The organism is Comamonas humi, from assembly GCF_054782535.1.
The window spans coordinates 57,406-276,868 of record NZ_BAAGSH010000004.1 but is presented as its reverse complement, the minus strand read 5'-3'; the positions used below and the strand labels follow the sequence as shown (position 1 = coordinate 276,868).

218 protein-coding genes, 1 tRNA gene and 1 riboswitch (2 of these 220 running past the window's edge) are annotated in these 219,463 nt (G+C 66.2%); of the genes, 80 read left to right on the top strand and 139 right to left on the bottom strand.

The genetic code is table 11. The features are described from left to right. The 3 genes from ACYVKR_RS04230 to ACYVKR_RS04220 all read left to right on the top strand — a co-directional run. Positions 1–843 carry the 3' portion of a pilus assembly protein TadG-related protein gene (locus ACYVKR_RS04230; protein ID WP_460479546.1) on the top strand. 972 nt of this gene lie to the left of the window's left edge, so 843 of the gene's 1,815 nt are visible here — the last part of the coding sequence; the start codon falls outside the window, past its left edge; the stop codon is at positions 841–843. A 45-nt stretch (positions 844–888) separates the two neighbouring features. Next, positions 889–2,319, top strand: a complete 1,431-nt coding sequence (locus ACYVKR_RS04225; RefSeq protein WP_460479545.1) for a transcriptional regulator — start codon at positions 889–891, stop codon at positions 2,317–2,319. 97 nt (positions 2,320–2,416) lie between these two features. Beyond that, the gene (locus ACYVKR_RS04220) at positions 2,417–3,670 is read left to right on the top strand and encodes a glycosyltransferase family protein (RefSeq protein ID WP_460479544.1); all 1,254 of its coding nucleotides are present in this window, start codon (positions 2,417–2,419) and stop codon (positions 3,668–3,670) included. 47 nt (positions 3,671–3,717) lie between these two features. Here the strand turns inward: ACYVKR_RS04220 and ACYVKR_RS04215 are convergent, their stop codons facing one another. From ACYVKR_RS04215 to ACYVKR_RS04180, 8 genes are all read right to left on the bottom strand, one after another. Then, positions 3,718–4,179, bottom strand: a complete 462-nt coding sequence (locus ACYVKR_RS04215) for a MarR family winged helix-turn-helix transcriptional regulator (protein ID WP_460479543.1) — start codon at positions 4,177–4,179, stop codon at positions 3,718–3,720. A gap of 242 nt (positions 4,180–4,421) precedes the next feature. Further along, positions 4,422–5,597 carry a Gfo/Idh/MocA family protein gene (locus ACYVKR_RS04210; RefSeq protein WP_460479542.1) on the bottom strand — a complete coding sequence of 392 codons (1,176 nt, stop codon included), beginning with the start codon at positions 5,595–5,597 and terminating at the stop codon, positions 4,422–4,424. Further along, positions 5,594–6,580: a PDR/VanB family oxidoreductase gene (locus ACYVKR_RS04205; RefSeq protein WP_460479541.1), complete on the bottom strand. Its 987-nt coding sequence runs from the start codon at positions 6,578–6,580 to the stop codon at positions 5,594–5,596. Before ACYVKR_RS04205 ends, ACYVKR_RS04210 begins: the two co-directional genes overlap by 4 nt. 9 nt (positions 6,581–6,589) lie before the next feature. Further along, on the bottom strand, positions 6,590–7,567 hold the full coding sequence (locus ACYVKR_RS04200) for a Bug family tripartite tricarboxylate transporter substrate binding protein (protein ID WP_460479540.1): 978 nt from the start codon (positions 7,565–7,567) through the stop codon (positions 6,590–6,592). Positions 7,568–7,598: 31 nt separating this feature from the next. Further along, positions 7,599–8,588, bottom strand: a complete 990-nt coding sequence (locus ACYVKR_RS04195) for a substrate-binding domain-containing protein (RefSeq protein ID WP_460479539.1) — start codon at positions 8,586–8,588, stop codon at positions 7,599–7,601. A gap of 4 nt (positions 8,589–8,592) precedes the next feature. Further along, entirely contained in the window at positions 8,593–9,909 is a 1,317-nt protein-coding gene (locus tag ACYVKR_RS04190) for a Rieske 2Fe-2S domain-containing protein (RefSeq protein ID WP_460479538.1), read from the bottom strand. A 39-nt stretch (positions 9,910–9,948) separates the two neighbouring features. After that, entirely contained in the window at positions 9,949–10,428 is a 480-nt protein-coding gene (locus ACYVKR_RS04185) for a bacteriohemerythrin (RefSeq protein WP_460479537.1), read from the bottom strand. Between the two features lie 554 nt (positions 10,429–10,982). Continuing rightward, positions 10,983–11,897 (bottom strand): LysR family transcriptional regulator, encoded by a 915-nt coding sequence (locus ACYVKR_RS04180; protein ID WP_460479536.1) that lies wholly within the window; start codon positions 11,895–11,897, stop codon positions 10,983–10,985. Positions 11,898–12,018: 121 nt separating this feature from the next. On the opposite strand from ACYVKR_RS04180, the gene ACYVKR_RS04175 reads away from it, so the two are divergent. The 6 genes from ACYVKR_RS04175 to ACYVKR_RS04150 all read left to right on the top strand — a co-directional run bounded on the left by ACYVKR_RS04175 (position 12,019) and on the right by ACYVKR_RS04150 (position 18,131). Further along, complete coding sequence (locus ACYVKR_RS04175; protein ID WP_460479535.1) at positions 12,019–12,909, top strand: intradiol ring-cleavage dioxygenase; 891 nt, start codon at positions 12,019–12,021, stop codon at positions 12,907–12,909. After that, positions 12,906–13,208 carry a Dabb family protein gene (locus ACYVKR_RS04170; protein ID WP_460479534.1) on the top strand — a complete coding sequence of 101 codons (303 nt, stop codon included), beginning with the start codon at positions 12,906–12,908 and terminating at the stop codon, positions 13,206–13,208. The genes ACYVKR_RS04175 and ACYVKR_RS04170 overlap by 4 nt, the downstream gene beginning before the upstream one ends. A 13-nt stretch (positions 13,209–13,221) precedes the next feature. Then, the gene (locus tag ACYVKR_RS04165; RefSeq protein WP_460479533.1) at positions 13,222–14,286 is read left to right on the top strand and encodes a maleylacetate reductase; all 1,065 of its coding nucleotides are present in this window, start codon (positions 13,222–13,224) and stop codon (positions 14,284–14,286) included. Positions 14,287–14,331: 45 nt separating this feature from the next. Then, a complete protein-coding gene (gene mhpA / locus ACYVKR_RS04160; RefSeq protein WP_460479532.1) occupies positions 14,332–15,993 on the top strand; it encodes a bifunctional 3-(3-hydroxy-phenyl)propionate/3-hydroxycinnamic acid hydroxylase MhpA in 1,662 nt (553 codons plus the stop codon). Continuing rightward, positions 15,990–17,060 (top strand): alpha/beta hydrolase family protein, encoded by a 1,071-nt coding sequence (locus ACYVKR_RS04155; RefSeq protein ID WP_460479531.1) that lies wholly within the window; start codon positions 15,990–15,992, stop codon positions 17,058–17,060. Before mhpA ends, ACYVKR_RS04155 begins: the two co-directional genes overlap by 4 nt. 108 nt (positions 17,061–17,168) lie before the next feature. Beyond that, a complete protein-coding gene (locus tag ACYVKR_RS04150; RefSeq protein ID WP_460479530.1) occupies positions 17,169–18,131 on the top strand; it encodes a SphA family protein in 963 nt (320 codons plus the stop codon). A gap of 186 nt (positions 18,132–18,317) precedes the next feature. Here ACYVKR_RS04150 and rng read toward each other — a convergent pair whose 3' ends face one another. From rng to ACYVKR_RS04115, 7 genes are all read right to left on the bottom strand, one after another. Next, positions 18,318–19,805 (bottom strand): Rne/Rng family ribonuclease, encoded by a 1,488-nt coding sequence (rng, locus tag ACYVKR_RS04145; protein ID WP_460479529.1) that lies wholly within the window; start codon positions 19,803–19,805, stop codon positions 18,318–18,320. A 64-nt stretch (positions 19,806–19,869) separates the two neighbouring features. Beyond that, positions 19,870–20,496, bottom strand: a complete 627-nt coding sequence (locus tag ACYVKR_RS04140; protein ID WP_460479528.1) for a Maf family protein — start codon at positions 20,494–20,496, stop codon at positions 19,870–19,872. A gap of 50 nt (positions 20,497–20,546) precedes the next feature. Then, a complete protein-coding gene (rlmH, locus tag ACYVKR_RS04135; protein ID WP_460479527.1) occupies positions 20,547–21,014 on the bottom strand; it encodes a 23S rRNA (pseudouridine(1915)-N(3))-methyltransferase RlmH in 468 nt (155 codons plus the stop codon). A gap of 12 nt (positions 21,015–21,026) precedes the next feature. Beyond that, complete coding sequence (rsfS, locus tag ACYVKR_RS04130) at positions 21,027–21,752, bottom strand: RsfS/YbeB/iojap family protein (protein ID WP_460479526.1); 726 nt, start codon at positions 21,750–21,752, stop codon at positions 21,027–21,029. Positions 21,753–21,797: 45 nt separating this feature from the next. Beyond that, a complete protein-coding gene (gene hemF / locus ACYVKR_RS04125) occupies positions 21,798–22,757 on the bottom strand; it encodes an oxygen-dependent coproporphyrinogen-III oxidase (protein ID WP_460479525.1) in 960 nt (319 codons plus the stop codon). Continuing rightward, entirely contained in the window at positions 22,757–24,040 is a 1,284-nt protein-coding gene (gene purD, locus ACYVKR_RS04120; RefSeq protein ID WP_460479524.1) for a phosphoribosylamine--glycine ligase, read from the bottom strand. Before purD ends, hemF begins: the two co-directional genes overlap by 1 nt. After that, positions 24,037–24,756 carry a YebC/PmpR family DNA-binding transcriptional regulator gene (locus ACYVKR_RS04115; protein WP_460479523.1) on the bottom strand — a complete coding sequence of 240 codons (720 nt, stop codon included), beginning with the start codon at positions 24,754–24,756 and terminating at the stop codon, positions 24,037–24,039. The genes purD and ACYVKR_RS04115 overlap by 4 nt, the downstream gene beginning before the upstream one ends. 78 nt (positions 24,757–24,834) lie before the next feature. Between ACYVKR_RS04115 and ACYVKR_RS04110 the strand changes: the two genes are divergently transcribed. After that, complete coding sequence (locus ACYVKR_RS04110) at positions 24,835–26,352, top strand: P-loop NTPase family protein (RefSeq protein WP_460479522.1); 1,518 nt, start codon at positions 24,835–24,837, stop codon at positions 26,350–26,352. Between the two features lie 67 nt (positions 26,353–26,419). Here ACYVKR_RS04110 and ACYVKR_RS04105 read toward each other — a convergent pair whose 3' ends face one another. Together ACYVKR_RS04105 and ACYVKR_RS04100 are read right to left on the bottom strand one after the other, a co-directional pair. Beyond that, a complete protein-coding gene (locus ACYVKR_RS04105; protein WP_460479521.1) occupies positions 26,420–27,196 on the bottom strand; it encodes an amino acid ABC transporter permease in 777 nt (258 codons plus the stop codon). 218 nt (positions 27,197–27,414) lie between these two features. Further along, entirely contained in the window at positions 27,415–28,161 is a 747-nt protein-coding gene (locus tag ACYVKR_RS04100; RefSeq protein WP_460479520.1) for a basic amino acid ABC transporter substrate-binding protein, read from the bottom strand. A gap of 146 nt (positions 28,162–28,307) precedes the next feature. Here ACYVKR_RS04100 and ACYVKR_RS04095 point away from each other — a divergent pair, with 146 nt between their 5' ends. The 3 genes from ACYVKR_RS04095 (at position 28,308) to ACYVKR_RS04085 (ending at position 30,458) form a co-directional block, all read left to right on the top strand. Beyond that, positions 28,308–29,282: a threonine/serine dehydratase gene (locus tag ACYVKR_RS04095; RefSeq protein WP_460479519.1), complete on the top strand. Its 975-nt coding sequence runs from the start codon at positions 28,308–28,310 to the stop codon at positions 29,280–29,282. A 66-nt stretch (positions 29,283–29,348) separates the two neighbouring features. After that, positions 29,349–29,978 (top strand): uracil phosphoribosyltransferase, encoded by a 630-nt coding sequence (gene upp, locus ACYVKR_RS04090; RefSeq protein ID WP_460479518.1) that lies wholly within the window; start codon positions 29,349–29,351, stop codon positions 29,976–29,978. Positions 29,979–30,038: 60 nt separating this feature from the next. After that, complete coding sequence (locus ACYVKR_RS04085) at positions 30,039–30,458, top strand: hypothetical protein (protein ID WP_460479517.1); 420 nt, start codon at positions 30,039–30,041, stop codon at positions 30,456–30,458. 1 nt (position 30,459) lies between these two features. On the opposite strand, the gene ACYVKR_RS04080 is transcribed toward ACYVKR_RS04085, so the two are convergent. Next, positions 30,460–31,377 (bottom strand): LysR family transcriptional regulator, encoded by a 918-nt coding sequence (locus ACYVKR_RS04080; RefSeq protein WP_460479516.1) that lies wholly within the window; start codon positions 31,375–31,377, stop codon positions 30,460–30,462. Positions 31,378–31,499: 122 nt separating this feature from the next. Between ACYVKR_RS04080 and ACYVKR_RS04075 the strand changes: the two genes are divergently transcribed. Together ACYVKR_RS04075 and ACYVKR_RS04070 are read left to right on the top strand one after the other, a co-directional pair. Beyond that, positions 31,500–32,393, top strand: coding sequence for an MBL fold metallo-hydrolase (locus ACYVKR_RS04075; RefSeq protein WP_460479515.1), 894 nt, complete (start codon positions 31,500–31,502; stop codon positions 32,391–32,393). Then, on the top strand, positions 32,390–33,052 hold the full coding sequence (locus ACYVKR_RS04070) for a DsbA family protein (protein ID WP_460479514.1): 663 nt from the start codon (positions 32,390–32,392) through the stop codon (positions 33,050–33,052). Before ACYVKR_RS04075 ends, ACYVKR_RS04070 begins: the two co-directional genes overlap by 4 nt. On the opposite strand, the gene ACYVKR_RS04065 is transcribed toward ACYVKR_RS04070, so the two are convergent. Continuing rightward, entirely contained in the window at positions 33,021–34,028 is a 1,008-nt protein-coding gene (locus ACYVKR_RS04065) for a D-2-hydroxyacid dehydrogenase family protein (RefSeq protein WP_460479513.1), read from the bottom strand. The genes ACYVKR_RS04070 and ACYVKR_RS04065 overlap by 32 nt on opposite strands. Positions 34,029–34,328: 300 nt before the next feature. On the opposite strand from ACYVKR_RS04065, the gene ACYVKR_RS04060 reads away from it, so the two are divergent. After that, positions 34,329–34,934 (top strand): gamma-glutamylcyclotransferase, encoded by a 606-nt coding sequence (locus ACYVKR_RS04060; protein ID WP_460479512.1) that lies wholly within the window; start codon positions 34,329–34,331, stop codon positions 34,932–34,934. Positions 34,935–35,347: 413 nt separating this feature from the next. On the opposite strand, the gene ACYVKR_RS04055 is transcribed toward ACYVKR_RS04060, so the two are convergent. Continuing rightward, positions 35,348–35,956 (bottom strand): ankyrin repeat domain-containing protein, encoded by a 609-nt coding sequence (locus tag ACYVKR_RS04055; protein WP_460479571.1) that lies wholly within the window; start codon positions 35,954–35,956, stop codon positions 35,348–35,350. A 145-nt stretch (positions 35,957–36,101) separates the two neighbouring features. Then, positions 36,102–36,959, bottom strand: coding sequence for a bifunctional hydroxymethylpyrimidine kinase/phosphomethylpyrimidine kinase (gene thiD, locus ACYVKR_RS04050; protein ID WP_460479511.1), 858 nt, complete (start codon positions 36,957–36,959; stop codon positions 36,102–36,104). A 268-nt stretch (positions 36,960–37,227) separates the two neighbouring features. Here thiD and thiO point away from each other — a divergent pair, with 268 nt between their 5' ends. From thiO to ACYVKR_RS04020, 6 genes are all read left to right on the top strand, one after another. Further along, positions 37,228–38,349 (top strand): glycine oxidase ThiO, encoded by a 1,122-nt coding sequence (gene thiO / locus ACYVKR_RS04045; RefSeq protein ID WP_460479510.1) that lies wholly within the window; start codon positions 37,228–37,230, stop codon positions 38,347–38,349. Positions 38,350–38,362: 13 nt separating this feature from the next. Then, positions 38,363–38,563 carry a sulfur carrier protein ThiS gene (thiS, locus tag ACYVKR_RS04040; protein ID WP_460479509.1) on the top strand — a complete coding sequence of 67 codons (201 nt, stop codon included), beginning with the start codon at positions 38,363–38,365 and terminating at the stop codon, positions 38,561–38,563. Positions 38,564–38,678: 115 nt separating this feature from the next. Next, a complete protein-coding gene (locus tag ACYVKR_RS04035) occupies positions 38,679–39,485 on the top strand; it encodes a thiazole synthase (protein ID WP_460479508.1) in 807 nt (268 codons plus the stop codon). Positions 39,486–39,503: 18 nt separating this feature from the next. Beyond that, complete coding sequence (locus ACYVKR_RS04030; protein ID WP_460479507.1) at positions 39,504–40,412, top strand: beta/alpha barrel domain-containing protein; 909 nt, start codon at positions 39,504–39,506, stop codon at positions 40,410–40,412. Positions 40,413–40,435: 23 nt separating this feature from the next. Continuing rightward, positions 40,436–41,956: a 3-hydroxyacyl-CoA dehydrogenase gene (locus tag ACYVKR_RS04025; RefSeq protein WP_460479506.1), complete on the top strand. Its 1,521-nt coding sequence runs from the start codon at positions 40,436–40,438 to the stop codon at positions 41,954–41,956. Between the two features lie 112 nt (positions 41,957–42,068). Continuing rightward, the gene (locus ACYVKR_RS04020; RefSeq protein WP_460479505.1) at positions 42,069–42,620 is read left to right on the top strand and encodes an NADPH-dependent FMN reductase; all 552 of its coding nucleotides are present in this window, start codon (positions 42,069–42,071) and stop codon (positions 42,618–42,620) included. Between the two features lie 72 nt (positions 42,621–42,692). Here the strand turns inward: ACYVKR_RS04020 and dusA are convergent, their stop codons facing one another. From dusA to ACYVKR_RS03980, 8 genes are all read right to left on the bottom strand, one after another. Further along, on the bottom strand, positions 42,693–43,676 hold the full coding sequence (gene dusA / locus ACYVKR_RS04015) for a tRNA dihydrouridine(20/20a) synthase DusA (protein ID WP_460479504.1): 984 nt from the start codon (positions 43,674–43,676) through the stop codon (positions 42,693–42,695). Between the two features lie 149 nt (positions 43,677–43,825). Next, positions 43,826–44,527, bottom strand: a complete 702-nt coding sequence (locus ACYVKR_RS04010) for an ABC transporter ATP-binding protein (protein ID WP_460479570.1) — start codon at positions 44,525–44,527, stop codon at positions 43,826–43,828. 8 nt (positions 44,528–44,535) lie between these two features. After that, positions 44,536–45,303 carry a high-affinity branched-chain amino acid ABC transporter ATP-binding protein LivG gene (gene livG / locus ACYVKR_RS04005; RefSeq protein ID WP_460479503.1) on the bottom strand — a complete coding sequence of 256 codons (768 nt, stop codon included), beginning with the start codon at positions 45,301–45,303 and terminating at the stop codon, positions 44,536–44,538. Positions 45,304–45,340: 37 nt separating this feature from the next. Then, positions 45,341–46,567 carry an ABC transporter permease family protein gene (gene livM, locus ACYVKR_RS04000; RefSeq protein WP_460479502.1) on the bottom strand — a complete coding sequence of 409 codons (1,227 nt, stop codon included), beginning with the start codon at positions 46,565–46,567 and terminating at the stop codon, positions 45,341–45,343. Then, positions 46,567–47,496 carry an ABC transporter permease gene (livH, locus tag ACYVKR_RS03995; protein ID WP_460479501.1) on the bottom strand — a complete coding sequence of 310 codons (930 nt, stop codon included), beginning with the start codon at positions 47,494–47,496 and terminating at the stop codon, positions 46,567–46,569. The genes livM and livH overlap by 1 nt, the downstream gene beginning before the upstream one ends. Before the next feature lie 103 nt (positions 47,497–47,599). Beyond that, positions 47,600–48,724 (bottom strand): branched-chain amino acid ABC transporter substrate-binding protein, encoded by a 1,125-nt coding sequence (locus tag ACYVKR_RS03990; protein ID WP_460479500.1) that lies wholly within the window; start codon positions 48,722–48,724, stop codon positions 47,600–47,602. A 188-nt stretch (positions 48,725–48,912) separates the two neighbouring features. After that, entirely contained in the window at positions 48,913–49,782 is an 870-nt protein-coding gene (locus ACYVKR_RS03985) for a sensor histidine kinase (protein ID WP_460479499.1), read from the bottom strand. Positions 49,783–49,798: 16 nt separating this feature from the next. Then, positions 49,799–50,542, bottom strand: coding sequence for a transcriptional regulator (locus ACYVKR_RS03980; RefSeq protein WP_460479498.1), 744 nt, complete (start codon positions 50,540–50,542; stop codon positions 49,799–49,801). A 450-nt stretch (positions 50,543–50,992) separates the two neighbouring features. On the opposite strand from ACYVKR_RS03980, the gene ACYVKR_RS03975 reads away from it, so the two are divergent. The 4 genes from ACYVKR_RS03975 (at position 50,993) to ACYVKR_RS03960 (ending at position 54,939) form a co-directional block, all read left to right on the top strand. Beyond that, entirely contained in the window at positions 50,993–51,490 is a 498-nt protein-coding gene (locus ACYVKR_RS03975) for a hypothetical protein (RefSeq protein WP_460479497.1), read from the top strand. Between the two features lie 61 nt (positions 51,491–51,551). After that, entirely contained in the window at positions 51,552–51,959 is a 408-nt protein-coding gene (locus tag ACYVKR_RS03970) for a hypothetical protein (protein WP_460479496.1), read from the top strand. An 83-nt stretch (positions 51,960–52,042) separates the two neighbouring features. Further along, on the top strand, positions 52,043–53,767 hold the full coding sequence (locus ACYVKR_RS03965) for a DUF4384 domain-containing protein (RefSeq protein WP_460479495.1): 1,725 nt from the start codon (positions 52,043–52,045) through the stop codon (positions 53,765–53,767). Between the two features lie 5 nt (positions 53,768–53,772). Beyond that, positions 53,773–54,939: an SEL1-like repeat protein gene (locus ACYVKR_RS03960; RefSeq protein WP_460479494.1), complete on the top strand. Its 1,167-nt coding sequence runs from the start codon at positions 53,773–53,775 to the stop codon at positions 54,937–54,939. A gap of 7 nt (positions 54,940–54,946) precedes the next feature. Here the strand turns inward: ACYVKR_RS03960 and ACYVKR_RS03955 are convergent, their stop codons facing one another. From ACYVKR_RS03955 to ACYVKR_RS03935, 5 genes are all read right to left on the bottom strand, one after another. Beyond that, positions 54,947–55,927 carry a Bug family tripartite tricarboxylate transporter substrate binding protein gene (locus ACYVKR_RS03955; protein WP_460479493.1) on the bottom strand — a complete coding sequence of 327 codons (981 nt, stop codon included), beginning with the start codon at positions 55,925–55,927 and terminating at the stop codon, positions 54,947–54,949. A gap of 17 nt (positions 55,928–55,944) precedes the next feature. Further along, complete coding sequence (locus ACYVKR_RS03950; RefSeq protein WP_460479492.1) at positions 55,945–57,324, bottom strand: MmgE/PrpD family protein; 1,380 nt, start codon at positions 57,322–57,324, stop codon at positions 55,945–55,947. Continuing rightward, positions 57,321–58,016 (bottom strand): RraA family protein, encoded by a 696-nt coding sequence (locus tag ACYVKR_RS03945; RefSeq protein WP_460479491.1) that lies wholly within the window; start codon positions 58,014–58,016, stop codon positions 57,321–57,323. The genes ACYVKR_RS03950 and ACYVKR_RS03945 overlap by 4 nt, the downstream gene beginning before the upstream one ends. A 105-nt stretch (positions 58,017–58,121) precedes the next feature. Then, positions 58,122–59,009: a LysR family transcriptional regulator gene (gene gcvA, locus ACYVKR_RS03940; protein WP_460479569.1), complete on the bottom strand. Its 888-nt coding sequence runs from the start codon at positions 59,007–59,009 to the stop codon at positions 58,122–58,124. A gap of 76 nt (positions 59,010–59,085) precedes the next feature. Next, positions 59,086–59,940, bottom strand: coding sequence for an aldo/keto reductase (locus tag ACYVKR_RS03935; RefSeq protein WP_460479490.1), 855 nt, complete (start codon positions 59,938–59,940; stop codon positions 59,086–59,088). Positions 59,941–60,207: 267 nt separating this feature from the next. On the opposite strand from ACYVKR_RS03935, the gene ACYVKR_RS03930 reads away from it, so the two are divergent. Then, positions 60,208–60,849, top strand: coding sequence for a DUF2621 family protein (locus tag ACYVKR_RS03930; RefSeq protein WP_460479489.1), 642 nt, complete (start codon positions 60,208–60,210; stop codon positions 60,847–60,849). Between the two features lie 108 nt (positions 60,850–60,957). On the opposite strand, the gene lpdA is transcribed toward ACYVKR_RS03930, so the two are convergent. From lpdA to aceE, 3 genes are read right to left on the bottom strand one after another with little or no spacing between them, the layout of a single operon-like run. Next, complete coding sequence (lpdA, locus tag ACYVKR_RS03925; protein WP_460479488.1) at positions 60,958–62,793, bottom strand: dihydrolipoyl dehydrogenase family protein; 1,836 nt, start codon at positions 62,791–62,793, stop codon at positions 60,958–60,960. Positions 62,794–62,806: 13 nt separating this feature from the next. Continuing rightward, entirely contained in the window at positions 62,807–64,465 is a 1,659-nt protein-coding gene (gene aceF / locus ACYVKR_RS03920) for a dihydrolipoyllysine-residue acetyltransferase (RefSeq protein WP_460479487.1), read from the bottom strand. An 18-nt stretch (positions 64,466–64,483) separates the two neighbouring features. Then, the gene (aceE, locus tag ACYVKR_RS03915; protein ID WP_460479486.1) at positions 64,484–67,189 is read right to left on the bottom strand and encodes a pyruvate dehydrogenase (acetyl-transferring), homodimeric type; all 2,706 of its coding nucleotides are present in this window, start codon (positions 67,187–67,189) and stop codon (positions 64,484–64,486) included. A gap of 198 nt (positions 67,190–67,387) precedes the next feature. Between aceE and ACYVKR_RS03910 the strand changes: the two genes are divergently transcribed. The 5 genes from ACYVKR_RS03910 (at position 67,388) to ACYVKR_RS03890 (ending at position 74,448) form a co-directional block, all read left to right on the top strand. Further along, entirely contained in the window at positions 67,388–69,880 is a 2,493-nt protein-coding gene (locus ACYVKR_RS03910; protein WP_460479485.1) for a PAS domain S-box protein, read from the top strand. Positions 69,881–69,919: 39 nt separating this feature from the next. Next, positions 69,920–70,543: a response regulator transcription factor gene (locus tag ACYVKR_RS03905; RefSeq protein ID WP_460479484.1), complete on the top strand. Its 624-nt coding sequence runs from the start codon at positions 69,920–69,922 to the stop codon at positions 70,541–70,543. Between the two features lie 84 nt (positions 70,544–70,627). Next, complete coding sequence (gene folD, locus ACYVKR_RS03900) at positions 70,628–71,479, top strand: bifunctional methylenetetrahydrofolate dehydrogenase/methenyltetrahydrofolate cyclohydrolase (RefSeq protein ID WP_460479483.1); 852 nt, start codon at positions 70,628–70,630, stop codon at positions 71,477–71,479. Positions 71,480–71,684: 205 nt separating this feature from the next. Next, a complete protein-coding gene (locus ACYVKR_RS03895) occupies positions 71,685–73,760 on the top strand; it encodes a M3 family metallopeptidase (RefSeq protein ID WP_460479482.1) in 2,076 nt (691 codons plus the stop codon). Positions 73,761–73,821: 61 nt separating this feature from the next. Then, positions 73,822–74,448 (top strand): DUF4124 domain-containing protein, encoded by a 627-nt coding sequence (locus tag ACYVKR_RS03890; RefSeq protein WP_460479481.1) that lies wholly within the window; start codon positions 73,822–73,824, stop codon positions 74,446–74,448. 89 nt (positions 74,449–74,537) lie between these two features. Here the strand turns inward: ACYVKR_RS03890 and rpiA are convergent, their stop codons facing one another. Continuing rightward, a complete protein-coding gene (rpiA, locus tag ACYVKR_RS03885; RefSeq protein ID WP_460479480.1) occupies positions 74,538–75,209 on the bottom strand; it encodes a ribose-5-phosphate isomerase A in 672 nt (223 codons plus the stop codon). 48 nt (positions 75,210–75,257) lie between these two features. On the opposite strand from rpiA, the gene ACYVKR_RS03880 reads away from it, so the two are divergent. Beyond that, on the top strand, positions 75,258–76,307 hold the full coding sequence (locus ACYVKR_RS03880) for a dihydroorotate dehydrogenase (protein WP_460479479.1): 1,050 nt from the start codon (positions 75,258–75,260) through the stop codon (positions 76,305–76,307). A gap of 8 nt (positions 76,308–76,315) precedes the next feature. On the opposite strand, the gene bioB is transcribed toward ACYVKR_RS03880, so the two are convergent. From bioB to ACYVKR_RS03860, 4 genes are all read right to left on the bottom strand, one after another. Next, positions 76,316–77,311, bottom strand: a complete 996-nt coding sequence (gene bioB, locus ACYVKR_RS03875; RefSeq protein WP_460479478.1) for a biotin synthase BioB — start codon at positions 77,309–77,311, stop codon at positions 76,316–76,318. Positions 77,312–77,392: 81 nt separating this feature from the next. Next, positions 77,393–77,770: a glyoxalase superfamily protein gene (locus ACYVKR_RS03870; RefSeq protein ID WP_460479477.1), complete on the bottom strand. Its 378-nt coding sequence runs from the start codon at positions 77,768–77,770 to the stop codon at positions 77,393–77,395. Between the two features lie 10 nt (positions 77,771–77,780). After that, a complete protein-coding gene (locus ACYVKR_RS03865) occupies positions 77,781–78,251 on the bottom strand; it encodes a VOC family protein (RefSeq protein ID WP_460479476.1) in 471 nt (156 codons plus the stop codon). 70 nt (positions 78,252–78,321) lie between these two features. Then, positions 78,322–79,287, bottom strand: coding sequence for an AraC family transcriptional regulator (locus ACYVKR_RS03860; RefSeq protein WP_460479475.1), 966 nt, complete (start codon positions 79,285–79,287; stop codon positions 78,322–78,324). Positions 79,288–79,459: 172 nt separating this feature from the next. Between ACYVKR_RS03860 and ACYVKR_RS03855 the strand changes: the two genes are divergently transcribed. Continuing rightward, positions 79,460–80,608: an FAD-dependent monooxygenase gene (locus tag ACYVKR_RS03855; protein WP_460479474.1), complete on the top strand. Its 1,149-nt coding sequence runs from the start codon at positions 79,460–79,462 to the stop codon at positions 80,606–80,608. Positions 80,609–80,618: 10 nt separating this feature from the next. Here the strand turns inward: ACYVKR_RS03855 and ACYVKR_RS03850 are convergent, their stop codons facing one another. Together ACYVKR_RS03850 and ACYVKR_RS03845 are read right to left on the bottom strand one after the other, a co-directional pair. Further along, a complete protein-coding gene (locus ACYVKR_RS03850) occupies positions 80,619–83,054 on the bottom strand; it encodes a YgiQ family radical SAM protein (protein WP_460479473.1) in 2,436 nt (811 codons plus the stop codon). Between the two features lie 203 nt (positions 83,055–83,257). Further along, complete coding sequence (locus tag ACYVKR_RS03845) at positions 83,258–83,440, bottom strand: hypothetical protein (protein ID WP_460479472.1); 183 nt, start codon at positions 83,438–83,440, stop codon at positions 83,258–83,260. A gap of 204 nt (positions 83,441–83,644) precedes the next feature. Between ACYVKR_RS03845 and ACYVKR_RS03840 the strand changes: the two genes are divergently transcribed. After that, on the top strand, positions 83,645–84,244 hold the full coding sequence (locus ACYVKR_RS03840; protein ID WP_460479471.1) for an IMPACT family protein: 600 nt from the start codon (positions 83,645–83,647) through the stop codon (positions 84,242–84,244). A gap of 115 nt (positions 84,245–84,359) precedes the next feature. Further along, positions 84,360–85,157, top strand: a complete 798-nt coding sequence (otnI, locus tag ACYVKR_RS03835) for a hydroxypyruvate isomerase family protein (RefSeq protein ID WP_460479470.1) — start codon at positions 84,360–84,362, stop codon at positions 85,155–85,157. Positions 85,158–85,250: 93 nt separating this feature from the next. On the opposite strand, the gene ACYVKR_RS03830 is transcribed toward otnI, so the two are convergent. The 15 genes from ACYVKR_RS03830 to ACYVKR_RS03760 all read right to left on the bottom strand — a co-directional run bounded on the left by ACYVKR_RS03830 (position 85,251) and on the right by ACYVKR_RS03760 (position 99,163). After that, positions 85,251–85,601, bottom strand: coding sequence for a hypothetical protein (locus ACYVKR_RS03830; RefSeq protein ID WP_460479469.1), 351 nt, complete (start codon positions 85,599–85,601; stop codon positions 85,251–85,253). Positions 85,602–85,687: 86 nt separating this feature from the next. Further along, positions 85,688–87,130 (bottom strand): cobyric acid synthase, encoded by a 1,443-nt coding sequence (locus tag ACYVKR_RS03825; protein WP_460479468.1) that lies wholly within the window; start codon positions 87,128–87,130, stop codon positions 85,688–85,690. After that, entirely contained in the window at positions 87,127–87,534 is a 408-nt protein-coding gene (locus ACYVKR_RS03820) for a DUF3037 domain-containing protein (RefSeq protein ID WP_460479467.1), read from the bottom strand. Before ACYVKR_RS03820 ends, ACYVKR_RS03825 begins: the two co-directional genes overlap by 4 nt. Then, complete coding sequence (locus ACYVKR_RS03815; protein WP_460479466.1) at positions 87,521–88,327, bottom strand: HipA family kinase; 807 nt, start codon at positions 88,325–88,327, stop codon at positions 87,521–87,523. The genes ACYVKR_RS03820 and ACYVKR_RS03815 overlap by 14 nt, the downstream gene beginning before the upstream one ends. Before the next feature lie 37 nt (positions 88,328–88,364). Beyond that, entirely contained in the window at positions 88,365–89,330 is a 966-nt protein-coding gene (locus ACYVKR_RS03810) for an aminotransferase class I/II-fold pyridoxal phosphate-dependent enzyme (RefSeq protein WP_460479465.1), read from the bottom strand. Then, positions 89,323–90,399, bottom strand: coding sequence for a CobD/CbiB family cobalamin biosynthesis protein (cbiB, locus tag ACYVKR_RS03805; RefSeq protein WP_460479464.1), 1,077 nt, complete (start codon positions 90,397–90,399; stop codon positions 89,323–89,325). The genes ACYVKR_RS03810 and cbiB overlap by 8 nt, the downstream gene beginning before the upstream one ends. Continuing rightward, positions 90,396–91,070 carry a 5,6-dimethylbenzimidazole synthase gene (gene bluB, locus ACYVKR_RS03800; protein WP_460479568.1) on the bottom strand — a complete coding sequence of 225 codons (675 nt, stop codon included), beginning with the start codon at positions 91,068–91,070 and terminating at the stop codon, positions 90,396–90,398. Before bluB ends, cbiB begins: the two co-directional genes overlap by 4 nt. A 66-nt stretch (positions 91,071–91,136) precedes the next feature. Next, positions 91,137–91,643: a methylated-DNA--[protein]-cysteine S-methyltransferase gene (locus ACYVKR_RS03795; protein WP_460479463.1), complete on the bottom strand. Its 507-nt coding sequence runs from the start codon at positions 91,641–91,643 to the stop codon at positions 91,137–91,139. A 4-nt stretch (positions 91,644–91,647) separates the two neighbouring features. Next, positions 91,648–92,217, bottom strand: coding sequence for a cob(I)yrinic acid a,c-diamide adenosyltransferase (gene cobO, locus ACYVKR_RS03790; protein ID WP_460479462.1), 570 nt, complete (start codon positions 92,215–92,217; stop codon positions 91,648–91,650). A gap of 15 nt (positions 92,218–92,232) precedes the next feature. After that, entirely contained in the window at positions 92,233–93,018 is a 786-nt protein-coding gene (locus tag ACYVKR_RS03785; RefSeq protein ID WP_460479461.1) for an ABC transporter ATP-binding protein, read from the bottom strand. An 8-nt stretch (positions 93,019–93,026) separates the two neighbouring features. Then, the gene (locus tag ACYVKR_RS03780; protein ID WP_460479567.1) at positions 93,027–94,034 is read right to left on the bottom strand and encodes a FecCD family ABC transporter permease; all 1,008 of its coding nucleotides are present in this window, start codon (positions 94,032–94,034) and stop codon (positions 93,027–93,029) included. Between the two features lie 14 nt (positions 94,035–94,048). Next, the gene (locus ACYVKR_RS03775) at positions 94,049–94,951 is read right to left on the bottom strand and encodes an ABC transporter substrate-binding protein (RefSeq protein ID WP_460479460.1); all 903 of its coding nucleotides are present in this window, start codon (positions 94,949–94,951) and stop codon (positions 94,049–94,051) included. A gap of 425 nt (positions 94,952–95,376) precedes the next feature. Further along, positions 95,377–95,961, bottom strand: a complete 585-nt coding sequence (locus ACYVKR_RS03770) for a bifunctional adenosylcobinamide kinase/adenosylcobinamide-phosphate guanylyltransferase (protein WP_460479566.1) — start codon at positions 95,959–95,961, stop codon at positions 95,377–95,379. A 5-nt stretch (positions 95,962–95,966) separates the two neighbouring features. Beyond that, the gene (locus ACYVKR_RS03765; protein WP_460479459.1) at positions 95,967–97,310 is read right to left on the bottom strand and encodes a hydrogenobyrinic/cobyrinic acid a,c-diamide synthase; all 1,344 of its coding nucleotides are present in this window, start codon (positions 97,308–97,310) and stop codon (positions 95,967–95,969) included. After that, a complete protein-coding gene (locus tag ACYVKR_RS03760; protein WP_460479458.1) occupies positions 97,310–99,163 on the bottom strand; it encodes a TonB-dependent receptor family protein in 1,854 nt (617 codons plus the stop codon). The genes ACYVKR_RS03765 and ACYVKR_RS03760 overlap by 1 nt, the downstream gene beginning before the upstream one ends. Before the next feature lie 93 nt (positions 99,164–99,256). Then, positions 99,257–99,508: riboswitch (cobalamin riboswitch) on the bottom strand. 39 nt (positions 99,509–99,547) lie between these two features. Between ACYVKR_RS03760 and ACYVKR_RS03755 the strand changes: the two genes are divergently transcribed. The 3 genes from ACYVKR_RS03755 to ACYVKR_RS03745 all read left to right on the top strand — a co-directional run bounded on the left by ACYVKR_RS03755 (position 99,548) and on the right by ACYVKR_RS03745 (position 101,265). Further along, on the top strand, positions 99,548–99,766 hold the full coding sequence (locus tag ACYVKR_RS03755; protein ID WP_460479457.1) for a DUF904 domain-containing protein: 219 nt from the start codon (positions 99,548–99,550) through the stop codon (positions 99,764–99,766). Then, positions 99,763–100,122, top strand: a complete 360-nt coding sequence (locus ACYVKR_RS03750) for a cell division protein ZapA (RefSeq protein ID WP_460479456.1) — start codon at positions 99,763–99,765, stop codon at positions 100,120–100,122. The genes ACYVKR_RS03755 and ACYVKR_RS03750 overlap by 4 nt, the downstream gene beginning before the upstream one ends. A 315-nt stretch (positions 100,123–100,437) precedes the next feature. Next, positions 100,438–101,265, top strand: coding sequence for a sulfite exporter TauE/SafE family protein (locus ACYVKR_RS03745; protein ID WP_460479455.1), 828 nt, complete (start codon positions 100,438–100,440; stop codon positions 101,263–101,265). A 100-nt stretch (positions 101,266–101,365) separates the two neighbouring features. On the opposite strand, the gene ACYVKR_RS03740 is transcribed toward ACYVKR_RS03745, so the two are convergent. Next, positions 101,366–102,088: an urease accessory protein UreH domain-containing protein gene (locus tag ACYVKR_RS03740; RefSeq protein ID WP_460479454.1), complete on the bottom strand. Its 723-nt coding sequence runs from the start codon at positions 102,086–102,088 to the stop codon at positions 101,366–101,368. Positions 102,089–102,090: 2 nt separating this feature from the next. Then, a complete protein-coding gene (gene hemN / locus ACYVKR_RS03735; protein WP_460479453.1) occupies positions 102,091–103,470 on the bottom strand; it encodes an oxygen-independent coproporphyrinogen III oxidase in 1,380 nt (459 codons plus the stop codon). A gap of 155 nt (positions 103,471–103,625) precedes the next feature. Between hemN and fnr the strand changes: the two genes are divergently transcribed. Then, positions 103,626–104,348, top strand: a complete 723-nt coding sequence (gene fnr / locus ACYVKR_RS03730) for an FNR family transcription factor (RefSeq protein WP_460479452.1) — start codon at positions 103,626–103,628, stop codon at positions 104,346–104,348. 46 nt (positions 104,349–104,394) lie between these two features. On the opposite strand, the gene ACYVKR_RS03725 is transcribed toward fnr, so the two are convergent. The 9 genes from ACYVKR_RS03725 to ACYVKR_RS03685 form a co-directional block, all read right to left on the bottom strand. Further along, positions 104,395–104,694, bottom strand: a complete 300-nt coding sequence (locus ACYVKR_RS03725) for a hypothetical protein (RefSeq protein ID WP_460479451.1) — start codon at positions 104,692–104,694, stop codon at positions 104,395–104,397. A gap of 25 nt (positions 104,695–104,719) precedes the next feature. After that, a complete protein-coding gene (locus ACYVKR_RS03720; RefSeq protein ID WP_460479450.1) occupies positions 104,720–105,004 on the bottom strand; it encodes a FixH family protein in 285 nt (94 codons plus the stop codon). Between the two features lie 34 nt (positions 105,005–105,038). Continuing rightward, on the bottom strand, positions 105,039–106,508 hold the full coding sequence (gene ccoG / locus ACYVKR_RS03715; RefSeq protein ID WP_460479449.1) for a CcoG/RdxA/FixG family protein: 1,470 nt from the start codon (positions 106,506–106,508) through the stop codon (positions 105,039–105,041). A gap of 9 nt (positions 106,509–106,517) precedes the next feature. Then, a complete protein-coding gene (gene ccoP / locus ACYVKR_RS03710; RefSeq protein WP_460479448.1) occupies positions 106,518–107,435 on the bottom strand; it encodes a cytochrome c family protein in 918 nt (305 codons plus the stop codon). Next, the gene (locus ACYVKR_RS03705) at positions 107,432–107,599 is read right to left on the bottom strand and encodes a cbb3-type cytochrome oxidase subunit 3 (protein WP_460479447.1); all 168 of its coding nucleotides are present in this window, start codon (positions 107,597–107,599) and stop codon (positions 107,432–107,434) included. The genes ccoP and ACYVKR_RS03705 overlap by 4 nt, the downstream gene beginning before the upstream one ends. A gap of 11 nt (positions 107,600–107,610) precedes the next feature. Then, the gene (gene ccoO, locus ACYVKR_RS03700; RefSeq protein WP_460479446.1) at positions 107,611–108,243 is read right to left on the bottom strand and encodes a cbb3-type cytochrome c oxidase subunit II; all 633 of its coding nucleotides are present in this window, start codon (positions 108,241–108,243) and stop codon (positions 107,611–107,613) included. 25 nt (positions 108,244–108,268) lie between these two features. Beyond that, a complete protein-coding gene (gene ccoN, locus ACYVKR_RS03695) occupies positions 108,269–109,732 on the bottom strand; it encodes a cbb3-type cytochrome c oxidase subunit I (RefSeq protein WP_460479445.1) in 1,464 nt (487 codons plus the stop codon). Positions 109,733–109,795: 63 nt separating this feature from the next. Beyond that, entirely contained in the window at positions 109,796–109,933 is a 138-nt protein-coding gene (ccoS, locus tag ACYVKR_RS03690) for a cbb3-type cytochrome oxidase assembly protein CcoS (protein ID WP_460479444.1), read from the bottom strand. A 28-nt stretch (positions 109,934–109,961) separates the two neighbouring features. Then, positions 109,962–112,322: a heavy metal translocating P-type ATPase gene (locus ACYVKR_RS03685; RefSeq protein WP_460479443.1), complete on the bottom strand. Its 2,361-nt coding sequence runs from the start codon at positions 112,320–112,322 to the stop codon at positions 109,962–109,964. Positions 112,323–112,493: 171 nt separating this feature from the next. On the opposite strand from ACYVKR_RS03685, the gene ACYVKR_RS03680 reads away from it, so the two are divergent. The 3 genes from ACYVKR_RS03680 (at position 112,494) to ACYVKR_RS03670 (ending at position 116,375) form a co-directional block, all read left to right on the top strand. After that, a complete protein-coding gene (locus ACYVKR_RS03680) occupies positions 112,494–112,937 on the top strand; it encodes a universal stress protein (protein WP_460479442.1) in 444 nt (147 codons plus the stop codon). 162 nt (positions 112,938–113,099) lie between these two features. After that, positions 113,100–114,758 carry a hypothetical protein gene (locus ACYVKR_RS03675; protein WP_460479441.1) on the top strand — a complete coding sequence of 553 codons (1,659 nt, stop codon included), beginning with the start codon at positions 113,100–113,102 and terminating at the stop codon, positions 114,756–114,758. Between the two features lie 45 nt (positions 114,759–114,803). Beyond that, positions 114,804–116,375 (top strand): hypothetical protein, encoded by a 1,572-nt coding sequence (locus ACYVKR_RS03670; protein WP_460479440.1) that lies wholly within the window; start codon positions 114,804–114,806, stop codon positions 116,373–116,375. Positions 116,376–116,428: 53 nt separating this feature from the next. On the opposite strand, the gene ACYVKR_RS03665 is transcribed toward ACYVKR_RS03670, so the two are convergent. The 6 genes from ACYVKR_RS03665 to lgt form a co-directional block, all read right to left on the bottom strand. Continuing rightward, positions 116,429–117,994: a malonate--CoA ligase gene (locus tag ACYVKR_RS03665; RefSeq protein WP_460479439.1), complete on the bottom strand. Its 1,566-nt coding sequence runs from the start codon at positions 117,992–117,994 to the stop codon at positions 116,429–116,431. A gap of 61 nt (positions 117,995–118,055) precedes the next feature. Further along, positions 118,056–118,838, bottom strand: coding sequence for an enoyl-CoA hydratase/isomerase family protein (locus ACYVKR_RS03660; RefSeq protein WP_460479438.1), 783 nt, complete (start codon positions 118,836–118,838; stop codon positions 118,056–118,058). 11 nt (positions 118,839–118,849) lie between these two features. Then, positions 118,850–119,860: a Bug family tripartite tricarboxylate transporter substrate binding protein gene (locus ACYVKR_RS03655; RefSeq protein ID WP_460479437.1), complete on the bottom strand. Its 1,011-nt coding sequence runs from the start codon at positions 119,858–119,860 to the stop codon at positions 118,850–118,852. A 179-nt stretch (positions 119,861–120,039) separates the two neighbouring features. Further along, positions 120,040–121,503: a malonyl-CoA decarboxylase gene (locus ACYVKR_RS03650; RefSeq protein WP_460479436.1), complete on the bottom strand. Its 1,464-nt coding sequence runs from the start codon at positions 121,501–121,503 to the stop codon at positions 120,040–120,042. Beyond that, positions 121,503–122,168, bottom strand: a complete 666-nt coding sequence (locus tag ACYVKR_RS03645) for a GntR family transcriptional regulator (protein WP_460479435.1) — start codon at positions 122,166–122,168, stop codon at positions 121,503–121,505. The genes ACYVKR_RS03650 and ACYVKR_RS03645 overlap by 1 nt, the downstream gene beginning before the upstream one ends. Positions 122,169–122,401: 233 nt before the next feature. Then, positions 122,402–123,208, bottom strand: a complete 807-nt coding sequence (lgt, locus tag ACYVKR_RS03640; RefSeq protein ID WP_460479434.1) for a prolipoprotein diacylglyceryl transferase — start codon at positions 123,206–123,208, stop codon at positions 122,402–122,404. Positions 123,209–123,438: 230 nt separating this feature from the next. Between lgt and ACYVKR_RS03635 the strand changes: the two genes are divergently transcribed. The 3 genes from ACYVKR_RS03635 to ACYVKR_RS03625 all read left to right on the top strand — a co-directional run bounded on the left by ACYVKR_RS03635 (position 123,439) and on the right by ACYVKR_RS03625 (position 125,984). Next, the gene (locus ACYVKR_RS03635; RefSeq protein ID WP_460479433.1) at positions 123,439–123,708 is read left to right on the top strand and encodes a hypothetical protein; all 270 of its coding nucleotides are present in this window, start codon (positions 123,439–123,441) and stop codon (positions 123,706–123,708) included. A 93-nt stretch (positions 123,709–123,801) separates the two neighbouring features. Next, positions 123,802–125,277 carry an ATP-binding protein gene (locus tag ACYVKR_RS03630; RefSeq protein WP_460479432.1) on the top strand — a complete coding sequence of 492 codons (1,476 nt, stop codon included), beginning with the start codon at positions 123,802–123,804 and terminating at the stop codon, positions 125,275–125,277. Further along, entirely contained in the window at positions 125,274–125,984 is a 711-nt protein-coding gene (locus ACYVKR_RS03625; protein WP_460479431.1) for a response regulator, read from the top strand. Before ACYVKR_RS03630 ends, ACYVKR_RS03625 begins: the two co-directional genes overlap by 4 nt. A 6-nt stretch (positions 125,985–125,990) precedes the next feature. Here ACYVKR_RS03625 and ACYVKR_RS03620 read toward each other — a convergent pair whose 3' ends face one another. From ACYVKR_RS03620 to rpsO, 22 genes are all read right to left on the bottom strand, one after another. Then, positions 125,991–126,431, bottom strand: coding sequence for a DUF1178 family protein (locus ACYVKR_RS03620; RefSeq protein WP_460479430.1), 441 nt, complete (start codon positions 126,429–126,431; stop codon positions 125,991–125,993). A gap of 51 nt (positions 126,432–126,482) precedes the next feature. Continuing rightward, complete coding sequence (locus ACYVKR_RS03615; RefSeq protein ID WP_460479429.1) at positions 126,483–126,794, bottom strand: DUF2818 family protein; 312 nt, start codon at positions 126,792–126,794, stop codon at positions 126,483–126,485. A 28-nt stretch (positions 126,795–126,822) separates the two neighbouring features. Then, positions 126,823–128,316, bottom strand: coding sequence for an NADH-quinone oxidoreductase subunit N (gene nuoN, locus ACYVKR_RS03610; protein WP_460479428.1), 1,494 nt, complete (start codon positions 128,314–128,316; stop codon positions 126,823–126,825). A gap of 27 nt (positions 128,317–128,343) precedes the next feature. After that, positions 128,344–129,813 carry an NADH-quinone oxidoreductase subunit M gene (locus ACYVKR_RS03605; protein ID WP_460479427.1) on the bottom strand — a complete coding sequence of 490 codons (1,470 nt, stop codon included), beginning with the start codon at positions 129,811–129,813 and terminating at the stop codon, positions 128,344–128,346. 12 nt (positions 129,814–129,825) lie between these two features. Then, positions 129,826–131,862 carry an NADH-quinone oxidoreductase subunit L gene (nuoL, locus tag ACYVKR_RS03600; protein WP_460479426.1) on the bottom strand — a complete coding sequence of 679 codons (2,037 nt, stop codon included), beginning with the start codon at positions 131,860–131,862 and terminating at the stop codon, positions 129,826–129,828. A gap of 30 nt (positions 131,863–131,892) precedes the next feature. Further along, the gene (gene nuoK / locus ACYVKR_RS03595) at positions 131,893–132,201 is read right to left on the bottom strand and encodes an NADH-quinone/ubiquinone oxidoreductase subunit 4L family protein (RefSeq protein ID WP_460479425.1); all 309 of its coding nucleotides are present in this window, start codon (positions 132,199–132,201) and stop codon (positions 131,893–131,895) included. Further along, the gene (locus tag ACYVKR_RS03590; protein WP_460479424.1) at positions 132,198–132,860 is read right to left on the bottom strand and encodes an NADH-quinone oxidoreductase subunit J; all 663 of its coding nucleotides are present in this window, start codon (positions 132,858–132,860) and stop codon (positions 132,198–132,200) included. Before ACYVKR_RS03590 ends, nuoK begins: the two co-directional genes overlap by 4 nt. 30 nt (positions 132,861–132,890) lie before the next feature. After that, a complete protein-coding gene (gene nuoI / locus ACYVKR_RS03585) occupies positions 132,891–133,400 on the bottom strand; it encodes a NuoI/complex I 23 kDa subunit family protein (RefSeq protein ID WP_460479423.1) in 510 nt (169 codons plus the stop codon). Between the two features lie 17 nt (positions 133,401–133,417). Beyond that, positions 133,418–134,494 (bottom strand): complex I subunit 1/NuoH family protein, encoded by a 1,077-nt coding sequence (nuoH, locus tag ACYVKR_RS03580; protein ID WP_460479422.1) that lies wholly within the window; start codon positions 134,492–134,494, stop codon positions 133,418–133,420. Then, entirely contained in the window at positions 134,491–136,617 is a 2,127-nt protein-coding gene (gene nuoG / locus ACYVKR_RS03575) for an NADH-quinone oxidoreductase subunit NuoG (RefSeq protein ID WP_460479421.1), read from the bottom strand. The genes nuoH and nuoG overlap by 4 nt, the downstream gene beginning before the upstream one ends. A gap of 14 nt (positions 136,618–136,631) precedes the next feature. Further along, the gene (gene nuoF / locus ACYVKR_RS03570) at positions 136,632–137,987 is read right to left on the bottom strand and encodes a complex I 51 kDa subunit family protein (protein WP_460479419.1); all 1,356 of its coding nucleotides are present in this window, start codon (positions 137,985–137,987) and stop codon (positions 136,632–136,634) included. Continuing rightward, complete coding sequence (gene nuoE, locus ACYVKR_RS03565) at positions 137,984–138,475, bottom strand: NADH-quinone oxidoreductase subunit NuoE family protein (protein ID WP_460479417.1); 492 nt, start codon at positions 138,473–138,475, stop codon at positions 137,984–137,986. Before nuoE ends, nuoF begins: the two co-directional genes overlap by 4 nt. Then, positions 138,472–139,725: an NADH-quinone oxidoreductase subunit D gene (locus tag ACYVKR_RS03560; RefSeq protein WP_460479415.1), complete on the bottom strand. Its 1,254-nt coding sequence runs from the start codon at positions 139,723–139,725 to the stop codon at positions 138,472–138,474. Before ACYVKR_RS03560 ends, nuoE begins: the two co-directional genes overlap by 4 nt. 27 nt (positions 139,726–139,752) lie before the next feature. Then, positions 139,753–140,361, bottom strand: a complete 609-nt coding sequence (locus tag ACYVKR_RS03555; protein ID WP_460479413.1) for a complex I 30 kDa subunit family protein — start codon at positions 140,359–140,361, stop codon at positions 139,753–139,755. Between the two features lie 8 nt (positions 140,362–140,369). Continuing rightward, positions 140,370–140,849 (bottom strand): NuoB/complex I 20 kDa subunit family protein, encoded by a 480-nt coding sequence (locus tag ACYVKR_RS03550; protein WP_460479411.1) that lies wholly within the window; start codon positions 140,847–140,849, stop codon positions 140,370–140,372. A 22-nt stretch (positions 140,850–140,871) separates the two neighbouring features. Beyond that, positions 140,872–141,231, bottom strand: coding sequence for an NADH-quinone oxidoreductase subunit A (locus ACYVKR_RS03545; protein WP_460479409.1), 360 nt, complete (start codon positions 141,229–141,231; stop codon positions 140,872–140,874). A 71-nt stretch (positions 141,232–141,302) separates the two neighbouring features. Beyond that, positions 141,303–141,387 (bottom strand) — tRNA-Leu (locus ACYVKR_RS03540). A 119-nt stretch (positions 141,388–141,506) separates the two neighbouring features. Then, positions 141,507–141,920, bottom strand: coding sequence for a preprotein translocase subunit SecG (gene secG / locus ACYVKR_RS03535; protein WP_460479407.1), 414 nt, complete (start codon positions 141,918–141,920; stop codon positions 141,507–141,509). Positions 141,921–141,962: 42 nt separating this feature from the next. Next, complete coding sequence (gene tpiA, locus ACYVKR_RS03530) at positions 141,963–142,703, bottom strand: triose-phosphate isomerase family protein (protein WP_460479405.1); 741 nt, start codon at positions 142,701–142,703, stop codon at positions 141,963–141,965. Then, complete coding sequence (locus tag ACYVKR_RS03525; protein ID WP_460479565.1) at positions 142,700–143,695, bottom strand: NAD(P)H-quinone oxidoreductase; 996 nt, start codon at positions 143,693–143,695, stop codon at positions 142,700–142,702. The genes tpiA and ACYVKR_RS03525 overlap by 4 nt, the downstream gene beginning before the upstream one ends. An 87-nt stretch (positions 143,696–143,782) precedes the next feature. After that, complete coding sequence (pnp, locus tag ACYVKR_RS03520) at positions 143,783–145,969, bottom strand: polyribonucleotide nucleotidyltransferase (RefSeq protein WP_460479403.1); 2,187 nt, start codon at positions 145,967–145,969, stop codon at positions 143,783–143,785. A gap of 204 nt (positions 145,970–146,173) precedes the next feature. After that, entirely contained in the window at positions 146,174–146,440 is a 267-nt protein-coding gene (gene rpsO, locus ACYVKR_RS03515) for a 30S ribosomal protein S15 (RefSeq protein WP_460479401.1), read from the bottom strand. Positions 146,441–146,710: 270 nt separating this feature from the next. Here rpsO and hemP point away from each other — a divergent pair, with 270 nt between their 5' ends. The 5 genes from hemP (at position 146,711) to ACYVKR_RS03490 (ending at position 152,526) form a co-directional block, all read left to right on the top strand. After that, positions 146,711–146,914, top strand: coding sequence for a hemin uptake protein HemP (hemP, locus tag ACYVKR_RS03510; RefSeq protein WP_460479399.1), 204 nt, complete (start codon positions 146,711–146,713; stop codon positions 146,912–146,914). A gap of 268 nt (positions 146,915–147,182) precedes the next feature. Continuing rightward, a complete protein-coding gene (locus ACYVKR_RS03505) occupies positions 147,183–148,271 on the top strand; it encodes a metallophosphoesterase family protein (RefSeq protein ID WP_460479397.1) in 1,089 nt (362 codons plus the stop codon). A 90-nt stretch (positions 148,272–148,361) separates the two neighbouring features. Further along, positions 148,362–148,961 carry a GAF domain-containing protein gene (locus ACYVKR_RS03500; RefSeq protein ID WP_460479396.1) on the top strand — a complete coding sequence of 200 codons (600 nt, stop codon included), beginning with the start codon at positions 148,362–148,364 and terminating at the stop codon, positions 148,959–148,961. Positions 148,962–149,018: 57 nt separating this feature from the next. Further along, complete coding sequence (locus ACYVKR_RS03495) at positions 149,019–149,990, top strand: Bug family tripartite tricarboxylate transporter substrate binding protein (protein WP_460479394.1); 972 nt, start codon at positions 149,019–149,021, stop codon at positions 149,988–149,990. A 190-nt stretch (positions 149,991–150,180) separates the two neighbouring features. Then, positions 150,181–152,526 (top strand): DUF3300 domain-containing protein, encoded by a 2,346-nt coding sequence (locus tag ACYVKR_RS03490; RefSeq protein ID WP_460479392.1) that lies wholly within the window; start codon positions 150,181–150,183, stop codon positions 152,524–152,526. Between the two features lie 4 nt (positions 152,527–152,530). On the opposite strand, the gene ACYVKR_RS03485 is transcribed toward ACYVKR_RS03490, so the two are convergent. The 6 genes from ACYVKR_RS03485 to ACYVKR_RS03460 form a co-directional block, all read right to left on the bottom strand. Beyond that, complete coding sequence (locus ACYVKR_RS03485) at positions 152,531–152,842, bottom strand: AzlD domain-containing protein (RefSeq protein WP_460479390.1); 312 nt, start codon at positions 152,840–152,842, stop codon at positions 152,531–152,533. Continuing rightward, positions 152,839–153,510, bottom strand: a complete 672-nt coding sequence (locus tag ACYVKR_RS03480; RefSeq protein ID WP_460479388.1) for an AzlC family ABC transporter permease — start codon at positions 153,508–153,510, stop codon at positions 152,839–152,841. The genes ACYVKR_RS03485 and ACYVKR_RS03480 overlap by 4 nt, the downstream gene beginning before the upstream one ends. Before the next feature lie 50 nt (positions 153,511–153,560). Continuing rightward, positions 153,561–154,178 (bottom strand): hypothetical protein, encoded by a 618-nt coding sequence (locus ACYVKR_RS03475; RefSeq protein WP_460479386.1) that lies wholly within the window; start codon positions 154,176–154,178, stop codon positions 153,561–153,563. A 35-nt stretch (positions 154,179–154,213) separates the two neighbouring features. Beyond that, a complete protein-coding gene (locus ACYVKR_RS03470) occupies positions 154,214–155,203 on the bottom strand; it encodes an MlaD family protein (RefSeq protein ID WP_460479385.1) in 990 nt (329 codons plus the stop codon). Between the two features lie 5 nt (positions 155,204–155,208). Further along, entirely contained in the window at positions 155,209–156,024 is an 816-nt protein-coding gene (locus tag ACYVKR_RS03465) for an MlaE family ABC transporter permease (RefSeq protein WP_460479383.1), read from the bottom strand. An 87-nt stretch (positions 156,025–156,111) separates the two neighbouring features. Then, a complete protein-coding gene (locus ACYVKR_RS03460; protein WP_460479381.1) occupies positions 156,112–156,573 on the bottom strand; it encodes a Cd(II)/Pb(II)-responsive transcriptional regulator in 462 nt (153 codons plus the stop codon). A 40-nt stretch (positions 156,574–156,613) separates the two neighbouring features. Here ACYVKR_RS03460 and ACYVKR_RS03455 point away from each other — a divergent pair, with 40 nt between their 5' ends. Next, positions 156,614–158,776, top strand: a complete 2,163-nt coding sequence (locus tag ACYVKR_RS03455; RefSeq protein WP_460479380.1) for a heavy metal translocating P-type ATPase — start codon at positions 156,614–156,616, stop codon at positions 158,774–158,776. A gap of 18 nt (positions 158,777–158,794) precedes the next feature. On the opposite strand, the gene ACYVKR_RS03450 is transcribed toward ACYVKR_RS03455, so the two are convergent. After that, the gene (locus ACYVKR_RS03450; protein ID WP_460479379.1) at positions 158,795–160,648 is read right to left on the bottom strand and encodes an insecticidal delta-endotoxin Cry8Ea1 family protein; all 1,854 of its coding nucleotides are present in this window, start codon (positions 160,646–160,648) and stop codon (positions 158,795–158,797) included. A 159-nt stretch (positions 160,649–160,807) separates the two neighbouring features. Next, positions 160,808–161,710 carry a LysR family transcriptional regulator gene (locus ACYVKR_RS03445; RefSeq protein WP_460479377.1) on the bottom strand — a complete coding sequence of 301 codons (903 nt, stop codon included), beginning with the start codon at positions 161,708–161,710 and terminating at the stop codon, positions 160,808–160,810. A 131-nt stretch (positions 161,711–161,841) separates the two neighbouring features. Between ACYVKR_RS03445 and ACYVKR_RS03440 the strand changes: the two genes are divergently transcribed. Genes ACYVKR_RS03440 through ACYVKR_RS03430 form a run of 3 tightly spaced genes read left to right on the top strand, consistent with a single transcriptional unit; the run spans position 161,842 to position 165,901 of the window. Further along, on the top strand, positions 161,842–162,819 hold the full coding sequence (locus ACYVKR_RS03440; protein ID WP_460479375.1) for a Bug family tripartite tricarboxylate transporter substrate binding protein: 978 nt from the start codon (positions 161,842–161,844) through the stop codon (positions 162,817–162,819). An 18-nt stretch (positions 162,820–162,837) separates the two neighbouring features. After that, a complete protein-coding gene (locus ACYVKR_RS03435; protein ID WP_460479374.1) occupies positions 162,838–164,064 on the top strand; it encodes a CaiB/BaiF CoA transferase family protein in 1,227 nt (408 codons plus the stop codon). A 34-nt stretch (positions 164,065–164,098) separates the two neighbouring features. Next, positions 164,099–165,901 (top strand): acyl-CoA dehydrogenase family protein, encoded by a 1,803-nt coding sequence (locus ACYVKR_RS03430; protein WP_460479372.1) that lies wholly within the window; start codon positions 164,099–164,101, stop codon positions 165,899–165,901. Between the two features lie 108 nt (positions 165,902–166,009). Here ACYVKR_RS03430 and ACYVKR_RS03425 read toward each other — a convergent pair whose 3' ends face one another. Together ACYVKR_RS03425 and ACYVKR_RS03420 are read right to left on the bottom strand one after the other, a co-directional pair. Next, positions 166,010–166,471 carry a MaoC family dehydratase gene (locus ACYVKR_RS03425; protein ID WP_460479370.1) on the bottom strand — a complete coding sequence of 154 codons (462 nt, stop codon included), beginning with the start codon at positions 166,469–166,471 and terminating at the stop codon, positions 166,010–166,012. 22 nt (positions 166,472–166,493) lie between these two features. Next, positions 166,494–167,474, bottom strand: coding sequence for a tripartite tricarboxylate transporter substrate binding protein (locus ACYVKR_RS03420; RefSeq protein WP_460479368.1), 981 nt, complete (start codon positions 167,472–167,474; stop codon positions 166,494–166,496). A gap of 122 nt (positions 167,475–167,596) precedes the next feature. Here ACYVKR_RS03420 and ACYVKR_RS03415 point away from each other — a divergent pair, with 122 nt between their 5' ends. Both ACYVKR_RS03415 and ACYVKR_RS03410 read left to right on the top strand, forming a co-directional pair. Then, complete coding sequence (locus ACYVKR_RS03415; protein WP_460479367.1) at positions 167,597–168,499, top strand: LysR family transcriptional regulator; 903 nt, start codon at positions 167,597–167,599, stop codon at positions 168,497–168,499. A gap of 116 nt (positions 168,500–168,615) precedes the next feature. Next, complete coding sequence (locus ACYVKR_RS03410; protein WP_460479366.1) at positions 168,616–169,773, top strand: CaiB/BaiF CoA transferase family protein; 1,158 nt, start codon at positions 168,616–168,618, stop codon at positions 169,771–169,773. Positions 169,774–169,776: 3 nt separating this feature from the next. Here the strand turns inward: ACYVKR_RS03410 and ACYVKR_RS03405 are convergent, their stop codons facing one another. After that, the gene (locus tag ACYVKR_RS03405; protein ID WP_460479365.1) at positions 169,777–170,322 is read right to left on the bottom strand and encodes a peroxiredoxin; all 546 of its coding nucleotides are present in this window, start codon (positions 170,320–170,322) and stop codon (positions 169,777–169,779) included. Positions 170,323–170,497: 175 nt separating this feature from the next. On the opposite strand from ACYVKR_RS03405, the gene ACYVKR_RS03400 reads away from it, so the two are divergent. Then, positions 170,498–171,484 (top strand): Bug family tripartite tricarboxylate transporter substrate binding protein, encoded by a 987-nt coding sequence (locus ACYVKR_RS03400; RefSeq protein ID WP_460479363.1) that lies wholly within the window; start codon positions 170,498–170,500, stop codon positions 171,482–171,484. Between the two features lie 60 nt (positions 171,485–171,544). Here ACYVKR_RS03400 and aroC read toward each other — a convergent pair whose 3' ends face one another. Together aroC and ACYVKR_RS03390 are read right to left on the bottom strand one after the other, a co-directional pair. Next, on the bottom strand, positions 171,545–172,645 hold the full coding sequence (gene aroC, locus ACYVKR_RS03395; protein WP_460479362.1) for a chorismate synthase: 1,101 nt from the start codon (positions 172,643–172,645) through the stop codon (positions 171,545–171,547). Then, positions 172,642–174,108 carry a CoA transferase gene (locus ACYVKR_RS03390; RefSeq protein WP_460479360.1) on the bottom strand — a complete coding sequence of 489 codons (1,467 nt, stop codon included), beginning with the start codon at positions 174,106–174,108 and terminating at the stop codon, positions 172,642–172,644. The genes aroC and ACYVKR_RS03390 overlap by 4 nt, the downstream gene beginning before the upstream one ends. 132 nt (positions 174,109–174,240) lie before the next feature. Here ACYVKR_RS03390 and ACYVKR_RS03385 point away from each other — a divergent pair, with 132 nt between their 5' ends. Further along, positions 174,241–175,455, top strand: coding sequence for a citrate synthase (locus ACYVKR_RS03385; protein ID WP_460479359.1), 1,215 nt, complete (start codon positions 174,241–174,243; stop codon positions 175,453–175,455). A gap of 25 nt (positions 175,456–175,480) precedes the next feature. Here the strand turns inward: ACYVKR_RS03385 and ACYVKR_RS03380 are convergent, their stop codons facing one another. Both ACYVKR_RS03380 and ACYVKR_RS03375 read right to left on the bottom strand, forming a co-directional pair. Then, on the bottom strand, positions 175,481–175,960 hold the full coding sequence (locus tag ACYVKR_RS03380) for a DUF411 domain-containing protein (protein WP_460479358.1): 480 nt from the start codon (positions 175,958–175,960) through the stop codon (positions 175,481–175,483). A gap of 135 nt (positions 175,961–176,095) precedes the next feature. Beyond that, positions 176,096–176,791, bottom strand: coding sequence for an alpha/beta hydrolase (locus tag ACYVKR_RS03375; protein ID WP_460479356.1), 696 nt, complete (start codon positions 176,789–176,791; stop codon positions 176,096–176,098). 116 nt (positions 176,792–176,907) lie between these two features. Between ACYVKR_RS03375 and ACYVKR_RS03370 the strand changes: the two genes are divergently transcribed. After that, positions 176,908–177,873 carry a helix-turn-helix transcriptional regulator gene (locus ACYVKR_RS03370; RefSeq protein WP_460479354.1) on the top strand — a complete coding sequence of 322 codons (966 nt, stop codon included), beginning with the start codon at positions 176,908–176,910 and terminating at the stop codon, positions 177,871–177,873. Positions 177,874–177,886: 13 nt separating this feature from the next. Here ACYVKR_RS03370 and ACYVKR_RS03365 read toward each other — a convergent pair whose 3' ends face one another. From ACYVKR_RS03365 to ACYVKR_RS03355, 3 genes are read right to left on the bottom strand one after another with little or no spacing between them, the layout of a single operon-like run. Beyond that, entirely contained in the window at positions 177,887–180,214 is a 2,328-nt protein-coding gene (locus tag ACYVKR_RS03365) for an ATP-dependent DNA helicase (protein ID WP_460479353.1), read from the bottom strand. Further along, a complete protein-coding gene (locus ACYVKR_RS03360; protein ID WP_460479352.1) occupies positions 180,181–181,848 on the bottom strand; it encodes a PDDEXK family nuclease in 1,668 nt (555 codons plus the stop codon). Before ACYVKR_RS03360 ends, ACYVKR_RS03365 begins: the two co-directional genes overlap by 34 nt. Positions 181,849–181,864: 16 nt before the next feature. Then, positions 181,865–182,173 (bottom strand): hypothetical protein, encoded by a 309-nt coding sequence (locus ACYVKR_RS03355; protein ID WP_460479350.1) that lies wholly within the window; start codon positions 182,171–182,173, stop codon positions 181,865–181,867. 148 nt (positions 182,174–182,321) lie between these two features. Here ACYVKR_RS03355 and ACYVKR_RS03350 point away from each other — a divergent pair, with 148 nt between their 5' ends. The 3 genes from ACYVKR_RS03350 to ACYVKR_RS03340 all read left to right on the top strand — a co-directional run bounded on the left by ACYVKR_RS03350 (position 182,322) and on the right by ACYVKR_RS03340 (position 186,356). Continuing rightward, entirely contained in the window at positions 182,322–183,305 is a 984-nt protein-coding gene (locus ACYVKR_RS03350) for a Bug family tripartite tricarboxylate transporter substrate binding protein (protein WP_460479348.1), read from the top strand. 3 nt (positions 183,306–183,308) lie between these two features. After that, entirely contained in the window at positions 183,309–184,373 is a 1,065-nt protein-coding gene (locus ACYVKR_RS03345; protein WP_460479347.1) for an NAD/NADP octopine/nopaline dehydrogenase family protein, read from the top strand. A 789-nt stretch (positions 184,374–185,162) separates the two neighbouring features. Further along, on the top strand, positions 185,163–186,356 hold the full coding sequence (locus ACYVKR_RS03340; RefSeq protein ID WP_460479345.1) for a tyrosine-type recombinase/integrase: 1,194 nt from the start codon (positions 185,163–185,165) through the stop codon (positions 186,354–186,356). A 145-nt stretch (positions 186,357–186,501) separates the two neighbouring features. On the opposite strand, the gene ACYVKR_RS03335 is transcribed toward ACYVKR_RS03340, so the two are convergent. Further along, positions 186,502–187,425 (bottom strand): hypothetical protein, encoded by a 924-nt coding sequence (locus ACYVKR_RS03335; protein WP_460479343.1) that lies wholly within the window; start codon positions 187,423–187,425, stop codon positions 186,502–186,504. Between the two features lie 513 nt (positions 187,426–187,938). Here ACYVKR_RS03335 and ACYVKR_RS03330 point away from each other — a divergent pair. After that, positions 187,939–188,130: a helix-turn-helix transcriptional regulator gene (locus ACYVKR_RS03330; RefSeq protein WP_460479342.1), complete on the top strand. Its 192-nt coding sequence runs from the start codon at positions 187,939–187,941 to the stop codon at positions 188,128–188,130. Between the two features lie 310 nt (positions 188,131–188,440). Further along, positions 188,441–189,094, top strand: coding sequence for an inovirus Gp2 family protein (locus tag ACYVKR_RS03325; protein WP_460479341.1), 654 nt, complete (start codon positions 188,441–188,443; stop codon positions 189,092–189,094). Positions 189,095–189,169: 75 nt separating this feature from the next. On the opposite strand, the gene ACYVKR_RS03320 is transcribed toward ACYVKR_RS03325, so the two are convergent. The 4 genes from ACYVKR_RS03320 to ACYVKR_RS03305 form a co-directional block, all read right to left on the bottom strand. After that, complete coding sequence (locus ACYVKR_RS03320) at positions 189,170–189,901, bottom strand: DUF5983 family protein (protein WP_460479564.1); 732 nt, start codon at positions 189,899–189,901, stop codon at positions 189,170–189,172. A gap of 115 nt (positions 189,902–190,016) precedes the next feature. Further along, positions 190,017–190,268, bottom strand: coding sequence for a hypothetical protein (locus ACYVKR_RS03315; RefSeq protein ID WP_460479340.1), 252 nt, complete (start codon positions 190,266–190,268; stop codon positions 190,017–190,019). A 163-nt stretch (positions 190,269–190,431) separates the two neighbouring features. Then, a complete protein-coding gene (locus ACYVKR_RS03310) occupies positions 190,432–191,127 on the bottom strand; it encodes a hypothetical protein (RefSeq protein ID WP_460479339.1) in 696 nt (231 codons plus the stop codon). Between the two features lie 24 nt (positions 191,128–191,151). Beyond that, positions 191,152–191,481, bottom strand: coding sequence for a hypothetical protein (locus ACYVKR_RS03305; protein WP_460479338.1), 330 nt, complete (start codon positions 191,479–191,481; stop codon positions 191,152–191,154). A 381-nt stretch (positions 191,482–191,862) separates the two neighbouring features. Here ACYVKR_RS03305 and ACYVKR_RS03300 point away from each other — a divergent pair, with 381 nt between their 5' ends. After that, positions 191,863–192,135: a helix-turn-helix domain-containing protein gene (locus ACYVKR_RS03300; protein WP_460479337.1), complete on the top strand. Its 273-nt coding sequence runs from the start codon at positions 191,863–191,865 to the stop codon at positions 192,133–192,135. Here the strand turns inward: ACYVKR_RS03300 and ACYVKR_RS03295 are convergent. The 7 genes from ACYVKR_RS03295 to ACYVKR_RS03265 all read right to left on the bottom strand — a co-directional run bounded on the left by ACYVKR_RS03295 (position 192,121) and on the right by ACYVKR_RS03265 (position 198,064). Next, on the bottom strand, positions 192,121–192,813 hold the full coding sequence (locus ACYVKR_RS03295; RefSeq protein WP_460479336.1) for a hypothetical protein: 693 nt from the start codon (positions 192,811–192,813) through the stop codon (positions 192,121–192,123). The two genes, ACYVKR_RS03300 and ACYVKR_RS03295, sit on opposite strands and share 15 nt — an antisense overlap. Next, complete coding sequence (locus tag ACYVKR_RS03290; protein ID WP_460479335.1) at positions 192,791–193,858, bottom strand: recombination directionality factor; 1,068 nt, start codon at positions 193,856–193,858, stop codon at positions 192,791–192,793. Before ACYVKR_RS03290 ends, ACYVKR_RS03295 begins: the two co-directional genes overlap by 23 nt. Positions 193,859–194,160: 302 nt before the next feature. Further along, positions 194,161–195,201: a YqaJ viral recombinase family nuclease gene (locus tag ACYVKR_RS03285; protein ID WP_460479334.1), complete on the bottom strand. Its 1,041-nt coding sequence runs from the start codon at positions 195,199–195,201 to the stop codon at positions 194,161–194,163. Between the two features lie 146 nt (positions 195,202–195,347). Beyond that, on the bottom strand, positions 195,348–196,334 hold the full coding sequence (locus ACYVKR_RS03280; protein ID WP_460479333.1) for a DUF932 domain-containing protein: 987 nt from the start codon (positions 196,332–196,334) through the stop codon (positions 195,348–195,350). 16 nt (positions 196,335–196,350) lie between these two features. Beyond that, positions 196,351–196,674 (bottom strand): hypothetical protein, encoded by a 324-nt coding sequence (locus ACYVKR_RS03275; RefSeq protein ID WP_460479332.1) that lies wholly within the window; start codon positions 196,672–196,674, stop codon positions 196,351–196,353. A 524-nt stretch (positions 196,675–197,198) separates the two neighbouring features. Continuing rightward, positions 197,199–197,651, bottom strand: coding sequence for a helix-turn-helix domain-containing protein (locus tag ACYVKR_RS03270; RefSeq protein ID WP_460479331.1), 453 nt, complete (start codon positions 197,649–197,651; stop codon positions 197,199–197,201). A gap of 101 nt (positions 197,652–197,752) precedes the next feature. After that, positions 197,753–198,064 carry an HU family DNA-binding protein gene (locus ACYVKR_RS03265; protein ID WP_460479330.1) on the bottom strand — a complete coding sequence of 104 codons (312 nt, stop codon included), beginning with the start codon at positions 198,062–198,064 and terminating at the stop codon, positions 197,753–197,755. Positions 198,065–198,236: 172 nt separating this feature from the next. Here ACYVKR_RS03265 and ACYVKR_RS03260 point away from each other — a divergent pair, with 172 nt between their 5' ends. Beyond that, positions 198,237–198,620, top strand: coding sequence for a hypothetical protein (locus tag ACYVKR_RS03260; RefSeq protein ID WP_460479329.1), 384 nt, complete (start codon positions 198,237–198,239; stop codon positions 198,618–198,620). A 145-nt stretch (positions 198,621–198,765) separates the two neighbouring features. Here ACYVKR_RS03260 and ACYVKR_RS03255 read toward each other — a convergent pair whose 3' ends face one another. The 9 genes from ACYVKR_RS03255 to ACYVKR_RS03215 all read right to left on the bottom strand — a co-directional run bounded on the left by ACYVKR_RS03255 (position 198,766) and on the right by ACYVKR_RS03215 (position 205,634). Next, the gene (locus ACYVKR_RS03255) at positions 198,766–199,665 is read right to left on the bottom strand and encodes a SphA family protein (RefSeq protein ID WP_460479328.1); all 900 of its coding nucleotides are present in this window, start codon (positions 199,663–199,665) and stop codon (positions 198,766–198,768) included. A gap of 88 nt (positions 199,666–199,753) precedes the next feature. Beyond that, positions 199,754–200,044, bottom strand: a complete 291-nt coding sequence (locus ACYVKR_RS03250) for a putative quinol monooxygenase (protein ID WP_460479327.1) — start codon at positions 200,042–200,044, stop codon at positions 199,754–199,756. 17 nt (positions 200,045–200,061) lie between these two features. Then, complete coding sequence (locus ACYVKR_RS03245; protein ID WP_460479326.1) at positions 200,062–200,397, bottom strand: Rieske (2Fe-2S) protein; 336 nt, start codon at positions 200,395–200,397, stop codon at positions 200,062–200,064. Between the two features lie 21 nt (positions 200,398–200,418). Continuing rightward, positions 200,419–201,465, bottom strand: coding sequence for a 2Fe-2S iron-sulfur cluster-binding protein (locus tag ACYVKR_RS03240; RefSeq protein WP_460479325.1), 1,047 nt, complete (start codon positions 201,463–201,465; stop codon positions 200,419–200,421). Positions 201,466–201,479: 14 nt separating this feature from the next. Next, positions 201,480–202,475: a ferritin family protein gene (locus ACYVKR_RS03235; RefSeq protein ID WP_460479324.1), complete on the bottom strand. Its 996-nt coding sequence runs from the start codon at positions 202,473–202,475 to the stop codon at positions 201,480–201,482. Between the two features lie 36 nt (positions 202,476–202,511). Next, positions 202,512–202,817, bottom strand: coding sequence for an MmoB/DmpM family protein (locus ACYVKR_RS03230; protein ID WP_460479323.1), 306 nt, complete (start codon positions 202,815–202,817; stop codon positions 202,512–202,514). Positions 202,818–202,836: 19 nt separating this feature from the next. Then, a complete protein-coding gene (locus tag ACYVKR_RS03225; RefSeq protein WP_460479322.1) occupies positions 202,837–203,097 on the bottom strand; it encodes a ubiquitin family protein in 261 nt (86 codons plus the stop codon). Positions 203,098–203,226: 129 nt separating this feature from the next. After that, positions 203,227–204,717 carry a ferritin family protein gene (locus ACYVKR_RS03220; protein ID WP_460479321.1) on the bottom strand — a complete coding sequence of 497 codons (1,491 nt, stop codon included), beginning with the start codon at positions 204,715–204,717 and terminating at the stop codon, positions 203,227–203,229. Between the two features lie 41 nt (positions 204,718–204,758). Beyond that, entirely contained in the window at positions 204,759–205,634 is an 876-nt protein-coding gene (locus ACYVKR_RS03215) for an acetoacetate decarboxylase family protein (protein ID WP_460479320.1), read from the bottom strand. A 612-nt stretch (positions 205,635–206,246) separates the two neighbouring features. Here ACYVKR_RS03215 and pxpA (ACYVKR_RS03210) point away from each other — a divergent pair. The 13 genes from pxpA (ACYVKR_RS03210) to ACYVKR_RS03150 all read left to right on the top strand — a co-directional run bounded on the left by pxpA (ACYVKR_RS03210) (position 206,247) and on the right by ACYVKR_RS03150 (position 218,449). Further along, positions 206,247–206,978: a 5-oxoprolinase subunit PxpA gene (gene pxpA, locus ACYVKR_RS03210; RefSeq protein ID WP_460479319.1), complete on the top strand. Its 732-nt coding sequence runs from the start codon at positions 206,247–206,249 to the stop codon at positions 206,976–206,978. An 11-nt stretch (positions 206,979–206,989) separates the two neighbouring features. Next, the gene (locus tag ACYVKR_RS03205; protein WP_460479318.1) at positions 206,990–207,610 is read left to right on the top strand and encodes a glutathione S-transferase family protein; all 621 of its coding nucleotides are present in this window, start codon (positions 206,990–206,992) and stop codon (positions 207,608–207,610) included. 11 nt (positions 207,611–207,621) lie between these two features. Beyond that, the gene (locus ACYVKR_RS03200; protein ID WP_460479316.1) at positions 207,622–208,002 is read left to right on the top strand and encodes a nuclear transport factor 2 family protein; all 381 of its coding nucleotides are present in this window, start codon (positions 207,622–207,624) and stop codon (positions 208,000–208,002) included. 52 nt (positions 208,003–208,054) lie between these two features. Further along, on the top strand, positions 208,055–208,300 hold the full coding sequence (locus ACYVKR_RS03195) for an acetyl-CoA carboxylase biotin carboxyl carrier protein subunit (RefSeq protein ID WP_460479315.1): 246 nt from the start codon (positions 208,055–208,057) through the stop codon (positions 208,298–208,300). Between the two features lie 12 nt (positions 208,301–208,312). After that, entirely contained in the window at positions 208,313–209,737 is a 1,425-nt protein-coding gene (locus ACYVKR_RS03190) for an acetyl-CoA carboxylase biotin carboxylase subunit (protein ID WP_460479314.1), read from the top strand. Next, complete coding sequence (locus tag ACYVKR_RS03185; protein ID WP_460479313.1) at positions 209,734–210,609, top strand: 5-oxoprolinase subunit B family protein; 876 nt, start codon at positions 209,734–209,736, stop codon at positions 210,607–210,609. The genes ACYVKR_RS03190 and ACYVKR_RS03185 overlap by 4 nt, the downstream gene beginning before the upstream one ends. After that, positions 210,602–211,576, top strand: a complete 975-nt coding sequence (locus ACYVKR_RS03180) for a 5-oxoprolinase subunit C family protein (RefSeq protein WP_460479312.1) — start codon at positions 210,602–210,604, stop codon at positions 211,574–211,576. Before ACYVKR_RS03185 ends, ACYVKR_RS03180 begins: the two co-directional genes overlap by 8 nt. 66 nt (positions 211,577–211,642) lie before the next feature. Further along, complete coding sequence (torT, locus tag ACYVKR_RS03175) at positions 211,643–212,722, top strand: TMAO reductase system protein TorT (protein WP_460479311.1); 1,080 nt, start codon at positions 211,643–211,645, stop codon at positions 212,720–212,722. A gap of 5 nt (positions 212,723–212,727) precedes the next feature. After that, positions 212,728–214,287, top strand: coding sequence for a sugar ABC transporter ATP-binding protein (locus tag ACYVKR_RS03170; RefSeq protein WP_460479310.1), 1,560 nt, complete (start codon positions 212,728–212,730; stop codon positions 214,285–214,287). Positions 214,288–214,303: 16 nt separating this feature from the next. Then, positions 214,304–215,323, top strand: a complete 1,020-nt coding sequence (locus ACYVKR_RS03165) for an ABC transporter permease (protein WP_460479309.1) — start codon at positions 214,304–214,306, stop codon at positions 215,321–215,323. A 14-nt stretch (positions 215,324–215,337) separates the two neighbouring features. Beyond that, a complete protein-coding gene (locus tag ACYVKR_RS03160; RefSeq protein ID WP_460479308.1) occupies positions 215,338–216,810 on the top strand; it encodes an NAD-dependent succinate-semialdehyde dehydrogenase in 1,473 nt (490 codons plus the stop codon). A 16-nt stretch (positions 216,811–216,826) separates the two neighbouring features. After that, positions 216,827–217,504 carry a carbonic anhydrase gene (locus tag ACYVKR_RS03155; RefSeq protein WP_460479306.1) on the top strand — a complete coding sequence of 226 codons (678 nt, stop codon included), beginning with the start codon at positions 216,827–216,829 and terminating at the stop codon, positions 217,502–217,504. Between the two features lie 39 nt (positions 217,505–217,543). Beyond that, positions 217,544–218,449: a LysR family transcriptional regulator gene (locus ACYVKR_RS03150; RefSeq protein ID WP_460479305.1), complete on the top strand. Its 906-nt coding sequence runs from the start codon at positions 217,544–217,546 to the stop codon at positions 218,447–218,449. A gap of 213 nt (positions 218,450–218,662) precedes the next feature. On the opposite strand, the gene pxpA (ACYVKR_RS03145) is transcribed toward ACYVKR_RS03150, so the two are convergent. Together pxpA (ACYVKR_RS03145) and ACYVKR_RS03140 are read right to left on the bottom strand one after the other, a co-directional pair. Next, entirely contained in the window at positions 218,663–219,385 is a 723-nt protein-coding gene (gene pxpA, locus ACYVKR_RS03145) for a 5-oxoprolinase subunit PxpA (protein ID WP_460479304.1), read from the bottom strand. A gap of 34 nt (positions 219,386–219,419) precedes the next feature. Continuing rightward, positions 219,420–219,463, bottom strand: partial view of an IscS subfamily cysteine desulfurase gene (locus ACYVKR_RS03140; protein ID WP_460479303.1) — the end only. The gene runs 1,171 nt beyond the window's last position; the window shows 44 of its 1,215 coding nt (coding positions 1,172–1,215); the start codon falls outside the window, past its right edge — the gene reads right to left on this strand; its stop codon occupies positions 219,420–219,422.

Below are 219,463 nucleotides of genomic sequence, written 5' to 3'. Positions count from 1 at the left end.
AAGCTGGAAATCCCGGGATTAACAGCAGCAAAGCTGACTGTGGTGGAGCCCCCTACTGTAGCAATTGGCCCTGCCGATGGCAAGACAAAGGCACGTAGCGCACAAGTGCGACTAAGCCTCGATATCAATACGAGTGGAAAGGGATCCCTACCAACCTTAACGGATGCTCTTGGCATCAAGTTGCACATCCCCATTCAAGTAGACCTAGTCCGCAGCACTGGGACATTGGAGGCGATTCAGTGCACAGCAACAGGCAACGCACGGATGGCCAACATTTCAGTTCGCTCAGCCATCGGAGATGTCTGTATCGGTCAGTTGGATGCGAATGGTATATGCCAAAAGACACGCTTGGTGGACGTGGATGTATTGAATCTCTTGGGAGGGGTAACGATCGACAGCAAAGTATCGACTTCGTTACTAGAAGGAGCCTCCTTCTCCTCTCCACCGAATATGCAAGCCTGCCCATTCAATCATGGCACTCTGGATGAGTGCCTAGTGAACATGCATGTGGGTGACCAGACCATGAGCGGTCCCAATGGGCTCCGTCTTGGGCAAACCGTTACCAATCTTTTGAAAGCAATACCTGCAGCAGTGGGAGACATATCGAATGCAAAGCCCAATGGTCTACTAGGTATCGTTCTTGGTCTCGTTCTTGCGCTTATTGGTGGATTGCAAGGACTTCTCAATATTGTTGTAGGCATCGTTTCCACTTTGCTTTCCCCTATTTTGGATGTGATTGGTGGCGTTCTGGACAGTCTGCTCACCTCGCTTGGCGTTGAGCTAGGCCGTGCAGAAGTGGAACTGCTTGGCATCCAGTGCGACACCGCCCAATTGGTCAATTAACGACATCCCTCTTAAATACATGACCCAAACACAAGGAACAACACAGTGAATTCAAGCGATTTGGTCATCTACGTATGGGAAGGCCAAGCCGATATTGCCGAGCGGGTGGAGCGCTGCATGGTCAACATGGATGTTGACGTGGTGCGCGCCGACGGCTTGAATATTTCCTCCCCCGAGCCGGGAGATGGCAACGCCATTGCCGTGGTCAGCGTGTCGGTGCTGGAAGGCGCGCGCTTCACGCGCCAGCGGATCGAGGGCTCGTTCGGCGGCATGCCGGTGCTGTGGGTCAGCTCGAGCCAGCGCGGAACGAATCCGGGCACCTATGCCGCCGAGTATTCGCACGTGCTGCCCTTCGACTTCACCGGGGCGGAGCTGCGCGCGATGCTGGTGCGCATCCTGCGGCGGCTGCAGAGCACGCGGCGCCAGGTGAACCGCTCGGACGACATCATTGCCGTGGCCGAATGCATGCAGCGCCTGCTGCACGACGTGGACACCTTTGCCGACTGCGAGCACAGCGTGCTGGTCTTTGGCGAGACCGGCACCGGCAAGGAGCGCATTGCCGAGCGCCTGCACGAGCGCAACACGCACTATGGCCAGGGCCCGTTCGTCGTGGTCAACTGCGGCGCCATCCCCGACGGCCTGTTCGAGTCGCTGTTCTTCGGCCATGCCAAGGGCTCGTTCACCGGCGCGGTCACCGCGCACAAGGGTTTCTTCGAGCAGGCCAACGGCGGCACGCTGTTCCTCGATGAAATCGCCGACCTGCCGCTGTACCAGCAGGTGAAGCTGCTGCGCGTGCTGGAAGAGCGCACGGTCACCCGGCTGGGCGCCTCGTCCCCGGTGCCGCTGGACTTCCGGCTGGTGGCGGCCACCAACAAGTCGCTGCGCGACCTGGTGCATGCGGGCAAGTTCCGCGCGGACCTGTTCTTCCGCCTGGCCGTGATCGAGCTGGAGATGCCCAGCCTGGAAGAGCGCGGCGAGGCCGACAAGCTGGCCATCTTCAACAGCATCCTGGGCAAGGTGGTGGGCCAGGAGCTGATGGAGGTGCTGGGAGAGCCGCCGTTCTTCATCCTCGACGCGGTGGCGCAGATGTACTTCCCCGGCAATGTGCGCGAGCTGCGCAACCTCACGGAACGCATCGGCGTGGCAGCCCGCCAGACGCAGGACTGGCAGGCCGGCGGTGCGATCGAGCGCATCCTGCGCCAGGCGCAGAGCCTGTCGGCATCGACCTTCCCCGTCGATGCCGCCGCCGGCGACCCGGTGGTGCTGGCCGATCGCAGCAACTGGAACATGGAGGAACGCAACCGCATCATCGCCGCGCTTGGCACCAATGGCTGGAAGCGGCAGAACACGGCACAGCAGCTGGGCATCAGCCGCAAGGTGCTGTGGGAGAAGATGCGCAAGTACCAGATCAGCGACGGCGAGCCCGAAGTGCCCGTTGCCGGGCAAGAGGCGACTGCCATCCCCGCCGGCAAGTAGTTCAAGCATTTTTGGCATCCAGCCCAATACCAACAAGCGCTACAAGCTATTAAATATATAGCAATCCACGGAGTTCCATCCGTTCGTCCTTCAGCCTATGCAAGCCAAACCCCTGATCGTTTTCGTCGGTGCCGTCTACCCCAGCCAGTACAGCCTGCTGTGCAGCCATCTGCGCGCCAGCGGCCTGGCCGACAGCTGGTTCATGACCACGCCGGGCCACAAGGCCAACCACGAGAAGGACTGCGACCATCTGCTGTCCTTCCAGCCCGACGGCAACATCGTCGCGCCGCAGAGCTACTACTACTCCGACAAGGTGGAGCGCTCGGCGCGCATCTGCCGCGGCGTGCTCAAGGCGCTGCAGGATTTCGAGAAGGCCCAGGGCCGGCGCATCGACCTGGTGGTGGCGCATTCGCTGTGGGGCGCGCCCAACTGGCTGTATGGCGAGCTGCAGGCGGCCGTCATCAGCTACATCGAGTTTCCGAGCTACCTCGCCCACGGCTGGGATGCGGCCTACCCGCCCGACGCGGCACAGCGCATGGGCGACCGCAATACCGAGATGCTGCACTTCCACCAGGTGCTGTGCAGCGACCTGACCATCGTGCCCAGCGCCTATGCGCGCTCGATGTTCCCGCCGCTGCTGCAGGAGCGCATCGCCGTGCAGTTCGAGGGCTTCGACATCCAGCCGCCGCTGCTCAGGAACGGCGACGCCACCGCGTCCGACCGGCCCTTCACCATCGCGTTCTCGGCGCGCGACCTCTCCAGCGCCAAGGGCTTCGAGACCTATGTGCGCCTGGTGGACCGCATGGTGCGCGAGGGCGACGGCGCGAACACGCGCTTCCTGGCCATCGGCGACGCCACCGCCGCAACCTATGGCTACGAGCAGCAGTGGGTGGAGCGCCGCTACGGCGGCCAGGTGAAGAGCTTCCGCGACCACCTGCTCCAGGTCTACCCGGCGGCGCAGGTGATCGAATTCCCGGGCCGCCTGCCCTACGATGAGTTCGGCAAGCTGCTGGCCGATGTCGATCTCTTCCTCTACCCGCTGCGCTACGGCGTGGCCAACTGGGGCCTGATGGAGATCCTGGCGCGCGGCGGCTGCGTGATCGGCTCCAACTGGGGCTTCATCCCCGAGCTGGTGCAGAACGACGTCAACGGCCTGCTGCTGCCCGACAACGACGACGCCTGGATCCACGCCATCCGCCTGCTGCGCGCCGACCCCGCACGGCGCGAGCGCTATTCGAAGGCCGCGGTCGAGACCGGCAAGCGCTACCACATCTCCAACGTCGCGCCGCGCTTCATGGGCCTGTTCCAGCGCGTGCTCACGCAGCGGCAGGCGCCGCTGGTCGCGGCCTAGGACTGCTCAGGGATGAAGCGGCCTGCGCGGCGGCAGGCCGATCCAGCTCATCCCTGGATGCATTCATCATTCGCCAGGTTCTCGATGATGGTGAGCAGCGAGCGCCGCACGACGGCGATGTCCTCATCCGCCAGCGACCGGACCGCCAGCGCATTGACCTCTTCGGCCAGGGGCACGAGCTTGGCCTTGAGGCGCTTGCCCATGGGGGTCAGAAACACGTAGATGCTCTTGCGGTTGTCGGGCCGCTGCTTGCGCACGACGTACCCCAGTTCCTCCATCGCCTTGAGGGCGATGGCCGTGGTGGGCGCCATCACGCCGGCCTCGGCGCTCAGCTCGGTCTGGGTGAGCCCGTCCCTCTCCCACAGGATGCGCAGGAAGGTCCAATGGCCCAGCTGTACATCGTGGCGGGCCAGGCGGCTCTGCAGCGACCGCAGGAAGGCCCGTGTCGCGTCCTTGACCAGGTGGGCCAGGCGGTCATCGGGTACGCCCTCGTGCCAGTGCTGCAGCATGCGACTCGATGCTTCCGCTGATTCTGCCCCTGCTTTCTTCACCAATTTCCATTCCCCAGTGCGTGCTATCGAACGCCTCGCCTGGCCTGCGTCCTGCAGCACACAGCGGCGGCCGGCTGCGTGGCGACGCGCCGACAGGCACCGGGAAGCGGGAGAAACATGAAGCGGCAGGCCCGGCCAAGCGGGCTTCAGCAATATAGCACCGCCATTCTCCGGTTCCAGGCGTTGGGCCACGCCGCGCGTCAGTCTAGCTCCACGTCCTTGTCCGAATCCGCGGATTCCAGCAGCGCCAGGCACACTTGGAGCGTGCAGCGCGCCCACGCGCCATCGTGCAGCGGTGCGGTTCCGTGCACCACGGCCTCGTACAACTCGTCGATGACCTCGAAGCGGGGCACCTCGGGCCGGCTCAGCGGACGTCGCTCTTTCACCAGATCGCCGTATACGTGGATGCTGTCGGGCAATGGCCGGATGTCGCCACGCTCGCACGACACCACGATGGGCCCGAAATGCTGGTGCCAGGCCGGCGGCGCGCACGCCTCCACGGCCACGTACCCTGCCCCGCCATAGGTGCCGGCAGCCTTCAGCCGCGCCTCCTCGTCCGAGGAACTCACCGTCGCCAGCTTGCGGCGGGCGCCGCCGTACGCTTCGGGCGGCTTGTCGGCCCCCATCTCGCCGATCCAGCCGCACCATTCGTCCGAATCGAAGTGCCCGTAACCGTTGTAGCTGACGCTCGCGAACGCCCCGTCCTCGAACCACAGCAAGGCCGAATAGGCACCCTGGGTGGGACGCCTGGGGTCCCAGTTCCCGGTCACCGCCCGCACCCGGATGACACGCGAGGCGGCCAGCAAGCGCACGATGTCGATCTGGTGGGCGGCCTGGCTGAACACCACGCCACCGCCCTCCTCGGTTCGCAGTTCCTCCGGCCTGCGGGGGCGATAGAGGAAGTCGGTGTAGTTGAGTGCGTGGATCATGCGCACCCGCCCGAGTTCGCCGCCCAGCACGAGCTCGCGCGCCCGCAGGTAGGGGGTGTCGAAGCTATGGCAATGGCCCACCACCAGGTGCACCCCGGCGTCCCGGCAGTGCCGGATCATCGAGTCGCAGTCGCCCAGCGACAGCGCCATGGGCTTTTCCACGAGCACGTGCTTGCCGTGCCGGGCCGCAATGCGCGCCTGCTCGGCATGGAACTGGTGCGGGCTGGCAATGTAGATCGCCTCCACCTCGGGGTTGGAGGCCAGCCCTTCGATGTCCTCATAGACAGGTGCATCGAAATCGGCGGCAAACCGGGCACGTGCCTCCGCGCGCGGATCACAGGCGGCCACCAGTTGCAGGCGATAGTCGCGCCGCAACGTAGGCAGCATGAGCGTGAACGCACGACCCAGGCCGGCGACACCGAGTCGAAGTTGGCGGGCCGGCTTCACAGGTCGATCACCAGCTTGGCAGACCTGGCCCGCGAAACGCAGATCATGATCTGGCTGTCCATCTCCTCGGGCAGCAGCACCATGTCGCGGTGGTCGGCCTCGCCACCCAGCAGCGCAGTGCGGCAAGTGCCGCAGGTGCCGCTCTCGCACGACGACGCGGCATTGCAGCCGTGCTCGTGGAGCACCGACAGGATCGACTTTCCGACCGGCACCTCGAACTCCCCGCCCGATCGCGCCAGCTTCACCGTGAACGGCTGGTCGTCCGGGCGCACTCCACCGCCCTCGTTGAAGCTCTCGAAATGCACATTGGCGGGCGACCAGTGGCCCGTCATGTCGCGCACCGCCTCCATCAGCGGGCGCGGGCCACAGCAATACACCTGGGCGGTATTGGGCTTCTCCAGCACCGGCCACAGATCGAACGCGCGTCCGGGCTGGCCCTGGCTGTGGTGGATACGCACCCGGCCCTTCAGCTCCGGGGCGCCGAGTTCGTCGAGGAAGGCGGTGCTCTCCTGCCAGCGCGTCAGGTAGATGAGCTTCCACGGTGCCGGCGGCAGTTCGCCGAACGAGCGGATCATGGACAGGATGGGCGTGATGCCGATGCCGCCGGCAATGAACAGGTAGCCCTTGGCGTTCTCGGCCAGCGGGAAGGCATTGGCGGGCAGCGACGTGGGCAACGTGTCCCCTTCGTGCAGCGCCTCGTGCATCGACCGCGATCCGCCCTGCCCTTCGGGATCGTGCTTGACGGCGATGACGTAGCGCTTGCGCTCGGCGGGGTCGTTGCAGAGCGAGTATTTCCGCAGCTGGCCATTCGGCGTCTGCACCTTGATGTGCGAGCCGGCGGTGAACGGCGGCAGATCGCTGCCGTCAGGCTGCACCAGCTCGAAGCTGCGGATACCCCGTGCCACATCGAGCACCTTGGCCACGCGCAGCGGCATCTGCGTGTCGGAATGGGTCTGGGTAGAGGAGATGGAGGCAATCGTCATGGCATGCCCCTATTCGGCCTTGAGCTGCGCGCGCGCGGCAGCGTTGGTCACCGCGGCCTTTTCGGCGCGCAGCGCCTGCGCGAGCTTCTCGGGTGAACCGCCCGCGGGATCAACACCGGCCGTGTGCAATTGCTCGATGACCTCAGGGATCTTCACGATCCTGTCGACCTCGGCGTTGATCCGGGTGACGACATCGCCCGGCGTGCCCTTCTTCGCCAGGACCGCAACGGTGAACGCGAAGTCGAAGCCCGGGATCTTTTCCGCCAGCGCGGGCATCTGCGGCGCCAGCGGGGAGCGCACCGGCGAATTGGTCGCCAGCAGCCGGGCCTGGCCCGACTTGACGAAGCCCATGAGCGAGGGCGGCGAAGCGAAGACCAGGTCGACCTGACCGCCGATCATCGCCGGGACCGAGTTGGCGCTGCCCTTGAACGGCACGTGCGTCATCGAGATGCCCAGGCTGGCATTCATCGCCTCGGCCGTCAGGTGGTGGATGCTGCCCGTGCCGGCAGAGCCATAGTTGATCGACCCCGGCTTGGCCTTGGCCAGCGCGATCAGTTCGTCCAGTGTGTTTGCCTTCACGTTCGCGTTGACGGCGAGGAACAGCGGCGCCTTGCCGACGAGGGAGACCGGCACGAAATCGCTGCCGGCGTCGTAGCTGACCTTCTTGCTGAGCAGCGGCGTGATCGACAGCATCGGCCCATCGGTCACCAGCAGCGTGTAGCCATCCGCCGGTGCCTGCAGGATGGCAGACGCGGCCACCGCGCCGCCTGCGCCGGGCCGGTTGTCGACATAGACCGCCTGCCCGAGCGCATCGCCCAGCGCCTTCGAAAGGATCCGGGCCACCGTGTCGGGAAGCCCTCCCGCAGAATAGGGAACGATCACCTTGATGGCGCGGTTCGGGTAGCCCTGGGCGTGCGCGGTAGACCCGGCAGCGAAGGGGGCGAGGCAGGCCAGGCCGAGGAGCCAGGCAGGTAGCTTGCGTTTCATGGGTTTGTCTCCGTTCTTGTTTTGCACCGGCTCAGATGCTGTAGTTTTCGTAGGTCGCCGGATGGAACAGCTCGCTGATGGGGACGAGCCTGGACGACAGGCCTTGCTCGTGGTGGCTCCGCACGAAGGTCTCCAGCGTCTTGCTGGCTGGCGCCACGCCGTAGGACCAGAAGTCCTCCCCCATTGCCTCGCGCGCTGCCTGCAACTGCTCCTCGACAAAGGGCAGCGTGACCTTGGTGGCCGACGTGTCCGAGAGCAACTCCAGCGCGGCGGCCTTGGACTGGGTGAAGGCCTTGACGAGTGCGGCAGGTAGCCAGGGGTGCTTGGCGGCGAGTTCCTTTCGGATGGCCGCCACATGCATGATCGGGAACACGCCCGTGCGCCGGTAGTAGTCCTTGGCCACCGCCGTCGGGTCATCGAACAGCCAGCCGATGTCCGGGTTCGCCAGCGCGGCCCTGCTCGGCGGGCGCGGCGCCATGAAACCATCGATCTCGCCGCGGTCGAGCATCTGCGAGATCGTCGCACCTTCGGGGGCCTGCTCGATCCGGATGTCGTCCGGTAGCTGCAGCTTGACCTTCTCGGGCCGGCCCGGGGTCTCGATACCGCCGCGCACCCAGGTCACGTCGGAGGGGCGGACGCCAAAATCGTCCTGCAGGATGGCGCGCGCCCAGACGTTGGCGGTGAGCTGGTACTCGGGCAGCCCGATCCGCTTGCCCTTCAGATCGGCAGGCGTTCGGATGCGGTCCTTGCGCACATAGATGGACGTATGCCGGAAAGCCCGCGACAGAAAGACCGGCAGTGCGATGTAGGGGCACTCGCCCCGCGAGTGCTTGACGAGGTAGCTGGAGAACGAAAGCTCGGTGATGTCGAAATCGACGCTGCGCATGGCCCGGAAGAACATCTCCTCGGGATTGAGCAGCATGTACACCGGATCGACGCCGTCGATCTGCACGCGGCCATCAAACAGGGCGCGGGTGCGGTCGTAGTCGCCCATGGCGATGGAGAGTTGGAGCTTGCTCATGGGGTCAGGCTTTCACGGAATAGGAGGGTTCGAACTCGGGACGGTCCTGTCCGTCCAGCCAGACATGGCGCGCCTCGTGCAGGCGCCAGTCGGTCGTCTTGGGAACAATGGCCTGGAAGGAGCAGACAGCCGGCGTGGCCGCCTCGGCGCCGGTGCCGATGGCAGCGGCACCCTGCTCGAAGGCCTGGACGGCTTCGAGCATCTGCTTGCGGAACTCCACGATGGCCAGGTCGCTGGCCCCCAGGCGGTCGTGGGAGCGGTCGGCAATGGCGCCCATGGTCAGCCACATCGCCACATCCTGGTTGGGGAAGCCGGTGATACCGGTGAAGTTACCCGCCTTCATCGCCTGGCGGTCCTGCCAGAACCGGTTCGCCTCCGTGCGCAGCGGGCGGTAGTCCTGGTCCAGGTCGACGCCCACCGTCTGGCGCAGGAACTTGCGCCAGGTCTCGGTCTCCGGCGTCTGCGACGGGTGCCCCCAGGCGATGAAGTAGAACGCCGTGTTCGTGTCGTCCATTGGCACGTTGATGTTGGCGACGTTGTAGAGGTTGTTTGGCGGGATCAGCGCCGTCGCCGGGGCCACGAAGACCGTCGAGCGCACATAGTCGTTCTCTGCCGCATTCGTGATCGGGCGGCGCAGCGCGGCATAGCGAAAGCCGTAGCCCGTGCGCTGGACCTGCATGCGCGGGGCCTTGTCGGTGGAGGGGCGCAGCCAGGTCTTGTCGGTGGCCTTGGCGCCGTCCACGCGCGCCGGCACCATGTCGGAGGAGTGGAGGCTGGAGCTGTGCGCCGAGTCGATGGCGCCCTCAAGGATCTGCGCCCAGTTGCAGGGCAGCAGCACCTTGGCGATGCTCACGCGCGTGTCCGCCGTCGGGGCCCAGGGCGGCGGCTGGAAGGGCTGCATCGTCTCCTTCGGCCCCAGGTAGGCCCACACCAGTCCGGCCCACTCCGTGGCCGGGTACGCGGTGTGCTTGACCTTGTCGGCCATACCGCTCGCCGCCGGCTCGGAGGCCATCTCCAGCACGTTGCCGTCGACGTCCATCTTCCAGCCGTGGTAGAGGCAGCGCAGCCCGCCCTCCTCGTTTCGGCCATACACCAGCGATGCGCCGCGGTGGGGGCAGTGCTCATCCATCACGCCGACCCGGCCTTCGCTGTCGCGGAAGACTACCAGGTCTTCGCCGAATGCCCGGGCCTTCACGGGGGTGCCGTCCGGCTCGCTCACTTCTTCCTGCAGGCAGATGGGCGTCCAGTGGCGGCGCATCAGGCGTCCCATCGGTGCGTCGCCTTCGACGCGGCAAAGCAGCTCGTTTTCTTCGTGGGTCATCGTGGTGTTCTCTGTAAGGGTTGATTCCAGGGAATGGGACTAGCCGGCCAAGGCGGCCGCGGGTTGGCGGCTCCTGCGCAGCACCAGCGGCTTCGCGCCATGCTGCAGCTTGCAAAGCCAATGGGACAGCGCCGAATCGAGATGCTGGACATGGGCCGGGAACCAGGCGGCCAGCTCGCCCGCCAGCCGCCGCGCGACATCGACTTCGCCGTGCTCCAGGCGCTTGCGCACGCCCCTGAGCGAGGCCAGCACCGCCTCGTGCTCCCGGATGTGGCAGTCGCGCGGCGGAAAGCCCGTCGCCAGCATCAACTCGTTCTCGGCCGCGAAGTGCGCCGCCGCGTGCCGGAGCACTGCCTCCAGCGCCGGCACCATGTCGGGCACACCGGCGCGCTGCATGCGATCGATCAATTCGGCCAGGCGTCCGTGCTCCTCGTCGATCGCCGCATGCCCGAGCAGCAGCGAATCCGACCAGACCGGTGCCAGCGATTCGGTGAATGTCTTTATGGGATAGGCAGTCATTGTCAAGCAGTCATTTTTATTAGTCACCTAATAATTTTAGTGATGCGAATCCCTCCCTGCAATGCCTTTTCCTGGGGGATTTCCCTAAAATAGTTTGTCGGCTAATTATTTAAGAGCACTGAATCGGAGGTGCGCACCCGCGTGCGCCTGGGCATACACGAACGTGGTCCCGACAGATCGGGGCCAGCTTCTTGCGGCCTCCGCAGACTGGCCGCAAGTGCCAAGAACGGACTTCGCACGGGGTAATGGAGTGGTGAGGGATTGCCCCGCCTGCGCAGGGCGAGAGTCAGGTGCCGCGCCGTGTCGGCGGCCAAATGCAGAGGGGCAGATCATCGGATGCGTCATGCCGGTTGACGCAGGCATGAGCGTGGCGGATCTGTGCCGCCGAGAAGGCTTCAGCTCGGCCGCACGCCCATCCGCTGCGGACCAGCCCGGGTGGAATGGCGCCCAGCGATGCCAGGTGATTGCGTGATCTGAAAACCGCGGGCATCGGCACCATCAAACGCCTGGCGCAGCACGTTGGCTGCCTGCGAACGTGTACCGTTCCCGGTGGTCTATGACGCCCACTTTCTTTCGAGGTCGAGCTTTGCAAAGCGCTCGACCATGAACTCGATGAAGACCTTGATCTTGGCCGGCTGGTGGTGGCGGCTCTGGTAGGCGATGTTGATGGTCAACGGCGGCAACTCCCATTCGGGCAGAACCGGGATCAGCCGGCCCGCGACGATGTCGTCGTGGATGATGTACTGGGGCTGGATCAGGATGCCCAGCCCGGCCAGCGCGGCCGCCCGTATCACCTGTCCTTCGTTGGCGTCCAGCGTCGGCGCGATGTCTATTGCGCTGCTTTTCCCCCGGCGGTGGAGGTGAAGCACATACGGATCGTTCGCCAGGTTGTAGACCAGCATCTGATGCGCAGCAAGATCCTGCGGCTCCCTGGGCCGGCCCTGCCCGGCTAGGTAGGCGGGCGATGCCGCCAGCACGCGCCGCATCTGCGCCAGGCGACGCACGGTGATGCCCGAATCCCCCTCATGCTCGCGCGTGCGGATGGCGACATCAATGCCCGCCTCGATAAAGCCGGGATACCGGTTCGCTGCGGTGATCTGGACGGTCAGTTTGGGGTAGCGCTGCCTGAACTCCGGCAGCGCAGGCGCGAGATGGATCATGGCGAATGAGACGGAGCTCGTTATTCGCAGCACCCCGCTCGGGCTGGAGGTCGCCGAATTGACCTCGGCCTCGGCCTCCCTCATCTCGGCCAGCATCGCGGTGCAGCGCTGGTGATAGCTGCGCCCTGCATCCGTCAGCCACAGTCGGCGCGTCGTGCGCTCCACCAGCCGGGCACCCAGGCGCTCTTCCAGGCCGCTCAGATAACGGCTGGCCGCCGCATTGGACAGCCCCAGCTTTTCCGCGGCCTTGGAGAGGCTGCCCAGTTCCGCAACCTGCACGAACAGTTCGATTTGTGTCCAGCGATCCATGTTGGATTATTTTTCCAGTAGGTGGAAATAAGATTTCTATTCTAGGTATTTTTCTTCCACTTTTGAGGGAGCATCATGCAGTCATTCCAAGCCTGAAGCCTTCGCACCAGGAGACAACGACATGCGCAACATCAATGAAGACACCATCACCCAGGCCGTGATCGCCGCGATGGTCGACTGCAAGAACCCCCGGCTGCTGACGATCATGACCAGCCTGGTGCAGCATCTGCACTCCTTCGCCCGCGAGGTTCAGTTGACCGAGGCGGAATGGGAGCAGGCGATCAGCTTCCTGACCGCCGTGGGCCACATCACCGACGACAAGCGCCAGGAATTCATCCTGCTGTCGGATACCCTGGGGCTGTCCACGCTCGTGACGGCCCAGAACAACGCCAAGCCGCCAGCCTGCACCGAATCCACCGTGTTCGGCCCCTTCTTTGTCGAAGGAGCACCCGAGCTGCCGCTGGGGTCGGATATCAGCAATGGCGCTCGCGGTGAACCTTGCTATGTGAGTGGCCAGGTGCGCGGACTCGATGGCCAGCCCGTGGCTGGCGCGCTCATGGACGTCTGGCAGTCGGACGAGGATGGGCACTACGACGTGCAGATCCCCGGCGCATCGGGCGAACACGAGCACCGCGCACGGGCGCGCCTGCGCACCGACGCCGAAGGACGTTTCCACTTCCGCTCCATCCTGGCCGTGCCCTATCCCATTCCGCACGATGGCCCGGTCGGCCACATGCTGGATGCGCTGGGGCGGCATCCATGGCGGCCTGCACACCTGCATTTCATGATCGTGGCACCCGGCCACGAACGGCTGATCACCCATGTCTTCCGCGACGGAGGCACCTACCTCGACTCGGACGCCGTGTTCGGCGTGCGCTCGACACTGGTGGCCGACTGGGTTCGCCATGAGCCCGGCACCGCGCCGGACGGCACATGCTCCGACGTGCCTTTCTACACGCTGCAGTACGACTTCGTGCTCAACCCCAAGTCCCACGGCAAGGTACAGGCGTGATCCGGCACGTCGTCATGTGGCGCCTCGCGGGTGATTCACCGCAGCAGCAAAGGCAGGCACGGGAGCGTGTCAAGCAAGCCTTCGAGGGTTTGCACGGGCGCATTCCCGGCCTGCGGCACATCGAGGTTGGTTTCGACCACAGCGCCGTGGACTATGCCTGCGACGTGGTGCTAGTGGCGGACTTCGAGTCGCAGCAGGCACTGGATGGCTATGCCACCCACCCCGAGCACCTACGCGTGCGCCAGGAACTGGGCACGCTGCGCACCACGCGCCACCAGGTTGATTACCAGCGTCACTGAGATCGGAACTTCCATGCCGCAATCCTTTGTCTACCAAGCACTTCCCAGCCGCGTCGTATTCGGCGCCGGTGCCCTGCAGCAACTCGAGACCGAACTGGACGCCTTGGGCGCACGACGCGCCCTGGTGCTGTCCACCCCCGAACAGCGGCAAGGTGCCGAAGCCATCGCCCAGCGCCTGGGCGCACGCTCGGCCGGCGTCTTCGACCGTGCGGCGATGCATGTGCCCCTGGAGACCGCCCGCGAGGCCCGCGAAGTGGCACGTGAGCGCGATGCCGACTGTGCCATTGCCCTGGGCGGGGGTTCCACCATCGGCCTGGGCAAGGCCATCGCGCTGGACAGCGGTCTGCCGATCCTCGCCGTGCCGACCACCTACGCCGGCAGCGAGATGACACCCATCTACGGCATCACGCAGGACGGCGAGAAGCGCACTGGCACCGATACCCGGGTCTTGCCCCGCACCGTCATCTACGACCCTGAACTCACGCTCACGCTGCCCGCCGACATGTCGGTGACCAGCGGCATCAACGCCATCGCGCATGCGGCCGAGGGTCTCTATGCAGCCAACGCCAAACCGATCACGCGCCTGATGGCCCAGGAGGGCATCCGGGCGCTCGCGGCCGGGCTGCCAGGCATCCGTGCCAACCCACCGGACATCGAGGCACGAGGCTCGGCCCTGTATGGAGCATGGCTGTGCGGCACGGTACTGGCCCATGGCGGCATGGCGCTGCACCACAAGCTGTGCCACACGCTGGGCGGCAGCTTCAATCTGCCGCATGCGCAGACCCACACCGTTGTGCTGCCCTACGTGCTGGACTTCAACGCCCGCCACGCCGAGGATGCCATGCGCCGCATGGCCGAAGCCCTGGGCACGCCGGGTAGCGCAGCGGCCGGCATCTGGGATCTGGCCCACGACAACGGCGCGCCGACCTCGCTGCGCGCCCTGGGCATGGTGGAGGCAGACCTTGACCACGCTGCATCCATCGCCACCGAGCGGCCGTACTGGAATCCGCGGCCGGTAGACCGCGCGGCCGTGCGCGCCGTGCTGCAGGCAGCGTTTGACGGCAAGCGCCCGGCTTGAGTTCGACCACCGCAGAACAGAGCAATTTCAAAAGGAGACAAAACCATGACCACCCCGCAAGACCATTCCCAGCCCACACTTTCCGGTGACTACGACGTGGCCATCATCGGCTATGGCCCCACGGGCCTGGTGGCCGCATCGCAGCTCGGCCAGGCTGGATACAAGGTGATCGTGGTAGAGCGCTGGCCCACCATGTACAGGCTGCCGCGGCTGACGCACATCGATGGCGAAACCGCCCGCATCGTCCAGGCCTGCGGTGACGTGGACCAGGCCATGCGCGATTCGCTGCCGCTGCACACCTACCACTACAAGAATGCCGAGGGCGAGTTGCTGCTGGAGCTGGAGTGGAAAGGCAAGCAGTGCGGCTACACCGCGCACAACTCCATCTACCAGCCCGACATCGAGGACGCCATCCACGCCCGCGTTGCCTCGCTGCCCAATGTTGAGTTGCTGCGCGGCTGGGAGGCAGTGTTCCTCAAGCAACATGGCGACGAGGTCTCGGTCGCCATCCAGCGCACCAACACCCGCAAGACCGGCGCATCCGAAAGCCAATGGGCCGAGCCACCACTGTCCTTCAAAACCCGCTACGTGATTGGTGCCGACGGTGCCAACAGCTTTGTGCGCCGCAGCCTGGGCATCGAGCGCAACGACTACGGTCACAAGCACCGCTGGCTGAACCTGGACTCGGAAAACCTCTCGGACGCCGCTGAACGCTTCAAGCTGCTGACCATCTTTTGCGACCCGGCACGCGGCCACATGTACATGCCCATCGGCGACAACCGCACGCGCTTCGAGGTGCGCCTGCTGGATGGAGAAACCAACGAGGAATGGGAAGACCCGGCCAAGGGCTGGCAGTGGCTGCAGGAAAAGTACGGTGTCGGCCCGCAGGACTTCAAGTTCCTGCGCAACGTGGTCTACACCTTCCAGACCCGCATGGCCGAGCGCTGGCGCGAAGGCAATGTGCTGCTGGGCGGAGACGCCGCCCACGCCATGATGCCCTACATGGGCCAGGGCGCCTGCTCCGGCATGCGCGACGGCATCAACCTGGCCTGGAAGCTGGACCTGGTGCTCAGCGGCCGCGCATCGCCCGCCCTGCTGGACAGCTACGAGGCGGAGCGCCGCCCGCATGCCCAGAAGATCATGGAGATGTCGCTGTTCCTCGGCCAGGTCACCAACGAGGAAGACCCGCAGAAGGCCGCGGCGCGCGACGAGGCTTTCCGCACCCGCACCATGCCGCCAATGCCGCCCTTCCCTAAGGTGGAGACCGGCGTGGTACACCTCGAGGCCGATGGCAGCCTGCTGCCTTCCACCGGCATCCCTGGGCCGCAGGCACTGGTGCGGCGTGGCGGCATCGAGGGTCGGCTGGACGATGTGGTGGGCCATGGCTTTCTGCTGGTGGCAAAAGAAGACCCAATGCCGTTGCTAAGCCCCGGGCAGCAGGCTTTTCTCGCGCAACTCGGCTGCCGCACCGTGGTGCTGTCTCAGGACGAACAGGTACCTGGCGCCGTGATCGAACTGGATGGAGAGATATCCGGCTTCATGGCCGAGCACGGCCTTCAGGCCTATATCGGCCGTCCGGACTTTGCGATCTTCGGTTCGGTGCAGCACATGGGCGATCTGCCCGCCCTGGTCGATGACCTGCGCCTGAAGCTGCACTGGAGCTATGGCCAGCACGCGGACCAGGCATCCATGGTGGAAACGGTATGAGCGGCACGACCTCTTCCGCCACGCTGGCCTTCCAGCGCGCCATGCCGATGACCCGCCTGCTCGACTGCGGCATGGACTTCGCCGATGCCCAGGCGCTTTTCCGGCGCACCAGCGCCGGCGAGGACTGGGACCAAGTAGCCGAGGCCTTGGCACAGGCACAGTTGAGTCGCGCTGCCCAGGCCGCGGATGTCGGCAATCGCGTGACGGCGATAGAAGCCCAGTCGGCGGCACTCGCCGACCTGCTGTTTGCGCAGATGGCCTTCAACCATGACAACCCGCGCAAGCGCGCGCTCTACGATCGGTTGGTCACGGCAGCACGGCAGCTATGCGACTGGTCCGAGGGCCGCATGGCACGCGTCGAAGTACCGTTTGGCCAAGGCCACCTGGTGGGTTGGCTGGTGCGCCCCCAGGCGGCGCAAGCCCGCGGCACGGTGCTGGTGTTTGGTGGGCAGAGTGGCTGGGGCACGGCCTACCTGCCAATCGCCCGCGCGCTGGCCAGGCGAGGCTTGGCCACGCTGCTGGCCGAAGGGCCCGGCCAGGGCGAGACACGCATGCGCCAGGGCATCTTCGTCGACGTGGATATGGAAGCTGCCTACAGCCAGTTCATCAGCTTCATCGTGAACGATGCTTCGCTGGGGGCGCCCGGCATCTGGGGCAACAGCGTGGGTGGGCTCTGGTCGGCCCGCACAGCCGCCGCCGATCCTCGCATCCGCGCCTGCTGTGTGAATGGTGGTTTGGCAGCACCCACACTGCTGCCCTTCCGCACCTTTGCCGAGCAGGCTGGCGCGATGCTCAACACCGACGACGAAGCCGCCATCAGCCAGAACTTCGGGCGCATGAGCTTCCGCCCCGAGCGCGACCGCATCGCCTGCCCGCTGCTGGTGTTGCATGGAGGTGCCGACCCGCTGGTCAAGCCAGAGGATCTTCAGCCCTTTCTGGACGGAGCGGACAGCTCGGATGTCACCCTGCGCGTCTGGGAAGACGGCGAGCACACGCTCTACAACCATGCCGCCGAGCGCACCGCTTTCGTGGCGGACTGGTTCGCTCAGCGGCTCGGTGACAGCTAAATACGGCTGACCCTCCAAGCAGCCGCATTCCAACCAACCGACCGACGCTCCCCGTTCAAGAGGGAGCACGGCGGAGCCTTGCTCAAAAAATTTTCCAAGGAGACAACCATGCCAAGCCTTCACCCCACACACCAAACCAATTCAACGGCACGCCTGTGGCCAAGCGCTGCGGGCTTGTTGCTCGCAGCATTGCAGGCGGGCCCCTCTCATGCCGTCGAGAATGGCGGCATCATTACGCCACCAGGTGTTTACGACTTCGGTGCCGGCATGCTTCCACCAGCGAGCGATGTCGGCGCCGCCGCCATTCGCGTGGTCAGCACCCGTGCGACCCAATTGCGCGACAGTGCTGGCAACATCAGCCCAGTCAAACCAGACCTCAAGGCTGACCTGCTCGTCCTCGCAGGTTTGAAAATGACAGACAAGGATTTGCTCGGCGGCAAATATGCCTATGGTGTGGTAGTTCCGGTTGTACTGAACGGCTCGCTGGGCTTGCGCATCCCGACACCAGACGGAACGCTCCAGCAATCAGGGAGCAATCGCGGCGTAGGGGACGTACAGTTGTACCCCGTGGTCATCCAGTGGAAGCCCGCCGACGGCTTGTTCACCAATGCGGGGCTGATGGTGCAACTGCCCACAGGCGCTTACGACAAACATCGCGCATTCAACGTGGGCACCAACCACTGGACCATCCAGCCCAACTTCCAGTTCACCTACCTCACGGCCGGCGGACTGGAGTTTTCGGGGAGCACCCAGGTGAATTTCAATACCCGCAACACCGCCACCGACTACCGCTCGGGTATGGAGTTCCAGCAGGACTTCGGCGTGGGACAGCACGTAGGCGATTGGACCATCGGCATGGCTGGCTATGTCTACCGCCAGATCACTGACGACAAAGGCCCGAGCGTTGTCGACGGCAATCGGGCCCGCGTCAATGCATTGGGGCCTGCCATTGGCTTCTTCGGCCCCAAGCACCACCTGCCCCTGGTGTACATGCATGTCTACAAGGAATTCGGGGCACGCAATCGTGCCCAGGGCACGCAGGCGGCGATCCGGGCATCCTGGGTGTTCTAGGAATCGCTGCCGCCGTTTCCGCAGCAGTTGGCACGAAGCGTCCATGCTTCGTGCCCATGGAAGACCGCCTGTTCGAGCCCGCCCCAACGCTATGGCTGCAGCAGTGGCATTGCACGCGGCGCCCAGGCGGATCGACCCATGCTTGGCGCCAGCGATGCACCAAGGCGCCCAGAACCTCCATGGGCATCAGAGAAGCACGATATCGTACAAATCCTGCCCCAGCGCATTGTCCGCCTGCAGCGAAATCGGCTTGCCGATGAAGTCCGACAGCCCGGCCAAGTGCTGGCTTTCCTCGTCGAGGAACATCTCCACCACCTTGGAGCAGGCCACCACGCGAAACTCTTTGGGGTTGAACTGCCGCGCCTCGCGCAGGATCTCGCGCAGGATGTCGTAGCACACGGTGCGCACGGTCTTGACCTGCCCCACGCCATGGCACAGCGGGCACGGCGTGCACAGCATGTGGGCCAGCGATTCGCGCGTGCGCTTGCGCGTCATCTCCACAAGGCCCAGCTGCGAGAAGCCGCCGCACATGGTCTTGACCCGGTCGCGCTCCAGCTGCTTGCGCAGCTCCTGCAGCACCGAGGCCTGGTGGTCCTCGCGCAGCATGTCGATGAAGTCGACGATGATGATGCCGCCCAGGTTGCGCAGCCGCAGCTGGCGCGCAATCGCGTGCGCGGCCTCAAGGTTGGTCTTGAAGATGGTCTCGTCGAAGTTGCGCGCGCCCACGTAGCCGCCGGTGTTCACGTCCACCGTGGTCAGGGCCTCGGTCTGGTCGACGATCAGGTAGCCGCCCGATTTCAGGTCCACCCGCCGCCCCAACGCGCGGGCGATCTCCTCGTCCACCGCGTAGAGGTCGAAGATGGGCCGCTCGCCCTTGTAGTGCTGCAGCTTGGGCACAGCAGCCGGCATGAACTCCTGGCCGAAGTGCAGCAGTTGCTCGAACTGCTCGCGCGAGTCGATGCGGATCGACGTGGTTTCGTCGCTCACCATGTCGCGCAGCACGCGCTGCATCAGGTTCAGGTCCTGGTGCAGCAGCGTACGCGGCGGCAGCTTGAGCGAGGACTCGCGAATACGCTTCCACACCTTGCGCAGGTAGGCGATGTCTTCAGAGAGTTCGTCGTCGCTGGAGTCCTCGCCATTGGTGCGCAGGATGAAGCCCCCGCAGCCGCCGGTCTCCTTGGTGCCCACCAGCGCCTGCAGGCGGCCGCGCAGCTCGTCGCGCTCTTCCTGCGGGATCTTCTGCGACACGCCCACGTGGTCGTCCTGCGGCAGGAAGACCAGCAGGCGCCCGGCCACGCTGATCTGTGTGGACAGGCGCGCGCCCTTGGTGCCTATCGGGTCCTTGATGACCTGCACCATGATCGACTGGCCCTCGAACACCTGGCGCTCGATGGGCACGGGCGCCTCATTCTTGCGTGCGAACATCGGCGCCTCGCCGTTCTCCTGGCGCTGCCACACATCGGCCACGTGCAGGAAGGCCGCGCGCTCCAGGCCGATGTCGATGAAGGCGGACTGCATGCCCGGCAGCACGCGCGATACCTTGCCCAGGTAGATGTTGCCGACCAGGCCACGCTCCAGCGTGCGCTCGTGGTGCAGCTCCTGCACCGCCCCGGCTTCGATGACGGCCACCCGCGTCTCCTGCGGCGACCAGTTGATCAAGATATCGTTGTGCACGGCATTCCCGTTTTTTGTGAACTGCCGTCGAGTGTAGCGGGCTCGGGTGAACCCTAGGCCAAATTCAAATCGCGAAGCCGGCCGCGCGCAACAGGTTCGCGGTCTCGAACATGGGCAAACCCATGATGCCCGAGTAGCTACCCGCGAGCCGCTCCACATAGGCTGCGGCCCGGCCCTGGATGCCATAGGCGCCCGCCTTGCCCATGGGCTCGCCGGTGGCCACGTAGGCGGCGATTTGCGCCTCGCTCATGGCCGCGAACTGCACCTGCGATACCGACAGCGCCGACAGGCGCTTGCCCCCGGCCTGCAGCGCCACGGCCGTCAGCACGCGGTGCGTATGGCCGCTGAGCCGGGCCAGCATCTCGTGCGCCTGCGCGGGCGATTCGGGTTTGCCGAGGATGTGCCGGCCCAGCGCCACCGTGGTATCGGAGCACAGGATGGGCGCAGCATCGAGCCCGCGCCGCTGCAGGCGGGCCACGGCGGCGTCGAGCTTGAGGCCAGTCACCCGCTGCACATAGCGGGTCGCGGATTCGCCGGCCAGCGCGGCTTCCAGCGCCTCGGGGTCCTGCGGCTCGGGGTCGTCCTCCTGCGCCACCAGCAGGCGGTGGGCGATGCCCATCTGCTCGAGCAGCTGGCTGCGGCGCGGCGACTGCGACGCCAGGTAGAGAAAAGTTTGGGGTATTTTTGGCATTTTGCGCTTATGCAGCAAGCGCCAGCAGCTATCAAACTTGATAGCTGCTGCTATTCGCGGTGGTAGGGATGGCCGGCGTTGACCGACCAGGCCCGGTACAGCTGCTCGATCAACAGCACGCGCACCATGGCATGCGGCAGCGTCAGATCGGACAGGCGGATGCGCTCATGCGCAGACTGGCGGAATGCGGGCTCGATGCCGTCGGGCCCGCCGATCACCAGCGCCACGTCGTCACCGCCGAGTTGCCAGTCCTTGAGCCGCTGCGCCAGCGCCTTGGTGGTCAGGCTGGTGCCGCGCTCGTCCAGCACCACGATCCGCGTGCCCTTGGGGATGGCGGCCTCGATGCGCTCGCGCTCGGCGGCGTACAAGGTCTCCAGCGTCTTGGAGCCGCGCGGCTCGGTCTTGACGGCCTTGAGCTCGACCTTGATCTCGTGCGGAAAGCGCTTGGCGTAGTCGTCATAGGCCGTCTGCGCCCAATCGGGTACGCGCTGGCCGACCGCAACGATCAGTATCTTCACCGGCAGGCAGGCTTACTTGGCGGCCGTCTTGCGCGCCGGGGCCTTCTTGGCGGGCGCCTTCTTGGCCGCGGGCTTGTTGACGACCACGGTCTTCACCACGGCCTTGCTGGCAGGCTTTTTCGAGGCCGGCTTGGAGGTCGACTTCACGGCCGACTTGGCCGGGGCCTTGCCGGTGGTCTTCTTGGCGGCGGGTTTGGAGGCTTTTACGGCTCCAGCGCTTGCCTTGCCAGCGCCAGCAGCTCTCTTTTTGGGAGCAGCCTTGGGCGCGGCCTCTGGCTCGGCAGCGCGCTTGCGTGCCACGGGCTTCTTTTTGGGCTCGGCCTCGGCGTCCTCGGACGAGCGCAGCCGGGGCTTGGCGCTGCCGAGCTTGACGCGCACCGGCATCTCGCCCCAGATCTCTTCCAGGCGGTAATACTGGCGGATCACCGGCTGCATGATGTGCGCCACCACCGGACCGCAGTCCACGATGATCCACTCGCCGTTGTCCTCGCCTTCGACGCGGGGCTTGTCGAAGCCGGCCTCCTTGACCGCATCCTTCACGCTGCCGGCGAGGGCCTTGGTCTGGCGGTTGGACGTGCCCGAGGCCACGATCACGCGCTCGAACAGGGGCGACAGATGCTCGGTGTTGAAGACCTGGATGTCTTGCGCCTTCACATCTTCCAGCCCGTCGACTATGGCGCGCTGCAGCTTGGTGACGTCCTTTTTGGCCGCGGATTCGGATTTCTTGGTGGTGCTCATCAGTCAGTGATGGTTAGTAGATGGGGCGATTATAGGTTTGCATGCCTACAACCACTCGCGGCGCACCAGATAGCGGCGCAGCAGCTCGTCCTCGGGCGAGCCTTCCGGGTCCTGGCGCTGGTAGCTCCAGCTCGCCAGCGGCGGCATCGACAGCAGGATGGATTCGGTGCGCCCGCCCGACTGCAGGCCGAAGTGCGTCCCGCGGTCCCACACCAGGTTGAACTCCACGTAGCGCCCGCGCCGGTAGAGCTGGAAGGCGCGCTCGCGCTCGCCGTAGGCCGTGTCCTGGCGGCGCTCCACGATGGGCAGGTAGGCCGACAGGAAGGCATCGCCCACCGATTGCAGCATCGCGAAGCTTTGCTCATGGCCCAGCTCGGCGAAGTCGTCGAAGAAGATGCCGCCGATGCCGCGCTGCTCGTCGCGGTGCTTGAGGTAGAAATACTCGTCGCACCAGGTCTTGAAGCGCGGGTACAGCCCGTCGCCGAACGGCGCCAGCGCATCGCGGCAACTGCGGTGGAAGTGCTGCGCGTCCTCTTCCACCGGGTAGAACGGCGTCAGGTCCATGCCGCCGCCGAACCAGCAGGTCGGTACCTGCCCCGCGTGGCCGGCCGCGATCATGCGGACGTTCATGTGCACCGTGGGCACGTGGGGGTTGCGCGGGTGGAAGACCAGCGACACGCCCATGGCCTCGAACGGCGCACCCGCCAGCTCGGGCCGGTGCTGCGTGGCCGACGGCGGCAGCTGCGGCCCGCGCACATGCGAGAAGCCGCAGCCCGCGCGCTCGAACACGCGCCCGCCTTCGAGGATCTTGGTGATGCCCTGCCCCTGCAGCTTCTCGCCCGGCTCCTTGCGCCAGGCATCGCTCAGAAAGCATGCGCCGCCCTCGCCTTCCACGGCTTCGACGGCATCGGCGATGCGCTGCTGCAGCCCCTGCAGGTAGCGCGACGCCGCCTGCACGCGGTCGCCGGCGATCACCCCGCCGGCTTGCGGGTCGGTCGCCGCCATCAGCTGTGCTTCACCGCGCGGTGGCCGATATCGTGGCGGTACTGCGCGCCATCGAAATGCACGCGGCTGGCCACGGCGTAGGCGCGCTGCTGCGCTTGCTTGACGCTGTCGGCCAGCGCCGTCACGCACAGCACGCGGCCGCCGCTGGTGACCGGCACGTCATCCTTCATCACCGTGCCGGCGTGGAAGACCATGGCGTCCTCGGCATCGGCCGGCAGGCCGGTGACCGGATCACCCTTGCGCGGGCTCTCGGGGTAGCCGTGCGCGGCCATCACCACGCCCAGCGCGGTGCGGCGGTCCCACAGCAGCTCGATCTGGTCGAGCTTGCCGTCCACGGCCGCGCCCAGCACGTCCACCAGGTCGCTCTTGAGACGCATCATGATCGGCTGCGTCTCGGGATCGCCCATGCGGCAGTTGAACTCCAGCGTCTTTGGATGGCCGCTCTTGTCGATCATCAGGCCCGCGTAGAGGAAGCCGGTGTAGGGGATGCCGTCCTTCTCCATGCCGCGCACCGTGGGCATGATCACCTCGCGCATGGCGCGGGCATGCACGTCGGCCGTAACCACCGGCGCGGGCGAGTACGCGCCCATGCCGCCGGTGTTGGGGCCGGCGTCGCCGTCCAGCAGGCGCTTGTGGTCCTGGCTGGTGGCCATGGCCACCACGTTCTGGCCGTCGCAGATGACGATGAAGCTGGCCTCCTCGCCTTCGAGGAATTCCTCGATCACCACGCGCGCGCCGCCTTCGTTGTGCGACACGCCGTACTTGTTGTCCACCAGCATGAAGTCCACGGCATCGTGGGCCTCCTGCAGGCTGGTGGCCACCACCACGCCCTTGCCGGCCGCCAGGCCATCGGCCTTGATGACGATGGGCGCGCCCAGCCGGTCCACGTAGGCGTGGGCCTGGACCGGATCGGTGAAGGTCTCGTAGAACGCCGTCGGAATGCCGTGGCGCGCCATGAAGTCCTTCGAGAAGGCCTTGGAGCTTTCGAGCTGCGCGGCGGCCTTGGTGGGGCCGAAGATGCGCAGGCCGTGGTTGCGGAACTCGTCGACCACGCCGGCCGCCAGCGGCGCCTCGGGGCCGACGACGGTCAGCTGTATGCCTTCCTGCTGCGCCCAGGCGCGCAGTTCCTGCACATCGGTGATGGGCAGGTTCTCCAGCGTCTTGTCGAGCGCGGTGCCGGCGTTGCCCGGGGCCACGTAGACCTTCTGCACCTTGGGGGACTGGGCCAGTTTCCAGGCCAATGCGTGTTCACGGCCGCCGCCGCCAATAACAAGAACCTTCATAGCGCTGCGTTGTGGTAAACCTCTTGTACATCGTCCAGATCCTCGAGCACGTCCAGGAGCTTCTGCATCTTGGCGGCGCTCTCCTCGTCCAGCTCGATGGTGTTCTCGGCACGCATCGTGACTTCGGCGATCTCGGGCTGGAAGCCTGCGGCCTCCAGGGCGTTCTTGACGGCTTCGAAGTCGCCGGGCGCGGTCAGCACCTCGATCGCGCCGTCCTCGTCGGCGATCACGTCCTCGGCGCCGGCTTCCAGCGCCACTTCCATCACCTTGTCCTCGTCCGCGCCCGGCGCGAACACCAGCTGCCCGCAGTGCTTGAACTGGAAGGCCACCGAGCCTTCGGTGCCCATGTTGCCGCCATACTTGTTGAAGGCGTGGCGCACATCGGCCACGGTACGCACGTGGTTGTCCGTCATGGTGTCAACAATGATGGCCGCACCGGCGATGCCGTAGCCCTCGTAGCGGATCTCCTCGTACGATACCCCTTCGAGGTTGCCGGTGGCCTTGTCGATGTTGCGCTTGATGTTGTCGGCCGGCATGTTGGCGGCCTTGGCCTTGTCCACGGCCAGGCGCAGGCGGGGGTTGGCGCTCAGGTCGGCGCCGCCCTGGCGCGCGGCGACCATGATTTCCCGAATAATACGGGTCCAGATACGGCCGCGTTTGTCATCCTGGCGCCCCTTGCGGTGCTGGATGTTGGCCCACTTGCTGTGTCCTGCCACAGGAATTCCTTTGGTATCGTTTGTCGATCAATGGTCGATTTTACTTTTGACAGCCCACGCTTGCGAGGAAACACCCCTATGGCTGATCCCATCCTGGTTGCGAAACATGGCGCCACCGAGTGCCATTTGCTGCCCGCCCTGGCCAACCGCCACGGCCTGATCACCGGCGCCACCGGCACCGGCAAGACGATCACGCTGCAGACCCTGGCCGAGGGCTTCTCGCGCATCGGCGTGCCGGTGTTCATGGCCGACATCAAGGGCGACCTCACCGGCATCAGCCAGGCCGGCAGCGTGAGCCCCAAGCTGGCCGCCACGCTGGCCGAGCGCGGCATCGAGCCGCAGCCGCCGCTGGCCTGCCCTACCACGCTGTGGGACGTGTTCGGCGCGCAGGGCCATCCGGTGCGCGCCACCGTGTCCGACATGGGGCCGCTGCTGCTGGCGCGCATGCTCGACCTGAACGAGACCCAGACCGGCGTGCTGAACCTGGTCTTCAAGATCGCCGACGACAACGGCCTGCTGCTGCTCGACCTGAAGGACCTGCGCGCGATGCTGCAGCATGTGGGCGACAGCGCCAAGCAGTTCACCACCGAGTACGGCAACATCAGCGCGGCCAGCGTCGGCGCGATCCAGCGCGGGCTGATGCAGATCGAGCAGCAGGGCGGCGACCAGTTCTTCGGCGAGCCGATGCTGAACATCGACGACCTGATGCAGACCGTGGGCAACCAGGGCGTGGTCAACATCCTGGCAGCCGACAAGCTGATGCAGGCGCCGCGCCTGTACTCGACCTTCCTGCTGTGGATGCTGTCGGACCTGTACGAGAAGCTGCCGGAGATCGGCGACCCCGACAAGCCCAAGCTGGTGTTCTTTTTCGACGAGGCCCACCTGCTGTTCAACGACGCGCCCAAGGTGCTGCTCGAGCGCATCGAGCTGGTCGTGCGCCTGGTGCGCTCCAAGGGCGTCGGCGTGTACTTCGCCACGCAAAACCCGCTGGACGTGCCCGACACCGTGCTCGCCCAGCTCGGCAACCGCGTGCAGCATGCGCTGCGCGCCTTCACCCCACGCGACCAGAAGGCGGTGAAGGCCACGGCCACCACCATGCGCGCCAACCCCGGGCTCGACATCGAGACCGCGATCACCGAGCTGGCCGTGGGCGAGGCGCTGGTGAGCCTGCTCGACGAGAAGGGCCGCCCCGGCGTCACCGAGCGGGTGTTCGTGATCCCGCCCGGCAGCCAGATCGGCCCGATCACGCCCGAGCAGCGCCAGCAGCTGCTGCAGAAGTCGCTGGTGGCCGGCGTGTACGAGAAGGCGGTGGACCGCGAATCGGCCTACGAGATCCTCAAGGGCCGCGCTGGCGCGGCAGGCCAGGCACCGGCCGGCGGCGGCAATGCCCCTGCGGCCGGACAGGAAGGCGGCCAGGGCAGCGAGCTGATGAACACGGTGAACGAGGTGCTGTTCGGCAGCACCGGCCCGCGCGGCGGCAAGCGCGACGGCATCGTGCAGACGGTGGTCAAGTCGTCGGCCCGCACCATCGGCACCAACCTGGGCAAGCAGATCCTGCGCGGCGTGCTGGGCGGGATCTTCGGCGGCAAGCGCTGATCGCGGCTCAGAACCCAAAGCAAACGGGGTGCCTTGGCACCCCGTTTTTTTTCCACGCCGGCAGCGATCAGGTTCTATCGGTGCGCGCCAGGTGGGTCTCCAGCTGGCGCAGGCCCACGGTGAGCGCAAAGGTCATCAGCCAGTACAGCGCGGCGATGAACAGATACGGCTCCCAGTAGCGGCCGTAGGCGCCGGCCACGGTGCGCGCGGCATAGGCCATCTCGGCCAGGCCGATGGCCGAGACCAGCGAGGTGTCCTTGAGCAGCGAGATCATGTTGTTGCCCAGCGGCGGCAGCATGCGCCGGAAGGCCTGCGGGATGACCACGTAGCGCATCATCTGCCCGTGCGTCATGCCCAGCGACAGGCCGGCCTGCACCTGGCCGCGCGCGATCGACTGGATGCCGGCGCGGAACACCTCCGAGATGTAGGCGGCCGAGTTCAGCGTGAGCGCCACCACGCCCGAGATCAGCGCGCCGTGGTCCTGCTTGAGCGTGCGCGCCAGGTCGCCGCTGATGAGCAGGCCGTTCACCGGGTGGATGAACAGCGGCATCACCGCGAAGTGCATCAGCAGGATCTGCACGAACAGCGGCGTGCCGCGGAAGAAGCTCACATACGCCGTCGACGGCCAGCGCAGCAGGTATTTGCACACCGCGCGCCAGGGCTGGTGGCGTGCATCGGCCAGCCGTGCCAGCGCCAGCAGCAGGCCCAGGAAGCAGCCCATCAGCACGCAGGCTATGGTCATGCCCACGGTGACCATCGCACCCTGCCAGAAGAGCTGCTTGTACTCCACCAGGATGTCGGGGCGGAACCACCCGAACCATTCCACCGGATTGCTGTTGTCCATGTCTTCCTTCCAAAAGCAAGGGCCGCGCTGCGGCCCTGGGGTGCTATTCAAACAAGAGCTGCTGGCGCTTGATCTGCCTTAATTTCAATATGAAAACCATTTGAAATCATTTTGCAGCAAGCGCGGGCAGCTCACTTTTTATCGCCGGGCCGCCCCAAGATAAAAACGCCCCCTTGGGGGGCAGCGACCACACGCAGTGGGGAGCGTGGGGGCCTGTTTTATTGAGGCTTGTAGTCCTGGTTGAACCACTTCTTGTAGATCACGTTGTAGCTGCCATCGGCGCGGATGGCGGCCAGGCCGGCGTTGATCTTGTCCAGCAGCGCCTTGTCGCCCTTGCGCACCACGATGCCGAAATGCTCCTTGGGGAACTCCGGGTCCTCCACCGTCCTGAGGCTGGCGTTCTGCGACACGCGGTAGGCGATCACGCCGTTGTCGCCGATGGCCGCGTCCACGCCGCCGGAGGCCAGCTCGGAGATGATGAGCGGCGTGCTCTCGAAGCGGCGGATGCTGGTGCTGGTCTTGCCCACCAGCCGGCTCATCACGTCGTCCGCGGTGGAGCCGCTGACCACCGAGACCTTCTTGTCCGCCAGGTCCTTGAGCGACTTGACCGCGCTGCTCTTGGGCACGGCGATCAGCTGGCGCGCGTCGAAGTACGGCGCCGAGAAATCGAAGCTCTGCTTGCGCTTGTCGTTGATGGTCACGCCCGAGATCACGAAGTCCACGTCGCCGTTGTTCAGCGACGCGAAGATGCTGGTGAACGGCGTGTTCACGATGCGCAGCTTCAGGCTCTGCTGCTTGGCGATCGCGTTGACGATGTCGATGTCGAAGCCGACGATCTGCTTGTCCTTGTTCTCGAAGGCGAAGGGCGTGTAGGTCGCACTCGACGCCACGACCAGCTCGCGCCCCTGGGCCTGCGCGCCCGAGGACAGCGCGAATGCAGCCGCGATGGACGCAGCTAGAACCATACCGATTTTCTTCATGACAGAGCCGTGACGATGCAAAACAGAGCCGCAGATTATAAAGAGGGCCGGCCCGCGCCGTGTCTCGCGGGCTACCGCGAGCTACCATGCGCGTTCCCGGCCCGATAGCCTTTACCGATCCTGAACACCCCATGACCACCCTGCTCCCCACCTTCCACGACGTCGAGGCCGCCGCCCGGCGCCTGGACGGCGTCGCCCACCGCACGCCCGTCATGCGCTCGCGCCAGCTCGACGCCAGCACCGGCACGCAATGGTTCTTCAAGTGCGAAAACCTGCAGCGCATGGGCGCCTTCAAGTTCCGCGGCGGCTACAACAGCCTGGCGCAGTTCACGCCCGAGCAGCGCCGGCGCGGCGTGCTGGCCTTCTCGTCGGGCAACCACGCGCAGGCCATCGCGCTGTCGGCCCGGCTGCTGGACATTCCCGCCGCCATCGTCATGCCCAGCGACGCACCGGCGGCCAAGATCGAGGCCACGCGCGGCTATGGCGCCGAGGTCATCACCTACGACCGCTTCACCGAGGACCGCGAGGCCACCAGCCAGCGCATCGCCGCCGAGCGCGGCATGACGCTGATCCCGCCCTACAACCACCCGCATGTGATCGCCGGCCAGGGCACGGCCGCGCTCGAGCTGCTGCAGGACGTGCCCGATCTGGACTATTTCTTCGTCTGCCTGGGCGGCGGCGGTTTGCTGTCGGGCAGCCTGCTCGCGGCCAGGGCGCTGGCGCCGCAGTGCAAGGTCTACGGCGTGGAGCCACAGGCGGGCAACGACGCCCAGCAGTCGCTGCGCCGCGGCGAGATCGTGAAGATCGCCACGCCGGCGACGATTGCCGACGGCGCGCAGACCCAGGCCATTGGCAACCTCACCTTCGCCATCATCCGGCAGGGCGTGACCGACATTGTCACCGCCACCGACGCGCAGCTGGTGGACAGCATGCGCTTCTATGCCGAGCGCATGAAGCTCGTCGTCGAGCCCACCGGCGCGCTCAGCCTGGCCGGCGCGCGCCACAGCGGCGTAGACCTGCATGGCGCGCGCGTGGGCATCCTCATCAGCGGCGGCAACGTCGACCTCGCCCGCTATGCGCAGCTGCTGGCCCACGGCGGCACCTGAAACAACTGCCGCGCAAGCCCTCCGCAGCCTGCTACCATGCAGGCGTTTTCACGTTTTCTGCCGACCATGAGCCAAGTCCACCTGATCGACCACCCGCTGGTGCAACACAAGCTGACGCTGATGCGCCGCAAGGAGGCCAGCACCAACAGCTTCCGCCGCCTGCTGGGTGAACTGGCCAGCCTGATGGCCTACGAGATCACCCGCGACATGCCGCTGTCGGACATCGAGATCGAAACCCCGCTCGAGACCATGACCGGCAAGGTCATCGATGGCAAGAAGCTGGTGCTGGTCTCCATCCTGCGCGCGGGCAACGGCTTTCTCGACGGCATGCTGAACCTGGTGCCCGGCGCGCGCATCGGCCACATCGGCCTGTACCGCGACCCCGAGACGCTGCAGCCGGTGGAGTACTACTTCAAGATGCCCGATGCCATGAACGAGCGCGACATCGTCGTCGTCGACCCGATGCTGGCCACCGGCAACTCGGCCGCCGCCGCCATTGACCGGCTCAAGCAGCTGAAGCCACGCTCGATCAAGTTCATGTGCCTGCTGGCCGCGCCCGAAGGCGTGGCCACGCTGCAGAAGGCGCATCCGGACGTACCCATCTACACCGCCGCCGTCGACCGCGAGCTCAACGACCACGGCTACATCCTGCCGGGCCTGGGCGACGCGGGTGACCGCATCTTCGGCACCAAGTAAGACCGGTCCGGAGCGCAGCCCGTGCTCCGCCATCGTCAGTTTTCAGGGAGGTTGACGCGCATGAGCTACGACCTGATGGTGTTTTCACCCGCTGCCGCGCCCAGGGAGCCGCAGGCCTTTGCGCAGTGGTATGCCGCGCAGACCGAATGGCCCGAGCACCACGACTACGAAGACCCGGCCGTCACCTCCCCGTCGCTCAAGGCCTGGTTCCTGGACATGATTGGCCCCTACCCGGCGCTGAACGGCCCCTTCGCCGAAGACGAGCCGCCCGACGACGAGAGTGTGCTCACCGACTACAGCATCGGCCGCCACCTGGTCTACGCAGCCTTCGCCTCCAGCCAGGCCGCGCATGCGCGCGAGCGTGCGTTCGAACTGGCGGCCCTGCACTGCGTCGGCTTCTTCGACCTGAGCGCCCAGCCTGCCACTGTGTGGCTGCCCGATGGCAACAACGGCCTGGCGCTCGCCTTCCAGTGCGGCTGATCTAGGGCCGCTGCGCGGCCAGCCACTCGGTGTCGGTCTGGAACCAGTCCACCAGGAAATCCAGCATTGTGCGCAAGGTGGCCGGCTGCCGGTCGCGCGACAGGTAGACACCATACACCGTCAGATCCTCGGGCACATGCTGCGGCAGCAACTCCACCAGCTCACCGCTGCGCAGGTGCGGCGCCGCGCTGTAGCGTGGCTGCAGGCCGATGCCCGCGCCCTGCAGGGCCGCCTGCAGCAGCGCCACCGAGTCGTCCGCCACCAGGTTGCCCGAGACGGCCACGGCCTGCGCCGGCTGCCCGGCCTCGGCCTCGAAGCGCCACCAGTTGCGGCCGTAGTACGAATACGCCAGGCAGTTGTGCTGCGACAGCTCGGCCAGCGTGCGCGGCGCGCCATGGCGCTGCAGGTAGGCCGGCGCCGCACAGACCACCGACTCGCAGGTGGCCAGCGGCCGGGCGATCATCGACGTCTCCAGCTCGCCGGTGATGCGCAGTGCCAGGTCGATGCGCTCCTCCACCAGGTTCACCGTACGGTAGCTCAGCTGCAGATCCACCGTGGTGTGCGGATGGCGCTGCAGGTACTGCGCCACCGCGGCCGCCACGCTGGCCTGCGCCAGCGACGGCGCGCAGGCCAGGCGCAGGCTGCCGCGCGGCTCGTCGGTTTCCAGGTCGGCCGCGCCGCGCATCTGCGCCGACACCTGCAGCAACTGCTGGCTGCGCGCGAGTGTGGCCTCGCCCGCCGCCGTCAGGCTCAGCCTTCTCGTCGTGCGGTGCAGCAGCCGGGCACCGGCCCAGGCCTCCATCTCGGCCAGGTAGCGGGTGACCATGGCGCGCGACATGCCGAGCGCCTCGGCCGCCGCGGCCATGCTGCCCCGCTCCACCACGGTGACGAACACCTCGGCAGCCCGTATCCTGTCCATGGCTTCTCCCCCAAATTTCACCGATTTACGCAACAATCCATTGCAACTCGATAGCTATTTTATTTTCCTCATGCAACCTAATATATTTCGTTGATCCAGCAACCATCCAAGGAACCTTCGCCATGCAACGCCGCACCTTCGCCACCGTCTCCGTGATCGCAGGCCTCTTCGCCGCCTGGGGCAGCGCCCAGGCCGCAGCCCCGCTGCAACTGCAGGTCTACAACCCCGACACCCAGTCGATGTTCGCAGTGTCGTCAGAGCTGGTGACCGGCGCGCGCGAAGCCATCCTGATCGATGCGCAGTTCCAGAAGAACGATGCGCAGAAGCTGGTGGACATGGTCAAGGCCAGCGGCAAGAAGCTCACCACGATCTACATCAGCCACAGCGACCCGGATTTCTACTTCGGCCTGGACACGCTGCAGGCGGCCTTCCCGCAGGCCCGCATCGTCGCCACGCCGCAGACCGTGGCCGCCATCGAGGCCAGCAAGGACGGCAAGCTGGCCTTCTGGGGCCCCAAGCTGAAGGACAACGCACCGCAGAAGGTCGTGGTGCCGCAGGTGCTGAACACCGACCACCTGCTGCTGGAAGGCAAGCGCCTCGAGATCAAGGGCCTGAAGGGCCCGCAGCCCGAGCGCAGCTATATGTGGATTCCCAGCCTGCGCGCCGTGGTCGGCGGCGTGGTCGTGAGCGCCAACGCCCACGTCTGGATGGCCGACTCGCAGACGCCCGAATCGCGTGCATACTGGCAGCAGACGCTGAGCGACATCACCGCGCTGCAGCCCCGAACCGTGGTGCCGGGCCACTACCGCCTCAAGGACGGCAAGGCCCCGCAAGGCCTGGAATCGGTGCAGTTCACGGCCGACTACCTGTCGCAGTTCGAACGCGCCGCCGCCCAGGCCAAGGACTCGCAAGAACTGGTCGCCGCCATGAAGCAGCGCTACCCCGGCCTGCCCGGCGATGGCAGCCTGGACATGGGCGCCAAGGTCATCAAGGGAGAAATGAAGTGGCCGCAATGACGAGCAACACCCTGCACTATATCTACGATCCGCTGTGCGGCTGGTGCTATGCGGCCGCGCCGCTGGTTGCCGCCGTGCAGCAGTTGCCCGGCCTGCGCATCGCCCTGCATGGCGGCGGCATGATGACCGGCGAACGCCGCCGGCGCATCACCCCCGACTGGCGCGGCTACGTGCTGCCGCACGACCGGCGCATCGCGCAGATGACGGACCAGGTGTTTGGCCCGGGCTATACCGATGGTTTGCTGAGCGATACGACGGCATGGCTGGACTCGGCCCCACCCACCACGGCCATCCTCGCGGCCGAACAGCTGGCTGGCCAGGGGCTGGCCATGCTGCAGCGCCTGCAGAAGGCGCACTATGTGCAAGGGCGGCGCATCGCCGACCTGCCCGTGCTGCAGTCGCTGGCGGCGGAACTGGGCTTGCCGGAGGCTGGTTTTGCCCAGGCCTATGCTCAGCTGGAAGGCGCGCCGACCGAAGCCCATTTCGTGCAGAGCCGGCGCCTGCTGGAGATGGCCGGAGGCCAGGGCTTTCCCACGCTGGCCCTGCAGACGGCACCGGACGCGCCGCTGCAGCCCATCGACCTGAGCGGCTGGCTCGGCAAGCCCGAGGCCTTCGCCGCGGCGCTGGCTAGCGCCTTACCTGCAGCGCGCCCGGATTGACGATATTGCTCGGCCGCCCCTTGATGAAGTTCACCACGTTGTCGAAGGCAGCGCCGAAGTACAGCTCGTAGCTATCCTGCTCCACATAGCCGATGTGCGGCGTGCAGATGCAGTTCTCGAGCCGTAGCAGTGCATGCCCCTGCAGGATGGGTTCGCTCTCGAACACATCGACGGCGGCGAGTCCCGGCCGGCAGCGGTTCAGCGCGGCGATCAGCGCGTCCGGCTGCACCAGCTCGGCGCGCGAGGTATTCACGAACAGCGCCGTGGGCTTCATCATCGACAGGTCTTCGAACGAGATGATGCCTTGCGTCTGCGGCGTGAGCCGCAGGTGCACCGACAGCACGTCGCACTGCGAGAAAAAGGCTTCCTTGCTCTGTGCGACGCGGTAGCCGTCCGACAAGGCCTTGGCGCGCGAGGCATCGCTGCCCCAGATGCACACCTCCATGCCGAAGGCCTTGCCGTAGCCGGCGACCAGCTGGCCGATCTTGCCGTAGCCCCAGATGCCCAGCGTGCGGCCCCGCAGCAGCGTGCCCAGGCCGAAATTGGGCGGCATGGACCCCGCCTTGAAGCCGGACTGCTGCCAGGCACCGTGCTTGAGGTTGGCCACATACTGCGGCAGGCGCCGGGCCGCCGCCATGATCAGTGCCCAGGTCAGCTCGGCCGGCGCCACGGGCGATCCCACGCCCTCGGCCACCGCCACGCCGCGCTCGGTGCAGGCGGTCAGGTCCACGTGCGGGCCGACACGGCCGGTCTGTGCAATCAGCTTGAGGCGTGGCAGCTTCTCGAGCAGCAGCTTGTTGATGTGGGTGCGCTCGCGGATCAGCACGATGATGTCGGCATCGCGCAGGCGCACCGATAATTGTCCCAGCCCTTTGACCGTGTTGGTGTATACCTTGGCCGAGTACGGGTCCAAATGCTCGGCGCACCGTAGCTTGCGCACGGCATCCTGGTAATCATCCAAGATCACGATATTCATACTGCGGGGCTCTTTCCTCGAACGCCAGGGGAATCCGTCAAGCCAACATGGTTGACATTCCCGATGATAAGCTGGCGCAGCGCCATCCGCATGCGCCTACTCCTAACATCATAGCGTTCACACGAGATATTTTCTCTCTATCTGTAAGAACGCGGTGGTAGGAGTCCAGCCCGGCGCCAGGGGCTCTGCCACTGTTGCTTTCCCCGAACAATCCCACCGAACCCAGCCAAATCGCTAGCATTGCAGCCGCTGCAGTGCTATATCTATTGATACTGGCAAGACAAGTACGCATTTGCAGTCATGGCAAACAAGATCCCCGGCCCGAACCGCACCCAAGACCCCGAGCAGCTGCTGCAGCGTACGCTGCACGAATGGGGTGGCGAGCAGGACATGTGGGTCTTTGCGTATGGTTCGCTGATCTGGCGACCGGAATTCCAGTACCTGGAGCAGCGCCACGCGCGGGTATACGGCTGGCATCGCGCGCTGAAGATGTGGAGCCACCTCAACCGAGGCACGCCCGAGTGCCCGGGCCTGGTCTTCGGCATGTTCTCGGGCGGCAGCTGCCGCGGCATGGCGTTTCGCATTGCCAGCCAACATGTGCCGGAGATGATGCCGCGCCTGTGGCAGCGCGAAATGGCCACGGCCGAGTATGAGCCGCGCTGGCTCGACTGCCAGACGGGGCAGGGATCGGTGAAGGCGCTGGCCTTCACCCTGCCCAAGGACAGCCCGCGCCATACCGGCCTGCTCTCGGAAGACGACTACCGCCATATCTTCGCCGTTGCCCATGGCATCTACGGCAGCACGCTGGACTATGCGCGCACCACCTACTCGGCGCTGTTGGAGCAAGGCATACACGACCGGGCCTTGGAGCGGGTGCTGCAGTATTCGGCCGCCGACGCGGCGTAAACCAGCCGGGCAGAACGCAAAACTCCGCCACGCAGCATCCATCCTGGCGGAAGGGCCGGCACTGGCGGAGTTTCGGAGGGGTGAGACCTAAAGGGAACCAGAAGCGGTGTCTGGCGGCATCAGGGAACGGATGGCAGAGCCTGGGCTTGCATCTATTCGGCGGATGGGTCTCTCAAGGGGTGGTGAATGGTGAAAGAACGGTCAGAGAGCGGCGGGAGCGCGCTTGCGATCACGTTCGTCTTCGGGCCAGATCGAGAAATTAGCAGTGGTGTTCATAACAAAAACCTCCATACGATGTACCTACAACGCGGACGCTTTGGCTGCCGTTGACACCCGGCTAGCAAAAACCCGATATTTTCGATAATTTAAGAAAAATCAAATTACCCGGCAAAAAACATTCAACCGGCATGCACTCACCGCCCACCGGCCGCTTGCAGCATGCCTGCCACCGCATCCTGGCCCTTGCGCTTGGCGTGGGCCAGCGGCGTCACGCCGTCCTTGTCGGCCAGGTTGGGATTGGCGCCTGCGGCCAGCAGTTGGCGCACGATATTCTGGTGGCGCGCGCCGCCATCGCCCAGGATGACCGCTTCGAGCAGCCCCGTCCAGCCCAAGCGGTTGACGTGGTTCACGTCCACGCCCGCTGCAATCAGTGCGCGCACCACTTCCACATGGCCGCGCTCGCAGGCGGGAATCAGCGCCGTGCCACCGTAGCGGTTGGTGCTGCGCAGATCGGCACCGTGCGCCAGCGTGAGCTGCAGGATTTCCAGCCGCCCCTGGGCGCCGGCCAGCAGGTAGGCACTGTCGAGCATGTCGTTCTGGTGGTTGACGTTGGCGCCGCGCTCAATCAGCAGCCGCGCCGCATCCACCTGGCCGCGGGCCGTGGCCATCAGCAGCGCGGTGTTGCCGCGCGCGTCCACCGCATCCACCGGCACACCGGCGTCGAGTTGCGCGCGCACGGCGGCCACGTTGCCTTCCGATGCCGCCGTCCACAACGGCTGCGCCTGCTTTGCATGGGGTGGCATGGCCTGGGTCTCCGGCTGGTTCTGGGCCAGCGATGGCTGGATGTGCGCATCCAGCAGGGCTGCCGACACCAGGCAGCCCAGGGACACGGCCACGGTCAGGGACAGCGCGGAGCGCCGGCGCTGCCGCGTGCGCTGCGCGGGGATTTCAGGCTTCATCGATGACCGCCTGCTTCTGGGGTTCGTAGCCATGGTTCAGCGGACCGTGCCCGCGGCCGGTGTGCACATGGGCACCCGCCGCGATGGCGCCGAGGATGTAGGTGCGCGCCTGCTGCACCGCCTGCGCCAGCGGCTGCCCCAGCGCCAGGTACGAGGCGATGGCGGACGACAGCGTGCAGCCGGTGCCGTGACCGTTGTGGGTGCGGATGCGAGCGGCCGCCATGCGCAGCCGCGTGCCGTCGGCCAGCGCCAGCAGGTCCACCACCTCGTCGCCCGGCAGATGGCCCCCCTTGATGAGCACGGCCGGCGCGCCCATGGCGAGCAGCGCCTGGGCGGCGCCTTCGAGTTCATCGACGCCCGCAATCGGGCGGCCGAGCAGCAGGCCGGCCTCGTCCAGGTTGGGCGTGACCAGCGCGGCGCGCGGGAACAGCTCGCGCACCAGCTTGCCGACGGTGGCCTCGGCGATCAGGCGGTCGCCGCTGGTGGCGACCATGACCGGGTCGAGCACCACGTTGCGCAGGCCGTGGCGGTCGATGGCGCCGGCCACCTCCTGCACGATCTCGGGCGCATGCAGCATGCCGATCTTGACGGCGTCGGCGCCGATGTCGTCGAGCACCGCGTCGAGCTGCAGGCGCAGGAACTCGGGCGGCACGCCATGGATGCCGCGCACGCCCTGGGTGTTCTGCGCGGTGAGCGCGGTGATGGCCGTCATCCCGTAGCAGCCCAGGGCGCTCATGGTCTTGAGGTCGGCCTGGATGCCCGCGCCGCCGCCGCTGTCGGAGCCGGCGATGGACAGCACGCGCGCATAGCGCGCCCGTGTGGCGGGAAGGGTGGATTCGGTAGGCATAAGGGCGAAATTATCCATGATGTTGCTGCGACTTGCGCGGGTTTGCCCCCGCCGGGCCGCCTCGTATGCTGTAATGCGAGGTGAGGATGAAACAGGGGTGTCCGCAGCCTCCATGCCTGCATGGGAGCCGCGCGACTGAGATCACACCCTGGAGCAGGGCCGCGCTGGCCGCTCCGTTACCCGATCCAGGTCATGCTGGCGTGGGGAGTTTTCGCAGACAACACCCGTTTTGTCCCGGCTTTGCTGCGTTGCCGCACCCTGCGGCGTGATGACAAATAGGGGATCGCTCGCCTTGCTACCTGAACAAGCCTTGATCGCCATCGTCGGCGGCGGCCTCATGGGCCGTCTGCTGGCGCTGGAGCTGTCGCGTGCCGGACATGCGGTGGCGCTGTATGACCGCGGCGGGCCGCAGGCCGAGCATGCCGCCGCGCGCGTGGCCGCCGCCATGCTGGCGCCGCTGGCCGAATCCGCCGTGACCGAGCCCTGCGTGGTGCGCATGGGCCACTACGCCCTCACCCGCTGGCCCGAGCTGCTGGCGCAGCTCTCGCAGCCGGTGTACCTGCAGCGCGAGGGCACGATGGTGGTCTGGCACCGCCAGGACGCCGCCGAGGCGCAGCGCTTTCGCGGCATGCTGGAGCGCACGCAGGCCGCCATCCCCGAGCTGCCGCCGCTGCAGGCGCTGGACCGCGGCGGCCTGGCGCAGACCGAGCCGGCGCTGGCCGAGCGCTTCTTCCAGGGCTACTACCTGCCGGGCGAAGGCCAGCTCGACAACCGCCAGCTGCTGCAGGCGCTGGCCGACACGCTGGCCGCGCGCGGTGTGCAGCTGCACTGGAACACCGAGCGCGAGATCGCCGACTTCCGCCCCGGCACGCCGGGCCAGCCCGACTGGGTGATCGACTGCCGCGGCCTGGGCGCGCGCCCGCAGTGGCCCGGGCTGCGCGGCGTGCGCGGCGAGGTGCTGCGCGTGCATGCGCCGGAGGTGCCGCTCAGCCGCCCCACCCGGCTGATGCACCCGCGCTACCCGATCTACATCGCGCCCAAGGAAGACCACTATTTCGTGATCGGCGCCACCGAGATCGAGAGCGACGACATGTCGCCCGCCAGCGTGCGCTCGGCCATGGAGCTGATGAGCGCCGCCTACACCGTGCACAGCGGCTTTGCCGAGGCGCGCATCCTCGAGATCAACGTACAGTGCCGCCCGGCGCTGCCCGACAATCTGCCGGCGGTGCGCCTGGTGCAGCCGCGGGTGCTCGAGGTCAACGGCCTGTACCGCCACGGCTTCATGATCGCGCCGGCGATGCTCGACGCGACGCTGGAGCTGCTGACCAAAGGCACCTCGCCGCTGGCCGTCCGCCTGGGGCTGAGCGCACCCGAACAGATACCACATTGAGACAGAGACCCGCATGATCCAGATCCTGATCAACAACCAGCCCGCCGAGCTGCCGCCCGGCGCCACCGTGGCCGAGGCGCTGGCGCAGTGGCAGCCGCGCCCGCCGTTCGCCGTGGCCGTCAACACCCAGTTCGTGCCCAAGGGGCGCTACGCCGCCCAGCAGTTGCAGGCCGGAGACAAGCTGGAAATCATCGCGCCGGTGACCGGCGGCTGACCACCACGCCTATAAAAACCATAGCTGCCTGCGCTTGCTGTACACCGGATTCAATACCAAACCCCTTTGAATTCATTGCAAGGCAAGCGCCAGCAGCTATCAATAACATACTGACATGAGCACATCCTCTTCTTCCCCTGACAGCCTCACGCTCTACGGCCAGAGCTTCGACAGCCGTTTGCTGCTGGGCACCTCGCGCTACCCGTCGCCCGCCGTGCTCGAGGCGGCCGTCGAACGCGCCCGGCCGGCCATGGTCACCGCCTCGCTGCGCCGCCAGGGCAGCAACGCGGCCGAGACCGGCAGCCATTTCTGGGAGCTGCTGCGCAGCCTGAACGTACCGGTGCTGCCCAACACCGCCGGCTGCATGAGCATCCAGGAGGCCGTGACCACCGCGCAGATGGCGCGCGAGGTCTTCGACACGCCGTGGATCAAGCTCGAGCTGATCGGCGACGACTACACGCTGCAGCCCGACACGCTGAACCTGGTCGAGGCCGCGTCCATCCTCATCAACGATGGCTTTTACGTGCTGCCCTACACCACCTACGACCTGGTGCTGTGCCAGCGCCTGGTGGACGTGGGCTGCCAGGCCGTGATGCCCTGGGCCGCGCCCATCGGCACCGGCCGCGGCCCCGTCAACCCGTATGCGATGCAGATGCTGCGCAGCCGGCTGAACGTGCCGCTGATCGTCGACGCCGGGCTGGGCCTGCCCTCGCACGCCTGCCAGGTGATGGAATGGGGCTTCGACGCCGTGCTGCTGAACACCGCCGTGGCCTTGTCGCAAGACCCGGTGGCCATGGCCGGCGCCTTTGCCGATGCCGTCGATGCCGGCCACACCGCCTGGCGCGCCGGCGCCATGCAGGCGCAGGACGCAGCCCAGGCCAGCACCCCCGTTCTGGGCATGCCTTTCTGGCACAACAATTAAGAAGAACACAGGAACGCCATGACACCTGACGCCATCGAGCAGGCCATCGTCGCCGCGCACCAGCAGGCCTTTGCCGACTTTCCGCCACAGCCTGCGCCCGCGCCCGGCCCGCACCTGTGGGCCGACGAGCCGGTCTACCGCGGCGCGCTGGCCGCGTGCAGCCGGCTGGGCTTCATCGCCATCGATGCCGACTGCCTGGCCTCGGCCTGGTACCGCCAGAGCCTGCGCACCAGCCATTTCGACGCCAACGCCTGGCCGGCCACACCGGCCGACTTCGGCCTGCATGTGAGCGGCAGCGCGCCGGCTTTCGCCGCCTGCCCGCGCGCGCTGGGCCTGTACGCGGTGCTGCCCACGGCCGAATGGGTGGGCCGCATGGCGCGCGCCGGCGTACCCACGGTGCAGCTGCGCTTCAAGTCAGCCGACGCCGAGGCCGTCCGCGCCGAGATCCAGGCCGCCGTGCGGGCCGTGCAGGGTACCGATGCGCTGCTGTTCATCAACGACCACTGGCGCGAGGCGATTGCCGCCGGCAGCTACGGCGTGCACCTGGGCCAGGAGGACATGGACGCCCTCAGCCCCGACGAGCTGCAGGAGCTGCGCGCCTCGGGCGTCCGTTTGGGCATCAGCACCCACGGCTACGCCGAGATGGTGCGCGCCAGCCAGGCCGTGCCCAGCTACATCGCGATGGGCGCGGTCTTCCCCACCACGCTCAAGCAGATGGCTACCGTGCCGCAAGGCCTGGCGCGGCTGATGCACTACGCCGAGCTCACCCGCAGCTACCCGCAGGTGGCCATCGGCGGCATCGGCGCCGAGCAGTTTAGCCAGGTGCGCCAGAGCGGCGTGGGCTCCATCGCCGTGGTGCGCGCCATCGTCAACGCCGACCATCCCGAGCAGGCCGCGCAGGCGCTGATGCAGCGCCTGGCCGCATAAACTCGGAGGCCTAAGGAGATCACATGAACGCATTCTTCCCACAGGTCGCCGTGGTCGGCGCGGGCGCCATGGGGCGCGGCATTGCGCAGATGGCCGCCCAGGCCGGCAGCCAGGTGCTGCTGTTCGACCAGCAGCCCGAAGCCGTGGCCGCGGCCATCCAGTCCGTCACCGAGCAGTGGCAGAAGATGCAGGCCAAGGGCAAGTGCAGCGCCGAGCAGCTCGCCGGCTGGACGGCCGGCCTGAAGGCTGCCGACAGCCTGCAGGCCTTGGCCGGCTGCAACCTGGTGATCGAGGCCATCGTCGAGCGGCTGGACGCCAAGGTCGCCCTCTTCAGCGCGCTCGAAGCCATCGTCGGCGAAAGCTGCGTGCTGGCCAGCAACACCTCGTCGCTGTCGGTGACGGCCATCGCCAAGCCGCTCAAGCGCCCGGGCCGCTGCGCCGGGCTGCATTTCTTCAACCCGGTGCCGCTGATGCGCCTGGTCGAGGTCATCCCCGCCACGCACAGCGACGCCGCGGTGGTGGATGCGCTCACCGGCTACGTCAAGAGCATGGGCCACACGCCGGTCACGGCCTGCGACATGCCGGGCTTCATCGTCAACCACGCGGGCCGGGGCTACGGCACCGAGTCGCTGCGCCTCGTCGGCGAGAGCGTGGCCGACTTCGCCACGGTGGACCGCATCCTGCGCGACCAGATGGGCTTCAAGCTCGGCCCGTTCGAGCTGATGGACCTGACCGGCCTGGACATCTCGCACACCGCGATGGAGTCCATCTACCGCCAGTTCTACGACGAGCCGCGCCTGCGCCCCAGCGCCCAGGCCGCGCAGCGCATGACGGCCGGCCTGCTGGGCCGCAAGACCGGTGCCGGCTTCTACCGCTACGAAAACGGCCAGCAGCAGGTACCGCCCGAGCCGCCCGTGCCGCAGGTGGCCGAGCTGCCGCCGGTGTGGGTGTCGCCGCGCGCCGCCCGCCGCGCCGAGCTGTACCAGCTGCTGAAGAACCTAGGCGCGCGCATCGAGACCGCGCAGGCGCCCTCGTCGCAGGCGCTGATCCTGGTGGCGCCGCTGGGCTTCGACATGACCACCGTGGCCGCCGTCGAGCGGCTCGATCCGGCGCGCGTCGTGGGCATCGACATGATGCTGGACGACGCCGCCACCCGCCGCCGCGTGCTGGCCACCACACCGGCCACGCGCCGCGACATGCGCGACGCCGCCCACGCCCTCTTCGCCAGCGACGGCAAGGCCGTGAGCGTGGTGCGCGACAGCGGCGGCTTCGTCACCCAGCGCGTGGTGGCGCACATCGTCAACATCGCCAGCGACATGTGCCAGCAGGGCCTGTGCAGCCCGGCCGACCTGGAGACCGCCGTGACGCTGGGCCTGGGCTACCCGCTGGGCCCGCTGGCCATGGGCAACGCCATCGGCCCGACGAACGTGCTGGAGATCCTCTTCAACCTGCAGACCGTCTACGGCGACACCCGCTACCGCCCCAGCCCCTGGCTGCGCCGGCGCGGCGCCATCGGGCTGAGCCTGCTGCACGAAGAAGAGTAAAAACGTCTGACACACGGCCTGCTTTGCCGCCTGCTAAGCTTGGCCCGTGCCGCCAGCCGGCCCGCCCGGCTGCGGCATTTCGCCTGAAACACCCTTTCGAAACGGACACACCATGGCCCAATACCACATCGCCGTCATCGTTGGCAGCCTGCGCAAGGATTCCTTCAACCGCCAGCTGGCCAACGCCGTGATCAAGCTCGCGCCGCAGGACTTCAGCCTGCAGATCGTGCCCATCAACGAGCTGCCGCTGTACAACCAGGACCAGGACAGCGCCGTGCCCGACGTGGTGAACCGCTTCAAGGACACGATCAAGCAGTCGCAGGGCGTGCTGTTCGTCACGCCTGAGCACAACCGCTCGCTGCCCGCCGCGATGAAGAACGCGCTCGACCAGGGCTCGCGCCCCTGGGGCCAGAGCGTGTGGGCGGGCAAGCCGGCCGGCGTGATGGGCATCTCGCCCGGCGCCGCGGGCACCTCGATGGCGCAGCAGCACCTGCGCAACGTGCTGGCCTTCCTCGACGTGCCGACCATGGGCCAGCCCGAGATGTTCCTGCAGATGCGCGAAGGCATGTTCAACGCCGACGGCAGCATCGCCGAGGCCAGCCGCGAGTTCCTGCAGAAGTGGATGGACAAGTACACCGCCTGGGTGCGCAAGCAGGCGGCCTGAATCCGTATTTAGCATAAAAATAGCTTCCAGCGCTTGTCCATCAAGCGCTGGAAGCTATTTTTTTGATAGTAATCAGATCGAAACTGTCTCGGCTTCGGACGTTGGACGCGCCGGCTTGGTGCGGGCCAGGCGCATCACCTCATGCGGCGGCAGCGTCTTCAGGCGGTGGTCGCTCCATGCCTGGCGCCAGCGGCGCGCGCCGGGCAGGCCATGGCGCAGGCCCAGCATGTGCCGGGCAATCGAATACCAGTGCGTGCCGTGCTCGGCCGCTTCGCGCTCCATGTAGCGCACCATCTCTTCCTCGACCCACTCGCGCGTGATGCCACTGGGCTCGGCGCCGAAGTACGACGCATCCCAACTGGCCAGCCACCAGGGGTTGTGGTAGGCCTCACGGCCGACCATCACGCCATCGACCTGCTCCAGCTGCTGCTGCACCAGCGCATCGGTGGCGATGCCGCCGTTGACGGCGATGGTGAGCTGCGGAAAGTCCTGCCTGAGCCGCGCCACCACCTCGTAGCGCAGCGGCGGGATCTCGCGGTTCTCCTTGGGCGACAGGCCCTTGAGCCAGGCATTGCGGGCATGGACGATGAAGACCTCGCAGCCGGCCTCGGCCACGCTGCCGACGAAATCGCGCACGAAGCCGTAGCTCTCTTCCTTGTCGATGCCGATGCGGTGCTTGACGGTGACGGGGATGTCCACCACGTCGCGCATGGCCTTCACGCAGTCGGCCACCAGCTCGCGCTCGTTCATCAGGCAGGCACCGAAGGCGCCGCGCTGCACGCGCTCGCTGGGGCAGCCGCAGTTCAGGTTCACCTCGTCGTAGCCCCATTGCTGCGCCATCTGCGCGCACTGCGCCAGGTCGGCCGGCTCGCTGCCGCCGAGCTGCAGCGCCACCGGGTGCTCCGCGTCGTGGAAGCGCAGGTGGCGCGCCACATCGCCGTGGATCAGCGCGCCGGTGGTCACCATCTCGGTGTAGAGCAAGGCGTGGCGCGACAGCAGGCGGTGGAAATAACGGCAGCCTCTATCGGTCCAGTCCATCATGGGGGCCACGGACATGGCCGGATAGGGACGCTGCGCCCGGTCCCAATTTCTAGGTTCGCTCATGGCTGTTGGTCGTCAAAGAAAAACACCCCGGATACCAGTCCGGGGTGTTCACAGGCTGCATTATCCCGCCGCGGGCGGATGCCAAGCGGGCGCAGGGTTTTTCAGCCGCCCAGGTAGGCCTTGCGGATGTCCTGATTGGCCAGCAGGCTGGCGCCCGAATCCTCGAGCACCACGCGGCCGTTCTCGAGCACATAGCCGCGGTCGGCGATCTGCAGGGCCTGGTTGGCGTTCTGCTCCACCAGGAACACGGTCACGCCCTGCTCGCGCACGGTTTTGATGATCTCGAAGATCTGCGCGATGATCAGCGGCGCCAGGCCCAGCGTGGGCTCGTCGAGCAGCAGCAGACGCGGCTTGGACATCAGCGCGCGGCCGATGGCCAGCATCTGCTGCTCGCCGCCGGACATGGTGCCCGCGCGCTGCTCGGCGCGCTCCTTCAGGCGCGGGAACAGGCCGTAGACATACTCGATGCCCTTGGCGGTCTCGTCCTTGTTCAGGAAGAAGGCGCCCATCTGCAGGTTCTCGACCACGGTCAGGTCCTTGAATACGCGGCGCCCCTCGGGCGAGATGGCGATGCCCTTGCGCATGATGAGGTGCGAGTCCTGGCCCACGATCTCCTCACCCTCGAAGCGGATCGTTCCGCTGCTGGCCCGCGGGTTGCCGCACACCGTCATCAGCAAGGTGGTCTTGCCCGCGCCGTTGCTGCCGATCAGCGAGACGATCTCGCCCTGGTTCACGTGCAGGCTCACGTCGTTGACGGCACAGATCGCACCGTAATGTGTACTGACGTTCTGAATCTCCAACATCGGCTGCATCACGATTCCCCCAGATATGCCTTGATCACACGCTCGTTGCTGCGGATTTCCGCCGGCAGGCCCATCGCGATGGGCTTGCCGTACTCCATCACCAGGATGCGCTCGGACACGCCCATCACCAGGCTCATGTCGTGCTCGATGAGCAGCACGGTCACGCCGTAGTCGCGGCGCAGGTCGTTGATGAGGTGCTGCAGCTCGACCTTCTCCTGCGGGTTCAGGCCGGCGGCCGGTTCGTCCAGCATCAGCAGCTTGGGACTGGTGATCATGCAGCGCGCGATCTCCAGCCGCCGCTGGTGGCCGTAGGCCAGATTGCCCGCCTCGCGGTTGGCGAAGGCGCGCAGGCCCATCACGTCGAGCCAGTGCGCGGCCTGGGCCACGGCCTTGTCCTCGGCCTCGCGGTAGGCGCGGGTCTTGAACAGGCCGGACAGCAGCCCGCGCTTGACCTGCTGGTGCTGCGCGACGAGCAGGTTCTCCAGCACCGTCATGCCCTTGAACAGGCGCACGTTCTGGAAGGTGCGCACCACACCGTGGTTGGCCACCTCGTGGCTGGACAGGCCCGCGATGGACTTGCCGGCCAGCTCGACCTGCCCTTCGGTGGGCTTGTAGAAACCACTGATGCAGTTGAACACCGTGGTCTTGCCGGCCCCGTTGGGGCCGATGATGGCGAAGATCTCCTGCGGCTTGATCTCCATGGCCACATGGTCCACGGCCAGCAAGCCGCCAAAGCGCATGCACAGGCCGTTGACCTTCAAAATAGCGTCACTCATAAACACTTCTCCAATGCGTTGATACCGTGTTTACGGGTTACTGCTTGAGCTCGGTCTGGTGCCGCTTCATCGGGAACAGGCCCTGCGGACGCCAGATCATCATCAGGATCATCACCAGGCCGAAGATCAGCATGCGGTACTCCGAGAACTCGCGCGCCAGCTCTGGCAGCACGGTGATCAGGATGGCCGCGATGATCACGCCCAGCTGCGAGCCCATGCCGCCCAGCACCACAATGGCCAGGATCAGCGCCGACTCGATGAAGCTGAACGATTCGGGGTTCACGATGCCCTGGCGCGCGGCGAAGAAGGCGCCGCCGAAGCCCGCGAACATCGCGCCCAGCGTGAAGGCCGAGAGCTTGATCTTCATCGGGTTCAGGCCCAGCGACTTGCAGGCCACCTCGTCCTCGCGCAGCGCCTCCCAGGCACGGCCGATGGGCATGCGGATCAGGCGGTTCGAGATCCACAGCGTGACCAACGCCAGCAGCAGCGCCATCAGGTACAGGAAGATCACCATGTGCAGCGAATTGAACTCCAGCCCGAAGAACTGGTGGAAGGTCGTGCCGCCCTCGGTGCTGGGGTTGCGCGCCATCTCCAGGCCGAACACCGTCGGCTTGGCCAGGCCCGAGATGCCGTCCGGCCCGCCGGTGAAGTCCACCAGGTTGACCAGCAGCAGGCGGATGATCTCGCCGAAGCCCAGCGTCACGATGGCCAGGTAGTCGCCGCGCAGGCGCAGCACCGGAAAGCCGAGCACGAAGCCGAACAGCGCTGAGGTGGCTCCCGCAAACGGCAACGCCTCCCAGAAGCTCCAGCCGGCCCAGTGGAACAGCATCGCATAGGTATAGGCGCCCACGGCGTAGAAGCCGACGAAGCCCAGGTCCAGCAGGCCGGCAAAGCCGACCACGATGTTCAGGCCCAGGCCCAGCATCACGTAGATCAGCGCCAGCGTGGCGATGTCCACCGCGTTGCGGCCCGAGAAGAACGGCCAGATGACGGCCGCCAGCAACACCAGCAGCATCAGCGCGCGCCGGCCGCCCGGCTGCACCTGCGGCAGCGCCGGCAGCCAGCCCTGCTTGAGGCGGCTGGCGAACAGCGGCTTGACCAGCTGGAACAGGAACACGATGACGATGGCACCGATCACGTAGTTCCAGTGCGGCTCCAGGAAGTTGCGGCCACCGCGGCGCTGCAGCTGCAGGCCGAAGATGGGCAGCACGACCAGGCCCGCCAGGATGGCGGCGATGATGGAGTCTTTGATCCTGGTTTTCATCAGACCTTCTCCACCTCGGGTTTGCCCAGCAGGCCGGTGGGCCTGAACAGCAGGATCAGCACCAGCAGGCCGAAGGCCACGATGTCCTTGTACTCCGACGAGATGTAGGCCGCCGCCATGGTCTCGGCCACGCCCAGCAGCACGCCGCCCAGCATGGCGCCGGGAATGCTGCCGATGCCGCCCAGCACTGCCGCCGTGAAGGCCTTGATGCCGGCCACGAAACCGATGTAGGGATTGAGCTTGCCGATCGCCAGCGCGATCAGCACCCCGCCCACGGCCGCCAGGATGGCGCCGAGCACGAAGGTGAAGGACACGACCTTGTTGGTGTCGATGCCCAGCAGGTTGGCCATCTGCATGTCCTGCGCGCAGGCGCGCGACGCACGGCCCATGCGCGAATGGCGGATGAACAGCGTGAGCGCCACCATCAGCACGACGGCGACCACGATGATGAGCATGCGGGTGTAGGGCACGTAGATCTCAAACCCTCCGTCGCCGCCACCAAAGGTGAAGGTGCCGGGGATCAGCGCCGGCACGGCCATGTCGCGCGCGCCCTGGCCCAGGGCCACCCAGTTCTGCAAGAAGATGGACATGCCGATCGCCGAGATCAGCGCGACCAGGCGCGGGCTGCTGCGCAGCGGCTTGTATGCCACCTGCTCGACCGCATAGCCATAGACGGCCGTGAGCGCCACCGCCACCAGCAGCATGGCGCCGACCACCAGATAGACCGGAATGCCGCTTTGCGTGCCGATCGCCGACAGCGTGACCAGGCCGATGTAGGCGCCGATCATGTAAATCTCGCCATGGGCGAAATTGATCATTCCAATAATTCCATACACCATCGTGTATCCAATGGCCACCATCGCGTAGATCGCGCCCAGCGACAGGCCATTGAACAGCTGCTGTATGAATTGAGGCAAAAAATCACTCATACGAAACCACTCGTCAACAAGAGGATTGGCCCATGTTGCGGGCCAAAACAAGAAGGCATGGCCCTATGTTTTAGAGCCATGCCTTGCGATGCGCAATCAGCAGTTACTTGGTGGCTGGCGACTTGCTGCCGTCCTTGTGCCACTGGAACACCTGGAAGTCGTAGGCCTTCAGGTCGCCCTTGGCATCCCAGGCCAGATTGCCCAGCGGGGTGTCGAAGGTGGCGGTGTGCATGTGCTTGGCCACCTTGGCGGAGTCGTTGCCCACGGCCTTGATGCTCTCGGCGATCACCTTCACGGCGGCGTAGGAGTTCATCTGGAATGCACCGGACGGATCGCGCTTCTTGTCCTTGAACGCCTTGACCACGGCCGCGTTCTTGGGGTTGGAGGCAAAGTCGGCCGGCAGCGTCACCAGCATGCCTTCGATGGCGGCGCCGCCGATGGCGTTGATCTCGGGGTTGCCCACGCCCTCGGGGCCCATCATGCGCACCTTCAGGCCCTGCTCGCCGGCCTGGCGCAGCAGCAGGCCCATTTCGGGGTGGTAGCCGCCGTAGTAGACGAAGTCCACGCCGGCGCTCTTGAGCTTGGTGATGACGGCGGAGTAGTCGCTGTCGCCGGCGTTGATGCCTTCGAACAGCGCCACGTTGGTGCCGGCGGCCTTCAGCGTGTCGCGCACGGCCGAGGCGATGCCCTGGCCATAGGCCTGCTTGTCATGCAGCACGGCAACCTTCTTGGGCTTGATCTTCTCGGCGATGAACTTGGCGGCGAACGGACCCTGCTGGTCGTCACGGCCGATGGTGCGGAAGATGTAGGTGAAGTTCTTGCCTTCGGTCAGCGCGGGCGACGTGGCCGACGGGGTCACCACGACCACGCCTTCGTTGTTGTAGATGGGGGCGGCGGCGATCGACGCGCCGGAGCACACCGGGCCCACCACGTAGTGGATCTTGGCGTTGACCACGCGGTTCGCGGCTACCGGGCCCTGCTTGGGTTCGCAGGCATCGTCCACCACCACGGCTTCGAGCTTGTTGCCGTTGATGCCGCCGGCGGCATTGATCTCCTCGACGGCGGTCTCCACGCCTTCCTTGACCATGTCGCCGTACTGCGTCACCGGGCCGGTGGCGGGCAGCACCATGGCGATCTTGATGTTCTGCGCATGCGCTGCACCGGCCAGCAGGCTGGCAGCGAAGCCGGCTGCGACCACGACAGAATTCAGACGAAACGGGACTTTCATGCTCATATCCTTTACACAAACAGGTGGGATCGCGTCATTATCGTTACGACAATAATGTTTTTCGCGAGTGACCGGCAGCATATAGGCAAAAATTTTTTGAACAACAGGGATGGCGGGTATTGCCAAGCGCGTCCATTTGTGTAAAAGAGGCCACGCGGACCTGGACTCCGTGCCGGGCGCCTCGCGCGCTACTTCCGGGTCAGCTTTGCGCCCCAGGTCCTCGACAGCGGCTCGGGGCTGGCTCCTTGCGGTATTTCCAGGCGCAGGAGCAGGCCTCCGCGGGGCAGCGGCATGAGCCTCAGCCGGGCACGGATGCACTTCGCGCGGTGGCGCATGCCAGCCAGTCCCCGGCCTTGGAGCTCTGCGCCATTGGTCGGGAAGCGCACCCCATCGTTCTCGATCTCCAGGACCCACTTCTGCCCTATCGCATAGGACCGGATGGAGACCTTGCGGGCCTGCGCATGCTGCAGCACGTTGCACAGCGCCTCCTGGACGATCAGGTGGAAGTGCCCTACCGCCTCGCTGTCCAGCATCGGCGGCGGAGTCGATGCGCTGATCTGCCAGATCAGAGTGATCCTTCTGCTGCGCAGCAGCGGATCGATCCGGTGCCGCAGCTGTACCAGGCATCCCATGAGATCCGGGTTCTCCATCGCCATGGCATCCACGGAGGTGCGCAGGTTGAACAGGCAGGCCTCCAGATGCTGCACCAGGACCAGTGCAGGCACACCGAGGTGGCGGCTTTCGGCCACGGCCAGCACCAGCGGCCCACCTACGCCATCGTGCAATTGGCGCGCGATGCGCTGGCGCTCCCTGGTGATCAGCTCGTGCTTTTCGCGGGACCTGTCGTTCCCTGCCCTGTGCTTGCAGCTACGCCACCATGCCCATCCAAGTCCGCCCTGGAGCAGGCCTGCCACGAACAGGATGGCAGCAAGCAGCCTGTCATCGGGTGCCGAAGCCTCGGACCACACCAGCATCCTGCAGGCCCAGCCCAACTGAACGAGCGCCGCACCGCCATTGGCCAGGAAGAGCGCCAGTCTCAAGAACGCGGGGTTGAGCATGCCCGGTCTCAGGCATTCATATCAGGCCGCGGACCAACGCACTTTTCACAGCCTGGGCACGGGAGCGGACCTGCAGCTTGCGATAGGTATTGCGGATATGGGTGTTGACGGTCAGGTGGCTGATTTTGAGCCGCACCGCAATTTCCTGGCTGGTATAGCCGCAGGCGATCATGCGCAGAATATCCTGCTCGCGCTGCGACAGATGGTCGTAAATCTTGCCAGTGGTCAAGGCTTGCTCGTGGGCATAGTGGGACCGGGTATCGAAATGCTGCAAAAGCCGCTTCGCGAGATGCGGGGTAATGGCTGCCCCGCCATTGGCCACCTGCAATACCGCCTGCGTATAGCCGCCGAACCACGAGTGCTTCACCAGATATCCGGATGCGCCCAGTTCGATGGCGCGCAATACGTTCTGCTCCAACTCCGTTACCGACACCACCAGGTATTGCGCGGCAGGCCGGTGGGCGTGGACATACTCGAGCAGTTGCATTCCCTGGCCATCGGGCAGGGTCAGGTCGATCAGCGCCACATCGAAATCCTGCGCCTTGATGATGCGCTTGGCTTCCTTCACCGTTGCGGCGCGCCCCACCACGTGGATGCGATGGTCCGCAGAAAGCTCCTGGTGCAAGACATTGATGAAATGGATGTCGTCATCCACCAGCAGACAGCGAACGGGCCGGCTGCGCTGGCCGACGAGAAAGGACGGCCACATCGACGGAGGATTGGAATACATCTCGAACCCGCTGCCGCCCTGGAGATTCACCGCTATATCCTGAGATCCAGAATCCGGTATACCAGTAGCCATATTTTTGTAACTATTCATCACAAACCTCCGCGCTGGATGTGCCCGCCACGGCTTCGTAAATGGAACAGTAAGTGATACGTATGCTCAAGCCTAGCAAGCTTCACATTGAATTACGTAATATTACAAAAAACATTTTGCGTTACTACCAGTTTTATTTTGCGTTTGCAACTTCATCCAGTTAGCCACTCGTCAGCAACCACGGGCATGGCAGAGCCTTTCACTGGTTAACACTTGATGACAAAGCGGTAGCCGAATCGCGCGATTTCTTGAAACACCCGATCTCCGGACACTGAACCCAGGGCGAACGACATCGAACACCACATTGCGTGGCACCGAAGAAGGCGTCCTGAGCTTCACGGCAGGCCTTGGCCACCGTGAAATTTTTCATCCGAGAACGAGGAGAGCATCATGAAAAGCCTTGCAGTACTGACCGGTCTGTTCCTTGCCACTGCCGCCATGGCGCAATCGGCCGACCGGCACCCGCCTTCGCCTCCGCCAGCCCCCACGCCTGCCCTCAGCACCCAGAGCTGCACGACCTGCCCGGACATCCAGATCAACGCGCCGTTGACGCAGGTCACGTCGGTGAAGTCCGGCTCGATCAGCAACAAGGCCTACGACAACTCCACGGCGCGGCAGAACCTGTCGAGCAACACCGGCAACGTGACCATCAACAAGGAGACCGTGCAGTTCACCAGCGTGTCGAACGCCTCCATCTCGAACGAGTCGCATGACAACGCCAACGCGACGCAGAGCCTGGCCTCCAACCTGGGCAAGGTGACGGTCAACGGCAAGCTGTTCCAGATGGCCGCGATCCGCAATGCCAGCGTGTCCAACTACGCCAACAGCAATGCCACGGCCACGCAGAACATCTCCAGCAACAACGGCTGCACCGTCTGCAACAAGTAGTTCGCACGGATGAGCCTGCCCGCGCCGCCCCTGGCGCGGGCACCACCTGAGGAGCATGGCCATGATCCGTACCGTACTTCTGCCGCTTCTGGCGCTTCTGGCGCTGGGCATCGGCGCCGCGCAAGCCGCTCCGGGCGAAGACCCCGTGGTGCTGAGCAAGCCCGTGGACCACCTGCAGCTGCCCATGGCGCAACCCGGGCCGTCGCAGGGGCTGGATGGCGTCAACGGCCTGCCGGCCAACGTGCAGGCCAAGATCGCGCGCCTGGAGGCCAAGGCGCTTTCGGACTCCACCTCCGGCATCTACACCGATGCGGACATCAAGACCACCGTCACCGGCAACCAGCAGAACAAGACCTGCATCCAGGACGTGGGCAGCAATTCCAGCCTGAACTCGCCCGTGCGCTATGGCCCGGGCAACCAGCAGCAGATCGTGGTGCTGCGCGGCGACCTGGTCAATATCTGCAAATGAAGGCATGGCGGGCGGCCGCATTCCCGCCCCCTGCCCCCCCGCATTGCGGCGGGAGTCTCCTCGCCCACCAACGGAGCTTTGCCATGACACACACTGCGCTCACCCTCGGCCGGGCCACGGCGGGCATGGCACGGCGCTGGTCCCGGGTGCTGGGGGCCGCCTGCGCCACGTCGCTCGTGGCGGGCTGCATGACCCCGCCCTACGCCAACAACGAGGCCGAATACCAGACCCATGCGCCGCTGGCCAACAAGCCTGTCGTGCGCCCGGTGCGCTCGTTCACGAGCTTCTCCGATTCGCTGATGTGCATGGACCACCTCTTCAAGGATGCCGGCATGTCCACGGTGCTGGTGTCGAGCAAGTCCATCCCCGACTACTCGGGGCGCATAGCCGTCAGCACCAAGGACATGGTGATCACCGCGCTGTCGCAGATGTCGCGCATGAGCAATGCCTTCCGCTTCGTGGACTACGAGGTGGACATCGCCCGGCAGGACACGGTGCAGAACCTGACCACGCTGCTGCTCAACAACAACCAGATCCGGCTGCAGCGCCCGGCGCTCTACATCTCCGGCGCCGTGGCCTTCGTCGACCAGAAAGTCATCAGCAACAACAACGACATCGGCCTCTCCGGTCCGCGCATCGAGGCCGGCTACAGCCGCAACCAGAACGCCACGGTGATCGGGCTGGAGATGCACCTGGGCGACTTCCGCAGCCGCACCATCATCCCGGGCATGGACTCGGCCAACGAGATCGTGATCGGGGCCGGCGGCCGCGGCGTGGACCTGTCCGGCCGCATCGGCACCTACGGCGTGCAGTTCAGCGTGGGGCGCGACTATGCGCAGGGCTCGGGCCCCGCCATCCGCACCCTGGTCGATCTGGCCATGATCGAGCTGATGGGGAAGTGGGCGCGGCTGCCGTACTGGCAGTGCCTCACGCTGGACCAGACCCACCCCGACTTCCAGCGCCAGATGCGCGAGTGGTACGACGAAGGCGATGCCGCGAGCCGCAACCAGCTGGTCAAGCGCGTGCTCTTCCAGCAAGGCTATCTGGCATCCGCACAGCCCGATGCCGACACGGCCGAACTGCGCCCCGCGCTGGCGCGCTTCCAGGCCGACCACCAGCTCGTCACCACCGGCGTCATCGACTTCCCCACCTACGAGCGCTCGCTGCGCAACTATGTCAGCGTCTCGCCCGAAGGCAAGCTCGAACGCATAGGCTGGGCGCCCAAGGACGAAAGCAGCGGCAGCGCCGCGGCCACCAACATCCGCCTGAACATCGAGAACATCATGCTGGAGCGTACGTCCTTCACCGTCGGCGAGCAGATCTTCGTCTCGGCCTCGGTGTCCCGCACCTCGTACCTCTACTGCTACATGGCCGGCGCCAACGGCAGCGTGATCCGCCTGCTGCCCAACAACACCAACACCTCGGGCTGGATACAGGCCAACCAGACCATCCGCATCCCCGACTGGATGAGCCCCAACCCCGGCTTCGTGATGGACGCGGGCGCGCCCGGCCTCGAAGGAATGGCCTGCTTCGCCTCCGACGGCAACATCCTGGAACAGCTGCCCACCAACCTGCAGGCACCGCCCTTCACCCCGCTGCAGGGCATCTCCAATCTCGACGAACTCGAAGCGGTGTTCCGCAGCGTGCCGGCAGGCTCGCGGGTCGCAGCGCGCAAGCTCATGTGGCAAGTGACGCCGAAGGCAGCGCCGGAACCGGCGCCCCAGGCCGCGCCGCCCGCACCGGCCCCAGCGGCGGCCCGCACCGGCAAGCAGCAGACCAAGGCCGCAGGCCGCCCGGCGGCGGGGTAGCGTCCATGTCCAAGCAGGCCTTCCAACGCGGCATGCAGTGGCTGTGCTGGGCGCTGCTGGCGGTCAGCCTGGTGCTCGACGTGGCGCTGCCGGTCGCCGAAGCCCAGATACCGTCCCGCAGCCACCACGCAGACCGGCTGAACGAGCAATACGGCACCCGTCCGCAGCTCGATGCCGACCAACTGCGCGGCAACCAGCCCGTGCCCGGCGCCATCACGCCCGCGAATGCCGAAGCGCCCTACATCCGCGCGCTGGAACGGCTGGCCGCGCAACCCACCTCGGGCAGTGGCCGTACCGCGGTGGCCGGCGCGAGCACCCCCGCCGAAGCCGCCTGGCTGCTGGGCCTGCTGTACCTGCATGGCCTGGGCACCGGCACCCACCCGGCCAAGGCGCGCGAATGGTTTGCGCAGGCCCAGCGCCTGCGCCACCCGCTGGCCCCGGCCGGCCTGGCCTGGTGCCAGCTCGATGGCTGCGGCCAGCAGCCGCAACCGCAGCAGGCCACGCCGTGGATCGAGCAATTGCGCAAGAGCGACGCCGGCCGCGCCGCCTACCTGGAATGGCTGCGCAACCAGAAGACCGCCCCGCTGGAAGTGGCCACCCCGCAGAACCCGCAACTGGACGACGCGCCGCGCCAGCCCAGCGCCCTGATCCTGCGCAGCGCCAGGGCCGGCGACCCCTACGGGCAGAACGAGCTGGGCATCTTCTACGCCCAGACTGGCCGCAGGCAGGAAGCGCGCCGGCTGTTTGCCGCCGCCGGTGCGCGGTCGCCTGCGGCCCAGGCCAACCTGGACTGGCTTGAGCGCTCCGCCCAGGCCACGCGCACCGCCCTGCCCGCCCCTCCCGGCCAGCAAGGCGGCGAGGCGCTGTTCCTGCGCGCCCGCCAGTTCCACCGCGGCGACGGCGTGCCCGTCAACTACGTGGAGGCCATGCGCCTGTACCGGCTGGCGGCCAGCCAGGGCAACGCCCATGCGCAGCAGATGCTGGGGCTGATCTACACCCGCCCCACGCCCACCGGCGACATCAACATCGTCTGGATGCAGCAGCTGGCCAACGTGGACATCACCCGGGAAGGCGGCGGCACCCTGATGGAGCCACCGCCCTCGCCGCTGCCGCAGCACGACCCCACGCCGCTGTACGACTACGTGCCGCCCCGGCTGCGCAGCGGCCCATGAAGGCGGATCAGGACTCCAGCTTGATGCCGGTCTCGCGGATCACCTGGTCCCAGGTCTTGACCTCGCTCTCGATGCGGCGCTTGGCGTAGGCGGCGTCCTCGGTGACGATGTCTATGCCCAGGCCGCCGAAGCGGTTCTTGACCTCGGGGTCCTTCAGCACCGTGTTCAGGTCGGCGTTGAGCTTGTCGACCACGGCCCTGGGCATGCCCGCGGGCGCGGCGATGCCGAAGATGGACACCACGTCGTTGTCCATCTTCACCCCGGCCTCGCGCAGCGTCGGCACGCCCGGCAAGGCCTCCACGCGCTTGGGGCCGGCGATGGCCAGCACCTTGATGCGACCGGTCTTGAGGTTGTTGATGGCTGTCGAGGTGTTCACGAACATGGCCTGGATCTGGCCGCCGATCAGGTCGGTCACACCCGGCGTCGAGCCCTTGTAGGGCACCGGCGCGATGTCGGTGCCCGTGGCGCGCTTGAGCATCTCGCCCGCGATGTGCTCCAGCGAGCCGTTGCCCGTGGTGGCGTACGAGAGCTGGCCAGGCTTGGCCTTGGCGAGCTGGACGAACTCCTGCACCGTGTTCGCCGGCAGGCCAGCGGGCACGATGAGCACATTGGGCAGATAGCCGACGATGGCCACGTGCTCGAAGCCCTTGAGCAGGTCGTAGCCAGTGCTGCGGCCCATCAGCCGGGCGTTGATGGCGTACGAGGTCAGCGCCGTCATCAGCAGCGTGTTGCCATCCGGCGCGGCCTTGGCGACATACTGCGCGCCGATGTTGCCCGAGAAGCCGGGCTTGTTGTCGACGATGACCGAGTGGCCGCGCAGCACCGCGAGCTGCTGCGCGATCATGCGGGCCATCGCATCCAGCGAGCCGCCCGGCGGGTAGGCGACGATGATGCTCATGTCGCGGGGCTGGGCCAGGGCCGGCCCGGCGGACGCCAGCAGCGGCGCGGAGGCGGCGATCAGCCACTGGCGGCGGGAAATGCGAGGCATGGTGCTAACTCCTTGGATCAAACAATCGTATCGGCCGGCAGGGCCGCCATGGCCATTGCCAGTGCGCGCGCCGAGGCCGGCTGCGGTGCGTTCAGCAGCTGCCACAGCGCCGCGGCGCGGGGCTTGGGTAGCGCCTGCACCGCGCAGTGCATGAACTTCGCCTCGTGCTGCGCGGCGGTCAGCGGCAGGCTCGGATGCCCCCGGGGCTTGGCCTGGCGCTGGCGGAACACCTCCACGCCATCGCGCAGCACCACCAGCTCGGCGAAGTCGCCATTGCCCGCCGGAAAATCCTCGCCCATCGACAGGCGCACCCGCCCAGCGCAGGCGCGCGCCTCGGGGCGCTGCACGGCCGCATCGCTGAAATCCTCCACGTCCTGGGTGCCCCACAGCGCGGCCACCGCCACGCAGTACTCGACGTGGAACTTGGCCTCCAGCCCGCGCTGCGGCCAGGCCTTGCCGCGGATGGTCTCCAGCCGCTGGCTGATGCCGCCGCGGATCTCCACGCCGTCCATCGTGCCAAAGCATCCCTCTTGCCGGGCCTGCAGCACCAGGTCGACCAGGGCGTGCATCAGTGAGCAGGTCGGGTACTGCTTGTAGACGATGCCCGGCTCCAGCACCTCCCAGGCCTGGCCAAACGGCCGCAGGCCGCGCGCGGCGCTCTGGCTGCCGTCGTCGCAAAAGAGCTGCAGAAAGCCTTCGTGGCCTTCCAGCGCCTGGGCGCTGGCCGTCATGCCACCGGCCGCGAGCTGCGCGGCCAGCACGCCGTGCTGGGCCGCCAGGCCGGCGTGCAGGGCCTTGGCCATGGTGCCGAAGTTCACCCGCAGGCCGCCCGCCATCGAGCTGGCCAAGCCCAGCGCATGGCAAGTACGTTCTTCGTCCAGCCCCAGCAGCAACGCGCAGGCCGCCGCTGCGCCCACGGCGCCCAGCGTGCTGGTGGTGTGCCAGCCGAGCTGCGAATGCCGGTCGTTGACGCAGCGCCCCAGGCGCCCCGCCACTTCCACGCCGGCCACATAGGCGGTGACCAGCGCGGCGCCGTCGGCGTCCAGCGCCTCGCCCAGCGCCAGCACCGCCGGCACGATGGGCGCCGATGGGTGGCCGCGCAGGGATTCGTGCGTGTCGTCCAGTGCATGGGCGTGGGCCGCGCAGCCATTGACCAGCGCCGCATCGCGCGCCGTCGCCTGGCCGGCCTGCGCCCACAGCGTGCACGGGCCCGGCGCCTGCGCCAGGGTCTGCGCCGCGATGCGCGCTACTGCGTCGGTCGCGCCGGCCAGGCCGCCGCCTATGCAGTCGGCCATGGCTTGCCGGGCCTGGGCCTGCGCCGTCGCGGGAATCTGATCGAGGTGCAGGCCGGCGACAAATCGCGCCAGCGCCCGCGTCAATCCCAGCTCGCCGCTCATGCGGCATCTCCATCGAGCCAGTCGGCCACATGGCCATCCATCTCTTCGAGAAAGTGCTCGATGCCATGGCCACCGCCGCCGGCCTGCAGCGCACGGGCCACGGCCGCCACGCTGGCGCGCGGCACCACGGCCACGCCCTCGGCGCTGGCGCAGACCACGTCGCCGGGCTGGATGACCACGCCCGCGCAGGCCACCGGCACGTTCAGCTCGGCCGGGCCGAACTTGGGCCCCGAGTGCGGCGACACCGCCAGTCCGTAGACCGGCAGACCGGCCGCCTGCGCCTCGGCGATGTCGCGCCAGGCGCCATGCACCACCAGGCCGGCCATGCCACGCTGCTCGCAGGCGTACTTCAGCAGCTCGAAGCCGCCCATGCACCAGTGGGTGAAGCCCTGGCCGTCCACCACCAGCACATCGCCCGCCTCCACCGCGCGCACGGCGGCCATGACGCCGAGGTTGTCGCCCGGCGGGCACTTGGCGGTGAAGGCCGGGCCGCACAGCGGCACTGCCGGCGCAACCAGCGAGTGCAGCGCCGGCTGGCAGGTGTACATGCGGCCGACAAGGTCGCTCACGCGGGTAACGTCGGCCTGCGCCAGCACCGCCACGTCGGACGGCGCGGGCCGCTCGAAGCTGCGGTTGAACACGAAGGGCGGCAGCGGCCGCTTCCAGCGGCGGTCAGTGGGATGGGAAGACATGGGTACAGCGTTTCATCAACAATTCTGGTGACTGACGCTGGATTGTCCCGGCGATTCCTCTCTGGAGGAAACGATGTTTAGTGATCGGAGGGATAGAAAAACTCATCAACTCCAGATCACGGCCTCCAGCCACTCGCGGAAGGCTGCGATCGCCGGCGCAGCCTGGCGGGCCTCGGGGCAGACCAGGTAGTAGCCGCGCGTGCTGGGCAGCACCTGGGTGGACAGCAGCGCCAGGCTGCCCTGCGCCAGCCCCTCGGCCACCAGGAAGCGCGGCAGCAGCGCCGCGCCCAGGTGAGCCTGCACGGCTTCGAGGATCATGTTGAAGCTGTCGAAGCGCGGGCCCTGAAAAGCCTCGCCCGGTTCCACCTGCACCGCCGCAAACCAGTCCTGCCAGGCCGAGGGCCGCGTGAACTGCTGCAGCAAGGTCGCCCGCGCCAGGTCGGCCGGCGCCAGCAAACCCAGCCGCTCGCGGTACGCGGCGCTGCAGACCGGCAGCATCTCTTCGTCCATCAGGTGCATGCAGACCGCGCCCGGCCACGAGGCCTCTCCGTAGTGGATGGCGGCGTCGAAGGGCTCGGCCGCAAAGTCGAAGGGCGCGCTGCGCGAGACCAGGTTCAGGTTGACCTCGGGATGCGCGGCGAAGAAGCCCGGCAGGCGCGGCACCAGCCACTTGGCGGCGAAGGTGGGCACGGCCGCGAGGTTGAGGATCTCCTTGTCGCCGCTGGCCATGGCCTGGTGTGTGGCCTCGCCCAGCTCGCGCAGCAGGCGCCGCACCTCGCGCAGGTAGCGCTCGCCGGCGCTGGTCAGCAGCACCCGCTGGCGCACGCGCGCGAACAACGCCACGCCCAGTTGCGCCTCCAGCAGCCGCACCTGCTGGCTCACGGCGCCCTGCGTCAGGTGCAGCTCGTCGGCCGCGCGCCGGAAGTTGAGGTGCCGCGCGGCGGACTCGAAGGCCGCCAGCGTGGCAGTGGATGGCAGGCGGATGCGCTTCATGAGGGTCAAATCAGCCTCCAGCGCCCATGCAGCAAGCGCCAAAAGCTACCAAATAAATAGCAATCAAGCCGCATGTTCAGAGGATGTCCAGCGGCTGCTTGCGCCGCGGCGGCGGCGACGCGGCATCGATGGCAGCCAGGTCCTCGGCATCGAGCACCAGCGGCAGCGCCACCGCATTGGCGCGCACATGCGCGGCCGAGCCGCTTTCGGGGATGGCGATCACTTGCCCGCTGCGCATCGCCCAAGCCAACGCCACCGCCGTGCCACTCACCCCATGCTTGTCGCCGATCTCGGCCAGCAGCGGGTCGTCGACCAGCTCGCGGTGGCCCAGCGGGCAGTAGGCCATCACGGCCACGCCGTGCTCGCGGCACCAGGGCAGCAGGTCGAACTCGATGCCGCGGCTGTGCACGTTGTAGAGCACCTGGTTGACCACGCAGTTGCGGCCACCGGGCACGCGCCACAGCTCCTGCATGTCGTCGGTGTCGAAGTTGGAAACGCCCCAGTGCCGGATCCGGCCCTCGGCCTTGAGCGCCTCGAAGGCCGCCACCGTCTCGGCCAGCGGCGTGCCGCCGCGCCAGTGCAGCAGGTACAGGTCGATGCAGTCCACGCCCAGGCGCTGGCGGCTGGCCTCGAAGGCGCGCTCCACGCCGCGCCGGCTGGCGTTGTGCGGCAGCACCTTGCTGACCAGGAACGGCCGGGCGCCGCCCGCCGGCAGCCGGCGCAGCGCATCGCCGATCAGCTCCTCGGACAGGCCGTCGCCATACATCTCGGCCGTGTCGATCACACCCAGGCCCAGCTGCAGGCCGGTGAGCAGCGCGTCGATCTCGGTGTCCCAGTCGCGCCGGCCCTGGCCCAGATGCCAGGAACCGAGGCCCAGGGGCGCGCGCCCTTCGAGAAAGCCCGGCGCCGGGGAATGCGGGGTGGTGGACATGCGGGAAATCTCCTGTTCTGGCGCAGCGGACAGGCCGTTGCGCTGATGATTTTGATAGCTGCTGGCGCTTGGCATATAAGGGTTTTAAATAGAAAAATATGAATAACCCAAGTCCATCAAGCGCCAGCAGCTACGATTCTTGAAATGGTGCCAGCTGGCCCTGGGCAAATCCTAACCTGCCTTTGCTGCGCCCTGGCGTGATCCAATGCCCCGCCCACGCCTGCAGCCCTGGTAACATCCCCGCCCGTTACCACCTGTAAGCCAGCCATGTTCTTTGGAATCAGCCATCTCGTCCTGCCCACCACCAACCTGGAGCGCGCCGCCCTGCTGTGGCGCGATGTGATCGGCTTTGCCGAGGCCCGCCGCGGCGACGGCTATGTGGACATGGACTCGGGCAGCATCGTGCTGCGGCTGGCGCAGGTGGCGGCGGTGGAGTCACCCGTGTCGCTGCGGCTGCAGGTCAGCGACGTGGACCGCGCCTACGCCACCTTGCTGGCGGCCGGCGCCGCATCGCGCTATGCGCCCATGCGCACGCCCGAGCTGGAGGCCATGGCCTGCGTGACCGATCCGGACGGCCACGCCATCGTGCTGTGGCGCCCGCTGACCGAGGACGAATGGGGCTTCGTGCCCGAGCTGCCCAAGCAGGGCGAATGGACGGCCGAGGCCGAAGACCTGCTGCAGCGCCTGCTGGCCCATGTGCCCGCCCTCTTCCGCATGCTGGCGCGGCGCAAGACCACGCGGGTGATCGAGCAATTGGCCGACGAGGCCCGCAGCGCGGTGACGCGCGAGCTGGTCATCAAGGGCTACATCACCGCCTCGGCCAAGGTGACGCGCTACCGGCTGGTCGAGCCGCTGCGCGCCGAAGGCATAGACCCCGCCCGCTACCAGGCCGAGTTCGACTACGAGTGATTTGAATCAAATACGGCTTTAGCGCTTATCCAGCAAGCGCCAGCAGCTATCAAAACCATAGAAAAAGGCAGCCGAGGCTGCCTTTTTTTTGGTGTGCGCCAGGGGCGCTTACTTCTTGCTCGGCGGCACGTCGGTGCACGAGCCGTGCGCCACTTCCGCCGCCATGCCGATGCTCTCGCCCAGCGTGGGGTGCGGGTGGATGGTCTTGCCGATGTCCACCGTGTCGGCGCCCATCTCGATGGCCAGCGCCACTTCGCCGATCATGTCGCCCGCATGCGTGCCGACCATGCCGCCGCCCAGGATGCGGCCGTGGCCGTGGGCCTCGGGCGAATCGTCGAACAGCAGCTTGGTGAAGCCTTCGTCGCGGCCGTTGGCGATCGCGCGGCCCGAGGCGGCCCAGGGGAACATGCCCTTCTTGACCTTGATGCCCTGTGCCTTGGCCTGGTCCTCGGTCAGGCCCACCCACGCCACTTCGGGATCGGTGTAGGCCACGCTGGGGATCACGCGGGCATTGAAGGCGGCCGAGGCCAGCTCCTTGTTGCCCTGCAGTTCGCCGGCGATGACTTCGGCGGCCACGTGCGCTTCGTGCACGGCCTTGTGTGCCAGCATGGGCTGGCCCACGATGTCGCCGATCGCGAAGATGTTGGGCACGTTGGTGCGCATCTGGATGTCGACATTGATGAAGCCGCGGTCGGTGACGGCCACGCCGGCCTTCTCGGCGCCGATCTTCTTGCCGTTGGGCGTGCGGCCCACGGCCTGCAGCACGAGGTCGTAGGTCTGCGGCTCGGGCACCTTCACGCCGTCCTTGGCCGGCTCGAACGTGACCTTGATGCCCTCGGGCGTTGCCTCGGCCGCCACGGTCTTGGTGTTGACCATGATGTTGTCGAAGCGCGGCGCGTTCATCTTCTGCCAGACCTTGACCAGGTCGCGGTCGGCGCCCTGCATCAGGCCGTCCATCATTTCCACCACATCGAGGCGTGCGCCCAGCGTGCTGTAGACGGTGCCCATCTCGAGGCCGATGATGCCTCCGCCCAGGATCAGCATGCGCTTGGGCACTTCCTTCAGCTCCAGCGCGCCGGTGGAATCCACCACGCGCGGGTCGTTGGGCATGAACGGCAGGCGCACGGCCTGCGAGCCGGCGGCGATGATGGCGCGCTTGAACTGCACGACCTTCTTGCTGCCGGTCTTCTCCTGCGCCGTGCCCGTGGTCTCTTCGACCTCGAGGTGGTTGGCGCTGACGAAGTTGCCATAGCCGCGCACCACGGTGACCTTGCGCATCTTGGCCATGCCGGCGAGGCCGCCGGTGAGCTTGTTGATGACCTTCTCTTTGTGGCCGCGCAGCTGGTCGATGTTGACCTCGGGTGCGCCGAACTTGACGCCGGCCACGTCGAGGTGCTTGACCTCGTCGATCACGGCGGCCACGTGCAGCAGCGCCTTGGAGGGGATGCAACCCACGTTCAGGCACACGCCACCCAGCGTGGCGTAGCGCTCGACGACCACGACCTTGAGGCCGAGGTCGGCCGCGCGGAACGCCGCCGAGTAGCCACCGGGGCCACCGCCGAGCACGACCACGTCGCAATCGACGTCGACCGTGCCGCTGAAGTTGCTGGCCACGGGTGCGGCCACGGCAGCGGCCGGAGCCGGGCTGGGAGCCGCGGCAGCGGGTGCGGCGGCCGGCGCGGGCGCCGGAGCAGCGGCTGCACCTTCGGCGGCTTCGAGGCTCAGCACCACCGAGCCTTCGGCCACCTTGTCGCCGATCTTGACCTTGAGTTCCTTGACCACGCCGGCATGGCTGGACGGGATCTCCATCGAGGCCTTGTCGGACTCGACGGTGATCAGGGACTGGTCCACGGCCACGGTGTCGCCGGGCTTGACCAGCAACTCGATCACGCCTACTTCTGCAAAGTCGCCAATGTCGGGAACCTTGATGTCGATGACTGCCATGTCAGTAGTCCTTTCAGAGCAGCACGCGGCGGAAGTCGGCCAGGATCTGGCCCAGGAAGGCGTTGAAGCGCGCGGCAGCGGCGCCGTCGATCACGCGGTGGTCCCAGGTCAGCGACAGCGGCAGCATCAGGCGCGGCTGGAAGGCCTTGCCGTCCCACACCGGCTCGATGTTGGAGCGGCACACCCCGAGGATGGCCACTTCGGGCGCATTGATGATGGGCGTGAAGTAGCGCCCACCGATGCCGCCCAGCGACGAGATGGTGAAGGTCGCGCCGCTCATGTCGGCCGGGCCGAGCTTGCCGTCGCGGGCCTTCTTGGCCAGCTCACCCATTTCCTGGCTGATCTGCAGCACGCCCTTCTTGTCGGCGTCCTTGATGACGGGCACGACCAGGCCGTTCGGCGTGTCGGCCGCAAAGCCGATGTGGTAGTACTGCTTGTAGATCAGCGCATCGCCGTCCAGCGAGCTGTTGAACTCGGGGAACTTCTTGAGCGCGGCCACGCTGGCCTTGATCAGGAAGGCGAGCATGGTGACCTTGGCGCCGCTCTTCTCGTTCTCCTTGTTGGTGGAGACGCGGAAGGCTTCGAGATCGGTGATGTCGGCGTCGTCGTGGTTGGTGACGGACGGGATCATGATCGCGTTGCGCAGCAGGTTGGCGCCGCTGATCTTCTTGATGCGCGACATCTCCTTGCGCTCGATGGGGCCGAACTTGGCGAAGTCCACCTTGGGCCAGGGCAGCAGGTCGAGACCGACGCCGGAGCCACTGCCGGCAGGCGCCTTGGCGGCCTGGGCCTTGGTCTGCACCGCGCCTGCCATCACTTGCTTGGTGAAGCTCTGGATGTCTTCGGCGGTGATGCGACCCTTCTGGCCGGAGCCCTTGACCTCTTCCAGCGGCACGCCCAGTTCGCGGGCGAACTTGCGCACCGACGGCGAGGCATGCGGCAGCTGGCCGGAAGGCGCAACCGTCGGGTTGTGCGCGGGGGTGGCAGCGGCAGCCACCGGAGCGGCGGCGGCCTGGGCCGGAGCCGCTGCAGGAGCGGCAGCGGCCGGTGCAGGTGCCGGAGCGACAGCAGCCGGAGCCGCGGCCACGCCCTGGGCGCTCATCTGGCCGACCACATCGCCCACGTTGACCTTGTCGCCGATCTTCAGCGTCAGCGCGGTGATGGTGCCGGCGGCCGGCGACGGGATCTCCATCGAGGCCTTGTCGGACTCGACGGTGAACAGCGACTGCTCGGCGGTCACGGTGTCACCCACCTTGACCAGCAGCTCGATCACGGCCACGTCCTTGAAGTCGCCGATGTCCGGTACCTTGATGTCCAGCGGGCCGGCGGCGGCGGCAGGCGCAGCAGCGGCCGGTGCGGGCGCCGGGGCTGCAGCCGCGGGGGCTGCTGCGGCGGGCGCCGGTGCCGGAGCGGGTGCCGCGGCAGCGGCAACACCTGCGGCCTCAAGCTTCACGATGACCGAACCCTCGGCCACCTTGTCGCCGATCTTGATCAGGATTTCCTTGATCACGCCAGCGTGGCTGGACGGGATCTCCATCGATGCCTTGTCCGATTCCACGGTGATCAGCGACTGTTCCTGGGTCACCGTGTCGCCCACGTTGACCAGCAGCTCGATCACGCCCACTTCCGCGAAGTCACCGATATCGGGGACCTTGATGTCAATCAATGCCATTGTTGTGTCTCCTCGGTATCAGGCATACAGCGGGTTGATCTTGTCGGCCTGGATGCCGTACTTGGCGATGGCATCGGCCACCTTCTGCGCCGGCAGCTTGCCTTCCTTGACCAGGCTGGTCAGCGCAGCCACGACGATGTAGTGGCGGTCCACCTCGAAGTGCTCGCGCAGCTTGCGGCGGAAGTCCGAGCGGCCGAAACCGTCGGTGCCCAGCACCTTGAACTGGCGGCCTTCGGGGATGAAGGGACGAATCTGCTCCGCATAGGCCTTCATGTAGTCGGTCGACGCGATGACCGGGCCGGTGCTCTTGGCGAGCTGCTCGGTCACGAAGGCGACGCGCGGGGTCTCCAGCGGGTGCAGCATGTTCCAGCGCTCGGCATCCTGGCCGTCGCGGGTCAGCTCGTTGAAGGACGGGCAGCTCCACACGTCGGCGGCGATGCCCCAGTCCTTTTCCAGCAGTTCCTGGGCGAAGAAGGATTCGCGCAGGATGGTGCCGGAGCCCAGCAGTTGCACGCGCTCCTTGCCCTTGCCGCCTGCCTTGGACAGGTACATGCCCTTGAGGATCTGCTGCTCGGTGCCGGGCGTGAGGCCGGGCATCGCGTAGTTCTCGTTCAGCAGCGAGATGTAATAGAACACGTTCTCCTGGTTCTGCACCATGCGGCGCAGGCCGTCCTGCATGATCACCGCCACTTCGTGCGCGAAGGTCGGGTCATACGAGATGCAGTTCGGGATGGTGTTGGCCAGGATGTGGCTGTGGCCATCCTCGTGCTGCAGGCCTTCGCCGTTCAGCGTGGTGCGGCCCGAGGTGCCGCCCAGCAGGAAGCCGCGCGCTTGCAGGTCGCCGGCCGCCCAGGCCAGGTCACCGATGCGCTGGAAGCCGAACATCGAGTAGTAGATGTAGAACGGGATCGTGATGCGGTTGCTGTGGCTGTAGCTGGTGGCCGAGGCAATCCAGCTGGACATGCCGCCCGCTTCGTTGATGCCTTCCTGCAGGATCTGGCCCGCCTTGTCCTCCTTGTAGTACATCACCTGGTCCTTGTCGACCGGGGTGTACTGCTGACCGTGCGGGTTGTAGATGCCGATCTGGCGGAACAGGCCTTCCATACCGAAGGTGCGGGCCTCGTCCACCAGGATGGGCACCACGCGCGGGCCGATGGCCTTGTCGCGCAGCAGCTGCGTCAGGAAGCGCACGTAGGCTTGCGTGGTCGAGATCTCACGGCCTTCGGGCGTGGGTTCGAGCACGGCCTTGAAGGTGTCCAGCGACGGCACGGTGAACTGCTCGTCGGCCTTCTCGCGGCGGTGCGGCAGGTAGCCGCCCAGGGCCTTGCGGCGCTCGTGCAGGTATTTCATTTCCGGCGTGTCGTCGGCCGGCTTGTAGAACGGCAGGTCGGCCAGCTGGCTGTCCGGGATCGGGATGTTGAAGCGGTCGCGGAATTCGCGGATCGCGTCGTCGTCGAGCTTCTTGGTCTGGTGGACGTTGTTCTTGCCCTCGCCGACCTTGCCCATGCCGAAGCCCTTGACGGTCTTGACCAGCAGCACCGTGGGCTGGCCCTTGGCCGTGTTCGCGGCGTGGAAGGCCGCATAGACCTTCTGTGCATCGTGGCCGCCGCGGCGCAGGTTCCAGATCTCGTCGTCGCTCATGTGCTCGACCATCTTCAGCGTGCGCGGATCGCGGCCGAAGAAGTTCTTGCGCACGTAGGCGCCGTCATTGGCCTTGAACGACTGGTAGTCACCGTCGTTCACGTCCATCATCAGCTTGCGCAGCGCGCCGTCCTTGTCCTTGGCCAGCAGCTCGTCCCAGCCCTTGCCCCACAGCAGCTTGATGACGCTCCAGCCGGCGCCGCGGAATTCGCCTTCCAGCTCCTGGATGATCTTGCCGTTGCCGCGCACCGGGCCGTCCAGGCGCTGCAGGTTGCAGTTGATGACGAAAACCAGGTTGTCGAGGTTCTCGCGTGCCGCCAGGCTGATCGCGCCCAGCGATTCCGGCTCGTCCATCTCGCCGTCGCCGCAGAACACCCAGACCTTGCGGTTCTCGGTGTTGGCAATGCCGCGGGCGTGCAGGTACTTCAGGAAGCGTGCCTGGTAGATGGCCATCAGCGGGCCCAGGCCCATGGACACCGTGGGGAACTGCCAGAAATCGGGCATCAGCTTGGGGTGCGGGTAGCTGGAGATGCCCTTGCCGTCCACTTCCTGGCGGAAGTTCAGCAGCTGTTCTTCGGAAATGCGGCCTTCGAGGTAGGCGCGGGCGTAGATGCCGGGGGACACGTGGCCCTGGATGTACAGGCAGTCGCCGCCGTGGTTCTCGCTCTCGGCGTGCCAGAAGTGGTTGAAACCGGCGCCGAACATATTGGCCAGCGAGGCGAAGGAGCCGATGTGGCCGCCCAGGTCACCGCCTTCGGGCGGGTGGATGCGGTTGGCCTTGACGACCATGGCCATGGCGTTCCAGCGCATGTAGGCGCGCAGGCGCTGTTCGATCTCGAGGTTGCCGGGGCAACGGGCTTCCTGGCCGGGCTCGATCGTGTTGACGTAGCCGGTGTTCGCGGAGAACGGCATGTCCACGCTGCTCTGGCGCGCATGTTCGAGCAGATCCTCCAGCAGCGCATGGGCGTATTCCGCGCCTTCGCGGTCAATCACCGCGGATAGCGCATCCATCCATTCACGGGTTTCCTGGTCGTCCGTACGAGGCGCTTGGGCCTGGGGGTTTTGATCGGGCTGATTTGACATCGCTCACGTCTCCTTTTCGCCTTAAGTGTTACATCGAAAACTTGGGGTGAAGGCGAGTTTCGCACAGATTGGCAAAATTTCAAATAGCGATTTTGATTTTTATAATATGGAATTTTGTTGCGCTCGCACAATGAAGAACAGAGTTTCAAAGCGCCATGCTGGCTGGCGAGGATTCGCCGCTCATCTACACTTGCGGCCATGAACTCGCCGGAAAAACCCACTGCCACAGTTGACCTTTCGGCCGCGCCCCGCGCGCCCTGGTGGCGCACCTGGTGGCGCGGGCTGTCGCCGTCGCGCCAGGACCGGGTGGCCATGGCCGCGCCGCTGGTCGCCGTGGTGCTGTTTTTGATTGCCATGCTGGCGGTGTTCTGGTACCTGCGTTCGGAAGAGCTGGAGCGCGAGCACGACGCGCTGCGCCGCGACATGGAGTACGCCCAGCAGCGCATCCGGCTGCGCCTCCTGGAGCGCCAGGACCAGGTGATGCGGCTGGCGCGCGACCTGAGCAACGAGGACATCGAACGCAACGGCTTCGTCGACCGCGCGGACACGCTGATCAGCCAGTACGCCGAGCTGCAAGCGCTGAGCTGGATCGACAACAAGCGCCAGGTCAAGGCCACGCAGTTCGGCCCCAGCGTGGCCGCCAGCGAGCTGCTGACGGTGGGCGAGATCGTGCGCAAGAAAGAGGTGCTCGACCTGTTCGAGCAGACGCGCAACACCCAGCAGCCCATGTACTCGCAGCCCACGGTGGCGCCCAACGCGGTGCCCATGCTGCTGCTCGAGGTGCCGATCTCGGACCAGGGGCGCTTTTCTGGCGTGATCCTGGCCGAGTTCTCCATCGACAACCTGCTGCGCTACGCCACGCCCACCGAGGTGCTGGCGCGCTACGCCGTCACCATGCTGGACGCGCATGGCCACATCATTGCCGGCACGGCACTGTCGCGGCGCACGGCCGGGCAGCTGTTGCCGTGGCGCGCCGCGCCCAACCACTACGAGGTGCCGGTGTCGCCTGTGGGCAACGGTCTGATCCTGCGCGCCCAGGCCTACCGCACCTCGCTGGGCCTGATCGGCAACGGCCTGTTCTGGGTCGTTGGCGTGCTGAGCCTGATGACGGCCTGGCTGCTGGTGGCCACCTGGCGGCACACGCGGCGGCGCATCCGCACCCAGGCGGCGCTGCAGAACGAGATCAACTTCCGCCGCGCGATGGAAAACTCGGTGCTCACCGGCATGCGCGCACTCGACCTGCACGGCCGCATCACCTATGTGAACGCCGCTTTCTGCCAGATGACGGGCTGGAGCGAGCAGGAGCTGGTCGGCCAGCTGCCACCCTACCCCTACTGGCCCGAGGGCGACCACAGCACCTACCACGACATGCTGATCGACGAGATGAGCGGCAAGGTGTTTCCGGGCGGCTTCCAGCTGCGTGTCAAGCGCAAGAACGGCACGACCTTCGAGGCGCGGCTCTACGTCTCGCCGCTGATCGACGGCCATGGCCGCCAGACCGGCTGGATGACGTCGATGACCGACATCACCGAGCCCAACCGCATCCGCGAGCAGCTGTCGGCCTCGTACGAGCGCTTCACCATCGTGCTCGAGGCGCTGGACGCCTCGGTCTCGGTGGCGCCGCTGGGCAGCTCCGAGCTGCTGTTCGCCAACAAGCTCTACCGCCAGTGGTTCGGCTCGCAGACGGCCGGCCACCTGCAGCTGGTCGCGCAGGCTGGCGTGCTGCCCAATGCCACGCCCACCGGGCCCGACGACGAGGACGGCCTGATGGGCCTGCCCAGCGACTCCCTCACCACCAGCATCAGCGGCAATGCCGAGATCTACCTGCCCGAGCTGGACAAATGGCTGGAGGTGCGCTCGCGCTACCTCAACTGGGTGGACGGGCGCCTCGCGCAGATGGTGATCGCCAACGACATCACCTCGCGCCGCCGGGCCCAGGAGCAGGCCATGCGCCAGGCCGAAAAGGCCGAGACCGCGAGCCGCCTCATCACCATGGGCGAGATGGCCTCCAGCGTGGCGCACGAGCTGAACCAGCCGCTGTCGGCCATCAGCAACTACTGCAGCGGCATCATCTCGCGCGTGAAGAACGGGCAGATGACCGAGGAGACCCTGCTCGGCGCGCTGGAGAAGACCGCGCACCAGGCGCAGCGCGCCGGCCAGGTGATCCACCGCATCCGCTCCTTCGTCAAGCGCAGCGAGCCCAACCGCACCTCGTCCGACGTGGCCGAGATCGTCGGCGAGGCGCTGGAGCTGGCCAACATCGAGCTCAAGCGCCACAACGTGCGCCTGGCGCACCACATCGCCGCGCGCCTGCCGCGCATCATGGCCGACAGCATCCTGATCGAGCAGGTGCTGATCAACCTGATGAAGAACAGCGCCGAGTCCATCGCCAACGCCAACCGCCCGCCGCACCAGCGCCTGGTGGAGCTGCGTGTACTGCCCAAGAAAATCAACGACATCGATGTGATAGAGTTTTCCGTCCAGGACACGGGGCGCGGCCTCTCGCCCGAAGTGCTGGAGCGACTCTTCCAGGCCTTTTTCTCCACCAAGAGCGAAGGCATGGGCATAGGCCTGAACCTGTGCCGCAGCATTGTCGAGTCCCACCACGGCCGGATGCAGGCCGAGAACCTCTACAATGGCGGCGACATCACGGGTTGTAGGTTCAGTTTCTGGCTCCCCGTGGGCAACTAGCTAGCCAGCCCCGGGCTGACTTGACCGAAGGAATAGTGCATGAGCTTGATCCCGAAGAAGGGCACCGTTTACGTAGTGGATGATGACGAGGCAGTCCGCGATTCGCTGCAGTGGCTGCTGGAAGGCAAGGATTACCGGGTGCGCTGCTTTGAATCGGCCGAATCCTTTCTGGCACGCTACGATCCCCGCGAGGTCGCCTGCCTCATCGCCGACATCCGCATGGGCGGCATGAGCGGGCTGGAGCTGCAAGACCGCCTGATCGAGAACCGATCCCCGCTGCCCATCGTCTTCATCACCGGCCACGGCGACGTGCCCATGGCCGTGGACACCATGAAGAAGGGTGCGCTGGACTTCATCCAGAAGCCCTTCGACGAGGCCGCCCTGGTGTCGCTGGTGGACCGCATGCTCGACAAGGCGCGCGAAGCCTTCGCCGGCCACCAGCAGGCCGCCAGCCGCGACGCACTACTGGCCAAGCTCACCGGCCGCGAATCGCAGGTGCTCGAGCGCATCGTCGCCGGCCGCCTGAACAAGCAGATCGCCGACGACCTGGGCATCAGCATCAAGACCGTGGAGGCGCACCGCGCCAACATCATGGAAAAGCTCAACGCCAACACCGTGGCCGACCTGTTGAAGATCGCCCTGGGCAGTGCAGCCAAGGCCTGATCGCCACGACAAACTACCAAATTCATAGCATCATGCGCTGATACCACCTACGGTACAGCGCATTTTTCATTCGGAACCGCGACCATGACCGCCCAACTCATCGATGGCAACGCCCTCTCCCGCCAACTGCGCGCCGACGTCAAGGCCCGCGCCGACCGCCTCAAGGCCCAGGGCGTCACGCCCGGCCTGGCCGTGATCCTGGTCGGCGACAACCCCGCGTCCCAGGTCTACGTGCGCAACAAGGTCAAGGCCTGCGAGGACTGCGGCCTGCACTCGGTGCTCGAGAAGTACGACGCCGGCATGACCGAGGCCGAGCTGCTGGCCCGCGTCGAGGCGCTGAACAACGATCCCAGCATCCACGGCATCCTGGTGCAGCTGCCGCTGCCCGCGCACATCGACGACCACAAGGTGATCGAGGCGATCTCGCCCGCCAAGGACGTGGACGGCTTCCACGTGGCCAGCGCCGGCGCGCTGATGGTGGGCGAGGTCGGCTTCAAGGCCTGCACGCCCTACGGCTGCATGAAGATGCTCGAATCCATCGGCATGAAGGACCTGCGCGGCAAGCATGCGGTGGTCATCGGCCGCTCCAACATCGTCGGCAAGCCCATGGCGATGATGCTGCTGGCCGCTAACGCCACGGTCACCATCACCCACAGCGGCACGGCCGACCTGGCCGCGATGACGCGCCAGGCCGACATCGTGGTCGCCGCCGTGGGCAAGGTCAACGTGCTGACGGCCGACATGGTCAAGCCCGGCGCCGTGGTCATCGACGTGGGCATGAACCGCAATACCGAGGGCAAGCTCTGCGGCGACGTTCATTTTGACGGCGTGAAGGAAGTGGCCGGCTACATCACCCCGGTGCCCGGCGGCGTGGGCCCGATGACCATCACCATGCTGATGGTCAACACGCTGGAGTCGGCCGAGCGCACCGTGTAAGCCACACTGTCCGCTTCAAAATCAATAGCTGCCAGCGCGCATGCAGTATGCGCTGGCAGCTATTTTTGTTTCAATTCTTTGCATTTACCCCAACAAAGGCCCATGGCGCCGCGTGACAATCGATTTGCCGTCACCATACCGGGAGCGCGAATATCTTCTGCAAGCAAGTTGATAGCAGAGCATTCGCCTCCAACTAACAGGCACCATGACCCAATCCCTGCCCGCCAATCCCCTGCTTGATTTCTCCGGTCTGCCGCTGTTTGACCAGATCCGCCCCGAACACATCGAACCCGCCGTCGACATCCTGCTCGCCGAGAGCGAGGCCGCGCTCGCGCAGGTGACCGAGCCTGCCTTCCCGGCCGAGTGGACCGCCATCGCGCAGGTGCTGGACGTGGCCACCGAGAAGCTGGGCCGCGCCTGGGGCATGGTGGGCCACCTGAACTCCGTCGCCGACACGCCCGAGCTGCGCGCCGCCTACAACGCCGAGATGCCCAAGGTCACCGCGTTCTGGACGCGCCTGGGCGCCGACGAACGCCTGTACGCCAAGTACAAGGCCATTGATCCCGCCAGCCTGAACGCCGAGCAGAAGCAGGCCCTGGCCAACGCCATCCGCAACTTCGTGCTCTCGGGTGCCGAACTGCAGGGCGCCGACCGCGAGCGCTACGCCGAGTTGCAGGAGAAGATGGCCACCACCTGCCAGAAGTTCAGCGAGAACGCGCTCGACGCCACCGACGGCTTTGCCTACTACGCCGAGCCGGCCGAGCTGCAAGGCGTGCCGCAGGACGTGGTCAACGCCGCGCGCGCCGCCGCCGAGGCCGAAGGCAAGAGCGGCTACAAGCTCACGCTGCAGTTCCCCTGCTACCTGCCGGTGATGCAGTTCGCCGACAGCAGCGCGCTGCGCGAGAAGCTCTACCGCGCCTACACCACGCGCGCCAGCGAGTTCGGCGATGCCAAGCTCGACAACACGCCGCTGATCGTCGAGATCCTGAAGATGCGCGAGGAAGAGGCCCGTTTGCTCGGCTACGCCAACTTCGGCGAACTCTCGCTCGCGCCCAAGATGGCCCAGTCCGCCACGCAGGTACTAGGCTTTTTGCAGGAGCTGGCCGCCAAGGCCAAGCCCTACGGCGAGAAGGACGTGCGCGACCTGCGCGAGTTCGCCCGCACCGAGCTGGGCCTGGCCGATCCGCAGCCCTGGGACTGGACCTACATCGGCGAGAAGCTCAAGGAGGCGCGCTACGCCTTCAGCGAGCAGGAGGTCAAGCAGTACTTCACCGCGCCCAAGGTGCTGGCCGGCCTGTTCCAGATCGCCGAGACCCTGTTCGGTATCCAGATCCGCCGCGACGAGGCGCCGGTGTGGAACCCGGCCGTCGAGTTCTACCGCATCGAGCGCCAGGGCCAGCTGCTGGCACAGTTCTACCTCGACCCGCCGGCGCGCAGCGGCAAGCGCGGCGGCGCCTGGATGGACGACGCCCGCACCCGCTGGCTGCGCCCCGACAACGGCGAGCTGCAGACGCCCATCGCGCACCTGGTGTGCAACTTTGCCGCCGGCGTCGACGGCAAGCCGCCGCTGCTCACGCACGACGACGTGATCACCATGTTCCACGAGTTCGGCCATGGCCTGCACCACATGCTCACCCAGGTCAACGAGCGCGATGTCTCGGGCATCGCCGGCGTCGAGTGGGATGCGGTCGAGCTGCCCAGCCAGTTCATGGAGAACTTCTGCTGGGAATGGGAAGTGCTGCGCCACATGACGGCCCACGTCGACACCGGCGAGCCGCTGCCGCGCGCGCTCTACGACAAGATGATCGCCGCGAAGAACTTCCAGTCCGGCATGCAGACGCTGCGCCAGATCGAGTTCTCGCTGTTCGACATGCGCATCCACACCGAGCTGCATGGCGAGCAGGGCATCAGCGCCGCGTCGGTCTACGGCGTGCTCGGCGACGTGCGCCGGCAGGTCGCCGTGCTGCCCTCGCCCGCGTTCACGCGCACGCCCAACACCTTCACGCACATCTTCTCGGGTGGCTACGCGGCCGGCTACTACAGCTACAAGTGGGCCGAGGTACTGTCGGCCGACGCCTTCGCCGCCTTCGAGGAAGCGGCCCGGGCCAAGGGCAGCGCCGACGTGGTGGACCCGGCCATCGGCCAGCAGTACCTGCGCGCCATCCTCGAGGCCGGCGGCAGCCGCCCGGCGATGGAGTCGTTCAAGGCCTTCCGCGGCCGCGAGCCGCAGCTCGAGGCGCTGCTGCGCCACCAGGGCATGGCGGAGCCCGTCGCGGCCTGATCCGGCGCACGCAGCGGCGTGCGGTAGCGGCATAATGCGGCCCCAGAGAGGGGCTCGCCACATGACCATTACCAGAATCACCATCGCCGCCTTGCTGCTCGGCGCCAGCGGCATCGCCGGCGCGCAGCAGGTCTACCGCATCGTCGGGCCGGACGGCAAGGTCACCTTCTCGGATCGCGCACCGACGGCCGATGCGGCGGGCAAGGCGGTCGCTTCCGCCCCTGCCTCCGCGGCCGACGCCAACGCCGGCCTGCCGCTGGAGCTCAAGCAGACCGCCGGCAAATTTCCGCTGACGCTGTACACCAGCCAGCCCTGCGCGCCCTGCGACATGGCACGCCGCCACCTGCAGGCGCGCGGCGTGCCGTACACCGAGAAGACCATCACCTCCAACGAGGAGATCGCCGCGCTGCAGCGCATGAGCGGCGACGGCGCCCTGCCCTTCGCCACGCTTGGCGGCCAGAAGCTCAGCGGCTTTTCGTCCAGCGACTGGGACAGCTACCTCGATGCGGCCGGCTACCCCAAGGCCTCGGTGCTGCCGCGCAGCTGGCGCCAGCCGGCCGCGACCGCGCTGATCCCCAAGACCGTGGCGCCCGCCGCACCCCAGGCAGCCGCGCCGGCCCGGGAAGCCGAGGCACCGGCAGCGCCCAGCCGCGCCACGCCCGACAATCCCAACGGCATCATCTTCTAAAAAAGAGAGCTGCTCGCGCTTGCTGTACAAGCATTTCAGATGGAAAAACATCTGAAACGGCCATACAGCAAGCGCCAGCAGCTATGTTTTTAGAACTCCAGCGTCTGCACGCCCTGCTCGGTGCCGAGCAGGCAGACCGCGGCCTTCTGGTGCGCGAACACGCCCACCGTCACCACGCCCGGCCACTGGTTGACCTCGGACTCGAAGGCCAGCGGATCGGCGATGGCCAGGCCCGTCACGTCGAGGATGTGCTGGCCGTTGTCGGTGACCAGCGGCGCGCCGTCCTTCAGGCGCAGCACGGCCTGGCCGCCCTTGGCAGCAAAGCGGCGCGCGATCTGCGTGGCGGCCATGGGGATCACCTCCACCGGCAGCGGAAAGCGCCCCAGCGTCTGCACCTGCTTGGAGGCATCGGCAATGCAGATGAAGCGGTCGGCCAGCGCGGCGACGATCTTCTCGCGCGTGAGCGCCGCGCCGCCGCCCTTGACCATGTGGCCCTGGCCGTCGATCTCGTCGGCGCCGTCGATGTAGACCGACAGGCGCTCGACCGCGTTGGCATCGAGCACCTTGACGCCGATGGCGCGCAGGCGCTCGGTGCTGGCCTCGGAGCTGGACACGGCGCCCGCGATCTGGTCCTTGATGGAGGCCAGCGCGTCGATGAATTTGTTGACCGTGGAGCCCGTGCCCACGCCCACCACCTCGCCGGCTTGCACGTATTGCAGGGCTGCGCGGCCCACTTCGGCCTTGAGTTCGTCTTGAGTCATAGGGTAATCGGCGAAAATTGACAAATACCGGCAATTATCCCATTCCCCATGTCCCTGATTCCCTACTCCCTGGCCCGCTCCGTCCTGTTCGGCATGGACCCGGAGGCCGCGCACGAGTTCACGATGAACATGCTGGCCTCGGGCCAGAACTCGCCGCTGGCCTGCGCCTGGCGCAACCCGCGCATCGCCGACCCCGTCACGCTGGCCGGCCTGCGCTTTCCCAACCGCGTGGGCCTGGCCGCCGGGCTGGACAAGAACGCGCGCTGCATCGACGGCCTGGGCGCCATGGGCTTCGGCTTCGTCGAGGTCGGCACCGTCACGCCGCTGGGCCAGCCGGGCAACCCCAAGCCGCGCATGTTCCGCATCCCCGAGAAGAACGCGCTCATCAACCGCCTGGGTTTCAACAACGAGGGGCTGGACGCCTTCCTGGCCAATGTGCGCAAGGCCCGCTTTCGCCAGCAGGCCGAGCCGCTGCTGCTGGGCCTGAACATCGGCAAGAACGCCGCCACGCCCATCGAGGACGCCACCAGCGACTACCTGAAATGCCTGGACGGCGTGTACCCGCACGCTGACTACGTCACCGTCAACATCAGCTCGCCCAACACCAAGAACCTGCGCGCGCTGCAGAGCGACGAGGCGCTCGATGCGCTGCTGGGCGCCGTCGCCGAACGCCGCGAGCAGCTGGCCGCGCAGCACGGCCAGCGCAAGCCGGTCTTCGTGAAGATCGCGCCCGACCTGACGCCCGAGCAGGTCACGGTGATTGCCGCCACGCTCAAGCGCCACGGCATGGACGGCGTGATCGCCACCAACACCACCATTGGCCGCGACGCGGTGGCCGGCCTGCCACATGCCGAGGAGACCGGCGGCCTTTCCGGCGCGCCGGTGTTCGAGGCCAGCAACGCGGTGATCCGCCAGCTGCGCGCCGAGCTGGGCGCGGGCTTTCCGATCATCGGCGTGGGCGGCATCCTGAGCGGCGCCGACGCAGCGCGCAAGATCGAGGCCGGCGCCGACGTGGTGCAGATCTATACCGGCCTGATCTACCGCGGCCCCACGCTGGTGCTGGAAGCGGCCCGCGCGCTGCAGGCCATGAAGCGCTAATTCAGACGCTAGGCGGCCTGGCTGCCGCTGCCGCGCAGGCCCAGCTTGCCCAGCAGCTGCCGGTCGGCCTCCACGTCGGGGTTGCCGGTGACCAGCAGCTTGTCGCCGTAGAAGATGGAGTTGGCGCCGGCCATGAAGCACAGCGCCTGCACCGCGTCGCCCAGCTGCTGGCGGCCGGCCGACAGGCGCACGCGCGCCCGGGGCATCAGGATGCGCGCCACCGCGATCACGCGCACGAAGTCCAGCGGATCGACCGGCTCGCTGTCGGCCAGCGGCGTGCCCGGCACGCGCACCAGGCTGTTGATCGGCACCGATTCCGGGTAGGGATCGAGGTTGGCCAGCTGCGCCAGCAGGCCGGCACGGTGCACCGGCGCCTCGCCCATGCCCACGATGCCGCCGCAGCACACGCTGATGCCCGCCTGGCGCACATGGGCCAGGGTGTCGAGCCGGTCTTGGTAGGCGCGGGTGCTGACCACGTCGGTGTAGTACTCGGGCGCGGTGTCGAGGTTGTGGTTGTAGTAGTCCAGCCCCGCGTCGCGCAGGGCCTCGGCCTGGTGCGATTCCAGCATGCCCAGCGTGGCGCAGGTCTGCAGGCCCAGGCCCTTGACGGTGCCGATCAGCTCGGCTACGCGCTCGATATCGCGGTCCTTGGGCGCGCGCCAGGCGGCGCCCATGCAAAAGCGGGTCGCGCCCGCATCCTTGGCGGCCTGGGCGGCGTGGCGCACCTCGTCCACGCTCATCAGCTTGTTGGCTTCCACGCCGGTATCAAAAGATGCCGATTGCGGGCAGTAGCCGCAGTTCTCGGGGCAGCCGCCGGTCTTCACCGACAGCAGCGTGGCCAGTTCGATGTCGCCCTCAGGCCAGTGCTGGCGGTGCACCGTCTGCGCCTGGTGCAGCAGGTCGAGGAAGGGCAGGTCCAGCAGGGCCTGCACCGCCTCGACGCTCCAGGGGCCTGCCACCACGGGCTGCGCCGGTTTCTCGAAAAACTGAATGGACTGCATCATCACTCCCTATGAATCGATGGGGAGTGATTGTGCCCGCAACCTTCTGGTGGGAAACGCAACCCAGGTTGCAAAAAACGCCAATCAGGCCGATTCCGTCTCTTCGAAGAAAACCAGCCGGTTGCCGAACGGGTCCTGCACCCGCACCTCGCGCATGCCCCAGGGCATGGTTTCGAGCCCGGGCCGGGCGTAGCCGTACTGCTGGTCGAGCAGCCGCTGGTGGAAGGCCGGCAGGTCGGCGCAGGCCAGCCGCACACAGGCGCCGGGACAGGCGTCGCCGTGGTGCTCCGACAGGTGCAGCACCAGGCGCTGCCCCTGCCAGTCCAGGCTGATCTGCTGGTACAGCGGCAGCGCGGGCTCGAAGCGGTGCTGCCAGTCCTGCACAAAGCCGAGGAAGCCGAAATAGAACTCCTCGGCCTTGGCCTGGTCGAAGCTGCGCAGCACGGGGATGACCGTGTTCATCGCGCCTGCCTCAGCCCAGCGCCGCGATCACTTCGGGCGGCGCCTGCACCAGCTCGATCAGCACGCCCTCGCCCGACACCGGGAACTCGTCGCTGCTCTTGGGGTGCAGGAAGCAGATGTCGTGCCCCGCCGCGCCCTTGCGGATGCCGCCCGGCGCAAAGCGCACGCCCTGGGCCGTGAGCCATTCGACCGCCTTGGGCAGGTCGTCGATCCACAGGCCGATGTGGTTCAGCGGCGTGGCGTGGACGGCGGGCTTCTTGTCGATATCGAAGGGCTGCATGATGTCCACCTCGACCGCGTGCGCACCACGGCCCATGGCGAGGATGTCCTCGTCGACGTTCTCGCGCTCGCTCTGGAAGGTGCCGGTCTGCGCCAGCCCCAACATGTCGACCCACAGGCGCTTGAGGCGGTTCTTGTCGGTGCCGCCGATGGCGACCTGCTGCATGCCCAGTACCTTGAACGGGCGATCCGCTTGGCTCATGAAACTCTCCTTTTTTGATGAATGGCGCATTATCGGCAATACGCCCCACCCTCCTTGCGCACCGGCGCACCTAAATGACAGCCGGCTGCGGCCAGCCTGCCGTCCTGCCCGCCTCGCGGGCCAGGTAGGCCCGGGGCGTCAGCCCGCACCAGCGGCGAAAGGCCCGCGCGAACACCTTGGGCGACTCGTAGCCGGCGCTCTCGGCCACCCGGCTCGACGGCAGGCCCGCCTCCAGCTGCTGGGCAGCGAGCGCCATGCGGTGCGCGGTCAGGTAGGCGATGGGCGCCGTGCCGACCAGCTCCTTGAAACGGGTGCTGAAGCGCGTGCGCGACATGCCGGCCTCGGCGGCCAGCGACTCGACGCTCCAGTCGCGCTGCGGCTCGCGGTGCATGCCGACGATGGCGCGCGCGATGGCCGGGTCGCCGAGCCCGCGCAGCCAGCCTTCGCCGATGGCGGTTTCGTGGGCCAGGTGCTCGCGCAGGATGTTGACCAACAGCAGTTCGCCCATGCGGGCGGCCGACAGGCGCCAGCCCGGGCGCCGCGCCAGTGTCTCCACGGTCAGCGACTCCATGGTCATGGCCAGGCAGTCGGCCAGCGGCAGATCGCGCGCGCGCACATGGATCAGCGGCGGCAGGATGCGGAACACCGAATGCCGGCAGTAGGCGGAGAACCAGACCAGCGCGGTGAACATGTCGGTGCCGGGCCCGCCTCCGCCATGGCTGAAGACCAGCGGGTTCTCGTCCCTCGCGCCCTGCGCGTGCCGCGCGATCATGCGCGAGAACGGCTCCGGCACCACGCCCAGGTCGGAGGCCACGGTGTGCGGCGCCCCGGTGGGCAGCATGACCAGGTCGCCCGGCTCGACGCGCACCGGCTTCATGCCCTCGACCTGCAGCCAATAGGGCTCGCCGCGCGCCATGCGGATCAAGGCGCCCGAGACGCCTTCGGAGCGCAGGCTCCAGGGCGCCGTCAGCGCGAAGCGCGCGGTCACGGCGCGCTCGGAGCGGCAGATGTCGAGAATTTCGCTGAGGGTGTCCATTGCATGCGGGCTGCTCGTCCAGGGGGCCGGCCGGTAACGGAGCCTGAACGGATAGTGCCCAAATCCGGCTTCTCGGCGGTAGAGCGCCAGACGCCCTTGCCGAACAATCCCATCTTAACGAAGCATCGTCAACGAACCCGGCCTCCGGGCCTATGAATACAGGAGAAAACACATGGTCGCATTGAAAATCGGCGTCGTCGGCGCCGGCATCGGAGGCCTCGCTGCCGCCAACGCCCTGCACCAGGCAGGGCATGACGTGACGGTCTTCGAGCAGAGCAAACAGTTCCTGCGCGTGGGCGCCGACATCAACCTCACCCCCAACGCCGTGCGTGCGCTGGACGGCCTGGGCGCCAACATTGCCCGCGACGTGCGCGCCTCGGCCGCGCGGCCCACGCACCGCATCAGCCGCACCTGGGACAGCGGCGAGGAGACCTCGCGCCTGGCCATGGGCGACGAGGCCGAGCGCAAGTACGGCGCGCCCCAGCTCACCATCCACCGCGCCGACCTGCTGGCCGCGCTGGCCGATGCCTTTCCCGCCGAGCGGGTGCAGTTCGCCAAGCGCGCCCAGAGCATCGACGACGGCGCCGGCGGCGTCTCCATCGCGTTCACGGACGGCAACCGGGCCGACGGCCTGGACGTGCTGATCGGCGGCGACGGCATCCACTCCGTGGTGCGCAACGCCATGTTCGGTGTCGAGAGCCCGCGCTTCACCGGCGTGGTCGCGTTCCGTGCCGTGGTGCCGACCGAGCGGGTGCGCCAGGTGCCCAACATCGGCGCCTTCACCAAGTGGTGGGGCCCCACGCCCGAGAGCCAGATCGTGACCTTCCCACTGAACCAGGGCCGCGACACCTTCATCTTCGCCACCACGGCGCAGGATTCGTGGCATGAGGAATCGTGGACCACGCCCGGCAGCGTCGAGGAGCTGCGCGGCTTCTATGCTGATTTCCACCCCGATGCGCGCGCCCTGCTCGACGCTTGCGACAGCGTGCTCAAGACGGCGCTGTACGAGCGCGACCCGCTGCCGCGCTGGTCGCAGGGCCACCTGACGCTGCTGGGCGACGCCTGCCACCCGATGATGCCCTTCATGGCCCAGGGCGCGGGCATGGCGATCGAGGATGGCGTGGTGCTGGCGCGCAACCTGGCTGCAGTCACCAGCGCCGAACAGGTCACGGCCGCGCTCGCTCGCTACGAGCGCATGCGCATGGAGCGGGCCAGCCAGATCCAGATCGGCTCGCGCGGCAACAACTGGCTACGCCAGGGCGGCAATGCCGACTGGGTCTACGGCTACGACGCCTGGCAGGTGCCGCTGGAAGCGGCCTGACCCCAGGCGCCTAGCGCGGCTTGCGGCCGGCGCCGGGTTTGCCCGCCTTGGTGCCAGCCCGCGGCGGCAGCCCGGTGTGCTGGGTCAGGATGCGGCCGGGCTTGGGCTCCTCGCGGCGGAAGCGCACGTCGCCCGTGGGCTCCTGCGACGGCCGGCGGGGCGCCAGCGCCACGGGCTTGCCATCCTTGTTGATGGCGTAGGCCTGGCCGCCCTTGGCCGCGCCGGGCGTGCTGTTCTTCTTGCGCGCGCTCTGGTAGCTGCCGTCCACCAGCGGCTGGAAGGTGGGGATCAAGTGGTGCTTGCCGTTGCCGATCAGGTCGGCCCGGCCCATGGCCTTGAGCGCCTCGCGCAGCACCGGCCAGTTGTTCGGGTCGTGGTAGCGCAGGAAGGCCTTGTGCAGGCGGCGGCGCTTTTCGCCGCGCACGATGTCCACGGTCTCCTCCTGCGCGTCGCGCATTTCGCGGCGCACCTTGGTGAGCGTGTTGCGGCCGCTGTGGTACATGGCCGTGGCGGTGGCCATGGGGCTGGGGTAGAAGGTCTGCACCTGGTCGGCGCGGAAGCCGTTCTTCTTGAGCCAGACCGCGAGGTTCATCATGTCCTCGTCGCTGGTGCCCGGGTGGGCGGCGATGAAGTACGGGATCAGGTACTGCTTCTTGCCCGCCTCTTCGCTGAACCTCTCGAACAGCTGCTTGAAGCGGTCGTAGCTGCCGATGCCAGGCTTCATCATCTTCGACAGCGGGCCGGCCTCGGTGTGCTCGGGCGCGATCTTGAGGTAGCCGCCCACGTGGTGCTGCACCAGCTCCTTCACGTACTCGGGCGACTTCACGGCCAGGTCGTAGCGCAGGCCCGAGCCGATCAGGATCTTCTTGATGCCGGGCAGCTTGCGCGCACGGCGGTAGATCTTGATCAGCGGGCCATGGTCGGTGTGCAGGTTCTGGCAGATGCCGGGGAAGACGCAGCTGGGCTTGCGGCAGGCGGCCTCGATCTCGGGGCTCTTGCAGCCCAGGCGGTACATGTTGGCCGTGGGGCCGCCCAGGTCAGAGATGGTGCCGGTGAAGCCCTTGACCTTGTCGCGGATGTCCTCGACCTCCTGGATGATCGAGTCCTCGGAACGGCTCTGGATGATGCGGCCCTCGTGCTCGGTGATCGAGCAGAAGGTGCAGCCGCCGAAGCAGCCACGCATGATGTTGACCGAGGTGCGGATCATCTCCCAGGCGGGGATCTTGGTCGCGCCGTCATGGCTGCCCTGCTCGTCGGCGTAGCTCGGGTGCGGGCTGCGTGCATACGGCAGACCGAAGACCCAGTCCATCTCGGCCGTGGTCAGCGGGATGGGCGGCGGGTTCAGCCACACGTCGCGCGCCGTGGCGCCCTCGCCATGGGCCTGCACCAGCGCGCGGGCGTTGCCGGGGTTGGTCTCGAGGTGCAGCACGCGGTTGGCGTGCGCATACAGGATGGGGTCGGCCTTGACCTGCTCGTAGCTGGGCAGGCGCAGCACGGTCTTGTCGCGCGGCGGCTGCTTGCCCCGGGCGCGCAGCGAGAGATTGGGTACGAACTGGATGGGTTGCACGTCCGTCACCGAAGTGCCGTCCTGCGACAACATTCCCTTTTCCTGGCCCTCTTCCTTGGAGCAGACCTGGCCCTGGGCCTCGGCCTGCTCGCTGGTCGTCATGTAGGGGTTGATGTGGGGCTCGACCACGCCGGGCTCGTCCACGATGGTGGAGTCGACCTCGAACCAACCCTCTTCCGACGCGCGGCGGAAGAACGCCGTGCCGCGCACGTCGGTGATGCTCTCGACCGGCTCGCGCGCCGCGATGCGGTGCGCCACCTCGACCAGGGCCCGCTCGGCGTTGCCGTAGAGCAGGATGTCGCACTTGCTGTCTACCACGATGGAGCGACGCACCTTGTCGCTCCAGTAGTCGTAGTGGGCGATGCGGCGCAGGCTACCCTCGATGCCGCCGAGCACGATGGGCACGTCCTTGTAGGCCTCGCGGCAGCGCTGGCTGTAGACGATGGCCGCGCGGTCGGGCCGCTTGCCGCCCACGTCGCCGGGGGTGTAGGCGTCGTCCGAGCGGATCTTGCGGTCCGCCGTGTAGCGGTTGATCATCGAGTCCATGTTGCCCGCCGTCACGCCCCAGAACAGGTTGGGCTTGCCTAGCGCCTTGAAGGCCTCGGCGCTCTGCCAGTCCGGCTGGGCGATGATGCCCACGCGAAAGCCCTGCGCCTCCAGCACGCGGCCGATCACCGACATGCCGAAGCTCGGGTGGTCGACATAGGCATCGCCCGTCACTAGGATGATGTCGCAGCTGTCCCAGCCGAGCTGGTCCATCTCGGCGCGGCTCATCGGCAGGAACGGCGCCGTGCCGAAGCGCTTGGCCCAGTAGGGGCGGTAGCTGGTCAGCGGCTTGGCGGCGCGCTCGAAAAAGGAGACGTCGATGGGAGCGCTCATGGCAAAGGGTCTGGCAAGGGGTGGGCGCGCAGGCGCACAAACGAGCGCACAAAACGGGCGCGGCGGACGCAGGCGGTAGAGGGCGAGTATTTTACCGGGCCGCCCGGTTTGGCGTGCATTTACGGGTATACCCGTGTCCGCCTCCCAAGCAAATCGGCGCCGGGTGAGGCACCCGGCGCCGATACGGATTCAGTGAGGGAGCCTTACCACTCGCCGCCTTCGCGCACCCGCTGCGCGAGATCGACATAGCCATCGCCGTCGTTGGCCGACGCACCCAGGTTGGCGGGCGGCAGCATCTGCATCGCGTAGGTGGGCGGCTCCATGCCGGAGCGGCCGAATTCGTGGTCGTTCAGGGCATCGTCGGCGATGTGGCGGTGGGACTGCATGGCGGCTCCGAAAATGATGCGCGACCGAATGGCAACCAACTCTGCGACAGGTGCGCGTTTGCCATTCGATTGCTGGGTAAGATGTCTTGCTCCGGCTATGCAACCTGTCCGCCCCGTTATTGCAACAGAGGCATGTGTACAACGCATGACAATGTGCCGGCGTTGACCTCTCCGATTGCAAAAAATTGCCACTTGCCTGCCTGCATGCCTTTCTCCCTCGCGCACCCCGTCCACTGCGAACTGCTCATCAAGAAAAGCCGCTTCATCGGCTGTGTGCAGCCGGTGCGCGACCGAGCGCATGCGCAGCAGATCGTCGACGCGCTGCGCGCCGAGCACCCCGCCGCCACGCACGTCTGCTGGGCCCTGCTGGCCGGCAGCGACGGCGCGGCCAACGATGACGGCGAACCCAGCGGCACCGCCGGGCGGCCGATGCTGAACGTGCTGCGCCACCAGGACCTGCAGAACGTGCTGGCCACCGTGGTGCGCTACTACGGCGGCGTGAAGCTGGGCGCCGGCGGCCTGGTGCGCGCCTACACCGACGCCGTGGCGCAGGCGCTGCTGACGGCCGAGAAGCTGCCGGTGCAGTCGTTCAGCGAGCTGCGCTGCCGCTTCGCCTACCCGCACGAGGGCCTGGTGCGCCGGCTCGCGGCCGACGCGCAGGCCGAGATCCTTGACGTGCAGCACGCCGCCGACGTGCTGCTGCTGCTGCGGGTGAACGACCGCGAGCTGCAGGCGCTGCGCGCCGCCATCGTCAGTGCCACGCAGGGGCAGGCGCGGTTCGAGACCGACGAAGCCGCGGACTAGCAGCCCCTGCAAAAAACATAGCTGCCAGCGCTTTCCACATGCTATTTTCAATAGATAAAACACTGGAAATCATTACCTGACAAGTGCTAGCAGCTATCATTTCAAGAGGAAACTCATGCCACGCTTTGCCGCCAACCTGTCCATGCTCTACAACGACGTGGACTTCCTCGATCGCTTTGCCGCCGCTGCCCGCGATGGCTTTAAGGCCGTCGAATACCTTTTCCCCTATGCCTACCCATCCGCGCAGCTGGCCGAACTGCTGCAGCAGTATGGCCTGCAGCAGGTGCTGTTCAACGCCCCGCCCGGCCACTGGGACGCGGGCGAGCGCGGCCTTGCCTGCCTGCCGGGACGCGAGGCCGAATTCCGCGAAGGTATTGACCAGGCCGTCGAATACGCGCGCGCCCTGGGCTGCCCGCGCATCCACGTGATGGCCGGCCTCGTGCCCCAGGGCGCCGACGCCGCGCAGGTGCACGCCACCTACGTGGCCAATGTGCGCCACGCCGCCCGGCAAGCCGCGCCCCACGGCATACAGATCCTGCTCGAGCCCATCAACGGCCGCGACATGCCCGGCTTCTTCCTGAGCCGCCAGGACCAGGCCCACGCGCTGGTGGCCGAGATCGCCGAGCCCAATGTCAAGGTGCAGATGGACCTGTACCACTGCCAGATCGTCGAAGGCGACTTGGGCGTGAAGATCCGCCAGTACCTGCCCACGGGCAACGTCGGCCATTTCCAGATCGCCGGCGTGCCCGAGCGCCACGAGCCCGATGTGGGCGAGATCAACTACCGCTACCTGTTTGGGCTGCTGGACAGCCTGGGCTGGGATGGCTGGATAGGCTGCGAGTACAAGCCCGCGCGCGGCGCCGCGCCGCATGCCACCCGCGACGGGCTGGGCTGGCTGAAACCCTGGCTTTGAACGCCACCAAGAAATACCAATGAAAATAGCTTCCAGCGCCCGTCTGCCGTGCGCTGGAAGCTATTTTTTCAGGAGTGATGGCTGAGCGCGTGCCTACTGGTTGGCCGGCACGGTGTAGGTGTACTCGCGCAGCACGCCGCCGCCGCCCACGCTGCCGTCGGTGACGGGCTGGCGCACGCGCTCCACGCAGGCGCGCTGGTCTTCCTGGGTCTTGAAGGCCGAGCAGCGCGCCACGGCGTTGCGGGCAAAGTCGTCGGGCGTGCCCACGGGGTTGGCCAGGCGGTCGGCGTTGGCCGGCTCGCCGTTCGGGCCGCTGCGGTCGTGGCGCTGGGAGGCAGCGGGTTTCTTGGCGTGCTGCGCCGCATCGGCGCTGGCGGTGCCGACCACGGCCAGGGCGGCGGCAACGGCCACGGTCTGCAGGGAACGGATCCAGATGTTTGTCATGGGTGACCTCCTTGAATCACCCAAGCATGCTTCCCGGCGCGCGGCCCCGGCGTCAGCCGGGATTCACAGGCCGCGCCAGATACGGACTACAAGGCGTCGCCGAACCACTCGGACACGCCTTCGGCCATGCGCGCGAACACCGTGTCCAGCGTGGGCGCCTGGGCGCCGAACAGCGCGTGCAGCACCGCCGGGCACTCGAACCAGCCATGCATGTAGGTGCCCAGCACCGCCGGGTTCGCGCCCTGCCAGGCCAGGCCGGGCAGCAGCTCGGTGGCGCGGTCGCCGGCCGCCTGCATGTCGGCGCGCAGCCGGGTCACGCCGTGGTGGATCTCGTAGCCCTCGGCCTGCACGCCCGACAGCGCCTGCCACGGCGATTGCAGCGCGGGCAACTGCACGCGGCTGGGCTGCACGGTCTTGGCCTGGTCGAACAGCGTGGCCAGCGGCAGCAGCCCCAGGCCGGCGGCGTTGCCGTCGATGCCGTGCGGGTCGATCAGCGCCTCGCCCAGCATCTGCAGGCCGCCGCAGATGCCCAGCACCCGCCCGCCCCGGGCCGCATGCGCGCAGATGGCCGCGTCCAGCCCCTGGCGGCGCAGCCACTGCAGGTCGCTGGCGGTGGCCTTGGAGCCGGGCAGGATGATCCAGTCGGCCGCCTGCAGCTCGGCCGGCGAGCGCGCCCATACCAGGCGCACGCCGGGCACGGCCTTGAGCGGCTGGAACTCGTCGAGGTTGCTGATGCGCGGATAGGCCACGACGGCGATGGTGGTGTGGACGGCGCCGGTGGCGGTGGAGCGCTCGTCGAAGACGCCGTCCTCCTCGGGCAGGCCGTGGTGGAACTGCATGGGGATGGTGGCCACGGTGGGTACGCCCGTCAGCTCCTGCAGCATCTGCGGCGCGGGCGCGAGCAGGCTCGCGTCGCCGCGGAACTTGTTGAGCACGAAACCCTTGATCAGCGTCCGCTCCTCGGGCGGCAGCAGCGCCCAGGTGCCGTACAGGTGCGCAAACGCGCCGCCGCGGTCGATGTCGGCCACCAGCAGGCAGTGCGCGTCGCAGTGCCGGGCTACGCGCATGTTGACCACGTCGCTGGCATGCAGGTTGATCTCGGCGGGCGAGCCCGCGCCCTCGATTACCACCACGTCGTTCTCGGCGCGCAGCTCGTCCAGCGCCTGGGCGATCTGCGGCCAGACCGTCAGGCTGCGGCCGCGCCAGGGCATGCGGCTGAGGGCCTCGTCCACCTGGCCGAACAGCACGACCTGGCTATGCGTGTCGGCCTCGGGCTTGAGCAGCAGCGGGTTCATGCGCACGTCGGGCACCGCGCCCGCGGCCAGCGCCTGCAGGTACTGCGCAGTGCCGATCTCGCCCCATTGGCCATCGGGCGTGGCGACGACGCGCGCGTTGTTGCTCATGTTCTGCGCCTTGAAGGGCGCGACCTTGTAGCCCTGCGCCCGGTACCAGGCGCACAGCGCCGTGGCCACCCAGCTCTTGCCGGCGCCGCTGCTGGTGCCCAGCACCATCACGCACCACGCCGTCATGCGCGCACCTTGGGTTGCAGGGGCAGCACCATGCGCTGCAGGATGCGCTCGAGCGCATGGTCGCCATGCAGGCACAGGCCGGTGTGCACGGCCGAGGTCTGGATGATGCTGCTGCGCCTGGCCGTGAGCCAGTGGAAGCGCGCGCGGAACGGCAGCTGCGCGATCGGCCCGCCCTCGGGCCGGCCCTCGCAGATGGCGATGATGCTGCCCAGGTGGCGGTACACCGTCTCCAGGTCGACCCCAGGGTCGAGCGCCAGCAGCCGCGCCTCGTCCAGCGCCATGGCGGCCTGCAGGTAGCCGCTGCGCTGGCACGAGACGATCACGCCGGCGTTGACGAACTCCTCGCGCTCCACGCGCGGCACCACGCGCACGACCGCGTAGTCATACACATCAGGCGCGTGCATCGATGGCTCCTTGCAACCAGCGGCCACGGTCCTGCAGCCGGGCCAGAAAATAATCCACATACGCGGCGCGGTGGGCCTGCGGGTCGGCCAGCGCATCGCCCTGGCGGTCCTGCGCCGCCTGGTCCAGAAAGCAGTCGGGCACGGCCGCCAGGATGGCCTGCAGCACCGCGGGCGTGAGCCGCTGCGCCAGCGCCTCGTCGACCTGTGCCAGCTGCGTGGCCTGCGGCAGCAGCACATGCTCGGCGATGGGCGCATAGGGCTTGCCGGGGTCGGCCACCCGCCCTTCCCAGGCGTGGTGAAAGGTCAGCGTGGCGCCGTGGTCGATCAGCCAGGGCTGGCGCTGCCACACCAGCAGGTTGGTGTTGCGCGCGGTGCGGTCGACATTGCTCACCAGCGTGTCGAACCACACCAGGCGCGACGCGAAGTCGCTGTCGACCCTATCGACCGCGGGGTCGAAGTTCACCGATCCCGGCAGGTAGTCCAGCCCGACGTTCAGGCCGTCGCTGGCGCGGATCAGGTCCTGGATCTCGGGGTCGGGCTCGGTCTGCGCCAGCTTGGCATCGAGCGTGGCCAGCACGATCTCGGGAATGGGCAGGCCGAGCGCCCGCGCGATGCCGCCGGCGATCAACTCGGCCATCAGGGCGCGCACGCCCTGCCCGGCGCCGCGGAACTTGAGCACATACAGGCCGAGGTCATCGGCCTCGACCACGGCCGGCATGGAGCCGCCTTCGCGCAAGGGGGTCACGTAGCGCTCCACGACAACGGAGCGCAAGGAGGGAATGGGTAAGTCCATGCGAAATGGTAGCGTCTTGGTTAGAGGATGAACGGGTTCATGGGCTGCCCCAGGCCTGCTCCAGCGCGGCCTGCGATGCGGGTGGCAGCACGCCCAGGCGCACGTGGCCGGGCAGACCGAAACTGGCGCAGTCACGCAGCTTGGTGCCCTGCGCGCGCAGGCTCGCCAGGCGCTGCTGCATGCATTCTTCGGTCAAAGGCAGGCGCGCCACAAAGTAATTGGCCTGGTGGCCGGGGATGATCTGCCAGCCCAGCCGCTCGCACAGCGCGAGCTGCCGGCGCTTCCAGTCGCGCAGCGTCGGCAGGCTGTGCGCCAGCCACTGCTGCGCGGCGTCGCTCGTCCAGGCTTCGAGCAGGGCCACGCCGTGCGCGCCGACCACCCACGATGGCGCCAGCTCGCGCAGTGTGTCCAGCTCGTCGTCCGTGGCGTGCAGCGGCGCAATCGCATACGCGGCGCGCACGCCCGTCATGCCCAGGGCCTTGTTGGGCGTCCATAGCTGCCACACGTGGTCCAGATTCCGTTGCGGCGGCCCGCCTTCGAGCCACAGCGGGCGGTAGGCGCAGTCGAGCACCTGCCAGCCGCCGGCTGCGGGCGCCGGGAATGCCTCCAGTTGCCCCAGCGGGCTCGACGGCTCGCAGAGCCAGTGCAGTTCGCCGGGCGCGGACGGCTGCAATCCCCAGACGCGCGCCGCCTGGGCGTAGTCGCCATAGTGGTGCCGGGGCAGCGCGACAGCCTGGGCGCCGCTGCGCGCCGCATGCTGGGTGAGGCGGTGGATCAGCTCGCTGCTGCTGCCGCCGATCAGGATGCGCCGCACTGCCACCGCGTGGAAGGCCGCGAGCCGCGCGCGCAGGCTGGTGTAGCGCGGATCGGGGTACTGCGCCGCATGCGCGGCCTGCAGCGCTTCCATGGCCACGGGGCACGGCCCGCAGGCGTTGCGGTTGGTAGAGAAGTCGTGCGCCGGCACGCCCAGCGCATCGGTGCCGCCGTGCATGCCCTCAGCCATGGAGCGCTCCGAACCACATTGCCATCAAAACGATAGCTGCCAGCGCGCACCCCACCTGCGCCGCAATTACTTTGGATGCCAGATGCACGGCCCGCTGCAAATCGGCGGAGCCGGGCGCCGCGCCCTGCGCATGGAGCTGGTACACCCCGGGCTTGGACAGGCGCACGCCCAGCGCCAGCGCCATCGCGCCCATGGGCCAGCCGCCGTTGGGCGACGGCGTCACGCGCGCATCGCGCCGCAGCGCCTGCCAGGGCACGCCGCCGGCCACCAGCGCCAGCCATGCGGCCGTGAGGCGCGCCGGAATCCAGTTGAGCACATCGTCGGCCCGCGCCGCCCACTTGCCGGCCCACTGCCAGTGGCGGCGCTGGGCGCCTTCACCGCGCCAGCCGGGGTAGCCCCACATGGCGTCGGCCGTGTTGGCCAGGCGGTAGACGGCCGCGCCCGGCAGGCCGGCAACGGCGAACCAGAACAGCGGCGCGATGACGGAGTCGCAGAGGTTCTCGGCCAGGGTCTCGATGGCGCTCTCGCGCACCGTGGCGGCGTCGAGCTGCGCGGTGTCGCGGCTCACCAGCCACGATAGCCGCTCACGGCCCGCCGGCAGCGACTGCTGCAGCGCGGCCTCGACGGCCAGCACCTCGTCCTTCAGCATGCGCCAGGCCAGCAGCGGCTTGAGCAGCACGCCCATGCACACGCCGGCCAGCCACCAGGGCTGATACGGCAGCACAAAGAGGATCAGCCAGTAAAGAGCAAAAATAATAGCTGCTAGCGCGCACCAGGCAATCATTCCCAATATAAATCGCGCCCAATCCCTTGGATGATCAGCGCGAGGCGCTATTATTTTTCCTATGGCACCGAGCGCTTTGCCCATGTAGACCACGGGGTGCAGCCACGCGGGTGGCTCGCCCCAGAGCCGGTCCAGCGCCAGCGCCACCAGCACGGCGATCAGCGCGCACAGCACGTTCTGCGACCATAGGACGGCCGCATCCGGCGCAGCCGTGAGCGCCCTGTATAGCCAGCCCAGCGGGCTGAACGACCAGGCCAGCAGCTCCGTCCACGTGATCGCCGTCATGCCGCGGGCGGTTCCTCGGTCCAGACGTCGTCCATCAGCATGTCGCCCAGCGGCGCGCGGCAGGCCCATTTCTCCTGCTGCAGCATGGGCTCGGCGTAGTAGGCATCGACGGGGCCCAGGCACAGCACGCCCAGCGGATGCGCGCCCGCCGGCATGTGCAGCAGCGCGGCCAGCGCCTGCGGCTCGAAGATCGACACCCAGCCCATGCCCAGGCCCTCGGCGCGCACGGCCAGCCACAGGTTCTGGATGGCGCAGGCGGTGCTGGCGATGTCCATCTCGGGCAGCGTGCGGCGGCCGAAGATGTGCGCCTCGCGCCCCGGCGGCATGGCCACCACCAGCACCTCGGCCGCATCGAGCACGCCCTGCACCTTGAGCTTCATGAAGTCTTCCTCGCGCTCGCCCAGCGCGTGGGCGGTGCGCACGCGCTCTTCCTCGACCAGCGCATGGATGCCCTGGCGCAGCGCGCGGCTCTTGACGCGGATGAAGCGCCACGGCTGCATGAAACCCACGCTGGGCGCATGGTGCGCGGCGCGCAGCAGGCGCAGCAGCACGTCCTCGGCCACGGTGCCGCCGGCAAAGTGGCGCATGTCGCGGCGCTCGTAGATGGCGCGGTAGACGGCGGCGCGCTCGGCCTCGGTGAAGGGCGTGGCGGCGATCGTCGCGGGGTGCATGGAATGGGCGGGAGGAAGAGGTGTATCGGCCATGGTTCGATTGTGAGCCTTTATGCGGCGGGCGGCTCAGGCCGCCCCGCCCTCCAGCGTCAGCAGTGCGCGCTTGCGCGGCAGCCCGCCGCCAAAGCCGGTGAGGCTGCCGTCGCTGCCAACCAGGCGGTGGCAGGGCACGACGATGGAGACCTTGTTCTGCCCGTTGGCCGCCGCCACGGCGCGCGTGGCCGTAGGCCGGCCGATGGCGCGCGCCTGCTCGGCATAGCTGCGCGTGCGGCCGTACGGAATCTGCAGCAGCGCCTGCCAGGCGCCGACCTGGAACGGCGTGCCGACCAGGTCGAGCGGCACGCCGAAGACCTGCCGCTGCCCCGCAAAATACTCCGCCAGCTCTGCGGCCAACTGGTCAAGCACCGCGTTGCGACCCGCCTGCGCAGCGCCGCCGCGCGCGGCCTCGACCTGGGCCAGCTCGCGTGCCACGCGCTGCGGCACGTCGAATTCGAGCATGCACAGCCCCTGCCCCGACGCCACGGCCAGCATCTCGCCCAGCGGCGTGGGCAGGTGGCGGCGGAGCAAGGCCACGGCCTCAGTCCTCGATGCCGCGCTGCGCCGGAATGCCGGCCTGGAAGGCGTGCTTGACGAGCTTCATCTCGGTCACCGTGTCGGCGATGTCGATGATCTCCTGCGGGCAGCGCCGGCCGGTGAGGCAGACGTGCACGTCCTTCGGCCGCGCGGCCAGGGTGTCGAGCACCTCCTGCAGCGGCAGCCAGCCGTAGATCAGCGGGTAGGTGACCTCGTCGAGCACCACCAGGAAGTACTCGCCCGACAGGATCGCGGCCTTGGCCTTTTCCCAGCCGTCGCGCGCGAGCTGGCCCGACTGGTCCAGGTCCTTGCTCTTCCAGCTGAAGCCGTCGCCCAGACCTTCAATGGGCAGACCCACCTGCTCGGCCAGGCGGTGCTCGCCGAAGCGCGCCGTGGGCACCTTCATGAACTGGAACACCTTCACGGCCTTGCCGCGGCCGGTGGCGCGGAAGGCCAGGCCGAAGGCCGCCGTGCTCTTGCCCTTGCCATCGCCGGTGTTGACGATGACCAGGCCGCGGCGTTCGCCCTCGGGCTTCTCGTAGGGCTTTTCGGTGGGGGGAGTTTCGATCTGCATGGTTTCCTCTTTCAATCAATGGCGCGCCATGCGCGGGATGGCCAGCCACTGGCCGTCGAGCTGCCGCACCTGGATGCGATGCTCGAACACGGCCTCCAGCGCCGCATGGGTGGCGGGGTCGGCGCAGGCGCCGTGGTGCACGGCCCGGCCGGCCTGCATGATGAGCATGTCGTCGGCCTGCAGCGCCACCGACAGCTCGTGCAGCACGCTGACCACGCTGGTGCCCTGGGTCACCAGCTCGCGCACGATGAGCATCCAATCGGTCTGGTGCGGCGGGTCGAGGTTGGCCAGCGGCTCGTCCATCAACAGCACCTGGGCCTGCACGGCCAGGGCCCGGGCCAGCAGCACGCGCTGGCGCTCGCCGCCCGACAGCTCGGCCAGCGGCCGGTGGCGCCAGTCCCAGGCCTGGGTGGCCTGCAGGCACTGGCGCACCACGGCGTGGTCCTCGTCGCTGGGCGAGGCCAGCCAGGCCTGGTGCGGCAACCGGCCGAGCATGGCCACGTCGTAGCTGGTCAGCTCGTCGGTGGCGGTCTCGTTCTGGCCCAGCCAGGCCAGCGCGCGCGCGCGCTGCTGGCGCGGCCAGCCCTGCAAGGGCTGGTCCAGCAACTGCACCCCGCCCTGCAGCGAATGTACCGGCCACAGCCCGCACAGCACCTTGAGCAGCGAGGACTTGCCCGCGCCGTTGGGGCCGACGATGCTGGTCCAGCGCCCCGCGCCCAGGCGCACCGTCACGTCGTGCAGGATGGGCTTGTGGTGCACCTGCGCCCCGATGTGCTCGGCGGCGATGGCGATCTTGGTCATGGCGGCGCTCATCCCAGGCCTCCGCCCGCTGTGCGGCGGTGCATGCGCCACAGCAGGTAGGTGCCGCCCAGCGCCGCGGTGAGCACGCCCACCGGCAGCTCCTGCGGCGCAATCAGCCAGCGCGCCAGGATGTCGGCCGCCAGCAGCAGCACGCCGCCCATGACGCTGGCCAGCAGCAGGCTGCGGCCGTGCCCCACGCGCACCAGGCTGCGCACCAGGTGCGGCGCGGCCAGGCCCACGAAGGCGATCAGCCCGGTCTGCGCCACCGAGGTGCCCGTGGCCAGCGCCAGCACCAGCACCAGGCCGTAGCGCATGGGCGCCAGCGGCAGGCCCAGGCTGTGCGCCGTGGCCTCGCCCAGCGTCAGCCCGTCGAGCACGCGCGAGAAGGCCCAGGCCGCCAGCGAGCACAGCAGCCACACGGCCAGCATCAGCGCGCAGCCGCTCCAGCCCACGAAGGCCGAGGTGCCGAGCACGAAGCTCTGCATGGCCTGCAGGATGTCGGGATGGCGCAGCTCGATCAGGTCGCGCACGGCGCCCAGCACCACGCCGACGATCACGCCCGCCAGCAGCAGGCGCAGCGTACTCTGCACATTGCGCGCCAGCGTCACCGTGAGCAGCACGGCGCCAGCGGCGCCCGCGAAGGCCATGCCGGTCATGCCCAGGCGGTGCCAGATGTCCAGCCCGGTGAGCGCCGTGCCCATGGCCACCAGGCCGATGGCGCTGCCCAGTGCCGCGCCCGAGGCGCTGCCCAGCAGGTATGGCTCGGCCAGCGGGTTGCGGAACAGCCCCTGCGCCACCGCGCCCGCCAGGCCCAGCAGTGCGCCGGCCAACCAGGCGCCGGCCGAGCGCGGCAGGCGGATGTCGGTCACGATCTGCCAGGCCACCGGGTCATCGCGCATGCGCAGCACGCTCTCCCAGCCGGTGCTGCCCACGCTGGCGCCCACGGCCAGCAGCAGCGCGGTCAGCACCGCCAGCACCAGTGCCAGCCAGCGGCTGCGGGCCAGGCCCGGGCCCATGTCGTGCGTAGCGTTCACTTGCCGGTGCCCAGTTTTTCCGTCAGGCAGCCGGCCATCAGCCGCGCGGCCTCGGCCATGCGCGGGCCGGGGCGCACGATGATGTCGGCCTCTTCCTGCGGGAAGATGCAGACGCGCTGGCCCTTGACGGCCGCGAGGTGTTCCCAGCCCGGGTACGAGGTGGCCACCTGCATGCTGCGGCTGCCCATCATGATGACGTCGGGGTTGGCGCGCAGCAGGAATTCCGGGCTCAGGCGCGGAAACGGCCCCAGCTCGGGCGGCACCACGTTGCGCACGCCCAGGCGCGCCAGCGTCTCGCCGATGAAGGACTGCGGCCCGGCCGCATACGGCCCGCGGCTCACCTCGAAGTACACGCGGGCGTTCTTCGCCGATGCGGGCATGGACTGCGCCGCGGCCTCGACGCCGGCATTGATCTCGCGCCAGACCTTTTCCGCCTCGGCCTCGGGCACGCCCAGCAGGCGCGCCAGCCGCAGCAGCGCCTTGTGCACGCCCTGCTGCGAGTTCACATCGGTCACCACCACGGTGAGGCCCAGCGACTCCAGGCGCTGAGCCACCTTGACGGCCGCGGCCCGCGACAGCAGCACCACATCGGGCCGCGCCGCCACCACGGCCTCGACGTTCGGGTCCACCCCGCCGCCCAGCACCGGCAGCTTGCGCACCGACTCGGGCCAGTTCGAGAACCGGTCCACGCCCACCAGCCGGTCGCACAGCTGCAGCGCGCAGACGCCCTCGGTCAGCGAAGGGAGCATGCTGACGATGCGCTGGGGATTGGCGGGCAACTGGACGGTGCGGCCGCGGTCGTCGGTGACGGCCTGGGGGGCGATCAGTTGCACGGCGGTGGCGGAGGTTGCGGCGGCGCACAGTGCCAATGCAGAGAAAAATGCTTTGAACGAATCCATGGACAGGAGCCGGGGTTTCGGCCCGGCGGCCGACCTACTTTTCTTGCTCCTGCAAGAAAAGTAGGCAAAAGAAGCAGGCCCTGCTGTCTGCGACCCCAACGCCTTGCGTTGGGGCAACCTGTGGCGTGACGTTTGCGGGGTGCGCCGCAGAACTCTCTTCGCGCCCAAGGGCGCTCCGTTCGAACAACCGCGGCGAGTCAGATAACGAAGCATGCGCGCTCCGACGCGCATGCCACCCCGCAAACGCCCCGCCCCAGGCGCAGCCAGAAGGGGTGGGGAGACTGGCCGGGCCATCGCTTCGCTCGGCCCCTGAGGTTGCCCTCCGCGCCTCTCGCCGTGCCGAGAAAGGCAGGGCACGGAGCGTGCATGCCAAAGCACCTTCCCCGCCTCGGAAAACCGCGCCACCACAGCCATGAAAAAATTCATCATTTCAATTGCAACGGCAAGCCCGCCGCCATCAACGTCACCCGATTGCACACCGCCGCCACCCGCTGGTTCAGCGTCCCCAGCGCATCGACGAAGGCCCGCACCTCGCTCCCGAGCGGAATCACGCCCAGGCCGATCTCGTTGCCGACCAGCACCACCGGCCCGCGTGCCTGCTGCAACGCTTCCAAAAAGAGAGCCTCCTGCGCTTGCCACGCTTGCGCTGGGGGCATATTTTGCTTCAAATCCTCGGGCGCCGGCATCAGCCAGTTGGTGAGCCACAGCGTCAGGCAATCCACCACCAACAGGCGGTGCGGCGCACTGTGCGCAGCCAGCGCGGCGGCGAGGTCACGCGGCTCCTCGATGGTGGCCATGCCTGGCACGCGCTCCGCGCGGTCGCGCTGGTGGCGGGCGATGCGCGCGCGCATCTCGCCATCCCAGGCGGTGGCCGTGGCGACCAGCAGGGCTTCATGACCTGGCTGCTGGGCCAGCCATTGCGCGGCCAGCAGCTCGGCGCGACGCGACTTGCCGCTTTTCTGGCCGCCCAGCAGCAAGGCGCGAAGCTTCGGATCGATCAATGTGTCCATGGCCGTCATGGTGGCACGGCTCCCAGCAGCCCGGCCACCGCCTCGGGGCATGAAGGGAACCAGGCATGGAAATAGCTGGCATGGATGCTGCCGTGCCGGTACAGGGCCTCGCCCGCATCGGCGCGCGGCTCCTGCCCCGGGCGGCTGGAACGCGCCAGCACCTGCGCATCGCTGGCCAGCTTCGAATAGTGGAAAGTGTGGCCGCGCAGCAGGCCCCACGGTGTCTGCAGCTGCTGCATGCCCAGCCCGGCCAGGCGCTTCTGCATCGTGGCCTGCCCGGGCAGCAACTGCCACAGCGCGTGCCGATGGCCATCGGCGTCGCTCAGCCCTTCGCACAGCGCCACCATGCCACCGCACTCGGCCCAGACGGGCCGGCCCTGCTCCACGTGGCTTTGCAGGTCGAGCTGCAGGCCGGTGTTGGCCTGCAGCGCCGCCGCATGCAGCTCGGGGTAGCCGCCGGGCAGCCACAGCGCGTCGCAGGCCGGCAGGCGCTCGCCCGCCAGCGGCGAGAAGAAACGCAGCTCGGCCCCCATGGCCTGCAGGCAGTCGAGGTTGGCCGCGTAGATGAAATTGAAGGCCGCGTCGCGCGCCACGGCCACGCGGCGGCCGGCCAGCAGGCGCGGCGGCGCAGGCGCCGGCTCGGCCGGTGGCGCGAATTCCACCGACCAGTCGGCCTGCCAGGCAGCCCAGGGCTTGGCGCCCAGCGGGGTCTGCGCCAGTGCGTCGGCGGCAGCGTCGAGCCGCCGCTCGGCATCGGGCAGCTCCTGCGCGGCGATCAGGCCCAGGTGCCGCTCGGGCAGCAGGCGGGCGCTTTCGTCGATGGACACCCGCGGCAGTGCGCCCAGCCACAGGTCCGGCTCGCGCAGGCCTTGGCGCAGCAGTTCGGCGTGGTGCTCGCCCGCGACGCGGTTGGCCAGCACGCCGGCCAGCGGAAGTGCCTCGTCGTAGTGCCGCAGCCCGTGCGCCACGGCGCCAAAGCTGCCGGCCATGGCCGAGGCGTCGATCACCGCCAGCACCGGAATGCCCAGTGCCTTGGCCAGGTCGGCGGCACTGCTCGGGCCGTCGAACAGCCCCATCACGCCTTCGACCAGAATCAGGTCGCAGCTCTCGGCCGCCGCATGCAGGCGCTGGCGCACGTCGGCCTCGCCGGTCATCCAGCGGTCCAGCGCATGCACCGGCGCGCGGCTGGCCAGCTGCAGCCAGTGCGGATCGAGGAAGTCCGGCCCGCACTTGAACACCTGCACGCGCCGCCCCTGGCGCCGGTGCAGGCGCGCCAGCGCGGCGGTGGTCGTGGTCTTGCCCTGGCCCGAGGCCATGGCCGCCACCAGCAGGGCGACGCAGCGCGCCATCAGCGGGGCGCCCAGCGCACGCCCACGTAGACCGAGCGGCCTTCGGTGGCGTAGGTGCGGGCCAGTTCGTACTTCTTGTCGGCCAGGTTGTTCAGCCGCGCGACCAGGCTGAAGTCCTTGCCCAGCTGCGTGCTCGCCGTCAGGTTCAGCAGCGTGTAGCCGCCCAGCACCTTGGTGTTGGCCGCGTCGTCGTAGCGCTGGCCGTTGGCCTGCAGCTCACCGCCCAGCGTCCAGCCCGCCAGCGTGGTGTCGGCCGACAGCGTGGCGCGGCGCTTGGCGCGGCGGGCCAGCATCTTGCCGGTGTCCAGGTCGTGCGGGTTCTGGAAGTCCACCGAGGCGCGCAGGTTCACCATGCCGACGCGCGTGCCGCCGGCCAGCGTCACGCCTTCATAGACCGCGCGGCCCACGCTGGCGTAGCAGCCGCCGAACGGGCCCTCATTGCCCGCGCAGGTGCCGGTGCCGCCCACCCAGTTGATGAGGTTGCGCACGCGGTTGCGGTAGACGGTGGCCGAGAAGCTGTCGTGGCCGTCGGCCCAGCGCAGCCCCAGTTCGGCATTGCGGCCCTGCTCGGGCGTGAGCGACGGGTCGCCGTACATACTGAAGCGCTGGTACAGCGTCGGCGCGCGAAAGGCCGTGCCCGCCGAGACCGTGGCGCGCCAGTGCGGCATGAACTCGTAGCCGTACGAGGCGCTGCCGGTGGTCTTGCCGCCGAACTCGCTGTCGCGGTCATGGCGCAGGTTGAACTGCGCCGTGTGCGCACCGCTGCGCAGGCCCCAGCCCAGCGCCAGCGCGTTCTGGAAGCGCTTGCGGTCGATGTCGCCGTTCTCCAGCTTGTCCTCGCGGCGCTCCAGCGCCGCCGTCAGCGTGTGGATGCCGCGCCGGTATTCGTTCTGGAACAGGTAGTTCTGCAGGCGCGTGTCGGTGAGGTAGGGCGAGGGCCGGGTCTCGTACTCGTCGCGCGACTGCGTGTACTGCAGCTTGGTGCTGTACTCCGAGGTCCACTGCGCCTGCCAGTTCAGGCCCAGGGTCTGCAGCTTGCTGATGCTGCGGTCGTCGACCGGGGGCTTCGATGCGTCGTAGCCCGAGTTCATGGTCGAGGACAGCAGGGTCGCCTCGACGCGGTGCTGGCGGTTGATCTGGTAGCCCAGGCGTCCGAACACGGCATTGTTGCGGTAGCCGTCGTCGTCGGGGTTGGCGGTGGCCACGGTGCGGGCGTTGAAGCCGTGCGACTGCGCGCGCGCCAGGCCGATGGCGTAGTCCCAGCCATCCGCACCGCCGCTCACGCCAGCCTCGGCGGTGAAGGTGCCGCGGTTGCCCAGGCCCATGCCCACATAGGGCTGCGGCGCGCCTTCGCCTTTCCTGGTGAAGATCTGCACCACGCCGCCCATCGCGTCCGAGCCGTAGACCGCGGCCGCCGGGCCGCGCAGCACCTCGATGCGGTCGATCACCGACAGCGGAATGGCCTGCCACGAGGCGCCGCCGGTGGACTGCGAATCGATGCGCACGCCGTCGATGTATACGGCCGTAAAACGTGTATCGGCACCGCGCAAATACAGGCTGGTGGTGGCGCCGGGGCCGCCGTTGCGCACCATCTCGATGCCCGGCAGGCGCGAGAGCACATCGGCCACGCCGCTGGGGCCGGCGCGCTCGATGGTCTCGCGGTCGACGATGGACATATCGGCCACCAGGTCGGACAGCGGCTGTGCGGTGCGGTTGGCGGTGACCACCATTTCGGACAGCGGGGCGCCGCCGTCCTGCGCCAGCGCGGGCGAGCAAAGCGCCAGCGCGGCGACGGAAATGGCGGACAGGCGCAGCGCGGCACACGCGCGGGGCGGCAGAGAAATCGGACTCATGGGGAACAGGGAAATCAGAATGACCCGCGCCGGCCTCCCCGCCGGCAAATGGGAAACAAGGATGCTCGCCCTGCCCTCGCCGGGCGAAAAGGCGCGTCATCCACATCGTTGGCCGGTATCCGGGCTGGCGACGTTACAGCACACGCCTTCCCAAGCACTTGTTCAAGGTGTTCAGTGGCTAGAATGTGGCTGCAGATAGCGTCACAACGCTATCAGTCGCTTACCGTTGCGGGGGCAGCGCAGGTTGAGTGGCAACCGGCCGAAAGACCGGCACACTTCCCTGCTTCCCGTTGAACTGCCGCGCTGTGAACCATTGCGGCGAGCACCAACGGATACAATTTTATCGCCGTTCGCGGTCGCTCCTACTTAATTCACTGTCTCCCTATGGTCACCACGTCGTCTTTGGACTTGATACTGGAACGGGCAGAAGCCCTGCTGGCCCGCCACGAAGCCCTGCAACGCGCCCATGCACAGCTGCAGGAGCAGGTCGCCACGCTCACCCAGGAGCGCGACTCCTTACAATCGCGGCTGAACGCGGCGCGAGCGCGCGTGGACGCGATGATCGAGCGCCTGCCCAAGACCTTCGAACAGGATGACGTATGAAGCAGATGGAAGTACACATCATGCAGCAGAGCTACATGCTGGGCTGCCCTGAAGGCCAGGAGGAGCGCCTGCAGACGGCCGTCAAGCATGTGGATGCGGCGATGTGCGGCATCCGCGACACCGGCAAGATCCGCGGCCGCGAGAAGATCGCGGTGCTGGCGGCGCTGAACATCGCCTTCGACCTGCTCGAATCCCAGGCGGCGGCTGCGGCAGCCGAAGCGGCGGCGGCCGAAGCCGCGGCGGCTCCCCAGCCTGCACCGGTGCCTGCGCCCGAGCCCGTCGCGCAGGCCACGCTGGACCTCGACGAGCCGCGCATGCAGGCCCTGCTCGAGCGCCTGGATTCGGCGCTGAAATAGCAAGTTTAGAAATTTAACCAGGCTTACGGCGCTGATAAATCCGTTTGCCCGGAAGGCCCCTTCGCAGCGCATACAATGGAGTCGTTCGCAGCGCTGCTGGGTTTTAAGTTCCTTGAACCAATGCTATACGTAGCATGGGCTTGGTACATTGCTCCTCGAGCGTGATCGTCTCGCGTCAGATGAACCCAACGTCGAGCTGCCCTCGCCCACCTGAACCCCCGGTTCAGGACAACCGCCCGGTGGATGTTGCGAACACCTCTCATGCCCTGCAAAGGCCACCGGCTCCGGTGGCCTTTGTTCTTTTGCGCAATCCCCATGTCCCTGATTGATCCCTCCACGATCGCCATGCTGGCCGGCCTGGGCCTAGTGGCCGGTTTTCTCGCGGGGCTGCTGGGCATCGGCGGCGGCATGATCCTGGTGCCGTTCATGAGCTACCTGCTCGGGCGCCAGTCGGTCGAGCCAGAGCTGGCGATCAAGATGGCGATCGCAACGTCGATGGCGACCATCATGTTCACCTCGGCCTCCAGCGTGCGCGCGCACCACCGGCGCGGCGCGGTGCGCTGGGACATCGTCTGGCGCCTGGCGCCCGGCATCGTGCTCGGCGGGCTGGTGGCCAGCCTGGGCATCTTCGCGGTGCTCAAGGGCAGCTACCTGGGCATGTTCTTCGGGCTGTTCGTGGGCTATTCGGCGCTGCGCATGTTCTTCAAGAGCGAGACCCAGCGCGCGCGCGACATGCCGGGCACGCTGGGGCAACTGGGCGCGGGCGGCGTGATCGGCTGCCTGTCGGGCCTGCTGGGCGCGGGCGGCGCCTTCATCAGCGTGCCGTTCATGACCTGGTGCCGCGTGCCCATCCACAATGCGGTGGCGACCAGTGCGGCGCTGGGCTTTCCGATCGCGGTGACGAACGTGCTCGGCTTCCTGGCTGCGGGCCTGCACCTGCAGGGGCTGCCGCCGGGCGCCATCGGCTACATCTGGCTGCCGGGCCTGGTGTCGGTGGCCGTGTGCAGCGTGCTGACCGCACCGCTGGGCGCCAAGGCAGCGCACCAGCTGCCGGTGGCAAAGCTCAAGCAGGTGTTCGCCTGCCTGCTGCTGGCGCTGGCCAGCTACATGCTCTACAAGAGCGCGATGGGGCTGGTGCACTGATCAAAAAAGAGAGCATCTTGCGCTCATCCATCAAGGAATGCAGAGCCATTCACACCCACACTCCTTGAATATCAAGCGCCAGCAGCTTCTTTTTTGATAGCTAGCACCACAGCACCGGCCCGCGCTGCAGCGCGTGCATCCACAGCGCCCAGCCGCTCATCAGCACCAGCACCGCGCCGGCCAGGCGGGCGCCCAGGTCCTGCCGCCAGGCGTTGGCCGCCCTGCCCGCGCGCGCCAGCAGCCAGGGGCCGAGCACCAGCCACAGCGTGCCGCCCGCACCGAAGGCCAGCATGGCCGCGGCACCGCCGGCGGCGCTGCCCGTGAGCGCCGCCACCGCCACCGCCGAGTACAGCAGGCCGCACGGCAGGCAGGCCCAGGCCAGGCCCAGCGCCAGCACGCGGCCGCGCGTGGCCAGGCCCTGCTGCACACGAGCCCACAGGCGCCGGCTGGCCCGCTCCATCCATGCCGGCTGGCGCGCCCAGACCAGCAGCGTCAGCCCCCACAGCAGCACCAGCAGCTGCAGCAGCGCCCAGGCGGGGCGCAGCGCCGCGGCCCATTGCACGCCCTGCGCAAAGCCGCTGATGGCCGTGGCCGCCAGCGCGCCCAAGGCCGCGTAGCCGGCGAGCCGGCCGGCATGCAGGGCCGCGAGGCGCATGGCATCCGCCTGCGGCAGCGCCGCCGGCATGCCGGCGGGCACCCAGACCAGGGGCTGGGCGCGCTGCGGCGCGGCGATGCGGGCGCAGGGCGCGGCGCACATGGCCAGGCAGTGGGGCCCGCCGGCGAGCCCCATCAGCAATGCGGTGCCGAGCACGCCCCACAGCATGGTCAGATGATCTTGGAGAACCGCGCGCGGTTGCGGTCGGCCTGCAGGTAGCGGTCGAACACCAGGGCGATGCCGCGCACGAAGTACCAGCCCATTTCGGTGACGGCGATCTCGTCGCTGCCCACCTGCACCAGGCCCTGGGCCTGCATGGCCTGCAACTGCGCCAGCTCGGGCGCGAAGTAGCGGCCGAAGTCGATCAGCCAGGCCTGCTCGATGGATTCGACGACGAGGTTGCCCTGGCACATCAGCGCCATGATGACGGCGCGGCGGATGAGGTCGTCGCGCGACAGCGCCAGCCCGCGCACCACGGGGATCTGGCCCTGGTCGATCAGGTCGTAGTACTCGTCCAGCGTCTTGGCGTTCTGGCTGTAGGTGGCGCCGATGCGGCCGATGGCCGAGACGCCCAGGGCCAGCAGGTCGCAGTCGGGATAGGTGCTGTAGCCCTGGAAGTTGCGGTGCAGCCGGCCCTGGCGCTTGGCGACGGCCAGCGCGTCCTGCGGCAGCGCGAAGTGGTCCATGCCGATGTAGACGTAGCCGCCGGCCTGCAGCGCCGCGACGGCCTGGGCCAGCATGGCGAGCTTGTCGGCCGGCGCGGGCAAATCGGCCGTGGCGATGCGCCGCTGGGCCTTGAAGCGCTCGGGCAGGTGGGCGTAGGCATAGAGCGCGATGCGGTCGGGGCGCAGCTCGCGCACCAGCGCCATGGTGCGGGCAAAGCTCTGCGGCGTCTGCAGCGGCAGGCCGTAGATCAGGTCGACGTTGATGGACTCGAAGCCCAGTTCGCGCGCGGCGCGCACCAGCTCGAACACCTGGCCGGCCTCCTGCTCGCGGTGCACAGCCTTCTGCACGGCGGGCTCGAAGTCCTGCACGCCGAAGCTCAGGCGGTTGAAGCCCAGGCCGGCGAGCAGCTGCAGGCGCTCGCGGGTCACGGTGCGCGGGTCGATCTCGATGGAGTATTCGCCGCCGGGCACCAGGCGCAGGCGGCGGCGCAGCAGGTCCATCAGACGCACCAGCCCCGCGTCGCTGAGGAAGGTGGGCGTGCCGCCGCCCAGGTGCAGCTGGCTCACGGCCTGGTCGGGGCCGCTGTGCTGCACGTGCAGGTCGAGCTCGCGCTCCAGGTAGTCGAGGTACTGGTCGCCGCGCTCGTGGTGCCTGGTGACGATCTTGTTGCAGGCGCAGTAGTAGCACAGCGACTCGCAGAACGGGATGTGCACGTAGACCGACAGCGGCTGCGCCCGGCCCGTGTGCGTGCGGCGCTGCTCGAGCGCGAGGATGTAGTCGCCGGCGCCGAAGGCCTCGACGAAGCGGTCGGCGGTCGGGTACGAGGTGTAGCGCGGGCCAGGCACATCGAAGCGGCGCAGCAGTTCGGGCGTCAGGGCAATCATCGGGGCGTCTTCCATTTTTTTACTGTGCACCGGGACGCGCCCGCCGTCCTTGATGCAGATCAAGAAGGATTCCGGGGCCTTGGTTCACAATACGGATACACAGGCTCCGGGCCACACGCCGACGGAGCTGAATGCCACGCCAACGGAACCCTTGCATGTCCACCAACGCCATCAAAGTCGCCTGCTCCAACTGCAACCTGCGCGAGCTGTGCATGCCCGTGGGCCTGTCGAATGAGCAGATGCAGCGCCTGGACGAGGTCGTGGCCACGCGGCGCAAGCTCAAGCGCGGCGGCACGCTGTTTGCCAACGGCGAGGCATTCACGTCGCTCTACGCCATCCGCACCGGCTTCTTCAAGACCTGCGTGACGACCGAGGACGGGCGCGACCAGGTCACGGGCTTCCAGATGGCCGGCGAGATCATGGGCCTGGACGGCATCGTCAACGACCGCCACTCCTGCGACGCGATCGCGCTGGAGGACGCCGAGGTCTGCGTGATGCCCTACGAGCGGCTGGAGGAGCTGTCGCGTGAGGTGAATGCGCTGCAGCACCACGTGCACAAGATCATGAGCCGCGAGATCGTGCGCGAGCACGGCGTGATGCTGCTGCTGGGCAGCATGCGCGCCGAGGAGCGGCTGGCGGCCTTCCTGCTGAACCTGGTGCAGCGCCTGCACGCCCGCGGCTTCTCGCAGACCGAGCTGGTGCTGCGCATGACGCGCGAGGAGATCGGCAGCTACCTGGGCCTGAAGCTCGAGACCGTGAGCCGCACCTTCTCGAAGTTCGCCGACGACGGCATCATCGAGGTCCGCCAGCGGCATGTGCGCATCGTCGACGCCGACAAGCTCAAGGGCCTGGTCAACAACCAGACCGCCTGCCACTGAGCGAACTCCTGTTTTCATAGCTATCAGCGCTTGATGCACAATCGCTTCAGCCACATTTTCCTTCAGAATCACCGCGACAGGCATCGGGCCGTCCCTGCACCGGCACCGGGCAGCGGTTGATCTCGAACGGCGACAGCGACAGCAGCGTGGTCATCGCGGTGGCCGCCGTCATCAGCGCCCAGAACACGAAGAACGCCACGGTGTAGATGCCGGTGCGCGACAGCGGCAGCGGCTCGCCGGCCCAGGTCAGGTCATGCGGATCGATGACCGCGAAGACCAGCATTTCCTGCACGCCGGCCAGCAGGAATGCCGGCCAGGCGATCCACATCCATCGTTGCAGCAGCATCTTCGTACTCCTTGGCTATCGGGCTCTATTTGGGCTGGTCGGCCGCCGGCGTGGCCGCGTGGTTGCGGGCCTTCAGCGCCGGCGCCAGGCTTTTCTGCGGCTGCGCGAGGCGCTGGTTGATGTTCAGGCCGTTCTGGTAGTAGTTGTCGTCGATCACCGGGTCCTGCCCGCGGGCCGCGATCCAGGCCGTGGCCACGCCGGCCACCACCACCAGCGCGGGGCCGGACAGCAGCAGCCAGACGGAGAGGAACTTCCACCAGGGTTTGCCGGCCTCCGGCGTGGGTGCGGGTTGCGTTGCATTGCGGTTCATCGTTACCTCCTTCGGGAATGGCGGCGGGGCTCGCTCAGCGGGGTACGAGGAAGATGGACTTCTCTCGTACCCGCTCGTCGTTCTCCTCGGCCTGGATGTCGAAATGGATGGGGTGCGAGCCGGCTTCCTGGCTGCCCCAGCTCTCGTGCGGCAGCTGCAGCCGCACGGCCACCCAGCGGGCCTGGGCCGGCTCCACGGTCACCACCGGCTCCGAGGCCACGGCCAGCCCCGGCAGGCCGCCGGCCGTGATGCGGTAGCTGCGCGGCGCCTCGGTGGCGTTCATGATCTGCAGGCGGTAGACGTTCTCCAACTGGCCGCCGGCCACGATGCGCGCAAGCGATGCGCGGTCGCGCACCACATCCACCTTCAGCGGCGTGCGCACATAGAGGCTGGCCACCATGGCCACCGACAGCGCCAGCAGCACCGCGCCGTAGACCAGCACGCGCGGGCGCAGCACCCGGCGCAGCATGCGCGCCCGGGCCCAGCCCTGAGCCACCGCGTTCTGCGTGGCGAAGCGGATCAGGCCGCGCGGGTACTGCAGCTTGTCCATCACGGTGTTGCAGGCGTCCACGCACAGGCCGCAGCCTATGCACTCGTACTGCAGGCCGTCACGGATATCGATGCCGGTGGGGCAGACCTGCACGCAGAGCTTGCAGTCGATGCAGTCGCCCAGGCCCTGGGCGCGGTAGTCCACGCCCTTGGCGCGCGGGCCGCGGCGCTCGCCGCGCTGCGGGTCGTAGGTCACGATGAGCGTGTCCTTGTCGAACATCGCGCTCTGAAAGCGCGCGTACGGGCACATGTACTTGCACACCTGCTCGCGCAGAAAGCCCGCATTGCCGTAGGTGGCGAAGCCGTAGAAGCCCACCCAGAACAGTTGCCACGAGCCCTGCAGCGCCATCAGCTCGGCCGCCAGCGTGCGGATGGGCACGAAGTAGCCGACAAAGCTGAAGCCCGTCCACAGCGCGATGGCGATCCACAGCGCCTGCTTGAGCGCCTTCTTGCGCAGCTTCTCGACAGTCCAGCTGCCCTGGTCCAGCCGCAGGCGCGCGCTGCGGTCGCCCTCGACCACCTTTTCGATCCACAGGAAGATCTCGGTGTACACCGTCTGCGGGCAGGCAAAGCCGCACCACAGCCGCCCCGCCACCGCGGTGAAGAGGAACAGCGACAGCGCGCTGATGACCAGCAGCCCGGTGAGGTAGATGAAGTCCTGCGGGTACAGCACCAGCCCGAAGAGGTAGAAGCGCCGCGCGCCCAGGTCGAACAGCACCATCTGCCGCTCGCCCCAGGACAGCCACGGCAGGCCGTAGAACACCAGTTGAGTGAGCCACACCATCGCCCAGCGCCAGCGCGAGAACAGGCCGCGGATGGAGCGCGGGTAGATCTTCTGGTGCGCCTCGTACAGCGACACCGAGGCGGCGTCGCCCTCCCCGGCGGCCGCGGGCGCGGCCACGATGGGGATCACCTTCTTGCCGGCGGGCTGGCCGGGGCGCTCGGAACTGCTCATGGCCCGGCCTTACTTCGCCGCCGCGGCCGAGGCGTTCGACAGGCCCCAGACATAGGCGGTGAGCACGTTGATCTGCTGCTCGGTGAGCTTGTCCTCCTGCGCGGGCATCTGGTTGGTCTTGCCGTTGTTGACCATGGCGACGATCGCCGCCTCGCCCCAGCCGTGCAACCAGATGTCGTCACTCAAATTGGGCGCGCCCAGGGCCTGGTTGCCCTTGCCGTCCATGCCGTGGCAGGCCGCGCAGGCGGTGAACTTGGACTTGCCCAGGCTGGCGCGCAGCGAGTCGTGCGGGCTGCCCGAGAGGCTGAGCACGTACTGCGCGAGGTTGCGCACGTCCTCGGACGAGCCCACGGCCGCGGCCATCGGCGGCATAGCACCGGTGCGGCCCTTGGTGATGGTCTCGTGGATCTTGTCGGGCGAGCCGCCGTACAGCCAGTCGCCGTCGCTCAGGTTCGGGAAGCCCTTGCTGCCGCGCGCGTCCGACCCATGGCACTGCGCGCAGTTGTTCATGAACAGGCGTTCGCCGATGGCCATGGCCTGCGCGTCCTTGGCCAGCGCCTCGGGCGCCATGCCGTCGAAGCGGGCGTAGACGGGGGCCAGCTCCTTCGCGGCCTGCTCCACCTCGAGCTGGTAGCGCTGCGCCGAGGTCCAGCCCTTCTGGCCGGCGAAGCTGCCCAGGCCCGGGTACAGCGCCAGGTAGCCCGCGCCGAAGACGATGGTCAGCACGAACAGCCACATCCACCAGCGCGGCATGGGGTTGTTCATCTCGGTCAGGTCGCCGTCCCAGACGTGGCCGGTGGTGTTGTCCGCCGTGGCCTGCACCTTCTTGCGCGAGGTGATGATGAGCAGCAGCAGGCAGGCGGCGATGCCCACGACGGTGATGACGGTCACGTAAAGCGACCAGAAGTTGCTTGCGAAATCGCTCATGGCAGTTCTCGTTGGGGTTGTGCGGTCTCGCCATCCTGGAAGGGCAGCAGCGCGTCCTGCTCGAAGCGTGCGCGGTTGCGGCCGGCGTAGGCCCAGGCGGCGATGCCGAGGAAGCAGGCGAACGAGGCCAGCGTGGCGACGATGCGCATCGTGGTGATGTCCATGGCGGGCCTCCTTACTTCAGCGCCCGGCCCATGACCTGCAGGTACGCGATCAGCGCATCCAGGTCGGTCTTGCCCTTGACGTCTGCCGGCGCGGCGGCGATCTCCTCGTCGCTGTAGGGCACGCCCACCTTGCGCAGCGCGCGCATGCGCGGCTGCACCTCGGCGGGATCGAGCTGGGCCGTGGCCAGCCAGGGATAGGCCGGCATGTTGGATTCGGGCACCAGGTCGCGCGGGTTCAGCAGGTGGATGCGGTGCCACTCGTCGCTGTACTTGCCGCCCACGCGGTGCAGATCGGGCCCGGTGCGCTTGGAGCCCCACTGGAACGGGTGGTCGTAGACGAACTCGCCCGCCACCGAGTAGTGGCCGTAGCGCAGCGTCTCGGCGCGGAAGGGCCGAATCATCTGCGAGTGGCAGTTGTAGCAGCCTTCGCGGATGTAGACGTCGCGCCCCATCAGCTGCGTGGCGGTGTAGGGCTTGAGGCCCGCCACCGGCTCGGTGGTGGACTTCTGGAAGTACAGCGGAACGATCTCCACCAGCCCGCCGATCGCCACCACCAGCAGGATCAGCACGATCATCAGGAAGTTGCTGGTCTCCACCCTCTCGTGGGTGAAGCCGCCAGCGCTGTTTGCGTTGTTGTGCGCCATGGATGAACCTTTGCTTTCGGGGGACTCAGGCCTGCACGGCCTGCGTGGAGGGAACCGGCACCCGCACCGAGCGGCCGGAGATCGCCGTCATCCAGACGTTCCAGGCCATGACCAGCATGCCGATGAGGTACAGCAGGCCGCCGGTGACGCGCACCACGTAGAACGGATAGGTGGCCTTGACGCTCTCGACGAAGGTGTAGGCCAGCGTGCCGTCGGGGTTCACGTCGCGCCACATCAGGCCCTGCATCACGCCGGCGATCCACATCGCGGCGATGTACAGCACGATGCCCACGGTGGAGAGCCAGAAGTGCAGCTCGATGGCCGGCACCGAGTGCATCTTCTCGCGGCCGAACAGGCGCGGCACCAGGTAGTACAGCGAGCCCATGGTGATCAGCCCCACCCAGCCGAGCGCGCCGGCGTGCACGTGGCCGATGGTCCAGTCGGTGTAGTGCGAGAGCGCGTTGACGGTCTTGATCGACATCATCGGCCCCTCGAAGGTGGCCATGCCGTAGAACGACAGCGAGACGATCAGGAAGCGCAGGATCGGGTCGTCGCGCAGCTTGTGCCAGGCGCCCGACAGGGTCATCATGCCGTTGATCATGCCGCCCCAGCTCGGCGCCAGCAGGATCAGCGAGAACACCATGCCGACCGACTGCGTCCAGTCCGGCAGCGCCGTGTAGTGCAGGTGGTGCGGGCCGGCCCACATGTAGGTGAAGATCAGCGCCCAGAAGTGCACGATGGACAGGCGGTAGCTGTACACCGGGCGGCCGGCCTGCTTGGGGATGAAGTAGTACATCATCCCGAGGAAGGCGGTGGTCAGGTAGAAGCCCACGGCGTTGTGGCCGTACCACCACTGCACCATCGCGTCCTGCACGCCGGCGTAGGCCGAGTAGCTCTTCATCCAGCTCGCCGGGATGGCCGCGCTGTTGACGATGTGCAGCAGCGCCACCGCGATGATGAAGGCGCCGAAGAACCAGTTGGCCACGTAGATGTGCCGCACCTTGCGGATGCCCACGGTGCCGAAGAACACGATGGCGTAGGCCACCCAGGTGAGCGCGATCAGGATGTCGATGGGCCACTCGAGCTCGGCGTATTCCTTGCCCGAGGTGTAGCCCAGCGGCAGGCTGATGGCCGCCGCCACGATCACGGCCTGCCAGGCCCAGAAGGTGAAGCTGGCCAGCCGGGGGCAGAACAGCTTCGTCTGGCAGGTGCGCTGCACCACGTAGTAGCTGGTGGCGAACAGCCCGCAGCCGCCAAAGGCAAAGATCACCGCATTGGTGTGCAGCGGCCGCAGGCGCCCGTAGCTCAGCCAGGGAATGCCGAAGCCCAGCTCCGGCCATGCCAGCTGCGCGGCGATGAACACGCCCACCGCCATGCCGACCACGCCCCACACCACGGCCATGATCGTGAACTGCCGCACCACGGTGTCGTCATAATGCGCGGCCGGTGCTTGCGCGGCAGCAGCTGCTTGGGTATCTGTCGCAATCATCGTAGTCCTCGTAGATGTTGCAATCAGTGTCAAACAAACGCCCCGCGGCGGCCTTGACGCACATCAAGGCTCCTGGAGAATGCGCTCCGCCTCCTGGTCCACGCTCTCGAACTGGCCGCGGTACACGGCCCACCACAGCGCCGCCACCACCAGCAGCACCAGCACCACCGACAGCGGGATCAGCAGATACAGGATGTCCATCGCCTGCCCTTCCTTCGTAGATTGCTATTCAATAAGGAGCTGCCTGCGCTTGCTGGATGAGCGCTGGAGCCGTATTTGGCATTGAATCCTCTGGCACACGCGGCCAGCGCGCCAGCCGCGCCGCATTGCCCACCACCAGCAGCGAGCTCAGCGCCATGCCCAGGCCCGCGAGCCACGCCGGCATCCAGCCGGCAATGGCCAGCGGCACGCAGACCGCGTTGTAGAGCAGCGCCCAGGCCAGGTTCTCGCGCACGATGCGCAGCGCGCGGCGCGCCTGGGCAAAGGTGTGCAGCACCTGCCGCAGGTCGCCGCCGGGCACGGCCACGTCGGCCTGCGCCTGGGCCAGCGGCACGGCACTGCCCATGGCGAACGACACATCGGCGCCGGCCAGCACCGGTCCGTCGTTCAGCCCATCGCCCACCATGGCCACGCGCCGGCCCTGGCGCTGCAGGTCCTGCAGCAGCGCGAGCTTGGTATCGGGTGAGCAGCGCCCACACGCATGCGCAATGCCCAGCTCGTTCGCCAGCTGCCACACCGCGGCCTCGCGGTCGCCCGACAGCAGCCAGACCTCGATGCCCTGCGCCTGCAGGGCCTGCACCACGGTGCGGGCCTGCAGCCGCGGCGTCTCGCCCAGCTCGAAGCAGGCCCAGGCCTGCCAGAGCTTCGCGCCGCGGCGCCGGGCGGCCAGCACCAGGCGGGCCGTCTCGCCGGCCTGCCCGGTGAAGGCGGCCGAGCCCAGCCGCACCTCCCACGCGGCCACGGACTCGCCAGCGGCCGACAGCTCCAGCGCCACGGCCTGCAGCCCCTGGCCGATGTGCTCCTGCACCTCGCTCAACTGCCAGCCGGTGGGCGCGTCGGGTAGCGCCACTGCCGCCAGCGCGCCCGCCGCCGGGTGCCGCGAGTACCGCGCCAGCAGGGCCGCCAGCTGCACCACCTGCGCCTGCTGCAGCGCCCCGGCCTGCCGTAGCTGCACCTGCTGCAACTGCAACGTGCCACTGGTCAGCGTGCCGGTCTTGTCGAACACCACCGTGTCCACGCCGGCCAGGGCCTCCAGCGCCTGCAGGCGCCGCACCAGCACGCCGTTGCGCGCCGCGGCGCCCGCCGCCGTCAGCAGCGACACCGGCGCTGCCAGCGACAGCGCGCAGGGGCAGGTCACGATCAGCACGGCCACGGCGGCCATCCAGGCGCGTGCCGGCTCGTCCCGCCACCACAGCAGCGTGGCCGCGGCACACAGCAGCACGCCCCACAGAAAGGGCCGCGCCACGCGGTCGGCCAGGCGCACCACATCGGGCTTTTGCGTGGCGGCCGCGCGCATCAGCGCCACCATGCCGGCATGGATGGTCTGCTCGCCCAGCCGCTCCACGCGCACCTCGAGCGGTGCGCTGCCGTTGCAGCTGCCCGCCACCACCGCGTCGCCCTCGCCCTTGGCAATGGCGGTGGACTCGCCGGTGAGCAGCGATTCATCCGCCTCCGAGGCGCCGCGCAGCACGGTGCCGTCGGCCGCGAAGCACTCGCCCGGCAGCACGCGGATCACATCGCCCACGCGCAGTTCGCGCACGGCCACGGCCTGGGCCGAGCCATCCGCCTGCACGCGCAAGGCGCTGTCGGGCAGGCGGTTCAACGCCTGCTCCAGCAGCCCCAGGTTGCGGTGCCGCAGGCGCTGCTCCAGCAGCCGCCCCGACAGCAGGAAGAACACGAACATGGTGAGCGAGTCGAAGTACACCTCGCCGCCGAAGATGCCGTCCGGATCGAAGGTGCCCAGCGTGCTGACCGCGAAGGTGATGCCCATGCCCAGCGCCACCGGCAGATCCATGCCGATGCGGCGCTGGCGCAGGTCGCGCCACGCGCCGCGAAAGAACGGCCCGCAGGCGAACAGCACCACCGGCAGCGAGATCACCCACGAGGCCCAGCGCAGCAGCGACTCCATCTCGGCGCTGAGGTCGCCGGGCGCGGCCACGTAGGCCGGCCATGCGTACATCATCACCTGCATCATGCAAAAGCCCGCCACCAGCCAGCGCCACAGCGACTGGCGCAGCTCGCGCCGGCGCACCTCGCGCACGGCGGCGTCCATGGCCGGCTGCGCGCGGTAGCCCGCGGCCTCGATGGCGGCCATCCAGCGCGAGGGCAAGGTCTGGCGCGCATCCCAGACGATGCGGGCGCGCTCGGCCGCGGCGCTGACCTCGGCCGACACCACGCCGGGCACCGCCCGCAGCGCCGCCTCGATGGTCAGCGCGCAGGCCGCACACCACATGCCGCCCAGCACCACATGCGACTCCCAGCGCTGCGTGGACCCGTCCAGGCAGCGGCCAAAGCCCGGCCACTCCTGCGGATCATCCAGCAGCAGGGCGCCGCGGGGCTCCGGTGGGGCAAGGGAAGGCTGAGTCTGCATGCCAGGCAGGGTAGCCCGCCTGAATGCAGCAGGTCTTGACCTGTATCAAACCACTGGGAGTGCGTCTTTTCTTACATTGGAAGCACGGCGAGGCGGTTACAAGTAAGGTATCCCTGCCGGCAGCGCCCCGGTGCCGCCCGCTTCCTGTTCCCCCCAAGAAAGGAGAGTGCCATGTACAACCACATCCTGATCGCCACCGACGGCTCCGACCTGTCGGAGCGCGCCGTGCAGCACGGCCTGGCGCTGGCCAAGCTCTGCGGAGCCAAGGTGACGGCGCTGAAGGTCGCGCCGCACTACCCGCGCAGCTACTACGAAGGCGGCATGACGCAGGGGCCCGACGAGATCCACCGCATCGAGGCCGAATGGCGCGCCGAGTCGCAGAAGGTGGTGGACAAGGTCGTGCCCCGCGGGGCGGAGATGCAGGTGGCCGTGACGCCGATGGTCGAGCAGTCGGACTTCGTCGCCGAGGCCATCCTGCAGGTGGCCGAGCGCGAGCACTGCGACCTGGTCGTCATGGCCTCGCACGGCTACCGAGGCCTCAAGCGCCTGCTGCTGGGCAGCGAAACCCAGCACGTGCTGACGCACGCCAAGCTGCCGGTGCTGGTACTGCGCTGATCGCTCGCAACCCATAGAAAAAGAGAGGCCGTGGCCTCTCTTTTTTCGTCCCTTGCCCCGACCCTAGGGTTTTCCTTCATACAGATGCGCTATCGGCACCACGGTTGGTTTACGTAAATACATATAGCATTCATCGATCGCAAATCGTGCCTCGATGCATCCATGAAAAGACTCTCCAGCCTCGCCCTCGCCACCCTCTGCCTCTGCGCCCCGGCCTCCGTGCTGGCCGCGCGCGATTTCACCCCCCAGGCCGGCACCTGGGTGGTCAGCAGCGAACTCGACGGCAAGCCCGGCCGCGGCCTGGCCATTGACGTGCAGGGCAATACCCTGTTCATGCAGGTCTTCGGCTACGAAAAGAACGGCGACGCGACCTTCCACACCGCACTGGGACAGATGGATGGCAATACCGTGACCGCCCCGTTGGTGCGCTACCGTGGCGGACGCTCCTTCGGCAGCGAGGCCCGCGATGCGGTGGAGGATGGCTCGCCCGGCACGGTGACCGTGAGTTTTGCCAATGGGCTGCAGGGGACGGTGCAGTTTCCGGGTGAGGAGGCGGTGGCGATCCAGCGCTTTGCCGTGCCGGACATCGACCATGATTTGCCACGGATTTTCGACTATAAGGCCCCGCTGGCGCCGACCGCCCAGATCGGGCAGCGGCGCCTACAGCGCTGGTATCTGCTAGATGCAGCGGGCAATCCTGCAGGAGAATGGATGGCGACTGTGAGCCGCTGGTGGCCCAAGGTACAGGCCTCCGCTGATGGATTGCCGATACGGGACGATATCGAGTTGTGGCTCACAGGGCAGATGCTGGAACCTAGCTCACCGCAGCAAACCACGACGCAAACCATGCGATGCGTACCGCACGCCAACGACGCGCTGGAATGCACGGCCAAGCCCGATGCTCCGCAGCAGAATGTATTTGACAAGGTGGTGTTCCGCCGCGTGGGCGCAGACATACATGGGCTGGCCTACACAATGCCGAGCGAAACCCGGCCAGCCCAGGAGTTTCGCATTGGCGGCGTGAACGTCTATCTGGATGCCTACCTGACGAGTGATCGTTATTACCGGCATTTCCAATACCACCTGAATTTCATACTCCCCGGAGCGTGCATCACACCATGTCCGAAATCAACTATTTCGTTCATGCCCAACAATGGCACCTGGGTGGTGGCGGATGAGCTGACCGGCAAGCCGGGGCGGGGCATTGGCCTGGACGTGCAGGACACCACGGTGATTGCCCAGGTGTTCAACTACCTGCCTAATGGAAGACCCACCTTCCACATGGGCAGCGCCTCGAACTATCTGTGGTCCAGCGCGAACCTGGCCTTGCAGCACTATGAAGGCGGCCGCTGGTTTGGCGGCCCGGCGCAGTCGGCGCACGAAACCGAAGAGGCTGGCACGTTGCGACTCGCCCCAAATCCAGAGGACCGCACGCTCCTACCCTTGCTCCAGTTTCCCGGCGAAGCTCCAAAGCCGATCCGCCGCCTGGTGCTGGACGGTGGGAGCTGGCAAGAGCGTCTGAAGGGAGTTTGGCTGTTCCGTTGGTTGGGCGAGGCGCCAGATGCACCACCCTTTGTGAACCTGACCCAGACTGGAGAAGACTTCGTGAGCAATGACGATGGCTCCGTGCAATGCAGGCCAGGCTCCGGATCGTCTTCAGTTTTCATTCAATGCCAATGGTATCGAGAGCCCGGGGTCTCCGGGGCAGTCATTCCAGGGCTGCAGGCCGACAACCTGCCCCTTTCCAACGTCATGCAAGCCGTGCGCGTGCGCGACCGCCACGGCAATCTGGTCGGTCTCGGCAATGTGCCACTGCCTTAGTGATTTCCGGCTTCGCCCTATGTGCTCTTCAACGCATCCATGCCCATGAAAAGACTCTCCAGCCTCGCTCTCGCCGCCCTCTGCCTCTGCGCCCCGGCCTCCGTGCTGGCTGCACGCGATTTCACACCCCAGGCCGGCACCTGGGTGGTCAGCAGCGAACTCGACGGCAAGCCCGGCCGCGGCCTGGCCATCGATGTGCAGGGCAATACCCTGTTCATGCAGGTCTTCGGCTACGAAAAGAACGGCGATGCCACCTTCCACACCGCACTGGGACAGATGGACGGCAATACCGTGACCACGCCGCTAGTGCGCTACCGAGGCGGACGCTCTTTCGGCGGCGAGGCCCGTGATGCAGTGGAGGATGGCTCGCCCGGCGCGGTGACCGTGAGCTTTGCGAATGGGCTGCACGGGACAGTGCAGTTTCCGGGCGAAGAGCCGGTGGCGATGGAGCGGTTCATTGCGATGAGCCCGCAGTTCGTGACTGACGAGCTATCACCACGCAAGACAGGACGACGACTCAAAGCCGTCGGCCTGGACGAAGCCGGGCAAGCGGCCATCGCCTGGGACGCCATGCTGAGTCCCGGACAATTGGGCCTGTCTCGGATAACCGGCAAATACAGCTCCCAGCGACTGGACTGCACGGAGCTGCCCCAACTGGAGGCCTACACCTGCGAGGGGCAGGCGCCCGAGGACGGCAGCGCTTGGGTAGCTTCGGCTCAGTTGCGCGTCGTGGGTGCCGATGTGCAGGGCCAGATCGAGGTGCACGACGGTGCAACCCTCCGCCGCTATGTCCTGATGGGCATGGCCATCTACGCCGGCGGCGTTGGCATACCGGAATGCCTGAACTACCAGCAGATCTATGTACAGACTGGGCCCAGCGGCTGCAAGCAGCCCCCGCTCATCACGCCGTCCAGCGGCACCTGGATCGTCGCAGATGAGCTCACGGGCAAACCAGGGCGCGGCTTGGCTATCGATGTGCAGAACGGCCTGGCGATTGTCCAGGTTTTCAACTACCTGGCCGATGGCCGCCCCAGCTTCCACATGGGCAGCGGCGAGTACGCAGGTGTCGCCACTACGATGGAACTCATCCGGTATGCGGATGGCCGCTATTTTGGCGGACCGCAGCGTACGGCCCAGGCTGTGGAGCCAACGGGCCAGCTGCAGTTACAGTTTGCTGTGTCCGATCAGCAGCGCCTGGTTGCACAACGCGTGGCTGGCATGGTGCAGCTCCCCGGCGAGCTGTCCCAGCGCATGCAGCGTCTGGCGCTGGAGCCTGATACCACCAGCCACCAAGGCTTGCTTGGACAGTGGATGCTGGCGTTTGAAGGCCCGGACCAAACCAAGCCATGGAGGGAAACCCGCTTCGTTACGCTGAGCCGCGACCTGGGCGATGCAGCAGCCAGCGAAGACGGCTCTGTGCAATGCAGGCGCCAGCCTCAGGAAGGTTTCTGGCCCCAGCCAGCGGTCTGTGAATGGCGGCGGGAGGACCGCGCCGAGGTCTGGAAGAGCGGCTTTGTACAGCAAACCAATAACCGCAGCGCAAGCACCATGCAGATCCGCGACCGCCACGGCAACCTGCTGGGCCTGGGCAATATTCCGCTACCTCAGCAACCCTAAAAAAAAGAGAGGCCAAGGCCTCTCTTTCTTCAAGGCATCGGCACCAGCCTCGCCTACGCAAACAGCCCCTTGTACTGGTCGCGCAGCAAATTCTTCTGCACCTTGCCCATGGTGTTGCGCGGCAGTTCGGTGGCGACGAAGCAACGCTTGGGGATCTTGAAGTTGGCCAGCTGGCTCTTGAGCTGGGCCACGATCTGCTCGCCGTCGAGCTGCGTGCCAGGCTTGGCGATGACCACGGCCACGCCGACCTCGCCGAAGTCCGGGTGCGGCACGCCGACCAGCGCACTCTCGGCCACGCCGGGCATGTCGTTGATGTAGCCCTCGATCTCGGCCGGGTAGACGTTGTAGCCGCCGGAGATGATCAGGTCCTTGCTGCGGCCGACGATGGTGGCGTAGCCGCGCTCGTCGATCTTGCCCACGTCGCCGGTCTTGAACCACCGGCCGCCCTGTTCATCGGCGGTGAACTCCTCGGCCGTCTTCTCGGGCATGCGCCAGTAGCCCTGGAACACGTTCGGGCCCTGCACCTGGATGTTGCCGATCTCGCCGGCCGGCACGGGCTGGCCGTCGTCGCCCAGCACGCGCACGCCCACGCCCGGCAGCGCAAAGCCGACGGTGCCGCCGCGGCGCTCGTCCTGGCCGCCGAAGCGCGCATCGGCCTGGTAGGGGTTGGACGTGAGCATGATGGTCTCGCTCATGCCGTAGCGCTCGAGGATGGTGTGGCCGGTGCGCTGCTGCCATTCGCGGAAGGTCTCGATCAGGAGCGGCGCCGAGCCCGAGATGAACAATCGCATGTGGCGCACGGCCTCCTTGGTCAGCGCGTTCTCGCCCAGCATGCGCACGTAGAGCGTGGGCACGCCCATGAAGACGGTGGCGCGCTCCATGGCGGCGATGGCGGCCTTGGGGTCGAACCTGGCGAACCAGATCATCTTGCTGCCGTTGATGAGCGCACCGTGGATGGCGACGAACAGCCCGTGCACGTGGAAGATTGGCAGCGCGTGGATCAAGACGTCGCCCTGCTGCCAACCCCAGTAGTCCTTGAGCACGACGGCGTTGGACAGCAGGTTGCCGTGCGTGAGCATGGCGCCCTTGCTGCGGCCGGTGGTGCCGCTGGTGTAGAGGATGGCGGCGATGTCGTCGGCCGCGCGCACGGCGGGCTCGTGGTCGTCGCTGCAGTGCACGGCGCGTTCGAGCAGGCTGCCGTTGCGGTCGTCGCCGAGCGTGAACACGTTCTGCGTGCCGCTGGAGAAAGCGATCTTCGACACCCAGCCGAAGTTCTCGGGCGTGCACACCACGACGGCCGGCTCGGCGTTGCCGACGAAGTACTCGATCTCGGCGCTCTGGTAGGCGGTGTTCAGCGGCAGGAAGACGTAGCCCGCGCGCAGCGTCGCCAGATACAGCGCCAGCGCCTCGACCGATTTCTCGACCTGCACGGCGATGCGGCTGCCGGCCGGCAGCTTCAGCCCGTCCAGCAGGTTGGCGATGCGGGCGCTGGCGCGGTCGAGGTCGCGCCAGCTGTAGTGCAGCGCCTCGCCGCGGGGCGAGGTGGTTTCGATGGCGATCTGGTCGAGATCGGCGGGAAAGGCGGCGCGCAGCGCGCAAAACAGGTTCTGGTTGGTCATGGTGGAAAGGCCTGGAGAACGGAATGCACTAGGAAAAAACGGATGGGAGTCGGACCAGCGCTCAGAATCGCGGCGCGCGCTTGTCCAGGAAAGCGGTAATACCCTCATGGTGCTCGGCCGAATCGGCATAGGCGTAGGGTTCGCGCAACACGGGATCGTCCACTGCGCCCTGCCCCAGCGCACGCAAGGTGCGCTTGTTGAGCCGCGCGGCGCCGGGGGCGAGCCGGGCCACGCGCCGCACGGTAGCGAGCACGTCGGCGGCCAGCTCGGCCGCCGGCAGCACCCGGCTCAGAAAGCCGGCCTGCGCCATCTCGCCCGCCGAGAACACGGCGGCTTCGAGCAGCATCTGCCGCACCTTCATGTCGCCGACGGCGCGCGCCACCAGCGCGGCCTCGCGCGGCGCCATCGGAAAGCCCAGTTTGGCGATGGGTGCGCCAAAGCGGGCATCGTCGGCAGCCAGGCGCAGGTCGCAGCAGCTGGCGATCTCCACGCCCGCGCCCATGCAGGCGCCGCGGATGTGGGCGACCAGCGGCACGTCGCAGTCGAGCATGGCCTGCAGCGCGGGCCAGACCTCGCCGTCGTGGAATGCGGCCAGGCCCTCGGGCGTGAAGCGGAACGCCGGGTACTCGGAGATGTCGCCGCCGGCGCAGAAGGCCTCGCCATCGCCTTCGATCAGCACGCAGCGCAGATCCTGCCTGCGCTGCGCGCTCTCGAAAACAGAGCGCAGCTCGCGCCACATCGCGCGCGACATGGCGTTGAGCCGGCCCGGGTGGCGCAGCACCACGCGCAGCACCTGGGCCATGCCTTCGCCTTCGAGCGGCATGGCGAGCACCTGTCCTGCCATGGGGATTCCTTCTATTCGATCTTGACGTTGGCGGCCTTGACCACCTGGGCCCAGCGGCGCACCTCGTCGTGCACGAAGGCGGCGAACTGCGGCTGCGTCATGCTGCCGTACTCGGCGCCGTTCTTGGCCCAGACGGAGCGGATGTCGGGCGATTCGCCCAGCTTGCGCACCTCGTCGAGCATGCGGTTCTGGATGGGCTGTGGCGTGCCCTTGATGGCCCACAGGCCGTACCAGGTGGCGACGTTGTAGTCGGGCAGCCCCACGTCGGCGGCGCAGGGCACGTCGGGCAGCGCGGGGTTGCGCTGCGCGCCCGCCACCAGCAGCGCCTTGATGCGCCCCGCGGCGATGTGCGCGGCGGACGAGCCCAGACCGTCGAAGAGCATGTCCACCTCGCCGGCGATCAGGCCCTGCAGCGCCGGGCCGGCGCCCTTGTAGGGCACGTGCAGGATGTCGGTCTTGGTCTGGATCTTGAACAGCTCGCCCGCCAGGTGGTGGCTGCTGCCGGGGCCGGCCGATGCGTAGGTGAGCTTGCCGGGGTTGGCGCGGATCTGCGCCAGCAGCTCCTGGAAGCTGGCGGCCTTGATCTTCTTCGGGTTGATGACGATCACCTGCGGCACCTTGGCCAGCATCGCCAGCGGCAGCAGGTCCTTCTCGATGTCGTAGTCGAGCTTGGGGTAGACCGAGGGCGCGATCACATGGTGCGTGCCGCCCATGAAGAAGTAGTAGCCGTCCGCCGGCTGGCGCGCCGCGACGCTGGCACCCAGCGTGCCGCCGGCGCCGCCGCGGTTGTCGATGACCAGGGTCTTGCCCGTAGTCTTGGCGAATTGCGCGGACAGCGGCCGGGCGAACGCATCGGTGCCGCCCCCCGCGGGAAACGGCACGATCCAGGTCACGGGCTTGGCGGGCCAGTCGTGGGCCGCGTCGGCCCAGGCCCAGGGGGCGGCCAGCGCCGCGCCCGCGCCTGCGGCTGCCTGGGTGAGAAAACGCCTGCGGCCGCGCTGCGGCAGTATGGATGGGTGCATGCTGGTCTCCTTGGTTGTAATGCGCCGTGCCGCTCATGCATGCGGCGCCGGCAGGGAATCGCGGACCTCTTGTTATCAAAAAATGAGCTGCTTGCGCTTGACTCTCAATGGTTTTATATATTTTTCTATCTGAAACTCAATATTGACAAGCGCCAGCAGCTATCTTTTTTGCATATCCATCACGGCTTGAGCAATGTCTCGATCGCCGACGATACCGGAATCTTTCCCTGCGCCAGCTGTGCGCGGTGCTTGTCCAGGCGCTTGAGGTCATAGAGGTAGTTGACCATCATGCCGAACGACTGCTTCATGCCCTTGGGCGACGGATCGCCCGCCCAGTTCAGCCGCTCGACCCGGGCGCCGTTGCCCAGGTGGAAGCGCGCCACCGCATCGAGCGGCCGGCCGCTGTCCAAGCCCCGCCCCAGGTACTGCGCCGCCGCGTGCAGCAGCGCCCGGCTGACGGGTGCATCGGCCGGCAGCGTCAGCGCCGCGTCGGCCGCCGCGAGCCAGTCAGCCGGGGTGGCCTCGGGCTTGCCCAGCGCCTTGGCCAGCTCTTCCTTGCGGCGCTTGTCCATGCCTTCCCACACGCTGGCGCTGTTCTTGCCCAGCCAGCTGCGGAAACCCGGGATCGGCGACAGCGTGGCGAACTGGCGCAGCTTGGGAAAGTCTTGCAGCAGCGTGTCGACCACGTGCTTGATGAGCGAGTCGCCAAAGCTCACGCCACGCAGGCCCGCCTGGGTGTTGCTGATCGAGTAGAAGATGGCCGTCGTGGCGCGCGCCAGGTCGGCGTCCGCGGCCGACTCGTCGAGCAGCGGCGTGATGCTGTCGGACATCTTGTCGACCAGCGCCACCTCGACGAAGATCAGCGGCTCGGTGGGCAGGCGCGGGTGGAAGAAGCCGTAGCAGCGGCGGTCGCTATCCAGGCGGTTCTTCAGGTCGGACCAGCTGCGGATGTCGTGCACCGCCTCGTACTTGATGAGCTTTTCGAGCAGCGAGGCCGGCGAGTCCCACGACAGGCGCTTGAGTTCGAGAAAGGCCACGTCGAACCAGCCGGAGAACAGGTACTCCAGCTCGGCATCGAGCGCCAGCAGGCGCTTGTCGCCCTTGAGCTGCGGCAGCAGCTCGGCCCGCAGGTCAAGCAGGAAGCGCATGCCCTGGGCCGGCACCGCAAAGCGCTGCAGCAGCCGGGTGCGCGGCGTGGCCAGCGTCTGGCGCAGCTGGCGCTCGGCGGCGCCGGCATCGGCCGTGCCCAGCGCCTGCTCGTACTTCTGCCGCGCCGAGCGGATCTTCTCCACGTCGGGCACAAACTGCTCGCACATCAGCAGCCAGAAGTCCTGGCGCTCGGGCGCCTTGGCCGCGGCATACCACTGCATCAGCTGCTCGGCCAGGCGGCCGCCCTCCACGTCGCTCAGTTCGCTGGCGCTGGCGGCCTGCATGTCGGCCAGCAGGCGGCGCAGCTCGCGCGGCGACAGGGCCTCGGCGCCACGGCGCAGCGTGGCCTTGAGCCGCTCGGCGGTGGAGCGCTCGGGCTCGGCCTGGGCATCGGCCTTCCTGGGCTTGCCGCGCTCGGTGTTGATACCCACGGATCGGAGCAGCGCGGAGCTGCGGTCCAGCCAGGAAGCGGTAGGGGTGGTGGTTTCAGTCATCAGGCCATCCTCGACAGGGTCAACGAAGTCATGCGCTGCAGCGCCCGGCGCTGCTGCAGCAGGTGGTTGCGCATGGCGGACTCGGCAGCCTCGGGGCTGCCGCCGCACACGGCGGCATAGATTTCCTGGTGCTCGCGCAGGCTGTGCACCAGGCGCCCCGGCGCGCTGAGCTGCTGCAGCCGCGCCAGGCGCAGGATGCGGCGCAGGTCGGCGATGGTCTGCGCCAGCCAGCGGTTGTTGGCCAGGGTGATGAAGGCCTCGTGGATCTGGTGGTTCATCCGGTAGTAGGCCTCGATGTCGCCCGCCTCGGCGTGCTGGGCCAACTGCTCGTGCATCACGTCGAGCACGGCCCGGTCGGCGGCGGTCATCTTGCTGGCGGCCTCGTAGGCCGCGCGCCCTTCCAGCAGCGCGATCACGGGAAAGATCTCGTCGAGGTCGCGCTCGGTGATCTCCTCGACAAAGCAGCCGCGCCGCGGCTCGTGGCGCAGCAGCCCTTCGGCCACCAGGATTTTCAGGGCCTCGCGCAGCGGCGTGCGCGACACGGCCAGCTGGTCGCACAGCGCCTTCTCGTCGAGAAACTGCCCGGGACGCAGGCCGCCGCCGAAGATCAGCTCGCGCAGCTGCGCGGCGGCTTCGTTGTGCAATGGCTGGATCGACACGGTCACGGCAACTCCTTGCCCCGCAGGAACGGGAAAACAAAGGCTCGTTTAGAACGGGTTATTCTGCATTCTTACGCATAATTATGGAAAATTATTTGAAATCCCGTGCTGGTGTTTGTACCAATCGGTAGCACGCCCGCCAAAGGCGCTCCCTGCGGTCATCCGCCGATCGCCGGTCACAAACAGATAAAAAAAGAGCATGCCGGGGCATGCTCTTGCTGAGGAAAGCGAAGGCCGCGCTACGCTGCCGGCCGGCCCCGGTGCCACAGGTACACGCCGGCAATCACCATCGGCACGCAAAGCCACTGGCCCATGCTCAGGCCCAGCGACAGCAGGCCCAGGAAGTCGTCGGGCTCGCGGAAATACTCGGCCACGAAACGCAGCACGCCATAGCCGATCAGGAACACGCCGGCCACCTGCCCCTGGCCGCGCGGCTTGCGGGCATACAGCCACAGCACGACGAAGAGCAGCAGCCCTTCCAGCAGGAACTGGTAGACCTGCGACGGATGGCGCGGCATCATCGAGCCGCTTTGCGGAAACACCATGCCCCAGGGCAGGTCCATCGAAGAAAAGCGGCCCCACAGTTCACCGTTGATGAAATTGCCGACACGACCGGCCGCCAGGCCCAGCGGAATGCAGGGTGCCACAAAGTCTGCCACCTGCAGCCAGGGGCGCCGGCGGCCGCGGGCGAACAGCACCATCGCGACGATCACACCCAATAGGCCGCCGTGGAAGCTCATGCCGCCCTGCCACACCGCGAAAATCTCCAGCGGATGGGTGAGGTAGAACCCCGGCTTGTAGAACAGGCAGTAGCCCAGCCGCCCGCCAACGATCACGCCGAGCACGCCGTAGAACAGGATGTCCTCGACATCCTTGCGCGTCCAAGGCGCCGGGTCGACCACCGAGGCAAAAGGCTGGTGCCGCAGGCGCCGGATGCCCATCAGCATGAACAGGCCGAAGGCCGCCAGATAGGTCAGGCCATACCAGTGCACGGCAAGCGGCCCGATCTGGACGGCCACCGGATCAATGTGGGGATACATCAACATGCCCGGCATTGTGCCCGAGTTCATCCTAACCACTGGTCCTTTACGTGCAGTGCAGCATACGGAAACATTCGCGGCGCCACAGGCCCAAGTTCCTCCTCAATTGATTACTACAGTGAAGGCTCAGGCAGCGAAAACACACTCCAGTGAATTTCTTCCTGTACCGGCATCGCCGCTCACCACGAGGGCGGCGATGCCACCCGAATACCAAAAGCACCATCGGAGGACATTGCATGCACCGCACCATCTATTCCCACGCGTTCCTGGGCACCCTCGCACTCAGCGCCGCCATGCTGTTCGCCGGCCGCGGCCACGCCGCAACGGCCGCCAGCCCCGCTGCCCAGCCCGCGCCCGAAGCGGTGGCCGCGTGCGCCAAACGCAAGGAAGGTGCGAAGGTCCAGCTGGCCGCCAAGGACGGCAAGCCCGCCGATGCCGTCTGCCGCAAGCAAAACGGTACACTCGTCGCCGTCCCCCTGCCCCGGGCGTCGATCGGCCCCCGCTAAACGTTGATCCGCTCCACGCTCACCGCTGTCTCCTGAATGCTCCATGTCGTCCGGCCAGCGGGTAGGTTATTGAAATCTGTCCCTCGTCCGCGCATGTCATCGCTGCGTCTACGCACCCGCGTTTTCCTCGCGCTCACCTGGCTGCTGCTGGGTCTGCTGCTGGGTTTCGGCGTTTTCTCGTACTGGAGCCTGCAAAGAGGCCTGGGCCCCTATGTGGCCCAGATCGAACTGGGCCGCCTGGAATACCTCGAAGGCCAGTTGCGGCGCGAGTATGCGACCCAGCAGGACTGGAGCACCCTCACCCCGGAGCGCTGGCAGCAACTGGTCACGGCGGGCAGGAGCCGCGGCACGGCGAGCACGCCGGCAGAGCCCCGCAGGGCCACGATCGGCCCCAGCCAGAGCGAGCAGCCGCGTCCCATCGAGCGCCATCCGATCCAGGAGCGCCTGGGCCTGCTGGACAAGAACGGCACGCTCATTGCGGGCGTGGCCATGGCCCCGGGCAGCGCCGTCAATCCGCTGCTGGATGCCGAGCACCGCCTGATCGGCACGCTGCTGCTGCGGCCGCCGCCCTACCTGCGAACCCAGATCGACAGCGCCTTCCTGCGCGAGCATCTCGTCTTCCTGTTCGCAGCCGGAGTGTTGGGCCTGCTGGTGGCGATGGGGCTGACCTGGTGGCTGAGCCGCCGCTGGATGCAGCCCATCGATGCCCTGTCCGCCGGAGCGCGCTCGTTTGCCGCCGGGCAGCTGGACCATCGCATTCCGGTGCGGGGCAGCGACGAACTCGCGCAACTCACCCGGCAGTACAACCACATGGCCGAGCAACTGCAGCACGCGCAGGCGCAGCAGGCCGACTGGCTGAGCCAGGTGGCCCATGAGCTGCGCACCCCGCTGGCCGCGATGCGCGCCGAGATCGAGGCCTTGCAGGACGGCATCCGCAGCTTCGATGCCCAGACCGCCAACCGGCTCCACGGGCAGACCATGCGCCTGACCGCCCTGGTCAGCGACCTGCGTGCCAGCCTGGGGCAGGCGCAGCCGGCCTCAATGGCGTTGGAGCAGGATCGGCACGCATCCACGGCCATCGACATGCGTGCACTGGTGCTTGAGAGCATCGACGCCATGCGCGCGCGGTATGAGCAGCGCGGCATCGCCCTGCCTTCGCCTTCTGAGCTGCAACGCGGCATCGCGCCTGGCACGGTGCATGGCAGCCCGGAGCAACTGCACCAGGTCTTTGCCAACATCCTGGAGAACAGCTCGCGCTATACCGATGCGGGGGGCCGCGTCGAGTGGCACTCCCGGCAGGTTCCGGGCCACTTCGGCACCCGGGCTGCCTGGGAGATCTGCATCGACGATACGGCGCCGGGCGTGACCGGTGAGCAATTGCCGCAGCTGTTCGAACGCTTCTTTCGCGCCGATGCCTCGCGCAGCCGCGCCAGCGGCGGCTCGGGGCTGGGCCTCGCGATCTGCCGCAGCATCGTGCAAGCGCATGGCGGCGAAATCCTGGCCATGCATTCCCCCCTGGGCGGCCTGCGCATCTGCATCCGGCTGCCATTGATCTCCACGCCACCATGACCCGCCCTACCCTGCGCATTGTCCTGGCCGAAGACGAGGCCGACATCGCCTCCGTCATCGTCGACTACCTCCGGCATGCCGGCTACCAGGTCGATCATTTCGCCGACGGCACCCAAGCCCTGGAGGCCCTGCGCGCTGATCCGCCCGATCTCGCCATCCTCGACCTGATGCTGCCCGGCACCCACGGCCTCGCCATCCTGGAGGCCTGCAGCAGCGACCGGCTCTGCCCGGTGATCTGCGTCACGGCCAAGGTCGAGGAAGTGGACCGGCTGATCGGCCTGGAAATGGGCGCAGACGACTATGTCTGCAAGCCTTTCTCGCCGCGCGAACTTGTCGCCCGCGTCAAGACAGTGCTGCGCCGGGCCACGCCGGCGGTGCCAGAAACCCCGCCTGCGGCAACCGGCACCGCAACCGGCTGGGCTCTGGACGAGGACAGTTTCCAGGCCAGCTGGCAGGGCCAGCCGCTGGCCTTGACCCGGCGCGAATTCACGCTGCTGCGCATCCTGCGCGCCAAGCCGGGCAAGATCTACTCTCGCAGCCAGCTACTGGACTTGGCTTACGCCGACGCCCTCGACGTGAGCGACCGGGCGATCGACAGCCACGTCAAGAATCTGCGCAAGAAACTAAAGGCCGCGATGGGCGAAGAAACCGACTGCATCCGGTCGGTGTATGGCGTGGGCTTCGTCTTCGACGAGCCAGCGCCCTGAGTGGGCCTACTGTAGGGTTTGCTTGGCGGATTCCGGCAGCCACAGGGGAAGCACGTCCACCCCTTCGTCGGACAGGGATTCGTAGTCCTGCCCCGACAGCGTGCCGCGGATGGCCCGCTGGTCCATCTCCCCGCGGTGCATCTTGCGCGCCTGCTCGGCAAACTCGGCCCCCACGTCGTCGGTATGGGCCACCACCTGGCGCGACCATTCCAGCCATCGGCGGGCCATTTCCTGGGTTTCGCCCGTGATGGGCTGCTCTGGAGGCGGGGCGTTCTTGTGCCCCTTCAGGTTCAGGCGGGGTGCGCTCAGCCCCTTGGTGATGTCACCTGCGCCGCACATGGGACAGGTCAACAGACCGCGCTGCTGCTGGTCTGCAAGATCCGCCTCGGACGCAAACCAGCCCTCGAAGACATGCTGGAGCGGACAGACGAGGTTGAAGACTTTCATGAACACGGCCCCCGGCGCTGGCCAAGCGCCCTGACCCGGATATCTTACCGCTCAGTGCCTGGACCTGCGGAGCAGGTACTGGTAAGTGAAGCCGGGAAACGCCAAGGTCACGAACAGGGCTCCCGTGATGGCATAGAACTCCCAGCCCTGGGGACTGCGCTGGCCGAGCCGCCCTTCCAGCAATCCGGCCACCAGGCCAACCACCGCATAGAGCACGAACAGCTCCAGCAAGCGCCATGCAAGCGCCTTGCGGTGGCCCCCCTGCCGCGGAATAGGCCCCACGGCAAACCAGCGCTGGTTGACGAAGGGCAGATTTGCCGCCACCAGCGCCAGCACGATCACCAGCCAAACAGATGCCGTCATGGCTTGAACAGGCTAGCCAGCAGTTGCATCAGGTTGCCAGCGCACGCAGCACGGCGTCGGCGCACAGGCTCATCAACCCGCCCGGCACGATGCCCAGCACCAACACCAGGGCACCATTGATCACCAGCACCGCGCGCACGTCGAAAGGTGCGGATACCTGGGTGGCGGTGATCGGCTCGTCGAAGTACATCACCTTCACGACGCGCAGGTAGTAGAAGGCGCCGATCAGGGACATGACCACGGCGAACACGGCCAGCGCGACATGCAAACCGCTGCCGGCAGCGATCAGGGCCTGCAGCACCGACAGCTTGGCGTAGAAGCCCACCAGCGGCGGAATACCAGCCATCGAGAACAGGCAGATCGCCATCACGGCGGCGTACAGCGGGCTGCGCTGGTTCAGGCCAGCGAAATCGGAGATCTCTTCGCTTTCGAAGCCTTCGCGGGCCAGCAGCAGGATCACGCCGAAGGCGGCCAACGCCGTCAACACATAGCTCACGACATAGAACATCGCCGAGCTGTAGGCATTGCCCGCGGCCAGGGCTTCGACGTTGCCATCGACCACACCGGACATCAGGCCCAGCAGCACGAAGCCCATCTGCGAAATGGTCGAGTACGCCAGCATGCGCTTGATATTGCTCTGCGCGATGGCGGCCAGGTTACCGATCAGCAGCGAGCCGATGGCCAGCACGGCCAGCATCTGCTGCCAGTCGATGGCCAGCGGCAGCAGACCGTCCACCAACAGGCGGATGGCGATGGCGAACGCGGCGAACTTGGGCGCACCGCCGACGATAGCGGTCACGGCCGTCGGAGCACCCTGGTACACGTCGGGAATCCACATGTGGAAAGGCACCACACCCAGCTTGAAGGCCAGGCCGGCCACCACGAACACCAGGCCGAACACCAGCACCTGGTGGCGGATCTGGCCAGAATTCACGGCCTTGAACACCTCGCCCAGGTCCAGCGAACCCGTGGCGCCGTAGATCATCGACAGGCCGTAGAGCAGGAAGCCGCTGGCCATCGCGCCCAGCACGAAGTATTTCATGCCGGCTTCGGTGGAAACCGTATGGTCGCGGCGCAACGCCACCAGGGCGTAGCTCGACAGCGTGAGCAATTCCAAGCCCAGGTAGATCACCAGGAAGTTGTTACCGGAGATCATGATGTTCATGCCCAGCAGTGCGAACATCGACAGCGAGAAATACTCGCCGCCGCGCAGCATGTCCCGGTCCGCAGCGTAGGGGCGGCCATAGATCAGCGTAACCGCCATGGCGATGGCGGAGAAGCACTTGAGCCAGTTGCCCATGGCGTCGCTGACGACCATGTTGCCGAAGGCGTAGAAGGTGTTGCCGTTGCTGGCATACAGGCCCTCGAGCACTGCCACCAGGAGCAGGGTCAGCAGGGTCAGCACATAGGTCAACGTGCGGCCCTTGCTGCGCACTCCCAGGTCGACCAGCGTGATGACGCAGGCCATGACGAGCAGAACAATTTCTGGATAGATAGCCAGCCAGCTGATGTTATCAATCATCTCGATTCTCTCAATTCGTTCTGCGCATCACAGCTTGGAAATGGCCACATGCTTGAGCAGGTCCGCCACCGAAGCATTCATGACGTCCGTGAACGGCGCCGGATACACGCCCATGACCAGCACAGCGATCGCCAGGACGGCCAGGATCAGGAACTCGCGGCTGCCGATATCGGTCAGCTCCTTCACGTGGTCATTGGTCACCGGGCCCAGGTACACGCGCTTGTACATCCACAGCGTATAGGCGGCACCCAGGATCAGGGCCGTGGCAGAGCCGACGCCGATCCAGAAGTTGAACTGCGTCGCACCCAGGATCACCATCCACTCGCCCACGAAGCCAGCCGTTGCCGGCAGGCCGCAATTGGCCATCGAGAACAGCAGCGCAAAGGCAGCGAACTTGGGCATGGTGTTGACCACGCCGCCATAGGCAGCGATCTCGCGGGAGTGCACGCGGTCATACAGCACGCCGATGCACAGGAACATGGCGCCGGACACGAAGCCGTGCGCGATCATCTGCACCAGGCCACCGGCGATGCCAATGTCGTTGAAGATGAAGAAGCCCAGTGTCACGAAGCCCATGTGCGCCACGGACGAATAGGCCACCAGCTTCTTCATGTCCTTCTGCACCAGGGCCACCAGGCCCACGTAGATCACGGCGATCAGCGACAGCGCGATGATCAACCAGGCCCAGTGGTGCGAGGCATCGGGTGCGATGGGCATCGAGAAGCGCAGGAAGCCATAGGCGCCGAGCTTCAGCATGATCGCCGCCAGCACGGCGGAGCCGCCGGTAGGCGCTTCCACGTGTACATCGGGCAGCCAGGTATGCACCGGGAACATCGGCACCTTGACCGCGAATGCCGCGAAGAAGGCGAAGAAGATCAGCGTCTGCTCGCGCATCGACAGCTTGAGCTGGTGCCAAGCCAGGATGTCGAAGCTGCCGGCCTTGTTGTACAGGTAGATGATCGCGATCAGCGTCAGCAGCGAGCCGAGCAGCGTGTACAGGAAGAACTTGAACGCCGCATAGATGCGGTTGGGGCCGCCCCAGATACCGATGATCAGGTACATCGGGATCAGCGTGGCTTCGAAGAACACGTAGAACAGCAGGCCGTCCAGCGCGGAGAACACGCCGATCATCAGGCCCGACAGGATCAGGAACGCGCCCATGTACTGGTTGACACGCTCGGTGATGGACTCCCATGAGGCCAGCACCACGATGACGGTGATGAAGGCCGTCAGCGGTATGAACCAGAACGAGATGCCGTCCACACCCAAGTAGTACTGGATGCCGAAGCGCGGGATCCAGGACGCCTTCTCGACGAACTGCATCGCCGAGGTGCCGAGCTGGAAGCCCTGGTACAGCGGCAGCGTAACCAGCAGGCCGATGATGGCGCCAACCAGCGCGATCCAGCGCACCAGCTTGGCCTGCTCCTGCTTGCCGAATGCCAGGACCAGCACGCCGAAGGCGATCGGGGTCCAGATTGCAAGACTCAACAATCCCATTTTTCTTCTTCCTTATTTGTTGAGCAGCACGAAGTAGGTCATGAGCAGGAAGATGCCCAGAATCATGACCAGTGCATAGTGATAGACATAACCCGACTGCAGCCAGCGGATCACCGAGGCGATGCGGCCCACGACCTTCCAGGAGCCGTTGACCACCACACCATCGATCAGGGCCTGGTCGCCAGCCTTCCAGAACACGGTACCCAGCACACGGCCGCCACGGGCGAAGATGTTCTCGTACACCCAGTCCACGCCATACTTGCCTTCGAGAACCTGGTAGATGCCGACCTTCTCCATCACGCGCTTGATCGCAGCCGGCCACTCGGGCTTGAGCATGTAGAACACGTAGGAGACGAGCACACCGGCCAGGGCCAACCAGAACGGCAAGGCGGTAAAGCCATGGATCGCCATCGACACCCAGTCGTGGATCTCTTCGCCCAGTTCGGCCATCGCATGGTGCTTGGTGCCGTCCACCATGATCACGCCCTTGAAGAAGTCGCCGAGCACCATCGGGGCCAGCGCCATCGCGCCGATCACCACCGAAGGAATCGCCAGCAGCATCAGCGGGCCAGTCACCACCAGCGGAGACTCATGGGGCTTGGCATCGTGATGGCCGTGGTGGTCATCGTGACCATGATGGTCGTCATGGTGCGCGTCGGGATTCTGGTCGTAACGCTCCTTGCCGTGGAACACGATGAAGTACAGACGGAACGAATAGAACGCCGTGATGAACACACCAGCCAGCACGGCAAAGTTCGCAAAGCCGGCACCGGGCAGGTGCGAGGCATGCACGGCCTCAATGATGGCATCCTTGGAGTAGAAGCCCGAGAAGAACGGCGTGCCGATCAGCGCCAGGTTGCCCAGCAGGAAGGTGATCCAGGTGATGGGCATGTACTTGCGCACGCCGCCCATCCAGCGGATGTCCTGGTTGTGGTGCATGCCCATGATGACCGAACCGGCACCAAGGAACAGCAGGGCCTTGAAGAAGGCGTGGGTCATCAGGTGGAACACCGACACCGAGTAGGCCGAGACACCGAGCGCCACAGTCATGTAGCCCAGCTGCGACAGCGTGGAATACGCAATCACGCGCTTGATGTCGTTCTGGATAATGCCCAGGATACCCATGAACAGCGCCGTGATCGAGCCGATCACCAGGATGAAGTTCAGCGCGGTATCCGACATCTCGTACAGCGGCGACATGCGGCTGACCATGAAGATGCCGGCAGTCACCATGGTGGCCGCATGGATCAACGCGGAGATAGGGGTCGGGCCTTCCATCGAGTCCGGCAGCCAGGCATGCAGCGGGAACTGGGCCGACTTGCCCATGGCACCGATGAACAGGCAGATGCCGATCACGGTCACCAGCAGCCAAGCAGTGCCAGGCAGGGTTGTGCTCTGCAGTTCGGGCAGCTTGGCAAAGAGTTCGCTGTAGTTCAGCGTGCCGGTGTAGGCTGCAATCAGGCCGATACCCAGGATGAAGCCGAAGTCACCGACCCGGTTCACCAGGAAGGCCTTCATGTTGGCGAAGATCGCGGATTCCTTCTTGAAGTAGAAACCGATCAGCAGGTAAGACACCAGGCCCACGGCTTCCCAGCCGAAGAACAGCTGCAGCAGGTTGTTGCTCATCACCAGCATCAGCATCGAGAAGGTGAACAGCGAGATGTACGAGAAGAAGCGGTCGTAGCCGTCATCATCCGCCATGTAGCCCATGGTGTAGATATGCACCATCAGCGACACGAAGGTCACCACGCACATCATCATCGCCGTCAGGCTATCGATCAGGAAACCGATTTCCATCTTCAGCGAACCGATCTGCATCCACTGGTAGATGGTCTGGTTGAAGGCGGCACCTTCGAAAACCACCTGCTGAAACGTCAGTGCAGACAGGATGAACGCGAGCAGCACGCTGCCGATCGTGAGCGTGTGGCTGCCAACCCGGCCGATGCGGTTGCCGCCGAATGCCGTGCCGAAAATGCCCGCCAGCGCGGAGCCCACCAGCGGTGCCAGGGGGACCGCCAGCAGTGTTGAAGCAGAGAGGGTTTGACTCATTCTTCTTGACCTTGCAATTACTGGTGTGCCTCAACCCTTCAGGGCATTGAGATCTTCCGCATCGATGCTGGACTTGTTGCGGAACAGCAGCACCAGGATCGCCAGCCCGATGGCCGACTCCGCCGCTGCAACCGTGAGGATGAAGAACACGAAGATCTGGCCGTGCATGTCGCCCAGGTAATGGGAGAAGGCCACGAAGTTCATGTTGACCGCCAGCAGCATCAGCTCGATGGCCATCAGCAGCACGATCAGGTTTCTGCGGTTCAGGAAAATGCCCACCACGGCCATGGCAAACAGCATGGCCCCCAGTGTCAGGAAATGACCGAGTGTCAGTGTCATGCTTTCTTCTCCTCCACAGCGGGCGCGGCCACCGGTGCCGGCGCCACGGCCGCAGCCACCTTGACCAGTTGCACACGGTCCGCGGCACGCACACGCACCTGCTCAGACGGGTCTATCGTCTTCGTATCCTTGCGCTGACGCAGGGTCAGTGCGATGGCAGCGATCATCGCCACCAGCAGGATCACGGCAGCGATTTCCACCGGATACAGGTACTCGGTGTACAGCAGGGTACCCAGCGCCTTCACGTTGCTGAACGGCACCACCTGACCTGCACTGTTGACCACGGTCGACACCGACTTGGCTTCGTCGATGGAGCCGAAGCCGCCAATCAGCACCACACCCATTTCAAAGGCCACGATCGCAAAGATCACGGCGGCGATGGGGAAATACTTCCAGAAGCTGCGGCGCAGTGCGTCAATGCGGATGTCCAGCATCATCACCACGAACAGGAACAGCACCATCACTGCGCCCAGGTAGACCATCACTAGCACGATGGCCAGGAATTCAGCCTTCAGGATCAGCCAGATGCCGGCTGCCTGCGAGAAAGCGAGAATCAGATGCAGCACGGCATGCACAGGGTTCTGCGCCGTGATGACTCGGAACGCCGCGTACAGCAGCACGACCGAGAACAGATAGAAAAAACCAGTTGTAACGTCCATGTGGGGCTCTTTTCGATCAGTCTCCGCCGTTTAGCGATACTTGGCGTCTGCAGCCTTGGCCGCAGCGATTTCCGTCTCGTAGCGGTCACCCACTGCGAGCAGCATTTCCTTGGTGAAGTACAGATCGCCACGCTTTTCACCGTGGTACTCGAGGATCTGGGTCTCCACGATGGAGTCGACCGGGCAGCTTTCTTCGCAGAAGCCGCAGAAAATGCACTTGGTCAGGTCGATGTCGTAGCGCGTCGTGCGGCGGCTGCCGTCTTCGCGCACATCCGACTCGATGGTGATGGCCATGGCGGGGCAGACAGCCTCGCACAGCTTGCAGGCAATGCAACGCTCTTCGCCATTCTCATAGCGGCGCAGCGCATGCAGGCCGCGGAAACGCGGCGACAGCGGGGTCTTCTCCTCTGGGAATTGCACGGTGACCTTGCGCGCAAATGCGTAGCGGCCGGTCAGTGCCATACCCTTGAAGAGCTCCCAGAGCATGAAGCTCTTGAGGAAATCCTTTACCGAAAAGGAACGAGCAGCAGCAACAGTCATGGTTTGTGTCCTCCCGCTTACTTCCAGATATTCCATGGCGACAGCAGCCAGCCGCCCACCACGATCAACCACACCAGGGTCACGGGGATAAAAATCTTCCAGCCCAGGCGCATGATCTGGTCATAACGGAACCGGGGGAAAGTGGCGCGAATCCAGATGAACATCGACACCACGACGAAGGTCTTGATCGCCAGCCAGATCCAGCCGGGGATGAAGGACAGGAATTCGAACGGGGGCAGCCAGCCGCCGAGGAACATGATCACGGCCAGGATCGACACCAGCCACATGCTGGCGTATTCCGCCAGGAAGAAGACGGCAAAGCCCATGCCCGAGTACTCGACCATATGGCCGGCCACGATTTCGGCTTCGCCTTCAACCACGTCGAACGGATGGCGGTTGGTTTCGGCGACGCCCGAAATCAGGTAGACCAGGAACATCGGCAACAGCGGCAGCCAGTTCCACGACAGGATACCGGCACCGGCGCTGGCGAATGCACCCTTGCCCTGCCCGAGCACGATCTCGGTCAGGTTCATGCTGCCAGTGACCATGATGACCACCAGGAAGCAGAAGCCCATCGCGATTTCATAGCTCACCATCTGGGCGGATGCGCGCAGCGCACCCAAGAAGGCGTACTTGGAGTTCGACGCCCAGCCCGCAATGATCACGCCATAGACCTCGATGGAGGTAATGGCCATCACCAGCAGCAAGCCCACGTTCACATTGGCCAGCGCCACATCGGGGCCGAAGGGAATCACCACCCATGCGGCCAGGGCCGGCATGATGGCCATGATCGGGCCGAGGCGGAACAGACCGGGGCTGGCCGCCGAAGGCGAGATGATTTCCTTGGTCATCAGCTTCAGGCCATCGGCCAGCGGCTGCAGCAGGCCGAACGGGCCCACGCGGTTGGGACCGTAGCGCACCTGCATAAAGCCCAGCAGCTTGCGCTCCCAGAGCGTCAGGTAGGCCACGGCGCCCATCAGCGGGGCAACGATGCAGACGATCTTGATCAGGTTCCAGAGGACCGGCCAGACGATGGCAGCCCACCAGCTGGCGGCCACCAGGTTCAGACCACCGTTGTAAATCGCGTCGATCATGGTGCGACGGCCTCCAGGGATTGGCGGGCATCCGCCGTCAATTGCAACGAAGACGCACGGCGCACGATGCCATCCAGCTGGTAGATGGCAGCCACCATCGGCGCCTGCGCTGCAGGTCCGGCGACGGCCATGTTGGTCTTCGTGGCATTGCCGAGTACCGCAGCTGGCACTTGCGTCTGCGCACCCACGGCCTTGGCCAGCACGTCCTGCGACGACTCGAAGGCCATGTCGGGGAGGTTCAGCAGATTCGCCAGCACGCGCAGCACCTTCCAGCCCGGACGCGCTTCTGCCAGCGGCTTCACCACGGCGTGGAAGCTCTGCAGGCGACCTTCCGCATTGACGAAGGAACCGGAGGTTTCGGTGAATGGTGCGATGGGCAACAGCACGTCGCTGAAAGCCATGTTGGCCTTGAACGGGCTGAGCGTGACAACCATCTCTGCCGACTCCAGGGCAGCTGCAGCGTGAGCACCGGCCGCCGAGTCGAACTCGGGCTCGTTGTTCAGCAGGATGGCCGCCTTCAGGCCGCCCGACAGCATCTGGCCGGCGTTCAGGCCATTGGCGCCGGGAACCGCACGTACCCACTGAGCACCCACGGTATTGGCGGCTTCGGTCAGGTAGCCCACCGTGGCACCGGTCTGGCCTGCGATCCACTGGGCGATGGCCAGCAAGGTGCTGGCCTGCGCATGGTGCGCCACGGCATTGCCCAGCAAGATCGCCTTTTTCTCACCGCTTTGCAGCGCGCGGGCGATCTCGCCGGCCTCTGCGCTCACGGTGCCTGCGTTGTTGGGCGCTTCGATGCCCTTGGACTGGGCGATCGCTGCCGCGATGGATGACAACGCATAGGCCCACTGCTCAGCCGGAGCCAGCAACTCGTGCGCGACCGGCATGGCCAGATCGTGGTTGCTGGCATTCAACGTCGTCACCACACAGCCTCTGCGGGTCGCGGCCTGGCGGATGCGCTGTGCAAACAGCGGGTGTTCCTTGCGGATGTTCGAGCCGACCACCAGCACCGTATTCAGATGCGACAGATCGGCAATATTGCAGCCCAGCCAGCGCACGCCATCGTGCTTTTCGAACTCGGCGTGGCGCAAGCGGTAGTCGATGTTCTCGCTGCCCAGGCCGCGCACCAGGGCGCCCGCCAGGTACAGCTCCTCCAGCGTGCTGTGCGCGCTGACCAGTGCACCGATGCTGTTCGCACCATGGTCGCGCTGGATGCTCTTAAGGCCATTGGCCACATATTCGAGCGCGGTCTGCCAGCTGACCTCGGTCCACTGGCCGCCCTGCTTGAGCATGGGCTGGGTCAGGCGTTCTTCGCCATTCAGCGCTTCGTACGAGAAACGGTCGCGGTCGGCGATCCAACACTCGTTGACGGCGTCGTTTTCGAAAGGCACGACGCGCATCACGCGGTTGCTCTTGACCTGCACGATCAGGTTCGCACCGGTGGAGTCATGCGGGCTGACCGACTTGCGGCGCGACAGCTCCCAGGTGCGGGCGCTGTAGCGGAAAGGCTTGCTGGTCAGCGCACCCACCGGGCAGATGTCGATCATGTTGCCCGACAGCTCTGAATCCACCGTGTCGCCCACGACCGTGGTGATCTCGGAATGCTCGCCACGGTTGACCATGCCGAGCTCCATCACGCCGGAGATCTCCTGGCCAAAGCGCACGCAGCGGGTGCAGTGGATGCAGCGGCTCATCTCTTCCATCGAGATCAGCGGACCCACATTCTTGTGGAACACCACGCGCTTCTCTTCCTCGTAGCGAGATGAGGAGCCACCGTAGCCCACGGCCAGGTCCTGCAGTTGGCATTCACCGCCTTGGTCGCAGATCGGGCAGTCCAGCGGGTGGTTGATGAGGAGGAACTCCATCACCGACTGCTGGGCCTTCACCGCCTTGTCGGAAGCCGTGCGCACGATCATGCCCTGCGTCACCGGCGTCGCACAGGCGGGCAGCGGCTTGGGCGCCTTCTCGACCTCAACCAGGCACATGCGGCAGTTGGCCGCAATCGACAGTTTCTTGTGGTAGCAGAAATGAGGGATGTACTTGCCTGCCGCCTCGGCCGCATGCATCACCATGCTGCCTTCGACAACCTCGACCTTCTGACCGTCTAATTCAATTTCAACCATATGCTCTCTCGCGATCAGGAGGACAGCGCACCCTGCTTGGCAGCAGCGTTGATCTTGGCTTCGAACTCGTGGCGGAAGTGCTTGATCATGGCGCGCACCGGCATGGCTGCCGCGTCGCCCAGCGCACAGATCGTGCGCCCCATGATGTTGCCGGCCACCGAGTCCAGCTTGTCCAGGTCTTCCGGACGGCCTTCGCCGTGCTGGATACGGTCCACCATGCGCCACAGCCAGCCCGTGCCTTCGCGGCACGGCGTGCACTGGCCGCAGGACTCGTGCTGGTAGAAGTACGACAGGCGCAGCAGCGACTCCACCATGTCACGCGAATCGTCCATGACGATCACAGCGCCCGAACCCAGCATCGAGCCGGCCTTGGAGATGGAGTCGTAGTCCATCGTGCACTCCATCATGATGGCGGCCGGCAGCACCGGGGCGGACGAGCCGCCCGGGATCACGGCCTTCAACTGACGGCCGGTGCGCACACCGCCTGCCAACTCCAGCAGCTTGGAGAACGGCGTACCCAGCGGAACCTCGTAGTTGCCGGGCTTGTTCACGTCACCGCTCACCGAGAAGATCTTGGTGCCGCCATTGTTGGGCTTGCCGCACTCCAGGTAGGCCTGGCCACCATGGCGGATGATCCACGGCACGGCCGCAAAGGTCTCAGTGTTGTTGATGGTGGTCGGTTTGCCGTAAAGGCCGAAGCTGGCCGGGAACGGCGGCTTGAAGCGCGGCTGGCCCTTCTTGCCTTCCAGCGACTCGAGCAGCGCGGTTTCCTCGCCGCAGATGTATGCGCCGAAGCCATGGTGCGCATGCAGCTGGAAGCTGAAGCTGCTGCCCATGATGTTGTCGCCCAGGTAACCGGCGACACGCGCCTCTTCCAGTGCGGCCTCGAAGCGTTCGTAGACCTGGAAGATCTCGCCGTGGATGTAGTTGTAGCCGATGCTGATGCCCATCGCATACGCCGCGATGATCATGCCCTCGATCACGATGTGAGGGTTGAACATCAGGATGTCGCGGTCCTTGCAGGTGCCTGGCTCGCCCTCGTCCGAATTGCAGACGAGGTGCTTCTGGCCCGGGAACTGGCGCGGCATGAAGCTCCACTTCAGGCCGGTCGGAAAGCCCGCGCCGCCACGGCCGCGCAGACCGGACTCCTTGACGGTGGCGATGACCTGGTCTTGGGTCAGGCCTTCGCTGCCATCCTTGCCCAGGATCTTGCGCAGCGCCTGGTAGCCGCCGCGGGCCTCGTAGTCCTTGATGGACCAGTTGCGGCCGTTCAGATCTGCATAGATCTGCGGCGTGATGTGGCGGTCGTGGAAACAGGTTTCCAGGCCCGTGGCCTGGAACTGGCCAAGAATCTGTGCGGATGTCGTCACTTGGTGTCCTCCGCTGCACGCAAGCCATCCACCAGTTGGTCGAGCTTGTCGTTGTCCATAAAGCTGCACATGTGGCGGTCATTCACCAGCAGTACTGGCGCATCGGCGCAGGCGCCCAGGCACTCGGACTGCTGCAGCGTGAACACGCCGTCGGCCGTGGTTTCGCCCATGTGGATGCCCAGCTTGGCTTCCAGGTGCTTCAGTGCTTCCTGGCCGCGGCGCAACTGGCACGGCAGGTTGGTGCAGACGTTCAGCTTGTACTTGCCCAACGGATGCTGGTTGTACATGTTGTAGAACGTGGTCACTTCATGCACGGCGATCTCGGGCATGCCCAGGTACTCGGCAATCACGGCCTCGCTTTCCTGGCTCACATGGCCCTGTTCCTGCTGCACGATGGACAGGCAGGCCATCACCGCCGACTGCTTCTGCTCGGACGGGTACTTGGCTACTTCGCGTGCAAAGCGCGCTTTGGTCGCTTCGGTAATCATCGGTCAATCTCTCCGAACACGATGTCCATGGTGCCAATGATGGCCACCGCATCGGCCAGCATGTGGCCCCGGGACATTTCATTGAGGGCAGCCAGGTGCACAAACCCCGGAGGACGGATCTTCAGGCGGTACGGCTTGTTGGCGCCGTCGCTGACCATGTAGATGCCGAACTCTCCCTTCGGATGCTCGACGGCCGCGTAGGCCTCGCCTTCCGGCACACGGAAGCCTTCGGTGAAGAGCTTGAAATGGTGGATCAGCTCTTCCATGTTGGACTTCATCGCCTCGCGGGACGGCGGAGCCACCTTGTGGTTGTCGGTGATCACCGGACCAGGGTTGGCACGCAACCAGTCCACGCACTGCTTGATGATGCGGTTGGACTGGCGCATTTCCTGTACGCGTACCAGGTAGCGGTCGTAGCTGTCGCCGGTCTTGCCCACTGGGATGTCGAAATCCATCTGGGCGTAGCAATCGTAAGGCTGCTTCTTGCGCAGATCCCAAGCGATGCCGGAGCCGCGCAGCATCGGGCCGGTCAGGCCCAGATTCAGGGCGCGGTCGGCCTCCATCACGCCGATGCCGACGGTACGCTGCTTCCAGATACGGTTGTCGGTCAGCAGGGTTTCGTATTCATCCACGCACTTGGGGAAGCGCTTGGTGAAGTCGTCGATGAAATCCAGCATCGATCCCTGGCGATTGCTGTTCAGCAGTTCCACGCCCTTGGCGTTGCGCACCTTGCTGGCGCGGTACTGGGGCATGCTGTCCGGCAGGTCGCGGTACACGCCACCCGGACGGAAGTACGCCGCATGCATGCGGGCGCCAGAGACAGCCTCGTACATGTCGAACAGATCTTCGCGCTCGCGAAAGGTGTAGATCAGGATGGTGGAGCTGCCGCAGTCGTTACCGTGCGAACCCAGCCACATCAAGTGGTTCAGCAGGCGCGTGATTTCCGAGAACATCACGCGGATGTACTGCGCGCGGATCGGCACCTCGATGCCCATCAGCTTTTCGATCGCCAGGCAGTAGGCGTGCTCGTTGCACATCATCGACACGTAGTCCAGGCGGTCCATGTAGGGCAGCGCCTGGATATAGGTCTTGTATTCGGCCAGCTTTTCGGTGGCGCGATGCAGCAGGCCGATGTGCGGATCGGCGCGCTGCACCACTTCGCCATCGAGCTCCAGCACAAGACGCAACACCCCGTGTGCCGCGGGGTGCTGGGGACCGAAGTTGAGTGAGTAGTTCTTGATTTCAGCCATGGTGTTTCATCGTGAGGGCCGTGCGCCTCAGTGCAGGCCTCCGTAGTGCTCTTCACGGATGATGCGGGGCGTGATCTCGCGCGGCTCGATCGATACCGGCTCGTAAATCACACGGCGCTGTTCGGCGTCGTAGCGCATCTCCACATGGCCGGACAGCGGGAAGTCCTTGCGGAACGGGTGGCCAATGAAGCCATAGTCCGTGAGGATGCGGCGCAGATCCTGGTGCCCGTCGAACACCACGCCATACAGGTCGAACGCCTCACGCTCGAACCAGTCGGCCGCGCTCCAGAGCTCCGTCACCGAGGCCATCACCGGGAAATCGTCGTCCTGGCAAAACACCTTGACGCGCACGCGCTGGTTCAGGCTCACCGACAGCAGGTGCGACACCACGGCAAAGCGCAGCCCTTCGGTACCGACTTCCTTGTAGGCCGAGTAATCCACGGCGCACAGGTCGATCAGCTGCTCGAAACGGCACTCGGCGTCATCGCGCAACGTCTGCATCACACCCAGATAGTTCTCGGCACCGACCTCGACCGTCACTTCGTCCAACGCCAGCGTGACCTTGCGGACACGCTCGCCCAGGACACGCGCGACTTTATCTCGCAGCACGGCAGGCTGTATCAGTTCAACACTCATGCGGACTCCTAGGCGCGCGCGATGGTATGGGTGCGGCGGATCTTCTGCTGCAGCTGGATGATGCCGTAGATCAGCGCCTCCGCAGTCGGGGGGCAGCCGGGCACATACACGTCGACCGGCACGATGCGGTCGCAACCACGCACCACGGAATAGCTGTAGTGGTAGTAACCACCGCCATTCGCACACGAGCCCATGGACAGCACCCAGCGCGGCTCGGCCATCTGGTCATAGACCTTGCGCAGGGCCGGGGCCATCTTGTTGCACAGCGTGCCTGCCACGATCATCAGATCGGACTGGCGGGGGCTGGCGCGGAACACCTCGGCTCCGAAGCGGCCGATGTCGTAGCGAGCTGCCGCAGCATGCATCATTTCGACGGCGCAGCACGCCAAGCCAAACGTCATGGGCCAGAGCGACCCGGTCTTGGCCCAGTTCACCACAGCGTCATAGCTCGTGGTGACAAAGCCTTTTTCCATCACACCTTCAATCATCGTGCACCTTTGTGATGTCTGGTTATTCCCAGTTCAACGCGCCCTTTTTCCACTCGTAGGCAAAGCCCACGACCAGGACGGCCAGGAAAATCAGCACGGCGACAAACCCCGTCATGCCCACTTCCTGGAGCGACACTGCCCACGGAAAGAGGAAAGCGATTTCCAGGTCGAAAAGGATGAACAGGATGGCAACGAGGTAGTAGCGCACATCGAATTTCATGCGCGCATCTTCAAATGCCTCGAAGCCACATTCGTAGGGGGAATTTTTGGCCGCATCCGGACGGTTGGGCCCGAGGATATACCCCAGCACCAGTGGGGCCAGGCCAACTGCGGCGCCCACCAAAATGAACAGAAGGACTGGGAGGTATTGATTGAGGTTCATCTTGAGGTCACTCACCGCAGAAGGTCAGCCTGAGTAACCACACAATGTAACCCAGGCAGCCCTGTTTGTGCTGGTGCCGTCGGCGAGACTCGAACTCGCACAGCTTTCGCCACTACCCCCTCAAGATAGCGTGTCTACCAATTTCACCACGACGGCAATATGCTATTTGTTTATGAGCCGGGAAACATGGATATTTGCAACCGCATGCTTCCCGACAGACTCAGATTCTACTCTGTAAAAACCCTAGTATCTGAGCAGTTGGAAAAATAGTTGCGTTATTTCGCAGCCGGCTCAGGCGCGGCAGCGCCAGCAGCAGCAGGCACGTCACCCGCTGCCGGAGCAGGCGCCGGAGTCGCTGCAGCCGGAGCTGCGGCAGGAGGAATGGTGCTGTCCACCGGTGCCGACGACTGGGGAATCGCTGCCGCCGGCGATTCCAGCACGCTACCCGCCGTCGTGGGGCGGGCATTGCCAAAATAGGCCAGCGCCAGGGTTGCCACAAAGAACACCGAGGCCAGCACGGCCGTGGTGCGCGACAGGAAGTTGGCACTGCCGCTGGCACCGAACAAGCTGCCGGAGCTGCCACTGCCAAAGGCGGCGCCTGCATCGGCGCCCTTGCCGTGCTGCACCAGAATCAGGCCAATCATGCCCAATGCCGCCAGCATCTGGACTGCCAGAATAATCGTAACCATTGTTGATCCTTCTACAAATAAGATAGCAATTAGCCCGCGCCCTTATTGGGCAGACTCGATAATTTTCAAGAAATCCTGGGGTTTGAGCGATGCACCGCCGATCAGGCCGCCACCAATGTCCGGTTGCGCCAGCAATTCGGCTGCATTGGCCGCACTCATGCTGCCGCCATAGAGAACCGGCACCTTCGCAGCCTGCGTCGTGGCAGCCGCCAGCTGCGCCCGCAGCACGGCATGCACCTGCTGCGCCTGCTCGGGGGTCGCCGTCTTGCCCGTGCCGATCGCCCAGACTGGCTCGTAGGCTACAACAAGCTCGCTCACGCACTGCCCCACCTGGTGGATCACGGCGGCGAGCTGCCTGCGCACCACAGCCTCCGTCTCGCCAGCCTCGCGCTGCGCCAGCGTTTCGCCGACACAGACAATGGGCGTGATGCCCGCATTCAGCGCCTTCTGCGCCTTGGCAGCCACCAGGGCATCGGTTTCGCCATGGTATTGGCGCCGCTCCGAGTGACCGACCAACGTGTACCGCACGCCGAAGTCGCGCAGCATGGCCGCCGACACCTCGCCGGTATAGGCACCCGCATCATGGGCCGACACGTCCTGGGCCGCCAACTGCACCAGCGAGCCTTGCAGCAAACCCTGCACCTGCGCCAGATACACCGCCGGCACCGCCACGGCAACCGCGCATGCGGGCTGCCCCAGGCCACCGGCAATTCCCCGCAGCAAGGCCTCGTTGGCCTCCAGGCCGCCGTTCATCTTCCAATTGCCCGCAATCAGCTTCTTCATTGATCTTCCCATGTCAGCACGATCTTGCCGATGTGCTGGTTACTCTCCATCAACGCATGTGCCTGCGCCGCCTGCGCCGCCGGAAAACGGCTGTGGACCAATACCTTCACCCGGCGATCCGCGAGCAGCGGCCACACCTTGGCCTGCAGCGCCCGGGCGATGCCCGCCTTGAACGCCACCGGGCGCGGCCGCAGTGTCGAGCCGGTGATCACCAGGCGCTTGCGCAGCACCAGGCCGGCGTTGAACTCCGCCTTCAGGCCGCCCTGCACGGCAATGATGACCAGGCGGCCATCATCAGCCAGCGACTCCACCTCGCGCGACACATAGCTGCCAGCCACCATGTCCAGGATGACATCGACACCCTTGCCTCCGGTGATGCGCTTGACCTCGGCGACAAAATCCTGCGCCTTGTAGTTGATGGCGTGGTCCGCCCCCAACTCCACGCAGGCCCGGCATTTCTCGTCCGACCCGGCCGTGGCAATGACGATGGCGCCATGTGCTTTGGCCAACTGGATCGCCGTGACGCCGATGCCGCTGGTGCCGCCCTGGATCAGGATGGTCTCGCCCGCGCGCAATTGCCCACGGTCGAACACATTGCTCCAGACGGTGAAGAAAGTCTCCGGCAGGCACGCCGCCTCTTCGTCCGACAAACCGGCAGGCACTGGCAGGCACTGGGCGACCGGCGCCACGCAGTATTGCGCATAGCCACCACCCGCCACCAGCGCGCACACGCGGTCGCCGATGCGCAGCCCCTGGGCCTGCATCGCCGCCTCGTCGCCGGACACGATGACACCCGCCACCTCCAGCCCCGGCAGATCGGATGCACCGGGCGGAGGCGCGTAGCTTCCCTTGCGCTGTATCACGTCCGGACGATTGACACCGCTGGCCGCCACACGGATGCACAACTCACCCGCACCCGCCACGGGCATGGCGCGGTTGACGAGCTTCAACACATCGGGCTCACCAAAGGAGGTGATCTCTACGGCTTGCATCATTTCCACAACCCTATCCTTTGCAAGACAAGACGCATGCAACCACTGGCCGGATGCGCCACTCGGCACATCCGGCCAGCCTCAGGCTTATTGCTGCTGTTGCTGCTGCTGATCGCCCGCATCCGGGCTGCGGCGCTCACGGCGCTCGCCACGCTCGGCAGGAGCAGGACGGTCGCCCGCCGGACGGTCCAGCAGCGCCTTCATCGACAGCTTGACGCGACCCTTGTCGTCGGTCTCGAGCACCTTGACCTTGACGATCTGGCCTTCGCTCAGGTAGTCGGTGACCTTCTCGACGCGCTCGTGCGCGATCTGGCTGATGTGCAGCAGGCCGTCCTTGCCGGGCAGCAGGTTGATCAGTGCACCGAAGTCGAGGATCTTGACCACGGGGCCTTCGTAGACCTTGCCGATTTCCACTTCGGCGGTGATCTCTTCGATGCGGCGCTTGGCTTCGTCCGCCTTGGAGCTGTCGGTCGCGGCGATGGTGATCGTGCCATCTTCCTCGATGTTGATCTGGCAGCCGGTCTCGTCGGTCAGCGCGCGGATCGTGGCGCCGCCCTTGCCGATCACGTCACGGATCTTCTCGGGGTTGATCTTCATGGTGAAGAGCTTGGGCGCGAAGCTGGACACTTCGGCCTTGGCCTCGCCCACGGCTTCCTGCATCTTGCCCAGGATGTGCATGCGGGCTTCCTTGGCCTGAGCCAGCGCGACCTGCATGATTTCCTTGGTGATGCCCTGGATCTTGATGTCCATCTGCAACGCGGTGATGCCGTTGGTCGTGCCGGCCACCTTGAAGTCCATGTCGCCCAGGTGATCTTCGTCACCCAGGATGTCGGTCAGCACGGCGAACTTGTTGTCTTCCTTGATCAGGCCCATGGCGATGCCGGCCACGTGGGCCTTCATCGGCACGCCGGCGTCCATCATCGACAGGCAGCCGCCGCAGACCGAAGCCATGGACGAGGAGCCGTTGGACTCGGTGATCTCCGACACCACGCGGATGGTGTAGGGGAACTCTTCCTTGCTCGGCAGGCAGGCCACCAGGGCGCGCTTGGCCAGGCGGCCGTGGCCGACTTCGCGGCGCTTGGTCGAGCCCATGCGGCCCACTTCGCCGGTGGCAAAGGGAGGCATGTTGTAGTGGAACAGGAAGCGGTCTTCATACTCGCCAGCCAGTGCATCGATACGCTGTGCATCGCGCTCGGTACCCAGGGTGGACACCACCAGCGCCTGCGTTTCACCACGGGTGAACAGGGCCGAACCGTGGGTGCGGGGCAGCACGGAGGAACGGATCTCGATGGGGCGCACAGTGCGGGTGTCGCGGCCGTCGATGCGGGGCTCGCCAGCCAGGATCTGCGAACGCACGATGCGGGCTTCGATGTCGAACAGCATGCCTTCGACCTTCACGCCATCGAACGCCACGCCTTGCTCGGCCAGCGCAGCCTTCACGCCGGCATAGGCTTCGCGGCAGGCGTGGGTGCGGGCTTGCTTGTTGCGCAGCTGGTAGGCATCGCGCAGCTTGGCTTCGCCCAACTCGGTCACCTTGGCGATCAGGGCCTCGTCCTTGGCAGGAGCGGCCCAGTCCCACACCGGCTTGCCGGCTTCGCGCACCAGGTCGTGGATGGCGTCGATGGCCACCTTGCCCTGCTCGTGGCCATACACCACGGCGCCCAGCATCACTTCTTCGGGCAGTTGCTGGGCTTCGGACTCCACCATCAGCACGGCGGCTTCGGTGCCCGCCACCACCAGGTCCATCTGGCTGTTCTTGCGCTCGGTCTGGCCGGGGTTCAGCACGTATTCGCCGTTGATATAGCCCACGCGCGCAGCGCCGATCGGGCCATTGAACGGGATGCCGGAGATCGACAGCGCAGCGGACACGGCGATCATCGCAGCGATGTCGGCGTCCACTTCGGGGTTCAGCGAGACGGTGTGGATGACCACATGCACCTCGTTGTAGAAGCCTTCGGGGAACAGCGGGCGGATCGGGCGGTCGATCAGGCGGCTGGTCAGCGTCTCGAGTTCGCTGGGCTTGGCTTCGCGCTTGAAGAAGCTGCCGGGGATCTTGCCTGCGGCGTAGGTCTTCTCGATGTAGTCGACGGTCAGCGGGAAGAAGTCCTGGCCGGCCTTGGCCGACTTGGAAGCCACCACGGTGGCCAGCACCACGGTGTCATCGATGTTGACCAGCACAGCGCCGGAGGCCTGGCGGGCGACTTCACCCGTCTCCATGGTCACCTGGTGCTTGCCCCATTGGAAAGACTTCGTTACTTTATTGAATATGGTCATTTCAACTCCTCGATGAATAGCTGGATGCGCGCATCCAGCTTGGTTTTGGAGGATAAACAGAACACGATGCCATTCCAGTGCTGCGCTTGCAGCTACAAATTTCGCAGCATTGGAATGACACAGCTTCGCTCTGTTATGCACCCTCCGAAGTAAAAAACGCCTGAGCTAGCGTGCTAACTCAGGCGTTCCCATTGTCTACCAGGCTTACTTGCGCAGGCCCAGCTTGGCGATCAGCGCGGTGTAACGGTCAGCGTCCTTGGACTTGAGGTAGTCCAGCAGCTTGCGACGACGGCTCACCATGCGCAGCAGGCCGCGGCGACCGTGGTGGTCCTTGGCGTGTTGCTTGAAGTGAGGGGTCAGTTCGTTGATGCGAGCGGTCAGCAGTGCAACTTGCACTTCCGGGCTGCCCGTGTCGCTAGCGGAACGTGCGTTGGCCTTTACGACTTCGGCCTTGATGGAAGAGGCGATCATTGGGTTTTCCTTGTTGGAATGCAGCGCTGCCGCATTCATGTTACTTGCGCCAGCGCTGGAAAAGCGTCTGGCGTGCGTCCTGCACCATGCAAAACCGGATGATTATAAACGATCACGGCGAACCAGCCGGAACCACCCTGCCTACCAGCGATGACGCGTCCGCCTGGGCAAGCCACTCACCGGCAATCCCGCATGTTCTGTACTGGTATTGCTTGCAACAGAAATGAGAACCATTATCATTCACAAAAATCATTCGCAACCTACCTTGCCATGAACGCCATGCACACCTCTTCCAGCGCGCTTTCAGCCGCAGGCTCCCGCCTACAGGGCCCTGCCGCCAGCCAGCCGCAGGCACCGCAACTGCTCGACAGCCAGGAGCTGCTGCGCGGCAACAAGGCTGTGACCATCCAGCACAACGGGTCCATCTACCGCTTGCAGGCTACCAAGCTGGGCAAGCTGATCCTGACCAAGTAAAGTTTCATCGTGGGGCGACCTCAAGGTCGCATTGGCAAGCCAACGGACCATCCGCGTAGCCAAGCCTTTTTTGCATTTCCCGCAAACCCGCCCGCGCCGCCACCTCCATCCCGCGCCTAGAATCGGGGGTAGCAAGGCCTTGCAGACGCATCCTCCGCGCATGCTGCCCGCAACGCTCTTGCGCAGTGGCACCCCGCACTTACGCGCTCTCAAGATTCAAACTCATTGACCTTCCGCGCATGCTGCGGCTGCAGCCTGAAAGGAGCTTATGAGTTTGGTTCAACCGCTGCCCGATGGCCCCGTGGACATCGTGGGCGACATCCACGGCGAATACGACGCATTGATGCAGTTGCTGCATCACCTGGGCTATGACGCCGAGGCCCGCCATCCCGAGCAGCGCACCCTGATCTTTGTCGGCGACTTCTGCGACCGCGGCCCGGACAGTCCCGCCGTATTGCACAAGATCCGCCAATGGGTCGAGGCCGGCAGAGCCGCTGCCGTGCTGGGCAACCACGAGATCAACCTGCTGCGCGAAGACGCCAAGGACGGCGCCGGCTGGTTCTTCGACGCCCGCGTGGAGTCCGACAACCGCAAGTACGCACCCTATGCCCGCCCCACGGAGGCGGAGCGCCGCGCCATTCCCGCTTTTTTGCAGCAACTGCCCATAGCGCTCGAGCGCGACGATCTGCGCGTGGTGCATGCCGCCTGGATAGACCCCAAGATCGCCACCGCCCGCATGCTCACCCCCGGCAGCATCGCGCACGACTACGATGCGCTGGAAGCAGCAGCCGCCGCCCACGCCCGCATGCTGGGCATCCGGGAGCGCATGGACGCGGAAAAGGCAGCCTGGCCCTACAGCATCGAGGAGGAGCAGCGCTCCCCGCCCTTCATGGCTGCCCATGCGGAAAACGAATTGAACAAGTCCATGTTCAACCCCCTGAAGGTGCTGACCTGCGGCATCGAGCGGCGCGGACGCGAGCCCTTCTTTGCCGGCGGCAAGTGGCGCTTCGTGGAGCGAGTGGCCTGGTGGGACGAGTACGACGATCCCACACCCGTCGTGGTGGGCCACTACTGGCGCCGCGTGCAGCCCATCGATCGCAAGCTGCTGGGCAAGGGCGACATGGACATGTTTGCCTACATCGGTCCCTTTGCCTGGCATGGCAAGCGCCGCAACGTGTTTTGCGTTGACTACTCCGTGGGGGCGCGCTGGACAGCCCGGCTCGCCGGCCGGGCACCCGAGCAGGACTTCAAGCTGGCGGCGCTGCGCTGGCCCGAGCGCCAACTCATGTTCGACGACGGCCTGCTGGTGGACACCACGGACTTCCGGACCGACCAGGTGCCCGACATGGCCACATAAATCGTTGCCGTTGTCATACTTTTTCTACGCTGCCCGCTATCCATTTCTATTTACACTGACCCGAATGGATATCCCCGCAAGCGCAGCACCATGAGCCTGTTCAACCCCGATTTCCCGCCCGACGCTTTCGAAGTCCGCGTTTCCGAGTTGCTGGTCGCCACGCCGGAAGGCTCCGATGCGATGCTCCATGGCGCCATTCCCGAGATACTGCGGCTGCTGCGGGAACACCTGAAGATGGACGTGGCCTTCGTCTCCGAATTCGTCGACGGCCGCCGCGTGTTCCGCCGTGTGGATACCGCGCCCGACAAGCGGGTGATCGAAACCGGCGGCTCGGCACCGTTGGAAAGCTCGTACTGCCACTTCATCCTCAAGGGCGTGGTGCCGCGCCTGATCCACGACGCGGCCAAGCTGCCGCCAGCGCAGGCCGGCGTGCTGCCGTCCGCCCCCTTCCCCATAGGCGCGCATCTCAGCACGCCGGTGGTCCTCAACGACGGGCGCATCTACGGCACCCTCTGCTGCTTCAGCTTTGCGCCCAACGACGCATTGATGGAGCGCGACCTGCACAAGCTCGAGATGTCGGCCAAGGTCGTGGCCCGCAAGATCGACGAACAGCGGGCCCAGGACGCCGAGCAGGCCATGGCCCGCTGGGAATTGCAGCCCACGGCTGCCCCGCGGGGCCTGCAGCGCTGACCCGGCACCCGCCCGCGCTTTCGGCTACCTTCCCCGGTATTTTTCAAGGAGACTTCGATGCCCTTTGCACGCCGTACCCTGATCGCCTGTGCAGCGCTGGCTGCCGCCACCGCGGCCACGCTGCCCGCCCGCGCGGCCGATGCCTGGCCGGACAAGCCCATCCGCTTCGTCGTGCCGTTCTCTGCCGGAGGCGCCAACGACCTGATGGCACGCGCCGCAGCCGAAGGCGTCTCGAAGGTGCTGGGCCAGCCCATCGTGGTGGACAACAAGCCGGGTGCCGGCGCCGTCCTGGGCACCGACATCGTCGCCAAGGCCAAGCCTGACGGCTATACCTTCCTGATCAGCGCCGCCGGCGTGATCTCCAACAGCATGATCCGCAAGGTTCCCTACAAGGACAGCGAACTCGTGCCCGTGGCCATGATCGGCCTGGCGCCGTCGGTCATCATCGTTCCGGCCGATTCGCCGTACAAGGATTTGAAGGACTTCGTCGCGAAATCCAAGACCGGCCAGGGCCTGCACTTTGCCACGGCCGGCATCGGCAGCACGCCGCACTTCGTCGAAGGCATCCTCACCTCGCAGTACGGCGCCAAGCTGGACCTGGTGCCCTACAAGAGCGGCTCCGAATCCGTCACCGCCGTGCTGGGCAGCCAGGTCGAGGCCACGTCCGAGGCCAGCATCGTCGTGCTGCCCTACCTCAAGAGCGGCAAGCTCAAGGCGCTGGCCACCACCTGGTCGCAGCGCATCTCGGCCTACCCCGAGCTGCCCACCGCCACCGAGCAGGGCTTCGGCAACCTCAAGATCGCTCACTGGGCCGGCGTGCATGCGCCCGCGGGCACGCCGCCCGCCATCCTCGACAAGGTGGCCGCCGCCGTGGACAAGGCCATGAAGGACCCTTCCACGGCCGAGCGCCTCAAGGGCGTGGGTATCGAGCCCGTCGGCGGCACCCGCGCCTCGTTCGTCAAGTTCGTCGACGAGGAGCGCAGCCGCCTGGGCGCCGTGGTCAAGGCCACCGGCATGCGGGACGACTAAGCCTCTCTGGCCCTGCACCGCAGCGGAGGCCAGACTTAAAGAAGTGCAAAGCCCGGGTGAAATCGAACTTGCCTGACGCCGGCCGGTCAACCGCAAGCGCACCATGACGTTGAGCAATCAAGGCAGCTCTTCCGACCGTTCCTGGCCCGAAGAGCATTCGCCATGATCTGCATGCTTTCAGGAGAGCGCCATGCTTCAAGCCGTTGACCGCTGCGGGGCCATCCCCGCCACCGCACGCCCTGCCCCCTTCCCCCGAGGCCCCTTCAGGGTCGGGCTGCTGGCCCTGGCTGCAGCCATGGCCCTGGCGGGCTGCAACGACGACGGCAGTACCGCCAAGTCTGCCAGCGCTCCAGCCCAGCCGGTCGCGGCCATCCCGGCCCCTGCCGACACACCCCAGCCCGCCGTGGTGCAGGCAGCCTACACCCCGCCGGCGGCCGATGTGCTCTACCAGATGGTGGCCCCCATCGCGCTGTACCCCGACAAGCTGGTGGCGCAGATCCTGGCCGGCTCCACCTACCCCGACCAGGTCAGCGCCGCCGAAATGTGGCTGGCGCAGAACCCGGGGCTCAAGGGCGCGGCGCTCAGCAACGGCGCCAATGCCCAGCCCTGGGACCCGTCGATCAAATCGCTCACGCAGTTTCCCAACGTGCTGGGGCAGATGGCCTCGAACCTGCCCTGGACCACGGCGCTGGGCAAGGCCTACTACAACGATCCGGCCGACGTGATGAACGCCATCCAGGTGATGCGCAGCCGCGCCTACAAGGCGGGTTCGCTCAAGAGCTCCAGCCAGCTGAAGGTCAAGCGGCTCGCAGACGCGCCGCCCGTGGAAAACTACATCCCCGCCGACGTCATGCCCGCCATGCCGGTGAGTGCACCGGTCATTGCGCCGCCGCCGGAGTTCATCGAGATAGCGCCCGCCGAGCCGTCAATGGTCTACGTGCCACAATACGACCCGACCGTGGTCTATGGCGAGCCCATGCCGGTCTATGGTGGCTACAGCTATATCGCCGCGCCGCCGCCCGTCTTCGTGGGTAACGTGGCCACGCCGGTGGTCGCCGGGCTCATCGGCTTTGGCGTAGGCATCACCATCAACGAGGTGGTCGACCACCACCACCGCCCCTGGGGCTGGGACTCGTGGCGCATGCACTGGGGCGAACCGGGCCGCCCGGGCTACTGGCGCGAAGGCCAGCGTCCGCCGCCGCCCCTGGCACGCCCCGCCGTGGTCTACAACCACCAGACCTATGTTTCGCAATCGACCACCGTGGTCGAGAACGTGCGGGTCAACAACAATGCCTCCCGATTCGGCGCGGCCCGCCCCGCGCCCGAGATGACCGCGCCTCCGGGCCCCGGGCCGGCCCTGGCAGCCGGAGCTATCGCCGCCGGCGCCGCAGCGGCAGGTGGCTACGCGCTGTCCCAGCGCCACCCGCCCCAGCCACCGCAGGGGGCAGCCCCCTTCCCTGGCCGTGAACCACCCAACCAGCAGCCACCGCGCGGCCTGACCATGGCCCAACAGCTCGGCCGCCCGCAGCCGCCGGCCCAGCCCGGTGACCAGGCCCGCCACGAATCCCCGGAGCAGCAGCGCGCACAACAGCAGGCCACGCTGAACGCACAGCAGCAAACCATGGAGCGGCAACGGGCGCAGCAGTTCATGCAGCGCCCCCCGCAGGACCAGGCCCAGCAGCAGCGGATGCAGGAACAACAGGTGCGCCAACAGCAGGCAGCGCAGCAGCGTAGCCAGCAGGACCAGGCTCATCAGCAGCAACTGGCCCAGCAGCGCGCTCAGGAGCAGCAGGCGCGCCAGCAGCAGGAAGCGCAGCAACAAACCCAACAGCGTGCCTTGCAGCGCAATCAGCAGGACCAGGCCCACCAGCAGCAACTGGCCCAGCAGCGCGCACAAGAGCAGCAAACGCGCCAGCAGCAGGCGGCGCAGCAACAAGCCCAACAGCAGGCCACGCAGCGCAACCAGCAGGATCAGGCGCACCAGCAGCAATTGGCCCAGCAACGGGCGCAGGAGCAGCAGGCCCGCCAGCAACAGGCAGCGCAGCAGCAAGCCATGCAACGCGCCCAGCAGGAGCAGGCGCGCCAGCAGCAACAAGCCCAGCAACGCGCCCAAGAACAGCAGGCGCGCCAGCAGCAAGCAGCGCAGCAACAGGCCATGCAGCGTGCCCAGCAGGAGCAGGCACACCAGCAGCAGATGGCCCAGCAACGCGCCCAGGAGCAGCAGGCGCGCCAGCAACAAGCAGCACAACAGCAGGCCATGCAGCGTGCGCAGCAGGAACAGGCACACCAGCAACAGATGGCCCAGCAACGCGCTCAGGAGCAGCAAATGCGCCAACAGCAGGCGGCGCAGCAGCGTGCCCAGCAGGAACAGATGCACCAGCAGCAGATGGCCCAGCAGCGGGCGCAGGAGCAGCAGATGCGCCAGCAGCAGGCCGCACAGCAACATGCGCAACAGCAGGCCATGCAGCGCGCCCAGCAGCAACAGATGTTCCACCAGGCGCGGGAAGGCCGGCGGGGCGATCGTCCGGAGCGCTAAGCCCTCACCACCAGCGTACGGCAGCCGCCGCGGCCGCGCCGATCACCACCACGGCCAGGAAAGGCAGCCGCAGCCACAGCGCCAGCGCGGCGGCGGCCAGGGCCGCCAGCCGCGCGTCGGCCACCACGCGCTGGCCGTCGACCATGGTGTTCAGCGCCGTCAACGCCGCCAGCAGGGCCACCGTCAGCGCCCCCGCCATGCGGGCCATGCGCGGGCTGTGCAGCCAGCGGGCCGGCAGCTGGTAGCCCAGCAGCTTGGTGCCCCAGGCCACCAGGGCCGCCAGCACGATCCACAGCCATAGGTTGGCGCCGCTCATGCAGAACCTCCATCCGTGGAGGGGGCTGCAGTTTTTTCGCCATTTGAGCAATAACCCCAGACGGCGCCTGCGAGTGCCGCTATCAATATGGGAATTCCCGGCGCCACCCAGGGCACGGCCAGCAAGGCAATGCCGGCGCTCACCACGGCCAGCGCCACCGGCTCGCGCGAGCGCAGGCGGGGCCACAGCAGGCCCAGGAAGGCCGCCACCGCCGCACCATCGAGGCCGAAGCGACGCGGATCGCCCAGCGCGTCGCCGGCCATGGCCCCCAGGGCCGTGAACAGGTTCCACAGCACATACACGCCAATGCCGGCGGTCCAGAAGCCCCGGCGCTGCTCCTCGGGCGTGGCCTGGCCCACCGCGGTGGCGGCGGACTCATCGATGGTGAGCTGCGCGGCCAGCAACCGGGTCAGGCCCTGGGGCCCGAGCAGCGCGGCCATCTGCATGCCGTAGACCGCATTGCGCACGCCCAGCAGGCTGGCGGCCGACAACGCCGCCGCGCCGGCCCCGCCGCCGCCGATCACGCCTATGAAGGCGAACTGCGAGCCGCCGGTGAACATCAGCAGGCTCAGCGCGCAGGCCTGCCACACCGACAGGCCCGAGGCCACGGCCAGCGCGCCGAACGAAATGCCATACAGCCCCGTGGCCACGCTGATGGACACGCCCATGCGAAACGCCGGGGACTGCCGCCACAGCGCCCCTATCCGTGCCGGCGCGTTCACTTCGGAGCCAACAGTTGCAGGCGCCGCTGTGCCTCGGCGGCCAGCGCCGCATCGCCCTGCTCCTGCGCCAGGCGCTGCTGGTTGGTCAGCCAGGCCATCAGGGGCCGGCTCCAGCCCTGGGCAGATGCGGTGTCCACCGCCTGCTGCACCACGGCCATGCTGACCGGGCCGCGCGCGGCCAGCGCACCGGCCGCCACCAGGCGGGCCAGCGGATCGGGAATGCCCGCGAGTGCGGATGCGGCCGCCTGCGGCGACGCACCGATGGCCACGGCCTGGTGCTGCTGCGGCAGCAGCGCCGCGTCGCCGGGTTGCAGCGCGCCGCGCAGGTAGCGGGCATAGGCCTGCTCGGGCGGCGCGGCACTGGCGGCCAGCGGCTCGTAGGCCTCGCAGGCCGTGGTCTCCAGCGCGGCCACCTGGGCGGCGCAGCGCACCAGTTCCAGCCGTGCCAGCAGGTCGGGCCGCGCGGTGCGCTGCACTTCCTGGCGCGCGCGCTCCCACTCGACCGCAGCCACGTTGCCCTTGCCGGACAGGTAGGCGTCGGTGGCGCGCTCTGCGGCGCTGTGCTCGTTCAGGGCCCAATCCGGGGTTTTTGGCTTGCTGGCGCAGGCAGACAAAGCGCAAGCAGCTATCAATATGATTGCAATCCGATTCATGGCAGTTTCACTTCAACATCCTTGGCGAAAGGCCATTTGCGGTTGATCTCGTTGACCATGCCTTCCACCTTGCGCAGCGTGGCGTCCACGTCAGCGCGCAGCGCGCCGAGGTCGGTGGTGGCTTCGCGGGCGTTGGCGCCCACCGCCTGGGCCTCGACCAGCACGGCGTCCATCTTCTTGAGGCTGCCGCGCGCCTCGGTGAGCAGGCCGCGCAGCTGCACCACGGTGGCCTGCACCTCGGGCATCACGCCCTGGGCGCCGAAGACTTGCCTGTCGGCATTCTTCGCCATGCCGTCGAGGCGCGCGAGCAGCTGGTTCACGCGGTCGAGCGTGACGGCGATCTTCTTCGCCTCGGCATCGCTGCCCAGCATCGCCCCCAGGGCGCCGCCGGGGCCGTTGAGCCGGCCGGCCAGCTGCCGCACCTGCTCCAGGCTGTCGCTGAGCGCCGAGCCTTCGGCCGTGATGCGGTTCAGGCTCTCGAGCAACTGGCGCGCGTTGGCCATGATCTGCGGCAGCTCGGCCGTGGCATCGCCCGAGAGCACGGTGCGCTCGGCGCCATCGGGCAGCGGCGGGTCTTCGAGCACGCCCGAGTAGGCCTTGATGCTGGTGCCGCCCACCAGGCCCTTGACCACGGTGAACACGCTGCTGGTGCGCAGCCAGTGCGCGTCCTTCTGCGGCACCTCGACATGAATACGCACATTGCCCTGCGGCGCCAGCTCGATCTTGCTGACCTTGCCGATGGCAAAGCCCGAGAAGGTCATGTCCATGCCCAGCGCCACGCCTTCCGAGTCCTCGGCGGTGAGGATGAGCTTCTGCGTGGGCTCGAACACGCCGCGCGCATACAGCAGGTACAGCACCGAGCCGACGATCAGCGCCAGCGTGAACAGCAGCAGCGCCGCGGCCTTGCGCTCGAGGTGCGGCACCGGGGCCAGGTCGTCCGGCACCACGGCAGGCGGGGATGGCGGTGGAGGGTTGGGAACAGTCATGGGATTCAATAATAGTTGCCCATCAGCGACAGGATCTCGATCAGCAGCAGCACCACGAACATGCGCGCCAGGCCGCTGATCTCCGACTCGGGCCCGAGCGCCGCGCCGGCCCGCATTCCGTAGGGCCGGTGCATGGCCGAGGCCGTGGGTATCAGCGCCACGACCAGCGAGAACATCAGGGTCTTCATCATGAAGAGCAGCGTCACCGACGGCGTGAACACCCGCGCGAAGCTGCGCGTGTAGGGCACGGCGCCGGCCAGGCTAAAGCCATAGACGCTCAGGTAGACCATCACCAGCGCCACCACGCACGACAGTGCCGCCAGCGTGATGGCGGCGTACATGCCGCTCACCACCAGCGGCAGCATCTCGGCGCGCACCGGGTCCACGCCCTGCTGGCGCAGCTGGGCAAAGCGGCCGCTCTCGCGCAGCGCCGTCAGCCGCGCGCCGGCGGGGATGGTGCAGCGCATGGCGACGAACAGCGCGGCCGTGAGCGGGATCAGCTCCAGCACCAGCACGCGGATCACCATCTCGAGCGCGAAGCGCGACAGCCCGTAGCTGCGCGCCGTGATGTTGACGATGTGCGCCACCACCAGGCACAGCAGCGCCGACAGCGCGGTGAAGCCGAGCAGGATGGGCGCGGTGTCGAGGTACATGCGCCGCATCAGGCGCAGCCGGGTCTGGCGGCCGTAGCTGCTGGGCGACAGCAGCAGCACCATGGCCACCGCGCCCAGGTACAGAATGCGCCACCAAGCCACCGCCCAGCGCTGCGCGGTGCGCCACCAGCGGCCGGGCCAGTGCGGATTGAGCAGGCTTACCAGCATGGGCCGATCATAGGATACTTTGAGTCAAATTGCCATCCAGCCCTTGATGGACAAGCGCGAGCAGCTATTTTATGCATAGCAGCCACCTCAGACATGGCGCTTGACCGAGGTGGCCGGCGCGGCCGCCACGGGCTCCTCGTCGGCGCGGCGGTGCAGCGCCTCGATGGTGCGGCACACGCCCGAGCTGCCGTCGCAGCAGTCGCGCAGGGCCACCAGTTCCTTTTCGAGCGCGCGCAGCTCGCGCAGCCGCTCGCGCACATGCTGCAGGTGCGCGTCGACTGCGCCGCGCGCGGCGGCGCAGTCCTCGCTGCTTTCCCAGTCCAGCCGCAGCAGCGTGCGTACCTCGTCGAGCGACATGTCCATGGCCCGGCACTGGCGGATGAAGCGCAGCTGGTGGATGTCCGCGTCGCTGTACAGGCGGTAGCTGCTCTCGCTGCGGCCGCCGGCGGACAGCAGGTTTTCCTTCTCGTAGTAGCGGATGTTGGCGGCCGACACGCCGCTGCGCTGCGCCGCTTCACCGATACGGTAGTGGGGTTGCTGCGAAACCATGGCTTGACCTTGAAGTGACTTGAAGGTTTCCAATCATCGCATGAACAGCAACAACCCCTCCCTGCTCACAGGCGCCGCGGCCCCGCACGACCATGCGCAGCATGCCCACAGCCATGCCGGCCACGCGCACCCGCCGGCCGCACCCGAAGCCAGCTGCGGCGCGGGCAGCTGCGACTGCGGCACCATCGACCTGAGCTTCGGCAAGCGCGCCGCCAAGGAGGCGGCGCATGACCACGCGCACGCCGACGGCGACGACCATGGCCACGACCACGGCGTGCTGCCCGGCTGGGGCCGGATCTCGGGCGCGCTGGCGCTGGCCCTGCTGGCCGAGCTGGCGCACTGGCTGGCCGGCGCGAACGCCGCCTCGCCCCAGCTCGCCAACCTCTACCACTACGGCGGCATGGCGCTGGCGGTGGTGGCCATCGCACTGTCGGGCCTGGGCGTATACAAGGCCGGCCTGCGCGGGCTGATGTCGCTCAAGCTCGGCATCCACGCGCTGATGGCCGTGGCCGTGACCGGCGCCTTCCTGATCGGCCAGTGGCCCGAGGCCGCGATGGTGATGGCGCTGTACGCCGCAGCCGAGCGCATCGAGGACCTGGCCATGGACCGCGCCAAGAACGCCATCCGCAACCTGTTGAGCCTGGCGCCGCCCGAGGCCGACGTGCTGCAGCCCGACGGCAGCGTGCGCCGCATGCCCGCCAGCGAGGTGCCGCTGGGCGCCGTGCTGCGCGTGGCGCCCGGCGCGCGCGTGCCGCTGGACGGCACCGTCACCGAAGGCCAGAGCGCCGTGGACCAGGCCCCCATTACCGGCGAAAGCGCGCTGGCCGACAAGGCGCCGGGCGACCCGCTCTACGCCGGCAGCGTCAACCAGCATGCCGAGTTGCAGATGCGCGTGGACGCCGCACCCGAGCAAAGCCTGCTGTCGCGCATCGTGCGCGCCGTCGAGCAGGCCCAGGCCAGCAAGGCGCCCACGCAGCGCTTCGTCGACCGCTTTGCCGCCATCTACACGCCCATCGTGCTGCTGCTGGCGATCGCGCTGGCCATCGCCGCGCCTTTCGCACTGGGCTGGAGCTGGACGCAGTCGCTGTACCAGGCGCTGGCGCTGCTGGTGATCGCCTGCCCCTGCGCGCTGGTCATCTCCACGCCGGTCACCGTGGTCAGCGCGCTCACCGCAGCGGCCCAGAAAGGCGTGCTCATCAAGGGCGGCAGCGCGCTGGAGAACGCCCGCAAGCTGCGCGCCGTGGCACTCGACAAGACCGGCACGCTGACCACCGGCCGGCCCACGCTGGTGGCCTGGCACGCGCTGAACGCCGATGGTGCCCGCGCGGACGGCGACGAGGCCCTGGCCCACACCGCCTGGCACCTGGCCAGCCGTTCCGACCACCCCGTCTCGCGCGCCATCGCCGCCGGGCTGCAGGACAAGCAACAGGCCGACAACGACATCCGCGACGTGCAGGCCCTGCCCGGCCGCGGCACGCAGGCCGTGGTGCATGGCGAGCGCTGGATGCTGGGCAACCTGCGCCTGCTGCGCGAACAGGGCCTGGCCACCGGCACCGTCGAGGCCGCGATGGCCGAGCAGGAGCAGCAGGGCCGCACCGTCACCGCGCTGGCCAGCGACACCCGCGTGGCCGCCCTCTTCGCCGTGGCCGACCCGCTGCGCGAACATGCCGGCGAGGCCATCGCGCAGATGCAGGCCGTGGGCGTGCAGCCCGTGGTGCTGAGCGGCGACAACAGCACCACGGTGCAGACCATCGCGCAGCAGGCGGGCATCCGCAATGCCTGGGGCAACCTGCTGCCCGAGGACAAGCTGCAGCGGCTGGATCAGCTGCAAAAGGACATCGGCCCCACCGCGATGGCAGGCGACGGCATCAACGACGCCCCGGCCCTGGCCCGCGCCGACCTGGCGTTTGCCATGGGCGGCAGCCACGCCACCGACATGGCCATGGAGACGGCCGACGTGGTGCTGATGAACGACGACCTGCGCCGCATCCCGCAGACCGTGGCCCTGTCGCGCCATGCACACGGCGTGCTGTGGCAGAACATTGCGCTCGCGCTGGGCGTGAAGCTGGTGTTCTTCGCGCTGGCGCTCAGCGGCCATGCCAGCATGTGGCTGGCCGTGCTGGCCGACATGGGCGTCAGCCTGCTGGTGGTGGCCAACGGCCTGCGCCTGCGGCTGTGGCGCGGGTTCGAGCAGGCCCGCTAACGCCAGCGGCAATGCGCCTCACTGCGCCCACTGGGACCAGAACAGTGCGCGGTGCTCGTCGAGCTGGTACATGGCGATCTTCTGCCGGATGTCGTCCAGCAGATCGTAGTACCCGGCCTCGTCGGCCGGTGTGGGCTCGATCAGGTCATACCAGATGCCGGCCAGGTCGCGGACGCCGAGCTTCTGCGGCGAGCTCGCGTACAGCATGCCCAGCTGTCGGGGCGTCGGCTTGAGCGTGGGGTCCTTGAGCCGGCAGCAGAACATGATGCTGCCGATGCTGTGCTGGCCCGGGAGGCCGACGTTGTTCCAGAGTTGGCCCACGGCCGAGGTGGAGGTCAGCGTGAGCAGTTCGTGCCCGGCCGGCGCCGTCCACACCTCGGTCGCGTAGTCCTTCATCTCGTAGCCGTAGGAGTCGTCCGCGCCGATCCGGTGCAAGGCTGAAGGATCGCGCTCCTGCACGAATTCCAGCGCACTGACCAAGCGGCCGCCGGTATTGAGCTGGTTGCCAAAGCCGCCGCTCGAGGTGGCGCTGTAGTAATGGCCGATATGCACCTTGATGCTGACGACGGGGCCGCCCCACTGGTCGGCCAGGCTGATGCCGAACCAGCCGCTCTGCGTGTTCGGCGCGGCGTTGTCGTAGGTGCAGGCCACGTTGGTCGGAAAGTCCCAGAGGTTGCTGTGGCCGCTTCGGTGCCATCGCATGCCGCGCCCGCTGAGGTAGGTCAGCTTTCTGACGCCCTGGGGCTGGCCCGGGCGCGGCAGCGCCGGCAGCGGATCGGGCAGCGCGTCGATGTTCCAGGTGTCGCCACTCCAGCCGATATCGAACAGGCTCGGCGCCCCGTAGGGCCCGTACCAGAGCCCACGCGTGAGCGGCGGCGCCTTGGCCGGTGGCTCGTGCAGGGTCGGATCGCCCTGGTGTTTCCACAGTTCGCGGAAATCGCGCACCAGCAGCGTGTACTCGTTGTTCTTCGCGTTGTAGTCGCGCAGCCCCCACCAGGCCCCGGTGGCGATGCCGTCGCGGTACGAATACCGGTTGGTGTTCGGCACATGCTCGAAGTTGCGCACCGACTGCAGGCGCTCGGCTTCGAGCGCATGCTCGGCCTGGGCCAGCGTCTTATCGACATATTGGGCATAGTCGCCATGCGCCTGCCGCCAGAACTCGTGGTATTGACTGACCACCGACGGCTCGTTGCCATAGTCCGGGCTGTGCCTGAGGAAATCGACCAGAAAGCCGAAGTGCAGGTTCGCCACCTGCACGTACAGCGGCAGCGCTTTCCATGCGGTGTCGGGCGCGGCCCCGGTGAACTTCGGCACCAAGGTGCTGAACTGGGTCTGCAGCGCGTCGGCAAAGCTGCGGATCTGGTCCTGTGCCTGCTGCCGGTCGGCGGGCGTCTTCGCGTCGGCCAGTTGCTTGACCGCGAGCAGGTAGTTGCCGACCGCGCCGTGCAGGCCGTCGAGCAGTTGCTCCAGCTCGTTGCGGTAGAAGTCCTGGATCTTGCCGTCGATCATCCCGGCGATCCGGTCCTTGATCTGCGACCACAGATCGGCGGCCCCGACCGGCCACAGCAGCCCCAGCAGCGCAGACAGCGCGCCCCCCACGTAGGGAATGGCGTCCAGGCCCACGCTGAACAGGGTCTTGAGGTCCGTCAGCGGGTCGAGCAGCGGCGGGTTGTAGCCCTGGGCCGCCTGCGCTGGGCGTACCGGCACGATGGTGGCGGCGGCCGCCAGCGTGGGCACGCTCACCAGCGGCAGCAGGCTGGCCGACGACAAGCCGCGCAGCATGGCGCGCCGGTGCCGGCCCAGGCCGCTCAGGGCGTCTGCCGCGGCCTCGCTGGGCTCGGCGGGGCCTTCGGGTTGGTGGGTATGTGCCATGTCAGTCGTCCTCCCGTAGTTTGAGTGCCTGGAAATGGCCATGCGGACGCATTTCCCGCCGTGGGGCGGGCAGCAGCCGGCAATACATGCACCAGGCCGGCCCGCCCATCACGGTGGCCCTAGTTTTGCCGCAGCGGCGATGTCAGCGCATCGCGTAAATTAGTGATTCTTGATGCGGGGGCTGGTCAGCAGCGGTGCCATCTCTGCCAGCAGCGGGCGGATCAGGCTTTCGTGGTCCTCGTCGCGCCAGGCACCGATCAGCTCGGAGTCCACGCGGGCGCCGGCCAGCGGCCGGAACTGCAGGCCGTCGATCGCCACCCGGCTCACGGACTGCGGCACGATGGCCACGCCGAAGCCCGCCGCCACCAAGGCCGCCACCGTGGCATTGGCCCGCACCTCGTAGCGCACATGGGGCGTGAACCCGGCCGCCACGCACAGGGCGATGATGCGGTCGTGGTACTCGGGCGAAAAATGGCGCGGAAAGAGCACGAAGGATTCGTCCTTCAGCGCCTGCAGCCGGATCTCCTTGCGGCCGGCCAGCGGATGCGCGGCCGGCAGCGCGCAGACGAAGGGCTCGCGCAGCAGCACCTGGCCGCCCAGGCCCTCGGGGATGGCGCGCGGATGCAGGATGCCGAAATCGATCTGCTCGCGCTGCAGCGCATCGATCTGCTCGAAGCTGTTGAGCTCGTGCACGGTGACGAGCAGGCCCGGGCGCGCCAGCTCGAAGCGCCGCAGCACTGCGGCCAGCGGCGTGAGCAGCGCCGCCCCCACGAAGCCTATGCGCAGGCTGCCCACCTCGCCTTTCGCCGCACGGCCGCCCAGCGCCTGCGCCTGCTCGGCCAGGCTGAGGATGCGGCAGGCCTCGCGGTAGAAGACCTTGCCGGCCGCCGTCAGCTCCACCGCGCGGGTGCTGCGGCGCAGCAGCGCATAGCCCAGCGACTCCTCCAGCCGCGCGATGTTGAAGCTCAGCGGCGGCTGCGAGATCGCCAGCCGCTGCGCCGCCTTGCCGAAGTGCAGTTCCTCGGCCACCGCCACGAAGTAGCGCAGATGTCTCAGTTCCATGTTGGCTCGCCCGGGTTTTATTGATACATAGATTAGATGAATAACCCCAAAAAATGTATTGGACGGTATGGATCGCGTCAAGAAGAATCCACCTCGGACACCAGATCCACACCCCCTACGGAGACAAAGACATGAACCTCAAGCACCTGTTGCTGGGCACTGCCCTGGCCGCCTCGCTCGCCAGTGTCACCACCCCTGCCTGGGCCCAGGACTGGCCGCGCCAGCCCATACGCCTCGTGGTGCCCTACGCAGCGGGCGGCATGACCGACGTGGTGGCGCGCATCGTGGGGCAGAGGCTGGGCGATGCGCTGGGCCAGCCGGTGGTGGTCGAGAACAAGCCCGGCGCCTCCACCATCACCGGGGCGGACTACGTGGCCAGCGCTAAACCCGACGGCTACACCCTGCTCGCCGCCACCAATGCCACGCTGTCGGCCAACCCCTGGCTGTACAAGAATTTGCGCTACGACGCGGTCAAGAGCTTCAGCCCCATCGCGCTGGTGGCGGTGGCGCCCAGCGTCATCGTGCTCAACCCCAAGGTGCCCGCCGGCAGCATGGCCGAGCTGGTTCAGTTGGCCAAGAGCAAGCCCGGCAGCCTGAGCTATGCCTCGTACGGCAATGGCTCCAGCGCCCACCTGGCCGGCGAGCTGCTGCGCTCGCGCGCCGGCATCGACGTGCTGCACGTGCCCTACAAGGGCAGCGCCCCGGCCAAGACGGCCACCGTCGCGGGCGAGGTATCGATGACCTTCGAGCCCGCCTTCACCGGCGCGCCGCTGATCAAGAGCGGCCAGCTCAAGGCCATTGCCGTGATGGGCAGCAAGCGCGTGGACGCCCTGCCCGACGTGCCCACCGTGGCCGAGGTCGGCTACCCCGGCATGGAGATGCAGGCCTGGGTCGGCTTCGTGGCGCCGGCCGGCGTGCCGCAGCCCGCGCTCGCGCGGCTGGCCGACGAGATCCGCAAGATCATGGCCAACCCCGAGGTGCAGAAGCAACTGGTCGGCAGCGGGGCCGAGCCGGTGGGCTACTACCTGGGCGACTTCGCCGCCTACCTCAAGGACGAGAGCGCCCGCTACAAGGCCGTGATCGAGCAGGCCCGCATCCAGGCCGAATAACCCACCGCAAGCCATCCCATGAGCAACAAGCCTTTGCAGAAATACCGCGTGCTGGACCTGACCCGGGTGCTGGCCGGCCCCTGGTGCACGCAGAACCTGGCCGACCTGGGCGCCGAGGTCATCAAGGTGGAGCGCCCCGGCGTGGGCGACGAAACCCGCGGCTGGGGCCCTCCGTGGATGCCGGCCGCCGAAGGCAGCGAGCGCCACGACTCGGCCTATTTCGGCTCCACCAACCGCGGCAAGCAGTCGGTCACCATCGACTTCACCACGCCCCAGGGCCAGGCGCTGGTCAAGGAGCTGGTGCTGCAGTGCGACGTGCTGGTCGAGAACTACAAGGCCGGCACGCTGGCGCGCTACGGCCTCGGCTACGAGGACCTGAGGGCCATCCATCCCAGCCTGGTGTACTGCTCGGTCACCGGCTTCGGGCACACCGGGCCGTACAGCCACAAGCCGGGCTACGACTTCGTGTTCCAGGCCATGAGCGGGTTGATGAGCATCACCGGCGAGCGCGACGACCTGCCCGGTGGCGGCCCGCAGAAGGTGGGCATCGCCGTGGCCGACATCACCACCGGCATGTATGCCACCGTGGCGGTGCTGGCCGCACTGCTGTGGCGCGAGGGCAGCGGCCAGGGCCAGCACCTGGACATGGCGCTGCTCGACTGCGCCATGGCCTTCAACAGCAACCAGGCCGTCAACTACCTGGCCTCGGGCCAGCTGCCGCGCCGCTATGGCAACGCGCATTCCAATGCCGTGCCCTACCAGGTCTTCGACACGCTGGACGGCCAGGTCGTCGTGGCCGTGGGCAACGACTCGCTGTTCGCCGCCTACTGCCAGGCCATCGAGCGGCCCGAGCTGAGCACAGACGCGCGCTTCACCAAGGTTTCGGGCCGGCTGCAGAACCGCGCCGTGCTGCTGCCCGAGCTGGCCCGCACCATGGCCGCACGCACCAGCGCCGACTGGCTGGCGCGGCTGGACGCCGCCGGCGTGCCCTGCGCGCCCATCAACGACTTCGCCCAGGCGCTGGCCGACCCGCAGGTGCAGGCCCGCGGCATCGAGGCCCCGATCACGCTGCCCGACGGCGCCACCTTCCACACCATCGCCAGCCCGCTGCGCTTTTCTGAAACGCCGCTGGACTACCCCGCCGGCCCGCCCACGCTGGGCCAGCACACCAGCGCCGTGCTGCACGAGCGCCTGGGCCTCACGGCCGCGCAGCAGGCGGCGCTGCGCCAGGCCGGCGCCATCTGAACCACCGTCAACACGTTCGCCAGGAGATTCCCCCATGACCTTTCTGCCCCGCTATGGCGCCTTTGCCAAGCCGCGCCCGGCCACGTCCCGCCAAAGCTCGGACAAGCTCGCGCCCGACTGCGCCGGCCTCGATTTCTTCGCGCTCGATCCCGGCCTGCAGCAGCTGCTGCCGCTGTACGTGCCGCAGGCCGAGCTGCAGCACTTTCTGCCGCATCTGCAGCGCCTGGGCCAGCTCGCGGGCGGTCGGCTGAACGAGCTGGCCACCGTGGCCGACAAGCACGGCCCGGTGCTGCATGCGCGCTCGCGCTGGGGCGAGGATGAGGACTGGGTCGAGTACCACCCCGCCTACCAGGAGATGGAACACATCGCGTTCGAGCAGTTCCAGTTCCATGCGATGACGCACCGGCCCGGCGCCATGGGCTATGCCGGCACGCTGTCGCCCGTCACCAAGTACGCGTTCCAGTACCTGTTCGTGCAGTCCGAGTTCGGGCAGATGTGCCCCATCAGCGTGAGCGACACCTCCATCCACCTGGTGCGCAAGTTCGGCAGCGAGGCGCTGAAGGCCAAGCTGCTGCCGCGCATGCTGGCCGACAAGCTGGAGGACCTGTGGAAGGGCACCCAGTTCATGACCGAGAAGGCCGGCGGCTCGGACGTGGGCCAGGTCGAGACCACGGCCCGCCTGGAGGGCGGCGAGTGGCGCCTGTTCGGCGAGAAATGGTTCTCGTCGCACGTGGATGCCGACGTGGCGCTGATCCTGGCGCGGCCCGAGGGCGCGCCCGCCGGCACGGCCGGGCTGGCGCTGTTCGCCATGCCGCGCCACTGCGAGGACGGCAGCCGCAACAGCTATCGCATCGTGCGGCTCAAGGACAAGCTCGGCACCCGCAGCATGGCCAGCGGCGAGCTGCGCCTCGACGGCGCCTTCGCCTACCTGGTCGGCGACCCGGCCCAGGGCCTCAAGCAGATGATGGAGCAGGTCAACCTCTCGCGCCTGTCGCATGCGGTGCGCGCCGCGGCGATGATGCGCCGCTGCCTGAACGAGGCCCAGCAGGCCGCGCGCCACCGCCAGGCCTTCGGCCACCGCGTGCAGGACTACCCGCTGATGCAGCGCCAGCTGCTCAAGATCATGGTGCCCACCGAGGCCGCGCTGTCGATGACGCTGGCCACCGCCGACGTGATGGCGCAGGGCTATGCGGGCAACCAGGAGGCCCAGGCCGCGCTGCGCCTGCTGACGCCGCTGCTCAAGCTGCGCACCTGCCGCGACAACATCACCGTGGCCACCGGCGCCATGGAGGCGCGCGGCGGCAACGGCTACATCGAAGACTTCGTCAACGCCCGCCTGGTGCGCGACGCCCACATCGGCGTGCTGTGGGAAGGCACGAGCAACATCAACGCGCTGGACGCCATCAGCCGCGCCGTGCGCAAGGACAAGGCACATCGGTCGCTGCAGGCCCTGCTGCAGCGCAAGCTGGCGCCGGTGCAAACCCAGGCGCCGCACACCGCACGCCAGCTGGGCCAGGCGCTGGGCCAGGCGCTGGAGCAGGCCGTGGCGCTGGCCGAGGCCGTGGCCGCCCGCCCCGAGTTGGAGGCCGAGGTGCGCCGCGCCGCGTCGGCCCTGTACTACGCCAGCGCCGCCGTCCTGCTGGCCTGGGAGTCCACCCAGCCCGGCGTGGACGGCCGGCGCCTGCTGCTCGCCGACGCCGTGCTGCGCAGCCACCTGCTGCCCGCCGATCCGCTGGCGCCGCCCGGCACCGCGATGCAGCGGCGCGATGCCGCGCTGCTGGCCGGCGAGCCGCTCAGCCTGCAGCAGGCCAACGCGCTGCTGGCGCCGCAGGCCTGATAATTTGATAGCTGCTGGCGCTCATCCACTTTATGTTTCAAATATATTTCCATCTGAAATCCTTGGTGGATGAGCGCCAGCAGCTATGAAAACAGGAACAGGCAGCAATCACTTCGGCCGCTTGCGCAGCAGGTATTTCTGGAAGCCGTCCATCACCAGCTCGTCCTTCTGGTTGTGCACCTCGGTGCTCAGCGTGAGCACGCCGGTGGTGTTGCCGGGCTTGAGCTCGGACACCATGAGCGTGCAGTACAGCGTATCGCCCACGAACACCGGGTTCAGGAAGCGGCTGCCCTGCTCCAGAAAGCCCTTGAGCGACTCCTCCACCAGGTGCGGAAACAGCCCGGCGCCCGCCGCGGTCTGGATCACCACCTGGTAGCCGTGGGCCAGCATGTGCGGCATGCCGTGGGCGCGGCAGTACTCCACGTCGTAGTGCACCGGGTGGTTGTCGCCGCTGGCCAGCTGGAAGGCGGCGAACAGCGCATCCGTCATGGTGCGCGACGGCAGCAAAAACTTTTCGCCCAGCGCGAAATCCTCGAAATAGCGCTGGGGGCACATCTGGTGTTTCCTCATGGGTGCTTCTCCGTTCTCGGAATCAATTGACGCTCATCTTCGCCGCCTTGGCCACCTGACTCCACTTGGCCAGCTCGCCGTCGAGAAAGGCTGCCAGCGCGCGCGGCTCGGGGTCCTTCTCCAGCACCAGGCCCATGGTGTAGGCCTGGCTTTGCAGCGCCGCATCCTGCAGCGCCTGCTTCAGCGTGGCGTTGAGTTTGGCGATGACGGCCGGCGGCGTCTTGGCGGGGGTGAAGACGGCGTTCCAGGTGTAGGCCTCGTAGCCGGGCACGGCCTCGGCCACGGCCGGCGTGTCCGGCGTCTGCGGCAGGCGCTGTGCCATGGTGGTGGCGAGCAGGCGCACGCTGCCGGCCTTCACCTGCGCCAGGCCCGTCGGCGCGCTGTCCATCATGAAGCCCACGTGCCCGCCGATCACGTCCTGCATCGCCGGCGCGCTGCCGCGGTACGGCACATGCGCCGTCTGGATGCCGGTCATGTAGTTCAGCAGCTCGGTGCCCAGGTGCGGCGCACTGCCCACGCCGGCCGAGCCATAGCTCACCTGGCCCGGGTGGGCCTTGAGGTAGTCCATGAATTCCGCGAGATTGCGCGCCGGGAAATCCTGGTTGACCACGATCACCAGTGGCGCCTTCGCCGCCATGCCCACGGGCGCGAAGTCCTCCACCGTGCGGTAGGGCATCTTGCTGTGGATGCTGGGGTTGACCGCATGCGCCACCGTGGTCAGCAGGATGGTGTAGCCGTCGGGCTGGGCCTTGGCCACGGCCTCGGTGCCGACCAGGGTGCCCGCGCCGGTGCGGTTCTCTACCACCAGCGGCTGGCCCAGCTTGCGGCCCCAGGTGTCGGCCAGGGCGCGGGCAAAGGTGTCGGTGGGGCCGCCGGCCGCGTACGGCACAATCAGCCTGACCGGGCGCTGCGGATAGGCAAGCTCCTGGGCCGGCGCCACAAGCGGTACCAGCGGCACCAGGGCCCCGGCGGCCGCCGCGCAAAACCATCGACGTGTGAACATGGTGGTGTCTCCTGAACTGTTTTCGCATGCAAGGCGCATCCAAAAACTATAGGCAGCGGCCTGCGCGGCATCCAGTCGAATGTTTCTTCGGCCCCTTAGAAGCCTTCTAAACGCCAGCACCCATGCGCTACGAACTGACCGACCTCAAGGTATTCCTCGCCATCGCCAACGCCCGCAGCCTGAGCGGCGGCGCAGCCGACATGCACCTCACCGCCCCCTCCGCCAGCTACCGCCTGAAGAACCTGGAGCAGGCGCTGGGCACCGCGCTGTTCGAGCGCACGCCCAAGGGCATGCAGCTGACCCCCGCGGGCCTGACCGTACAGCGCTACGCCGAGGCCATCCTGGGCAACGTCGAGCGCCTGGGCGCCGAGATGCAGCGCCACACCGATGGCGTGGTGGGCCACATCCGCGTGTTCGCCAACAGCAGCACGCTGAACGGCCTGGCCCCGGCGCTCAGCCGCTTCCTGGCCGCCTACCCCAACGTGAACGTGGAACTGGAGGAGCACCTGAGCGCCACCGTGGTCAAGGCCGTGCAGGACGAGGCAGCCGACATCGGCCTCGCCGCCGGCGACATCGACTATGGCGGACTCGAGACCATTCCCTATGCCCGCGACGAACTCGTCTTCGTCACGCCGCCCGGCCACCCGCTGGCCGAGCACACGCTCGTGCCGCTGGACATGGCGCTGGCCCACGACCTGGTGGGCATAGGCAAGAAGTCCAGCAACTTCGTCTTCCTCGACGCCATGGCGCGCCAGCTCGGCGTCGTGCCGCGGGTGCGGGTGCATGCCCCCTCCTTTGCCGACGTGCTGGCCTGCGTGGCCGAGGGCGCGGGCATCGCGCTGGTGCCACGCTCCATCGCCGCGGCCCACATCGCCGGCGGCCAGGTGTGCCAGGTGCGGGTGGACGTGCCCTGGGCCCGGCGCGAGCAGCGCATCGTGGTCAGGTCGCTCGCCGGCCTGCTGCCGCACGAGCGGGCCTTCGTCGACCAGGTCGTCAAGAGCAATGCCCCCGCCGAGCGCGGTTAGAGAATCCTGAACCCCGCTTCGAAAATATCGACTGGCCCGGCGGCCGGCCGATTTCTATAATTTTTTCCAGGCCCTGCATGGCGTCGTGCGGGGCATTTTTTTGACTTCGAGGCCCCATGACCCATGCCCCCATCCGCCCGCTGCAAGGCATCACCGTCCTGGCGCTGGAGCACGCCGTGGCGGCCCCGTTCGCCAGCCGCCAGCTCGCCGACCTGGGTGCCCGCGTCATCAAGATCGAGCGGCCCGGCGCGGGCGACTTTGCGCGGGGCTACGACAGCACGGTGCTGGGCCAATCATCCTTCTTCGTCTGGGCCAACCGCGGCAAGGAAAGCCTGGCGCTGGACCTGAAGCAGCCCGAGAGCCTGCCGGTGCTGCACGCGCTGCTGGCACGCTGCGACGTGCTGGTCCAGAACCTCGCCCCCGGCGCCACCGCCCGCCTGGGCCTGGACTTCGACAGCCTGCACGCACAATACCCCCGGCTCATCGTCTGCGATGTCTCGGGCTACGGCGAAGGCGGGCCGCACAGCGACAAGAAGGCCTACGACCTGCTGATCCAGGCCGCGTCCGGCCTGATCTCCGTCACCGGCACGCCCGAGGCGCCGGCGCGCACCGGCATCTCGATCGCCGACATCTCGGCGGGCATGTATGCCTACTCCGGCATCCTGTCGGCGCTGCTGCAGCGCGGCCACACCGGCCAGGGCCTGCGGGTGGAGGTGACCATGCTCGAGGCCCTGACCGAGTGGATGTCGTACCCGCTGAACTTCAGCCACTACGGCGGCCAGGCGCCGGTGCGCAGCGGTCTCACCCACCCCACGATTGCGCCCTACGGCGAGTACTGCGCGGGTGACGGCAAGAGCGTCATCTTCGGCCTGCAGAACGACCGCGAATGGGCCGACTTCTGCCGCGCCGTGCTCGAGCGCCCTGACCTGATTGACGACCCGCGCTTTGCCCGCAACACGCTGCGCGTGCAGCACCGCACCGAGCTCGACGCCATCATCACCCAGTGCCTGGCTCCGCTCACCCGCGAACAGGTGCTGCAGCGCCTGGACGCCGGCGGCATTGCCAACGCCCCGCTGGCCGAGCCGCAAGACGTGTGGAACCACCCGCAATTCGAGGCGCGCCAGCGCTGGCGCGAGGTGGCGACGCCCCAGGGGCCCATCCAGGCCCTGCTGCCGCCCGCCACGCTGGGCGGCAGCGAGGCCGCCATGGGCGCCGTGCCCGCGCTGGGCGAGCACACCGGGGCCATCCTGCGCGAGCTGGGCTTCGCTGACTGAACGCTACGGCTTGGCGGCCTGCAGGCGCTGCACCGCCTGCAGCGTCAGCTCCACGTGCTTGAGCGGGTCGCTGCCCTCGTGCGCAAAAGCGACCTTGCCGTCGCGGTCGATCACATACGAGATGCGGCTCGCCGTGCCGGGGCGCGAGGCGCTGCCCGCGTCATAGGCGCGGATCGTCGCGGCGCTGGCGTCCGACGCCACCGCGAACTGGTCGCGGCAGGCCTCGGTGGAGAACTTCTTCAACGTGGCGATGTCGTCGTGCGAGATGCCGACCACAGTGGCACCCAGCTTGCCGAATTGCGGCGTGGCCTCGGCGAAGGCATGGGCCTCGATGGTGCAACCCTCGGTGAATGCCCTCGGGAAGAAGTACAGCACCACCGGCCCCTTGCGCAGCGCCTCGGCCATGTCGAACGCAAACGCCTGGCCGGCCCGCGCCGCCTCGGTCTTGAACACCGGCGCCTGCGCACCCGGCTTCAGCGCCGCGTGGCCCACCGACGCCGCTGCCACCAGCACGGCCGCGCACCAGGCGCGCTTGAAAACTGCTGTCATGCCCATCACTCCTTGCCCCGCAGCCATCTCGATGGCCGATGGGCGTGTTCGCCGAAAGAAAGAAACCGCTCCATGATATCCAGGGGCCGGCCCCATTGCCCCAGTCACTACAATGGCCGCTGTCTGAACCCGGGCAGGCGCCTTGCCTGCCCTGCCTTTTTGGAGACCTTTTCCCATGCTTCGTCGTCACTTCGTGAGCTATGGCGCCCTGGCGCTGACCGTGGCCTTCAGCGCAGGCGCGCAGGCGCAATCCGCACCCGCGGACTACCCGACCAAGCCCATCCGCCTGGTCGTGCCCTTCCCGCCGGGCGGCGGCACCGACATCCTGTCGCGCATCGTCGCCTCCAAGCTGACCGAGCAGAACCACTGGACCGTGGTGGCCGACAACCGCGCCGGCGCGGGCGGCACCATCGGCATCAGCGAGGCCGCCAAGGCCCAGCCCACCGGCTACGACATCGTGATGGGCCAGAAGGACAACGTGGTGCTGGGCTACTACCTGTACAAGAACCTGCCCTGGAACCCCGCCAAGGACCTGACGCCCATCGCCCACGTGGCGTACTCGCCGGTGATCATCGCCACGTCGGAGAATTCCAAGTACAAGACCCTGGCCGACGTGATCGCCGCCGCCAAGGCCGATCCGGGCAAGATCACCTACGGCTCGCCGGGCAACGGCACCAGCATCCACATCGCCGGCGTGCTGTTCGAGAAGGCCGCGGGCATCAAGCTGACCCACGTGCCCTACAAGGGCTCGAACCCGGCGCTGGTCGATGCGCTGTCCGGCAACGTGGACCTGCTGGTGTCGTCGGTGCCATCCGCCATCGGCCAGATCAAGGCCGGCAAGCTGCGCCCGCTGGCCGTCACGTCCGCCAAACGCAGCTCGTCGCTGCCCGAGGTGCCGACCGTGGCCGAGTCCGGCTACAAGGGCTTCGACGTGAGCACCTGGTACGGCCTGTTCGGCCCCAAGGGCACGCCTGCACCCATCGTCGCCAAGATCAACGGCGAGGTGAACAAGCTGCTGCAGATGAAGGAAGTGCAGGAGTCCATCCAGGCCCAGGGCGCCGAGCCGCAGGCCATGTCGGTGGCGGACTTCGACAAGTTCTTCCAGGCCGACTTCAAGAACTCCAAGGCCATCGTCGAGGCCTCGGGCGCGACGATCAACTGATCTGCCTGCGCATGCACAAAGGGCCGCTGATGCGGCCCTTTTCATTGACGGGAGGGTGCTTCAGCGCGGCGCCACTGCGGCGATCGGCCCCACGTCCAGCTTCACATCGGCGTTCTGCGCGCGGTGGCGCAGCGCATGGTCCATCAGCACCATGGCCAGCAGGGCCTCCGCGATGGGCGCGGCACGGATGCCTACGCAGGGGTCGTGGCGGCCCTTGGTGATGACCTCGGTGCTGTTGCCATGAACGTCGATGGACTCGCGCGGGCTGATGATGGAGCTGGTGGGCTTGATGGCGATGCGCACCTCGATGTCCTGGCCGGTGCTGATGCCGCCCAGGATGCCGCCGGCATTGTTGCTGCGGAAGCCCTGCGGGCTGAGCGAGTCGCCATGCATGGTGCCGCGGTGCGTCACCGCGTCGAAGCCGGCGCCGATCTCCACGGCCTTGACGGCGTTCAGGCCCATCATCGCGTAGGCGATGTCGGCGTCGAGCTTGTCGTACAGCGGCTCGCCCAGGCCCACGGGCACCTTGCTCGCCTGCACGCGGATCAGCGCGCCGCAGGAGTCGCCCGACTTGCGCAGCGCGTCCATGTAGTCCTCGTACTGCTGCACGTCGGCCACCGGGGCGTAGAAGGGGTTGTTGGGCACGTGCTCCCAGCTCTCGAACGGGATGGGCAGCTCGCCCAGCTGCAGCATGCAGGCGCGGAACTCGGTGCCGAACTTCTCGAACAGCCATTTGCGCGCCACGGCGCCGGCGGCCACGGTGGGCGCGGTCAGCCGTGCCGACGAGCGCCCGCCGCCGCGCGGATCGCGGATGCCGTACTTGTGCCAGTAGGCGTAGTCGGCATGGCCGGGGCGGAAGCTCTGCGAGATGTTGGAGTAGTCCTTGCTGCGCTGGTCGGTGTTGCGGATCAAGAGGCCGATCGGCGTGCCGGTGGTCTTGCCCTCGTACACGCCCGAGAGGATCTCGACCTGGTCGGCCTCGTTGCGCTGCGTCACATGCCGGCTGGTGCCGGGCCGGCGGCGGTCCAGCTCGCGCTGGATGTCCGCCTCGGCCAGGTGCATGCCGGGCGGGCAGCCGTCGATCACGCAGCCCACGGCGGGGCCATGCGATTCGCCGAAATTGGTGACAGTAAACAGGGTGCCAAAGGTGTTTCCGCTCATAGCCCGCTATTATCGTCTGGATGCATCAACCAGCGCGGCTGGTCGGTTCCTGGCGGGACAGAGGGGCGACGCAGGCGGGGCGGCGTGCGCGACAGCCGGGCGCTGGGCCGCACCGCGCACAACTGGCCAAAGCCGCTTGCGGTGGTCTCCAGATAGGGCTGCAGCCAGTCCGCGCCGGTGTCCGCGGCCGGCACCACCGGCACCCGGCCCAGATCCACCAGCCACTGCGCCACGCGCGCCAGCGACACCTCGACATGCCAGGTGCCGCCCTGCGCGGCCTGGCGCAGCAGCGCCGCCTGAATGCCGAAGGCCAGCAGAAAGCCGGCGCCGTAGTCCAGGATCTGCATGGGCAGCGCCCGGGGCGTGGGGTCGCCAAAGGCCCCGGCCTCGGCCAGGTTGATGCCGCTCACCGTCTGCACCAGCGAATCGAAGCCGCGCTGGTCGGCCCAGGGCCCGCTGCGGCCGTAGGCCGACAGGCTGGCATGGACGATGCCGGGCGCCAGCCGCGCCACGTCCTGCACGCCCAGGCCCAGCGCCTGCAGGCTGCCGGGGCGGTAGCCCTGCACGAACACGTGGGCATCGGCGAGCAGCTGCCGCATCTGCGCCAGGCCGGCGGGCGCCTTCAGGTCCAGCAGCGCCGAGCGCTTGCCACGGCTCATGTCGGCGATGGCCTCGATGTTCGGCAGCTGCGGCGCATTCACCATCAGCACCTCGGCGCCATGGGCCGCCAGCGTGCGCGCGGCCACCGGCCCGGCGAGGATGCGCGTGAGATCGAGCACGCGCAAGCCCGACAATGGCAAGGCATCCGCAGCCAGGGCTGGCCAGGCGCGCGGTGCGGCGGGGGCTTCTGCATCCAGCTGCGTGATGCGCACCAGCGGCTGCGCCCGCAGGGCGGCGCTCTGTGTGTGCGCCTCCCATTCCTGCAGGCTGCGCACAGCAGCCACCACCAGGCCAGCGGCCGTGGCCTTTGCTTCAAAATCAAGAGCATCTTGCGCCTGCAGTGCCTGGCTTACCTGCTGTTTTGACGTATTTTCTCCGGGCGGCAGGCCCAGCAGGCGCAGAACGCCGTCGCGGTGGTGGTCGAAGTTGGCGTGGATGCGCACCCAGCCCGGCCGGCCCAGGGCGGCGCCGCAGGCATACAGGCCCGACACCGGCGACCAGATCGAGGGCCGCACGCCGTCCAGCGTGAAGAAGGCCGAGGTCTCGGCCAGCGCGTGCTCCATGGCAACGGCCACGCCCTGCGCCGGCAGGTGGGGCTGGCGCAGCGCGCCGATCTCGGAGGCGGCGAGCGCCGCCGCGGCCACGCTCGCCTGCGCGGCCTGACCCACGGCAAAGCTGCTGGGCAAGCGCTGGTTGCTGCCGCTCAGCTGCGCGCGGCCCAGGGCCCGGGCATCGAGGCCGGCATCCCGCCACAGGGTTTCAAGCACGGCGGCGGGCGATGGCGGGGAGATGGGAGTGTTCATGCGGCGGTCGGGTTTCTGCTGTCGATAGCCGCATTGGAGCGATCCGGCGGTGCCGGCGTCAATCTTGATCGGGCCGATCCACATCGCTCCAAGAACGTGTTCCAACAGCCGAATCGGCGCACAATCGGCGCCGTGAATCCACCCGCCCCAGAAGCAGACTCCCCCTGGCTTTCGGCCGAGGCCGCCGCCGCGCTGCTCGCCGTGCGGCGCAGCAGCCTGTACAGCTATGTGAGCCGTGGCCTGCTGCGCGCGCAGAAGATGCCCGGCGAGCGCGGCAGCCGCTACCTGCAAAGCGACGTGATGCGCCTGGCCCGCCAGCGCCAGGCGGTGCGCAACCCGGCCCGGCTGGCGCAAGCCACGCTCGACTGGGGGCAGCCCGTGCTGTCCTCTGCCATCACGCTGGTGGCGGACGGGCACCTTTACTACCGCGGCCGCGATGCCGTGCCCTGGGCTGAACACGCCACGCTGGAGCAGACGGCGCAGTGGCTATGGCAGAACCATGACAATGGAGCGCGCCAGCCCCCGGCTGGCGACAGCAAACCGCCCGCCCCAGCCACCGCATTGCCAGCCCCTGCAGCGGTGCTGGCCGCCTGGCACGCCGCAACGCCAGCGGTTGCCGAGCAGCCTGCCGCGCTGCTGCAGGCCATGGGCGCCGCGCTGCTGGGCTCTTCACCCTCATCGCTGCCCGCGCACCTGTGCCTGCAACGGCAGTGGCAGGTGGGCACCGATGCCGCAGACACGCTGCGCCGCGCCCTGGTGCTGTGCGCCGACCATGAGCTGAATGCTTCGAGCTTTGCCGCGCGCGTGGTGGCGTCCACCGGCGCCAGCCTGCACGCCAGCGTGGGCGCGGGGCTGGCGGCGCTGTCGGGACCGCTGCATGGCGGCATGACGCAGCTCATCGACCGGCACTGGGACGAATGGCATGCGCACGAGGCCATCGCGCCTTCGCTGGCGGCGCTGCTGCAGGACACGCGGCTCGGCAGCAAGCCCCACTACTGCGCGGGCTTCGGCCATCCGCTGTACCCGCAGGGCGATCCCCGCAGCCAGACGCTGCTGCAGCGCCTGCCGCCAGACCGTCGCCGCCAACGCCTGATCGACCATGTCTACGAGCACACGGGCTTGCACCCCAGCCTCGACTACGCCCTGGTGGCTGTGCAGCGCGCCTGGCAGTTGCCCGCGGGCGCAGCCTTCGTGCTATTTGCGCTGGGCCGCACCGCGGGCTGGATCGCCCATGCGCTGGAGCAGCGCGCCTCAGGCCAGTTGATTCGCCCGCGCGCGGTCTACACCGGCGCCGAGCCGCCCACGCCCGCACCGCAGCCCACGGGCCGCGTGGTGCGCTTCCGCTAAGGTTGGCACCAGGCGTCGCGCTGCATCAGGAGTAGGAACTGAACACTTCCGCCGATCCGTTCTTGCGCACCAGCAGCACCTGGTAGGGATCGCGCCGCCCGCCATAGGCCGCGCCGTCCATGCCCGGCGAGCCGACCGGCATCGCGGGCACGGCCAGTCCCAGGGCCTTGGGCCGCTCCTTGAGCAGGCGCTTGATATCGGCCGCCGGCACATGCCCCTCGATCACATAGCCCTGCACCAGGCCCGTATGGCAGGAGCCATATTTCGCCGGCAGGCCCAAGCGGCTGCGCGCCGCGTTGTTGCCCTCGTCCATCACCCGGGCGCTGAAGCCATGGCCCTCCAGATGGGTGATCCAGTCCTGGCAGCAGCCGCAGTTCGGGTCCTTCCAGACCTCGATCGGTGTGCGCGGCGCAGCCACGGCGGCCAGCGCCTGGGAACCGAGCACTGCCGCACCCAGCAGCAGCACGCGCCGCCGCGGATTCATCGAACTGCCGAACATGGACATGGGGAAACCTCCTGGTGGAATGTGGATGGAAAGGGCCACCGGCCGTGGCGGCCGGCATGCGCCAAAGCGCTGCAGTTTCCACCTTGACACGGTGGGAATGTCAAGCCTCTCCCCCTGCGCTCCACTGCCGCCATCTCACGCGGCCGTCTGGCGGGCGGCCTCGTCGATCAGCGCAGCCACCTCCGCGGCCCGCGACGCCAGCGAGGCGTGGCTGGCATCCAGCGTGATGACCTTGCGCGCATTCAGCCGGGCGGACATGCGCTGCTGGTTCTCGGGCGCGATCATGCGGTCTTCGCTCGAGATCTGGTACCACGACGGCTGGTGCTTCCAGGCGGGCGAGCCGATCGTGTCGCCAAAGGTGCCGGCAAGCGGCGCCTTCTGCGCCACGGCCATGGCCAGCGCCTCGTCGGCGCCCAGGTCCTGGCAGAAGCTCTCGTGGAACTTGTCGGCCTTGATCCACAGGTAGCCGTCGCTGTCCGGCGCCAGGTTCGGCGCGGCGGCGGGCAGGTGCTGTTGCGTGATCCCGCCGGGGCTCTCGCCACTGTCGGGGGCAAAGGCGGCGATGTAGACCAGGCCGGCCACATTGCCGGCGTTGCCCGCCTCGGTGATGACGGCACCGCCGTATGAATGCCCGACGAGCAGCACCGGGCCCGGAATCTGCGCCAGCATCTTCCGCGTGCGCTCGACATCATCTGCCAGCGAAGTCAGCGGCAGCTCGACGGCATGCAGCGCCGTATGGCCTTTGCGGGCCAGCTCGACGATGACCTTGCTCCAGTGCGCGGCGCCGCCCCAGAAACCATGGACGAGCACGATGGCCGGTTGGGTACTCATGAATCTGCTCCTGTGTGGGATAGCCCATCTCCGGCTGGCTGAAGGCTTGGCTGCATCCATCCGGTGCCAGGCAGTGCCATCCGCTCTGGACGAATCCACACCGCTGGATAAGATTATTGGACGAGGAAGATGACAAATCTACGATCCAAACGCCAAAGATGATGCCCAAACGCCAGGCCGAACCTGCAGCCGCCCCGCCGCCTGCGATCGATGTGTTTTCCGAGATCTATGCCCGGGCGCAGGTGCGCGGGCGCGTGAGCCAGGCAAGAAGCGTGGGCCGACTGCAGCCCCTGCACTTTGATGAGGGCGGGGCCTGCATCCATATCGTCCAGCGCGGCGCGTGCCGGCTGCTTCTTGGGGGACGGCAAGACGGGCTACGGCTGCTCGCGGGTGATGTCGTGACCGTGATGCAGGCCCGGCCGCACCGGCTGGAATGGCTGGAGCAAGGCGGCCATGACGACGACGCGCAGGTCATCACCGCGGTGCTGCAGCTCGGCGGGCTGCACGGAGAGGCGCTCGTGGGCGGGCTCCCCGAGCTCCTGCACGTCCCCGGCAACGGCCATGGCGATAGCGATGGTGCGCCCGGGCCGGCCGGTGCCTGGATACCGACCACCATCGCCGCGATGGAGCTCGAATTCCAGTCCCCGGCCGTGGGCAGCGGCATCATGCTGTCGAAGACGGCCGAGCTGCTCTTCGTCTGGACCATCCGGCACTACATCGCCAGCGGGCACGATCTGCAAGGCGGCTGGGCGGCGGCGCTGCGCGATCCCGCCATCAACCGCGTGCTGTCGCGGCTGCATGCCGCGCCGGGGCATGGCTGGGATGTGGAGGAACTTGCTCGCCTGGCCGGCCAGTCACGCTCGAACTTCTCGCAGCGTTTCATCCACGTCGTCGGCGAAACACCGATGCGCTACCTGACGCGCTGGAGGATGCAGCTGGCGGCCGACCTGCTCGCCTCGTCGAACCTGCAGATCGTGCAGGTGGCCGAGCAGGCCGGCTATTCCTCGCAGGCGGCATTCGGTCGTGCGTTCCAGCGCCACTACGGGGTGAGCCCCAGCGCCTACCGCATGCAACGGCCGTGATGCCTGCATCCGCTCACGGCGTTCCATCGCCCACTCGCCACCAGCGCGGCAGCAGGGCCTGCACCTCGCCGCGCCGGTAGCGGTCGTCGATCAGGACCACCACGCCCCGGTCCTGCTCGCTGCGGATCACGCGGCCCGCGGCCTGCACCACCTTGCGCAGGCCCGGGTAGAGGTAGGTGTAGTCGTAGCCCCGATGGGCGCCAAAGTGGCGCTCCATGGCGAGCTTCATCTGCTCGTTGACAGGGTTGAGCTGCGGCAAACCCAGCGTGGCCACGAAGGCGCCGATCAGACGCTGGCCCGGCAGGTCCACGCCTTCGGAGAACGCACCGCCCAGCACGGCCAGGCCTATGCCGTGCCCCTGCTCGGTAAAGCGCGCCAGGAAGGCGGCGCGGCCCTCCTCGTCCATGGCCGGCGTCTGCAGCCACAGCGGCAGCTGCGGATGCGCCTGCTGCAGCGATGCGGCCGCGCGCTGCAGGTAGTCGAAGCTGCTGAAGAAGCACAGGTAGTTGCCGGGCTGATGCGTGTACTGCTCGGCCACTAGATCGGCGATCGGCCGCAGCGAGCGCTCGCGGTCGCGCCAGCGCGTGGAGATGTGGCCAGCGACCCGCACCGCCAGCTGCTCGGCCTGGAACGGCGAGTCGGCCTCGACCCAGCCTGTGTCCGCCGGCAGGCCCAGCATGTCGCGGTAGAAATGCGGCGGGCTCAGCGTGCCCGAGAACAGCACCGTGGCATGCGCCGCTGCGTGGCGGTCCGCCAGGTGCGGCGCCGGCACCACGTTGCGGATGCACAGCTTCGAAAGCATGGCGCCGCGCCGCCCCGGCACGAGGCTCGCATCGAACAGCGCATGGCTGCCGAACTGCTCGGCCAGCGCCAGGAAGTGCAGTGCTTCCCAATAGATGGCCAGCACAGGGTCGCCGGGCAGCATGGGCCGGTCGGCCTGGGCATCGGCGATCGCGCCCACGGCGCGTTGCACGGCACCGAGCAGCGTGGCGGGTACCGCCTCGTACGCCTGGTAATCCGCCGCCTGCTCCTTGTTGAAGGCACTCCAGCTGCGCTGCAGCCGATCCAGCGCCTTGCGCACGGCACCCACCGCTGCCTGGCGCGCATCGGCAAGCGCGAACTGCGACAGCTCGGCCGTGTACATGCGCCGCGCACGCTCGGGCAGGTTGTGAGCCTCGTCCACCAGCACGCCCACCTTCCACTGCTGCGCCCGGGTCAGCGCGTGGAGCATGGCAGCGCTGTCGTAGAAGTAGTGGTAGTCGGCCACGACCACGTCGCTCCAGCGCGCCAGCTCCTGCGCCAGATAGTAGGGGCAGACCTGGTGCGCGATGGCCACGGTGCGCAGCGCCGGTGCATCCCAGGGCTGGGCTTGTTCGAGCGCCGCAGCGCGCGCCGCCGGCAGCCGGTCGTAAAAGCCATTGGCCAAGGGGCAGGACTCGCCATGGCAAGCCTTGTCGGGGTGCTCGCAGGCCTTGTCGCGCGCCTGCACGTCGAGCACCCGCAGGCGCCAGGGCCCGGCCTGCTGCGCAAGCTGCTGGTTCACAGCCGCCAGCGCCTGCAATGCCAGTCCATGGCCGGTGCCCTTGGCGGTCAAAAAGAACAGCTTGTCCAAGCCATGGCTTGGCGCGGCCTTGAGCATGGGAAAGATCGTGCCCAGCGTCTTGCCGATGCCCGTCGGCGCCTCGGCCATCAGGCACTGGCCGCCCTGCTCCGACCGTGCACAGCGGTAGACGGCAACAGCCAGCTCACGCTGGCCCGCGCGAAAGCGCGGCATCGGGAACTGCAGCGCCGCGAGCGCCGTATCGCGCGCCGCACGATGGGCGACCTCGCTGCGCGCCCAGGCCAGAAAACGCTGGCACTGCTGCTCGAAGAATGCGCGCAGCGACTCGGCCTCGTGCGTTTCGACCAGCACCGTCTCTTCATTGGTGCCCACATTGAAATACACCAGCGCCACACGCAGCTGTGCCAGCCCGCGCGCCTGGCACAGCAGGTGGCCGTAGACGCGCGCCTGGGCCCAGTGCAGCGCACGGTGGTGGGGGCGCACACCGTCGAGCTGGCCGCGGTAGGTCTTGATCTCTTCAAGCTGCCCGGCCTGCGGGTCGAAGCCATCGGCACGGCCGCGCACCTGCAGGTCTTCGTAGGCGCCGGCCAGGCCGATCTCGGTTTCGTAGCCCTCGCCGCGGCGCGACTGCACCAGGCGGTGCCCGGCCATGCCTTCGAGCGCGCTGGGCGCGAGCGTGAAGCGCAGGTCCAGGTCACCCGCGCGTGCCGTGAACTCGCACAGCGCACGCACGGCCACGGTGTAGCTCACGCCACGGCCCCGGCCGGCTGCGGACGCCATTGCACATGGCAGACCCGCACCGGAATGCCATGCTCGGCGCAGTATTGGAGCCAGCGGATCTGGTTGTCCTGCAGCTTGTCGCCGGGCGCCTTGACCTCGACCAGCTCGTAGCGGCGCTCGGCGGGCCAGAAACGCACCAGGTCGGGAAAGCCCGTGCGGTTGGCCTTCACGTCGCGCAGCAGCCGCGCGAAGAGCAACCTCAGGTGCGCAGCCGGAATGCAGTCGAGCGCCAGCGCCAGCAACGGCTCGCTCAGCACGCCCCAGAAGACAAACGGCGACTGCAGGCCCTGCTTGTCGGCAAAGCGCTGGCGGATCACCTCGCGCCAGCTGCCATCGTCGAGCGGCGCGAGGCTGGCCGCGAACAGTGCCGCGCGGCGCTGCACGAAATCGGGCGCGCCCAGGTCGGCCGGGCCGCTCTGGAAAGGATGGAAGAACGCGCCTGGCAGCGGCGCAAAGATCGCTGGCCAGCACAGCAGGCCGAACAGCGAGTTGACGAGCGCATTCTCGACGTAGAACACCGGCGCGGCCTCGCAGTGCCAGTGGTCGCGCAGCACGTATTCGACCGAAGCCTCGCCAACCGGCAGCTCCAGCTCCATATCGCTGCGCATCTGCGCCACGGCCGGTGCGAGGCTGCCCCTGCGAGCGGCCGCGCCCTGCCCCAGGCCGCGCCGCAGCCGCGGCAGCATGCGCGCCACGCGCTGGGCCTCTTCGTCGCTTTCAGGATCGGCCTGTGCCGCCAGCGCGAGCGCCATGGCCTCGGCATAGCGCTCCATGCGCTCATGCACACGGATGCGCCGGTGGCGTGCGCCCGGGTAGCGGCATTGCGCATAGGCCTGCTCGGCCAGGGCCCAATCCTGAGCGCGCTCGCAGGCCTGGCCTATGCGCAGCAGCAGCTTGGCGCGGCGCTGCTCGAGCCAGGGATTGGCGCTCGCGCAGTTGGCCGCCCGCAGCAGCAGCTCATCGGTCGCCAAACCCTCATCCAGCGCCTGGCGGCAAGCCTGCAACGCGAGATAGCCATTAACATCGGCGCGCGACTGGAAGGCGCGCGACGCGGCATCGAAGGCCACGGTTTCATAGCGGAACACGCCCAGATCGGCGAGGACGAACTCCGACCAGCTTTGGTACAGGTTGCCAAAGAACATCAGCCGCAGGCGCTCGCAGAGATCGCCGACCATCACACGCCAAGCCGCCTCATGCGCTTGCGGGTGCCATTGGCGGTAGCTTTGCGTCTGGTCGTGCGTGGCCAGCAGCGCCTGGAGCATCTCTGCCTTGCGCATGCCGGCATGGACTGCAGTACCCGCAAACAACTGCAGCAGTTCGGGTTTGGTGTGCAGCGCGAATAGTTCGTCCAGCCCCATCGGCTGGCCGGCGTCGAGCCAGCCCAGCTTGAGCAGCGGCGCAGCCGCGCCCTCGATGTCCGGGATTTCCTCGTACACCAGCTTACCCGCGCGAAACCAGGGCCCGCGCCGCATCAACAAGCGCACCAGCAACGCCTGCGAGGGCTGGGGCAATTGCGCGAAGCGGCGCAGGAACCCCAGCTCGGCTCCATCCAGCAGATCGCCATAGCGCTCGCCGATCCAGTCCAGCGCGCGCTGGAAATTGTGCAGGTAGTAGAAGCGATACGGCGGGAGCATGGGCGGCAGCACTCTATCAGACCAGCTGCACCTCGAAATACGCCTCCTCCACCTCGCCCAGGTCGCGAAAGCCCGCTTGCCGCGCCGCGTTGGTGGCCTTCCCCCACTGCTTGACCAGCGCCAGCTCGCTGGGCGATACCGATTCAGGCGGAAAGTCCTCAAGGCTTTGCAAGGTGTCCAGCGCCGCGGCCACCTGCTCGGGCGAGCCGAACTGCCGCGTGAGCTCTCGCGTATAGCGGGTTTCAGCCGCCAGGCGGTTCTTGGCCGGCAGGTCTTCGGGATAGTCGCGCAGTGCAACGGTGAACAGGGTATCGATGACTTCCATGGATTCCTCCGCAAATAGATACTGTTCAAATATACAGTATTTATGCAGGAAATGCACCATGCCGAGCGCCGCCGTGGCGACCGGCATCTTGCCGGAATCCCGCTAGACTGGCACGGCTCCACTCGACCATCCAGCCAAGGCAAGCCCCATGCACTCCCTTCCCTCCCGGCGCACCGCGCTGTCACACGCCATCCTGGCCGCGGCCATGCTGCTGCCCGCCATGCTGGCGCAAGCACAGTCTTCCCCGACCATCAGGCTGGTGGTGCCCTTTGCTGCCGGCGGCGCGCAGGATGTGATTGGCCGCTACCTGGCCGACAAACTCACCCAGCGCCTGGGCAGCCCCGTGATCGTGGAGAACAAGGCCGGCGCCGGCGGGATCATCGCCGCCGAGGCCGTGGCCAAGGCCGCGCCGGACGGCAATACCTTGCTGCTGGCCACCGGCGGCGCCATCTCCATCGCCCCGCACCTGCAGGCCAAGATGCCCTATGACGCGCACCGCGACTTCCTGCCCGTGGCCATGGTGGCCGATACGCCGATGACGCTCGCCACCAGCACCGCCAGCCCCTACAAGAGCGTGGCCGATGTGGTTCGCGAGGCCAAGGCCCGCCCCGGCGCACTGGCTTATGCCTCCACCGGCAACGGCACGGTCTCGCACCTCACCGGCGAACTGTTCGCCCAAACCACCAGCATCCAGCTCCTGCACACCCCTTACCGGGGTGCCGCACCCGCCCTCAACGACCTGCTGGGCGGGCAAGTGCCGCTGATCGTCACCAGCACTGCCTCCATCGATCCACAGGTGAAGGCCGGCAAGGCGCGCGTGCTGGCCACCTTCACTGCTCAGCGCGTGTCCACGTTCAAGGACGTGCCCACGATGGCAGAAGCTGGCGTCAAGGGCCTGGAGGTGCCCGTGTGGGTGGGCGTAATGGCGCCGGCCCGGACGCCGACGGAAAAAATCGAGAAGCTCTCGGCCGAACTGGTCGCCGTCTGCCAGTTGCCCGAGACCCACGAACGCTTCAAAGGCCTGGGAGCAGATGCCGCCTGTGCCGGCGCCCAGGCTTTTGGCAAGGTGGTGAGCGAAGATGACCGGCGCTGGGGCCAGGTCATCAAAGCCGGCAATATCACGGCGAACTGAGCCATGAGGGTTTCGATTCTCGGCACCGGCGGCATCGGCCTGGCCTGCGCCGCCTGGCTGGCCCATGGCGGACATGAGGTCACCGTCTGGTCGCCCGGCGGCCAAGGGGCGCAGGCGCTGCGCGAGGCGCCGCTGGCGAGCACCGGCATACTGGAAGCCCAGGTGCGGGTGCAGGTGGCCGAGTCGGCACAGGCGGCGGCCCAGGCTGGCGAAGTCCTGTTGCTGGCGGTGCCACTCAACGGACATAAGGCAGTGATGGACGCCCTGTTGCCGCATCTGCGCGATGGGCAGACGGTGATCGTAAGCTCAATGGGTTCGCTGTCGTCGCTCTATCTGTACGAGGCGGCGCAGCGCGCGGGGCGCGACATCACGGTGGCGGCCTTGGGCACCACCGTGCTGACGGCGCGACGCGCCGGCCCCGCCGAAGTGCGGATCATGATGCGGCGCGCGGCGCTCGGGGTATCGGTCCTGCCACAGACGCGCCAAAACCAGGCGCTAGCGCTGTGCAGAGCGCTATTCGGCGAAGTCTTCAGCACACATGAGAACATGCTGGCCACGACGCTGACCAACACCAACCCGGTGGCGCATGTGCCGCTGGCGCTGTTCAACTGGACACGCATCGAGCGCGCCGAACCCTGGCCGCAGTACCACTACATGACACCGCAGGTGTCCGCGGTGATCAAGCGGCTGGACGCCGAGCGGCTGGCGCTGGCCCGGGCATTCGGGCTGGCGGTGCGCTCGATCGAGCAGCATTTCGCGCAGTCGTTCGGCACGACGGCCCCCTCGTTGGCACAGATTGCAGCGGAATTGCATGCCAAGCGCGGCGGCCCGCCAGGCCCTACCGACACGCACACGCGCTACCTCAGCGAGGACGTGCCATTCGGGCTGGCATTCTGCGCAGCCCTGGGGCCGCTGGCCGGCGTGGACATGCCGGCTACGCAAACGCTGGTAGCCACTGCCTCGCTGATCGCAGGGCTCGACTTCAAGGCCCTCAACGACCTGATCGCGCCCCTGGATATCGAGCAATGCGCATCGGCGCAGAACTTGCTCACCCGCGTGCGGGGATAGGCGAAAGCCGGCGCCCTCAGGATCGCTCAACGCAGCTCGCTCGGATTCGCTTCGCCAAGGAGCGGCCGGTCGATATCGATCTGCGCCGCAACAGCCTACTCAGCTGGTAAAAACCCTTAGACCTGAAATGATTGCCATCCACTATCGATTTTCAAATTCATATAGAATACATTTCACGATAGTCAAAACCAACTAGGCAATCAGTTTCCGCCGAGCTGGAGGCCCACCCTCCCTCTCTATCGAAATTCCTCCAGCGGCCCCACGGGCATCGGCATTTTCTTCAAGGCTCGCAGCCTCGCTCGCGGGCCTTTTCTTTTTTCCAGCACTGCGCACCGCCCTCCCGCGCGGGCATTTTTATCCAGGAGATTCCGATGTTTTCGTTCGCATTGGCCCGGCTTGTCACCGTCGTGGCGCAGAAGGTGAATCCATGAAGCCCTTCGTTCTCCTCGGGGCTACCTGCATGGCCGTACTGGCTTTTTGCCTGGCCGCTGTGGCCACCATTGCGATGACCATGCCACCGCCGGATCTGTATCTCTGAGCGGATTTTGGAGAGGTATGCCAAGACCAAAGAAAAACCCCTGAGATCGTGGAATCTCAGGGGTCTTCTGTTTGGCGGAAACGGAGTCCGCCATAGTCAAGTTCAATGATGTTCTTTTAAATTCAGTATATCATTGATTTTAAATAGTAATTCACCTTGCATTTGTTCGGAATGGTTCACCCAAGATCACCCACTTCCGATGCTTTATGTGGGCATAATGTGGGACAGAAAAACATGGCGGAGACTTCCCTATGCCCAAGATCGCGAAGCAGCTTTCAGACCGTGCGGTGGCCGCCCTTAAGGCGGAAGGACGGTATGCCGTAGGCGGGGTCGCCGGCCTGCATCTTCGCATCTCCGCTGGCCACCGCGGCTGGGTCCTTCGGGTCCTGGTCGGCGACAAGCGCAAGGACATCGGCCTGGGGCCCTATCCCACCATCAGCCTGGCAGAAGCCCGTGACCGGGCCTGGAAGCTTCACGAAAGCATCCGCGAAGGCCATGATCCGGTAGCCCCGCGCAAGCAGCAGCGCCAGGTCCTGCTGGCCCAAGCCGCCACCGACAAGACCTTCCGCTGGTGCACCGAGGAATTCCTCAAGGCCAAGTCCTCCGAATGGAAGAATGCCAAGCACCGCCAGCAGTGGGAGAACACCCTCGAGACCTACGCCATGCCCCACCTCGGGCACCTGACGGTCTCCCTCATCGACCTTCCCCATGTCCTGGCCTGCCTGGAACCCATCTGGAGCAGCAAGAACGAAACCGCCAGCCGCCTGAGGGGCCGCATTGAATCCGTCCTGGACTGGGCCACCGTGCGCAAGTACCGCAAGGGCGAGAACCCGGCCCGCTGGAAAGGCCACCTCGACAAGGTACTGGCAGCCCCTGCCAAGATCCAGAAGGTCGAACACCACCCCGCCATACCGATCGACGGCATGCCCGCATTCATGCAGGACCTGCACACCCGTGCAGGCATTGCAGCACGCACCCTGGAATTCCTGATCCTCACCGCCACCCGCTCCGGAGAAGTCCGCGGCGCCCTCTGGTCAGAAGTGGACTTAGGCAAAGCCATCTGGACCATACCCGCCGAACGCATGAAGGCTGGCGCAGAGCACCGGGTGCCCCTGTCAGAGCAAGCCCTCAAACTACTCAAGAACGCACCACAGATCGCCGGCAGCGATCTGATCTTCCCGGGCACCAAAGGACAGCCCCTGTCCGACATGACCATGACGGCCGTGATGCGCCGCATGAAAGTCACCGCTGTTCCCCACGGCTTTCGCTCCACCTTCCGGGACTGGGCAGGAGAGAAGACCAACTTCCCCCGGGAACTGGCCGAGCAAGCCCTGGCGCACACCCTGGAAAGCAAGGTGGAGGCCGCTTACCGGCGCGGGGATGCGCTGGAGAAACGCCGGGAGATGATGCAGGAATGGGCGAGGTTTATCGAGCCCTCCCATTGATCAGCACTGCCCGATCAGATGAACGGCGTCTCCGTACAAAGCTTTTTCATGCGCAGGCTTTCCGGGCAACCACGAACAACGCTCGAGGCAATGGACACCGATAAAGCTGAATAGGCTGTCCTGCTTGGCCGCCTTCAAACAAAAATCACCTAACCCAGCCTTGATGGTTAATCCCCCATACTAAGGGTTCCACTGGGGTTGGCGGTGTTAGCGGCACTGAGGTTTTGTAATACTTGGGAGACAACAGCTTCCTTTGTATCATTTTCTGCAGAATGGCCTTGTTCTCAGCAGCAAATATAACCTCTAGAAATACTGACCTCTTTAGCCCACTGTCCTTGCGCAATTTCTCCATCAGGGCGTAGGCGTCGGGATCGATAGAGAAATTACACTGCTTTTTGGGATTGCTCTTCCTTGACTCCCCCAGATTGTATCTTGCTCTAATCTCTCTGAAAATTAACTCCTTCTTCTCAACTTGGATACTCTCATCAAGAAAAAATAGCTCTGCATTTACCAAGAACTGATTTAAATATAACGCATACCCTCTTTTTTCAAAAATATATCTTGCAACCTCAATTTTCTTCGAATCAGAAGCAAACCATTTTGCCCGATCCAGCATTTTCCCCATTTTATCAAGCTTGCGACTTAAATCACCTAGCTTTCTAATCAAAGCATCAGATGCAGCAGCATTTATATCCAGCAAATAGGCAACCGTTATATCGATGGACTGCCCTCTTGAGAATGACGGCAACAACAAATCATCCTTACACACTCCATGCTCATACATTTTGTTGAGTACTAAATCTCTACTGTAATCATTCAAAAATGCAAAATGAATTGGATCTATTTTTGGAGATTGGGCCAATATTTTTAACTGCTGATCGACAGGGTGAAGGTTATTTTTACAGAAGAATCGAACAATTTCATTTTTCAGAAAATTACTATTTGCAATTGATATATCAATACTCAACTCAAGGTGAAAGGCTATTGATTGCAAAGTCCTCTTTTCGAGCAAAATATATCCGAATATTTCTCGCAATTTCAAATCAAGTTTAAAATCATTATTTTGCATATTATTTCAAGATATAAATTTGACGTATTAAAGGTGATTTTTTTGTTCATCTTAGCGCCTGTTGTGCAATCTGGCAACAACCTAGTCTAGGTATACAAGGCATGAGGCAAAGCGTGATCTCAAGACCAAGCCCTGCTTCAGTAATCGACTTGAGCCTCATTCGAAGTATCTTGGCAAGGGAATTTTGGTGATCAAGAGACCCTGATGTGCACCTCCTTGGACAGGTGCCACGGGCCACCTTGCTGCATCAAAACTCAAGCTCCGCACTGCTGCAACGATTACCGAGCAGTTCGAAGACCAAAAGCTCCGGGCCCATGAGCTTCATTGCCTGTATATGCCACGTCGAGGGCGATGCTGATGATTTTTGGCTGGAGGCTGATGCATCGAACCCATCCCACCTGTTTTTGGCGCGACCTGAGAGCTCCCATCCATTTATGTCCACCGCTTCCCCCGTAGCCTCCTAAAAACGCCTGCTGCACGCCATCCGATGCCACACAAACACCGGAGCTCATCATGCGCGTTCTCAAACTCAAGGAAGTCCTGGGCAAGACCAGTCTCGGAAAGACCACCCTGTACGCCCTGCTTAAGCAGTCACAGTTTCCCAAGCCCATCAGCCTGGGCTTGCGGGCTGTCGGTTGGATAGAAAGCGAAGTCGATGCCTGGATCCAAGAAAAAATCGATGACCGCGATCAGCAAGCTGCTTGATAGTTTTCAAGAGCCAAATAAAAAATAGAAATAGCTTTTCACCAGGGAATCTTCCCCGGCAATTCATAGCGCAACGCCCCCTCCTCCTCCCCTTTTGTGTAGGAATTAGTTCTATTAAAAGAGAGAATAAGAACAGGAAATGCAGCATGAGCCAAGGGCTCAGCTTCCAGCAGTCTATTGCTGATGATCTATCGCATTGATCCCATCAATGCAGAAATGAGAGCCACCTATCTCAGAGCACTTTCTGTCCATGAAAGTGCATTCGTGATCCTCACCTTCAACCGTGTGTCTGAAACCAACCAGGACACACATGAAGCGAAACCCTCTCAACACCAACCAGCAGATCCACCAGGAAGCTCACTTCCAGGGTGCTCCCGTTATTACCCATCACGGGTATCTGATCGGCAACCATTTGCAGCGGATGCATGATTGCCTGGAGCGATCTCTGGATCGCCATAGCCGCATTTGCCTGATGCGCTTTGATTTGTATGTTCCGGACAATGTGTCTATTGCTGCACTAGGCAGCAATGCCATCGTCTCGAAGTTCTTTGCCGCCCTGCGTGCCAAGATCACGCAGGCACAGAACCAAGGCAGATCTGCTGGACACCGCGTTCATGAAGCGGATGTTCGCTATATGTGGTGCCGGGAGATCGGCAGCCATGGCCGTGTGCACTACCACGTGGCTCTGCTGGTGAACCATGCGGCCTACGCCTTCATTGGGCAGTTCAATCTGGATGGTGGCAACATGTATGCCCGGATCCATGAAGCATGGGCCTGTGCTCTCAATATGTACGCCTATGACATCGCGGGCTACGTCCATATCCCCACGAGGCCTACCTACCGGATCGTGCGAGGGGACGAAGCGTCGTTCAACGCCGCCTTCTATCGGGTCAGCTATTTCTCCAAGCTGAACACCAAGGAGTTCCAGCAGGGATTCCACACGTTCGGGTGCAGCCGTTCCTAGCTGAGGGCCATGCATTCAGGGGCGACCAGCGCAGCGAGGCTTCAGCAAGCGCTGGACGGAGCCATTAGAGGCTGGTCACCGAGTGCTCCTATCCCAACCGAATCGCGGCAGTCCCTCGAGCACCGGTGCATCGGCATCCAGGATCAGGATACGCACGTCGGCCTGGCCGGCCAACTTGAGGATGTGCACCAGGTCATCCGGCATCCCCTTGTTCCGATATTCCTGCCGCAGCTGCTCGGCAGTGATGCCTTGGGCTTGCACGAGATTCGCATCGGACCAGGGCGTGGAGAGCAGCTTGATGCCGATCGCCGGGCTATAGGGAATGCGGAAGGCGACGAACAGCAAGGCTTGCGGCGTATCCAGATCTGCCCGCTCGGCCAGGTAGTTCCATGCCTGGTCGGAGATGTGTTCCGTGCTGATTTCCCAACACCGGCTGTAGTGGCCGGTCTCAAAGCGCAGGCGATCAATCACCGCCCGGGCAGCCTTCTCGGAGGAGGTGTCACCGACATGGGTAGGCTGGCCGTCGAAGTCTTCACCCTCGATGGCATACACCACCGAGCGCACGATGCCGTCATCCTGGCATTGATTCTCCAGCTCTGGTGGCACGTCCTGACCTTCCGCGATCAGCGCGAAGTCCGCACTGACCAGGCAGGGGAATTGCGCCACCTGGTCATCTGGCAGGTGCGCCTGGCTGGGATGGAGCGGTCGCCATACGGGCGGGCAGTCGTCCTCGCAGGTAATGAGCAGCGTGCGCACGATGCGCAGATTCCGGTAGCCGCGGATAAAGGGGTTGGCCGGCTCAGTCACGGGAACACCGGTGGCCTCGTCGTCGTTGTTGTTCATGGTGGATCCTTTCGAGAGGTTTGCGGTGCCAGTCCCTGGGACGAGCCATCCGCAAGAGGAATGAACGGAAGGCGCTGGGCTACTCACCAAAGTCAGTGGTATCGCCCAAGGCCCTGAGCACATCGATCAGGCCGCAATTGGCCAGGACATACAGGTGGTTGTAGTCATCGCCCGTGGGCGCCTGCTCGGCAGCGTTGATCTGGGCATCCAGCTCAAGAATGCTCCGCCGTACCGATCGAGCGATCGCCAACGGTGAATCTGCGGCTTCGTTGTCGGCAGTTTCGCTGGGCGCGGGGAGAACGCCCTGGCAATCGGGGCATGGGATAGACATGGGAATTCCTGACGTAAAAAAAGCGCCCCAGGCATAGAACCTGGGGCGCGGGGATGGTTGCGATGAAGGAAACGTCGATACGAGCTCAGGGCTCTGGTGGGTGGCAACTCCTGCCCCCATGTGCCGGCTCATCGGGCTAGCGCTTCTCCCTGTAGTGGCTGTATCAGAGAGCGCGCCAGCCGTTGTCGGTCTTGCGCATCGTCACCTTGCCTGTCATGCCAATGTTTTCGAGACTCAGCCATGCGGGATCGTCTGAACGCAGATCAATTCTAAGCACTCCACGTTCAGGAGGGAAAGCGGGTGACACGGGAAGAGCTGGGTTCATCTTGTTGGGGCAACCGTCCAGATAGAAGTTAGACACAATGGCATCAGGAGCTTCGAGCACTTTGGTCTTCTCCCAATAGGCCGAGCTTTCTCGTCCAAAACGATCTCTTTCTGCCTTCAAGGCCTCCAACTCCTTCAGGTATTGCTCCTTCACCGGCCTCTCCTCCTCACTAGGGTATGCGAGATGGGCTGCCATAGGGATATTGCGCCTCAACTCATCCAGCTTTTGGTCGAGCTCTGCGCCTTTTCGCCGGAACTCGTCAGCGCCCTTCTTTTCTTCGGCGTAAATTTTCCCGAGCTGCTCGTACTCCTTGGTGGACTTGATGCGCACCTCATAGCGGTATTCGACGTTGTAGTACTTGCTGGCCTCCCCCTCGGTGAAGCCATTGATCTTTTTGACGTTGACCACCTCGATGTTCTTGCAGCCTTGGAACTTGGGCTCCAGGTATGCCCGCAGGTCGCCTTCGTCAGGAGCACTGCTGCCGCAGCCGGCGAGCACGATGGAAGCAATGGCGGTAGCGATGATTTTTTGCATGGTGATTTTTCCTAAAGCTGCTGATTAGCGCTTGATGGTCACGCCGCTAACGAAGGCCAGCCCCAACGTGATGGCAGTCATCTGCGCGTCGTACTCGGTCATCTTCCCTTCGTCCACGGCCTCGTCGAGTCTGGTGAGTTCTGCATCCAGCTGATCAAAACTCGATCGGTAGTGGAAGTCGTCTTCGTACTCGGCGATGAAGTCGACGGTGGCGCGGACTTCTTCCCCGAGCAATTCCATGACGTGGTACTTGAGGCGGATATCCTCGACCTCGCCGCGGTACAGCTGCGCGAGCTTGCGCTTGTGGATCTGCAATTGCTCAGCCAGCCGGTCGCGGCGCATGGCCGTTTGCATGGCGGCTGCAGAGCCAGGGGGCTCGGTGAGCGCTTCGAGAAATGTGGATAGAAAGCCCATGGTGAAACTCCTTGAATGTGGCAAAAGCAGCGCCTGCGTCTTGCTGGTGCGCGCGCTATAGGCCGTGTTTTTTGAATCCAGGCAAAAGCCCAGCGCCTGCCCTTCTGGCCGGATGGGCCATAGGGCGAGGCGATGCGCTCATGTTGGTGTTCCTCCTGGATTGATCCTCGATATGTGAAGCAAACTCATCATATGTAAACGAACGAAAGATGGCTGCGGTTGACCGGTCGAGAGACCGCCCTCTGCAATGGCGTCTTTACCTACGCCATATGAGAAGCAAACTCCGTAGATACAAATGTATCAGAAACGGATGCTCGGGAGGTGTCTGCCAAACCTACCCCTCCCTCCCGTCTGCCCGATCCCGACAACCTGCGTGAAGTGCTGGCCTACTGGATCCGGCTCAGGCGCGTAGACAAGGGCTGGTCGCAGGAGCGACTGGCCATGGAATGCGAGCTGGACCGGACCTATGTGTCGGCCGTGGAGCGTTCGCGCTGGAATGTGTCGCTGTCGAATATCGAGCGTCTGGCCCAGGCATTGGATGTGGAGCCCTGGATGTTGTTAAAGCCGCCTGCTGATTCCTCAAGAGGGAGTTGAGGCTCGGTGTGCGAGTGGCTTCACAACGATCACGGCGGTGATCCGACCTTGCATAACCTCCCCGTCCATGCTGCAGAGCTTCCAGCGTCCATCCTCCCATGGACGCAGCTTTGCGCCGAACCCGCTGCCCCACGGCGCAGGCCAGCGTGGACCGACTACCAGCAAGGCGGACAGCCGGCCTTCGGTACCATGCTGCATCTCTGTCCCAACCAGCCAGACCCAGCGCACGGAAGAAGAGCCATCGGAGCGTGCATCCCCCTCGAGTCGCAACAATGCACACCCTCGCCCTTCCAGCACGGTGGCCAGATCATCGATGGATTGACTGGTGACGGGCTCTTCAGCCTGCACCTCACAGCCTGGCAGCAGCGTCTGCAGGGCATGCGCAACTTGCCCAGTTTCAGGACAGGATGCCCTTCCCTTTGGCAGCTTGGCGGCCGGCCGAGCCTGCGCCATGACAGCAGCACATTGACGCACGCACCACCAGGCACCTTGCGGATCCAGGTGCGCTGCCGAGCTTGACGAAGCGTCCAGTAACGGCAGCGCTTTCCAGCGCCACTGCCCGGCCGATGTCTGCACCGGGTATTCCCAGACCCCATTGAACCGCAGCCCCTCCATATAGCGATGCGCCAGATGGAAGGTGGGTGGCGCGTTGGGCTCATACTGGGTTCGCTGGGCCATGGCTGGCTCCTTCCTGCTGGCTGCGCTCTCCTGGGGGATAGAACTCCTGCAACACCTCCACAGCCTCTTCTCCCGTTTCCTCAAACAGCCCCTGCGCATAGCCCTCGCGGGCCGCGGCGTCCAAAGCTGCCTGGTCCAGCCCACTGCTTCGGGCCTGCTCCGCGGCCTCCCGAGCCTGGAGCACGGCTGATTCCAGACTCAGGTCCTGCCGTACACACAGATCCACGTAGTAGATAGGCGTCCGATGGGATTGGGCGGTGGACTTGCCCCTGAGCCGAAGCTCGAGCGGCAGATAGGCCAGCAACCCTCCCGAGAGGGCCTGCAGGTACTGCATGCGTGCCATCAAGGTGCGAACCGTATTGACGCCCGTGGTGCGCAGCACAAAGGTGCTGCAGGCATCGCTGTGGTTGTCGGGATGGTCGATGCGCACATGGAAGCGCCCGAACAGCTTGCAGTTTCCCTCCATGCCCAGCGCGCAGTGGTCCGGCCCGGGACAAGGATGGGACTCCACCACGCCCTGGCGTACCCGCTTGCAGCTCTCGCCGTCGCCCACGCAGATGGGCCGGGCCGTGGCCCGGTCGAACAGGGTGTAGCGGGCGCGCAGGTTCAGGTTGGGATCATTGAACAGCAGCCGCACGGGGATGCTGCGCAGCTTGGGGTTGGATGGCAGTCGGGAGGCTTCGCCCGGAGCTGTTGCAGTCGCTGTCTCCACGGCAGCGAGGTCTGAGGACGCACGTTGCTCCTTGGCGCGTTTGGCCAGCTTACTCTGCAACGATGGCTTAGCAGGGCTTCCGTCCGGGGGAGCCTCTGCCAGCTCGCCGGCTGGAGCGCCTGTCAGCATCGAAGGATGGCCGGCCGAACCTGCAAGCTCCGCCCGCAGCGCCGTATCCATGGGATGCAGCACCCAGCCCTGGCGGCTTTGCACCTGGGTGGTGATGGTGAACTCATCGTCTTTCTCGGGCAAGCGCTTGCCGTTGCGCTCGATGACTTTGCCAATCGCAATCCTGCCCACCACCGGTGGGGTCATCATCAGTCCTTGGATCATGGGTTTCTCCAGATATAAAAAAAGCCCCGGCGCGAACGCAGGGGCGGTATGGGTTGGTTAAGGGATGGATATGAGGCAAACGAATGGCATCAGTGCCTCGGTGAACAACCGTCAATGGACGTTCCAGGTGCCGACATGCATGCTGTAATGAAGATGCCAGATTTACTCCAGTCTTCCCAAGCCGGGCAGGGATGGTTCTCCTCCCCCCTCCCTCTCTATCGACGTTCTCCCTGCACGCTCTTCGGGGCACCGGCTTTTCTTCTTTCCTCGCCATGGATGGCTGACCATCCGTCGTGCAGCTCTCACATCTCCCCTGCCTGCACCAGAAACCTTCTTGTTCCCGCTTTGGGCTGCAGATAGCCAGTTGCCAGTTGCGGGTGGTCCCGCTGGAACCGGGCCGCATCGAAGGCCTGGCCATCCTTGCTGCGTTTCCAGCTGATGCTTCCGCTCGCAAACCTCGCCTGGGACGCCGCCCCCATGCGCTGCTGGATCTGGTGCTTGAGCAAGGCTTCCTGGGATTCCCAGTCACTGATCCATTGCCGGATCTGCACGAGCTGGGTGAAGGCCTGGGATGCCGTCGCATCCTCGGACAGGTCGATGGTGTCGCCGGTGTCTCTTGGGTAGAGGCAGCGCAGCGCCATATCGGCGCTGTCGGAGGCATCGGCCGGGGGTTGTTCCTCGCGCTGGACCCAGCCCCAGAACTGTTCTTCCAGACTAATGAGCTGTTCGATCATGGCTTCGTCGCGCTCGATGCGGTGGATCCGCAATTCCTGGCCGCCGATCAGTACCGCGACATCGGCTGCCTGCTTGCCGGTGACGGCGAGTTGGTGCATGACCTGCAACTGGACATACTCCGGTACGCCGTCTTTCCACAGCCTGGCACCATGGATGCCGGCGGTCTTGCATTCGAGGATCTGTACATCGGGTGCACCGATGACCTCCCGGTCGATGTTGGCCAGCATCCACGGGATGCGGGGATGGCCGAGCACGGCGTTGACACGGCGCACCTTGTTGCCGGTACGCTTGGTGTAGTGGGCGGCAACGATGGGTTCGAGCAAAGTGCCCCAGTAGAGCGGAGAGGTTTCATCGCTCGGATCGACCTTGGGGAGTAGATCGGCCTTGCCGGTCTTGTGCATCCAGAGCTCCAACTGGGATTGGTAGGGGCTCAGGCCCACGGCTGCGGCGGCATCGGAGCTGCCGATGCCCTGGCGGCGCACATCCAGCCAGGTCTCGCGAGGCATGTTCCGGGTCGAGACCAAGCGCAGTGCTGGTTTGGCCCGCAGGGGTGGAATGGCAGGAACAGGCTGCGAGGCCTGTTCCGTGGTGACAACGGTGATGGGCATATTGCCTCCTCGAGGAAGAAGGGACCACCCCAAAGCACAGAAGCCTTCGCCGCAATGGCGAAGGCTTCTGGCTGGGAAGGATTGGAATTGGTGGTTAATGGTTAATTGCTGCCGCTCGGGACAATGGGTACGGGAGCGCCGCTGTCTCACGCCACCAGTTGCAAGGCATGCTCCAGTGCCCGCTGCTTGATGGCCGCGCCCTGGCCGAACCAGGCACTGTCGAGGCGGTTGTCCTGGCTGCGGGCCCGGCGTTCGTGGTCGACATACTCGGTGATCGAGCACAGCAGGCCCCAGGCGGTGCCTTGGGCTGCCGCCTTGGTGGCACCTCGGCCATGGCCGTCATAGAGCATCTGGGCTTTCTGCAGGGCTCGCTCGTTGGTGAGACCGCCCCTCCCTGTTCCTTGGCCGGGTTTGTCGGTGGCGCACAGGACCTTGAGGAAGAAGTTCATGGCTTCGTGGCTCTTGACCTTGCGTTCGGACAAGATGCGCATCTGGTACATGAAGGAATCCCATTGGCCGACCGCAATGCCCAGTTGGCGTTTGACGGCCTGGGCATCGAAGCTGGTGGAGTGCGGGACCTTGACTGCGTTGGCTCCGCCCTGCAGGGCCATGGCCAGGGTGTTGTTGCAGACCACGCGAACGGTGGTGGGCATGGCCACGGTAGCCAAGGTGCCATCGCAGGAGGTGGCCAGCAGCAGGTAGCCGTTGACTACATCGTCGCTCTTCAAGGCTGCGGATTTACCGGTTTTAGCGAGGGCCCAGAACTTGCGGCCGGCCTTGAGCACGCCAGCGGTCTCGAGCTCGTAGCCGGCGACTTCGGTGAGGTCGCGGTAGAACTCCAGTACTTCTTGGGGCTGCACGACCTGGTAGCGGTGGCTGACCACGGAGAGCGCTGCCTTGGTGTCGCTGCGATACAGGACTTTCTGCTCGGGGAATTCCATGGGTTCGCCGTAGAGGGCTGAGGATCCCGAGGCATCGGCTGCGAGGTAACGGACGGGGGTTTCGAGGATCTGCCACTGCATGCCGGCGGCCTGGGCCCAGACTTCGAGGGGTTGCTTCTTGGGCAAGGCGTGGCCAAGCTGGTGCCAGGGGGTCTGGCCGGCGTAGGCCATGGTTTCGATCAGGTGGGACATGGGGGATCTCCTCTGCTCAGATCTGGAACGAATGGCCGCAGTCCTGACATTCGCGGTTGTCGAGGAAGGTGTCGTCGATCTGCTCTCCGATGGAGCCACCGATCTCCCGGCCGATGGCGCCACCGGCAACGATGCCGATCACACCGCCGACCATGGAGCCAAAGACGGTGCCGGCCGGTCCTGCGACCAGGCCGGCGCGGGCGCCGAAGGATGCGCCCTGGAGGGCATTGGCGATGCCGGCCGCCGTGCCGGCGATGGTGCCGACGTGCTGGCCGACCTGTTTGGCGGTGTCTTTGGTGCGGATGTTGCAGGATTTGCACTGGGGACAGGGAATGGACATGGGGGACTCCTGACGTAAAAAAAGCGCCCCTGGCACGAAGCCAAGGGCGCTGGGTGGAAGGGGCTAGAACGGGCTATGGACGATGCAGGTTCAGTCCAAGGCAGACTGTTTCCACATCACATCAGGGATATAGGGCTGAAGAAATTTAGGATCGAATGTGGGGAGCCGCAGGGCATGCGGGAGCGAGATGTTTCGTGGATTTGTGCAAAAAATCCACTCCGCAAGAGCGCAAACGCCACCACGGGGTCATCTATGGGCCGGCACAATCGTGCAGGTGATGAAGCCACGAGACCTACCAGACGATGAATTGAGCATTCAGGCACATGCCTGGAGACGCCGGGCGCTGCGGGGAGACAAGCATGCCCGTGGCACTGCCCATGAACTGGAATGCGAGATGCGTCGTCGCCTCGGTATGGCAGCGACAGATGCTCTATCGCCACTGCCAGAGATCCGGCAGTTGAGTGTGCTGCCGCAAGAGCCTCTTCGCCGATGGAGGCTGTGGTGAATGGGCCCCAGCTAGCCCGCTAGCCCTGCAGCTTGGCCATCGCTTCCCGCTTGCCCAGTTTGAGAACGGCCTGGATACGCTCCAGCTGTGCGGCACGGGGTGCCACCTTGCCGGCCTCCCATCTGCTCACCGAGAGCGAGGACGCTTCCAACAGGGTTGCCATGGCCTGCTGCGTGATGCCCAGTTGCTCCCGCTTGGCCACCAGGGCTTCGGCCTTGAACTGGAAGCTGCGCTTGCGCCGCGTCGGTGCTTCGTTATCTTGGATGACTGGTTGCTCCGGCTTGGGCTGGCGAGCTGCGGACTTGTGCAAAGTCTTCATCTGAGACTGCAGCGCCTTGACGTCCTTCTTCAGCGCAGCAATCTCGGAACGCTGGGCAGTCACGGTCTTGCGCAGGCTTCCCAACTCTCCTTTGATTTCCTTGCGCGCCATGCGTAAGACCTCGGAGCGGAATGCATCAGAGAAAGCTGTCATGGTTCCCCATCGGAGCTATGGATGGAGTACAGGGTAACAGGCTTCAAACAAAACCGCTCGTTATCAAAGACAACGGGCGGTTGAGATAGGTGCCGAGTGACTTATTTGCTGGCCTTACCAGCCTTGCGCTTGGCGGCCTTGGGATCGACCACCGCCTTGAACTTGGCGCCTGGCACGAACTTGGGCACCGTCGATGCGGGGATCTTGAGTGCTGCGCCCGTGGAAGGGTTCTTGCCGGTGCGCGCCGCACGCTTGGCCGACTTGAAAGTGCCGAAGCCGATCAGTTGCACCGGATCGCCTTTCTTGACGGCCGTCTGGACGGTCTCGATCAGGGTTTCGAGCACGGCATTGGCGGCTGTCTTGGACAGGTTGTTCTTGGTGGCGAGGATTTCGACGAGTTCGGTGCGGTTCATGATGGTCTGACGATGGAGAAGTGAATTCGCGTTTATATCGCATGCCGGCCATGGGCGGGAATGAGTTGACTGGATTTGAATCGGTATGACATTCCAGGTGGCCTGTCGGCGACAGCTATATATGGTGATGACGCACAATAGCGCCACCAATGCCCATTGGCCAACTGTATCCATGACCATCGAATTCACCGTGCTTCAGCTGTTCTGCAGCTCTGGCAGCATCCGCTGGAACACGTCACCGAATGGGAGGAGTTGCTGGACAAGCGAGTGGCTGATGTTTCTTTCCGAGGGCAGTCAACACGGCCGCTTGCTGGAATACCTGCGACAACAGAATCTGCCCGAGCCAGCCGGCATCATTAAGATCAATACTTTCGGCGTGTGCTGGAACCTGATGACCCGTAGCGACTCGTTGCTAGCCTGCCCGTCAGGAATACTCAAGGTAGAGCCCTACAAGCATCAAGTGAGTCGGATTCCGCTGCGACACCCCCTGTCACTGGCCGCCAACACGTTGGCAGAGCTGTTCCGTCAGGAGATTTCCGCACTCGAGGGAAGGTAGGAAGCGACAACTGCCACAGGCTGCTCAGTCCATGAGGCCAATGCGCTGGCAGTCGAGGCGAGCAAGTGGGTTCATCCGTCTTATGCGCCGTCGCCAATGCCGGCGAGCTGGGCAACCCAACCTGCTCCCCAGGAAGTGCTTTTTGTCAAAAGGCCTTCACCATGGTAAGTCGCAGCAAGGACCCCTTGGGCATTGCGCCATTGCCTGCGGTAGCACTGACTTCCTTATAAAACGCGCCTTTGAGAAAAACGCCAGCCCCAGGCACCGGATAGACCACTTCCGCGCCCAGCGCGTGCCTGGATGCCTTGAAGTTATTGGCGCCTGCGCCAGCGCCGCTATCGTTGCTCGTCTGCCACTGGCTGTAGCCCACGAGCCCTGCTTGCACCGCGCCAAAATTCTTGGCCACTCCCCATTCCAGCGACAGCTGGTTGCCAGGACGCAAGCCTGCGTCGTTGCGGCCGTTCCGCTCGAAGCGTGTGAGCACCGATCCCGAAATCGTCTTCGCAGAATCGAAGTAATAGGTGCCGCCGCCAGTCAACATGGTGCTTTTGAAGCCCTTGCCTGGCGAAGCAGGGTTGCTGGTGCTGCCGTTATCCAACCATATTCCGGCGGCGGCCACCGCGTCCCAGCGCTCGCCGTTCCAGCCCAGCAGCAGCGGCCCCAGGTAGATATCGCCGACACCAGTACGGCTGTCATCAATGCCCGCGGCGCCCACATGCAAGGAAGTACGCATTACCGGTACTATGGCTTCCATGCCGTAGTCCGCCCCCAGCAGTTTGGTTGAAGTCATCCATGCAACACGGTTAGCCAACGCAGTAACTCCACCGGTATTGCGCCCAGGCAAGTTATCGCTGGAACCTGGTGCACGGAAGCTGCCGATGTCGTAGTGCACCAGGTAGCCGATGTAATACAGGCCGGGTGGCGGTGCACTAGCAGCCTGTATGCCTTCAACGCCAGGCACGTAGTGGCCGTCAGCCTTGGCGCTGTGTGCAGACAGCGCTGTAGCCACTGCCAATGCGGAACATGCAATCGATTTGCGGATCATGGGGTTGTCTCCTGTGTTACGTTGTTGTCCTTCGCAGCCTGTGTCTAACGCTGCGAACGGCGCGGTGGAATCCAAGGCGGTTACGGGCCTATTCAAGTACGTCGTAGCGGTGCAGCGTCAGCGGTCGCGCAAGCAGAGGTACTACTCTCTCCACCACGCCGGCGATGAGCGGATCGCCCAGATGGCGATCAAGCTCCTGATGCCCGAACCATTCTTCAACGAAGACCATTTCGGCCACATCTGCGCCATTGGAGACAAGATGGCAACGCGCACAGCCCGGGTCCTTGCGAATGGGCTCCACCAGGCTAATGAGCAAGTGACGCACCTGGTCGATGGTGTCAGGGCGCGCCACGAAGGTGGCCAATACATGCAGTGTCATGACAGAAACACCTTTTCTCAGGAATGGGCGTACTTGGGCTCCACGCCTTCGAGTTCCACGAAAACGTCGTCACCTTCGACCCTGATTGGGTAGACAGCCAGTTCGGCGTGCGTGGGATTGAGCCCCTTGCCGGTAACCACATCGAATTGCCACAGGTGCTGCTTGCAAGTGAGCGTGTTGCCCTTGAGCTCGCCTTCGCCCAGGCAGACTTCCTGGTGAGGGCAGACTGCCTGTGTGGCACAGACTTGGCCATCGTCGGTATGGATCAACAGGACCTCGGTGCCGCTGATTTCGATGACCTGCATCTCGCCCTGCCACAGATCGTCCAGCGAACAGGCTTTCTGGAATGCCATGTGTGTCTCCTTGTTGTTGTGTCAAAAAAACCGGTCGTAATGGATCTGCTCGAACGGCACCTTGCGCTCCAGCGCCAGCAGGCGCACCACGGCATCGACCATCGGAGGCGGGCCAGAGATGTAGTACTCGCGATCCGTGCAATCGTCGCCCAGCCGGCCTGCCAGCACCTCATGCAGAAAGCCTTGCGGACCGGACCAGCGCGCATCGGCAGCGGCCTGCGCATCGGACACCACGACGGCATAGTCAAGTCCGCCCATATGGGCACGCAGCGATTCGACGAGCCCGGCATCCGGCTGGTCGACGGGGGTGCGGCAGCCATAAACGAATTCCAGGCGTTGCGCCTTGAGCGTGCCCTGTGCCGCAAGGCTGCGAGCAATGCCTAGCATGGGAGAGAAACCCGAGCCCCCGGCGATGCACATCACCGGGCGATCCACGTCATGGCGCGCGTATGCCATGCCGTAAGGGCCGTCTAACACGAGCGAATCGCCCACTTGGATGCGGTCAAACAGCGGCTCGGAAAAGGCTCCGCCCGGCACCCGCTTGATGAAGAAGTGCCAATGGCCCTCCTCGTTCGGCAGGTTGGACATGGAATACGCGCGCCAGCCGCGAACGCCGGGCGTCCCGCCCGATGCGCCCGGCAATGCCAGCAGCGCATACTGCCCGCTAAGGAATCGCGCCGGCCCCTCGGCCTGCAGGCGGAATTCGCTGAGGTCGCGCGTATGGTCGATGCGCTCCACCAACTGCGCCTGCATGGCGCGCGGCACGTGCTGGGGCACATAGCTGTCGGCCGTGCGCACCTTGATGCGGCAGTCGCCCGCCGCCTTGACCTGGCAGGCCAGGTAGCGCTTGCGCTGGCGGTCACGCTCGTTCGTGCCCTTGGTCAGCTCCGCCGGAGCGTCCAGCTCGCCTTCCAGCAACTCGAATTTGCAAGAGCCGCAGGAGCCCGCGTTGCACTCGTAGGGAAAGCCCACGCCCGCCCGGAGGGCGCTGCGCAGCAGGGGCTCGCCGCCCGCGGTGGCAAACGCCTGCGACTGCTGGCCCTCGATGACGACTTGGTAGTCAGCCATAAGTGCCCTTCGCATCAGCCTTGCAGGCCCAGCGCCACGCGCAAGCCGCGCAGATTGGCCACCGCTTCTTCGCCCGCATCGGGGCGACCTGGAATACCGGCGCAATAGGCGCGCACAGCCTTCTCGGCCAGCGGCACCCACTTGGCAGACCACTCGGCCAGCACCTGCGCGTTACCCTCGGTCTCCAGCGCCTGCTTGACCAGGGCCTGCGTCCAGCGCTGCGAACGTGCGCTGTCGCGCAGCTGTGCCTCGGCCAGCAGGGGCAGCAGGTTGTCCCCATGGTCGCGGGCCACGGCCGCCAGTTGGCGGTTCAGCGCCTCGTCCAGCGCGGGCTTGAAAATCACGCTCAGCGCAAAGAAGCTCTCGCCCCACACGTACGTGGCCAGCATGCGCTCAGCCAGCTCGCGGAAGCCCTGCCACTCGGGCAGCGTTTCCCAGTACTGACGCTCCCGCTCCCCCAAGCCGGCACCGGGGTGCGCCTTGGCCAGCTCGCGGGTGCGGTAGGCGGTGTGCGACACCCAGCGCAGCGCGTCGCAGGTCTGGTACATGGCGCAGCACGAGATGGTGCTGGCCGGCGCGATGCTGCCCAGGTAGCCCGAGCCCATCTGGATGGCATGTAGCGGATAGCGCGCCGGCGCATAGAGCCTGGCGAGCGTCTGCACCCATTCCGCGGGCAGCGCGCTATCGTGCTCATCGGCCGCGAACTGCTCCAACAGGCCGGATACGTAGGACTCCTGGCCGTCCTGGATGATGTTGTAGGTGCGGTAGACGATCTGGTCGGGATCGCGGAACTTGCTCCAGTCCGCATGCTTGAGCGGGCAGCCGAACAAGTTCTTGCGATACCACTGGGTCATGACGCCCTCGGTGTCCCAGGGATGGTCCTGGTCCACGCCTTCGCGGGCATGCCACAACAGATTGGCAGAAACGATTTCGTACTCGCTGGGCTTGCGGCGCTGGGCAGCCAGGTGGCTCCAGGTCTTGAGGGGGCGCAGTGTGGTTGCCTCGGTCATGGGTGTCTCCAATAGTTCTTCTGAAGGAACGGTGGGTCAGAGGGTTTTCACAAAGTAAAAACGCATCTCCTCCACACCGGCCAGAATCTGCCCGGCGAACGAGGGCATGTTCTGCTCCAGCTCGGTAAGCTGGAAGGGGCGCCCCAGCTTCTCCTCGATGGTGGCGCGCCGCAGCAGGCATTCGCCCTCCAGCTCGACGCGCACATAGGAAGCGCGGCCGCTGACCAGCACCTCCTTGCCGGGGTTGTCGTCGCGCGCAGCCTCGACGATGGCATCGGCGAATTCGCCGGCCGACACCACCGGGCCGACCAGGTTGCGAGACTTGGCTTGGATTTCGCTCATCGTGATTCCTTTGCTGCCGTCAGGCTTGATCGAAATAGAACTCGACGCAGTCCATGGCGGTGAGGCCGGTGTCGGACAGTTTCATGTCGAGCGGATACGGTGCATCAGCGCCCTGCTTGCGGGCGCGGATGACCTTGCCGGGTTGGTCGGCAATATGGATACCAACAGCGTTTTCCGCCGCTACGGCAGCCACCTGGGCCATCGTGTGTTCGGTATCAGCGGGCAGCAGCTTGAGGACGAAGTCCCCGTGGAAATGGGAAGCGAGTGGGAGCAATGCCATGGGATGCACTCCAGACAAGAGAAGAGATTTGTATGGTTTCGATAGCGGTAAGCGCTTTTTCAGCAATGGGTTTGAATCAAAATCGCTTCAAAACCCACTATAAAAAAGCGCAGCCGGCTATCAATTTTTTCAAGCCGCCAGCGCCTCGAGCTGCTGGTACTGCTTGATCCAGGCAAAGTCGTGGGCATCCTTGCCGCCTTCGCTCAGAACGCCCAGGCCCATATACTGGAGTACTCCCCCCAGGTCCGGCGGCTGAATCTGGCCTGCTAGGAAGCGGTCGGTGATAGTCTGGTGGCGCGCATAGCGCTCGGGATCCTGCTCGAAGATCCACTGGTCGATCTCGGAGCCGAAGTGGTAGCGGCGGCCCTTATAGTCCAGCTGGTGGGTGCGCAATGTGCGGCCCGGTGTGCCAACGATCGGGTTCTGCGACAGGTTGCAGACGATAGGCAGAGTGCCGGGCACCGTCTTCTCGAAGCGGCCGGCCTTGGCGTTGGCGATGATCTCGTCCCAGCACTTGCCGAAGGTGTCGTTCCAGCCCGGGTATTTCTGCTCCAGCCAATCGCGCTCGTCGGGCCCCACGCCAGCAGCGGGGTTCCACCACAGCGTGGGCCTCCATGACCAGGTGCCCAGTTGCTGGCCATGGTGGTGCTCGTCCAACTCGCGCATGAAACGATCCCAGTACCAGGGCTTGGCCAGGCCCAGGTCTTCCAGCGAGCGGGTGAACTGCGTCACGATCCACTCCTGCATGAACTCCTTGAACGAGCCCTCGCGCTTGTCCAGCGGCAGGTAGTAGTCCATGGGAATGCCGGTCAGGATCGCAAACAGCTTCCAGGATCGCCAGAAGGAGATGTCGATCATCTTCTGCGCCTCAGCCTTCTTGCCGTTCTCGATCAGGATCTTGAGCGTCGGCGTGCCGATCTGCGCATGGCGCGCCTCGTCGGACTGGATGCTCTGGATCAGCTTGGCAAACTTGAAGTCACCGGCGTGCGTGGCGTCCGAGGCCAGGCCGATGAACTGCAGGTTGGTGAAGCCGGTCTCGAACGAGAAATTCATCGACAGCGATGTGTCCACCGCGTTGCGCGTCATCATCATGTCGTCAAAGAAGCGGCGCGCGGCCAGCGACACCCAGTTGTTCGAGTGCATGGACTGGTGGGCCCAGTCGAACTGGCGGTCGCGGCTGACGTACTCGTGCGCAAAGTACAGCTGGATCTGGCCATGGCGCACCTCGTCGAGCATACCGAAGGTAGCCATGTTGCGCATGCCGCCTGCACGGCCGAAGCGCATGATGCGGCAATTCTGCAGCGAAGCGTTGAACTCTACCACCGACACCGCGCCGTAGTGTTCCTTGAGCGTGGAAATCCAGCCCGGATCGGCATTTGCATACATGTCCATGCGCTCCAGCGCCGCCTTGACCGAGTAAGCGCCGGAGTCTTTCTCGCGCTGCGCGGCCACGTATTCACGATAGCTGATCTTGTAAGGCTCGTCGTAGGTGTTCCAAGCGCTTTCGGGAATCCCCCGGGCACCACTCATCTCTTCGGGAAAGATGTCGGAATCCGCAACATAGGACGGTGTCCAGTTGGTCTCGCGGGCCAAGTCATACCATTCAGAACGTTCAAGCACGGTTGTCTCCTGTCATGTTGTCGGTTGGCAATGGACGGCGTTCAAACGCCATGGGGAGCGGCGGCCAGAGGGCCTTCGCCGCCGGGGTAACAGAAAGTGATGTCGGGCGAATAGAAGCCAAAGGTGACTTCGAGTGGCGACTTGGGCCGCAGCGCATACACCGGATGCGACGCGTCAAGGAACTCCAGCTTGTTGACCTGGAACTGCTCGGCTGCCTTCATCACGAAGGGATAGCGCCCGCTGACCAGTTCGCCATCGACTTTGGTGATGTAGCGCAGCTGCCCGCCGGCATGTATGCCCTTGCCGAAGCGCGTGGTGCAGGTAGTGCGGATCACGGGCTTGCCAGCGACGAACGTGGTGGCGACCAACTGGTCGCCACCCAGATGCAGCGTGGTCTCGCCAGCAGTGGCCGGCACGCCGCGGTCGAGCGCATAGCCTGCCATGTCTGACGAGCTGTTGAGATAGTGCGTCCACCAGCGACCAGGTGTGCCGGGCTGCGCATCCAGGTGCTGCAGATCGATGCCCAAGTAGGTGAGCGAGTAGGCGCCGAACTGGCCCGGCAGGCCGGCACTCGAGGTCTGCTCCGCGTTGTCCACGATGTACTGGTTCATAAACACCACACCGCGCTCCTCAGGTGTCAAACCGGTGGGCACCAACTGCTTGGCGGCCGCGGTATCTTCCGGCACCCAGCTCAGATACAGCATGCGCGCATTGGCAATGAGCTGCGGGGCAACAAGCGGGGATCTCTTCATGGCGTCTCCTAGGTTGTGATCGATACAGGCCGTTTTCGGCAGCAGCGTTTGTGAAGCTGGTAAGCAGTATCGAAAAGCCTGATCGCCGCGTCGAATCGTTTTTTTGACCTTTGCCGTATTGGCTAAACCGATATCTGAAACCTCGATATCAACGAACTGCCGCAAACCCGTCTCTTCAGGTCAAAGGCCTCTCCAACAGAGCACTCACCCTCCGCAGCCATTGGGGATGAGTCCAGTCAAAGGTCGACTATCCAGACGGTTGGAAGCTGCAAGCCTGGCTCGAATGGAGCGCGCGCCACTGCATCGACGTATTCCTTCAGGTTGTCGACGCGAAACTGCGGCCCTTTGCACCCCCAACTCGCACAAGCAACCCGATAAACACGTCTGCATGCAACATCAATCGGTGGCACACGGCTGCGCAGCAAAGGGAATCGCGCACCGCTCGGTTGGGGCGAACGCTGCATGGCTGCCTCCTTGTGTTGTATCTCGTGCTTGAAGAACTTCCGACCGATGCGGTGGACGCAAACGAGTATGGAAAGGGGCAAGCGGCGATGTCGAATCGTTTTTAAAGATCTCCGCATATCGGACGAGCCGATATCCGAAATACCTATATTGCCTCACCCGTAAACGCTATTCGACTTGCTCCGAGCCGCTGCCTAGACTGCAATCGCGGTTCGGAAACCTGTGTTACAGGCCGCTTCCGCATCCCCAAACCGTTCAACCCGCAAAGATAGGAGCACACCGGCGCTACGGTGGCTCCGGTACCAAGGAGATCACATGAGTGTTGTCATCAACTGCGACATGGGCGAAAGCTTCAGCATTTACCAGTGCGCCGACGACGAGGGCATCATGCCCTTCATCGCGGTGGCCAACGCGGCCTGTGGCTTTCACGCTGGCGACCCACTGGTGATGAAGCAGACCGTGGCATTGGCCAAAAAGCATAACGTCAAAGTAGGCGCGCACCCGGCCTTCCCCGACCTGCAGGGTTTTGGCCGCCGCGAAATGAAGATGGGCCGTGAAGAAATTGCGGCCATGATCATGTACCAGGTGGGTGCACTCAAGGCCTTCCTGGATGCCGAGGGCATGCCGCTGAACCATATCAAGCCGCACGGCGCGCTGTACGTTGCCGCCTCGCGCGACGCCAACGTGGCCCATGCCGTGGCCGACGCGGTAGAAGCCTTTGACGTGCCGGTGATGGGTATGCCCAATACGCTGCACGAGAAGATCTACCAGGAGCGCGGCCTGAAGTTTCTGGCCGAGTACTACACCGACCTGCAGTACAACGACGACGGCTCGCTCATCCTGACCCGCGTGCATGAAGCGGTCGACCCCCAGATCGCAGCCGCCAACTGCATCCGCGTCATCAAGGAAGGCGTGGCGCCATCGGCCAGCGGCAAGCTGATTCCCATGCGCGCCGACTGCATCTGCGTGCACTCCGACACCCCCGGCGCCGTAGAGTTGGCGCGCGTGGTGCGCCAAGAGCTGGCCCCCTACCTCGCCGCGGCCTGAAAGGCATCGCCATGATTCTCCTCACCGGCCCCAATACACCGTTCGGGCGCATGGCGGTGGCCACTGCGCTGGAGCTCAATGTCAAGGTCGACGTCCGCGTCATCAACGTCTTTGAAGCAGAGTTCCTTGATGCGATCAATCCGCTGCGCCAGATCCCGACCCTGATGTTCGATGATGGCCGCATGTTGTGCGACAGCCGTGTGATCTGTGGCTACTTCTGCTCACTGCGGCCCGGTCGCGGCCTCAACCCCGTCGATGACCGCTGGGACGTGCAAACGCGCTGGTGGCTTGCACTGGGCCTGATGGAGGCAGCCGTCGGCAGCGTGATGGAGAGACTGCGCCCACCAGCCCAACAAAGCGAGGTGTTCCTCCAGAAGTGCGAGCGGCGCATGCGCAACACCGTGACAAAGCTCGAACAGTTCAGCACCGAGCTGTGCCAACCCGAGGCTCGCATTGATCGCCTGGCTACCGCCATCGCGCTGGAGTACATCGACTTCCGACTGGGCCGCGGCTGGCGCGTTTACGCACCCAATCTGGGGCACTGGCTCGAGACCGAGACCGAGCGCCCCAGTCTGAAGGCCAGCCGTCCACGTGAACGCCTGCCCTCCGACCCCATCACCCTCAACCCTTGAGAGCACCCGGAATGACCAACGACTTGCAATCCTTGCAGCTGAGCGCACCGGTTCAGCGCTACTTCGACGTTCTCTATACCTGTGATCTGGACCTGTTCGATCGCCTGTTCCACCCCGCCTGCCACCTGTTCACGGTTGCGGACGGCAAGGAAACCGTGCTGAGCGCACAGGCCTACCGGGACATTCTCGAAAAGCGCGCCTCTCCGCAAAGCCAGGGCGCACCGCGCGAGGAAGCCGTGCTGGGCGTGCATAGCCTGTCCCCCGACATCGCGCTTGTCCAGGTACGGGTGCGCGTGGGCACCAAGGTTTTCCGTGATCACCTGCATTTCGTTCGGTCGCAAGGCGAGTGGCGCCTGGCCGCCAAGCTCTACACGCTCGAATCCGGCGCCTGAGCGCCTCTCCCCAGATCCAACCCATTCGCACAAAGCAACAGGAGACAAGCCCATGGCCATCCATACCATTCAGAGCCCCTTGCCCGGAACCTTCTACCGCAGCGCAGCTCCCGGACAACCCTCCTTCAAGAACGAAGGCGATATGGTCCAGGTCGGCGACGTCATCGGCCTGATCGAGGTGATGAAGCAATTTTCGGAAGTCAATGCCGAGGTCGCAGGCAAGCTGGTGAAATTCCATGCCGACAACGAATCTCCGGTGGATGCAGGCGCACCGCTGGTCGATATCGAAGCAGCTTGAGGAGCGACTTCCATGGGCTCCCCACTGAAATCCCTGCTGATCGCCAATCGCGGCGAAATCGCGGTGCGCGTGATCCGCGCTGCGCGCGAACTCGGCATCCGCACCATTGCCGTGCACAGCGAAGCCGACAAAAACAGCCTGCACGTCAAGCTGGCCGATGAGGCCGTTCATATCGGACCCCACCAGGCAGCCAAGAGTTACCTCAATATGGATGCCATACTCGCGGCCGCCAAGGCCACGGGCGCGCAGGCTATCCACCCCGGCTATGGCTTCCTGTCCGAGAATGCCAACTTCGCCGACGCAGTGCGTGCCGCCAGCATGGTGTTCGTCGGCCCCTCGGGCGACGCCATCCGCAGCATGGGCGACAAAGCCAGCGCACGCCAGGCGGCTATGAACGCCGGCGTGCCGGTGGTGCCCGGCAGCGATGGACTGGTGGACGACCTGGAAGCAGCCAAGCGCGAAGCCGCACGCATCGGCTATCCGGTGATGATCAAGGCCACCGCCGGCGGCGGTGGGCGCGGCATCCGCGTATGCGCCGACGAGGCCGCGCTGGTGCAGCAGTTCCCGATGGCGCAGGCCGAGGCGCAAGCCGCCTTCGGCAACGGCGCGGCCTACCTGGAACGCTTTATCGCCCGGGCCCGCCACATCGAGGTGCAGATCCTTGGAGACGGCCAGCGCGCGGTGCACCTGTTCGAGCGCGAATGCTCATTGCAGCGCCGCCGCCAAAAGGTGTGGGAGGAAGCCCCCTCGCCCAGCCTTCAGGAAGCGACACGCCAAGCCCTGTGCCAATCCGCCGTGCGCCTGGCCGAGGCTGTGGGCTACAGCGGCGCAGGCACGCTCGAGTATCTGTACGACGACAGCACCGGCGAGTTCTTCTTCATCGAGATGAACACCCGCATCCAGGTGGAGCACCCGATCACCGAGGCCATCACCGGTGTGGACCTGATCCGAGAGATGCTGCTGATCGCCGGAGGAAAGCCGCTGCGCCTGGCGCAATCTGACATCAGCATCCGCGGCGCGGCCATCGAGGTGCGTCTCAACGCCGAAGACCCGGCCAAGAACTTCTTCCCCAAGGTCGGCCGCGTGGAAGAGTTGGTGTGGCCGGCCGGCCCGGGCGTGCGCATCGACTCCATGCTTTACCCAGGCTACGATGTGTCACCTTACTACGACTCAATGCTGGCCAAGTTGATCGTACATGCCGAAGACCGGCCTGCCGCCATCGCTCGCCTCTCGCGTGCGCTTGATGAGCTCAAGCTCAACCTGACCACCACCGCCAGCCTGCACGCGGCGCTGGCGCAGGACGAGCAGGTGCGCCGCGCCGACTACCACACCGGCTGGCTGGAGCCCTGGCTGGCCGAGAACGGCGCCAAGCTGGCGCAGGCGGCTCCTGCAATCGCGCCTGCGGCCACCACAACCGCGCAAGGAGCTGCAGCATGAGCAAAATCCGCTATTCATTTGGCGGGGACGAGCACCTCTTTGCCGAGGTCTCCGAGGATATGTCCCTGGAGTCATTTTTCCTGGGCATGGCTGCCTGTACCGAGCTGCGCCGCATGCAAGTGCCCGGTATCACGGAAATCTGCCCGGCCAACGCCTCCTTTCTGGTGCGATACGACCCCGACGTGATCGCATCCGAGAAGCTGCTGAAGACGGTTCAAGGTATCGAGGACCGCCTGGCCCAGGCGCCCAAGGTGCTGAACACGCGCATCGTCGAGATCCCGGTGCTCTACAACGACCCGTGGACGCACGAAACGCTGATGCGCTTTCGCGACCGCCACCAGGATCCGAACAGCACCGACCTGGAATACGCAGCGCGCATCAACGGGCTGGACTCGGTGGACGCCTTCATCGCGGCGCACTCCGGCTCGCCATGGTTCGTCTCGATGGTGGGCTTCGTCGCCGGCCTGCCCTTTCTCTACCAGATGGTGGAGCGTGACAAGCAGATGCAGGTGCCCAAGTATGTGCGCCCGCGCACTGACACGCCCAAGCTCACCGTGGGCCAGGGTGGCTGCTTTGGCTGCGTCTACTCGGTACGCGGCGCGGGCGGCTACCAAATGTTCGGCGTCACCCCAGTGCCGATCTTCGATCCCGAGCAGAAGCAGCCCCACCTGAAGGACTTCATGTGTTTCTTCAAGCCTGGCGACATCGTCAAGTGGAAGCCCATCACTCGCGAGCAATATGACCGTGACTTGGCAGCCGTGGAGGCCGGCACCTACCGGCTCAACGTGAAGCCCGTGCGCTTCTCGCTCGATGAGTTCCAGGCCGATCCGAACGGCACCAACCAGCGCTTGATGGAGGCTCTGCATGCTTAAGATCGTCAAACCGGGCCTTGCCACCACCGTGCAGGACGGCGGTCGCCCCGGCCACTACAACGTCGGCATTCCGTTGTCGGGTGCGCTTGATCAATACGCGCTTCGGCTGGCCAACCTGCTGGTCGGCAATGACGAGGGCGCCGCCGTGCTCGAATGCACGCTGCTGGCGGCCGAGATCGAGTTCACGGCGGACGGCATCATCGCCATCGCCGGCGCCGAGACCACGCCCAAGCTCAACGGCTCGGCCATGCCTCTGCACGAATCCTTCGCCGTCAAGGCAGGCGACAAGCTGACGTTCGATTTCATGAAAAGTGGTGCGCGTCTGTACATCGCCGTCGCGGGCGGCATCGACGTGCCACAGGTGTTGGGCAGCCGTTCCACCTATGGCCTGGGCGCCTTCGGCGGCTACCAGGGCCGCAAACTCGCCGCCGGCGACGTGCTGCCCGTGGGTCAGGCCTCGCCGCGCACCCGGGTAGGCCGCCGTGTGCAGAGCGATCTGGCCGTGCACTGCCCCAAGGAGCAGGAATTGCGCGTGCTGCCCGGCATCTACGACCACAATTTCACCGACGAGGCCACCGAATCGTTCTATTCGGATACCTGGACCGTAGGCTCCGAGGCCGATCGCATCGGCTACCGCTTCAAGGGCGGCCGCGCCCTGCCCTTCAAGCAGCGCACCCCGCCCTTCGGCGCAGGTTCGGACCCGTCGAACATCGTCGACGCCGGCTACCCCTATGGCTGCATCCAGGTGCCGGCCGGCCAGGAGCCCATCATCCTGCACCGCGACGCCGTCTCGGGCGGCGGCTACGCCATGATTGGCGTGGTCGTCAGTGCTGACATGAACCGCATTGCCCAGATGCAGCCCAACTACAAGACCCGCTTCGTGCGCGTTGACATGGCCGGCGCGTTGGCAGCGCGGGCCGAGGCCCGGCAGCGGCTCGATCGGCTGCGCGCCGCGCTGGCCGACTGAGCGGCATAGACAGAGCATCCACGGAGGATGCTCTGCATACATAGCGATAAAAACCAGGATACAAAAATGACCCGTCGTGTGATTTCGTTCGCCCTCACCGCCACCTTCGCCGCTACCTGCGCCTTCCCGGCGCATGCCGAATGGTTCCCCTACCAGGCGGAGTCCACCGCGCCCGCGTTTGCCGCCAACGGCACGCGCACCGCCTTCAGCTACCAGCCGCTGTCCAAGGCCGCCAAGCCCTGGGACGTGTGCGTGTCCTTTCCGCACATGAAGGACGCCTACTGGCTAGGCGTGGACTATGGCGTGGTGGAGGAGTCGCGCCGCCAGGGCGTGAAGATGCACCTGGTTGAGGCCGGTGGCTACACCAACCTGAACAAGCAGATATCCCAGATCGAGGACTGCGTGGCCCGTGGCGCACAGGCCGTCATCATCGGCGCCATTTCGGCCGACGGGCTGAGCAGCCTGGTCAAGTCGCTCGCTGCCAAAAAAATACCGGTGGTCGATGTGATCAACGGCATCAACTCTCCCGAACTGACCGCCAAATCGCTGGTTTCGTTCTACACCATGGGCCAGTCGGCGGCTGAGTACCTCATCAAGCTGCACCCTGCCGGCAGCCCCAAGGTCAAGATCGGCTGGTTCCCCGGTCCGGCCGGTGCCGGCTGGGTCGAGGCCGCGCACAAGGGCTTCATGGACACAGTCAAGGGCAATGCGTCGATCCAGGTGCTCGCCCCCAAGTACGGCGACACCGGCAAGGAAGCGCAATCCAAGCTGATCGAGGACGCACTGCAGGCCAACCCGGACCTGAACTACATCGCCGGCACCGCGGTGACGGCGGAGGCTGCAGTAGGCCTGGTGCGTTCGCGCAATCTGCAGGACAAAGTCAAGCTGCTGTCGTTCTACATGACCCCGGGTGTGTATGACGGCATCCAGAAGGGCCGCATCCTCGCCGCGCCAGCCGACTCCATGGTCATCCAAGGCCGCATTGCCGTGGATCAGGCCGTGCGTGCGCTGGAGGGCAGGCTCGAGGAAAAGGACCGCCACGTCAGCCCGAAAATCTTCGTCGTGGACAGCAGCAACGTCAAGAGCGTGAAGCTCGATGACATCCTGCCGCCGGCGAACTTCAAGCCCGTCTTCGAAGTCAAGTAAGCGCCATGGACACCGGAGCCGCAAACGCCGGCAGCCCCATGCTGCTGCGCACCGTGGGCCTGGGCAAGCAATACCCGGGCGTGCAGGCACTGTCCGATGTGGACTTCGAGTTGCGCAGCGGCGAAGTCCACGTGCTGTTCGGCGAGAACGGCGCGGGTAAATCCACGCTGATCTCGCTGCTGGCAGGTGCACAGTCCCCCAGCAGCGGGCACATCGAGGTCGAGGGGCAGCCGGTTCATCTGCACTCGGTGCGCGATGCGCGCAACCGGGGCATCAGCGCCGTGTTCCAGGAATTCTCCCTGGTTCCAACGCTCAGCATCGCCGAGAACCTACTGCTTGGTGAGGAGCCCGCGCGCTTCGGCGTGCTGCGCCGGGTCGAACGCCGCACTCGCGCCGCCAAGCTGCTGCAAAGCTTGGACTTTCGCCTCGACCCCGACCGGCTCGTAGGCACGCTCGGCCGCGCCGAGCAGCAGATGGTGGAGATCGCCAAAAGTCTCCGCGCCCGGCTGTCGGTGCTGATCTTGGATGAGCCGACCGCTTCCCTGACGGACGCGGAAACCGAACATCTCTTTGCGCTGGTGGCGCGTCTGCGCCAGCGGGGCGTGGGCATCATCTATATCTCGCACCGCATGCAGGAGATCGGCCGCATTGCCGACCGCATCACCGTGCTGCGCGACGGCCGCAAGGTGGCCACGCTGACTGCGGCGGACGCCGACGAAGCCGCCCTGGTGCGCCTGATGGCTGGCCGCGCAATCGAGCAGGTCTACCCGCACATCGCACGCCAGCCGGGCGAGGCCGTGCTGCAGCTCGACAGCCTGTGCAGCCGCGGTGGCGTGCGCGACGCTACCCTGACCGTGCGCCGCGGCGAAGTGCTGGGCTTGGCCGGGTTGGTCGGACACGGCAAGAGCGAGCTGATGCGCGCCGTCTATGGCCTTGATGCGCCCACCAGCGGCCGCGTGCGCTTCAAAGGCGAGGACGTGACCGGGCTTGGCTCTGGCGCCATGATCGCGCGCGGCATGTTCTACATGCCGCCGGACCGCAAGAACGAGGGCCTGGTGCTCGGCTTTCACGGCAAGAGCAACCTGACATTGGGCACCTTCGGGCAGAGGGTGCGCAGGCGCTTCGGCTTCAGGCATGGCGGGCGCGAGCGCGCGCTGGCGCAGGATCTGTCCGAGCGCGTGGAACTAGCGCCCCGCAACTTGCTGCGCCCGGTGGGGCTGCTGTCCGGTGGCAACCAGCAGAAAGTGCTGTTCGGCAAGGGGCTGGCCATGCAGGCCGACCTCTATGTCTTCGACGAACCGACCGTGGGTGTGGACGTGGGCACGCGAAGCGCGCTGTACGGCCTGATCAAGCAATTGACCGAGGCAGGAGCTGCAGTGGTCGTGATCTCCTCCGACCTACCCGAAGTGTTGCATCTGGCGCATCGCGTCTGTGTCGTCAGTGGCGGCCGCATCGCGGCAGAGCTGGAAGGCGACCAGGCGACCGATAGCGCCGTGCTGGGGCACTTCTTCCCACAAGCCACCTCAGGTGCGCATGCACAGACCGCCGCCCGGCTGGCAGCATGAATACAGGATCTTCAACATGAATACGCTTTCCCCCTCGTCGCAGCCGCCACGCTCCGCCAGCGCTCCGCTGCGCTGGCTGCTGCAGCTCTTCCTGCGCCTGGGTGTGCTGCCCTTTCTGCTGGTCGGGGCCATCGCCGTCTTCGCCGGCTTGTCCGATCAGTTCCTAACCGCACAGAACCTGACCAACCTGCTGCGTCAGTCGGTCTATCTCGTGCTGGTGTCGCTTGGCCAGATGCTGGCGCTCATCACGGGCGGCTTCGACCTGGCCGTGGGCACCACCATTGCCATGACCTCGGTAGTGAGCGCCATGACCATGATCGCCTTGCCCGGAATGTCGCCGCTCGTAGCCATCGCTATCGGCTGTGCGGCCGGCATCGCAGCGGCGCTGGTGATTGGCCTGATCAACGGCCTGGGCATCGCCTACGCCGGGGTCTCCCCGTTCATCATGACGCTGGGTGTGCAGTCCATCGGCTTTGGACTGGCGCTGTACCTCACCGGTGGCGTGCCGGTGTCGGGACTGCCTGACGGCTTCTCCGACATGCTGGGTTTTGGCACGCTGCTGGGTCTTCCGGTGCCCGTGCTGATCACGGCGGCCATCGCCATTGCCCTCTACCTGGTAATGACCCGCACTGCCGTGGGCACCTACCTGATGGCCGTCGGCGGCAACGCCAAGGCGGCTCAGCTGTCGGGTATCCACGCGCGGCACATGCTGCTGCTGGCCTACCTGATCTGCGCGCTAACGGCAGCCATTGCTGGCTTGCTGCTAACGGCACGGGTAGAAACTGGCGAAGCCAACCTGGGCGGCACCATCGCGCTCGAATCCATCGCGGCCTGTGTAATTGCCGGTGTCAGCCTGCGTGGTGGCGTTGGCCGCGTCGAAAACGTGGTGCTGGGCGCCATCTTCATCGGCCTAGTGCAGAACGGCATGAACCTGGCCAACGTCGGCTCCTACATGCAAATGGTGGTGCTTGGTGCATTGCTGATCGTTGCCGTGATCGCCGACGCCCTCCGCCATCGCCTGAGCATCCCCTCTTGAAAGCAGAAATTCCCATGCACCACACCCTGAACTCCCTGAAAGACCCCTCCCTGCTGCGTGAGCAAGCTTTTCTGGCCGGAGCCTGGGTCGACGCCGACGACGGATCGACCACCCCCGTCGCCGATCCCGCCACTGGCGTGGTGCTGGCAACCGTGCCCATCATGGGCGCCGCGGAGACGCGACGCGCCATCGAGGCCGCGCGCCTGGCCCAGCCCGCCTGGCGCGCGACGCCGGCACGCGAACGCACCGCCATCCTGCGCCGGCTGGCAGAGCTGATGCTTTCGCACAAGGATGACCTAGCCCTCATCATGACCTGCGAGCAGGGCAAGCCGCTGGCCGAGGCGGCTGGCGAGATCGGCTATGCCGCGTCGTTCATCGAGTGGTTCGCCGAAGAAGCCCGCCGCATCTATGGCGAAACCATTCCCTCCACACAGGCCGACCGCCGCATCCTGGTACTGAAGGAGCCGATCGGCGTCACTGCCGCTATCACGCCCTGGAACTTCCCGGCGGCGATGCTCACCCGCAAGGCAGGCCCAGCACTGGCCGCCGGCTGCGCCATGGTTGTCAAGCCCGCGCCGGAGACGCCGCTATCGGCCCTGGCCTTCGCCGAACTAGCTCATCGCGCCGGGGTTCCCGACGGCCTGCTGTCAGTGCTGACGGGCGATGCCGTGGCCATCGGCGGCGAGCTGACCTCCAACCCTACGGTACGCAAGCTCAGTTTCACCGGCTCCACCGGCGTGGGCAAGCTCTTGATGCGTCAGTCGGCCGACACGGTCAAGAAACTCTCGCTGGAGCTGGGCGGCAACGCACCCTTCATCGTGTTCGATGATGCGGATCTCGATGCTGCGGTGGAGGGCGCGATGGTGTCCAAGTACCGCAACACTGGGCAGACCTGCGTCTGCGCCAACCGCCTGTATGTGCAGCGTGGCGTGTATGACGCCTTCGCCGCCAAGCTGGTGGCCAAGGTGCAGGCGCTGAAAGTCGGCCATGGCACCGAGGCCGGTGTTACCCAGGGCCCACTGATCAACGCTAACGCAGTGAAAAAGGTCGAGGCCCACATCGCCGACGCCGTGGCAAAAGGCGCGCAGGTGCTGACCGGCGGCAAGCGCCATGCGCTAGGCGGCAGCTTCTTCGAGCCCACGGTGCTGGCGGGCGTGACCGCAGACATGCGCGTGGCCTCTGAGGAGACCTTCGGCCCGCTGGCGCCACTGTTCCCCTTTGATACCGAGGCCGAAGTCATCGCTGCGGCCAACGCAAGCGAATCGGGCCTGGCCTCCTACCTGTACTCGCGCGACCTGGGCCGCGTGTTCCGCGTGGCCGAGGCACTGGAATGCGGCATGGTCGGCGTCAACACCGGCCTGATCTCCACTGCCGAGGCGCCGTTCGGGGGCATCAAGCAGTCGGGCCTAGGCCGCGAAGGCGCCCGCCAGGGTATCGAGGACTACCTGGAAACCAAGTACCTGTGCCTTGCCGGCATGGACCGCTGAGCGGAGGCAGGCCCACATGTCGCTGGATTGCCTGCTTGCCCGCAACCGCGCCTGGTCAGCTCGCATGTCGAATGCCGACCCAGGCTTCTTCAAGCGCCTGGCGCAACAGCAGGCACCCCGGTATTTCTGGATTGGCTGTTCCGACAGCCGGGTGCCGTCGAACCAGATCCTGGACCTCGCCCCGGGCGAGGTCTTTACCCACCGCAATGTCGCTAACTTGGTGCCACGTGGAGACCTCAACAGCCTGTCGGCGCTGCAGTTTGCGGTCGAGGTGTTGAAAGTACGTCACGTCATGGTCGTCGGTCACTATGGATGCTCAGGCATCCGCGCGTCTTTAGACGGAGCGCGACTGGGCCTCGTCGATAATTGGCTCGGCTATGTGCAGGAAGTCCATATCCGTCATCAGGAACTCCTGGCGGCATTACCCCCTGACGAGCGCGCCCATCGGCTATGCGAGTTGAATGTTGCCGAACAATTCATGAATATTTGCCGCACTGCCATTGTCAATGACGCCTGGAATCAAGGCGTGCAGCTTTCGGTGCACGGGCTCATCTATGGTCTTCACAATGGCAGCTTGCACGAATTGGGCCTCACTGCATCGGACTTCGACAGTTCGGAGCGCGCCTACTATGCATCGATTCTCGGAGGATCGCCCACGTGCCAGCCTCATTTTAAATATGAAGATGACCACTGACATGCATCCGAGCCTAGTGCGCAACAGGAAGGCACTCCCATGAGAGCCTCCCTGCGCCATTTCCGCATATTCGTCGCCACCGCTGAGACTGGCCAGGTTTCAAAAGCGGCAACGATGCTCTTCACGTCCCAACCGGTCGTGACCGAGGCAATCAAGGCTCTTGAGACAGAGATAGGCCTCAAACTCTTCGAGCGCCATGCCAAGGGCGTCTCATTGACATCAGAGGGCACTGTCTTCCTGCGACATGCACGTAGCGTTCTCGCAGCAGCCGCAGAGGCCATGCAAGCACCGCACCGGATCAGGCGCGATATGACTGGTGTGCTGAGACTGGCCTGTACCCATACCGTCGTAGGCTACTACCTGCCACCGCTCCTGGCCAGATTTCAGCGACAGTACGCCGGAATACGTGTTGAGCTCGTGGAGATGACGCGCGAGCAGATCGAGAAAAGTCTGATCAGTGGAGAAGTCGAGTTGGCAATGTGCCTGATTTCCCCCCTCGGGCACCTCGACGAAATTGATACCCACGTCCTGACGCGATCCAAGCGACGGCTGTGGCTGCCCGTAAACCACCCCCTGCTGTCGAAGAAGCGGATCACGCTGCAAGACGTTCAACCAGAGCCCTATGTTCTGCTGACGATTGATGACGCCGAGCAAACAACGCAACGCTACTGGGAAGCAGCGGGTTGCAGTCCCAATGTCGTTTTTCGTACAAGTTCCATGGAGGCCACTCGAAACTTGGTTGCAGTTGGCTTGGGCGTCACCATTCTGTCGGACATGGTGTACCGGTCATGGACATTGGAGAACGCGCGCTTGGAGGCTGTGACGCTAAGCGATCCCCTGCCCAGCATGGATATTGGCTTTGCCTGGAAGCGTGATGTGGAACTGGGGCGTTACGCGCGGGCATTTGTAGATGCTTGCCGCAGCCCCAACGTGGAGCCCGAGTAACCCCGCTGCGGAGCCGGCCTAGCCAACCCCATGAGCGCCACCGGCTTCGCGTCGGCATCGATTCTCTCTCCTCCACGCACACATAGCCAATCAACAGCCCTTGTCTGGCGTGTTCACGATCTGCGTAGTACCGTAACAGCAGGCGGACCGCAATGCCCAGCTCCCGCAGCGACTCGCAAGGCGTTGCACATAGGCCAGCCTCCGGTGGGGTGGTTAGGTACAGAAATCCAGTGCCTGGTCAATGGCCCGCGCAAGCTCTAGCGCACGCGGTGTTTCCGAGTGTACGCAGACGGTATCGGCACGAATGACAACGTCATGTCCGTTGACCGACCGAACCTTGCCTTCGCGAACCGCTCGCACCACTCTCTGTGCAGCCTCGGCCACGTCGACCTCATGCGAGCGCCGCGTGATGATCAACGAGCCATCGTCCGCATACTCGCGGTCAGCAAAGAACTCTGCGATGAAGCCAATGCCGAGTTCGTTGCAAGCAACTTCGTGCTCCGTTCCCGCAAGCCCCATGAAGGGCACCCCGTACATGGCTGCAACGCGGGCGATGGACCGTGCAACGGGTGCCGTCGTTGCCGCAGTGCCATACAAAGCACCGTGCGGCTTGATGTGATTCAACGGAATTCCCTGCTCGTCAAGAAACGCCTTCAACGCGCCCACCTGGTACATGATGCAGGCGGTTAGTTCTTCAGGCGCCATCTCCATGGCCCTGCGCCCAAAGCCCTGCAGATCAGGATATGAGGGATGGGCGCCGATCTGGACGGAATGCCGCTGCGCTAAGGCAACGGTCCGCCACATCACCAGTGGATCGGAGGCATGAAACCCACATGCGACGTTCGCGAGGTCGATAAAAGGCATGACGCCCTCGTCATCGCCGCAGCGATAGATGCCGAATGCCTCGCCGACATCGCAATTGATGGAAAGAGCCATTCGGTTTCCTCCTTCTATATGGATCGTGCCGACCTCAGTGCGCGGCCCACTGGATGGTGCTCAAGTCGACGCCGTCCT

What these genes read in the sequence shown, in the direction of transcription:
- dusA (WP_460479504.1), bottom strand. Translation starts at nt 43,676, where the DNA reads ATGTCCGTGGCCCCCATGATGGACTGGACCGATAGAGGCTGCCGTTAT.
- ACYVKR_RS03525 (WP_460479565.1), bottom strand. Translation starts at nt 143,695, where the DNA reads ATGCAAGCCGTAGAGATCACCTCCTTTGGTGAGCCCGATGTGTTGAAG.
- ACYVKR_RS04110 (WP_460479522.1), top strand. Translation starts at nt 24,835, where the DNA reads ATGGCTGATCCCATCCTGGTTGCGAAACATGGCGCCACCGAGTGCCAT.
- rpiA (WP_460479480.1), bottom strand. Translation starts at nt 75,209, where the DNA reads ATGACTCAAGACGAACTCAAGGCCGAAGTGGGCCGCGCAGCCCTGCAA.
- ccoN (WP_460479445.1), bottom strand. Translation starts at nt 109,732, where the DNA reads ATGATTGCGACAGATACCCAAGCAGCTGCTGCCGCGCAAGCACCGGCC.
- livH (WP_460479501.1), bottom strand. Translation starts at nt 47,496, where the DNA reads ATGAGTGATTTTTTGCCTCAATTCATACAGCAGCTGTTCAATGGCCTG.
- ACYVKR_RS03685 (WP_460479443.1), bottom strand. Translation starts at nt 112,322, where the DNA reads ATGCAGACTCAGCCTTCCCTTGCCCCACCGGAGCCCCGCGGCGCCCTG.
- ACYVKR_RS03390 (WP_460479360.1), bottom strand. Translation starts at nt 174,108, where the DNA reads ATGAACACTCCCATCTCCCCGCCATCGCCCGCCGCCGTGCTTGAAACC.
- ACYVKR_RS03330 (WP_460479342.1), top strand. Translation starts at nt 187,939, where the DNA reads ATGCGCGTTCTCAAACTCAAGGAAGTCCTGGGCAAGACCAGTCTCGGA.
- livG (WP_460479503.1), bottom strand. Translation starts at nt 45,303, where the DNA reads ATGAGTGACGCTATTTTGAAGGTCAACGGCCTGTGCATGCGCTTTGGC.
- ACYVKR_RS04200 (WP_460479540.1), bottom strand. Translation starts at nt 7,567, where the DNA reads ATGAAACGCAAGCTACCTGCCTGGCTCCTCGGCCTGGCCTGCCTCGCC.
- aroC (WP_460479362.1), bottom strand. Translation starts at nt 172,645, where the DNA reads ATGAGCGGAAACACCTTTGGCACCCTGTTTACTGTCACCAATTTCGGC.
- ACYVKR_RS03560 (WP_460479415.1), bottom strand. Translation starts at nt 139,725, where the DNA reads ATGGCTGAAATCAAGAACTACTCACTCAACTTCGGTCCCCAGCACCCC.
- nuoH (WP_460479422.1), bottom strand. Translation starts at nt 134,494, where the DNA reads ATGATCGACGCGATTTACAACGGTGGTCTGAACCTGGTGGCCGCCAGC.
- ACYVKR_RS03615 (WP_460479429.1), bottom strand. Translation starts at nt 126,794, where the DNA reads ATGACGGCATCTGTTTGGCTGGTGATCGTGCTGGCGCTGGTGGCGGCA.
- ACYVKR_RS03315 (WP_460479340.1), bottom strand. Translation starts at nt 190,268, where the DNA reads ATGTCTATCCCATGCCCCGATTGCCAGGGCGTTCTCCCCGCGCCCAGC.
- ACYVKR_RS04070 (WP_460479514.1), top strand. Translation starts at nt 32,390, where the DNA reads ATGACGAGCAACACCCTGCACTATATCTACGATCCGCTGTGCGGCTGG.
- nuoE (WP_460479417.1), bottom strand. Translation starts at nt 138,475, where the DNA reads ATGATTACCGAAGCGACCAAAGCGCGCTTTGCACGCGAAGTAGCCAAG.
- ACYVKR_RS03160 (WP_460479308.1), top strand. Translation starts at nt 215,338, where the DNA reads ATGCACCACACCCTGAACTCCCTGAAAGACCCCTCCCTGCTGCGTGAG.
- ACYVKR_RS04055 (WP_460479571.1), bottom strand. Translation starts at nt 35,956, where the DNA reads ATGCCACCCCATGCAAAGCAGGCGCAGCCGTTGTGGACGGCGGCATCG.
- ACYVKR_RS03620 (WP_460479430.1), bottom strand. Translation starts at nt 126,431, where the DNA reads ATGAAAGTCTTCAACCTCGTCTGTCCGCTCCAGCATGTCTTCGAGGGC.
- ACYVKR_RS04025 (WP_460479506.1), top strand. Translation starts at nt 40,436, where the DNA reads ATGAACGCATTCTTCCCACAGGTCGCCGTGGTCGGCGCGGGCGCCATG.
- ACYVKR_RS03310 (WP_460479339.1), bottom strand. Translation starts at nt 191,127, where the DNA reads ATGCAAAAAATCATCGCTACCGCCATTGCTTCCATCGTGCTCGCCGGC.
- bluB (WP_460479568.1), bottom strand. Translation starts at nt 91,070, where the DNA reads ATGCACCCCGCGACGATCGCCGCCACGCCCTTCACCGAGGCCGAGCGC.
- ACYVKR_RS03605 (WP_460479427.1), bottom strand. Translation starts at nt 129,813, where the DNA reads ATGGGATTGTTGAGTCTTGCAATCTGGACCCCGATCGCCTTCGGCGTG.
- ACYVKR_RS03255 (WP_460479328.1), bottom strand. Translation starts at nt 199,665, where the DNA reads ATGATCCGCAAATCGATTGCATGTTCCGCATTGGCAGTGGCTACAGCG.
- hemF (WP_460479525.1), bottom strand. Translation starts at nt 22,757, where the DNA reads ATGGCGGCGACCGACCCGCAAGCCGGCGGGGTGATCGCCGGCGACCGC.
- ACYVKR_RS03500 (WP_460479396.1), top strand. Translation starts at nt 148,362, where the DNA reads ATGAGCCTGTTCAACCCCGATTTCCCGCCCGACGCTTTCGAAGTCCGC.
- aceE (WP_460479486.1), bottom strand. Translation starts at nt 67,189, where the DNA reads ATGTCAAATCAGCCCGATCAAAACCCCCAGGCCCAAGCGCCTCGTACG.
- nuoN (WP_460479428.1), bottom strand. Translation starts at nt 128,316, where the DNA reads ATGATTGATAACATCAGCTGGCTGGCTATCTATCCAGAAATTGTTCTG.
- lgt (WP_460479434.1), bottom strand. Translation starts at nt 123,208, where the DNA reads ATGTTGATGTATCCCCACATTGATCCGGTGGCCGTCCAGATCGGGCCG.
- ACYVKR_RS03590 (WP_460479424.1), bottom strand. Translation starts at nt 132,860, where the DNA reads ATGGACGTTACAACTGGTTTTTTCTATCTGTTCTCGGTCGTGCTGCTG.
- ACYVKR_RS04100 (WP_460479520.1), bottom strand. Translation starts at nt 28,161, where the DNA reads ATGGTTCTAGCTGCGTCCATCGCGGCTGCATTCGCGCTGTCCTCGGGC.
- mhpA (WP_460479532.1), top strand. Translation starts at nt 14,332, where the DNA reads ATGACCACCCCGCAAGACCATTCCCAGCCCACACTTTCCGGTGACTAC.
- ACYVKR_RS03705 (WP_460479447.1), bottom strand. Translation starts at nt 107,599, where the DNA reads ATGGACATCACCACGATGCGCATCGTCGCCACGCTGGCCTCGTTCGCC.
- ACYVKR_RS03755 (WP_460479457.1), top strand. Translation starts at nt 99,548, where the DNA reads ATGGTCACCACGTCGTCTTTGGACTTGATACTGGAACGGGCAGAAGCC.
- lpdA (WP_460479488.1), bottom strand. Translation starts at nt 62,793, where the DNA reads ATGGCAGTCATCGACATCAAGGTTCCCGACATTGGCGACTTTGCAGAA.
- ACYVKR_RS03340 (WP_460479345.1), top strand. Translation starts at nt 185,163, where the DNA reads ATGCCCAAGATCGCGAAGCAGCTTTCAGACCGTGCGGTGGCCGCCCTT.
- ACYVKR_RS03480 (WP_460479388.1), bottom strand. Translation starts at nt 153,510, where the DNA reads ATGGGCGTGTCCATCAGCGTGGCCACGGGGCTGTATGGCATTTCGTTC.
- ACYVKR_RS03665 (WP_460479439.1), bottom strand. Translation starts at nt 117,994, where the DNA reads ATGACCAACCAGAACCTGTTTTGCGCGCTGCGCGCCGCCTTTCCCGCC.
- ACYVKR_RS03345 (WP_460479347.1), top strand. Translation starts at nt 183,309, where the DNA reads ATGAGGGTTTCGATTCTCGGCACCGGCGGCATCGGCCTGGCCTGCGCC.
- ACYVKR_RS03780 (WP_460479567.1), bottom strand. Translation starts at nt 94,034, where the DNA reads ATGGGCCCGGGCCTGGCCCGCAGCCGCTGGCTGGCACTGGTGCTGGCG.
- ACYVKR_RS04150 (WP_460479530.1), top strand. Translation starts at nt 17,169, where the DNA reads ATGCCAAGCCTTCACCCCACACACCAAACCAATTCAACGGCACGCCTG.
- ACYVKR_RS03945 (WP_460479491.1), bottom strand. Translation starts at nt 58,016, where the DNA reads ATGTCTTCCCATCCCACTGACCGCCGCTGGAAGCGGCCGCTGCCGCCC.
- ACYVKR_RS03240 (WP_460479325.1), bottom strand. Translation starts at nt 201,465, where the DNA reads ATGGCTGACTACCAAGTCGTCATCGAGGGCCAGCAGTCGCAGGCGTTT.
- ACYVKR_RS03430 (WP_460479372.1), top strand. Translation starts at nt 164,099, where the DNA reads ATGACCTTTCTGCCCCGCTATGGCGCCTTTGCCAAGCCGCGCCCGGCC.
- ACYVKR_RS03455 (WP_460479380.1), top strand. Translation starts at nt 156,614, where the DNA reads ATGAACAGCAACAACCCCTCCCTGCTCACAGGCGCCGCGGCCCCGCAC.
- ACYVKR_RS03935 (WP_460479490.1), bottom strand. Translation starts at nt 59,940, where the DNA reads ATGTCCACCACCCCGCATTCCCCGGCGCCGGGCTTTCTCGAAGGGCGC.
- ACYVKR_RS03845 (WP_460479472.1), bottom strand. Translation starts at nt 83,440, where the DNA reads ATGCAGTCCCACCGCCACATCGCCGACGATGCCCTGAACGACCACGAA.
- ACYVKR_RS03245 (WP_460479326.1), bottom strand. Translation starts at nt 200,397, where the DNA reads ATGGCATTCCAGAAAGCCTGTTCGCTGGACGATCTGTGGCAGGGCGAG.
- ACYVKR_RS03990 (WP_460479500.1), bottom strand. Translation starts at nt 48,724, where the DNA reads ATGAAAGTCCCGTTTCGTCTGAATTCTGTCGTGGTCGCAGCCGGCTTC.
- ACYVKR_RS03850 (WP_460479473.1), bottom strand. Translation starts at nt 83,054, where the DNA reads ATGAGCGCTCCCATCGACGTCTCCTTTTTCGAGCGCGCCGCCAAGCCG.
- ACYVKR_RS03930 (WP_460479489.1), top strand. Translation starts at nt 60,208, where the DNA reads ATGTTCTTTGGAATCAGCCATCTCGTCCTGCCCACCACCAACCTGGAG.
- ACYVKR_RS03985 (WP_460479499.1), bottom strand. Translation starts at nt 49,782, where the DNA reads ATGCTCAACCCCGCGTTCTTGAGACTGGCGCTCTTCCTGGCCAATGGC.
- ACYVKR_RS03490 (WP_460479392.1), top strand. Translation starts at nt 150,181, where the DNA reads ATGCTTCAAGCCGTTGACCGCTGCGGGGCCATCCCCGCCACCGCACGC.
- ACYVKR_RS03740 (WP_460479454.1), bottom strand. Translation starts at nt 102,088, where the DNA reads ATGCTGTGGGGCGTGCTCGGCACCGCATTGCTGATGGGGCTCGCCGGC.
- ACYVKR_RS03450 (WP_460479379.1), bottom strand. Translation starts at nt 160,648, where the DNA reads ATGGCACATACCCACCAACCCGAAGGCCCCGCCGAGCCCAGCGAGGCC.
- ACYVKR_RS03505 (WP_460479397.1), top strand. Translation starts at nt 147,183, where the DNA reads ATGAGTTTGGTTCAACCGCTGCCCGATGGCCCCGTGGACATCGTGGGC.
- ACYVKR_RS03815 (WP_460479466.1), bottom strand. Translation starts at nt 88,327, where the DNA reads ATGGACTTACCCATTCCCTCCTTGCGCTCCGTTGTCGTGGAGCGCTAC.
- ACYVKR_RS04220 (WP_460479544.1), top strand. Translation starts at nt 2,417, where the DNA reads ATGCAAGCCAAACCCCTGATCGTTTTCGTCGGTGCCGTCTACCCCAGC.
- ACYVKR_RS03270 (WP_460479331.1), bottom strand. Translation starts at nt 197,651, where the DNA reads ATGACAGCTTTCTCTGATGCATTCCGCTCCGAGGTCTTACGCATGGCG.
- hemP (WP_460479399.1), top strand. Translation starts at nt 146,711, where the DNA reads ATGAACGCCATGCACACCTCTTCCAGCGCGCTTTCAGCCGCAGGCTCC.
- ACYVKR_RS03420 (WP_460479368.1), bottom strand. Translation starts at nt 167,474, where the DNA reads ATGTTCACACGTCGATGGTTTTGCGCGGCGGCCGCCGGGGCCCTGGTG.
- ACYVKR_RS03775 (WP_460479460.1), bottom strand. Translation starts at nt 94,951, where the DNA reads ATGGATTCGTTCAAAGCATTTTTCTCTGCATTGGCACTGTGCGCCGCC.
- pxpA (WP_460479319.1), top strand. Translation starts at nt 206,247, where the DNA reads ATGAGTGTTGTCATCAACTGCGACATGGGCGAAAGCTTCAGCATTTAC.
- nuoG (WP_460479421.1), bottom strand. Translation starts at nt 136,617, where the DNA reads ATGGTTGAAATTGAATTAGACGGTCAGAAGGTCGAGGTTGTCGAAGGC.
- ACYVKR_RS03950 (WP_460479492.1), bottom strand. Translation starts at nt 57,324, where the DNA reads ATGAGCGGCGAGCTGGGATTGACGCGGGCGCTGGCGCGATTTGTCGCC.
- ccoG (WP_460479449.1), bottom strand. Translation starts at nt 106,508, where the DNA reads ATGAGCAGTTCCGAGCGCCCCGGCCAGCCCGCCGGCAAGAAGGTGATC.
- ACYVKR_RS03855 (WP_460479474.1), top strand. Translation starts at nt 79,460, where the DNA reads ATGGTCGCATTGAAAATCGGCGTCGTCGGCGCCGGCATCGGAGGCCTC.
- ACYVKR_RS04215 (WP_460479543.1), bottom strand. Translation starts at nt 4,179, where the DNA reads ATGCTGCAGCACTGGCACGAGGGCGTACCCGATGACCGCCTGGCCCAC.
- ACYVKR_RS03555 (WP_460479413.1), bottom strand. Translation starts at nt 140,361, where the DNA reads ATGAGTGTTGAACTGATACAGCCTGCCGTGCTGCGAGATAAAGTCGCG.
- pxpA (WP_460479304.1), bottom strand. Translation starts at nt 219,385, where the DNA reads ATGGCTCTTTCCATCAATTGCGATGTCGGCGAGGCATTCGGCATCTAT.
- ACYVKR_RS03830 (WP_460479469.1), bottom strand. Translation starts at nt 85,601, where the DNA reads ATGACAAACATCTGGATCCGTTCCCTGCAGACCGTGGCCGTTGCCGCC.
- rpsO (WP_460479401.1), bottom strand. Translation starts at nt 146,440, where the DNA reads ATGATCGCCTCTTCCATCAAGGCCGAAGTCGTAAAGGCCAACGCACGT.
- ACYVKR_RS03960 (WP_460479494.1), top strand. Translation starts at nt 53,773, where the DNA reads ATGTCCAAGCAGGCCTTCCAACGCGGCATGCAGTGGCTGTGCTGGGCG.
- ACYVKR_RS03970 (WP_460479496.1), top strand. Translation starts at nt 51,552, where the DNA reads ATGATCCGTACCGTACTTCTGCCGCTTCTGGCGCTTCTGGCGCTGGGC.
- ACYVKR_RS03415 (WP_460479367.1), top strand. Translation starts at nt 167,597, where the DNA reads ATGCGCTACGAACTGACCGACCTCAAGGTATTCCTCGCCATCGCCAAC.
- ccoO (WP_460479446.1), bottom strand. Translation starts at nt 108,243, where the DNA reads ATGGCGCACAACAACGCAAACAGCGCTGGCGGCTTCACCCACGAGAGG.
- ACYVKR_RS03670 (WP_460479440.1), top strand. Translation starts at nt 114,804, where the DNA reads ATGAAAAGACTCTCCAGCCTCGCTCTCGCCGCCCTCTGCCTCTGCGCC.
- nuoI (WP_460479423.1), bottom strand. Translation starts at nt 133,400, where the DNA reads ATGACTGTTGCTGCTGCTCGTTCCTTTTCGGTAAAGGATTTCCTCAAG.
- cobO (WP_460479462.1), bottom strand. Translation starts at nt 92,217, where the DNA reads ATGCAGATCGAAACTCCCCCCACCGAAAAGCCCTACGAGAAGCCCGAG.
- ACYVKR_RS03840 (WP_460479471.1), top strand. Translation starts at nt 83,645, where the DNA reads ATGCCTTTCTCCCTCGCGCACCCCGTCCACTGCGAACTGCTCATCAAG.
- ACYVKR_RS03225 (WP_460479322.1), bottom strand. Translation starts at nt 203,097, where the DNA reads ATGGCATTGCTCCCACTCGCTTCCCATTTCCACGGGGACTTCGTCCTC.
- ACYVKR_RS03335 (WP_460479343.1), bottom strand. Translation starts at nt 187,425, where the DNA reads ATGCAAAATAATGATTTTAAACTTGATTTGAAATTGCGAGAAATATTC.
- ACYVKR_RS04175 (WP_460479535.1), top strand. Translation starts at nt 12,019, where the DNA reads ATGCGCAACATCAATGAAGACACCATCACCCAGGCCGTGATCGCCGCG.
- ACYVKR_RS03170 (WP_460479310.1), top strand. Translation starts at nt 212,728, where the DNA reads ATGGACACCGGAGCCGCAAACGCCGGCAGCCCCATGCTGCTGCGCACC.
- ACYVKR_RS03895 (WP_460479482.1), top strand. Translation starts at nt 71,685, where the DNA reads ATGACCCAATCCCTGCCCGCCAATCCCCTGCTTGATTTCTCCGGTCTG.
- ACYVKR_RS03155 (WP_460479306.1), top strand. Translation starts at nt 216,827, where the DNA reads ATGTCGCTGGATTGCCTGCTTGCCCGCAACCGCGCCTGGTCAGCTCGC.
- hemN (WP_460479453.1), bottom strand. Translation starts at nt 103,470, where the DNA reads ATGATTGCCCTGACGCCCGAACTGCTGCGCCGCTTCGATGTGCCTGGC.
- ACYVKR_RS03905 (WP_460479484.1), top strand. Translation starts at nt 69,920, where the DNA reads ATGAGCTTGATCCCGAAGAAGGGCACCGTTTACGTAGTGGATGATGAC.
- fnr (WP_460479452.1), top strand. Translation starts at nt 103,626, where the DNA reads ATGTCCACCAACGCCATCAAAGTCGCCTGCTCCAACTGCAACCTGCGC.
- ACYVKR_RS03680 (WP_460479442.1), top strand. Translation starts at nt 112,494, where the DNA reads ATGTACAACCACATCCTGATCGCCACCGACGGCTCCGACCTGTCGGAG.
- ACYVKR_RS04165 (WP_460479533.1), top strand. Translation starts at nt 13,222, where the DNA reads ATGCCGCAATCCTTTGTCTACCAAGCACTTCCCAGCCGCGTCGTATTC.
- ACYVKR_RS04185 (WP_460479537.1), bottom strand. Translation starts at nt 10,428, where the DNA reads ATGACTGCCTATCCCATAAAGACATTCACCGAATCGCTGGCACCGGTC.
- folD (WP_460479483.1), top strand. Translation starts at nt 70,628, where the DNA reads ATGACCGCCCAACTCATCGATGGCAACGCCCTCTCCCGCCAACTGCGC.
- ACYVKR_RS03810 (WP_460479465.1), bottom strand. Translation starts at nt 89,330, where the DNA reads ATGGCTGAGGGCATGCACGGCGGCACCGATGCGCTGGGCGTGCCGGCG.
- ACYVKR_RS03860 (WP_460479475.1), bottom strand. Translation starts at nt 79,287, where the DNA reads ATGGACACCCTCAGCGAAATTCTCGACATCTGCCGCTCCGAGCGCGCC.
- ACYVKR_RS03260 (WP_460479329.1), top strand. Translation starts at nt 198,237, where the DNA reads ATGACCATCGAATTCACCGTGCTTCAGCTGTTCTGCAGCTCTGGCAGC.
- ACYVKR_RS03460 (WP_460479381.1), bottom strand. Translation starts at nt 156,573, where the DNA reads ATGGTTTCGCAGCAACCCCACTACCGTATCGGTGAAGCGGCGCAGCGC.
- ACYVKR_RS04075 (WP_460479515.1), top strand. Translation starts at nt 31,500, where the DNA reads ATGCAACGCCGCACCTTCGCCACCGTCTCCGTGATCGCAGGCCTCTTC.
- ACYVKR_RS03470 (WP_460479385.1), bottom strand. Translation starts at nt 155,203, where the DNA reads ATGACTGTTCCCAACCCTCCACCGCCATCCCCGCCTGCCGTGGTGCCG.
- ACYVKR_RS03305 (WP_460479338.1), bottom strand. Translation starts at nt 191,481, where the DNA reads ATGCAAACGGCCATGCGCCGCGACCGGCTGGCTGAGCAATTGCAGATC.
- ccoP (WP_460479448.1), bottom strand. Translation starts at nt 107,435, where the DNA reads ATGAGCGATTTCGCAAGCAACTTCTGGTCGCTTTACGTGACCGTCATC.
- ACYVKR_RS04060 (WP_460479512.1), top strand. Translation starts at nt 34,329, where the DNA reads ATGGCAAACAAGATCCCCGGCCCGAACCGCACCCAAGACCCCGAGCAG.
- ACYVKR_RS03195 (WP_460479315.1), top strand. Translation starts at nt 208,055, where the DNA reads ATGGCCATCCATACCATTCAGAGCCCCTTGCCCGGAACCTTCTACCGC.
- ACYVKR_RS03465 (WP_460479383.1), bottom strand. Translation starts at nt 156,024, where the DNA reads ATGCTGGTAAGCCTGCTCAATCCGCACTGGCCCGGCCGCTGGTGGCGC.
- ACYVKR_RS03405 (WP_460479365.1), bottom strand. Translation starts at nt 170,322, where the DNA reads ATGACAGCAGTTTTCAAGCGCGCCTGGTGCGCGGCCGTGCTGGTGGCA.
- ACYVKR_RS04140 (WP_460479528.1), bottom strand. Translation starts at nt 20,496, where the DNA reads ATGCCAAAAATACCCCAAACTTTTCTCTACCTGGCGTCGCAGTCGCCG.
- ACYVKR_RS04085 (WP_460479517.1), top strand. Translation starts at nt 30,039, where the DNA reads ATGAGCTACGACCTGATGGTGTTTTCACCCGCTGCCGCGCCCAGGGAG.
- ACYVKR_RS03325 (WP_460479341.1), top strand. Translation starts at nt 188,441, where the DNA reads ATGAAGCGAAACCCTCTCAACACCAACCAGCAGATCCACCAGGAAGCT.
- ccoS (WP_460479444.1), bottom strand. Translation starts at nt 109,933, where the DNA reads ATGGACATCCTGTATCTGCTGATCCCGCTGTCGGTGGTGCTGGTGCTG.
- ACYVKR_RS03355 (WP_460479350.1), bottom strand. Translation starts at nt 182,173, where the DNA reads ATGGAAGTCATCGATACCCTGTTCACCGTTGCACTGCGCGACTATCCC.
- ACYVKR_RS03750 (WP_460479456.1), top strand. Translation starts at nt 99,763, where the DNA reads ATGAAGCAGATGGAAGTACACATCATGCAGCAGAGCTACATGCTGGGC.
- ACYVKR_RS03435 (WP_460479374.1), top strand. Translation starts at nt 162,838, where the DNA reads ATGAGCAACAAGCCTTTGCAGAAATACCGCGTGCTGGACCTGACCCGG.
- ACYVKR_RS03275 (WP_460479332.1), bottom strand. Translation starts at nt 196,674, where the DNA reads ATGTCCATTCCCTGTCCCCAGTGCAAATCCTGCAACATCCGCACCAAA.
- ACYVKR_RS03630 (WP_460479432.1), top strand. Translation starts at nt 123,802, where the DNA reads ATGTCATCGCTGCGTCTACGCACCCGCGTTTTCCTCGCGCTCACCTGG.
- ACYVKR_RS03965 (WP_460479495.1), top strand. Translation starts at nt 52,043, where the DNA reads ATGACACACACTGCGCTCACCCTCGGCCGGGCCACGGCGGGCATGGCA.
- upp (WP_460479518.1), top strand. Translation starts at nt 29,349, where the DNA reads ATGAGCCAAGTCCACCTGATCGACCACCCGCTGGTGCAACACAAGCTG.
- thiO (WP_460479510.1), top strand. Translation starts at nt 37,228, where the DNA reads ATGACAAATAGGGGATCGCTCGCCTTGCTACCTGAACAAGCCTTGATC.
- ACYVKR_RS04105 (WP_460479521.1), bottom strand. Translation starts at nt 27,196, where the DNA reads ATGGACAACAGCAATCCGGTGGAATGGTTCGGGTGGTTCCGCCCCGAC.
- ACYVKR_RS03675 (WP_460479441.1), top strand. Translation starts at nt 113,100, where the DNA reads ATGAAAAGACTCTCCAGCCTCGCCCTCGCCACCCTCTGCCTCTGCGCC.
- ACYVKR_RS04190 (WP_460479538.1), bottom strand. Translation starts at nt 9,909, where the DNA reads ATGACCCACGAAGAAAACGAGCTGCTTTGCCGCGTCGAAGGCGACGCA.
- ACYVKR_RS03250 (WP_460479327.1), bottom strand. Translation starts at nt 200,044, where the DNA reads ATGACACTGCATGTATTGGCCACCTTCGTGGCGCGCCCTGACACCATC.
- ACYVKR_RS04155 (WP_460479531.1), top strand. Translation starts at nt 15,990, where the DNA reads ATGAGCGGCACGACCTCTTCCGCCACGCTGGCCTTCCAGCGCGCCATG.
- ACYVKR_RS04205 (WP_460479541.1), bottom strand. Translation starts at nt 6,580, where the DNA reads ATGACGATTGCCTCCATCTCCTCTACCCAGACCCATTCCGACACGCAG.
- ACYVKR_RS03720 (WP_460479450.1), bottom strand. Translation starts at nt 105,004, where the DNA reads ATGAACCGCAATGCAACGCAACCCGCACCCACGCCGGAGGCCGGCAAA.
- ACYVKR_RS03230 (WP_460479323.1), bottom strand. Translation starts at nt 202,817, where the DNA reads ATGAGCGAAATCCAAGCCAAGTCTCGCAACCTGGTCGGCCCGGTGGTG.
- ACYVKR_RS03880 (WP_460479479.1), top strand. Translation starts at nt 75,258, where the DNA reads ATGTCCCTGATTCCCTACTCCCTGGCCCGCTCCGTCCTGTTCGGCATG.
- ACYVKR_RS03825 (WP_460479468.1), bottom strand. Translation starts at nt 87,130, where the DNA reads ATGACGGCGTGGTGCGTGATGGTGCTGGGCACCAGCAGCGGCGCCGGC.
- secG (WP_460479407.1), bottom strand. Translation starts at nt 141,920, where the DNA reads ATGGTTACGATTATTCTGGCAGTCCAGATGCTGGCGGCATTGGGCATG.
- livM (WP_460479502.1), bottom strand. Translation starts at nt 46,567, where the DNA reads ATGAAAACCAGGATCAAAGACTCCATCATCGCCGCCATCCTGGCGGGC.
- ACYVKR_RS03440 (WP_460479375.1), top strand. Translation starts at nt 161,842, where the DNA reads ATGAACCTCAAGCACCTGTTGCTGGGCACTGCCCTGGCCGCCTCGCTC.
- ACYVKR_RS04180 (WP_460479536.1), bottom strand. Translation starts at nt 11,897, where the DNA reads ATGGATCGCTGGACACAAATCGAACTGTTCGTGCAGGTTGCGGAACTG.
- ACYVKR_RS03400 (WP_460479363.1), top strand. Translation starts at nt 170,498, where the DNA reads ATGCTTCGTCGTCACTTCGTGAGCTATGGCGCCCTGGCGCTGACCGTG.
- ACYVKR_RS03870 (WP_460479477.1), bottom strand. Translation starts at nt 77,770, where the DNA reads ATGAACACGGTCATCCCCGTGCTGCGCAGCTTCGACCAGGCCAAGGCC.
- thiS (WP_460479509.1), top strand. Translation starts at nt 38,363, where the DNA reads ATGATCCAGATCCTGATCAACAACCAGCCCGCCGAGCTGCCGCCCGGC.
- ACYVKR_RS04035 (WP_460479508.1), top strand. Translation starts at nt 38,679, where the DNA reads ATGAGCACATCCTCTTCTTCCCCTGACAGCCTCACGCTCTACGGCCAG.
- ACYVKR_RS03745 (WP_460479455.1), top strand. Translation starts at nt 100,438, where the DNA reads ATGTCCCTGATTGATCCCTCCACGATCGCCATGCTGGCCGGCCTGGGC.
- ACYVKR_RS03150 (WP_460479305.1), top strand. Translation starts at nt 217,544, where the DNA reads ATGAGAGCCTCCCTGCGCCATTTCCGCATATTCGTCGCCACCGCTGAG.
- ACYVKR_RS03650 (WP_460479436.1), bottom strand. Translation starts at nt 121,503, where the DNA reads ATGACTGAAACCACCACCCCTACCGCTTCCTGGCTGGACCGCAGCTCC.
- ACYVKR_RS04020 (WP_460479505.1), top strand. Translation starts at nt 42,069, where the DNA reads ATGGCCCAATACCACATCGCCGTCATCGTTGGCAGCCTGCGCAAGGAT.
- purD (WP_460479524.1), bottom strand. Translation starts at nt 24,040, where the DNA reads ATGAAGGTTCTTGTTATTGGCGGCGGCGGCCGTGAACACGCATTGGCC.
- otnI (WP_460479470.1), top strand. Translation starts at nt 84,360, where the DNA reads ATGCCACGCTTTGCCGCCAACCTGTCCATGCTCTACAACGACGTGGAC.
- ACYVKR_RS03165 (WP_460479309.1), top strand. Translation starts at nt 214,304, where the DNA reads ATGAATACGCTTTCCCCCTCGTCGCAGCCGCCACGCTCCGCCAGCGCT.
- ACYVKR_RS03290 (WP_460479335.1), bottom strand. Translation starts at nt 193,858, where the DNA reads ATGATCCAAGGACTGATGATGACCCCACCGGTGGTGGGCAGGATTGCG.
- ACYVKR_RS03635 (WP_460479433.1), top strand. Translation starts at nt 123,439, where the DNA reads ATGCACCGCACCATCTATTCCCACGCGTTCCTGGGCACCCTCGCACTC.
- ACYVKR_RS03360 (WP_460479352.1), bottom strand. Translation starts at nt 181,848, where the DNA reads ATGCTCCCGCCGTATCGCTTCTACTACCTGCACAATTTCCAGCGCGCG.
- ACYVKR_RS03295 (WP_460479336.1), bottom strand. Translation starts at nt 192,813, where the DNA reads ATGGCCCAGCGAACCCAGTATGAGCCCAACGCGCCACCCACCTTCCAT.
- ACYVKR_RS03660 (WP_460479438.1), bottom strand. Translation starts at nt 118,838, where the DNA reads ATGGCAGGACAGGTGCTCGCCATGCCGCTCGAAGGCGAAGGCATGGCC.
- ACYVKR_RS03375 (WP_460479356.1), bottom strand. Translation starts at nt 176,791, where the DNA reads ATGAGTACCCAACCGGCCATCGTGCTCGTCCATGGTTTCTGGGGCGGC.
- ACYVKR_RS03655 (WP_460479437.1), bottom strand. Translation starts at nt 119,860, where the DNA reads ATGCACCCATCCATACTGCCGCAGCGCGGCCGCAGGCGTTTTCTCACC.
- ACYVKR_RS03545 (WP_460479409.1), bottom strand. Translation starts at nt 141,231, where the DNA reads ATGAACCTCAATCAATACCTCCCAGTCCTTCTGTTCATTTTGGTGGGC.
- ACYVKR_RS03550 (WP_460479411.1), bottom strand. Translation starts at nt 140,849, where the DNA reads ATGATTGAAGGTGTGATGGAAAAAGGCTTTGTCACCACGAGCTATGAC.
- bioB (WP_460479478.1), bottom strand. Translation starts at nt 77,311, where the DNA reads ATGATGCAGTCCATTCAGTTTTTCGAGAAACCGGCGCAGCCCGTGGTG.
- thiD (WP_460479511.1), bottom strand. Translation starts at nt 36,959, where the DNA reads ATGCCTACCGAATCCACCCTTCCCGCCACACGGGCGCGCTATGCGCGC.
- rsfS (WP_460479526.1), bottom strand. Translation starts at nt 21,752, where the DNA reads ATGAGCACCACCAAGAAATCCGAATCCGCGGCCAAAAAGGACGTCACC.
- cbiB (WP_460479464.1), bottom strand. Translation starts at nt 90,399, where the DNA reads ATGACGGCGATCACGTGGACGGAGCTGCTGGCCTGGTCGTTCAGCCCG.
- ACYVKR_RS03190 (WP_460479314.1), top strand. Translation starts at nt 208,313, where the DNA reads ATGGGCTCCCCACTGAAATCCCTGCTGATCGCCAATCGCGGCGAAATC.
- ACYVKR_RS03725 (WP_460479451.1), bottom strand. Translation starts at nt 104,694, where the DNA reads ATGCTGCTGCAACGATGGATGTGGATCGCCTGGCCGGCATTCCTGCTG.
- ACYVKR_RS03235 (WP_460479324.1), bottom strand. Translation starts at nt 202,475, where the DNA reads ATGACCGAGGCAACCACACTGCGCCCCCTCAAGACCTGGAGCCACCTG.
- ACYVKR_RS03285 (WP_460479334.1), bottom strand. Translation starts at nt 195,201, where the DNA reads ATGCCCATCACCGTTGTCACCACGGAACAGGCCTCGCAGCCTGTTCCT.
- ACYVKR_RS03200 (WP_460479316.1), top strand. Translation starts at nt 207,622, where the DNA reads ATGACCAACGACTTGCAATCCTTGCAGCTGAGCGCACCGGTTCAGCGC.
- ACYVKR_RS04195 (WP_460479539.1), bottom strand. Translation starts at nt 8,588, where the DNA reads ATGAGCAAGCTCCAACTCTCCATCGCCATGGGCGACTACGACCGCACC.
- nuoK (WP_460479425.1), bottom strand. Translation starts at nt 132,201, where the DNA reads ATGACACTGACACTCGGTCATTTCCTGACACTGGGGGCCATGCTGTTT.
- ACYVKR_RS03380 (WP_460479358.1), bottom strand. Translation starts at nt 175,960, where the DNA reads ATGTCCATGTTCGGCAGTTCGATGAATCCGCGGCGGCGCGTGCTGCTG.
- ACYVKR_RS03765 (WP_460479459.1), bottom strand. Translation starts at nt 97,310, where the DNA reads ATGGCGCGCTGCGTCGCCCTGCTGGTGGCGGCCATGGCCTCGGGCCAG.
- gcvA (WP_460479569.1), bottom strand. Translation starts at nt 59,009, where the DNA reads ATGAAGCGCATCCGCCTGCCATCCACTGCCACGCTGGCGGCCTTCGAG.
- ACYVKR_RS04095 (WP_460479519.1), top strand. Translation starts at nt 28,308, where the DNA reads ATGACCACCCTGCTCCCCACCTTCCACGACGTCGAGGCCGCCGCCCGG.
- ACYVKR_RS04030 (WP_460479507.1), top strand. Translation starts at nt 39,504, where the DNA reads ATGACACCTGACGCCATCGAGCAGGCCATCGTCGCCGCGCACCAGCAG.
- ACYVKR_RS03865 (WP_460479476.1), bottom strand. Translation starts at nt 78,251, where the DNA reads ATGAGCCAAGCGGATCGCCCGTTCAAGGTACTGGGCATGCAGCAGGTC.
- ACYVKR_RS03770 (WP_460479566.1), bottom strand. Translation starts at nt 95,961, where the DNA reads ATGGACACATTGATCGATCCGAAGCTTCGCGCCTTGCTGCTGGGCGGC.
- ACYVKR_RS03265 (WP_460479330.1), bottom strand. Translation starts at nt 198,064, where the DNA reads ATGAACCGCACCGAACTCGTCGAAATCCTCGCCACCAAGAACAACCTG.
- ACYVKR_RS03910 (WP_460479485.1), top strand. Translation starts at nt 67,388, where the DNA reads ATGAACTCGCCGGAAAAACCCACTGCCACAGTTGACCTTTCGGCCGCG.
- ACYVKR_RS03205 (WP_460479318.1), top strand. Translation starts at nt 206,990, where the DNA reads ATGATTCTCCTCACCGGCCCCAATACACCGTTCGGGCGCATGGCGGTG.
- ACYVKR_RS03365 (WP_460479353.1), bottom strand. Translation starts at nt 180,214, where the DNA reads ATGGCGTCCGCAGCCGGCCGGGGCCGTGGCGTGAGCTACACCGTGGCC.
- ACYVKR_RS03280 (WP_460479333.1), bottom strand. Translation starts at nt 196,334, where the DNA reads ATGTCCCACCTGATCGAAACCATGGCCTACGCCGGCCAGACCCCCTGG.
- ACYVKR_RS03185 (WP_460479313.1), top strand. Translation starts at nt 209,734, where the DNA reads ATGAGCAAAATCCGCTATTCATTTGGCGGGGACGAGCACCTCTTTGCC.
- ACYVKR_RS03445 (WP_460479377.1), bottom strand. Translation starts at nt 161,710, where the DNA reads ATGGAACTGAGACATCTGCGCTACTTCGTGGCGGTGGCCGAGGAACTG.
- ACYVKR_RS03955 (WP_460479493.1), bottom strand. Translation starts at nt 55,927, where the DNA reads ATGCCTCGCATTTCCCGCCGCCAGTGGCTGATCGCCGCCTCCGCGCCG.
- ACYVKR_RS03975 (WP_460479497.1), top strand. Translation starts at nt 50,993, where the DNA reads ATGAAAAGCCTTGCAGTACTGACCGGTCTGTTCCTTGCCACTGCCGCC.
- ACYVKR_RS03890 (WP_460479481.1), top strand. Translation starts at nt 73,822, where the DNA reads ATGACCATTACCAGAATCACCATCGCCGCCTTGCTGCTCGGCGCCAGC.
- ACYVKR_RS04065 (WP_460479513.1), bottom strand. Translation starts at nt 34,028, where the DNA reads ATGAATATCGTGATCTTGGATGATTACCAGGATGCCGTGCGCAAGCTA.
- ACYVKR_RS03410 (WP_460479366.1), top strand. Translation starts at nt 168,616, where the DNA reads ATGACCCATGCCCCCATCCGCCCGCTGCAAGGCATCACCGTCCTGGCG.
- ACYVKR_RS03495 (WP_460479394.1), top strand. Translation starts at nt 149,019, where the DNA reads ATGCCCTTTGCACGCCGTACCCTGATCGCCTGTGCAGCGCTGGCTGCC.
- ACYVKR_RS03180 (WP_460479312.1), top strand. Translation starts at nt 210,602, where the DNA reads ATGCTTAAGATCGTCAAACCGGGCCTTGCCACCACCGTGCAGGACGGC.
- torT (WP_460479311.1), top strand. Translation starts at nt 211,643, where the DNA reads ATGACCCGTCGTGTGATTTCGTTCGCCCTCACCGCCACCTTCGCCGCT.
- ACYVKR_RS04080 (WP_460479516.1), bottom strand. Translation starts at nt 31,377, where the DNA reads ATGGACAGGATACGGGCTGCCGAGGTGTTCGTCACCGTGGTGGAGCGG.
- aceF (WP_460479487.1), bottom strand. Translation starts at nt 64,465, where the DNA reads ATGGCATTGATTGACATCAAGGTCCCCGATATCGGTGACTTCGCGGAA.
- ACYVKR_RS04010 (WP_460479570.1), bottom strand. Translation starts at nt 44,527, where the DNA reads ATGTTGGAGATTCAGAACGTCAGTACACATTACGGTGCGATCTGTGCC.
- nuoL (WP_460479426.1), bottom strand. Translation starts at nt 131,862, where the DNA reads ATGAGTCAAACCCTCTCTGCTTCAACACTGCTGGCGGTCCCCCTGGCA.
- ACYVKR_RS03425 (WP_460479370.1), bottom strand. Translation starts at nt 166,471, where the DNA reads ATGAGGAAACACCAGATGTGCCCCCAGCGCTATTTCGAGGATTTCGCG.
- ACYVKR_RS03350 (WP_460479348.1), top strand. Translation starts at nt 182,322, where the DNA reads ATGCACTCCCTTCCCTCCCGGCGCACCGCGCTGTCACACGCCATCCTG.
- ACYVKR_RS03820 (WP_460479467.1), bottom strand. Translation starts at nt 87,534, where the DNA reads ATGCACGCGCCTGATGTGTATGACTACGCGGTCGTGCGCGTGGTGCCG.
- ACYVKR_RS03760 (WP_460479458.1), bottom strand. Translation starts at nt 99,163, where the DNA reads ATGAGTCCGATTTCTCTGCCGCCCCGCGCGTGTGCCGCGCTGCGCCTG.
- ACYVKR_RS03485 (WP_460479390.1), bottom strand. Translation starts at nt 152,842, where the DNA reads ATGAGCGGCGCCAACCTATGGCTGTGGATCGTGCTGGCGGCCCTGGTG.
- ACYVKR_RS03625 (WP_460479431.1), top strand. Translation starts at nt 125,274, where the DNA reads ATGACCCGCCCTACCCTGCGCATTGTCCTGGCCGAAGACGAGGCCGAC.
- tpiA (WP_460479405.1), bottom strand. Translation starts at nt 142,703, where the DNA reads ATGAAGAAGCTGATTGCGGGCAATTGGAAGATGAACGGCGGCCTGGAG.
- pnp (WP_460479403.1), bottom strand. Translation starts at nt 145,969, where the DNA reads ATGACCATATTCAATAAAGTAACGAAGTCTTTCCAATGGGGCAAGCAC.
- ACYVKR_RS03785 (WP_460479461.1), bottom strand. Translation starts at nt 93,018, where the DNA reads ATGACCAAGATCGCCATCGCCGCCGAGCACATCGGGGCGCAGGTGCAC.